The following is a 227,163-nucleotide window of genomic DNA, read 5'->3' on the forward strand; positions in this document are numbered from 1 at the left end:
TCGTTTTGGCGGTGGTCTTGTGGTTGCTGGTATCGTTATCTACTACATGTTGAGGAAAACGATTGGCTGATCAAAAACTAACCGCAATTGGCATATTTTAGGGTCAAAAAGTGCTGTATATCTGAAAAAGCGATGGTAGAATCCATTTTTAAGCAAACGGTGATTTTGAAAAAAATGGGTAACAACGTCGTCGTACTGGGCACCCAATGGGGTGACGAAGGTAAAGGGAAGATTGTTGATCTTCTGACTGAACGGGCTAAATATGTTGTACGCTACCAGGGCGGTCACAACGCAGGCCATACTCTCGTAATCAACGGTGAAAAAACCGTCCTCCATCTTATTCCATCAGGCATTCTTCGCGAAAACGTCACCAGCATCATCGGTAACGGCGTTGTGCTGTCTCCTGCTGCGCTGATGAAAGAGATGAAAGGTCTGGAAGACCGTGGTATCCCTGTTCGTGAGCGTCTGCTGCTCTCCGAAGCCTGCCCGCTGATCCTGGACTATCACGTGGCGCTGGACGTGGCGCGTGAAAAAGCGCGTGGCGCGAAAGCGATCGGCACTACCGGTCGTGGCATCGGCCCGGCATACGAAGATAAAGTGGCTCGTCGCGGTCTGCGCGTCGGTGACCTCTTCGACAAAGCGACCTTCGCTGAAAAACTGAAAGAAGTGATGGAATATCACAACTTCCAGCTGGTGAACTTCTACAAAGCTGACGCTGTTGACTACCAGAAAGTGCTGGATGACGTCATGGCGATTGCAGACATTCTGACCGGTATGGTTGTTGATGTGTCCGATCTGCTGGACCAGGCGCGCAAGCGTGGCGATTTCGTCATGTTCGAAGGTGCGCAGGGTACGCTGCTGGACATCGACCACGGTACCTATCCGTACGTTACGTCCTCTAACACCACCGCGGGTGGCGTGGCGACCGGCTCTGGCCTGGGTCCACGTTATGTGGATTACGTTCTGGGCATCATCAAAGCGTACTCCACTCGCGTGGGTGCGGGTCCATTCCCGACCGAACTGTTTGATGAAACCGGCGAGTTCCTGTGCAAGCAGGGTAACGAGTTTGGCGCGACCACCGGTCGTCGTCGTCGTACCGGCTGGCTGGACGCCGTTGCCGTACGTCGCGCAGTGCAGATCAACTCCCTGTCTGGCTTCTGCCTGACCAAGCTGGACGTACTGGACGGCCTGAAAGAAGTGAAAATCTGCGTTGGCTACCGCATGCCAGATGGCCGCGAAGTGACCACCACTCCGCTGGCTGCTGACGACTGGGAAGGCATTGAGCCAATCTACGAAACCATGCCGGGCTGGTCTGAGACCACCTTCGGTGTGAAAGAGCGTAGTGGCCTGCCAAAAGCCGCGCTGGACTACATCAAGCGCATTGAAGAACTGACCGAAGTGCCGATCGATATTATTTCTACCGGCCCGGATCGTACTGAAACGATGATCCTGCGCGACCCGTTCGACGCATAATCTTCGTGACTGCTGGCCTGCGGGGAAACCCGTAGGCCGGATAAGCGCAGCGCCATCCGGCGACCGCTCCTGGATCTCCGCTTTTTCGCCCCGTCTGTCAAATAAATTAGCCGCTAACTATCTGGCTGGTTTATCATCATTAATGAATATCTCTGCGGTTTAACCGCGTTTTCCCTTTTTCCTGAGGTTGATGTGCAGTTAACAAGTTTCACCGATTACGGCTTACGCGCGCTGATTTACATGGCGTCGTTACCCGATGGGAAGATGACCAGCATCTCTGAAGTCACAGAGGTGTACGGTGTGTCCCGTAATCATATGGTCAAAATAATCAATCAACTTAGTCGTGCCGGATACGTTGCTGCCGTCCGCGGGAAGAATGGAGGGATCCGTCTCGGTAAACCGGCACAGAGTATCCGTATTGGCGATGTGGTACGTGAACTGGAGCCGCTCTCTCTGGTGAACTGTAGCAGCGCGTTCTGCCACATTACGCCCGCTTGCCGCCTGAAACAGGCGCTTTCAAAGGCCGTGCAAAGTTTTCTCAAGGAACTGGATAACTACACGCTGGCCGATTTGGTTGAAGAGAATCAACCGCTTTATAAATTATTGCTGGTGGAATGAAGAAAATTTCCACCGGAGCTGACAACGGAGGAACCGACATGTCACAAGATCCTTTCCAGGAACGCGAAGCCGAAAAATACTCGAATCCTATCCCCAGCCGCGAGTTCATCATTGAACACTTAACAAAACGCGAAAAACCCGCCAATCGTGAAGAACTTGCCGTTGAATTAAACATTGAAGGTGAAGAGCAAATTGAAGCCCTTCGCCGCCGCCTGCGCGCCATGGAGCGTGACGGGCAGCTGGTCTTTACTCGTCGCCAGTGCTACGCGCTGCCAGAACGCCTCGACCTGCTGAAAGGCACCGTTATTGGTCACCGCGATGGCTTCGGCTTCCTGCGCGTGGAAGGCCGTAAAGACGACCTGTACCTCTCATCTGAACAGATGAAGATGTGTATTCACGGCGACCAGATCCTGGCGCAGCCGCTGGGTGCAGACCGTAAAGGCCGCCGCGAAGCGCGCGTGGTCCGCGTGCTGGTGCCGAAAACCAGCCAGATCGTTGGCCGTTACTTTACCGATGCGGGCGTAGGCTTTGTGGTGCCGGACGACAGCCGTCTGAGCTTCGACATTCTCATCCCGCCTGAAGAGGTGATGGGCGCACGCATGGGCTTTGTGGTGGTGGTTGAACTCACCCAGCGCCCGACCCGCCGTACCAAAGCGGTGGGTAAAATCGTTGAAGTGCTGGGCGATAACATGGGCACCGGCATGGCCGTTGATATGGCGCTGCGCACCCATGAAATTCCGTACGTCTGGCCGAAAGCGGTTGAAGACCAGATCGAAAACCTGCGTGAAGAAGTGCCGGAAGAGTCCAAAGCAGGCCGCGTGGATCTGCGCGATCTGCCGCTGGTCACCATTGATGGTGAAGACGCCCGTGACTTCGATGATGCCGTGTACTGTGAGAAAAAACGTGGTGGTGGCTGGCGTCTGTGGGTGGCTATCGCGGATGTGAGCTACTACGTGCGTCCACACACGCCGCTGGATAACGAAGCGCGCAGCCGCGGTACGTCGGTCTACTTCCCGTCTCAGGTTGTACCGATGCTGCCAGAAGTGCTCTCCAACGGCCTGTGTTCCCTCAACCCGCAGGTGGACCGCCTGTGTATGGTCTGCGAAATGACCATCTCCAGCAAGGGACGTCTGACGGGCTATAAGTTCTACGAAGCAGTGATGAGTTCCCATGCGCGCCTGACCTATACCAAGGTCTGGCATATGTTGCAGGGCGATCAGGATCTGCGCGAACAGTACGCGCCGCTGGTCAAACACATCGAAGAGCTGCACAACCTCTACAAAACGCTGGATCAGGCGCGCGAAGAGCGCGGTGGGATCTCGTTTGAGAGTGAAGAGGCGAAGTTTATCTTTAACGCTGAGCGTCGTATCGAGCGTATCGAGCAGACCCAGCGTAACGATGCGCACAAGCTGATTGAAGAGTGTATGATCCTGGCAAACATCTCGGCGGCACGTTTCGTTGAGAAAGCCAAAGAGCCTGCGCTGTTCCGTATTCACGACAAGCCAACCACGGAAGCCGTAACCTCGTTCCGCTCCGTGCTGGCTGAACTCGGTCTGGAGCTGCCTGGCGGTAATAAGCCTGAGCCACGCGATTACGCCGAGCTGCTGGAATCCATCAGCGATCGTCCTGACGCGGAAATGCTGCAAACCATGCTGCTGCGCTCCATGAAGCAGGCGATTTACGATCCGGAAAACCGGGGCCACTTTGGTCTGGCTTTACAGTCGTACGCGCACTTCACTTCGCCGATCCGCCGTTATCCGGATCTGTCCCTGCACCGTGCGATCAAGTATCTGCTGGCGCACGAGCAGGGTCATAAAGGCAATACGACCGAAACCGGAGGGTATCACTACTCCATGGAGGAGATGCTGCAACTGGGCCAGCACTGTTCCATGACCGAGCGTCGTGCGGATGAAGCAACGCGCGACGTGGCGGACTGGCTGAAGTGTGACTTTATGCTGGATCAGGTGGGTAATATCTTTAAAGGCGTGATTGCCAGCGTCACCGGCTTTGGCTTCTTCGTGCGTCTGGATGAGCTGTTTATCGACGGTCTGGTGCACGTTTCCAGCCTCGATAACGATTACTACCGCTTCGACCAGGTCGGACAACGTCTGATCGGCGAATCCGGCGGCCAGACCTACCGTCTGGGAGATCGGGTGGAAGTGAAGGTTGAAGCCGTGAATATGGACGACCGTAAAATCGACTTCAGCCTGATCTCCAGCGAGCGCGCGCCGCGTAACGTCGGGAAAACCGAGCGTGAGAAAGCGAAAAAAGGTGGCAACGGTAAAGCGGGCGGCAAGCGACGTCAGGCAGGTAAAAGAGTAAACTTTGAGCCAGACAGCGCTTTCCGTGGCGAGAAGAAACAGAAGCCCAAGGCGGCAAAAAAAGACGCTCGTAAAGCGAAAAAACCGTCGACCAAGACCCAAAAAATAGCGGCCGCGACCAAAGCGAAGCGCGCGGCGAAGAAACAGCAGGCGGAGTAATTTCCCCTCACCCTGACCCTCTCCCCAACGGGAGAGGGAAAATATTTATTACGAGAACCATCAATGAGTGAAATGATTTACGGCATCCACGCGGTGCAGGCCCTGCTGGAGCGCGCGCCGGAGCGTTTTCAGGAAGTTTTTATTCTGAAAGGGCGAGAAGATAAACGTCTGATGCCGCTGATCCACGCGCTGGAAGCGCAGGGCGTAGTGATCCAACTGGCGAACCGCCAGTATCTGGATGAGAAAAGCGAAGGAGCTGTACACCAGGGCATTATCGCGCGCGTGAAGCCAGGCCGTCAGTATCAGGAGAACGATCTGCCGGATCTGATCGCTGAGCTGGATAACCCGTTCTTCCTGATCCTTGATGGCGTAACCGACCCGCATAACCTGGGCGCGTGCCTGCGTAGCGCCGATGCAGCAGGCGTGCATGCGGTGATTGTGCCAAGAGATCGTTCCGCGCAGCTTAACGCTACCGCTAAAAAAGTTGCCTGCGGCGCGGCGGAAAACGTTCCGCTGATCCGCGTGACTAACCTGGCGCGCACCATGCGTCTGTTGCAGGAAGAGAATATCTGGATCGTCGGCACAGCCGGTGAAGCGGATCACACCCTGTATCAGAGCAAAATGACCGGCCGCATGGCGCTGGTGATGGGGGCAGAAGGTGAAGGCATGCGTCGTCTGACGCGCGAGCACTGCGACGAGCTGATCAGCATCCCGATGGCAGGCAGCGTGTCGTCCCTGAACGTTTCTGTTGCGACGGGTATCTGCCTGTTCGAAGCGGTGCGTCAGCGCGGGTAGCCTGTTGTGCCGGGTGGCGGCTTCGCCTCACCCGGCCTACAAAAGCATGGTAACGTAGGCCCGCTAAGCGCAGCGCCACCGGGCAACAATCTCACTCCTCTAACGACCGTAAATGGTCATCCTTCCTCAGCGTCATCAGCGCGAAAATACTCACCACCGCCGTTGCCATCACGTAGTACGCCGGAATATCCAGATTGCCCGTCTCTTTAATCAGCCCGGTAATGATCAGCCCGGCGCAGCCCGAGAAGATCGCATTCGACAGAGAATAGGCCAGCCCCAGCCCGGTATAACGCACGCGCGTCGGGAACATCTCAGACAGCATTGCCGGCCCCGGCCCTGCCAGCATCCCAACCAGACCTCCCGCAATCAGCACCACAATCGCTTTGACCGCCAGCGTACTGGTTTCCGCCTGCAAAATTTTCAGCAGCGGCAGGGCGAGGATCAGCAGGAGCACGGTGGAGATAATCATCACCGTCCGCCGCCCGATCCTGTCGCTCAGCATGCCCGACGGAATGATCGTGAGCGCAAACCCAATGTTAGAAATCACCGCAATCAGCAGCGCCTGGTTAAAACCGGTGTGCAGCGCAGATTGCAGATAGGTCGGCATAATCACCAGATAGGTATAGCCCGCCGCAGACCAGGCCATCACGCGGCCAATGCCCATCAGGATGGTTTTGAACGTGGCGGCGGTGGTGGCCTGAGTAACAACCGGTTTTTCCCGTTGCTGCACAAAGCTCGGCGTCTCTTCCATGCTCACCCGCAGCCATAGCGCGACCGCACCCATCGGCAACGCCAGGAAGAACGGAATGCGCCAGCCCCAGTCGTGCAAGGCTTCAGGGGAGAGCAGGGCAGAGAGCAACGCGACAATACCTGCGCCCGCTAACAGTCCGAGCGCCACGGTGAAGGACTGCCATGCCCCGTAAAGACCGCGCTTGCCGCGCGGGGCGAACTCCGTCATCAATGAGACCGCACCGCCATACTCACCGCCCGCGAACAGTCCTTGCAGAATACGCAGGAGCGTAACGATCAGCGGCGCGGCAATCCCGATACTGGCGTAGACCGGCACAATACCGATGGCAGCGGTGGCGAGCGTCATCAATACCAGCACGATAATCAGCGTCGGTTTGCGGCCAATCCTGTCGCCAATGCGGCCAAAGACCACCGCACCCAGCGGACGGAAGAAGAAAGCGATGGCGAACGAGGCCCAGGTAAGGATCAGACTGGTGAGCTCCGCTTCCCCCTCAAGCTGGAAGAAGTTTCTGGCAATCACCGTTGCCAGAAAACCGTAGACCGCAAATTCATACCACTCGATGAAATTACCGATGGAGCCTGCAATTAATGCACGCTTGTGCGCATCCTGTTGCATAACGATCCTCACAAAAACAGGGTAAGAATAAATTATTCAGCATTAGTGAAGTAATGAAATAGTTTATTCTTATGTTCTGTGAGCTATTTCACGAATGATATCAACACGATTGTCATCGTGTGACCCCCCTCCCATGCAGCGTGCATGCCCTCTGTCCATACTTACCTTTATTGCCAATGAAAGGAGGGAGACAGCATGCACTGGCAGACTCATACCGTTTTTAATCAACCTGCACCGCTATCGAACAGCAACCTTTTTCTCTCTGATTGCGCCCTGCGCGATGCGGTAGCGCGCGAAGGGGCTGAGTGGGATGTGGATCTTCTTGCCAGCATCGGACAGCAGTTGGGTACGGCGGAGTCGCTGGAGCTGGGCAGGCTGGCGAACGTTAATCCGCCGGAGCTGCTGCGTTATGACGCCACGGGAGAGCGGCTGGACGACGTCCGCTTTCATCCAGCATGGCATCTTCTGATGCAGGGGCTTTGCGCCAACCGGGTGCACAACCTGGCGTGGGAGGAGGAGGCGCGGAAAGGATCGTTCGTCGCCAGGGCCGCGCGTTTTGTGCTGCATGCTCAGGTGGAGGCGGGAACGCTATGCCCGGTGACCATGACCTTTGCGGCCACGCCGCTGTTGCTACAGTCGCTACCCAAACCGTTTCACGACTGGTTAACGCCGCTGATGAGCGATCGCTACGATCCCCATCTCGCACCGGGGGCGCAAAAGCGCGGCCTGCTGATCGGCATGGGGATGACGGAAAAGCAGGGCGGTTCGGACGTACTCAGTAATACCACCAAAGCAGAGAAATGCAGTGATGGCAGTTACCGGCTGGTGGGGCACAAATGGTTTTTCTCCGTGCCGCAGAGCGATGCGCATCTGGTGCTCGCGCAGGCGAAGGGCGGGTTGTCCTGCTTTTTTGTCCCGCGTTTCTTACCCGACGGGCAACGCAATGCCGTGCGCCTTGAGCGTCTGAAGGACAAGCTCGGTAACCGTTCAAATGCCAGCAGTGAGGCTGAGTTCTTTGATGCTTACGGCTGGCTGCTGGGCGAAGAGGGTGAAGGTGTCCGGCAAATTCTGAAGATGGGCGGGCTGACGCGCTTTGACTGTGCGCTTGGCAGCCACGGACTGATGCGCCGTGCGCTCTCGGTGGCGCTTTATCATGCCCATCAGCGGCAGACCTTCGGCAAAAATCTTATCGACCAGCCGTTAATGCGCGACGTGCTAAGCCGTATGGCGCTGGTGCTGGAGGGACACACGGCACTGCTGTTCCGACTCGCCCGGGCGTGGGACAACCGCACCGACCCGCAGGAAGCCGCATGGGCGCGGCTATTCACTCCGGCGGCAAAATACAGCGTCTGCAAAGCGGGCATACCGTTTGTGGCAGAGGCAATGGAGGTGCTGGGCGGCGCAGGCTATTGCGAAGAGAGTGAGCTTCCGCGGTTGTACCGTGAAATGCCCGTCAACAGCATCTGGGAAGGCTCTGGCAATATTATGTGCCTGGATGTACTGCGCGTACTGGCGAAGCAGTCGGGCATTCTCGACCTGCTCGCCGATGATTTCGCGCAGGTAAAAGGCCAGGACAGGCACTTCGATCGCAGCTGGCGGCAGCTACAGCAGAAGCTGCGTAAACCGCAGGAAGCGCAGGGCAGGGAGATCGCGCGGCAGCTCTTTTTACTCGGGGCCGGAAGCCAGATGCTGCGGCACGCAACGCCGCCCGTGGCGCAGGCGTGGTGCCGCATGATGCTGGATACCCGGGGCGGCACGCTGATGAGCGAACAGGTGCAAAACGATCTGCTGCTGCGCGCCACGGGCCGGGTCGGTTAAGCTTTAAGCTGGAACAGGCTCACCAGCCGGGTGAGATGTGAACCCTTCTCGCGCAGCGTCTGCGCCGTCTGCTCGCTGCGTGAGATACGATCGGCATTGATGTGCGATGCCTCACCGATGTGCGTCATCGCCAGATTCACCTGACCAATCCCCGCAGACTGCTCGCGGGAGGCGTGGTTGATCTCGGTAACAAGCTGGCTGATGTTATCGATATGAACAATGATGGCATCCATCGCCAGACGCGTCTGCTCAGAAAGCGCATGGCCTTCGCTCACCTTGTTCAGCGTGTCGCCAATCAGCTGCTCAATCTCTTTTACCGCGTTGGCGCTGCGTGCGGCCAGGGCGCGCACCTCTTGCGCCACCACTGCGAAACCTTTCCCGTGCTCGCCCGCCCGCGCCGCTTCAACCGCCGCATTGAGCGCCAGGATATTGGTCTGGAAAGCGATGGACTCAATCACGCGGGTGATGTCTTCAATGCGTTTCGATGCATCACGAATATCATCCATGGTGGAAACTGCTTGGGTCACCGTCTCTCCACCCTGATGCACCGCGCGCGAGGTTTCCCCCACCAGCTGCTGAGTTTGCTCCATGTTGGCGGCATTTTGCTGCACGGTGGCGGCTAATTGCTCCATGCTGGCGGAGGTCTCCTCAACGCTGCTGGCCTGTTTGTTGATTTGTTCAGAGATCTCGCCGGTATCTGAAGCCAGCGCGTTAGTCCCCAGATGGATTTCGCTTGCGGCCTCGCGGACCTGCAACACAATTTTTTGCAGGCCGCCCCCGATCCCGTTGATGGCATCAATCAGCTGGCCGACTTCATCCTGGCGGGTTACCGGCAGGCTGGCGCGAAGATCGCCTGCGGCATACTGCCGGGCAAGCGCGATCACTGCGCGCAGTGGGCGGGTTAGCATCCGGCGAATGAGGATAACGAACAGGCCCGCGAAGAGCGCGGATAGCACCACGCCCGCCATCAGGAAGCGATCGCGCAGCGTGGTGACGCTTGAAAGCAGTACGGCTTTATCCACTTCACCCACGATGGTCCAGTTCCAGCCCGGCAGCGGCGTGTAGGCGACTTTGAGCGTACGGCCATCCGCGCTCACGCGTTCCAGCGTGCCGGCTTTATCACTCAGAAGCTGCTGCTGTGTCGCCGTGTCCCAGTTGGGCAGTTTGCCCTCTTCGCTGGCATGGAACAGATACTGTCCGTACGTTTTACCGCTGCTGCGATCCAGTACAAAGAAGTGACCGCTCTCGCCCAGACGACGGTTAAGGATTTTCTCGCGCATGACGTTCCAGGAATGGGTGATGTCGACGCCAACAAAGATAATCCCGATAACCTGGCCTTCCGCATTTTTAACAGGCTGGTACTGCGTGATATAGCGCTTGCCGAACAGCAGCGCGAGGCCGCGATAGACCTCCCCTTTGGTGACAGCCGCAAATGCCGGGCTGGTGGTATCAAGAACGGTTCCGATGGCGCGGTCGCCATTCTCTTTGCGCAGCGACGTGGCCACGCGGATAAAATCGTTACCGCTGCGGACAAACAGCGTCGAGATGGCCCCCGTTCGGCTCAGGAAGTCATCAGAAAGCGTATTGTTTTCATGCAACTCCGTTTCACCGCCCTTCAGCAGAGGAACGGTAAGGCCGTTAATGGTCCGGCTCTGGCTGCTGTCGCTGTTCAATGGCTGTGGCAAAAAGGTGGTGAACAGGCGGGTATAGCTCTCGACCTCTTCGCTCAGGCTGGTGTTGAACATCTCTACCATATCCACCATGCCGGTAGACTGGTTATGCAGGTCTTCAACCGCAAGATCTTCAAGCTGCTGGCTGGCGTTGTGGCTCAACAGAAAAGTGAACAGCAAAAAAAGCGTGGCGACACTGGCACCTGTTAGCAGCGATAGCTTCGTGCCCAGACCTGCCCGGCGGAAAAAGGTGATCATAAATTGCTCATTATTGAAAAGTGATGGCTGTTCAACGGCAGAGCAGAGATAACGTTTACCTCTTTAATGTAACTTAATGTTACATGTTTGTTTTCGTTAGGTTTTGAGAGAGATAAAAAATTTGCAAAAGTGAAAAGCCACTAAAATTAAGTGGCTTTTATCGGAAGGGACTAGGCATAAAGAATGGCCTGCACACGCCAGTGATTAACATGGTGATCTTCCTGCATCTGGACGATGCGATACCAGGATGCGCCCTGTTCATCGGCCTTCAGAGCGACGACACGTTCAACGTCTTGCGGACTCCCCGTGATATTATTGACGGAGATCTGACCAATCTCGTTCAGGCCCGTGACGCAATCCGCGCTGGCAAATTCGGCCGACTGCGCCGTGGTGCTCAGCAGGCCCGCTGAAAGCAATAGCGTCGTTAAAGCAAGGGTTCGTTTCATCGTCAGCTCCTTTTCACGTGTCTCCGGTATCCGCCGGGCAATCCTTCGCGAATAAACTCATTTCCATTGTTGCTGGCATGGAGTTTATTGTGGACAGGAAAATGTCTACGGACGCAAAGCAGTGTAAAAGTCGTTCAAATGATGATGCTTACTTACGGTACAAAATGCCCTGGGCGTACCACTGTCCCGTAATAATGGTTTCATCAATCATCGTGATGACGTAATAATCTGCTTTTGCGGCAACGGCCTGCGCTTCAATTGCGTCTTCTGCATCATCCGGGGAACCACGAACCATCGCGGATACGGTACCCAGGCGTTGTAATCCTTCCGTCTGATTACGACGAATTTCCTGAGGATGATCGGTAACCGGCGGCGCCGGTTCTGGCGTACCCTGCAATACGGAACATCCGCTGAGCAGCGAGACCAGCAATAAAGCGGTAAGCCTGCGCATAAACCTGTCTCTTTTCCTGATAGCCATAGTGTAGTTGTCTGCGAATTTAGTTTTGGGGGAATGTTCCCGAAGTGTTATCTGGGACGTAGATTTCGAATGAAAATATCGTGAAACCGTAATCCAGCTCTCAACATTATGAATCATTCATCAGCACAGGATCGACAATGATTGAAATTGAAACTCGCCAGCTGAGTGAGCATGAAATCATCCATGCTTTTCCGGCTGGTAAAGGTGAACAGCCGCTGCCGACGGTAGTTTTCTATCATGGCTTTCTCTCCTCGAAGCTGGTCTACAGCTATTTTGCCGTCGCGCTGGCGCAGGCCGGTTTCCGGGTGGTCATGCCTGATGCGCCGAATCATGGGGCACGCTTTACGGGCGATGAGCAGGCGCGGCTGGGGCTGTTCTGGCAAACGCTGCACGGCAATCTGACCGAGTTCGCCGGGCTGCGTGACGCGCTCTTGCAGGCCGGGCTGGTGGAGGGGAAACGGCTGGCGGTCGCAGGCGCATCAATGGGCGGAATGACGGCGCTGGGGATCATGGCCAGGCATCCGGAGGTGACGTCCGTGGCTTGCCTGATGGGATCGGGCTACTTTACGTCGCTGGCAAAGACGCTATTCCCGCCGCAGGCCCCTCAGGAGATTGAGACCCTGTTGTCTGAATGGGACGTCAGCCATGCGCTTTCGCAGCTGGCCGATCGTCCGCTGCTGCTGTGGCATGGGGATGCCGACGACGTCGTACCGCCCGGTGAAACGTTCCGCCTGCAACAGGCGCTACAGCGCGAAGGGCTGGACAGTAATCTGATCTGCCTGTGGGGAGCGGGTGTCCGGCACCGTATTACCCCGGCCGCGCTGGAAGCCACCGTGGCGTTTTTCCGCCAGCACCTTTAAACGCGCAGCACCGTGACACCCTGATCCTCCAGCTTGCTGAGGATCTCGGGGTTGGCGTTTTTGCCGGTGATCACCATGCTGATTTGCTCGGCGCGGCTGAAAAGCATGCCGGCGCGTTCACCGACCTTGCTGCTGTCGACCAGCACCACCAGCTTGCCCACCACGTTAAGCATGTTCTGCTCTGCCATTGCGGTGAGCATATCGGTTTTATACAGGCCATCCGCCGTCAGACCTTTGCCGCTGGTAAACATCCAGTGCCCGGCGTAGAGGCTGTTTTCACTGTCCTGCGGGCTCAGGGTGATGGACTGGCTCTTGTTATACTGGCCGCCCATGATCACCACGCTTTCATGTTCCTGGTCAATGAGATAATTGGCCAGCGGCAGATAGTTGGTAATGATTTGCACCGGCTTGCCGCACATTTCACGGCCCAGCAGAAACGCCGTCGAACCGCAGTTGATCACCACGCTCTCCCCGGGATTCACGAGCTGTGACGCCGCTCTGGCAATCCGCACCTTTTCATCGTGATTCTGCGCCTGGTGGATGTTCATCGGCGTCCAGCGTGGACGCTGCTGGCTGATGGCCTCTGCGCCATTGCGGACTTTTTTCAGCTTGCCGCTCTCATCCAGCTTGTTGATATCCCGTCGCGCGGTAGCGGGGGAGATCCCTAAACGTTCGATCACTTTCTCGACGGTGATAAACCCTGTTTGCGCCAGGAGTTCCAGTAAAATTTGATGCCGTTGCGCTTCCGTCATGAGCTATTCCGATAAGAATTGATTTGAAAAGATGATATTTGAAATAGCGTGAAATTACTAAAATAAAAATGACATCGCCAGACGCAGGGTCTGGCGATTGGGCCTCGGTATCAGAGGAAGGACTTGAACGGCAGATCGGGTTCAATCGTAAAGCAATCATCGAAACCACGCGGGTAGTGATACTCAAGATTGTCTTTATCCAGCGGCCAGGTGAACTTGCCGCCAACCTGCCAGATGAACGGCTTGAAGCCATACTTGAGGCGGTCTTTTTTCATCTCCCACAGGACGCGGATCTCTTGCGGATCGGCCTGGAAGTTTGACCAGATATCATGGTGGAACGGGATCACCACTTTGGTGTTCAGCGCTTCGGCCATACGCAGCATATCCGCGCTGGTCATTTTGTCGGTGATCCCGCGCGGGTTTTCACCGTAAGAGCCAAGCGCCACGTCAATCTGGTGCTCGTTACCGTGCTTCGCGTAGTAGTTGGAGTAGTGGGAGTCACCGCTGTGATACAGGGAACCGCCAGGCGTTTTGAACAGATAGTTCACCGCGCGCTCATCCATCCCGTCTGGCAGTACGCCAGCGGCTTTCTGATCGGCAGGCAGGGTGATCAGCGCTGTGCGGTCAAAGGCATCCAGCGCGTGAATCGCAATGTCTTTGATTTTCACCACGTCGCCCGGCTTCATCACGATGCAGCGCTCTTTTGGCACGCCCCAGCCAATCCACAAATCCACGCAGGTCTGCGGCCCGATAAACGGTACGTCGTCCGCGCAGTTTTGCATTACCGCTGCCGCCACGTTCACGTCGATATGATCGTTATGATCGTGGGTAGAGAGAACGGCGTCGATCTGGCGAATGGCAAAAGGATCAAGCACAAAAGGCGTGGTGCGCAGGTTCGGCTGGAGCTTTTCAACGCCGGCCATACGCTGCATCTGGTGGCCTTTTTTCATCAGTGGATTGCCGTGGCTCTGTTTGCCGGTGCCGCACCAGAAATCAACGCAAATGTTGGCGCCGCCTTCTGATTTCAGCCAGATCCCGGTGCAGCCCAGCCACCACATCGCAAATGTGCCAGGAGCAACCTGTTCCTGCTCGATCTCTTCGTTCAGCCAGCTACCCCACTCCGGAAAGGTACTCAGAATCCATGATTCACGGGTGATGGTTTTCACTTTACTCATCGTTTGACTCCTGGTTTTAATCAAAAGTAATCACACTGTGACTTGTTGTGATTAATGCTGGCACTGTTTAAATCGATTTGCAATGGCTTATTTACGGAAAATTCCCCTCGCTACATCACAGAAAAAACATCATGACGTTGATAAGATAACCGCTATAAATGATTAATGTACTGAAAATTAAGAGTTTATTTATTGGAATGGTTCGGTAGTGAAAATCATTACTAACGCCATGGAAATAAATTGCGTGATCCGTCACAAATAATCAAATGCAATCTTGTGATGATTATTTGTGATTAATAGAGTGATGACACCAACCACACAGGGATTGCCCCTCGTGTTCTCATTTTCTGGAGAGAGTTATGGAGATCCTCTACAACGTCTTTACCGTTTTCTTTAATCAGGTAATGACCAACGCCCCGCTGTTGCTGGGTATCGTGACGTGCCTGGGGTACATCCTGCTGCGCAAAAGCGTCAGCGTGATTATCAAAGGCACCATCAAAACCATCATTGGTTTTATGCTGTTGCAGGCGGGGTCTGGCATTCTGACCAGCACGTTTAAGCCGGTTGTTGCCAAAATGTCAGAGGTGTACGGCATTAACGGCGCCATCTCTGACACTTACGCGTCCATGATGGCCACCATCGATCGCATGGGAGATGCATACAGCTGGGTTGGGTATGCGGTACTGCTCGCGCTGGCGCTGAACATCATTTACGTGCTCCTGCGCCGTATCACCGGTATTCGCACCATCATGCTCACCGGGCACATCATGTTCCAGCAGGCGGGTCTGATTGCCGTTTCTCTCTATATCTTCGGCTACCCAATGTGGACAACGGTCATCTGCACGGCAGTGCTGGTCTCACTTTACTGGGGCATCACCTCCAACATGATGTATAAGCCAACGCAGGACGTTACGGACGGCTGCGGTTTCTCCATCGGTCACCAGCAGCAGTTCGCCTCCTGGATTGCTTAAAAAGTCGCGCCGTACCTGGGCAAAAAAGAGGAGAGTGTTGAAGATCTCAAATTGCCTGGCTGGCTGAATATCTTCCACGACAACATCGTCTCCACGGCAATTGTGATGACCATCTTCTTCGGCGCCATCCTGCTCTCCTTTGGCATTGACGTGGTGCAGGCGATGGCGGGTAAAACCCACTGGACGGTCTATATCCTGCAAACCGGTTTCTCCTTCGCTGTTGCTATTTTCATCATCACCCAGGGCGTGCGTATGTTCGTCGCCGAACTGTCGGAAGCGTTTAACGGCATCTCCCAGCGCCTGATCCCTGGCGCGGTGCTGGCGATTGACTGTGCGGCTATCTATAGCTTTGCGCCAAACGCCGTTGTCTGGGGCTTTATGTGGGGCACCATCGGCCAGCTGATTGCGGTCGGCATTCTGGTGGGCTGTGGCTCCTCAATCCTGATTATTCCTGGCTTTATCCCGATGTTCTTCTCCAACGCCACTATCGGCGTGTTTGCTAACCACTTCGGCGGATGGCGCGCAGCGCTCAAGATCTGCCTGGTGATGGGCATGGTTGAAATCTTCGGGTGCGTGTGGGCGGTCAAGCTCACCGGCATGAGCGCCTGGATGGGCATGGCGGACTGGTCAATTCTGGCGCCGCCGATGATGCAGGGCTTTGCGTCCGTCGGGCTGGTCTTTATGGCCGTCATCATCCTGATTGCCCTGGCTTATATGTTCTTCGCTGGCCGTTCGCTGCGGGCTGAAGAAGATGCGGAAAAACAAACAGCAGAAGTGTCTGCTCATTAAGGAGTTTCGATTATGACCGTACGTATCCTGGCTGTGTGTGGCAATGGGCAAGGTAGCTCCATGATCATGAAGATGAAAGTGGACCAGTTTTTAACCCAGTCAAACATTGACCACACGGTGAACAGCTGCGCAGTGGGTGAATACAAAAGTGAACTGAACGGCGCGGACATCATCATCGCCTCAACGCACATTGCCGGCGAGATTAGCGTGTCGGGCAACAAATACGTGGTAGGCGTACGCAACATGCTGTCGCCTGCGGATTTCGGACCAAAGCTGCTGGAAGTGATCAAAGAACACTTCCCACAAGACGTGAAGTAAGGATGCCACATGAAACTACGTGATTCGCTGGCAGAGAATAACTCCATCCTTTTACAGGCCGAAGCCAGCACCTGGCAAGAAGCGGTGAAGCTGAGCGTGGATCTGCTGGTTAAGGCTGACGTTGTCGAGCCGCGTTACTACCAGGCGATTCTGGATGGCGTGGCGCAGCATGGCCCTTACTTTGTGATTGCGCCAGGCCTGGCGATGCCGCATGGCCGCCCGGAAGAGGGCGTCAAGAAAACCGGCTTCGCGCTGGTGACGTTGAAAACGCCGCTGGTGTTTAACCACGAAGATAACGACCCGGTCGACATCCTTATCACTATGGCGGCTGTCGATGCCAATACCCACCAGGAGGTGGGCATCATGCAGATCGTCAATCTGTTTGATGATGAAGCTAATTTTGACCGTTTACGCGCCTGCCGTACCGCGCAGGACGTGCTGGATTTAATTGATAACGCCACTGCGGCGGCCGTTTAAGAGGAATTGAAAATGTCATTACCAATGTTGCAGGTCGCGCTGGATAACCAGACTCTGTCTCACGCTTACGAAACCACCCGTCTGATTGCGGAAGAAGTGGACATCATCGAAGTCGGCACCATTCTGTGCGTGGGCGAAGGCGTTCGTGCGGTTCGTGACCTGAAGGCGCTCTATCCGCATAAAATCGTGCTGGCGGATGCCAAAATCGCCGATGCGGGCAAAATTCTCTCTCGCATGTGCTTTGAAGCCAACGCCGACTGGGTCACCGTGATCTGCTGTGCGGATATCAACACTGCGAAAGGCGCGCTGGACGTGGCGAAGGAGTTCAATGGCGACGTGCAGATTGAACTGACCGGTTTCTGGACCTGGGAGCAGGCGCAGGAGTGGCGCGAAGCAGGTATCCAGCAGGTGGTTTATCACCGCAGCCGTGATGCGCAGGCCGCAGGCGTGGCGTGGGGTGAAGCCGATATCAGCGCGATCAAACGTCTGGCCGATATGGGCTTCAAAGTGACCGTAACCGGTGGCCTGGCGCTGGAGGATCTGCCGCTGTTCAAGGGGATTCCAATTCACGTCTTTATTGCCGGTCGTAGCATTCGCGATGCGGAATCTCCGGTGGAAGCTGCGCGTCAGTTTAAACGCTCAATCGCTCAGCTTTGGGGTTAAGGAGCGGGTATGTTGTCAAAACAGGTCCCGCTTGGCATCTATGAAAAGGCACTCCCTGCGGGGGAGTGCTGGCTGGAGCGGTTACAGCTGGCGAAGCAGCTGGGTTTCGATTTTGTCGAAATGTCGCTGGATGAGACGGACGAGCGTCTTGCTCGCCTGGACTGGAGCCGCGACCAGCGTCTGGCGCTGGTGAGCGCCATTGCCGAAACCGGCGTGCGCGTGCCATCCATGTGCCTGAGCGCTCATCGTCGTTTTCCGCTTGGCAGCGAAGATGATGCCGTACGCGCCGAAGGGCTGGAGATCATGCGTAAAGCTATTCGCTTCGCACAGGATGTCGGCATCCGCGTGATCCAACTGGCGGGTTATGATGTTTACTATCAGGAAGCCAATGATGAAACGCGCCGTCGTTTCCGTGACGGCCTGAAAGAGAGCGTTGAGATGGCAAGCCGTGCGCAGGTGACGCTGGCGATGGAGATCATGGATTATCCGTTGATGAACTCCATCAGCAAGGCGCTGGGCTACGCGCACTATCTGAATAACCCGTGGTTCCAGCTTTATCCGGATATCGGCAACCTGTCGGCATGGGATAACGACGTACAGATGGAGCTTCAGGCGGGCATCGGGCATATCGTGGCGGTGCACGTTAAAGATACCCGTCCCGGCGTGTTTAAAAACGTACCGTTCGGCACCGGGGTGGTGGATTTCGAACGGTGCTTCCAAACGCTCAAACAGACAGGTTATTGCGGGCCTTACCTGATTGAGATGTGGAGCGAAACCGCGGACGATCCGGCGGCAGAAGTGGCGAAAGCCCGGGACTGGGTGTGCGAGCGCATGGCGCGGGCAGGACTGATGGAGGCGGAACATGCTTAAGCTGAAACAGAAGGTCTTTGAAGCCAATATGGATCTCCCGCGCTATGGACTGGTGACGTTTACGTGGGGCAACGTAAGCGCCATCGATCGCGAGCAGGGGCTGGTGGTGATTAAGCCGAGCGGCGTGGCCTATGACGCCATGAAAGCGGACGATATGGTGGTGGTTGACCTGGAAGGACTGGTCGTTGAAGGCAAATGGCGTCCTTCTTCTGATACGGCAACCCATCTGGCGCTGTACCAGCGTTACCCGTCCTTGGGGGGGATTGTACATACCCATTCCACGCACGCCACCGCCTGGGCACAGGCCGGGCTGGCGATCCCTGCTTTGGGTACAACGCACGCGGACTACTTCTTCGGTGATATTCCCTGCACGCGGGCGTTAACGCAGACTGAGGTCGAAGGCGAGTACGAACTTAACACCGGCAGGGTCATTATCGAAACGCTGGGTGAGACGGAACCACTGCATACGCCGGGTATTGTGGTGTACCAGCATGGTCCATTCTCCTGGGGTAAAGATGCGCATGACGCCGTGCATAACGCGGTGGTGATGGAAGAGGTGGCCAGAATGGCGTGGATTGCGCGCGGCATTAACCCACAGCTTCAGGGCATTGATGATTATCTGATGAACAAGCATTTCATGCGTAAGCACGGCCCGAATGCTTATTACGGGCAGAAGTGAATAAGTGCTCTGGAATACCGAAACAGTTGTAACCGGTGGTATTCCGGAGCCATTCATAAAAAAGCCCCCGGGCAGGGGGCAAATTATATATGGCTTTGATTTTCTTTGGCTTTCCTGGTGCTAGCGATAAAGCGTTACTGGTAAATATCTGCACTGGCGTGCATATTACCGTTGCTGCCGGGCTCACGTGTCAGCATGACGTGATAGTATTTTGCGCCCTGCGCATCGGTTTCTTCATTAAGCGCCTGATCTGCTTCACTTTCAGTGGCGAAGTTATGATTGATGTAAATAACGCCTAAGCTCTGCACATCATCCATGTTTCTGGCCTGTTGGCTGTCTATTCTGATGGCTGCCATCGCGTTTGCACTGAGCAAAAGCGCAGCCAAAATGGCGATTGCGATTCTTTTCATGATATGCGCTCCACGACTGCGTGCTGTGATACGGGGGAATGCTCTCCTTCTCTGTTCAGGGTTTCTGATTAAAGTGTAATCGCTACCCGGGTTGGGATGGGTGACCATTTCTGATGATGTTGTTCAAAAAAACAGCGCTTCTGATGAGTGCGATTTTAAATCACCCACTTAGAACAGCTTTACCCTTTGTGCGAATTATTTGTGCAATCAGCTTGAGTTTCCTGGGGGGCGCAAGTATTATGACGCGTCAATTTTTCAGCCGACCTTTAACACGTTCCTTGCCTCCCCGGGCCTCGGCTGACCCAGACAGGAGGCTGAATAATCCGTAAGGAGCAATTCGATGCGTCATTACGAAATCGTTTTTATGGTCCACCCTGACCAGAGCGAACAGGTTCCGGGCATGATCGAGCGTTACTCTGCTGCCATCACTGGTGCAGAAGGCACGATCCACCGTCTGGAAGACTGGGGCCGCCGTCAGCTGGCTTACCCGATCAACAAACTGCACAAAGCACACTACGTTCTGATGAACGTTGAAGCTCCGCAGGAAGTGATCGATGAGCTGGAAACTACCTTCCGCTTCAACGATGCCGTTATCCGCAGCATGGTTATGCGTACCAAACACGCAGTGACCGAAGCATCTCCGATGGTTAAAGCGAAAGACGAGCGCCGTGAGCGTCGCGATGATTTCGCAAACGAAACCGCAGATGATTCTGATGCTGGGGATTCTGAAGAGTAATTTCTGATGACCAACCGTCTGGTGTTGTCCGGCACCGTGTGCAGGACCCCCCTTCGAAAGGTCAGCCCATCAGGAATTCCGCATTGCCAGTTCGTGCTTGAGCATCGTTCTGTGCAAGAGGAAGCCGGGTTTCACCGGCAGGCGTGGTGCCAAATGCCCGTAATTATTAGCGGACACGAAAACCAGGCCATTACTCACAGTTTAACGGTCGGTAGCGCAGTAATCGTTCAGGGGTTCATTTCTTGCCACAAGGCAAAGAACGGCCTGAGCAAAATGGTTCTGCATGCCGAGCAGATTGATTTGATAGATTCTGGAGACTAGCCATATGGCACGTTATTTCCGTCGTCGCAAGTTCTGCCGTTTCACCGCGGAAGGCGTTCAAGAGATCGACTATAAAGATATCGCAACGCTGAAAAACTACATCACCGAAAGCGGTAAGATTGTCCCAAGCCGTATCACCGGTACTCGTGCAAAATATCAGCGTCAGCTGGCTCGCGCTATCAAACGCGCTCGCTACCTGTCTCTGCTGCCGTACACTGATCGTCATCAGTAATCGGGCACGGTCCATTAATACGACTTTAAGAGGATAAGGTAATGCAAGTTATTCTGCTTGATAAAGTAGCAAACCTGGGCAGCCTGGGTGATCAGGTAAACGTTAAAGCGGGTTACGCTCGTAACTTCCTGGTTCCACAGGGTAAAGCTGTTCCAGCTACTAAGAAAAACGTAGAGTTTTTCGAAGCACGTCGTGCTGAACTGGAAGCCAAACTGGCTGACGTTCTGGCGGCTGCTAACGCTCGCGCTGAAGCAATCAACGCACTGGGCACCGTTACCATCGCGTCCAAAGCTGGCGACGAAGGTAAACTGTTCGGTTCCATCGGTACCCGCGATATCGCTGATGCAGTTACTGCGGCAGGCGTTAAAGTGGCTAAGAGCGAAGTTCGTCTGCCGAACGGCGTTCTGCGTACCACTGGTGAGCACGAAGTTGACTTCCAGGTTCACAGCGAAGTGTTCGCTAAACTGGTTGTTAACGTAGTAGCTGAGTAATTTTTTACTCTGCTCGCGTCGAAGCGCCGGCCTTGTGCCGGCGTTTTGCTTTTTAGCGTGACCCTGCGTCATCTTTTGCTCTTGTAAGGTCGCTATTCCTGACTCATTCTCTGATAATAAATTGAAACGCAATTTTATTTATGAGATTTGTCATGGATACTGCTCTGCCCACGCCCGTCTTTGCCCGTCGAAATGTGGCCTATGCCTGCGCCACGCTCTGCTGTCTGCTTTGGGGAAGCTCGTACCCGGCCATTAAAAGTGGCTACGAACTCTTTCAGATCGCGACCGATGATATCCCCTCCAAAGTCGTCTTTGCCGGATACCGTTTTCTGTTTGCCGGCGCGTTGCTGCTGCTTTTTGCCCTGGCCCAGCGAAAACCGATTGGCAGGCTCACGCCCACGCAGTTTGGCCAGCTCACGATCCTCGGACTGACCCAGACCTCCCTCCAGTACACCTTCTTTTATATCGGCCTGGCCTACACGACCGGGGTGAACGGCTCCATCATGAATGCCACCGGGACCTTCTTCAGCGTGCTGCTGGCGCACTTTATCTACCACAACGACAAACTCAGCTATAACAAAACGCTGGGGTGTGTTCTGGGCTTTGCCGGGGTGATGCTGGTGAACTTCCACAGCGGGTTAAGTGAGTTCCAGTTTGTGTGGAAAGGTGACGGATTTGTGGTGCTGGCCGCCTTTATTCTCTCTGCGGCCACGCTTTACGGGAAACGCATTTCCCAGACCGTTGACCCGACGGTGATGACGGGATGGCAGCTGGGGATAGGCGGGGCGGCACTGGTTGCGGGAGGCTATGCCACGGGCGGGACGCTGGAGGTGCACAGCATGAAAGCCGTCGCCGTGCTGGGGTATCTGACGCTGCTCTCATCCGTGGCGTTCGCCCTGTGGAGCGCGCTGCTGAAAGTAAACCGCGTGAGTATGATTGCCCCGTTCAACTTTGTCATACCTGTAGCAGGGACGGTGCTCTCCGCCATCTTCCTCGGCGAAAACATTCTGGACATCAAATACGCGATTGCGCTGGTGCTGGTCTGCTCGGGGATCTGGTGGGTGAATAAACGGCGTGCCTGAGAACAAAAGTGCCGGGTGGCGGCATCGCCTTACCCGGCCTGGGCCATTAACGTGCTCTGATGAAACTGCCGTCCGGCTGGCGGGTAAACAGTACCTGCTGCCCGTTTCCGGTATCGATCGTTAACCCGGTCACCACGCCGCTGGCGTTCTGACGGATCTGCACCATCTGACCATTTTGCAGGTTGCTGAGCGGCTTGCCTGCCCCCTCGACTTGCGCCATGGCATACACATCCGTTGCTGGCAAATTGTGGTCGCGGAACAGCTGGGCAAGAGTTTTCCCAGGCTCTACGCGATACGAACGCCACTGCTGCTCAATGCCGGTGGGCTGTTGCGCCTGTGGCTCTGAAGGGGCGGCGGCCTGCTCCTGATCTTCCTGAACAGGTTCAGGTTCAACCGGCGCAACCTGGCCCGGATCGTTAGACGGTGTGACCAGCTGCGTCTGCATCGGCTGTGAACCAGGCTGCGGCTGGCTTTGCGACTGGATATCCAGCTCAGCATTCCGGCTGACCGGCGCGGTATCAACGTTGTCACTGCCGGAAGGAAGCAGGAAGCCGATGACGATCAGCAACGCGCCGATGATAATGCCTCTGCGATGCAAAGGCGGCAGCGGGTCCATGATGCGAAAGTTATCCGGCGCATGCCAGATTTTCGCCAGGGTAGGTTTCAGTTCAAATCGCCCGGGCATGGCTCTCCTCCTGCTCCGCGTCTTTTTATCCTGTCCTGAGAAGTGTAGTTTGCTAACTGCCTGATGGGCGTAACAAAGCCAGCTTTCGTGACATATATTAGGGAAAATCCTGACGGCTACTATTGTTTCCGTTTCGTCGCAGTTTGTCACCTTTACTTAAGACAAAGTTTTACCCATAAGGGCATGGCTGATATGCTGCCCGCTACTTTAAATGTGATGGAAGGAAAACCCATGACCACCCCGACTTTTGACACTATCGAAGCGCAGGCAAGCTACGGCATCGGCTTGCAGGTAGGACAGCAGCTGAGCGAATCCGGCCTGGAAGGTCTGTTACCGGAAGCGCTGGTGGCGGGTATCGCTGACGCGCTGGAAGGCAAGCAGCCCGCTGTGCCGGTTGACGTTGTGCACCGTGCGCTGCGTGAAATCCACGAACGTGCTGACGCCGTACGTCGCGCGCGTTTCGAAGAGATGGCGGCAGAAGGCGTGAAATATCTGGAAGAGAACCGTGAGCGTGAAGGCGTGAACAGCACCGAGTCCGGCTTGCAGTTCCGCGTAATCAATCAGGGTGATGGCGCAATCCCGGCGCGTACCGACCACGTTCGCGTACACTACACCGGTAAGCTGATCGACGGTACCGTGTTCGACAGCTCCGTAGCGCGTGGCGAACCGGCTGAGTTCCCGGTCAACGGCGTTATCGCAGGCTGGATCGAAGCCCTGACCCTGATGCCAGTAGGTTCCAAATGGGAACTGACTATCCCGCACAACCTGGCTTACGGCGAGCGTGGCGCTGGCGCGTCCATTCCGCCATTCAGCACCCTGGTGTTTGAAGTCGAGCTGCTGGAAATCCTGTAATCGGTTTTTCTTATTTTCCTCTCTCCGATCGGGGAGAGGAAAATAGCGATAAAACCCGGAGTTACGACGGAATCAACATTTTGTATTGCAAACGAAACTGTTACGTGTATTTTTGTGAGCTGTTTCGCGCTGTATGAGTGATATGACACTCACTTTCAACATATTATTAACATAATATTCAAATCATAGTATTCATCCCGCCGATTCTTACCTACTATCGATTAGTCCTTACACAGGGGCCGTCATTTATTTGGCGTAAATAAAGGCCAGAAGAGCCTTAACAACACAGACAGGCATAAACAGGAAAATATCACATGGTAGATCAGGTCAAAGTCGCCGCCGCAGAAGAGGCGACGTCTGAACAGTCGCTACGGCGAAATCTCACGAACCGTCACATTCAGCTTATTGCCATTGGCGGAGCCATCGGCACAGGGCTGTTTATGGGCTCGGGCAAAACCATCAGTCTTGCCGGCCCGTCGATCATCTTCGTTTATATGATCATCGGTTTTATGCTCTTTTTCGTGATGCGTGCAATGGGTGAATTGCTGCTCTCGAATCTTGAATACAAATCCTTCAGCGACTTCGCGTCAGACCTGCTCGGCCCGTGGGCGGGCTATTTTACCGGCTGGACCTACTGGTTCTGCTGGGTGGTCACCGGCATGGCTGACGTTGTGGCCATCACGGCGTACGCGCAATTCTGGTTCCCAGGGCTATCGGACTGGGTGGCTTCGCTGGCGGTGATTGTCCTGCTGCTGAGCCTGAACCTCGCCACCGTTAAAATGTTCGGTGAGATGGAGTTCTGGTTCGCGATGATCAAAATCGTCGCCATCATCGCGCTGATTGTCGTCGGGCTGGTGATGGTGCTGACGCACTTCCAGTCGCCAACCGGCGTACAGGCGTCGTTTGCCCATCTGTGGAATGACGGCGGCTGGTTCCCGAAAGGGATCAGCGGCTTCTTTGCCGGCTTCCAGATTGCGGTGTTCGCGTTTGTCGGGATTGAGCTGGTCGGTACCACGGCGGCGGAAACCAAAGATCCGGAGAAATCCCTGCCGCGCGCGATCAACTCCATTCCGCTGCGTATCATCATGTTCTACGTGTTCGCGCTGATCGTCATTATGTCCGTGACGCCATGGAGTTCGGTGGTGCCAACCAAGAGCCCGTTCGTCGAGCTGTTCGTGCTGGTGGGACTGCCTGCTGCCGCGAGCCTGATTAACTTCGTGGTGCTGACCTCTGCGGCCTCTTCCGCGAACAGCGGCGTCTTCTCCACCAGCCGTATGCTGTTCGGTCTGGCGCAGGAGGGCGTTGCTCCGAGCGCGTTTGCCAAACTGTCTAAACGCGCGGTACCGGCGAAAGGGCTGACCTTCTCCTGCATCTGTCTGCTGGGCGGTGTGGTGATGCTCTACGTCAACCCGAGCGTAATCGGCGCGTTCACCATGATCACTACGGTGTCGGCGATCCTGTTCATGTTCGTCTGGACCATTATCCTCTGCTCATACCTGGTGTACCGCAAACAGCGTCCACACCTGCATGAGAAGTCGATCTACAAGATGCCGCTGGGCAAGCTGATGTGCTGGGTGTGCATGGCGTTCTTCGTCTTCGTGCTGGTGCTGCTGACGCTGGAAGAAGATACCCGCCAGGCGCTGATCGTCACGCCGCTGTGGTTTATTGCGCTGGGGCTGGGCTGGCTGTTTATCGGTAAGAAACGTATGGCGAGCATGCGTTAAGCATGTTGCCGGGTGGCGCTGACGCTTACCCGGCCTACGTTCGCGGACGTTGTAGGCCCGGTAAGCGCTAGCGCCGCCGGGCTTTTTTATTCCCCCGCTAATGCACGCGGGAACAGAACGTTATTCTCAAGACTGATGTGTTCCATCAGATCGTCGATCATCTCGTTAATGCCGTTGTACATGGCTTTCCAGGTGGTGCACGCCTCTGGCGGCGGTGTGACGTTGTCGGTGGTGTGTTTAATCACTTCCAGCAGTTCGCCGGCGTCATCATGTTCGCTTTCCATCACGCTGATGGGCCCCATGGCCTGGCTGCCCATGCCCTGTTTGATCATCGGGAAGAGGATCTGCTCCTCTTTCATCATGTGGCTGGAAAGTTCTTCGTGCAGCATGGTCAGGTATTTCGCCAGGCCGCGCGGTACGGAAGGTTTATCGGCATGAACGCGTTCAACTTTGGTCGCCTGTAAAATCAGCTCCGGCAGCTGCTCGCGGTGACGATCGTGGTAACGCACAATGATATGGTCGATGATTTCAGCCAGCGGCGCAGTGCGCCAGTCTTTGTCGACGGGCTGTTCAGCCAGCTGAGCCAGCTCCGCTTCGATAGCCTCTACATCCAGCTCTTTACGCGACGCTGCGCGCGCCAGCGTTTGCTTACCACCGCAGCAGTAATCCATATCATATTTACGGAACAGCGCAGAAGCGCGAGGGATGGAGAGCGCCAGCTCGCCTAAGGGTTGGTCGCGGAAGGCCATAGCAGTTACCTCATCATCAGAAATATAAGGTGCATTTTAAATGCATCTTTAAGTGGATACTATAACCCTTTAGAGGCAAGGGTGAAAACGAGAAAGGGATCACAAAAAAAGCATGCTTTTAACTTGCTGATTGAATGCAGAAAAGGGCTTTCGAAAGTTTTTAAAGGTGGAGAAACAGTAAACAACCTGCCGCGCGTGCCGATAGATACAGGTCAGACAATACCTGTATATAAATAAGGCAACGCATGTTTAAACGTATAAAAGTCATTACTCTTTTGATTTCGGTGCTGCTTGTGCTCGGCATCATGCAGCTGATCTCCGCTGGCATTTTCATTAATGCACTCAATAACGATAAAGAGAACTTCACCGTTTCTCAGCTTTCCAGCCAGAACGTCGCGGAGTTTACCGACGCCTGGATCAGCCTGAACCAGGCGCGCGTCACCCTCAACCGCGGCATGCTGCGCCTGCAAAGCAGCATGGCGTCGCAGATTAACGGCGGGCAGCTGAACGAGCTGGTCAATACCGCGAAAAACCTGCTGGCCGATGCCCAGACCCATTACGATAAATACTATGCGCTGCCGGAAACGCCGGGTATGGACGAGCACCTGGCCGATCGCCTGGAAGAGCAGTACCGCGTCTACTCCGCCACGCTGACGCAAATGAACGTTCTGCTGGGGCAGGGCAATCTGGAAGATATGTTCAAACAAAATGCCGAACAGAAGCAGACCGCGATGCAAAAGGTTTATCGCGAGTGGCGTGAGGCGCAGGCCGCGCTGACCGCCAAAGGTATCCAGGACAATGAAAGCGACTACAAACGCATTCTGTGGATCCTTTCTGCGGTGATGCTGCTGGTGATCGCGGTGATTATTTCCAGCTGGATTGCGATGCGCCGCGTGCTGCTGCTGCCGCTGGAAGAGGTGATCAACCATATCCGCGCCATTGCCGCAGGGGATTTAACCCAGCCGATTCAGGCTGAGGGTAAAAATGAAATGGCGATCCTGGCGCGCAACGTTCAGGAGATGCAGACTGCGCTGGCCAACACGGTGGGCGTGGTGCGTGAAGGCGCAGATACCATCTACACTGGCGCGGGTGAAATCTCGGCGGGCAGCAACGATCTCTCCTCCCGTACCGAACAGCAGGCCGCTTCTCTGGAAGAGACGGCAGCGAGCATGGAACAGTTAACCGCTACCGTGAAGCAAAACGCCGATAACGCGCGTCAGGCGTCACGCCTGGCGCTGGACGCCTCCTCCACCGCGAAGAAGGGCGGTAACGTGGTGGAAGGCGTGGTGCGGACGATGGACGAAATCGCCACCAGTTCCAGCAAAATCGCGCAAATTACTAACGTGATCGACGGCATTGCTTTCCAGACCAATATTCTGGCGCTGAACGCGGCGGTAGAAGCGGCGCGCGCGGGCGAGCAGGGACGTGGCTTCGCGGTTGTCGCGGGCGAGGTGCGTACCCTTGCCCAGCGCAGTGCGCAGGCGGCGAAAGAGATCAAAGCGCTGATCGATGATTCCGGCGAGCGTGTTAACGCGGGCTCTCAGCTGGTGAATGAGGCGGGCGCGACGATGGCGGAGATCGTCAATGCGGTTACGCGCGTGACGGACATCATGGGTGAGATTGCGTCGGCCTCCGACGAACAGAGCCGCGGTATCGACCAGGTGGGTCAGGCGGTGGCGGAGATGGATCGCGTCACCCAGCAGAATGCCTCGCTGGTGGAAGAGTCTGCGGCGGCGGCGGCGGCGCTGGAAGATCAGGCTGCACGCCTGAACGACGCGGTGGCAGTGTTTAAGATCACCCGCAATCAGGCGGTGAAAGCCGCGCCGGTAAAGACCTATGCACCTAAAGCGCAGCCCGTCGCGGCGGCGTCTGAAGCGAACTGGGAAACGTTCTGATACTGTGCCGGGTGGCGCTGACGCTTACCCGGCCTACGGTTTTGTAGGCCCTGCAAGCGAAGCGCCGCCGGGCGAAAAGCTCACCCCTCCGACGCCGGAACGACCATCGGTTTTTCCGGCTTCGCTCTCACCGCAATCACCACCCCAACGACCAGCAGCGCGATCCCGCAGGCCGTTAGCAGCGGCGGCACGCTCTGACGCATCAGGAAGGTATAGAGCAGCCCGGCCAGCGTCTCAAAGACAATCAGCGGCCCTAATATCACCGTCGGCAGCTTCTGGCTGGCAATGTTCCAGCACAGCGCGCCCACCCACGAACAGAGCACGGCAATGGCGACCATTAGCCCGACGAATACCCACGGGCGCGGTCCGAGGGGCAGGGTAAATGCCGGTTGCTGGCTACCCAGCCAGACACACGCGCCCACATAGCCCAGCAACGAGACAGGGAGGGTGACCAGCGCCTGCGCCGTCGCCCACATCATCGGATGTTTATCCGGGTTTTCCCGCAGCCAGCGTGCGTTGCGCAGGGCATACCAGGCCCAACAGACAACCGAAATAAACGCCAGAAAGATCCCTGAACCGTAACGCCACACGCTGAAATTTTCCAGACCATGGCGAAGCTCGGCAATATTCACGCACACCAGCCCCACGGCAATGCAGACCAGCGCCGGCGCCATTTTTGACCACGCCAGTTTGCCGTCACGCTGGCTGTAAAGCAGGTTCGCGAAAACCGGGATGACCACCGGCAGCGTGCCGATAATCATGGTCGACACCGGCGCACCGGTGCGCTGAATGGCGCTCGCCAGACAGACGTAGTAGATCAGATTACCCATCATGGTCAGCCCCAGCGCGGTGAGCCAGTCCTGGCGGCCCAGCTGACGCAGACGCGCGCGCCCCAGCCACGCCAGCGGCACGGCAATCAGCCCCAGCGCCAGGTAACGTCCGGTCGACTGCAATATTGCCGGGTACTCCGGCACAATCAGCGGGCCGACAAAAATCAGCCCCCACATCAAACCCGCAAGCAGGGCATACAACACGCCGCTAATCATTCTTCCATCCATCTTGATTCACTTTGCGCTCAGTGTAGGAGGGCAAAACGGGCGCGTATTGTATGAGGTTGCGCATTAGCGCGGCATAACCTGTTTCTGGTAGCGCACGGGCGTGATGCCGTAGCGACGGGTGAAGGCGCGGGTCAGGTGCGACTGATCGGTCAGCCCGGTCGCGGCGGCCACCTCGGCGGCAGGCATGCCATGGGTGAGGAATGCTTTGGCGCGCCACAGCCGGATGGCCATCAGCATCTGGTGGGGCGTAACGTGGAAATGGGCTTTGAACTGGCGCTGAAAATGGTACGGGCTGAGCGAGACAACGTTAGCCAGCTCGTCCAGGGTCAGCGAGCGCATATAGTTGTCGTGCAGGTAGTCGCGAACGCGTTCGAAGCGGTGCGTGGCCTCCTGCACCACCGGCGCATGGTGGGCCAGCGGCTGAAAAGTCTGAATCAAATCCAGTAGCAGCCCCTTCTGCGCCAGCGGATCGTCCGTGTGCCACAGGCCATAAATCAACTGGCCTATCTGTTGCGAGCGCAGCGGATCGTGACGCGTGACGTCGCTAAACCACCAGTGACGCAGGCCAGTGACCTCTTCCAGCAGGTCGGGTTCGATGTAGACCATCCGGTAGCGCCAGCCGCCTTCAGTGGCGGATTCCCCGGTGTGGATCTCGTCCGGGTTCATGGTCACGACGGATTTTTCCGCGGCAAGATGCTGGGTACCGCGATAGCGGAAGCGTTCGGCACCGGTTTCGATGGTGCCGATACCGAAGGCTTCATGAGTGTGCGGCTCGAAGGCGTAGTCAGAGATATGGGCGTGATAAAGCTCCAGGCCCGGCAGCTGCGCCAGATGGCGAAAGCGCGCGCTGTCTCTCTCATCAGTGAACTGTTCCGGTACGCCTTGCACGGTGAGCCTCCTTGTGGGTCATCGCTTCATTATCAGAGATGACCCGAGGGGACGCCACAAAAAATAACCAATTTTTAACAACTACAGGATGGCTTTGACGCTTTCCGCCAGCGGTGTGGTTGGGCGGCCAATGAGCTTGCTCAGGGTATGGCTGTCGTCGAACAGGCCGCCTTTGGACGCGCCGGTGTCGGAGTCCGCCAGCATTTCCGCCAGCCCGGCAGGCAGACCAACGCCCTTCAGCGCAGCGGCGAAATCGGCTTCGCTGAGGTTCTGATACGTTACCGGCTTACCGCTCTGCTTGCTCAGTTCCGCAGCCAGTTCGCTCAGCGTCCAGGCATTATCACCCGCCAGTTCATACACCTTGCCGGCATGACCCTCTTCAGAAATCACTTTCGCTGCCGCCGCCGCGTAATCCGCACGGGTCGCAGAGGCAATTTTGCCTTCGCCTGCGGCCCCCATAAACACGCCGTGTTCCAGCGCTGGCGGCGCGCTTGCCAGGTAGTTTTCGGTGTACCAGCCGTTGCGCAGCAGGGCGTAAGGCACGCCGGAGGCCGCCAGGGCATTTTCGGTTTCGACGTGCTCAACGTGCAGACCCAGCGGGGATTTGTCAGCATGCAGCAGGCTGGTATAGGCGATGAATTTCACCCCGGCGGCTTTGGCGGCGTTTATCACGTTCTGGTGCTGTACGGCGCGCTGGCCCACTTCGCTGGAGGAGATGAGCAGCAGTTTATCCACGCCGTTCAGCGCGGTGGTAAATGCGGCTTCATCGGTGTAATCCGCCTGACGCACAACGACCCCTTGCTGACGCAACGCTTCGGCTTTCGCCAGGTTACGCACAATAGCCACGATCTGGCTGGCCGGAACGGTTTTCAGTAGTTCTTCAATAACGTGTTGGCCAAGCTGGCCGGTTGCGCCGGTAATCGCGATCATGATGAATCTCCTTCGTGTTTGTCTGGTGTTGTGGCACACTATCACCTTAACTAACTTTTAGTAAGTACGTACAAAAAGGTAAGTATGAAAACAACAATACCAACGCTCAGCGAGCAAATGCGCGATGGCAACCTCTTTGCGGAACAGTGCCCGTCACGGGAGGTGCTCAAACACGTAACCAGCCGCTGGGGCGTGCTGATCCTGGTGGCGTTACGTCAGGGGACGCATCGCTTCAGCGATCTGCGCCGCAAGATGGGCGGCGTCAGCGAGAAGATGCTGGCTCAGTCTTTACAGGCGCTGGAACATGACGGGTTTGTCGATCGCGTGTCGTATCCGGTCGTGCCGCCGCATGTGGAGTATAGCCTGACGCCGCTGGGGCGGGAGGTAAGCGAGAAGGTGGCCGCGCTGGCCGACTGGATTGAGGTCAATACGCCGCAGGTGATGGCGAATAGGGACGAGCGTGCGGCATGAAATGCCGGGTGGCGCTTGCGCTTACCCGGCCTACGGGATCGAGGATTGCGGGTAGGCCGGGTAAGGCGAAGCCGCCACCCGGCACAATCATCGCTACCTGCTCAAATCCACCTGATAAATCGCGAACCCAATATCATCCGTCGCGACCTTTTGCATCGGATACTGCGCCTTATCCTTGATAAACGCGGCTGCTTTATCGGACGGAGATGTCTCAAAGCGAATATCCAGCTTAGTGTCGCTGTGGATCGGCGCAAGTCGCCAGTTGTTATCCACCGCCGGATGAATTTCACCCGCCTTTTTCGACTCCGCGCTGATCCACGCCGCCAGCACCGAACGGTTCTCATCCGGTGAGGCAAAGGCGATATGGCTGTCACCCGTACCGGCAAACTTACCGCCATAGGCGCGGTAGTTGTTGGTCACCACCAGGAAAGTGGCATTCGGATCAATCGCTTTGCCGTTGAAGGTCAGGTTTTTGATGCGTTCTGCCTGCGGATTAATGGCCTGACATTCGCCGTCATATTTCGCGGGCTGGGTAACGTCAATCTGATAATCCACGCCGTCGATCACGTCGAAGTTGTAGGTGCGGAAACCGTCCCAGTTAATCAGCGACTGCGGTTTGCTGCTGTGCGGATCGATCTGGTTGAACTGTCCGGCAGAGCACTCCAGCCACTCCTTCACCTCTTTCCCGGTGGCTTTCACCACCACGAGTGTGTTGGGATAGAGGTAGAGATCGGCGGCATTACGGAAGGTCAGCTGGCCTTTTTCCACCTCAACGTAGCTGGCCGGATCGTTCTTACGTCCGCCCACTTTGAATGGCGCCGCGGCAGACAGTACCGGCAGATTTGCCAGATCCGGATCGCCCTGAATATAGTGCTCCGCATAGGCTTTCTGCGCCATGTTGACTACCTGCACGGTCGGGTCATCCTGTACCAGCGCGAGGAAGCTGTACATGTTATCAGCCGATTTACCGATCGGCTTGCTGACAAATTCACGCGTCGCGTCGTGGTCATGCTTCAGGACGTCGACCAGCTTTTTATCTTCCCCTGCCAGAGATTTTTTGGCCGCAGCGTCGTAGATCGGACGCGCTTCCGCTTTCGACTGCGTGACTTTCCAGCTTCCGCTGTCGTTATTCAGCACCAGATCCACCACGCCAAGGTGGTCACCCCACATGCCCGGCATCACCGATGGCACACCGTTGAGCGTCCCTTTTTCGATGTCCGCGCCTTTGATATCAGCGAAATCTTTGCCCGGGAAGACGGCATGGGCGTGACCAAACAGGATCGCATCCACGCCCGGCACCTGGCTGAGATAGTACACGGAGTTCTCAGCCATCACCTGATACGGGTCGGCCGAGAGGCCGGAGTGGGCCACGACGACCACCACATCCGCCCCTTTCGCCCGCATCTCCGGCACGTATTTGCGCGCGGTTTCGGTAATGTCGTTGACGGTTACTTTCCCGTCGAGGTTGGCTTTATCCCACGTCATGATCTGCGGCGGTACAAAACCGATATAGCCGATTTTCAGCGTCTGTTTTTTACCGTCCTGGTCGACAACCTCGGTCTCTTTAATCAGATAAGGGGTGAAGAGCGGCTTCTTCGTCTTAACGTCGATGATATTGGCGTTAACGTACGGGAATTTTGCCCCTGCCAGCGCGTCGTGCAGGTATTTCAGGCCGTAGTTAAATTCGTGGTTGCCCAGGTTGCCAACCGCATAATCCAGGGTGTTCATCGCTTTATAGACAGGGTGGATCTCGCCTTTTTTCAGCCCCTTCGCCGCCATGTAGTCGCCGAGCGGGCTGCCCTGAATTAAGTCCCCGTTATCAACCAGCACGCTGTTTTTCACTTCACCGCGGGCGGCGTTGATCAAACTTGCCGTGCGTACCAGTCCGAATTTTTCCGTAGGGGTATCTTTGTAGTAATCGAAGTCCATCATATTGCTGTGCAGATCGGTGGTTTCCATAATACGGAGATCCACCGTCGCTGCCTGAACGCTTGCCGCAATCAGCGTTGCCAGGAGCGTTGCGCTAAACTTAATCATCTGAGGAGTCCTTTTTTCGATCCAAGCCACAAAAGAATATGTATGTAGTATTTGTTGCTTACAGAAGTGTGAATGCTGCCAGAAAAAAGGGCGCTGAAACCAGAATTGCTTCACAGATAGCGGAATTGTTCACATTACGATATAACTAAAACAATAAGTTATGCCCACTGCGTTAACGAAGAGGTGGATAATGTTAGATAAAATTTGTCAGCTCGCACGGGATGCGGGTGATGCCATTATGCAGGTGTACGACGGTGCGAAACCGATGGATGTTGTCAGCAAAGCGGATGACTCCCCGGTGACGGCGGCGGATATCGCGGCGCATGCAGTGATCCTGAAAGGTTTGCAGGCCCTGACGCCGGATATTCCGGTCCTTTCTGAAGAAGCGCCCCAGAGCTGGGATGAACGTCAGCACTGGCAGCGTTACTGGCTTGTCGACCCGCTGGACGGCACGAAAGAGTTTATCAAGCGTAACGGTGAATTCACCGTCAACATCGCTCTGATTGAAAACGGGAAAGCGGTACTGGGCGTGGTTTATGCCCCGGTGATGAAGGTGATGTACAGCGCGGCGGAAGGTAAAGCCTGGAAGGAAGAGTGCGGCGTGCGTAAGCAGATCCAGGTGCGTGATGCCCGTCCTCCGCTGGTGGTGATCAGCCGCTCGCACAGTGACAGCGAGCTGGAGGAGTATCTGCAACAGCTGGGTGAACACCAGACGACGTCGATTGGCTCGTCGCTGAAGTTCTGTCTGGTGGCGGAAGGGCAGGCGCAGCTGTACCCACGTTTCGGGCCGACGAACGTCTGGGATACGGCGGCAGGGCATGCGGTGGCGGCGGCCGCTGGCGCGCATGTGCATGACTGGCAGGGTAAGCCACTGGACTACACCCCGCGCGAGTCATTCCTGAATCCGGGCTTCCGGGTGTCACTTTACTGAGTCAGCAGCTTATGCAGCAGGCCAACCACCTGCTGCACCTCATCCTGCGTCAGCGCGCCGTCTTTAACCCACTCTACGCGACCGTTTTTGTCCAGCACGACAATCGCTGAACTCTCCTCTTCCAGCTGCCACGCCTTACGCGTCACGCCGTTGCTGTCGACAATAAACTGCGACCAGGGATAGAGCTTCTTATTGCTCTCAAGGCTTGAGCGCACAAACATGCCGGAGCCGGGAATGGCGTCGTCGGTGTTCACGATGGTAGTGGTCTGGTAGCGATCGTGCGGGAGTTTTGCGGCCTTGATCGCCTCCACGAGGGTAGCGTTTTTCTCTTTAGCGGATGTACGTCCGGCAATATGTTGTACAACTCTCACTTTGCCCGCAAGCTGCGCGCTATTCCAGACTTTATAGCTAAACTTATCATTGTCGAGAATCAATTCTCCCCGGTCAGCAATCCCGACCGGCGGGACACGTTGTCCTTTTTCAATGTTGTGTGCGGAAGCCATCAGCGGCAGCAACAGGCAAGCTGCTGCCAGGAGGTTACGTAGGGTCATGGTGTTTCCTTATTGTTAGCAGGTGATCCGACCACTTGGTCATGCGCTTTTAATCATAAGTGCGATCAATAGGCTTTTCCCGCAATCCCGATGCCAGTTTGCGGGCGAACGCACATATCTATGCAAAAACGACGGCATATACTGCGCTGTATCACGCTTTGCAAAGATTATTCTGAATAATTGTAATCAAACGGTAAATAAACTTATGCACACTGGGTAAGTACGAGGTTCTGGTCTATAGTCATTGGGCATCAAAATTTGCGCTCAGGACAGTCGGGCCGATTGTGGCACCGCAAGAGCGTATGATTCGCAGGAGATACAAGAATGAAAATTTTCCAACGCTACAACCCGCTTCAGGTGGCGAAGTACGTGAAGATCCTGTTCCGTGGACGGTTGTACATCAAGGATGTTGGCGCTTTTGAGTTCGATAAGGGCAAAATCCTTATCCCGAAAGTGAAGGACAAACAGCACTTGTCTGTGATGTCCGAAGTCAACCGTCAGGTTATGCGTCTGCAAACTGAGATGGCTTAACCAACGTGCTATGCAGTAGTTGTTAAAAAGACGGCTCCCAATGGGAGCCGTTGATGTTTGTAGGGCCAGTCCAGAGACATACCCTGAAGCAGATAGTTTTGACTTGGCGTTATTTGTATTAACGGGCATAACCATGAATTGATGAAGTTTTTCTTAAAATCTTTTTCAGTGCTAAAAATTGATATAAAACATTAAAAACTTGGATCACTATTGGACTTATTATCCATGGCATAAACAATACCCCTATACTTTTTATAAGCGAGTTGTAAAAAGGTCAGCTTTAACTGTTGGCTGAGAAGGGAAGCCGTTACGCATGGAAAATAAATGGAATAATTATGCATCGAGATCTGGTTTTTAAAAATAAGAATATATTTGTGTTATTTATGTTAGCTACCATAGGATATGGGATTTGGCGCATGCTTGGTGACTTTTTTTACCTTGAACAGACTATAGTTTATCGGCATGCCGTAGTTGATAAGTCTATGTTGTATATCACGGAAAGCAGCGCGGGTGCGACGACTTCTTTCGTATATAAATATTATCTTTACACGGCACAAAAGACCGATGAAGTTTTTTTAGAAGACATTAAAAATGGTTATGAACCTTTCCTTGTCACCACCGATCCTGGCGTGAAAGTTAGCATTGAAGACAGAACGATTTTTCTTAAAGTAAGCGGGGATATTTTTAAATTTAATAATATCGTAGGCTCTGCCTTTATTTATCTCAATTCGTCCCCCTTCTAAGGACTTAAAAAATTATTTAAATTACATAAACGGCAGCTTCCGTTTTAAAACAAAAAGGGCAGCTCAACGCTGCCCTTCATAAATTACGCCGACACCTTCTCTTCCGCATCCGGCAGTTTCGGCACCAGCACGGTCGGTTTGCTATCAATACGCGTTACCAGCAGCTGATCGATGCGGTAGTTATCAATATCCACCACTTCAAACTTGAAGCCGGAGAACTTCACTGAGTCGGTACGTTTCGGGATTTTACGCAGCATAAACATCATAAAGCCGCCGATGGTCTCGTAGTTTCCGGACTGCGGGAACTCGTCGATGTCGAGCACGCGCATGACGTCTTCAATCGGCGTACCGCCATCGATGAGCCATGAATTTTCGTCACGCTGAACAATCTGCTCTTCCAGCCCCTGGCCGACCAGGTCGCCCATCAGGGTCGTCATAACGTCGTTGAGGGTGATAATGCCCACCACCAGCGCGTATTCGTTCATGATCACCGCGAAGTCTTCCCCGGCGGTTTTGAAACTTTCCAGCGCTTCGGAGAGCGTCAGGGTGTCCGGCACAATCAGGGTGTTGCGGATCTGCACGCCGCTGTTCAGCGCCAGGCTCTGGTTTGCCAGCACGCGGTTCAGCAGGTCTTTGGAGTCCACATAGCCGATGATATGGTCGATATCTTCGTTACAGACCAGGAACTTGGAGTGCGGATGCTGCGCCACTTTGGTCTTCAGGCTCTGCTCGTCTTCATGCAGATCGAACCAGATGATGTTTTCACGGCCGGTCATGGAGGACGGCACGGTACGGGATTCCAGTTCGAAAACGTTCTCAATCAGCTCGTGCTCCTGCTTGCGCAGCACGCCTGCCAGCGCCCCGGCTTCCACCACGGCATAAATATCATCGGAGGTGATGTCGTCTTTACGCACCATCGGCAGCTTGAAGATGCGGAAAATGACGTTCGCCAGACCATTGAAGAACCACACCAGCGGACGGAAGACATACAGGCAGAAGCGCATCGGGTTGATGATACGCAAAGCCACAGCTTCTGGCGCAATCATACCGATGCGTTTCGGGGTCAGGTCCGCGAATAAAATGAACAAGCCGGTCACCAGGGAGAAGGAGAGGATGAAGCTCAACTGCTCGGCCAGCTCTACGGACATGTACTTAACAAAGAGGCCATAAAACGCCGGAGAAAACGCTGCATCACCCACGATACCGCCAAGAATGGCGACCGCGTTCAGGCCAATCTGCACCACGGTAAAGAACATGCCGGGATTTTCCTGCATTTTCAGAATGCGTGATGCGTTGATGTTGCCCTCGTCGGCAAGCAGCTTCAGTTTGATTTTACGGGAGGCAGCCAGCGAGATCTCCGATATCGAGAAAAATGCACTGACGGCAATAAGACAAAGTATTACTAAAATACTGTTTAACATAGTTTATCCGGCTTCTCGCCAGATCCTCAGAAGGGGAGTTGATACCATTCGTGTGAAGACACATTGAAGTCAGCTCGTAGCGTTGAGCCGATTATTTCAGCGGTAGTATAGCGTAAAGACGTGTAAACCTGCCAGAGGTCACGTTTTCGGCAAAAAGTGGCCGTAGGGAAAGGCTGCGCGCCACGCGGTTTGCGTGGCGCTGATGCCGTAATCAGTCCTGTTGTGGAGGCAGACAGACGCCGATGCCGCCAATGCCGCAGTAGCCGTACGGATTTTTATGCAGGTACTGCTGGTGGTCGTCTTCGGCATAGTAGAACGGTTTCGCGGTAGCGATTTCCGTCGTGACCTGACGTTTATCACCGGCCGCCTGCATCGCTTCCTGGAAACGCGTCAGGCTGGCGTGGGCCGCGGCCTCCTGCTCTGGGGTGAGCGGGTAGATGGCCGAACGGTATTGGGTGCCGTGATCGTTACCCTGACGCATGCCCTGCGCCGGGTCATGGTTTTCCCAGAACACCTGGAGCAGCTGTTCATAGCTAATGACGCTCGGGTCATACACCACACGCACCGCTTCAGCATGACCGGTCTCACCGGAACAGACTTCGCGGTAGGTTGGGTTAGGCGTATATCCTCCGGTGTAGCCCGCAGCGGTGCTGTACACGCCCGGCAGTTGCCAGAACAGGCGTTCTACGCCCCAAAAGCAGCCCATGGCAAACAGGGCGATCTCCATTCCATCAGGAACGTTTGTCATTGAATGGTTGTTTACGGCGTGTAATGTCGCCACTGGCATAGGGGTGTTGCGTCCCGGTAACGCATCGGCTTGTGATACCAGATGCTTTTTATCAAATAAACTCACGGTGGGGCCTCCGGGGTAGCGTTGTTTCGGTTAAGGTTGTCACGAAGCGTTTAATTGAACACAATAAATGCGATGAATGAGTCTAGATTTAATCATAAGAAATATTTGGGTGTTACACCCTTTTTCAACCCGTAATTTGGGTTTTTGGCTTTCAGGCCGTATTTTGCCGCGGAGCGGCACTGCATTTGCTTCCAGGGTGGAAACAGGGATATTCAGGAGAAAACGTGACAAAGATCCGCCAGTTATGTTTAGTCAGCTTACTGCTGACCAGCGGGATTGCCAGCGCGGCGAATGTCCGTTTGCAGGTTGAGGGGTTATCCGGGGCGCTGGAAAAAAACGTGCGTGCGCAGCTTTCTACTATCCAGAGCGATGAGGTCACGCCGGATCGGCGTTTTCGCGCGCGCGTGGATGACGCCATTCGCGAAGGCTTAAAGGCGTTGGGGTACTACGAACCCACCATCGATTTCGATTTACGCCCGCCGCCGGCAAAAGGACGTCAGGTGTTGATTGCCCGCGTCTCGCCGGGCGAACCCGTCCTGATTGGCGGCACGAACGTGGTGCTGCGCGGCGGCGCGCGCACGGATCGTGACTACCTGGATCTGCTCAGCACCCGTCCGAAAGTGGGCACTGTGCTCAATCACGGGGATTACGATCGTTTTAAAAAATCATTAACCAGCGTTTCGCTGCGCAAAGGCTACTTCGACAGCCGGTTCAACAAAAGCCAGCTAGGCGTTGCGCTTGAGCGACGTCAGGCATTCTGGGATATCGATTACGACAGCGGCGAGCGCTACCGGTTTGGCGATGTGACCTTCGAAGGATCGCAAATCCGTGATGAGTATCTGCAAAACCTGGTGCCGTTTAAAAAGGGCGACTACTACCAGTCCAGCGACCTGGGCGAGCTGAACCGTCGTTTGTCCGCGACGGGCTGGTTTAACTCCGTGGTGGTGGCACCGGAATTTGATAAATCCCGTAAAACGAAAGTGTTACCGCTGCATGGCGTGGTCTCTCCGCGCACCGAAAACACCATTGAGACCGGTGTCGGCTACTCCACGGACGTCGGCCCGCGCGTGAAAGCCTCGTGGAAAAAACCGTGGATGAACTCCTACGGCCACAGCCTGACCACCAGCGTGAGCCTGTCTGCGCCTGAACAGCAGCTGGACTTCAGCTATAAAATGCCGCTGCTGAAAAATCCGCTTGAGCAATACTACCTCGTGCAGGGCGGCTTTAAACGTACCGATTTGAACGATACCGAGCAGGACTCGACGACGCTTGCGGTATCACGCTTCTGGGATCTCTCCAGCGGCTGGCAGCGCGCCATTAACCTGCGCTGGAGCCTCGACCACTTTACCCAGGCAAACGTTACCAACACCACCATGCTGCTTTATCCGGGCGTGATGATCAGCCGTACCCGCTCGCGCGGTGGCCTGATGCCGACCTGGGGCGACTCTCAGCGCTACTCCATCGATTACTCCAACACTGCGTGGGGCTCCGACGTAGACTTCTCCGTCTTTCAGGCGCAAAACGTCTGGATCCGCACGCTGTACGACAAACACCGCTTTGTGATGCGCGGTAATCTCGGCTGGATCGAAACTGGTGATTTCGAACGCGTCCCGCCGGATCTGCGCTTCTTCGCCGGGGGCGACCGCAGCATTCGCGGGTATAAGTACAAATCGATCTCACCTGAAAACGACAAAGGCCAGTTGACCGGGGCGTCAAAACTGGCGACCGGCTCGCTGGAGTACCAGTACAACGTCAGCGGCAAGTGGTGGGGGGCGATGTTCGTTGACGGCGGTGAAGCGGTGAACGATATCCGCCGCAGCGATTTCAAAACCGGCGCGGGCGTAGGCGTGCGCTGGCAGTCACCGGTCGGGCCAATCAAGCTCGATTTCGCCGTTCCGGTGGGCGACAAAGACGAACACGGTTTACAGTTTTACATCGGTCTGGGGCCTGAATTATGAGTTTATGGAAGAAGATAAGCCTCGGGGTGCTGATTTTTATCGTATTACTGCTCGGTACGGTGGCGTTTCTGGTGGGCACCACCACGGGCCTGCATCTGCTGTTTAACGCCGCGAACCGCTGGGTGCCGGGGCTGGAAATCGGCCAGGTGACGGGCGGCTGGCGCGATCTGCGCCTGAAAAATATCCGTTACGAACAGCCCGGCGTGGCGGTGAACGCGGGCGAGTTTCATCTGGCGGTCAAGCTCGGCTGCCTGCGTGACAGCCAGCTGTGCGTAAACGATCTGTCGCTAAAAGACGTTAACGTGGCGATAGATTCCAAAAAAATGCCGAAGTCTGAGCCTGTCGAAGAAGAGGACAGCGGCCCGCTGAATCTCTCCACGCCGTACCCGATTGCGCTCTACCGGGTTGCGCTGGATAACGTCAATATCAAAATCGACGATACGACGGTATCCGTGATGGATTTCACCTCCGGTCTGCGCTGGCAGGAGAAAAACCTCACCCTGACCCCAACCTCCCTGCAAGGGCTGCTGATTGCGCTGCCGAAGGTGGCCGACGTGGCGCAGGAAGAGATCGTCGAGCCGAAGATCCAGAACCCGCAGCCGGAAGAAAAACCGCTGGGCGAAACGCTGAAAGATCTCTTCTCGAAACCGGTTCTGCCGGAGATGACCGACGTGCATCTGCCGCTGAACCTCAATATCGAAGAGTTTAAGGGCGAGCAGCTGCGTCTGACCGGCGATACCGATCTGACAGTCTTCAACATGCTGCTTAAAGTCAGCAGCATCGACGGCAACATGAAGCTCGACGCGCTGGATATCGACTCCAGTCAGGGCTCGGTGAACGCCTCAGGCAATGCGCTGCTGCGCGACAACTGGCCGGTGGATATTACGCTGAACAGCGCCCTGAACATCGATCCGCTGAAGGGCGAAAAGGTGAAGGTGAAGGTCGGCGGCGCGCTGCGTGAGAAGCTGGAGTTCGGCGTGAACCTTTCCGGACCGGTGGATATGGTGCTGCGCGGGCAAACCCAGCTGGCAGAGGCCGGTTTACCGCTCAACCTTGAGGTTGTCAGCAAGCAGCTTTACTGGCCGTTCACCGGCGAAAAACAGTTCCAGGCTGACGATCTGAAGCTGAAGCTGAGTGGCAAAATGACCGACTACACGCTGTCGTTCCGCACGGCAGTGAAGGGGCAGGGGGTACCGCCCGCCGATATCACCCTGGATGCGAAGGGTAACGAGTTGCAGGTTAACCTCGACAAGCTGACCGTGGCGGCGCTGGAAGGAAAAACAGAGCTGACCGCGCTGCTCGACTGGCAGCAGGCGATCAGCTGGCGCGGCGAGCTGAAGCTGACCGGGATCAACACCGCTAAAGAGGTCCCGGACTGGCCGTCAAAACTGGATGGCCTGATCAAAACCCGCGGTAGCCTGTACGGTGGCACCTGGCAGATGGACGTGCCGGAACTCAAGCTCACCGGCAACGTGAAGCAGAACAAAGTCAACGTAGAGGGCTCGCTTAAGGGCAACAGCTATCTCCAGTGGGTGATCCCGGGCCTGCACGTGGCGCTGGGCCGCAACACGGCAGATATCAAAGGCGAGCTGGGGGTGAAAGATCTCGATCTGGATGCCACCATCGACGCGCCAAATCTCGATAACGCCCTGCCGGGTCTTGGCGGCACGGCGAAGGGGTTAGTGAAGGTTCGCGGTACGGTGGAGGCGCCGCAGCTGCTGGCGGACATCACTGCTAATAACCTGCGCTGGCAGGAACTTTCCATTGCCCGCGTGCGCGTCGAAGGGGACGTGAAATCCACCGATCAGATCGGCGGAAACCTGGACCTGCGCGTGGAGCGTATCTCCCAGCCGGACGTGAACATCAGTCTGGTCACGCTGGCGGCAAAAGGTAACGAAAAGCAGCACGATCTCCAGCTGCGCGTGCAGGGCGAGCCGGTCTCCGGGCAGCTGCACCTGACGGGCAGTTTTGATCGCCAGGCAACGCGCTGGAAGGGCGTACTGGATAACACCCGCTTCAGCACGCCGGTCGGCCCGCTGGTGCTGTCCCGATCCATCGCGCTGGACTACCGCAATGCGGAGCAAAAGTTAAGCATTGGGCCACACTGCTGGACCAACCCGAATGCTGAGCTGTGCGTGCCGCAGACCATTGATGCGGGCGCGGAAGGACGCGCGCAGATCAACCTCAACCGTTTCGACCTGGCGATGCTGAAACCGTTTATGCCGGAAACCACCCAGGCCAGCGGGGTCTTCAGCGGTAAAGCGGACGTCGCGTGGGACACCACCAAAGAGGGGCTGCCGCAGGGCAGCGTTACGCTCTCCGGGCGTAACGTGAAGGTGACGCAGGAGGTCAATGACGCGCCGCTGCCGGTAGCGTTCGACACCCTGAATGTGAACGCTGACCTGCGTAACAATCGTGCGGAACTGGGATGGCTGATCCGCCTGACCAACAACGGTCAGTTTGATGGACAGGTGCAAATTACCGATCCGCAAGGGCGGCGCAATCTCGGCGGCAACGTCAATATTCGCAACTTCAACCTGGCGATGGTGAATCCGATCTTCTCGCGGGGAGAAAAGGCGGCGGGGATGCTCAGCGCCAACCTGCGTCTGGCGGGGGATGCGCAAAGCCCGCAGCTGTTTGGCCAGATGCGGTTAAACGGCGTGGACATTGACGGTAACTTTATGCCGTTCGATATGCAGCCAAGCCAGCTGACGATGAACTTTAACGGCCAAAGCTCAACCCTCAGTGGCTCAGTGCTGACGCAGCAGGGACAAATCAACCTGAGCGGTGACGCAGACTGGAGCCAGCTCGACAACTGGCGCGCCCGTATTGCGGCCAAGGGCAGCAGGGTGCGTATCACGGTACCGCCGATGGTGCGCCTGGACGTGTCGCCAGACGTGGTCTTTGAGGCAACGCCGAGTCTCTTCACCCTGGACGGCCGTGTTGACGTACCGTGGGCGCGCATCGTGGTTCACGAAGTGCCGGAAAGCGCGGTTGGCGTCTCCAGTGATGAAGTTATGCTCAATGAAAATCTGAAACCTGTTGAACAGAAGAGCGCTGGCATACCGATCAATAGTAATCTTATCGTGCACGTGGGGAATAACGTGCGTTTGGACGCGTTTGGGCTGAAGGCGAGACTCACGGGTGACCTGAAAGTGGCGCAGGATCAACAGGGGCTTGGCCTCAATGGACAAATCAATATTCCTGAAGGGCGCTTCCATGCCTACGGTCAGGATTTGATTGTGCGTAAAGGCGAGCTGCTGTTCTCCGGTCCACCGGATCAGCCGGTACTCAATATCGAAGCGATACGTAACCCGGAAGCCACCGAAGATGATGTGATTGCGGGCGTGCGCGTGACGGGCTCCGCCGATGAACCTAAGGCAGAGATCTTCTCTGACCCGGCCATGTCGCAACAGGAAGCGCTCTCTTACCTGCTGCGCGGCCAGGGTCTGGATAGCCAACAGGGCGATGGTGCGGCAATGACATCAATGTTAGTCGGTCTGGGGGTTGCACAAAGTGGTCAGGTTGTGGGTAAAATCGGCGAGACGTTTGGCGTAAGCAATCTGGCGCTGGACACTCAGGGCGTGGGTGACTCTTCGCAGGTAGTGGTCAGCGGCTATGTACTGCCGGGTCTACAGGTAAAATATGGCGTGGGGATCTTTGACTCACTGGCTACACTCACGTTACGTTATCGCCTGATGCCTAAGCTATATCTGGAAGCAGTGTCCGGCGTAGACCAGGCACTTGATCTGCTCTATCAGTTTGAGTTTTAGCAATGCGAATATTTGTTTACGGCAGTTTACGAACCAGGCAAGGCAACAGCCACTGGATGACCAACGCCCAGTTGCTGGGAAATTACACAATCGAAAACTACCAGTTGTACAGTCTGGGCCACTATCCAGGCGCAGTTCCGGGGAACGGAACGGTACAGGGTGAGGTTTATCGTATTGATAATGCCACGCTGGCCGAACTTGATGCCTTGCGCACCAGGGGCGGTGAATACGCTCGCCAGTTGATCCAGACGCCTTACGGCAGTGCATGGATGTACGTGTACCAACGTTCGGTCGACGGGTTAACGCTGATTGAAAGCGGTAACTGGTTAGACAGAGACCAGTTCTGAAAAACGACAACGCCACCGTAAGGTGGCGTTGTTTTTTTGCGCCCATTCGCACGGGTTACCGGGATCGAAAGGCACAAAAAAGCCCCGACGCGCGGGGCTTAGTATCAGCAGTAAGAATTACTTCTTAGCAGCACGCTCGAAAGAGGCGATGATTTCTGCTTTCGCCGCTTCTGCGTTATCCCAGCCTTCAACTTTAACCCATTTGCCTTTTTCGAGATCTTTGTAGTGCTCGAAGAAGTGGGCGATCTGCGCTTTCAGCAGCTCTGGCAGGTCGTTCACATCTTTAATGTGATCGTACTCTTTGCTCAGCTTGGTGTGCGGTACAGCAACCAGTTTCGCATCTTCACCCGCTTCGTCAGTCATTTTCAGCACGCCAACAGGACGGCAGCGAATGACGGAGCCTGGCTGCAATGGGTATGGCGTCGGGACCAGTACGTCAACCGGGTCACCGTCCAGAGACAGAGTGTGGTTGATGTAGCCGTAGTTGCACGGATAGAACATGGCGGTAGACATGAAACGGTCAACGAACAGCGCACCGGTGTCTTTGTCGATTTCGTATTTGATTGGATCTGCGTTGGCCGGGATTTCGATCACAACGTAGATGTCTTCTGGCAGTTCTTTACCCGCAGGGACGTTGAGTAAGCTCATGTCGGTGTCCTTTAAAATGGATGGTAAACAAGTGGCAGGTATTATAGCCAACTGGCGCTGAAAGTCTCCGCCTGTTTTCGACTTCTCTCCCTCGCGCCTTCACTTTTCAGACCGTTTCCATGACAGGATAATCCATAAACTCAGCCGCATTTTAAATGTTGAAATGAAAGCGATTACAAACTTGTGATTAACGTTTTATTCACTTTTCTGAAGTGTGATGTAACGCAATCCGTAACATATTCCATTGGCTATAGTTCATCCGCGGAACATCTTTTAACCAACAATAACCTACCCTACGAGGACGTTCATATGTGGAAGCGCTTACTTCTTGTTACAGCAGTTTCGGCAGCCATGTCGTCTATGGCGATGGCCGCACCTTTAACCGTGGGATTTTCGCAGGTCGGATCTGAATCCGGCTGGCGCGCCGCTGAAACGAATGTGGCGAAAAGTGAGGCCGAAAAGCGCGGTATTACGCTGAAAATCGCCGATGGTCAGCAAAAGCAAGAGAACCAGATTAAAGCGGTGCGCTCGTTTATCGCTCAGGGCGTGGATGCCATCTTTATTGCCCCGGTTGTCGCTACGGGCTGGGAGCCGGTGCTGAAGGAAGCCAAAGATGCTGAAATTCCGGTCTTCCTGCTCGACCGTTCCATCGACGTAAAAGACAAATCTCTCTATATGACCACCGTTACCGCCGATAACGTGCTGGAAGGCAAACTGATTGGTGACTGGCTGGTGAAGCAGGTGGATGGCAAGCCGTGTAACGTGGTTGAGTTGCAGGGCACCGTCGGAGCGAGCGTGGCTATCGACCGTAAGAAAGGTTTCGCGGAGGCCATCGCCAAAGCACCAAACATCAAAATCATCCGTTCTCAGTCCGGCGACTTCACCCGCAGCAAGGGTAAAGAGGTCATGGAAAGCTTCATCAAGGCAGAAAATAACGGCAAAAATATTTGCATGGTTTACGCCCACAACGACGACATGGTGATCGGCGCCATCCAGGCCATCAAAGAAGCGGGCCTGAAGCCGGGCAAAGATATCCTCACCGGCTCGATCGACGGCGTACCGGACATCTACAAAGCAATGATTGACGGCGAAGCGAACGCCAGCGTGGAGCTGACGCCAAATATGGCGGGCCCGGCATTCGATGCGCTGGAGAAATTCAAGAAAGACGGCACCCAGCCTGAGAAGTTGACCATCACCAAATCCACGCTCTACCTGCCGGACACGGCGAAAGAAGAGTTAGAGAAGAAGAAAAATATGGGCTACTAAGCCCTCGCCCCCTCACCCTAGCCCTCTCCCCGGAGGGGAGAGGGAAAAGGGCGGGTTGGGCAGAAAATTAAAGATGGGCACGACATAGTCCCCTCTCCCCTCCGGGGAGAGGGTCAGGGTGAGGGGGAAACCATGACCACCGAACAACACCAGGAAATCCTTCGCACAGAGGGCCTGAGTAAATTTTTCCCTGGCGTTAAGGCGCTGGATAACGTTGATTTCAGCCTGCGGCGGGGGGAGATCATGGCGTTGCTCGGCGAAAACGGGGCGGGGAAGTCGACGCTGATTAAAACCCTGACCGGGGTCTATCACGCCGATCGCGGCGCTATCTGGCTGGAAGGTAACGCCATTTCGCCCAAAAACACCGCGCATGCGCAGCAACTGGGGATCGGCACGGTCTACCAGGAAGTGAACCTGCTGCCAAACATGTCGGTAGCGGACAACCTGTTTATTGGCCGCGAGCCCAGACGTTTTGGCCTGCTGCGCCGCAAAGAGATGGAAGCGCGCGCCGCGAAGCTGATGGAATCGTATGGCTTCTCTCTCGACGTGCGCGAACCGCTGAACCGTTTCTCCGTGGCGATGCAGCAGATCGTGGCGATCTGTCGCGCTATCGATCTCTCGGCGAAAGTGCTGATCCTCGATGAACCCACCGCCAGCCTCGATACCCAGGAAGTGGAGATGCTTTTTACCCTGATGCGCCAGCTGCGTAATCAGGGCGTTAGCCTGATTTTCGTGACGCATTTCCTCGATCAGGTTTACGAGGTGAGCGACCGTATAACGGTGCTGCGCAACGGCAGCTTTGTCGGCTGCCGGGAAACCCGCGAGCTGCCGCAGATAGAATTGGTCAAAATGATGCTGGGCCGCGAGCTGGAGACCAACGCGCTTCAGCGCGCGGGCCGTACGCTGCTGAGCGAAAAACCGATCGCCGCGTTTCACGATTACGGCAGAAAAGGGACCATCGCGCCGTTTAACCTCGAGGTACGCCCCGGTGAAATTGTGGGACTGGCGGGTCTGTTAGGCTCCGGGCGCACCGAAACCGCCGAAGTGATCTTCGGGATCAAACCTGCCGACAGCGGAACGGCGCTGATCAAAGGCAAACCACAAACGCTACGTTCACCGCATCAGGCGTCGTGCCTCGGCGTGGGCTTCTGCCCGGAGGACAGGAAAACGGACGGTATTATTGCCGCCGCCTCGGTGCGGGAAAACATCATTCTGGCGCTACAGGCCCAGCGCGGCTGGCTGCGTCCGATCCCTAAGCGCGAGCAGAACGCGATTGCCGAGCGCTTCATCCGCCAGCTCGGTATACGTACCCCGAGCGCGGAACAGCCCATCGAGTTCCTCTCGGGCGGTAATCAGCAGAAGGTGTTGCTCTCGCGCTGGCTGCTCACCAAGCCGCAATTCCTGATCCTCGACGAGCCCACGCGCGGTATCGACGTGGGCGCGCACGCCGAAATCATCAGGCTTATCGAAACGCTCTGCGCCGACGGTCTGGCGCTGCTGGTGATCTCGTCTGAGCTGGAGGAGCTGGTCGGCTATGCCGATCGCGTCATCATCATGCGCGATCGCAGGCAGGTGGCAGAGATCCCGCTGGATAAACTGTCGGTTCCGGCGATCATGAATGCCATCGCGGCGTAAGGAGTCAAATGTGATGTCCCGTTCTCTTTCGCAAACTGGCGAAGCGAAGCGCCGCTTCAGCTGGCCGACCGGCACGCCGCAAATCGTGGCGCTGCTGCTGGTGCTGCTGGTGGATAGCCTGGTGGCTCCGCATTTTTTCCAGATCGTCGTGCAGGATGGCCGCCTGTTTGGTAGCCCGATCGACATCTTAAACCGTGCCGCGCCCGTGGCGCTGCTGGCGATTGGTATGACGCTGGTCATTGCCACCGGCGGGATCGACCTCTCCGTCGGTGCGGTAATGGCGATTGCGGGCGCCACCGCCGCCTCGATGACCGTCGCCGGGCACAGCCTGCCGGTGGTCCTGCTGGCCGCGCTGGGCTCCGGCGTGCTAGCCGGGCTATGGAACGGCATTCTGGTCGCGGTGCTCAAGATCCAGCCGTTTGTCGCGACGTTGATTTTGATGGTGGCCGGGCGCGGTGTGGCGCAGCTTATTACCTCCGGTCAAATCGTCACCTTTAACTCCCCGAGCCTGGCGTGGATCGGCAGCGGTAATTTTCTGTTCTTCCCGACGCCGGTGATCGTCGCGCTGGTGACGCTGGTGGTGTTCTGGCTTTTCACCCGCAAAACGGCGCTCGGGATGTTCATCGAAGCGGTGGGGATTAACATTCGGGCCGCGAAAAATGCCGGGGTAAATACGCGGCTGATGGTGATGCTGACTTACGTGCTGAGCGGCGTCTGTGCTGCGATTGCCGGGGTGATCGTGGCCGCCGATATTCGCGGAGCGGATGCCAATAACGCCGGACTCTGGCTCGAGCTGGATGCAATCCTTGCGGTGGTTATCGGCGGTGGATCGCTGATGGGCGGACGTTTTAATCTGCTGCTCTCAGTGGTGGGGGCGTTGATTATTCAGGGTATGAATACCGGTATTTTGCTCTCCGGGTTCCAGCCGGAGCTGAATCAGGTCGTCAAAGCGGTCGTGGTGCTTATCGTGCTTATCGTGCAGTCGCCGCGCTTTATCACTCTCATTAAGAGGTTCCGCGGTCATGATAAAACGTAATTTGCCGTTAATGATCACGCTGGGCGTGTTCGTGCTGGGATACCTTTACTGCCTGACCCAGTTCCCGGGCTTCGCCTCCACGCGGGTGATTTGCAACATCCTGACCGACAATGCCTTTTTAGGCATTATCGCCGTCGGCATGACGTTTGTGATCCTCTCCGGCGGGATCGATCTCTCCGTTGGGTCGGTGATCGCCTTTACCGGCGTGTTCCTTGCCAAGGCGATTGGCTTTTGGGGCATTTCGCCGCTGCTGGCTTTTCCGCTGGTGCTGGTTATGGGCTGCGCGTTCGGCGCCTTTATGGGGCTTTTGATCGATGCGCTGAAAATCCCGGCCTTTATTATCACCCTCGCCGGGATGTTCTTCCTGCGCGGCGTGAGCTATCTGGTGTCGGAGGAGTCAATTCCCATTAACCACCCGATCTACGACACGCTCTCCAGCCTGGCGTGGAAAATCCCCGGCGGGGGGCGCCTGAGCGCAATGGGGCTGCTGATGCTGGGCGTGGTGGTGATCGGGATCTTCCTCGCCCACCGTACCCGGTTTGGTAACCAGGTTTATGCCATTGGCGGCAGCGCCACGTCCGCGAACCTGATGGGAATTTCCACGCGCAGCACGACTATCCGCATCTACATGCTTTCGACCGGGCTGGCCACGCTCGCGGGGATTGTATTCTCGGTTTATACCCAGGCAGGCTATGCCCTGGCGGGGGTGGGCGTTGAGCTGGACGCCATTGCCTCGGTGGTGATTGGCGGTACGCTGCTCAGCGGCGGGGTGGGGACGGTGCTCGGCACGCTGTTTGGCGTGGCGATCCAGGGGTTGATTCAGACCTATATCAACTTCGACGGCACGCTCAGCTCCTGGTGGACCAAAATTGCCATCGGCATTCTGTTGTTTATTTTCATCGCGCTCCAGCGCGGCCTGACGGTGCTGTGGGAGAACCGCCAGAGCTCGCCTGTTACCCGGGTGAATACCTCTGTAACAGGGCGATAACATGCTGAAATTGCTTAAACTCTAAACATTTTCCGGTAGCGGCCGATATTCTTTTTTTATGCCCAGAAATATCTCGCTACCGGAAATAACATCATGCTTAAAACGCTATCGATTCGTACCGGCTTGCTCTCTTTACTGGCCGTTATGACCCTTCTGCTGCTGATTGTCAGCGGCATCGGCATTTATGCCCTTACACAAAGTTCCGCTTCTCTCCAGCGCATCAATCATCTTCAGGGTGAACAGATGGTGCAACTGAATGCCGGCTATACGCTGATCCTGCGCGCGCGTAACGAAGCGGGGCAAGCCGTCCGCATGATGGAGGTCGGCCTGCTGGACGATGCGGCCAGGGCGGTCAAAACCATTAACCAGGAAGTGGCGCTGGCACAGAAAACGCTGAAGGGCGTGATCGGCAGCGGCGTGGCGGATGAGCAGGGGCAAAAGCTGCTGGATAACGTCGCCGCGAGCCTGGCGGTGTACAACCAGCAGGGTATCAGCCCGATGCTGAAAGCCCTGAACGAGCAAAGCGCGGACAGCTATTACGATCTGCTGGAAAACAAGCTGGTCCCGGTGGCGAAGCAGTTTGATAACGATATGCAGGCGTTCCAGGCATGGAGCGAGGCGCGCGGCAAAGCGGAGGTGAGCGCCGTGCAGGCGAGTAAAACCCGCGTGCTGATCCTGATTATCGTCGCGGCGCTGCTGACGGCTGGCATTATCGTGCTGGCCTGGCTGGTTCTGCGCCATATGCTGCTCAAGCCGCTTTCAGCCTCGATTGCCCAGCTGGAACATGTGGCGGCCGGGGATTTAACCCATACCCTGAACGCGCCGGCGAGCCAGGAATTTAATCGCCTTAACGCGGCGATCGAAGGGATGCGCCAGTCGCTGATGGACTCCGTTCTGCGGGTGCGTGACGCCAGCTCGCAGATTGATACCGGCAGCCGCGAGCTGACGGCCGGGAATATGAACCTGGCTCAGCGCACGGAATCCACCGCCACCTCGCTGGAGCAGACGGCCGCCAGCATGGAAGAGATCACCGCCACGGTGAAACTTAACGCCGATAACGCCGAGCAGGCGCACCAGCTGGCGAAGTCGGTCTCCGATACCGCCGATCACGGCAGCGAAATGGTCTGCTATGTCATTGAGAAGATGCGCGACATCTCCGGCAGCTCGGCACGCATCGCCGATATCCTGAGCGTCATCGACGGCATTGCCTTCCAGACCAATATTCTGGCGCTGAACGCCTCCGTTGAAGCGGCGCGTGCGGGTGAGCAGGGGCGAGGTTTTGCGGTCGTGGCGGGTGAGGTGCGTAATCTCGCCAGCCGCAGTGCTGATGCGGCGAAAGAGATCCGCTCGCTTATCAGCGATTCGCAAACCCACGTGAACGAGGGCAGCGAGCTGGCGCAGCAGGCCGGTGAGACGATGGACGAGATCGCCACCGAAGTACTGCGTATGACCAAACTGATGCGTGAAATTGCGACGGCCTCTCAGGAGCAAAGCCGCGGTATTGAGCAGGTGAATATCGCTGTCAATCAGATGGATGAAACGGCGCAGCAAAATGCGGCGCTGGTCCAGCAATCATCTGCGGCAACACGTTCCCTGGAGGAGCAGTCTCGCGAGCTGATGGAAGCGATGGCCTCCTTCAAATTGACAACGCAAACGGCATGACGAAAAAAAGGGGAGCCTGACGGGCTCCCCTTTTCGTGCGTTACGCGTCCGGGAATTCGCGGATCATGCGTTCAACGTCATCCACCATATGGCGGTTGCCGACGAAGAACGAACGGCGCTGGTGCAGGCTTTCTGGCACGATATCCAGAATACGCTCTTTACCGTCGCTCGCCTTGCCGCCTGCCTGTTCGGCCAGGAATGCCATTGGGTTGCACTCGTACAGCAGACGCAGTTTTCCGTCCGGGTGGCTGGCGGTGCTTGGGTAGAGGTAAATACCGCCCTTCAGCAGGTTACGGTGGAAATCCGCCACCAGCGAGCCGATATAGCGTGAGGTGTACGGGCGCTGGGTGGCTTTATCCTCTTCCTGGCAGAATTTGATGTACTTCTTCACTCCGTTCGGGAATTTGATGTAGTTGCCTTCGTTGATGGAGTAGGTGTTGCCCTTCTCCGGGAAGCGCATACGCTCCTGGCACAGGCAGAACACGCCCAGGGACGGATCGTAGGTAAAGGCGTGTACGCCGCAGCCGGTGGTGTACACCAGCATGGTGGACGAGCCATACACCACATAACCGGCAGCAACCTGTTTACTGCCCGGTTGCAGGAAGTCTTCTTCCGTCACCGGCGTGCCAACCGGCGTTACGCGACGGTAGATGGAGAAAATGGTACCGACAGAAACGTTAACGTCGATGTTGGAGGAGCCGTCCAGCGGATCCATCAGAACAACGTATTTCGCGTGTTCACACCCTTCGAATACGACGATCTCATCTTCTTCTTCAGAGGCGATACCCGCAACGATGTCGCGCGCGCGCAGTGCAGCTTTCAGTTTTTCATTGGCGAACAGGTCGAGTTTCTGCTGAACCTCACCCTGAACGTTCTCGGCACCGCTGGCACCCAGGATATCGACCAGACCGGCCTTGTTGATATCGCGGTGGATGATCTTAGCGCCCAGCTTTATTGCCGACAGCAAAGCAGTGAGCTCACCCGTAGCATGAGAGAACTCGTGCTGCTTCTCGACAATAAATTCACCTAACGTTTTCATAACACTTTCCCTGCATCTTATGTTGAGTAAAGCGGTTGATGTCCAACAATCTTAACAAACATTCAAATATTAGCGCAGAGGTGAATCGCGCCAGCAAAATACGGATTTACCTGAAATGCGTTTCACAGCCGCTGACATGTGAGTAAAATGTGCGCCACATTGAAGAAGGATAGTGACGTATGCGCATTCATATATTGGGGATTTGTGGCACTTTCATGGGCGGACTGGCAATGCTGGCGCGCTCGCTGGGCCATGAAGTGACAGGTTCGGACGCCAATGTGTATCCGCCGATGAGCACGCTGCTCGAGAAGCAGGGAATTTCTCTGATTCAGGGATACGACGCCAGCCAGCTGGAGCCGCAGCCGGATCTGGTGATCGTGGGTAACGCCATGACCCGTGGGAATCCATGCGTTGAAGCGGTGCTGGAACGCAATATCCCGTACATGTCTGGCCCGCAGTGGCTGCATGATTTTGTCCTGCGCGACCGCTGGGTTGTCGCCGTTGCCGGGACGCATGGCAAAACCACCACCGCCGGTATGGCGACCTGGATCCTCGAAGCCTGCGGCTACAAGCCGGGCTTTGTGATCGGCGGCGTGCCGGGCAATTTCGACGTCTCCGCGCGTCTGGGCGACAGCCCGTTCTTTGTGATTGAAGCAGATGAATACGACTGCGCGTTCTTCGACAAGCGCTCCAAGTTCGTGCATTACTGCCCACGCACGCTGATCCTCAACAACCTTGAGTTCGATCACGCTGATATCTTTGACGACCTGAAAGCGATTCAGAAACAGTTCCACCATCTGGTGCGCATTGTTCCGGGTCAGGGCCGCATTATCCTGCCGGAGAACGACATCAACCTGAAGCAGACCCTGGCAATGGGGTGCTGGAGCGAGCAGGAGCTGGTGGGCGAGCAGGGGCACTGGCAGGCGAAAAAGCTCAACGCGGATGCCTCCGAATGGGAAGTGCTGCTCGACGGTGAGAAAGTGGGCGAGGTGAAGTGGGGCCTGGTGGGCGAGCACAACATGCACAACGGCCTGATGGCGATCGCCGCGGCGCGTCACGTTGGCGTACTGCCTGCGGATGCCGCCAATGCGCTGGGCACGTTTATCAACGCCCGTCGCCGTCTGGAGCTACGTGGCGAAGCCCACGGTGTGACGGTGTATGACGATTTCGCGCACCACCCAACGGCCATTCTGGCGACGCTTGCCGCATTGCGTGGCAAAGTTGGCGGCACCGCGCGCATTCTGGCCGTACTGGAACCGCGTTCGAACACCATGAAAATGGGCATCTGCAAAGACGATCTCGCGCCGTCCTTAGGGCGTGCCGACGAAGTCTTCCTGCTGCAACCGCAGCATATTCCGTGGCAGGTGGCCGAAGTGGCCGACGCCTGCATTCAGCCAGCGCACTGGAGTGCGGACGTGGATGTCTTAGCGGATATGGTGGTGAAAGCCGCACAGCCTGGCGATCACATTCTGGTGATGAGCAACGGCGGGTTTGGTGGTATCCATCAGAAGCTGCTGGACGGTCTGGCGAAGAAAGCCGCGTCCGCAGAGTAAAAAAAGACCCGGTGGCGCTAGCGCTTACCGGGCCTACATTATCTCTTCTCCCTCTCCCCTTTGGGGAGAGGGCTGGGGTGAGGGGTTTACTCTTCGTTCTCAGACAGCTCGCGCAGATACTGGAAAATCAGGCGCGCAGACTTCGGCGGCTTATTCCCTTCTTTCTCTTTCTTCGCGTTACGGATCAAAGAACGCAGCTGCTGGCGGTCGGCATTCGGCCACAGGTTCAGCACTTCAGGTACCGCGTCATCACCTTGCTCGATAAGACGGTCGCGGATCTGCTCCAGCTTATGGAACAGCGCAACCTGCTGGTTGTGGCGGTTCTTCAGTTTATCCAGCGCCTGACGGATCGGCTCAACATCGCGCTGACGCAGCAGTTTCCCGATAAGCTGAAGCTGGCGGCGACGCCCTTCTTTCTTGATTTTCTGTGCCAGTTCAATGGCATCACGCAGATCCTGGTCGAGCGGGATCTTATCCAGCGCGTTTTTACCCAGTTCTACCATTTCTGCGCCAAGCTGTTTTAACTCTTCGGCGTCACGTTTAATTTCACTTTTACTGACCCAGATGATCTCATCATCTTCGTCTTCGATGTCATCACCGGGAACGTCGTCGAGCCAGTCTTCGGGCTGCTTAGTCATGTCAGGCTCCTTAAAAAAAGAGGCTAATGTTACCAGTTAAGACGCGCACTGAAAAACGGTTCTCTGTTAGACTTCACTTAACTCTCTCTTACAGTATGGCATTTGCGATGAAAGTAACCTCACAAGTTGAAGCGCAGCGTAAGATTCTGGAAGAAGCCGTCTCCACCGCGCTGACGCTTGCTTCAGGTAAATCAGATGGCGCCGAAGTGGCGGTCAGCAAAACCACCGGCATTAGCGTGAGCACCCGCTATGGCGAAGTGGAGAATGTAGAATTTAATAGCGATGGCGCGCTGGGGATCACCGTGTATCACCAGAATCGCAAAGGCAGCGCGTCGTCTACCGATCTCAGCCCGGATGCCATCGCCCGTACGGTGCAGGCGGCGCTGGATATCGCGCGTTACACCTCCCCGGATCCTTACGCTGGCGTGGCCGATAAAGAGCTGCTGGCGTTTGACGCGCCGGATCTCGATCTGTTCCATCCCGCGGAAGTGACGCCGGATGAAGCCATTGAGCTGGCCGCGCGTGCCGAGCAGGCCTCTTTGCAGGCTGACAAACGCATCACCAATACCGAAGGCGGCAGCTTTAACAGCCACTACGGCATTAAAGTGTTTGGTAACTCCCATGGAATGTTGCAGGGGTACTGCTCAACCCGCCACTCGCTTTCCAGTTGCGTCATCGCCGAAGAAAACGGCGACATGGAGCGCGATTACGCCTATACCATTGGCCGCGCGCTGGGGGATTTGCAGTCTCCGGAGTGGGTGGGTAAAGCGTGCGCCGAACGCACGCTGTCTCGCCTGTCGCCGCGTAAACTCTCCACCATGAAAGCCCCGGTGATTTTTGCCAACGAAGTGGCGACCGGCCTGTTTGGCCATCTGGTGGGCGCTATCGCGGGCGGCTCCGTTTACCGTAAATCGACCTTCCTGCTCGACTCGCTGGGCAAGCAGATCCTGCCGGAATGGCTGACCATCGAAGAGCACCCACACCTGCTGAAAGGGCTGGCCTCCACGCCGTTCGACAGCGAAGGCGTACGCACGGAACGCCGGGATATCGTGAAAGACGGCATTCTGACCCAGTGGCTGCTGACCAACTACTCTGCGCGTAAGCTGGGGCTGAAAAGCACCGGGCACGCGGGTGGCATCCACAACTGGCGCATTGCCGGACAGGGCCTGAATTTTGAACAGATGCTGAAAGAGATGGGCACCGGCCTGGTGGTCACCGAGCTGATGGGGCAGGGCGTGAGCGGTATCACCGGCGATTACTCTCGCGGTGCAGCGGGCTTCTGGGTCGAAAACGGTGAAATTCAGTATCCGGTGAGCGAAATCACCATCGCCGGCAACCTCAAGGACATGTGGCGCAATATTGTTACGGTCGGTAACGATATTGAAACACGCAGCAATATTCAGTGTGGTTCTGTATTACTGCCTGAGATGAAAATCGCCGGGCAATAATCCCCTTAAAAGCGTGATTAATAATAAAAAAGGAAGTGAGCAATGCGTAAACACCTGTTAGCGATCGTCGCGGCTTCAACGCTGGTTCTTGGCTCATCTGCGTTTGCTGCCGATCTCGAAGACAACATGGACATCCTCAGTCAAAATCTGAAGGTGGTGCAGAAAACCGACAATGCGGCGGAAATGAAAGACGCACTGACGAAGATGCGTGAAGCTGCGCTGGATGCGCAAAAAGCGACGCCGCCGAAGCTGGAAAGCAAAGCGGCAGACAGCGCCGAGATGAAAGACTACCGCCACGGCTTTGACGTGCTGGTCGGCCAGATTGACGGCGCGCTGAAGCTGGCGAACGAAGGCAAAGTGAAGGAAGCCCAGGCGGCAGCCGATCAGTTTGCGGCGACCCGCAACGCGTATCACAAGAAGTATCGTTAATTGGGTGCCTGAGCTGTACGTCCTCTCTCAGTATGCGGAGGCGCATGATGCGCCCCCGCATCATTGCTCCCTACTTGCCGGAGCGACAATCCATCCGCGCTGTCACTTCAAGCGAGCCATTACGAAAACGGATCTCGCACAGTGTTTTCCTCGTCACCAGCGTTAAGATGATTATTGTCAAAGAAATAATCATCAAAACCCCGATACTTGGGTTTCTGCGTTTCATGGATGCCTCCTTGCTTTAAAGCGGGCGAGGTAGCGAACTCCACGGTGTGACGTGTCGTTTCGAGCCCCCGCCCTGATTTTTTATCAGGCGGGGCTTTCCACTTTCCGTCCCATGCCTGAGACGGTCAGTCTCAAGCACCCGCCGCCACTCTAGCGAATCTCCATAAGAAAACCTTATCCACGTCACATTTCTACGAGCCTGCTCGTAATCTTTTCCACTCCGCTTAGCAGTCTAATACCGCGTAATAGCGTGATATTCATCACGTAAATCCAGCGATTTATACAGATTCACCGCATTTATGTGGCACAGATCACTGCCGCTGCTCGCCTTTCCACTTCGAAGTGGAAAACAACTCGCTACAAACAATTCCCCCTCGACGTTAGTTTTATTCCAGAGCCATTAACGGGGTAAGACGAGTGATTAACGGAGCGGTAATGAACGACGTTGGGGAACAGGCGGTGCAAACAGAACAGCTCGCGAACACCATGCTTCAGCAGGTCTACGCCCTGCTGGCCCGGCACAACATCATCCCCAACGCGGTACAGGAGCAGATGCTGACCTCCCACGTTCGCGCAATGGCGCACCGGTCCGTGACCGGCGAGCCGCTGCCGGAGGTTGAAGCAGAGCTGTTCGACGAAATTTCACCAGATTCAATGCAACTTGCCCGTGAAGTGGTAGCGCAGTTCGGCAACCTTCCTGATGAAGAGGCCTGGCTGCTCTCCGTTCACTTCGAAGTCGCGAAAGACAACCTTTAAGGAGCAACACATGGAACAGATTACAGTCGTGATTGGCGATCGCCTGGGTAAAGGTCAGAAAGTGGCTGCGGGTGTGGAAAAAGCCGGCGGACGCGCGGTTGTCGTACCGGGCATGGCAGCGGATATGAAGCTCGGTGACGTGATGAAAGCGGAAAACGCCACCTTCGGCATCTCCTTCTGCGGCAGCGGCGGCGCGGGCGCCATCACCGCTCAGACCAAATATGGCTACAAGGCCAAATACGGAATGCGCTCCGTGGATGAGGGTGTGACCGCCATCAACGAAGGCTGCAACGTGCTGGGCTTTGGCTTTATGGATAAAGAAGAGCTGGGCGAGCGTCTGGTACAGGCGTGGCAGAAGAAATACGGCGCGTAAGCATGAAAGAACAGTTCACAACCACGGTGAGAGTGAAGGGGAAGGGCGACGCCAAAGCGCGCGCCTTTGCCGACGCGCTCAACCACGTTCAGGCCGCGGTGATGAAAACCTCACCGCATATCTTACTGCGTATTGAGCCACAGGATGTGCAGGTCGTTCAGGCGCAAGAAGCGGTGCGAAAAGAAGCGTTTCTGTTCTTCTTTCTGCGCCGGGAAAGACGCACCTACAGCGTGGAGCTGGATGTGACCGTCAACGTGACAGCCATCAATCTCGACCAGGTGGATTTCGTCACGCAACGCTGATTATTCATAAAAGGGCAGACTGATGTTCTTAATTATATTAATAAAATCGCTCATCATCGGCGGCCTGGTAGGCGTCGGTGTCGGGGCCGGGGCTGCACGCATGTTTCATGCGCCTACCACTCAGGGTATGGGCGCGTTTCGTACGTTGGGGGAACTGAACTCCTGCGAAGGGGATCCGGCGTCCCACTTCTCCTTTGGGTTAGGTTTCTTCTTTAACGCCTGGGCCTCTTCCGTGGCCGCAGGTGCCTTCACACAGGACGTTGACCACCGCATCATCCCAAACTGGGGTGCTGCCGCGCTGATGATCAAAAACCGTAACGTCGGTGAAACGCTGCATGACCCGCGCAAAATGGCGATTGCCTGCGGCATCATCGGCATGATTGTCGTGACCTTCCTTAACCTGACCGCCTCCTCCGTGCCCGCAGCGCTTCAGGTCACCGCCGTGAAGGTGCTGGTGCCTGCCGCGAACCTGCTGGTCAACACCGTGATGCCGGTAATCTTCTGGCTGGCGGCCATCGACGCGGGTAAAAAATCGGGCTTCTGGGCCACCATCTTTGGCGGCGCGGCACAGCTGATCATGGGTAACGCCGTACCGGGTCTGGTACTGGGTATTCTGATCGGTAAAGGCGTGGAGGAGAGCGGCTGGAACCACGTCACCAAAGTGATGATGGGGGCGATCGTTCTGCTCTTCGTGCTGAGCGGCTTCTTCCGCGGCTTCGACATGAAGATGATCGAATCCTTCCATCTGACCGTGCCGAACTGGCTCGACATGATCCACAACTCGCTCAGCGGTAAATAACAGGAGCCTCGACATGGAACAGAATAAAGGTTTTTGGTATGCCGACTGGTCGTTCCCGATCTTCGTTGGCCTGCTCTCCTCCGGCGTCTTTGCCGGGACGCACATGTACTACCTCTACGGCATCGGCGCGTTTAACGAAGTGGCCTTCGTGGCGATGCTGAAAGCGGGCATTGATACCGGCGTTTACGGCGCAGTGGCGGCATTTGGCGCGAGCTTCCTGTTCGCCCGAATTATCGAAGGGTCGCTGGTAGGTATTCTTGATATCGGCGGGGCGATCCAGACCGGCGTGGGCCTCGGCGTACCGGCGCTGCTGCTGGGCGCGGGGATCATGTTCCCGGTGACCAACTTCATTGCCTCGCTGATTACCGGCCTGGTGATTGGTCTGGCGATTGGCTACGTCATCATCCTGGCGCGTAAGTTCACCATCAACCAGAGCAACTCCACCTACGGCGCAGACGTGATGATGGGCGCGGGTAACGCCTCCGGCCGCTTCCTCGGGCCGTTGATTATCCTCAGCGCCATGACCGCCTCCATTCCAATCGGCGTCGGTTCCCTGGTAGGCGCGCTGCTGTTCTACATCTGGCAGAAGCCGATTACCGGTGGCGCCATCCTCGGCGCAATGATTTTGGGATGGCTGTTCCCGGTCGCCCTTTAATACCCGCGGGCGCTCCGGCGCCCGCCCTATCAGGAGAACCCCATGTTTGATTTACTCCTGCGCCGTGCGCGCCTCGCCGACGATACCCTGACCGATATCGCCATTCAGGACGGGAAGATCGCCGCGACGGGCGAAATTGACGCTCCCGCCCGTAAAACGGTTGAGCTTAACGGTGATGTGTTCGTCAGCGCGGGCTGGATTGACTCCCACGTCCACTGCTACCCGAACTCCCCGATTTACCACGACGAGCCGGACAGCGTGGGCATTGCCACCGGCGTCACCACCGTGGTGGACGCGGGCAGCACCGGGGCCGACGACGTGGACGATTTCTACACCATCACCCGCAAAGCCTCCACCGAGGTGTTTGCCCTGCTGAACATCTCCCGCGTGGGGCTGATCGCCCAGAACGAGCTGGCCAATATGGCCAATATTGACGCCGACGCGGTGAAAGAGGCGGTGAAACGGCATCCTGATTTTATCGTCGGCCTGAAGGCGCGCATGAGCAGCAGCGTGGTCGGTGAAAACGGCATCACCCCGCTGGCGCGCGCGAAAGCGATCCAGAAAGAGAACGGCGACCTGCCGCTGATGGTGCACATTGGCAACAACCCGCCGAACCTCGACGAAATCGCCGAGCTGCTGAGCTCCGGCGACATCATCACCCACTGCTACAACGGCAAGCCAAACCGCATCCTGACGCCCTCCGGCGAGCTGCGTGCCTCCATTACCTCCGCCCTGAAGCGCGGCGTGCGTCTGGACGTTGGCCACGGTACGGCGAGCTTCAGCTTTGAAGTGGCGAAGCGCGCTATTGCGATGGGCATTCTGCCGCACACCATCAGCTCGGATATTTACTGCCGCAACCGCATCAACGGCCCGGTCGGCTCGCTGGCAAGCGTGATGTCGAAATTCCTCGCCATCGGCATGTCATTGCCGCAGGTGATTGACTGCGTCACCGCCAACGCCGCCGACGGCCTGCGCCTGACGCGCAAAGGCCGCATTCAGCCTGGCCTCGACGCCGATCTGACGCTGTTTACCCTCAAGCGCCAGCCGACGGTGCTGACGGATGCCGAAAACGACAGCCTACAGGCTGAACACATTCTGGTGCCGCTTGCCGCGATCCGCGCGGGCAAGGGCTACATGACCGAACAAGGGAGCACGGAACATGCCTTCGATTTATGAGAAGTACAACTTAAAGCAGGTTATCAACACCTCTGGCCGCATGACGGCGCTGGGTGTCTCCACGCCGCGCCCGGAAGTGGTGCAGGCGGCGATGGACGGCATGAATCACTATTTCGAGATGAAGGATCTGGTCAATAAAACCGGGGAATACATCGCGAAGCTGCTGGAGGTGGAAGGGGCGACGGTGGTCTCCTGCGCGTCGGCGGGCATTGCCCAGTCCGTGGCGGCTGTGCTGGTGAAAGACAGCGACTGGCTGCTGGAAAACCTGCACGTCACACCGATTGAAAATAACGAGATCGTCCTGCCGAAAGGCCACAACGTGAATTTTGGCGCGCCGGTGGGCACCATGGTGGCGCTTGGCGGCGGCAAGCTGGTGGAAGCGGGCTACGCCAACGAATGTTCCGCCGATCAGCTGGCGGCGGCGATCACCCCGCGCACGGCGGCTATCCTCTACATTAAATCGCACCACTGCGTGCAGAAAAGCATGCTCAGCGTCGAGCAGGCGGCGGTTGTCGCGCGTAAACACGACTTGCCGCTGATCGTTGATGCCGCGGCGGAAGAAGATCTGCATACCTATTACCGATCCGGCGCCGATCTGGTGATCTACAGCGGCGCGAAGGCGATCGAAGGCCCAACCAGCGGCCTGGTGATTGGCAAAACCCAGTACGTTGAGTGGGTGAAGCGCCAGACGGCGGGCATTGGCCGCGCGATGAAGGTGGGCAAAGAGGGCATTCTTGGCCTGACCTGCGCCATCGAACACTACCTGACGGCCACCAAGGAGAGCGGCGCCGAGATGGTGGCGAAAATGACGCCGTTTATCGAGGCGCTCAACACCCTTAACGGTGTGACCGCGCGCGTGGTCTGGGACAGCGCCGGACGCGACATCGCCCGCACCGAAATTAAGTTCGACGAAGCCACCACCGGCGTCGGCACGGGTGACCTGGTGAATGCGCTCAAGCAGGGCGAATACGCCATCTATTTCCGTGGCTACAAGGCCAACGAAGGGATTATTGAGGCGGACGTGCGCAGCGTAAACGCTGACCAGCTGAACATTGTGTACCGCCGCATTAGTGAAGTATTAGGACAGGAGAAAAACGCATGAAACTGACCCCCAACTTTTACCGTGACCGCGTCTGTCTGAACGTGCTGGCAGGCTCAAAGGCCAACGCCAGCGCCATCTATGAGGCGGCGGAAGGCCACGTGCTGGTGGGCGTGCTCTCCAAAAATTACCCGGACGTGGCGAGCGCGGTCGCGGATATGCGTGAATACGCGAAGCTGATTGATAACGCGCTCTCCGTTGGCCTGGGCGCGGGCGATCCGAACCAGTCGGCGATGGTGAGTGAAATCTCCCGCCAGGTGCAGCCGCAGCACGTTAACCAGGTCTTTACCGGCGTGGCCACCAGCCGCGCGCTGCTGGGGCAAAATGACTCCGTGGTCAACGGTCTGGTCTCTCCGACCGGTACCGTCGGGATGGTGAAAATCTCCACCGGCCCGCTGAGCAGCAACGCGCCGGACGGCATTGTCCCGGTTGAAACCGCCATCGCCCTGCTGAAAGATTTCGGCGGGAGCTCCATCAAGTACTTTCCGATGGGCGGCCTGAAATGCCGTGACGAATACCAGGCGGTGGCGGAAGCCTGCGCCCGTCACGACTTCTGGCTGGAGCCGACCGGGGGAATCGATCTGGAGAACTTCGAGGCGATCTTGCAGATCGCCCTCGACGCGGGCGTGAGCAAAATCATCCCGCATATCTACAGCTCGATTATCGATAAAGCCAGCGGTGATACGCGCCCAGAAGATGTGCGCACGCTGCTGGCGATGACGAAGAAGCTGGTGAAGTAAAACCTGCCCCTCACCCCAGCCCTCTCCCCAAAGGGGAGAGGGTGTAATCGTCCCCTCTCCCCTTTGGGGAGAGGGTTAGGGTGAGGGGAAACAAACCGCACACACCCGAAGGAGCCACCATGCACACCCGTACCCTGCTTGTTGCTTCACTCTCTTTACTTGCTACCTCTGCTATTGCTCAAAACCAGTACGCCTGGGTGGGCACCTACAACCCCAACGGCGAAGGGCTGTACCGCTTTACCGTCGACCCGCAAACCGGTGCGCTGAACGATAAAACGCTGGTGAGCAAGCTGCCGAACGCCGCGCAGTTAACCGTCTCACACGACGGCAAAACGCTCTATCTGGCAAGCGAAGTGGAGCAGGGCGTGGTGCAGGCGCTGCGCATCGGCGATAACGGCACGCTGAGCGAGCTGAATCAGGTGGCCTCCGGCGGCGCGGGGCCGGTATATCTTTCCCTGACGCCGAACGGTAAACATCTGCTGGTGGCAAACTACATCAGCGGAACTGTCGCGGTGCTGCCCGTTAACGCAGACGGCAGCCTGAGCGATGCTACGGACACCCATCAGGACAAAGGCGAACCGGGCGCGGCGAAGCCGGAAGCTGCCGTCGAGGGCAGTTTCGCCATCAGCGATCATAACGGCCCGCATGCGCACATGATCGCCGCCGATCCGAGCGGGAAATACGTTTTTTCCACCGATCTGGGGCTGGATCGCATCTATCAGTACCGTTTTGACGATCAAACCGGGAAGCTGACTCCGAACGATCCGCCGTTTATCAGCGCCTCCTCAAAAGGGGCCGGGCCGCGCCACTTCGTCTTTACGCCGAAAGGTGATGCCCTGTGGCTGATTAACGAAGAGGCGTCTACGCTCACCCATTATGCGCTGGACAGTAATGGCAGGCTGAAAGAGGGTAAAACGGTTTCAGCCCTGCCGGACGGTTATAAAGGCACCAGTTTTGCTGCCGGGCTGGCGCTAAGTGCCGACGGGAAACAGCTGTATGTCGCTAACCGTTTGCATAACAGCATCGGGCACTTTACCGTAACGGCAGAGGGTACGCTGACGCATCAGGATGATGTCTGGACGCGCGGCGACTATCCGCGCACCCTGACGCTCGATAAGCAGGGTCGCTGGCTGTACGTCATGAACCAGCGCAGCGACAACATTACCCGTTTCCGCGTGGCACCGGACGGCAAGCTGAGCGCCGAGCCAGACTATACCCCGGTCGGCAGCCCATCCCAGATGGTCATTTCACCTTAAGCCGTAAGAGGACAACGACGTGCGATTTCCGAACCAACGTTTAGCGCAACTTTTCGATCTGTTGCAAAACGAGACGCTGCCGCAGGACGAGCTGGCGCAGCGGCTGTCGGTTTCCACGCGAACCGTCCGGGCGGATATCACCGCCCTGAACGCGCTGCTGGCCAGCCACGGCGCGCAGTTCATTTTGAGCCGGGGCAACGGCTATCAGCTCAAAATTAATGATGTGGCGCGCTATCAGCAATTGCAGGCGTCCCACCCGCGCGCGCTGCGTATTCCGCGAACCGGACCTGAGCGCGTGCACTATCTGGTGGTGCGTTTTCTGACGTCAGCCTTTTCCATCAAGCTGGAGGATCTGGCCGATGAGTGGTTCGTCAGCCGGGCCACGTTGCAGAGCGACATGGTGGAAGTGCGCGAGTGGTTTCACCGTTACAACCTGACGCTGGAAACCCGCCCTCGCCACGGCATGAAGCTGTTTGGCAGCGAGATGGCGATACGCGCCTGCCTGACCGACCTCCTGTGGGAGCTGGCGCAGCAGGACAGCCTGAACCCGCTGGTGACCGACGTGGCGCTGAACGCGGGCGTGGCGGAAAAGATGGTGCCGGTGCTGCACGATGCGCTGACGCGCCATCACATTCGCCTGACCGACGAAGGCGAGCTGTTCCTGCGCCTGTACTGCGCGGTGTCGGTGCGGCGCATCAGCGAAGGGTATCCGCTGCCGGAATTCCACGCGGAAGACGTGGAAGAGAACGTGCATGAGGCGGCGAAAGATATCGCGGTGGCTATCCAGGAGCTGGCGGGCAAAGCGCTGTCGCCGTCAGAAGAGAGCTGGCTGTGCGTGCACATTGCGGCGCGGCAGATCCAGGAGATCGCCCCGAGCGCCATTAACGCTGACGACGACGAAGCCCTGGTCAACTACATTCTGCGCTACATCAACACCCACTATAACTACAACCTGTTGAGCGACGAGCAACTGCATGCAGATCTGCTCACGCACATCAAAACCATGATTACCCGCGTGCGGTATCAAATCATGATCCCCAATCCGTTGCTGGATAACATCAAGCAGCACTACCCGATGGCGTGGGATATGACCCTCGCGGCGGTGTCGAGCTGGGGAAAATACACCCCGTATGTGATCAGCGAAAACGAAATTGGTTTTCTGGTGCTGCATATCGGCGTCGGGCTGGAGCGCCACTACAACATCGGCTACCAGCGCCAGCCGCGGGTGCTGCTGGTATGCGACGCAGGTAACGCGATGGTGCGCATGATCGAGGCGGTACTTCAGCGTAAATACCCGCAGATTGAGGTGACGCGCACGCTCACCCTTCGCGAGTACGAGCTTGCCGATGCCATTGGCGAAGACTTTGTGATCTCCACCGCCCGTGTGAGCGAAAAATCCAAACCGGTGGTGATGATCGCCCCGTTCCCGACCGATTATCAGTTAGAGCAGATCGGCAAGCTGGTGCTGGTGGACCGCACCCGGCCGTGGATGCTGGAAAAATACTTCGACGCGGCCCATTTCCGCATTATCGACAAGCCTGTCGACCAGCAAACGCTGTTCCGCGAGCTGTGTGAACAGCTTGAAGCAGAGGGCTTTGTCGGTACGGAGTTTCTGGATTCGGTTATCGAGCGTGAAGCCATCGTCAGCACCATGCTCGGCGACGGCATTGCGCTGCCGCACTCCCTCGGCCTGCTGGCGCAAAAAACGGTGGTCTACACCGTGCTGGCGCCGCAGGGCATTCAGTGGGGAGATGAAACCGCCCATGTCATCTTCCTGCTCGCCATCAGCAAAAGCGAGTACGAAGAGGCAATGGCGATTTACGACATCTTTGTCACTTTCCTGCGTGAACGCGCGATGGCGCGCCTGTGCCAGTGCAAGAATTTTGCGGCGTTTAAGGCTGTGGCGATGGAGAGTTTGAGTCGGTTTTGACGTTCAGGCGGACAGAGGATATCCGCCTTCATTCAACGCAGATGATGCACAACCTGGTTGCTGCTGCCGCGCCAGATAAGCATAGGATCTTTTAGATCCTGCATGAACTTGCCGTCGACCAGGACGTTAATTAGATCCACCACTTCCATCTGCTGCGCATTCAGTTCATCCAGCTTATAGCCCGTCCAGACCCAGATGTCTTTTCCCGCGCACTCGTGGTGGATGCGTTTTACCAGCTTCAGGATCTCCGGCACGTTTTGCGGATGGAGCGGGTCGCCGCCGGAGAGCGAGATCCCCTGGCGTTTGATGCGCGTGTCGTTCAGGTCGTTGATGATGCGGTCTTCCATCTCAGCGGTAAACGGCATACCCGAGTTCAGGCGCCAGGTGCTTTTGTTGTAGCAGCCGGGGCACTCGTGAACGCAGCCTGATACAAACAGGGTACAGCGGGTGCCGGGGCCGTTGACGATGTCGACGGGGTAGTACTGGTGATAATTCATAGCGTTAACCTGATGCCCTCACCCCGGCCCTCTCCCACAGGGAGAGGGAGAAAACCGGTGGCCGGAATAACAATGTGCTCGATCGGTTCCCTCTCCCTTGAGGGAGAGGGGTAGGGTGGGGGGACACCCTGCGCAGAACTTACCCGATCTGCCCATTCCCCAGATGTTTCACCCTGCGCTTCACCTCTTCCTGCTTACCGGCGTTAAACGGACGGGCATCCGGGCTGCCGAGGTAGCCGCACACGCGGCGGGTCACGGAGACGCGGGCTGCATCGTGGTTACCGCATTTCGGACAGGTGAAGCCTTTGCTGGTGCACTCGAACTCACCGGTAAAGCCGCACTCGTAGCACTCGTCAATTGGCGTGTTGGTTCCGTAGTACGGCACGTGCTGATAGCTGTAATCCCACACGTCTTCCAGCGCCTTCAGGTTGTGCTGAATGTTCGGGTACTCGCCATAGCAGATAAAACCGCCGTTCGCGATGGGCGGATAAGCCGCTTCGAAGTCGATCTTGTCGTACGGGTTCACCTTCTTCTCCACATCGAGGTGGAAGCTGTTGGTGTAGTAACCTTTGTCGGTCACGCCTTCCACGATGCCGAATTCGGCGGTGTCCAGACGGCAGAAGCGATCGCAGAGGTTTTCACTCGGCGTGCTGTACAGGCTGAAACCGTAACCAGTTTCCTCTTTCCACTGGTCTACCGCATCGCGCAGGCGCTGCACAATCGCGATACCCTTCTCACGCAGGGCGTCGTTGTCATAGATATGCTTGTCGCCAAACAGCGCGTTAATCGTTTCGTGAATGCCGATATAGCCAAGAGAGATCGACGCGCGACCGTTTTTGAAGATCTCCGACACATCATCGTCCGCTTTCAGGCGCACGCCGCAGGCCCCTTCCATATAGAGAATTGGCGCGACGCGGGCTTTCACCCCTTCAAGACGGGCGATGCGGGTCATCAGCGCCTTACGTGCCAGCTGTAAACGTTCATCCAGCAGCGTCCAGAAGGCCGCTTCATTCCCTTTGGCTTCCAGCGCGATGCGCGGCAGGTTCAGGCTGATGACGCCCAGGTTGTTGCGCCCGTCGTGGATCTGCTCGCCGTTCTCATCTTCGTACACGCCGAGGAAGCTGCGGCAGCCCATTGGCGTTTTAAACGAACCCGTGACTTTTACCACCTGGTCGTAGTTGAGGATATCCGGGTACATACGCTTGCTCGCGCACTCCAGTGCCAGCTGTTTGATGTCGTAGTTCGGATCGCCAAACTTGTGGTTCAGGCCGTCGCGAATGGCGAACACCAGTTTCGGGAACACCGCCGTTTTACGGTTTTTACCGAGGCCGGAGATACGGTTGCGCAGAATAGACTGCTGGATCAGGCGTGATTCCCAGCTGGTGCCGAGGCCAAACCCGAAGGTCACAAACGGCGTCTGGCCGTTGGCGGTGTGCAGCGTGTTTACCTCATATTCCAGCGACTGGAAGGCGTCGTAGCACTCTTTCTCGGTGCGGGAACGGGCGTAACCGTCAGCATTCGGGATCTGCCACTCTTCCGCCGTTTTACGGTGTTTGTTGAAGCTCTCGGTCACGAACGGGGCCAGCACTTCATCAATGCGGTTAATAGTGGTGCCGCCATAGATGTGGCTCGCCACCTGGGCGATGATCTGCGCCGTGACCGCCGTCGCGGTGGAGATGGATTTCGGCGGCTCAATCTCGGCGTTACCCATTTTAAAACCGTGGGTCAGCATGCCTTTCAGGTCGATCAGCATGCAGTTAAACATCGGGAAGAACGGCGAGTAGTCGAGATCGTGATAGTGGATCTCACCGCGCTCGTGCGCCGAGACTACATCGCGCGGCAGCAGATGCTGACGGGCATAGTGCTTGGCGACGATACCGGCCAGCAGGTCGCGCTGGGTCGGGATCACTTTGCTGTCTTTATTGGCATTTTCATTGAGCAGCGACGAGTTGGTTTGCTCTACCAGGCCGCGGATCTCCTGGTTAAGGCGACCCCGTTTCTCACGCTGGACGTCACGGTCGTGACGATACTCAATGTAGGCGCGCGCCAGCTGCTTGTACGGACCAGACATCAGCTGGTTTTCAACCGCGGTCTGGATCTCGTTGATATCCACCTGGCTGCGTTCATGCATCTGGCTGCTAACGACTTCTGCGACGGTGGCGCAGTAATCTGCGTCATCGACTCCCGCTGCTTTAGCTGCACGCAGAATGGCTTCTTTGATGCGCTCTGATTTAAACGGCACTTTACAGCCATCACGTTTCATCACATGCGGTGTCATGATCACTCCATTTTAAAAACAGGTTATCCACAGAGGTGGAGAAGTATTCACCGGGCGTATTCCTCGCCGCGGCAAAGACTTCCCGCGTGCCCAGCCCGTGTTATCCACAATTCCGGCCAGCGTAAGCGCCGTCTTGTTGTTGGAATAGTAGACGATAAATACAATATGTTGGGTCGGCGTGCATTTTAAGTGCTACATATAGTGATTTGCATCAAACATGTTTGCGATTTTTTTGATGCAGGACAAAGTAAAAAGACGAGAGTACAAACGGCGGGCGCTGGGGCAATTGTAAAGACGCGAAGGAAAAATCTGATTAATTATTCAACAAAAACAGCAAAGTAAGCCGGACACGGCATCGTGCCCGGCGGAGGAATTACTGCTTTAGCCACCACACGGCTTCAAACGGACGAAGCATTGAGGTGTGAGGGGCGGGGTAGTTGCTTATCACCACCTGCGACTCGCCGCTGAGAGCGTCCGCTTGCCATTCCTGAGGCAAATGGCTCAGGTTCGCCACCACCATCAGCGTTTGCCCCTGCCACTGGCGGCGATAGCACCACAGGGAAGGGTGGTCAGGCAGGAGATCCTCATAATCCCCCCACGTCAGTACCGGCAGGGTTTTGCGCAGGCGAATCAGCGACTGGTAGGTGTAGAACACCGAATCGGGGTCGTCCAGCGCCGCGCGGACATTCACGGTTTCGTAGTTGTCGCAAACGCCAATCCACGGCTCGGCCTCGGTAAAGCCCGCATTATGCGAGGCGTCCCACTGCATCGGCGTGCGGCCATTATCGCGTGACTTACTCGCCAGAATCGCCAGTAGTTCATCGGTATCGCGTCCGTTAGCCCGCTGTTCGGCGAACATGTTCAGACTTTCCACGTCGCGGTAGTCGGTGATACGGCTGAAATGCGGGTTGGTCATACCCAGCTCTTCACCCTGGTAGATATACGGCGTGCCCTGCATCCCGTGCAGCACCATACCGAGCATTTTCGCCGCCGCCACGCGGTGTTCCCCTTCGTCACCAAAGCGCGACACGATGCGCGGCTGGTCATGGTTACACCAGAACAGCGCGTTCCAGGCTTTGTTGTGCATCCCCTGCTGCCAGTGGCGGAAAAGGGTTTTCAGCGCCACGAAGTCCGGCTTTGCCTTCGTCCATTTTTCGCCGCCGGGGTAGTCCACCTTGAGGTGGTGGAAGTTAAAGGTCATCGACAGCTCGCGGCCATCAAGAGACGCGTACTGCTGGCAGTTCTCCAGCGAGGTGGAGGACATCTCGCCCACCGTCATCAGGTTACGCGGGGTAAAGACGTCCCGGCTCATCTCCTGAAGATATTCGTGGATGCGCGGCCCGTCAGTGTAGAAGCGGCGACCGTCGCCGAGGGTATCGTCCGGGAAATCCTGATCTTTTGAAATCAGGTTAATCACGTCCAGACGCAAGCCGTCCACGCCGCGATCGGCCCAGAACTCGCACACTTTTTTCAGCTCGGCGCGCACCGCCGGGTTTTCCCAGTTGAGATCCGCCTGCTCCGGTGCGAACAGGTGCAGATAATACTGCTCGCTTTCGGCGTGCCAGCGCCAGGCGTTGCCGCCAAATTTGGAGCGCCAGTTGTTGGGAAGCGTATCCGGCGTACCGTCGCGCCAGATATAGAACTGGCGGTACGGACTCGCTTTATCCAGCGACTCGCGGAACCAGGCGTGCTGCGTGGACGTGTGGTTAAAGACCATATCCAGCACGATGCGGATACCGTGTTCATGCGCCCGGGCAACCAGTTCGTCAAAGTCGTCCAGCGTGCCGTAGGTCGGGTCAATGGCAGTGTAGTTCGCCACGTCGTAACCGTTATCCACCTGCGGCGAGATATAAAACGGCGTCAGCCAGATAGCGTCAATGCCGAGGGTTTTCAGGTAGTCCAGGCGCTGCGTTACGCCGCGTAGATCGCCCGTGCCGCTGCCGGTGGTATCCTGGAAACTCTTTGGGTAAATCTGATAGATGACGCCGTTCTGCCACCAGTGAGGAAGGGTATTCATAGTGCGTTCCTGCAAATGCGAAGGGGCGCAACTGCGCCCCGAAAGAGAGAATTAAACAATCTGCAGCGAGCCCTGACGGAACTTACGCTGGTAAACCACGGTGGTCAGCGCCATTGGGACGATGATGGCGATGGCCATTGCCAGGGCAAACACCTGCCAGTAAGCGGGCTGGATGGAGAGGATGCCCGGCAGGCCGCCGACGCCAATCCCGTTCGCCATCACGCCGTTCAGTCCACACACCAGGCCCGCCAGACCGGAGCCGATCATCGCGCAAAGCATCGGGAAGCGGTATTTGAGGTTGATACCGTACATCGCCGGTTCAGTGACGCCGAGGTAAGCGGAGATGGCAGCCGGAACGGAGATCTCACGCTCGTTGTGCTTACGGCTGACGATGATGATGCCGGTTACCGCTGAGGCCTGCGCAATGTTAGACAGGGCGATGATCGGCCAGACAGGCGTACCGCCGAGGCTCTGGATCATTTGCATATCGATCGCCAGCGTGGTCTGGTGCACGCCGGTGATCACCAGCGGAGCGTAGAGGAAGCCAAACAGCGCGGCACCGATTGGCGCGAAGCTGCCGGTCATCAGGTGACGGACCGCGAAGGCCACGCCGTCGCCAATCATGCGGCCAAACGGACCGATAAAGGCGTGCGCCAGGAACACCGCCAGGATCAGCGAGCAGACCGGGACCACCACCAGATACAGGTAATCCGGCACGATGCGCTTCAGGCGCGTCTCAATAAAGCCCAGCGCCAGACCCGCCAGCAATGCCGGGATTACCTGCGCCTGATAGCCCACTTTGGCGATGGTAAACAGGCCGAAGTTCCACACCTCTGGCGTTTGCTGACCAAGTAAGTAAGCGTTCATTAACTGCGGAGAGACCAGCGTCACGCCGAGCACGATACCGAGAATTGGCGTTCCGCCCATCTTGCGCACCGCGGACCAGCAGATTCCGACCGGCAGATAGAAGAAGATCGCTTCGCCAATCAGCCACAGGAAGTCATAGATACTTTGCAGCGCCGGGTACATCTGCGCCAGGGTTTTGCCGTCGCTCATTGGCACATCGCCGATGACGTTACGGAAGCCCAGAATTAAGCCCCCGCTGATCAGCGCTGGCAGCAGCGGGAAGAAGATCTCCGCAAAATGGGAAATCAGCTGCTCATGCCATTTCATATTCTGACGCGCGGCCTTCTTCGCCTGCTCTTTATCTGCGGAAGAGTGCCCGGTAGTCGCCAGCAGAGCCTGATAGTAATCGCCCACTTCGGTACCAATCACCACCTGGAACTGCCCGGCATTGGTGAAGCAGCCTTTAACCATGGAAAGCTCTTCAATGGCCTTCGGGTTGGCTTTGGCCGGATCGTTCAGCACGAAGCGCAGGCGGGTAATGCAATGGCTGACGGTGGCGATGTTGTCGCGTCCGCCGACCAGGACGATCAGCTGATCGATATCTGTTTGTTTGACTTTACTCATCATGAAACCTCATGACAGATGGTGATAGGGGTTATGACCTGTGCGCAAGCCTACTCCTTCAACGTGACGGCGAAAATGGGAACGTTCCCGAAATCGGGCGAAGATCACAATAATCTATTCAAAAGAATTATGAGAGATGGGCTGGGATAACGATCTGACGGGGCTCGGTACGCCCGGTAATTTGCTCGATCAGCTGCGCGGCAGCCTGCCGGCCAGATTCGGCGTAACCCGGATCAACGCTGATAATCTCCGGGTGTAAGAACTTCATCAGCGGCGTGCTTCCCACGCTCGCTAATTGCAGCTCCCCGATGCGCTGCTCCTGCAAATATTTGCTCGCACCCAATGCAAGGGTATCCGTGGCGCATACCAGGGCGGTGGTTTGTGGCGTCAGCACGCTGGCGACCTGTTCATATCCCTGTTTCATACCCAGACCGGGCAGCGCGGCCACGGCGGGGAGATTGTGTTTTTTACAAAACGCCAGGTACGCTTCATGGCGACGCTTGCCGGTGGTGATGTCGGCATGCGGCACGCCGAGATAGCTAATATGCCGATGGCCCTGTTCATACAGGCGCTGCATCAGGATCACGATCGCCCCTTCGTCATCGTAACAGACAGAGGCAAACCCGCTTGCGTCGCGCGCCAGCAGCACCAGTGACGGCTGCCAGGGTTTAAGCACGTCCTCTTTTAGGCCGGTAAATCCGAACAGCACCACCCCATCAATATTACGGCGCTGAAGCATACCGAGATGCTCCTCCACCATTTGCGCGGAGAACTTGCTCTCCATCATGATCGGATCGTAGCCCTGCTCGTAGAACGCGGGCAGCATCGTCTGTACGGCGAGGTTTTCGGAGAGGGAATCCAGACGCGAGACGATAATGGCGACCACTTTATCGCTCTGCCCGCGCATGGCGCGCGCGGAGCGGGAAGGGGAAAAACCGTGCTGATTCATCACCGCCTCGACGCGCTCGCGTGTGCGCTCGCTGACACCGCTTTCGTTGTTCAGCACGCGTGAGACAGTCGATTTCCCCACGCCGCTTAAACGCGCGATGTCTTTAATCGTAAGGCGGTTCTGCATGCTGTATTCCCTGTAACAACGATAAAATAATCAATTGAGCCTAATGCTATCCTGCGAATTCGCTATGGGCAAAGTCTGGTTTACGTTCGGTTTATTTGCAGGGCGTTATAATACCGCCCGATTAGTCACAAACGGTATGGATAAATCTCTATACTGCGCGCCGATACCCAACTTTTTACTTACCGGAGGCCACATGGATCCCGATCCCACACCTCTCCTGACCCGGAGAAAACCTTCTTACCGGTAAGCCAGCTTTTTGCTGTCTCACCGGCGTGAGGCAGCAACGTTCATACGTTCCTGCTTGATAAATTAAGTGCCTGACAGGTACGGCTTTGCCACGCCTGCGGGAAAGACTGCGTCCGCCTTTGCGGATGCGGGGGAATGACTATGCTGAAAAATATCACCCGGCAGCTGCAAGCGCTGCTGAGCCGTCACCTGCCACATCGCCTGATTGCGCGCGATCCGCTGCCAAATGCCAACACCATGGCGGGAGCGGCGATTCCCACCTCCCTGACCGAGCGCTGCCTGAACGTGGCGGCGATGGATGAAAACGAAGTCTGGCGCGCCTTTGGCGGCCACCCGGAAGGGCTGAACGCGCAAGAAGTGTCAAAAATCCGCGCGGAACATGGCGATAACCAGATCCCGGCGCAGAAACCCTCTCCCTGGTGGGTCCACCTGTGGCTCTGCTACCGCAATCCGTTCAACCTGCTGCTGACGGTGCTCGGGATTATCTCTTACGCCACTGAAGATCTGTTTGCCGCAGGCGTGATTGCCCTGATGGTAGGGATCTCCACGCTGCTGAACTTTATTCAGGAAGCGCGCTCCACCAAAGCGGCGGATGCGCTGAAAGCGATGGTCAGCAACACCGCCACCGTGTCGCGCGTGATTAACGACCTCGGCGAAAACGCCTGGATTGAGCTTCCCATTGACCAGCTGGTGCCGGGCGATCTGGTGAAGCTGGCGGCGGGGGACATGATCCCGGCGGATTTACGTATCATCCAGGCGCGGGATCTGTTCGTCGCGCAGGCGTCACTCACCGGTGAATCCCTGCCCGTAGAGAAGGTGGCGCGGACCCGCGATCCGCAGCAGATGAACCCGCTGGAGTGCGACACCCTGTGCTTTATGGGCACCACGGTGGTTAGTGGCACCGCGCAGGCGATTGTCACCGCCACCGGCGGCAATACATGGTTTGGACAGCTTGCCGGACGCGTCAGCGAGCAGGAGAGCGAGCCGAATGCGTTCCAGAAAGGCATTGGCCGCGTCAGCATGCTGCTGATCCGCTTTATGATGGTCATGACGCCGATTGTCCTGCTGATCAACGGCTACACCAAAGGCGACTGGTGGGAAGCGGCGCTGTTCGCGCTCTCCGTGGCTGTGGGCTTAACGCCGGAAATGCTGCCGATGATTGTCACCTCCACGCTGGCGCGCGGGGCGGTCAAACTCTCTAAACAAAAGGTGATTGTTAAACACCTCGACGCCATCCAGAACTTTGGCGCGATGGACATTCTTTGCACCGATAAAACCGGCACCCTGACCCAGGACAAAATCGTGCTGGAGAACCACACCGACATCGCCGGTAAAACCAGCGAGCGCGTGCTGTACAGCGCGTGGCTGAACAGCCACTACCAGACCGGGCTGAAAAACCTGCTCGACGTGGCGGTGCTGGAAGGTGTGGATGAAGAGTCTGCCCGCATGCTCTCCGGGCGCTGGCAGAAGGTGGACGAAATTCCGTTCGACTTTGAACGACGCCGCATGTCGGTGGTGGTCAGCGAGCAGCCGGACGTGCATCAGCTGATCTGCAAAGGGGCATTGCAGGAGATCCTGAATGTTTCCACGCAGGTGCGCCATAACGGCGAGATCGTGCCGCTGGATGAGACCATGCTGCGCCGCATCAAACGCGTCACCGATAACCTGAACCGCCAGGGGCTGCGCGTGGTGGCGGTAGCCAGCAAGTTCCTGCCCGCGCGGGAAGGGGACTACCAGCGTATCGATGAATCTGATTTGATCCTCGAGGGTTACATCGCATTCCTCGATCCGCCGAAAGAGACCACCGCACCTGCGCTGAAAGCGCTGAAAGCGAGCGGTATCACCGTCAAAATTCTCACCGGCGACAGCGAGCTGGTGGCGGCCAAAGTGTGCCACGAAGTCGGCCTGGACGCGGGCGACGTCGTCGTGGGGAGCGACATTGAGCTCCTGTCTGACGATGAGCTGGCCGACCTTGCCCAACGCACCACGCTGTTTGCCCGCCTGACGCCGATGCATAAAGAACGCATCGTCACTCTGCTGCGTCGCGAAGGGCACGTGGTGGGCTTTATGGGCGACGGCATCAACGATGCGCCAGCCCTGCGTGCGGCGGATATCGGTATCTCCGTAGACGGCGCGGTGGATATTGCCCGCGAAGCGGCGGATATCATTCTGCTGGAAAAGAGCCTGATGGTGCTGGAGGAGGGCGTCATCGAAGGGCGTCGCACCTTCGCCAATATGCTCAAATACATCAAAATGACCGCCAGCTCGAACTTCGGCAACGTCTTCAGCGTGCTGGTGGCGAGCGCGTTTCTGCCGTTTCTGCCGATGCTGCCGCTGCATCTGCTGATCCAGAACCTGATGTACGATGTCTCTCAGGTCGCCATCCCGTTTGATAACGTCGACGACGAGCAGATCCAGAAGCCGCAGCGCTGGAACCCCGCCGATCTGGGGCGCTTTATGCTGTTCTTTGGGCCGATCAGCTCCATCTTCGACATTCTGACCTTCTGCCTGATGTGGTTTGTGTTCCACGCCAACACCCCGGAACACCAGACGCTGTTCCAGTCCGGCTGGTTCGTGGTGGGGCTGCTGTCTCAGACGCTGATTGTGCACATGATCCGCACCCGCCGCATTCCGTTCATTCAGAGCCGTGCCGCGTGGCCGCTGATTGTGATGACGGGCATTGTGATGGCGCTCGGGATCGCGCTGCCGTTCTCGCCGCTGGCAAGCTACCTACAACTTCAGGCGCTACCGCTGAGCTACTTCCCATGGCTGGTGGCGATCCTCGCGGGTTACATGGTGCTGACGCAGATGGTGAAGGGGTTTTATAGCCGTCGGTATGGGTGGCAGTAACGGCAAGCCCGGTGGCGCTGCGCTTACCGGGCCTACGATCCGAACGTAGGCCGGGTAAGGCGAAGCCGCCACCCGGCAGCTGGCTTTCCTCCCAAATTCAACAACCTGTGATCTCCGTCGGCGCATTCGCTTGACGACAATTTGAGCGCATGTTAACAGAATGTTTTGCCTGTATTTGGCCCGTCAGATAAGGAACATTCATGTTACGGTACAGTCTCTTAACCGCCGGGCTTATGCTCGGCGCCTCCGCCTTTGCCGCACCGGCAGGCGACCTTCCCTTAATGCCCTGGCCTGCGAAGGTTGAACGCCCGACCACTCAGGGCGCGCTGGAGCTTAACAATCAACTCACCGTGAGCGTAAGTGGCGACGATCTGGGGGATGCGGTCAACCGCCTGCGCCAGCGCATCGCCCTTCAAACCGGCTGGACGCTACAGCCGCAGGCCGAAAAACCTGACAAGCCGACCATCCGCATCGCCATCGCCAAAAAGGTGAAGCCGCAGCCGCTGCCGGACAGCGATGAGAGCTATAAACTCACGGTGGACGCCAACGGCGTAAATATCTCCGCCAATACCCGCTTCGGCGCGCTGCGCGCCATGGAAACCTTGCTTCAGCTGATGCAGAACGGCGCCGAAAACACCTCGATCCCGTGGGTGACCATTGAAGATTCGCCGCGCTTCCCGTGGCGCGGGCTGCTGCTCGATTCGGCGCGCCACTTCCTCCCGATTCCGGATATTAAACGCCAGATCGACGGCATGGCCGCGGCGAAGCTCAACGTGCTGCACTGGCATTTGACCGACGATCAGGGCTGGCGCTTCAGCTCAAAGCGCTACCCTAAGCTGACCCAGCTTGCCAGCGACGGGCTGTTCTACACCCCTGAGCAGATGCGCGAGATTGTGCGTTACGCTGCCGAGCGCGGCATACGCGTGGTGCCGGAAATTGATATGCCGGGCCACGCCTCGGCGATTGCCGTCGCCTACCCGGAGCTGATGAGCGCGCCGGGGCCGTACGCCATGGAGCGCCACTGGGGCGTGCTGAAGCCAGTGCTGGATCCCACCAAAGAGGCAACTTATACCTTTGCCGACGCGATGGTCAGCGAACTGGCGGCGATCTTCCCGGATCCATATCTGCATATTGGCGGCGATGAGGTTGACGACAGCCAGTGGAAAGCGAACGCTGCGATCCAGAGATTCATGCGCGACAATAAACTGGCGGACAGCCACGCGTTGCAGGCGTATTTCAACCGCAAGCTGGAGACGATCCTTGAGAAGCACCACCGGCAGATGGTTGGCTGGGATGAGATCTACCATCCCGATCTGCCGAAAAGCATTCTGATCCAGTCCTGGCAGGGACAGGACGCGCTGGGGCAGGTGGCGCAGAACGGCTATAAGGGCATTCTCTCAACCGGTTTCTACCTCGATCAGCCGCAATCCACCGCCTACCACTACCGCAATGAAATTGTGCCGCAGGGGCTGAACGGCGTGGATGTGATAGCGGACACCGACAGCGTCCAGAGCTGGGCTTTCTCCATGCCGCGCCTGAAGGGCAAGCCGGTGGAAGGTAGCTTTACGCTGGTGAAAGGCGATGCTGGCTGGCGCGGATTTATTGATTTTGCCGGGAAATCGCGTCGGGCGGTGGATAACATTCAATGGCGGGACGACAATCAGGTAACGTTTACCGTTGATACCTGGATGGGTGAAACGCGTCCGGTCGTTTCTGTTGAGAACGATAAGCTCAGCGGCTATTTCCTGGTGGGTAACGCCCGCTACCCGATTAACGGCACGCGTCTGGACGCGGTCCCAAAAGGCATACCGCCGGTGGTGCCGGACCCGGCGAACGAGGCCAATCTGCTCGGCGGTGAAGCCGCGCTGTGGGCGGAAAACGTGGTCGCGCCGGTGCTGGATATCCGTCTGTGGCCGCGCGCCTTTGCGGTGGCGGAGCGGCTATGGTCGGCGAAGGACGTCAACGACATCGACAACATGTATACCCGGCTCCAGGCGATGGACAGCTGGTCGACGGTGTCGGTTGGACTACAGCAGCATACCCAGCAGCAGGTGCAGTTCACGCGCCTCGCCAACAATGCGGATACCCTGCCGCTGCAAATTCTCGCCCAGGCGCTTGAACCGGCGCAGTATTACACTCGCCAGCATCTTAAGTTCCAGGCTGGAAACTATCATCAGTTTGAGCCGCTCAACCGGCTCGCTGATGCGCTAAACCCGGAAAGTGCGACCGGGCGTCAGATGAATAAATGGGCGGACCGTCTGGTGAGCGACGCGGAAGACACGGAAAGCGCCGACGCGCTGCGCCACGTCTTTAACCGCTGGCAGAGCAACACCAGCGACGCGCTGGCGCTAAGCGAAAACAGCTATCAGCTGAAGGCGATCAAGCCGGTGATTCAGGAAGTCGACAAGCTTTCGTCGATTGGCCTGCGGCTGACGGATCTGGTGGCGCGCCAGGGCACGCTGGATGATAAAGAGATTGCGTCGATCCAGAGCGAACTGGATAACGCGGCGAAGGTTCAGGACGAGGTGGTGATTGCGGCGGTGTACCCGCTGGAAACGCTGCTGCGCGCGACGCGGAATCAGTAGTAAAGAACCCTCACCCCAGCCCTCTCCCAAAGGGAGAGGGTGTATAAATTCCCTCTCCCTTTGGGAGAGGGTTAGGGTGAGGGAATCAGATCACTCAGTTCTTCAGCACCCACGCCTCTCTCCAGTGCGCGCCCACGCCTGGTTCAAACTGGTTTGCGGTTGGGCTGTACTGCACGCAGTAGCCGCTGAACGGGACAGGCCTGCATTCGTAGGTCTTACCGTCTTTCGGCTGTAGCACTACGGTGCCCGCTTTGTAGGACGCGACGTTATCCGGGAAGATAAAGTCATGCGGGCCGTTGCTGTCCGCCGCGTCGCTTTCCAGCATCAGATCCAGCACGTCCTGCGCGAACAGGGTGCCGTCTTTGTTGGTGGCGTAGTATTTCAGCATATGGTGCCCCGCCGTGACGTCAGTCAGGGTCATGGTCACGTCCTGGCTGGCGTTATTCATCTCCTGCTTCAGATACCCCTTTTCCGCACCGCTGTGGTTCATCACGTGCGCTTCAACGTTCACGTCGCCTTTGGTGTTCACGTGGAAGGTGACGGATGCCTTGCCATTCTCGATTTTGCTGTAGTGCAGGTTAGATACAGCGATGGTTTCATTCACTTCCGCCTTCTGCTCTTCGTACGAAATCGCAACGGACTGGAGGGCGCTGCCGTCTTTGACGAAGACGCTGTTCGCGCCGTGAACCGGGCTAATTTCGCCCGCCTCATCCTTCACCCCGACACGCACATCGCTGTACGCGGCGTTGATCTTCTGCGCCAGATCGTAGGACCACTGGTTCGCATCCTCCTGGGCAACGGAGCCGATGGACAGCTCGGTACGCAGGGCGGCAACTTCCCCGTTGGCGTCGAAGAAGCGTGCAATCACTTTATCGCCCGTGTTCAGGTTATTCCCGGCAATCTGTCCGCTCAGGGTTTTACTCCACTGGGATATCACCGCTGGGGTGCCGTCCGGCGTGACGTTGCCGCCGTTACCGAAATCAACGTCAATGGCCTGATAGAAACTGTTTGCGGTATCCGCAATTTCCCACACGCCATAAATAACCTGGTAGCCCGTACGTTCCGGGACATTACAGGTCATGGATTTTGTCATCGCCGGTGCCTGACCATTTCCGTTAATAGTACAGAACGGCGTTAATTCGAACTGGTCACGGGTCAGCGGTTTATTGGGGTCCCAGTTTTGTTTGGTAATGTAATAACGCCAGTTGGTGGTTTTATGCGGCGCGGTATGGTGCCAGACAAATTCATGCGGGCCTGCCGTCATGGGATTTTTGGTCCAGGCGTTCAGGCTCTGCTTATCAAGCTGGGAGTAGCTGGCAATACCGGCGCTGGCAAGCTGGCCGTCAGGCGGCATCGCACCCGTCGGGAAGCCGGAGGCCTTTTCTACGCTCTGCGGTTCATATTGTACAGAGCCACAGTCAATATTCTTGCCGAGCTTACACATATAAGCGCGGCTGGCAGGGGATTCTATATATCCGTGTGCAAGTGCGGAAGACGCAACCGTTAATGTGGTAACCGCCAGCGCAATTTTAGAGAGTTTCATTCATCATCCATTAATTAGAATAGAGCAAGGCAGCGTCAGTCTATTAATGGAGTGGCGGATGCGTCATTTCCCGGAGAGAGTAAAAATGGTCGAAATAAAAAAAGGCAGCCTGAGCTGCCTTCTCTTTCCTGTAATAAATTAGCGACGTACGGCAATCGCTTCAATTTCAATTTTCACGTCTTTTGGCAGACGCGCCACTTCCACGCAGGAGCGCGCCGGGAAGGTCGCGTTGTGCTCGGTGAAGAACGCTTCGTAAGTGGCGTTAACGGTCGCAAAATCATTCAGATCTTTCACGAACACGGTGGTTTTGACGATATCGCCCACTTTCAGACCGGCAGATTCGACGATCGCCTGCACGTTTTCCAGCGACTGACGCGCCTGCGCCGCTACGTCGGCGGGTACTTCACCGGTTTTTGGGTTCACCGGGATCTGGCCAGAAGTGATGATCATGCTGCCCAGATCAACGCCCTGAACGTATGGGCCGATAGCCGCTGGTGCATTTTCCGTCGCGAGTACTTTGCTCATTTTTTCTCCAGAATTACAGCGTTAAGAATGTTCCCGGCCATTATAACAGCCGGGATTTCATTACCAACCTCAATTAGTTGGCCAGCACCACATAATGAGAAAACTCTTTTTCGCAGTATTTGCATTTGAGTGCGATGTCATTGGCGCGCTTTTTCACTGCGAAACTGGAGGAAACCGGCTCAGCATGACTGATGCAGTTGCTGTTCGGGCAGACCAGCACGCTTTCGATGCGATCCGGCAGGCTTGGGCGGGATTTGCCCACCACGTCGTAATCGTCGATGCGGTTAACCGTGGCGTCCGGCGCGTACAGCGACAGCTGGTTAACCTGCTCGTCGGTCAGGAAAGTGTTCTCGATCTTGATCAGGTCTTTGCGGCCCATCTCGCCCGACGGCAGGTTCAGGCCGATGGTGATGCGCTGGTCGGTTTCGGTCAGTTTGAACAGCGTCAGCAGCTTAAAGCCCACCTGCGCAGGGATGTGGTCAATCACGGTGCCACGCTTGATGGCTTCAACCTGGAGTTTGTTATCGTGTGTCATGGTCGTCTCCCCTTACAGAGCTAATTCGCGATTCAGAACCAGTGCCAGTAACGCCTGGCGGGCGAAGATGCCGTTTCCGGCCTGCTGGAAGTACCAGGCGTGCGGCGTTTTATCCACGTCTGTGGTGATCTCATCGATGCGCGGCAGCGGGTGCAGCACCTTCATGTTGTCGCGCGCGCCCTCGAGGTCGCTGGCGCGCAGTACGAACTGCGCCTTCACGTTGGCGTACTCGGATGGGTCAAGACGCTCTTTCTGCACGCGGGTCATGTAGAGAATATCCACGTTGCCCATCACCTCTTCGATGCTGGCATGCAGGCTCCACGCGATGCCTTTTTCGTCCAGCATATCGAGAATGTACTGCGGCATCGCCAGCGCGTCCGGCGCGATGAAGAAGAAGCGGTTGCCGTTAAACTTCGCCAGCGCCTGGGTCAGGGAGTGGACGGTGCGGCCATACTTCAGGTCGCCGACCATGGCGATGTTCAGGTTCTCAAGCGTGCCCTGCGTCTCCTGAATGGTGAACAGATCCAGCAGGGTCTGCGTCGGGTGCTGGTTGGCACCGTCACCGGCGTTCAGCACCGGAATGCCGCCGGAAAACTCGGTCGCCAGACGCGCCGCGCCCTCCTGCGGGTGGCGCATCACAATCGCGTCGACGTAGGTGCTGATCACTGAAATGGTATCCGCCAGGGTCTCGCCTTTTTTACCCAGCGACGTGTTGCTGCTGTCAGAGAAGCCCACCACGCTCGCGCCCAGGCGGTGCATGGAGGTCTCAAAGGAGAGGCGGGTGCGGGTCGAGGCTTCAAAGAAGCAGCTCGCAATCACCTTGTGCTTCAGCAGCTCCGGTTGCGGATTGGCCTTCAGTTTTGCCGCGGTTTCCAGAACCAGTTCCAGCTCTTCGCGGCTGAGGTCGTTTATGGAAATGATGTGTTTTTGATAAAGCGGATTCATGTTTATCTCCTGACGCCGGGCAAAAAAAAGCCCCTCAAATGAGGGGCTCTGGGAATAGGTTTAGCAACGGGAAGAAAAACGGCAGGCCAGCGTCTGATTTCAGACGCGGTAAGACGTTATGTCGTACACGCTTGACCATGCTTCCTCCCGGCAAATTGTCGGGCATTATACGCAGCTCGCTTTTGGGATCAAGCGATTTAATGCACGCTTTACTCAATGCAAACGGTTCTTTATGAATATTAATGCGTTATGAGTAAATAATTAATTTGCTTATGCACCAGCGCGGTGCGCTTCACTATGCGGGGCGCGACCCAGACAATACTGCTTCCGGCCACCACGCCTAAAATTTCCGGTAACTGGTGATAATCCAGAATACGCGCCACCGCGCGGCCATATCCGGCGACGGTATGGATAAGGATAAATTCGCTGTTGTGCTCCACGCTCACCACCATTTCAGAGACGGTACGCGCCGCATCGGGGGCCGGGCGTAGCTGGGGATTCAGCGAATAAATCTTTAGCCCTTTGGCATTGCGAATTTTTATGACACCAAGCAACTTGAGCAGACGTGAAACGGTGGACTGGCTGATGGTCTCAAAACCCCGCTCCTGTAAGTCGCGGCGGATCTCTTCCTGGGAGAGATAGCTCTTTTCCGCGATCAGACGCTGGCAGACCGTTAGCTGTAGTTGCTCTTTGGGAGAGTACTCTTCGTAATCCATCATAGTTCCCATATCAGTTCCCGAAATAACCGGTGGCACCGCACCGATCCGTAGGCCGGATAAGCGCAGCGCCATCCGGCAAATCACAACAAAGCGCCCAGGCTTAACGCCACCATAATCACCACCGTTAAAATCCCCAGCAGCGGCGCGACCCATTTCAGATAACGCACGTAGGGCACGCGGGCGATAGCCAGCCCGCCCATCACGACGGCAGAGGTGGGAGTGATCAGGTTAACGATGCCGGACGCCGACTGGTAAGCCGTAACCACCAGGTCGCGGTTGACGTTAGCGAAATCGGCAAGGGGCGCCATGATCGGCATCGTCAGAACGGCCAGGCCGGACGAAGAAGGCACAAGAAACGACAGCACCACTTCCAGCCAGTACATCACGTTGATGAACGCCACCGTCGACAATCCGGTGACCATTCCCTCGGCGCTGTGCAAAATGGTGTGGGTAATCATGCCCTTATCCATGATCACTACGATACCGCGCGCGATGCCGATAATCAGCGCGACGCCCAGCAAATCTCGCGCGCCGTTGATAAAGGTTGAGGTCAGCTCCTCTTCGCTCATGCGGGCGATCAGCCCGACGATAATGGCGCTGGCGAGGAACACCGCCGAGATCTCCGCCATCCACCAGCCCAGCACCGCCACGCCGTAGATCATCACCGCGAAGGCGAGGGCGAAGATCACCAGGATGAGTTTGCGCACCGGGGTAAACTCCAGCGACTGCTCGCCCTTGTTGCCGAGGAAGTGGGCGCGGTTCTCTTCCTGCTTATCCGCCACGATCGACAGCGACGGATCCTTGCGCACCTTACGGGCGTAACGCATTACCCACGCCACGCAGATGATCCAGCCGATCACCAGCAGCGCGATGCGCAACATGATGCCGTTGGTGAAGGGGATCCCGGCGGCGTTGGCGGCGATCACCGTGGCGAACGGGTTGATGGTGGAGCCGAGGGTGCCGATCCCCGCGCCGAGCAACACGGTAGAGGCCGCAACCACCGGATCGAACCGCGCCGCCAGCATCACCGGCACCAGTAAGGTATAGAAGGGCAGCGACTCTTCTGCCATGCCGTAAATCGTGCCGCCCGCGGCAAACAGCGCCATCAGGATCGGGATCATCCACTCTTCGCGGCCGCGCAGCCGGGTGGTGACGCGCTCGATCCCGGCGTCTATCGCCCCGGTTTTGGTAACGATCCCGAGGAATCCGCCGATGATCAGAATAAACAGCGCCACGTCGATGGCTCCGGCCTGGCCGGATTCCGGATCGTACAGCCCGGCAATCGGCGCCATCAGCACGGAGACCAGACCTTGCGGGTGCGCTGCCACGTGCGCGTAGGTGCCAGCAACCGGCACTTCTTTACCGAGCGCCTCGTTCATTGCCATATGGTACTGCCCGGCCGGAACAATCCACGTCAGCACGGCAACCACGGCAATCAGAAAAAAGAGAATGGTGTAAGCGGAGGGAAACTTGAACTTGCCCATGATGTTCTCCTGAACCCGGCGCACCCCGCGGCGCGTCGGGCGGTGATTAGTCGCCGAGTGTCGCCACCATGACCGCTTTAATGGTGTGCATGCGGTTCTCTGCTTCGTCGAAAACGATGGAGTTCGGGGATTCAAAGACCTCCTCCGTCACTTCCAGCCCCTTCAGCCCGTACGCCATCTCGATTTCGCGGCCCACTTTGGTGTGCTCGTTGTGGAATGCCGGCAGGCAGTGCATGAACTTGACGTTCGGGTTACCGGTGGCCTTCATCACGTCCGCGTTAATCTGATATGGCTTCATCAGGCTGACGCGCTCGGCCCAGGCTTCCTTCGGCTCGCCCATGGAGACCCACACGTCGGTGTAGAGAAAATCGGTCCCCTGCACGCCTTCTTCCACGTCGTCGGTGAGGGTGATGCGCGCGCCCGTCTCTTTCGCAATGGCGCGGCACTGCTCAACCAGGCCTGCCTCCGGCCAGAAGGATTTCGGCGCAACGAGGCGGATATCCATCCCCATCTTGGCCGCACCGACCATCAGCGAGTTGCCCATGTTGTTGCGCGCGTCGCCGAGATAGGCAAAGCTCAGCTCCGGCAGGGTTTTGCCCGGGGAGTGCTCCAGCATGGTCATCAGATCGGCGAGAATTTGGGTCGGGTGGAACTCGTCGGTCAGGCCGTTCCACACCGGCACCCCCGCGTACTCGCCCAGCTCTTCAACGATGGCCTGGCCGTAGCCGCGATATTCGATGCCGTCATACATGCGGCCCAGCACGCGGGCGGTGTCTTTCATCGACTCTTTATGGCCAATCTGCGAGCCGCTTGGGCCGAGATAGGTGACCTGCGCGCCCTGGTCGAACGCGCCCACTTCGAAGGCGCAGCGGGTGCGGGTGGAGGTTTTTTCAAAGATCAGGGCGATGTTTTTCCCGACCAGGGTTTGCTTCTCGCGCCCGGCTTTTTTGGCGGCCTTGAGCTCGATGGCGAGGTCGATCAGGTACTGGATCTCCGCCGGGGTGTAGTCCAGCAGTTTCAGGAAGTTGCGGTTTTTCAGGTTAATGGTCATGGGGAAATCCTTTTTAAAATTTGTGCTGTCTGATGCCCTCACCCCGGCCCTCTCCCTGTGGGAGAGGGTTAGGGTGAGGGGAAAACGACTCAGTTACGAATCAACGTGCCTTTCTCGCCCGCCAGGATCTCCGCGCCGTCATTCAGCGCGCCGATCCCGGCAATGCCGCCGCAGGCCTCAACAAACTCGCGGCAGGCGGCTACTTTCGGCCCCATCGATCCGGCGTCGAACTGCATGCCTCTGAGCAGCTCCGGCGTCACCTGCGCCAGCGGACGTTGGGTTGGCTTGCCCCAGTCGAGGTACACCGCGTCGGCATCGGTGAGGATCAGCAGGGCGTCGGCCTCGATCTGGCGCGCCAGCAGGGCGGCGGAGAGGTCTTTGTCGATCACCGCCTCAATGCCGCGATAGCCGTTGGCGTTTTCCACCACCGGCACGCCGCCGCCGCCGTTGCAGATCACCAGATGGTCGCGCTGGATAAGCGCCGTGATGGCGTCGCTCTCGACAATGCGCTTCGGCTGCGGAGAGGGCACCACGCGGCGGAAGTAGCTGCCGTCGGCCTTAAACACCCAGCCTTTCTCCGCGGCCAGCGTTTTTGCCTGGGCTTCGCTGTAGACCGGGCCGATGTACTTGGTCGGGTTACTGAAGGCCGGGTCGGCGGCGTCCACTTCCACCTGCGTGAGCAGGACGCTGACCTCGCGCTGGGGCAGATTGTTTTTCAGCGCCTGCTGGAGCATGTAGCCGATCATCCCCTGGCTTTCGGCGCCGAGAACGTCCAGCGGGTAGGGCGTGACTTTGTCGTAGGCGCTGTTTTGCAGCGCCAGCAGTCCGACCTGCGGGCCGTTGCCGTGCACCAGCACCACGCGCCACTGCTCCGTTAAGCCGGCGATGGTGCGGGCGGCCTGCTCGATGTTCTGGCGCTGGATGTCCGCTTCAAGCGGTTCGCCGCGCTTGAGCAGCGCGTTGCCGCCAAGGGCCACAACCAGAGTGGGTTTTCGTTCCATGATGGCTCCTTTAAATTCCGTCGCGTTCCAGTGGGCAGCTCATGCAGCGTGCGCCGCCGCGACCGCGTCCCAGCTCGTCGCCCGGGATCGGCAGCACGGTGATGCCCGCCTTGTCGTACTTCTCGTTGGTCCAGACGTTGCGCTCGTAGCCGATCACCACGCCCGGGCGGATGGTCAGGACGTTGTTAGCGTCGTTCCACTGCTCGCGTTCGGCTTCAAAGGCATCGCCGCCGGTGGTGATCAGACGTACCTGGTTAATGCCGAGCGCTTTCTCGATGGCGTGCAGCAGGTCGGTTTCCTGGGTGCGCAGCAGGCCGCCGCGGCCGTCCGGGGTGAGCGTCCAGCACTGGGCGTCTTTGCGCACCACTTCCGGGTAGACGGAGAAGGTATCCACGTCGATGTGGGTCATGACGGTGTCGAGGTGCATGCAGGAGCGGTGTTTTGGCAGCTCAACGGCAATCACGCGCTCGGCCTGGCGGTGTTTAAACAGGCTGTTAGCGAGGAACTCCACGCCCTGCGGGGTGGTGCGTTCGGACATGCCGATCAATACCGCCCCGCGACCAATCACTAATACGTCGCCGCCTTCTAAAGTGGCGTGGTCGTAATTAATATTCTCGTCGCCGAAATACTTAATAAACTCGCCGTCGGCAAATGCGGGATGCCAGCGATATATTGCCCGCAGGTTATTCGTTTCACGCTGGCGGGCGGGTTTCGCCATCGGATTAATGGAGACGCCGTTATATATCCAGCAGGAGGTATCGCGGGTAAATAAGTGGTTCGGCAGCGGCTTCATAATAAAATCATTCGCCGTGTGGGTATCGACCACCATATTTTTAATGGCCGCCGGAATTTCACCGTAGGTTAATCCGCCGCTTAACCTGCGCGCCAGTTCGCGGTGCGGCATATCCGCCAGCCAGCCGCGTACGTCGGCGGCGAAGGTTGGCCCCAGGCGATAGTCGGAGATTTGTGTTTCAAGAAGCCAGGCTTTTGCTTCCGCAATATCAAGCGTTTGCGTAAGAAGGTCGGTCAACAGGAGGACTTCCACACCCTGCTCGCGCAGCGTGTTTGCGAAGATGTCATGCTCTTCACCCGCCCGTTCAACCGAGAGCACGTCATCAAATAACAGCTCCTGACAGTTTGAGGGAGTTAACCGTTTCAGACTTAAATTAGGACGGTGCAGCATAACGCTACGCAATTGACCAATTTCAGAACCGACGTAATGCTTTTCCATAATTATTCCTTTAACTTTTTTCAGAATAAAAAGGGCATGCGCCATGTGAGGTGTTTAATTTCATGGCGGCTAAGCTCAATAGATTTCGTGAGTTATAGTAGGCGCTTAAATAATGGTTATTGTGACATTGCTCACGCGAAAACCGATATTGATGAGTTTGTTTTCAATTGCATGATTCGTATCAGATAATGATTAATTTCATATTATTACGGGATGAATAGCTAAGCAGGAACGGGTGGCAATATTTGAGTTTGTTATTATTATGTAGAATTACACGTTTTGAAATATTTAGTTATATGGTTGATTTTAATAGATAAAATGTTGATTCGGGAATAGCTATGCAATAATGACAGTTAACTATTTTTCACTTAAGATAAATCAATAAATAATTATGGATTTTTAAAGGAAATAACCAAAGTGATAAAGTGTGATATGCCAACAGGTTTTGTGAGTTACGTTTTAAATTCAGTGAGTTAGACCCTATGTGCAAAGTGCATGAAATGAGGTTATGCATAACCACTGCATAAATGCCTGTGTGCAATTAACAGTGGATTAACACATTTCCCGATAAACATGCGCTGACGCAAATCTTGTCAAAAAAGGGCTGGTATGGAAGAAGCAATTCTCGTATAAAACATGAAAATGAAACAATGTTTTAATCTGAGGGTTGTATCATGATTATTGGCAATATTCATCATCTCCAGTCCTGGCTGCCAGAAGAGCTGCGCCAGGCCATTGAGCACGTTAAGGCCCACGTCACCGACGCAACGCCGACCGGCAAGCACGACATCAATGGCAACAGCCTGTTTTATCTGGTTTCGGAGGACATGACCCAGCCGTTCGCCGAGCGTCGTGCTGAATACCATGCACGCTATCTGGATATTCAGATTGTGCTGAAGGGTCAGGAAGGGATGACCTTCAGTACCCTGCCGCACGGTACGCCGGACACCGACTGGCTGGCGGACAAAGACATCGCGTTCCTGCCGGAAGGCGAGCAGGAGAAAACCGTGGTGCTGAGCGAAGGGGATTTTGTGGTGTTCTGGCCGGGTGAGGTGCATAAGCCGCTGTGCGCGGTGGGGGCACCTGCTAAGGTCAGGAAAGTGGTTGTTAAAATGCTGGTGGAGTAATTTTCCCTCACCCTAACCCTCTCCCACGGGGAGAGGGAACTTTTACACCCTCTCCCCGTGGGAGAGGGCCGGGGTGAGGGCACCAGACCGCACCCACGCATAATGTGATCCAGCTTAAACTTCCCGCACTCCCTCCTCATCTCTCATTTACCTGCGCTTTTCCTGCGTCATAGTATGATCGTTAATTTAACGAACGCTGTTCTACAATGTAGAACAAAATGATTCAATAAGGAGATCACATGCCGCAGTCCGCGTTGTTCACGGGTATCATTCCCCCTGTCTCCACCATTTTTACCGCCGATGGCCAGCTCGATAAGCAGGGCACCGCCGCGCTGATCGACGATCTGATCAAAGCAGGCGTCGACGGCCTGTTTTTCCTGGGCAGCGGCGGCGAGTTCTCCCAGCTCGGCGCCGAAGAGCGTAAAACCATTGCCCAATTTGCTATCGATCATGTCGATCGTCGCGTGCCGGTCCTGATCGGCACCGGCGGCACCAACGCCCGGGAAACCATTGAGCTGAGCCAGCACGCGCAGCAGGCAGGGGCGGACGGCATCGTGGTGATCAACCCTTACTACTGGAAAGTGTCGGAAGCGAACCTGATCCGCTATTTCGAGCAGGTGGCGGACAGCGTCACGCTGCCGGTGATGCTCTATAACTTCCCGGCGCTGACCGGGCAGGATCTGACCCCGGCGCTGGTCAAAACCCTGGCCGACTCGCGCAGCAACATCGTCGGCATCAAAGACACCATCGATTCCGTGGCCCACCTGCGCAGCATGATCCACACCGTCAAAGCCGCCCATCCGCACTTTACCGTGCTGTGCGGCTACGACGATCATCTGTTTAATACCCTGCTGCTCGGCGGCGACGGGGCGATCTCGGCCAGCGGCAACTTTGCCCCACAGGTGTCGGTAAATCTTCTGAAAGCCTGGCGGGATAAAGACGTGGCGAAAGCGGCTGAGTATCATCAGACCCTGCTGCAAATTCCTCAGATGTATCAGCTGGATACGCCGTTTGTGAACGTCATTAAAGAGGCGATTGTGCTCTGCGGCCGCCCGATTTCTACCCACGTGCTGCCGCCCGCGTCACCGCTGGACGAGCCGCGCAAGGCGCAGCTGAAAACCCTGTTACAACAGCTCAAGCTCTGCTGAGCCGGACGATAACGATGACCATTGAGAAAATTTTTACCCCACAGGACGATGCGTTTTATGCGGTGATCACCCACGCGGCGGGGCCACAGGGCGCGCTGCCGCTGACCCCGCAGATGGTGATGGAATCCCCCAGCGGCAACCTGTTCGGCATGACGCAGAACGCCGGGATGGGCTGGGATGCCAACAAGCTGACCGGCAAAGAGGTGCTGATCATCGGCACCCAGGGCGGGATCCGCGCCGGAGACGGACGCCCGGTCGCGCTGGGCTACCACACCGGGCACTGGGAGATCGGCATGCAGATGCAGGCGGCGGCGAAGGAGATCACCCGCAACGGCGGGATCCCGTTCGCCGCCTTCGTCAGCGATCCGTGCGACGGGCGCTCTCAGGGCACGCACGGCATGTTCGACTCCCTGCCGTACCGCAACGACGCGGCGATCGTGTTTCGCCGCCTGATCCGCTCCCTGCCGACACGCCGGGCGGTGATTGGCGTGGCAACCTGCGATAAAGGGCTGCCCGCCACCATGATCGCGCTGGCCTCCATGCACGACCTGCCGACCATTCTGGTGCCGGGCGGGGCGACGCTGCCGCCGACCGTGGGGGAAGACGCGGGCAAAGTGCAGACCATCGGCGCGCGCTTCGCCAACCATGAACTCTCCTTGCAGGAGGCCGCCGAGCTCGGCTGTCGCGCCTGCGCGTCGCCGGGCGGCGGCTGCCAGTTCCTCGGCACGGCGGGCACCTCGCAGGTGGTGGCCGAAGCGCTGGGGCTGGCGCTGCCGCACTCCGCGCTGGCGCCGTCCGGGCAGGCGGTGTGGCTGGAGATCGCCCGCCAGTCGGCGCGGGCAGTGAGCGAGCTGGATAACCGTGGCATCACCACGCGCGATATCCTCACCGATAAAGCCATCGAAAACGCCATGGTGATCCACGCGGCGTTCGGCGGCTCGACGAATTTACTGCTGCACATCCCGGCCATCGCCCACGCGGCGGGCTGCACGATCCCGGATGTAGAGCACTGGACGCGCGTCAACCGCAGGGTGCCGCGCCTGGTCAGCGTGCTGCCCAACGGCCCGGACTATCACCCGACCGTGCGCGCCTTCCTCGCGGGCGGCGTGCCGGAGGTGATGCTCCACCTGCGCGATCTCGGTCTGCTGCACCTGGACGCCATGACCGTCACCGGCCAGACGGTGGGCGAGAACCTCGACTGGTGGCAGAGCTCGGAGCGCCGTAAGCGCTTCCGCCAGTGCCTGCGCGAGCAGGACGGCGTGGAGCCGGATGACGTGATCCTGCCGCCGGAGAAGGCAAAAGCGAAAGGGCTGACCTCGACGGTCTGCTTCCCGACGGGCAACATCGCGCCGGAAGGATCGGTGATCAAGGCCACGGCGATCGACCCGTCGGTGGTGGGTGAAGATGGCGTTTACCGCCACACCGGCCGGGTGCGGGTGTTTGTCTCGGAGGCGCAGGCGATTAAGGCCATCAAGCGGGAAGAGATTAAGCAGGGCGATATCATGGTGGTGATCGGCGGTGGACCGTCCGGCACCGGCATGGAAGAGACCTACCAGCTCACCTCCGCGCTGAAGCACATCTCGTGGGGCAAGACGGTGTCGCTCATCACCGATGCGCGCTTCTCGGGCGTGTCGACGGGCGCCTGCTTCGGCCACGTATCGCCGGAGGCGCTGGCGGGAGGGCCGATTGGTAAGCTGCGCGATAACGACATCATTGAGATTGCCGTGGACCGCCTGACTCTGACCGGTAGCGTGAACTTCATCGGTACCGCGGACAACCCGCTGACGCCGGAAGAGGGGGCGCGCGAGCTGGCGCGGCGGCAGACGCACCCGGACCTGCACGCTCACGACTTTTTGCCGGACGATACCCGGCTGTGGGCGGCATTACAGTCCGTGAGTGGCGGCACCTGGAAAGGCTGTATTTATGACACCGATAAAATCATTGAGGTAATTAACGCCGGTAAAAAAGCACTCGGCCTTTAATTATTTTTTGAGAGAAAGTCGCCTGCGGAAAATATTCCGCGGGCGGTTTTTACTTGTCTTTAATTTACTAATTTAAACAATGACTTATGATATATCGTTGGCGTCACAAAAGCGAAATAACGTAATTCAGAAATAAGATATGACCATTGCTGGTTAATTGAGCAGCTCATTACACTCCAGTAACACAATGTTGTAATTCAGCACACTACATAAGGGTGTAATTCTGATGACGCAATTAACCATGAAAGACAAAATTGGCTACGGGCTGGGTGATACCGCCTGCGGCTTCGTCTGGCAGGCCACGATGTTCCTGCTGGCCTATTTCTACACCGACGTGTTCGGTCTCTCCGCGGGCATAATGGGGACGCTGTTTTTAGTTTCCCGCGTGCTCGACGCCGTGACCGATCCGCTGATGGGGCTGCTGGTAGACCGCACCCGCACGCGGCACGGCCAGTTCCGCCCGTTCCTGCTGTGGGGCGCCATCCCGTTCGGCATCGTCTGCATGCTGACCTTCTACACGCCGGACTTCTCCGCGCAGGGCAAAATCATCTACGCCTGCGCGACCTACATTCTCCTGACCCTGGTTTACACCTTCGTTAACGTCCCGTACTGCGCCATGCCGGGGGTGATCACCGCCGACCCGAAAGAGCGCCACGCCCTTCAGTCCTGGCGTTTCTTCCTCGCCGCCGCGGGGTCGCTCGCCATCAGCGGCATTGCCCTGCCGCTGGTAAGCATCATCGGCAAAGGGGACGAGCAGGTGGGCTATTTCGGCGCCATGTGCGTGCTGGGAATGACCGGCGTGGTGCTGCTCTACGTCTGCTTCTTTACCACCAAAGAGCGTTACACCTTTGAGGTGCAGCCGGGTTCGTCGGTGGCGAAAGATCTTAAGCTGCTGCTGGGCAACGGTCAGTGGCGGATCATGTGCGCCTTCAAGATGATGGCGACCTGCTCCAACGTGGTGCGCGGCGGGGCGACGCTCTACTTCGTGAAATACGTGATGGATCACCCGGAAATGGCGACCCAGTTTTTACTTTACGGCAGCCTCGCCACCATGTTCGGCTCGCTCTGCTCGTCTCGTCTGCTGGGCCGCTTCGACCGCGTCACCGCCTTTAAGTGGATCATCGTCGCTTACTCGCTCATCAGCCTGCTGATTTTCGTCACGCCAGCAGAGCATATTGCCCTGATTTTCGCCCTCAACATCCTGTTCCTGTTCGTCTTTAACACCACCACGCCGCTACAGTGGCTGATGGCCTCTGACGTGGTGGATTACGAGGAGAGCCGCAGCGGTCGCCGCCTCGACGGGCTGGTGTTCTCCACCTACCTGTTCAGCCTGAAGATTGGCCTGGCGATTGGTGGGGCGGTGGTGGGCTGGATCCTGGCCTGGGTGAACTACTCCGCCAGCAGTAGCGTGCAGCCGGTCGAGGTGCTGACCACCATCAAAATTCTGTTCTGCGTGGTGCCGGTGGTGCTCTACGCGGGCATGTTCATCATGCTGTCGTTCTACAAGCTCACCGACGCCCGCGTGGAGGCCATCAGCCAGCAGCTGATCAAGCACCGCGCGGCGCAGGGCGAGGCCATTCCCGACGCCGCGACAGCCGCATCCCATTAACCGGAGGCAACATGGAAATTACTAACCCAATCCTGACCGGCTTCAACCCGGACCCGTCCCTGTGCCGCCAGGGCGAGGACTACTACATCGCCACCTCGACCTTCGAGTGGTTCCCGGGCGTGCGCATCTATCACTCCCGCGATCTGAAAAACTGGTCGCTGGTCAGCACCCCGCTGGACCGCGTGTCGATGCTGGACATGAAGGGCAACCCGGACTCCGGCGGCATCTGGGCGCCGTGCCTGAGCTACGCCGACGGCAAATTCTGGCTGCTCTACACCGACGTGAAGATTGTCGATTCGCCGTGGAAAAATGGCCGCAACTTCCTCGTCACCGCGCCGTCCATTGAGGGGCCATGGAGCGAGCCGATCCCGATGGGCAACGGCGGGTTCGATCCGTCCCTGTTCCACGACGACGATGGCCGCAAATACTACCTCTACCGCCCGTGGGGGCCGCGCCACCACAGCAACCCGCATAACACTATCGTGATGCAGGCGTTTGACCCGCAGACCGGCACCCTCTCGCCCGAGCGCAAAACGCTGTTTACCGGCACGCCGCTCTGCTACACCGAAGGGGCGCACCTGTATCGCCACGCGGGATGGTACTACCTGATGGTTGCCGAAGGCGGCACCAGCTACGAGCACGCCGTCGTGGTGCTGCGAGCAAAAACCATCGACGGGCCGTACGAGCTGCACCCGGACGTGACGATGATGACCAGCTGGCACCTGCCGGAGAACCCGCTGCAAAAGAGCGGCCACGGCTCGCTGCTGCAAACCCACACCGGGGAGTGGTATATGGCCTACCTTACCAGCCGCCCGCTGCGCCTGCCCGGCGTGCCGCTGCTGGCCTCCGGCGGACGCGGCTACTGCCCGCTGGGGCGCGAGACCGGCATCGCCCGCATTGAATGGCGCGACGGCTGGCCGTACGTGGAGGGCGGCAAGCACGCGCAGCTGACCGTGAAAGGCCCACAGATGGCGGAGCAGCCCGCCGCCGCTCAGGGCAGCTGGCGGGATGATTTCGACGCCAGTTCGCTTGACCCTGAATTGCAGACCCTGCGCATTCCGTTCGACGACACCCTCGGCTCGCTCACCGCCCGTCCCGGCTATTTACGGTTGTACGGCAACGACTCGCTCAACTCGACCTTTACCCAGTCGACCGTGGCGCGCCGGTGGCAGCATTTCACCTTCCGGGCCGAGACGCGGATGCAGTTCTCGCCGGTCCACTTCCAGCAGAGCGCGGGGCTGACCTGCTACTACAACAGCAAAAACTGGAGCTACTGCTTTGTGGATTACGAGGAGGGGCAGGGCAGAACGATTAAGGTGATCCAGCTTGACCACAACGTGCCGTCATGGCCGCTGCACGAGCAGCCGATTCCCGTGCCGGAGAGTGCGGAGAGCGTCTGGCTGCGCGTGGACGTGGATACGCAGGTCTACCGCTACAGCTACTCGTTTGACGGCGAGACGTGGCACGCCGTGCCGGTAGCGTATGAGGCGTGGAAGCTGTCGGATGACTATATCGGCGGGCGCGGCTTCTTCACCGGTGCGTTTGTGGGGCTGCACTGCGAGGACATCAGCGGCGACGGCTGCCACGCGGACTTCGACTACTTCACCTACGAGCCGGTTTAACGGCTCAGGCCGGGTAGCCCAGCGCGCGTGACAGCGCGAGCCCGGCCTGCTGAAGCTGCTCGCGGAAATCAGCCAGCTCTGCGTCGTCCACGCGCGAGGTCAACGTCGACAGGCTCAGGGCGGCGATGACGCGGGATTCGTGGTTCCACACCGGCACCGCCACGCAGCGCACGCCCTGCTCGTTCTCTTCGCTATCCAGGGCATAGCCCTGCTCGCGGGTCTGCGCCAGGGCGCTCATTAAGGCTTCGCGAGAGGAGAGAGTAGCGGGCGTAAAGGTGGTGTACTGATAGCTCTCAAGCAGGGTGTTCAGCTCGGCCTCGCCCAGCCAGGCAATCAACACCTTGCCGATGGCGGTGGCGTGAACCGGCAGGCGGCGGCCGATGCGCGAATAGGCGATGGCGGCCAGCTTGCCTTCAATCTTCTCGATATAAACCCCTTCACGCCCGTCCAGGATCCCCAGATGCGTGGTCTGCCCGGTCCGCCGGGACAGCTCCGTCAGCCAGCCTTTCGCCTTCTGGCGAATATCGATGGAGCCCACGACAAAATGCCCGCGCTCGACCAGCTTCATGCCGAGGCGATATTTGCCGTTCTCCGGGTTCTGATCGATATAGCCGTGAAGCTGGAGTGTTTTCAGCAGCGAGTGGAGGGTACTCTTGCTCAGCCCCATCAGTTTGCTGATGTCGGTGATCTTAAGCTCGGTGGCCTGCTCGTTGAACAGGTCGAGGATCTGCAACGCACGTTCAACAGACTGAATAATCGGCATAATGCTGGCATGTCCACGCTGGAATGAAGGCGAAAACGTACCTTTTTCGGGGTGAAAAATCAATGAAATGGCGCCGATGTTCTCCCTCTCCCCGTGGGAGAGGGCCGGGGTGAGGGCATCAGGCCGCAGCGCCATCCGGCAACAAAGGCGGCTACATTATTGTTAGCGGGGGACATCAATTATTATCCCGAGCGGCGACAGACTGGATTTTCCAGACCCCATCTTCTTTAACCATGCAATCAATGACTGTGTGCTGGGTCTTTTTGCCAAACGTGATATTCACGTTTACACAGACCGGGTCTGAATCATACGAATCAATAGCCACATTCTCAGCCCAGTCCTCGCCGATATATTGCGATTTCATAAAAAAATCAGCCTCGTAAAATTCAGCGTCGGCATAACGGGGATCGTCTGCATGACGTAATTTTTTCATGGTACTGGCCGTAACGAACTTATCGATTTCATTTCCCTCCTGGATAGGATAATGTTCGTTGTTAACCTGTTTGACGTACCAGCGATTGAATTCAAGGGCGCGCTGCATCGGTATCTGAAAATCTTCGGCCCCCAATGCGGCTGTGCTGAATAACACAAGAAAAATGAGTTTATTCATTTTAATAATGCCTGTATAAGGTTATTGCTGGCTGGAGTTGGCGATAGGTTTGCCCCTTCGATTTTAAGCCCTCCGGCTCGAATGGTGGCGGCGATTGCTCGAGCGCAATCGTGTCCAGTATGGGTTAGTGCGTGGCTACGGGCGTATGACACAGCTTCATGCTTATTCCATGACATGAATAATCCTTATTAAGGAAATGCAGCAATAAGGAAATATTACGCCGATAATATACGGTGTTTTGTAATTGATAATGACCTGATATTAACCATTATCTACTCAGTAAATAATGGTTAATAAAAACATAAATTCTTATTATGGTTAATGCCTATCTGAGAAAGCGTCAGTAAAATGAATTTTTCTGCCCGACGATAACGCTGTTGTCGTTTTTAGTGTTTTCTCCCTCTCCCCGTGGGAGAGGGCCGGGGTGAGGGCACCAGACCGCAGAGGAGTCAATCACTCCCCAAGCGTCGCCACCATCACCGCCTTAATCGTATGCATCCGGTTTTCCGCCTGGTCGAACACGATGCTCGCCGCCGACTCAAACACCTCGTCCTTCACTTCCATCCCGCCGTGCAGATCGAACTCCTTCGCCATCTGCTTGCCGAGCGTGGTCTGATCGTCATGGAACGCCGGCAGACAGTGCAGGAACTTCACGTCCGGGTTGCCGGTCAGCGCCATCATCTGCGCATTCACCTGATACCCGCGCAGCAGCGCAATCCGCTCCGCCCACTTCTCTTTGGCTTCGCCCATCGACACCCACACGTCGGTATAGATAAAGTCCGCGCCCTTCACGCCCGCCGCCACGTCTTCCGTCAGGGTAATCTTCCCGCCGTGCTTCTCTGCCAGCGCGCTGCACTCCGCCACCAGGCTCTCTTCCGGCCAGCAGGCCTTCGGCGCCACCAGACGCAGATCCAGTCCGGTCAGCGCCGCCGCTTCCAGCATCGAGTTGCCCATGTTGTTGCGCGCGTCGCCCGCGTAGACCAGCGTCATCTCGTTAAACGCCTTGCCCGGAAGGTGCTCCTGCATGGTCAGCAGGTCCGCCAGCAGCTGCGTCGGGTGGAACTCGTTGGTCAGCCCGTTCCACACCGGCACGCCCGCATACTGCGCCAGCGTTTCGACCACTTCCTGGCCGTGGCCGCGATACTGAATGCCGTCGTACATCCGCCCGAGCACGCGCGCGGTATCCTTAATTGACTCTTTATGCCCAATCTGGCTGCCGCTCGGCCCTAAATAGGTAACGCGCGCACCCTGGTCAAATGCGGCAACTTCGAAAGAGCAACGGGTACGGGTCGAGTCTTTTTCGAAGATGAGCGCGATGTTTTTACCGGTAAGCTTCTGTACTTCCTTGCCCTTTTTCTTATCGGCTTTGAGCTGTGCGGCAAGGGTCAGCAGAGAAGTGAACTGTGCAGGGGTAAAGTCGAGCAATTTCAGAAAGTGTTTCTTGTACAGATCAGACATTTTATCCTCACATGGCGAACGCCACTTATTGAATTAAAATTCACTTTATATGTGTAATTATTCATTTGCAACCCCGTTTCACAAATCTTTCCAACAAAGGTGGAGGCAAACCCGCCCGTGTGTGAAAATAGAAGTATCTGCCGCACTTTAAAGAGGATTGAGCTATGGCAAACCCGGAACACCTGGAAGAGCAACGCGAAGAGACGCGTCTGATTATTGAAGAGCTGCTGGAAGACGGTAGCGATCCGGACGCGCTGTACACCATCGAGCACCATTTCTCTGCGGATGATTTCGACGCGCTGGAAAAAATGGCCGTGGAAGCCTTCAAGCTGGGCTACGAAGTGACCGAGCCGGAAGAGCTGGAAGTGGAAGAGGGCGACACCGTCATCTGCTGCGACATCCTGAGCGAAGGCGCGCTGAAGGCGGAGCTGATCGACGCGCAGGTAGAACAGCTGATGAACCTGGCCGAGAAGTTTGACGTGGAATACGACGGCTGGGGAACCTACTTCGAAGATCCGAACGGTGAAGACGGTGAAGAAGGCGACGACGAAGATTACATCGACGAAGACGACGACGGCGTGCGTCACTAAGTGATTCAGGCGGTGGCGCGCGCCACCGCTTTTTTCAAGGCAGAACCATGGATTACCCGCAGATACTCGCCCCCGTACTCAACTTCCTTCAGTGCCCGACCCCGCAAGCATGGATTGATAAAGCCCGCGACCCGGCGAACCTGCCGCTGCTGCTCGCCGACCACATGGTGTGCGAGCTCAAGGCCGCCCAGACCGCGCTGCTGCTGGTGCGTAAATACGTCGCCGACGAAAGCGGTGCCGACGCGCTGCTCGACTGGCTCAAGCCCTACGAACAGTTCACCTTCCGCGACGGCCCGGAGCCGGACTTCATCGCCCTGCACAGGCAGATTGGCAAAAGCGTGATGCCCAAAACCGACGACCCGTGGGGCCAGGCGCTCATCGACAGCATGGTGCTGCTGATTAAAGAGGAGCTGCACCACTTCTGGCAGGTGCGCGAGGCGATGCTGGCCCGCGACATTCCCTACGTCAAAATCACCGCCAGCCGCTACGCCAAAGGGATGCTGAAGGACGTGCGCACCCACGAGCCGCTAACCCTGATCGACAAGCTCATCTGCGGCGCCTACATCGAAGCCCGCTCCTGCGAACGCTTCGCCGCGCTGGCCCCGTTCCTCGACGACGACCTGCAGAAGTTCTATCTCTCGCTGCTGCGCTCGGAAGCGCGCCACTATCAGGACTACCTGACGCTCGCCCGGCAGGTGAGCGACGACGATATCTCACCGCGCATAAAGCTTTTTGGCGAAATTGAAGCCACACTTATCTCGACACCGGACAACGAGTTTCGCTTCCACAGCGGCGTGCCGGTGTAAACCGGCACAACTCAAGGATAAGGATGCGAGATGAATAAAACGTGGACCCGTATTGTGATTGTCGTCATTGCGGCTGCCGCCGTGGCGTTCTGGGTGTTTTTCGACAGGCAGCGCGCTCCGGAACGGCAGATGGATAACGCCCTCAACGCGATGCCCGCCTGGCAGGTGATTAAGGAGCAGGAGCCCACGCTGCATCAGCGCATCCTCGACCAGATGGCCGCCCTGCAAAAAGCGGGCGAGCCGGAGCAGCAGATTATCGACACCATCCAGCCGCAGATCCTGCATTTGCAGATGACGCGCCTGCAAAACGCCCCGGACGCCAACGTGGTGAACTACATGACCATCAACATGGAGCAGACCGCCGCCATCCAGAAGGTGAGCGACGACGCCTGCTTCCGCTTCCTCTACCCGATGGTGAAGGGCGGCATCAACCCGATGCGCATGCTAGATAAAGACCTGATGGCGCGGCGCATGCAGGCCGATGCCGACATGATGCGCGCGGCCTACGGCAAAAACCGCCACACCGTGACCCCGGCCGAGCGCGAGGCGGCTGTCGAGGATGTGCGGCCGATTATGAAGGCACTTGCCGATAAGTACGGCGAGGACATCCAGTTGCTGCAGACGCAAGAGAAGGCGGCGGGCAAAGAGAAGCTCTCCTGCGATATGGTGCAGGAGATGTGGGCGAAGGTGCTGGCGCTGCCGGAGCAGAAGGCGGCAGGGGTGATTCGGCTGGCGGTGTCTGAGCTGGAGTGACGAAGGGCGCTGGTTTTTTGGGCACTTAGCGCGGGTTTCGCGCGTCGTCGCTTGCATGGCGGCGCGCGACAGGTATAATCCACAACGTTTCCGCATCCCCTTCAGTGCCGAAGTGGCGAAATCGGTAGACGCAGTTGATTCAAAATCAACCGTAGAAATACGTGCCGGTTCGAGTCCGGCCTTCGGCACCATTAGTACTTCCAAGATCATCCGAGAAAGTCCAATTTCCCCTTAAAAATCAATGCGTGAAGAGGTTTTTACATCCTGATTCGTCCGAGGTTGTCCGTTGAAATCCGGATGTCATTGGGGGCATAATTGGGGGCATCTTAACTTCGATTAGAAATGTGCCCCCAAAATGAAGCTCAACGCCAGGCAGGTAGAGACCGCAAAGCCCAAAGACAAAACCTACAAAATGGCCGATGGCGGCGGTTTGTATCTCGAAGTTTCAGCTAAGGGGTCTAAATACTGGCGCATGAAATACAGACGCCCCTCTGACAAAAAAGAGGATCGCCTTGCTTTTGGTGTTTGGCCTACTGTGACACTTGCTCAGGCAAGAGCCAAGCGCGACGATGCTAAAAAGCTATTAGTACAGGGCATTGACCCAAAAGCCGAACAGAAAGAAGCTCAGGCCGAGAATTCGGGTTCATATACTTTCGAAACCATTGCTCGCGAATGGCATGCCAGTAACAAGCGCTGGAGTGAAGACCATCGATCGCGTGTTCTTCGCTATCTTGAACTTTATATCTTCCCTCATATCGGTTCGTCCGACATTCGCCAGCTTAAAACCAGCCACCTGTTAGCCCCGATTAAAAAAGTTGATGCTAGTGGCAAACATGACGTCGCACAGCGTCTTCAGCAGCGTGTGACGGCCATTATGCGTTATGCCGTACAGAACGATTACATCGACTCTAACCCGGCAAGTGATATGGCTGGTGCTTTATCAACAACCAAAGTACGACACTATCCTGCTTTACCCTCTAGCCGTTTCCCTGAGTTTCTTGCTCGTCTTACTGCATATCGTGGCCGTGTAATGACGCGGATCGCGGTTGAGCTTTCCTTACTAACTTTTGTGCGTTCCAGCGAGTTACGTTTCGCGCGTTGGGATGAGTTCGACTTCGATAAATATCTCTGGCGAGTACCTGCAAAACGAGAAGAAATTAAAGGTGTGCGTTACTCGTATCGTGGTATGAAAATGAAAGAGGAACATATCGTTCCGCTTAGTCGCCAAGCTATGGTTTTATTGGAACAGCTTAAGCAAATCAGTGGTGATAAAGAGCTTCTTTTCCCGGGAGATCATGATGCAACTAAGGTCATGAGTGAAAACACGGTTAATAGTGCGTTGCGTGCCATGGGTTATGACACGAAAAACGAAGTTTGTGGGCACGGATTTAGAACGATGGCGCGTGGTGCGCTCGGTGAGTCAGGGTTATGGAGCGATGACGCGATAGAACGGCAGTTGAGTCACTCAGAGCGAAATAATGTGCGTGCAGCTTATATTCATACATCTGAACATTTAGATGAGCGCCGACTGATGGTTCAATGGTGGGCTGATTATTTGGATGATAATAGAAGTAATAACATAGCTCCTTTCGATTTTGCGAAAAAATATGGGGCCGTTAAAGATGACCTTGCTATTTAAAATAGCAAGGTCAATGGGATTAACGGAAGTATGTCTTTGACTTCAGTCCATCCCATTCTAGTTTATATTTAAGTAAGAAGGATAGCTTACCATTAGAATTTTCAATCTTATCAATATATTGCTTGAGATTTAGTGCTGACTTGCTTTTGCTACTTAATAGTGTATCGCTATAACTGTTGTTGCCAACATTGTCTACTGCTTTTATAATACAGGATAATGATTGAGAAAAATAATTCTCTGTTATTGACTCGATGTCGAGAAGATTCATTTTTTGAATCCATAGTAATGCAATGATATGAACAATGTTTCGTTCTGCTGTGATGTTTTTGGATGACTGCGCCCATGTTAACGCTGTATTTAGCTCTCTAATTCTATTTTTTATTTCATCAAGTAAATTACTTCCGTGATATATATTGTAGTACGCCTTGGCCTTTTGAACGTAAAAATCAGGTTCTTGACCTTCAATATCTTGAAGACGGTTATAAATATCGATAATTATATCTGCTGCACCTTTGTGTCCCTCTGTAAATATATGATTTAAATTGTCAAATTTTCTAATCGAAGTGGCTAGAGCCTTATCACGCAGGTACGTATTTTTTAAGAAATTAATAAGTGTATCAACACACCAATCTTTGCCTTTACTGCGGTAGAACTCTCTTAATAAAGCCACAACCCAGCTTGATGCGTAAGATGTTATCTTGAAACTTGTATGATCATATTTTTCTTCGTTCTTTATTCTTTCTATTTCAAGGTAGGGTGAGTAATTCTTACAAACTTCTTTTGTTTGATTTAGATTAAGACCTCCGGTAATTATTTCCTGCCCTGTAATACTATATTTTGTGGCGATAACACATAAGCTTGTGTATAATTCTTGACTCGGGGTGATTTTTTTTAAGTAATTATCCTCACCAAGCACTTGATAAACGTTAAATATTTTATCAAGAAGATACTTGCCGTTTGTGAAAGTTGGAAGTCGTACTTTTATAGCGCCTTCATTTATTTTTGAAACTTCTGGTTTTGATAGTTTATTTGATAAGGTGTAAACAACGGTAGAATCACCAACATCTAAAAAAAACTCCTCATCGCTATTGTTAAGATCGGAACACAATAAGATTGTTATTTTTTTGCTCTTGAAGAATTTTGTTTGTTGTTTTATTTTTTTTAATAGTTCAGCATCCAGGACATTGGAATCAAAAAAAACTATAGAGTTCTCTTGACCGATAAGTTTATTTAAAGAGTGGCTATTTAACTTGTTGTTTGAATTTATGACGAAAATTCTTCTGTCTTTAATGTTTCTTAATACGTTGTAACAAAGTAAAGTGCGTCCAGATACCCTAGCACCTTTAATTATTACAATGTCTTTCTCTTGCAGAGATTTTGTTATGTCATCTTCCTTGGTTCTTTTTCCGTAAAAATATGGGATGATCTGACTGCTATAATGCTCTCCATTATTAATGTGGGATATGCCAGTTAAAAAGTAATCTCTGTTTTCTTCTGGGGAGTTTGGAAGCATTTTAATTGAATGACTAAATTCTTCGAGCTCAGGAGAACTTTTAGCTGATTGTTGATAAGATGCATTAATTAAAGTGTATATTTGTTCGTATTTACCTTCATCAAACAATATTATATTGTTAATTCCCATGTTGATATATTCTTGTTCATCAATTTTATCAAGTTTTTCATTCAGGAATATTATGTTTTGAGTTTGTTTTCTTTCGGATTGTGAGTGTTGTGCGATTGCGAATGCTAAGTCAATTTCATCCGTCAGACTACATCCAATATAGATTATGTTTTTTTCTTTAAAGTCTAGTTGTAGTAGCTCCAACATTCTTCGGTTCGATTCTAATGAAGTTAAGTAGTCTGACCTTTTAAATATAAGTCTGCTAACCTCATGTCTCATTTCATGTTGAATATCGCCATGGATTTTATATAAAGTTGGATGATTTTTCGATTCAAAAGACAAATGAGCGTCATAAGGGAGTGCTACCTTATATTCTGAACAGTTTTCTATTGCATCATCCGCGTTTAGAGTGTAAATGTATGGCCATTTAATATCTCGTATAAATCCTTTTTTTTGACTATCCAGCTCTACTCCATCAAAGCTCTCAATGAGATATTTATTTCTTCTTTCTTTATTAACCCATTCATCATTGAAGAAAAAATCACTAATCTCACTAAATTTCTTTTGTTTTAACTTATCTTTTTTTTCTGGTGTTAGATTATTTTCTTCCGCAATCATTTCGACCATTTTAGCTGAAAACTGGACGCCTGATGGAACCCTTTTTCTGGCTTTTGTTTGGCAGCCGACAGTGAAGCCGGAACCAATTATTGGAATTAAATTATTATTTGAAAAGCAATTTGATAGTAAGTCAATTATCTCGGTGGAATTGTGTTGGTAATACGATATTTTACGCATTTGGCCCCTCTTGGGTTTTTATTATCTATTGCTAATGTTCGAATTATATTCTTATCAGAATAATCTGGCTTGATCAATGGGGAAGGAGATTAAATTAAATAATTGGCAAGACTACACTTTGTTTTAGTCATTAGGACGCAATGTGCGCAATACTCTTCCCGCCACACCTGCCCGCTTCGTGGGGCAGTTTTCATGCTGCTGCATGACGAGGCTCAGGCCACCACTGGCCCGAATACGCCAGGGAAATAGCAGCTTCAGAAGCGATACGATGAATACCGAAATGGCTGGTTTTCGCCGCCTCAGGGGGGCTTACTTCCCAAGAGGCAGCCTCAGAAGCCCGTCACGCCCCCGAACAGCACCGCACCACCCACCGACACTCCCGTGAACCCGCGCAGCGCAGCGACGCGCTCTGGCCGCGAAATTAAATATCATTAAATAAATACTTTACCGCTGGCGCGCAGTGCTCTCCCCGCCACGCCTGCCCGCTTAAGGGGGCGCTTTTAATGCAGGCGCATGACCGGCCTCAGGGCGCGCCAGTGCTGACGCTGGCGGGGGATTCAGTGTCGGTAAAACGCATGCAAAACCATGCACCTTATGCATGCATGGCTTTAATACGTAAAAATGGCGGGATTTTCGGGGATTTTTAAGCGGACTACTGCACGGCCAGTTCTGCACGGCGGCGGGTGTAATTCAGGTTCTGTGCAGGCGTGAATTTTTCACGACTATCATCGCGCGAAGCCGCGTCAGGTCTGAATCCGATGGCCGTTAAAATGTCATTATCCTGCGCCGAATAATTAATTTTTTCACCGGCGACCAGCCAGAGCTGTAGCGCCTCACGCAGACAGTCGAGTGAGTGCTGCATGGCGCAGCGCTGAACGGCGGAGTGTTGCCCGGAATAATTCATCAGTTCAGGGGCAAGGGCGGCGGCCAGCTCCGCGCCGTGCACCTGCATAAAATCATTTAAACGGTCGCGGATGCTGATGCGCTGCACCTCTTCATGCGAGCGGATGTAGCGACCGGCAGCCTGATTAATTTCCCATTTTTTCACGTCGATAATCTCACGCAGCGTTTGCAGGCTCCGGCCGCTGTGGCCTCTGCCGGCAAGCTGTTCGCGGTATGCCTGTTCGGCCTGCGTCAGTTCATCCCTGCGTTGCAGCCAGGCGGATTTGTTTGCCTGACAGGCCTCAAAGGCTTTCTGTAGCGTCAGTGTGGTCACGTACGTTTCTCCTGAAGACTGGCCGTGCTTACGCACCGGCACGGTTAACGGTGGCCGCCGGTGCGGGTACAGGGATAACCGGCTCTGTTACCGGTGAACGAATAACCCCGTCGATGGATTCAAGCGTGCGGAATGTGGCCGAGCACTCGATGTTCATGCACTGGTGATAGCGCTGTTTGACGTTATCGGACAGATACCGGCTGGTGCGGGAATGCGCGCTGGTTTTGCAGAACGGACAGTGAAACATGCTTACTCCTCTGCTTTTGTCTCGCCATTCTCAGCCAGCTTTCTGGCGAGCATCATTCTCTTCGCAGGGCTGCGTAACAGCTCCGTATCAACGTCAGTAATCTGCGGCCGGTGCATGCCCGTCATGGACAACACCGGCTCCTGCTTCATATCGAAGTGATACAGGCTGCCCTGACGGCTCAGCGAATCGCGCAGCTCACTGATGACCACGGACTGCGGGGCGCTCTCCCCCTTCATTTCGAGGGCACGAACACGCAGCAGGAAAGCGCGGATAAGGGCGACAGGAACCGCATTGACAGCCTGAGCCCATTCCGCACCGGCGTAAGCGGTAAAGGCATCTTCATGCGCTGAAAGGTATTTACTGGCGGTGGAGCAGGCATTCAGCATGGCGCGTGTCCGGTCGGTCTCCAGCTCCGCAATCAGACCGGTGAACTCGTCGGCCAGCTCGCGACTGGCGATACGCCTGCTGTGCTCAGCTTTCATTTCAGGGGTGAGACTGCCGCGCAGGGTGCGAAAGCGGCTGCGCCAGTCCTGCTCAGCCTCTGCGCTCTCATCGAGGGCGGTCTGCCGCTCCTGCTTACAGCGTTCAATGGACGTATCAATCTCTTTCAGTACCTGCATGCTGGCCGCGTGGGTGTCTCTGGCCGCAGTGAATGCGCTCAGCTTGTTGGTGATGCGCTGGCTGTTCTCTGCGGACTGCTTGGCGGCAACATTTTGCAGGGCGGTAATGACTGTTTCGGGTTTCATGTTCAGGCTCTCCGTTTATTCAACCTGAAATGATTCTGCCCTTCATCACACAACATCTCGATTCATTGCAGTTGTGGCAGTTCTGGCACAAACACTACTCAAAACCCGGCTTGCCAGAGAAAGGTCTCAGCAAAACCTACTCATCGATTGTTTTTTTACTTATAACTATTCACCACTGTTCACCTTAAATAAAAATATAAGTAATACAGTAAGATAAAGGGTGAACAGTGGAGGGTATGACTGTTCACCGTCTGTTCACCACTGTTCACCCTCCTGTTTTGCTCTGTCTATACCACTTAGACTTTATTTCGATTAAAAATGAAAAATGTATAACTAAAGGCAATAGAAATTGCTGCATTGTAATGCAGTGATTTGCATATCTTTGCCAGCGTTTGTCTTTGTTTGCCAGAGCGAAAAGTCAATGTTTGTTTCCCCGAAAATCTCACATGACCTGAGGAAAAATATACACATAATAAGGAGCTACCCGAAGCCGGACGGACATGACCGGCACTGTATGGACATTATGAGGTAGCCCGATGCAAACCGCTTTTTCTTCCCCGTCTTCTGCCCCTGCCGCACCACTGATGCCGGTTTCTGATGCCGTTCAGGAGCGCTTTATCCGCCTGCCCGAAGTGATGCATCTGTGCGGCCTGTCCCGGTCAACCATTTACGACCTCATCAGCCGGGAGGCTTTCCCGAAACAAATCAGCCTGGGCGGTAAAAACGTGGCGTGGGCGCAGTCTGAAATCACCGCATGGATGGCAGATCGCATTGCCGAACGCAACCGGGGCTATGACGCATGATGATGACCGTTCAGCAAACAGCCCCCTTTTCTGGCTTGCTTCCTGTCGCCGTTTCCAGGTATAGTTTTCCTGCTGTCGCAAAATCGGCAGCCGGGATTTGCAGCCCGTGTAACTCAATGGCGACACCAGACGCGCCTTGCGTCTTTTTTTACGTCGTAGCTCAGACACACCCATTCTTCGGGCTGTGGTGTTTACACCGTGGCTCCTGTCAGATAATGGTGGTTCGGGCGGGGCAGCCTTCGGGCTGGCCGGTATCCATTGAGGCCGGTACTGCAAACCCTGTCCGGGCCACCACCCATGAGATTTGCAGCTCCGGTGGTGGCGATAACCGCTACTCAATGGAGGTTGCCCTTATGGCTACGACCCTCACCCCGTCACACCCGCAGTTCGTCTTTGTGTTTGCCGCCGTTCGTCGCGCAGACCGTAAACCCCGTATCTGTATGCTCCGCACCGTTGCCGGTGATGAACACGCCGCACGCCTGTCCCTCGTTCGCGACTACGTTCTGTCGTTCGCTGGCCGCCTGCCGGTTGCAGAGGTGCGCGCATGAGACACACCACCATTACCGCCCGTGACCTCGAATGCCTTGAGCACATGCGCAATGTCGGCCAGCTCGTCAATGAGCTGATGCAGGTGCAGGACTGCGCCACCGTTCGTCGTGACCCGGCGCAGCAGTCGCAACTCACCTCCGTGATTTACCTTATGACCGCCCAGCTCGACGGCGTGGTAGAGCGCTGCAATCAGCGCTGGCTGACCGGGAAGGGCAACGTATGAAAAAGCCATTACCGCCCGTATTACGCGCCGCGCTGTATCGTCGCGCCGTGGCCTGTGCATGGCTGACTGTATGCGAACATCAGCACCGCTACCCGCACCTCACCCTCGACGCGCTGGAAAGCGCCATTGCCGACGAACTGGAGGGCTTCTACCTGCGCCAGCACGGCGAGGAAAAAGGCCGTCTGATTGCCTGTGCACTGCTGGAAGATTTAATGGAAGCCGGACCACTCAAAGCCGCGCCGTCGCTGTCCTTTCTCGGGCTGGCCGTGATGGATGAGCTTTGCGCCCGTCATATCACTGCACCGGTACTGCACTGAGGGAGAAAATAACGATGAAAATGAACGTAACAGAGACGGTAAAACAGGCGTGCGGCCACTGGCCGCGCATTCTCCCGGCGCTGGGTGTGAAAGTGATTAAAAACCGCCATCAGGCCTGCCCGGTTTGCGGCGGCTCTGACCGTTTTCGCTTTGACGATAAAGAGGGGCGCGGGACGTGGTTCTGCAATCAGTGCGGCGCGGGTGACGGGCTTAAGCTGGTAGAGAAAGTGTTCGGTATGAACGCATCAGAGGCAGCCCAAAAGGTGAACACCGTGACCGGCAACCTGCCGCCGGTTGCCACGGAAGTGATTGCGGCCGCAGAGGCTGAAACGGAGGCTGACCGCAAGGCGGCGGCCGCGCTGGCCGTCAGGCTCATGGAGAAAACCCGACCGGCCAGCGGCAACGCCTACCTCACCTGCAAGGGCTTCCCCGACCGGGAATGTCCGGTACTGTCGGCCACACACAAAACCGGCGGCGTGATGTTCCGCGCCGGGGATGTGGTTGTCCCGCTGTATGACGATACCGGCGCGCTGGTAAACCTTCAGCTCATCAGTTCTGAGGGTCTCAAACGCACCCTGAAAGGCGGGGCGGTAAAAGGAGCGTGCCATACCATCGAAGGGAAAAAACAGGCCGGAAAACGCCTGTGGATAACGGAGGGCTATGCGACCGCGCTCACCGTGCATCACCTGACCGGCGAAACCGTCATGGTGGCGCTGTCGTCCGTGAACCTCCTTTCTCTGGCGAGCCTTGTCCGCCAGAAACACCCGGCCTGTCAGATTGTCCTCGCCGCCGACCGTGACCTTAACGGTGACGGCCAGAACAAAGCCGCTGCGGCCGCAGGAGCCTGTGAGGGCGTTGTTGCCCTGCCGCCGGTGTTCGGTGACTGGAATGATGCGTTTATGCAGCACGGCGAAGAGGCCTCGCGGAAAGCCATTTATGACGCCATCCGGCCACCGGCGCAAAGCCCGTTTGATACCATGAGCGAGGCGGAGTTTACCGCCATGAGCGCCAGCGACAAGGCTCTGCGGGTGCATGAGCATTACGGCGAAGCACTGGCCGTGGATGCGAACGGTCAGCTCCTGTCGCGCTATGAAAACGGCATCTGGAAAAATATCCCGGCAGCCACTTTTTCACGGAATGTGGCTGACTTATTCCAGCGCCTGCGCGCCCCGTTCTCATCCGGGAAAATTGCCTCGGTGGTGGAGACCCTGAAACTGATTATTCCGCAGCAGGCCGCACCGGCACGGCGTCTGATTGGCTTTCGCAACGGTGTACTCGATACCCAAAGCGGCATATTCAGTCCACATCATAAATCGCACTGGCTGCGCACACTGTGCGACGTGGATTTTACCCCGCCGGTGGAAGGCGAAATGCTGGAGACTCACGCGCCGAACTTCTGGCGCTGGCTCGACCGGGCGGCCGGTAAAAATCCACAAAAACGCGACGTGATACTCGCTGCGCTGTTTATGGTACTGGCGAACCGCTACGACTGGCAGCTCTTTCTCGAGGTCACCGGTCCCGGCGGGAGTGGCAAAAGCATTCTCGCCGAAATCGCGACCCTGCTCGCCGGAGAGGATAACGCCACATCGGCCGATATCGACACGCTGGAAGACCCGCGCAAGCGTGCCTCCCTGATTGGCTTCTCGCTGATACGTCTGCCTGACCAGGAAAAATGGAGCGGTGACGGCGCAGGATTAAAGGCCATCACCGGCGGCGATGCGGTCTCGGTTGACCCGAAATACCAGAACCCGTATTCAACGCATATTCCGGCGGTCATTCTGGCCGTGAACAATAACCCGATGCGCTTCACTGACCGCAGCGGCGGTGTGTCACGTCGCCGGGTGATTATTCATTTCCCGGAGCAGATTGCCCCGGAGGAACGCGACCCGCAGCTCAGGGATAAAATTGCGCGCGAGCTGGCCGTTATCGTGCGCCAGCTTATGCAGAAATTCAGCGACCCAATGACCGCCCGCGCACTGCTCCAGTCGCAGCAGAACTCCGACGAGGCGCTCAGCATCAAGCGTGATGCTGACCCGACGTTTGATTTTTGCGGTTATCTGGAAATGCTGCCGCAGACCAGCGGGATGTTTATGGGTAATGCCAGCATTGTCCCGCGTAATTACCGTAAGTATCTTTATCACGCGTATCTGGCCTATATGGAGGCCAACGGGTACAGAAACGTGCTCAGCCTGAAAATGTTCGGGCTGGGGCTGCCCATGATGCTGAAAGAATACGGCGTGAATTATGAGAAGCGGCACACGAAGCAGGGGATACAGACCAACCTGTCGCTGAAAGAGGAAAGCTACGGCGACTGGCTACCGAAATGTGATGAACCCGCAGCGACATAACCCACTCCAGACCGGCTACAGCCGGTCTTTTTCTTTCCGGCAATTGCCATAAGGTGAACACTCCACTGTTCACCCTTCACCGTATATTCACCCTGTATCACTATGAAATTTTTGATAAAAAAACAAAGGTGAACAGTGTGAACAGTAAAACCGGAAAAAACTTTTTATCCCCCCTTGCATCGCCTGACCGGGCGCTCCCGGAACGAGCAAAACGAACAAAGGTGAAGAATCGACTGATCACCCTTCACCAACTCATCACCACTTAACTTTATGATATAAAATGAGAAATAACCGAGGTGAACAGTGTGAACAGTTAAATGCAAAAAAACTTTTTTGTGGGGATTGAGTTCCGGTTAGGATCCGGATTTCGGATCCTAACCGAACAGGGCGTTAATCTTTAATTTGTTAGCAATATCAATTAGCTAAGTTTGATGTGCTCTAAAAATTCGTTGGGGGCACAAAAGGGGGCATATTATTTGCGATCTAGTTTAAAATTATTAAATTTCAGAATCTTATAGCGTGATTTGAGTCCGGCCTTCGCACTCATCCTCTAAACACCTCCCTCCAATGCCACTCCACAAACCCCTCCCTTGGATAATTCCCTTTGACCATCGGCAAAGCAATCTGCTTCCCTGCAAAATCCCAGAACAGCCGCCCAACAATCCCGCCCCCATTCACCGCCTCAGACACCAGTACCCGCATACTCTCATCTAGTCCAATCGATCCCTTATCAAACGCCTTATGATGAATCGCACATAGCGCCAGTCCGTTCGGGATCTCGCATGGCCCGCCAAACTGCTTCCATTTTATATGCGCGGCTTCAAGTCCTACAGAGGCGTTATCATGTCGCATGTTAAACCCGCAGATTGCGCACTCATAGTTATAAGCCCGCAACACTTGCTTGCGGAAAAGCGGATCGCGAACCTTACGGATCTGCTGAATATTAAAGCCCATCTCATCCGCGATCTCTTCCTGAATGCTTTCAGGAAAGTGCGCTTCAAGGATCTGCTGCGCCAGCGAGCCGATCAGGTTTTTGTTCTTACTCAGCAATGCAAAGTGTTCTTCATCAAACCCACCTGCGACATTCTGTTCCACAAGTTCTTTAACAGGCGGTTGCTTATTGCCAGTAGTTGAACAGAACTCAGTATTCTTCAGATCCCAAAATCCATCCCCTCTGAGCCGCCAGAAGGGCATATTCGGATAATGCGCCTTCCTCTGTGGGCCAAAGCGTTCTAATAGGCTAAGCAACTGCTCGTGGACCTCGGTTCCGTAATCAAACAGTCGCGCATGCCCCTGCTGATAGTTCGCCAGCACGTACAGAAGCAATAAAGGCTTATGCGGCGCGCGTTGTTCGCCTTTGCGCCAGATGGTGATGTCGGCAATTGCCTGTTCGAGAGTTTTGCTGGAAGCCATCGCGTTACGGAAGAAGGTAAATAATTGCGATGATGCTCGCAAAACTCAGACCAATCAACCCGCAACTAACAAAAACATGACCTTACCGCACACTACGCGATTTCCTGAATCCCCCTCGCAAATTCCAAATTTCCCCCACCCAAAACCGCTGTATTTATATTCAGCCCTGTATAATGGTCACCAGAAATTACGCCGAACGGCAAAGGAAGTATCAAAGAATATATAAAGAAGAATTCGCGATATGAAGGTGCTGCAACACCCCCATACCGCTAACCACCAGCAACTGAAAAGGAGTTGAAAATGGCTGCGACGAATTTTAAGCCAGAGTTTACTGTTTGCAAAACAGAATCAGACGCTTTCACCGGCGAGATTGAAAACCGCGAGCTGGTACGCAAAAACAGCGCCCGCCGTTTACACGGCAACCAGCTCAACGCGGCCCCCGTCCATCCCCGCGCGGAGACGCCGCAGGACAGTGCCGCCTGCTGCGAACTTTATTCCCGCATAGATATTAAATACCTTCTTCTGGGCGGCGAGTGGTTAACCCGTGCGGGCTTTATCGACGGCATGCCGGTAAAAATCCGCGCAATGAAAGACTGCATTGTGATTACGCCACAACATACAAGAGAATTATGGGGATGCCTGGAAGGTATGAGTGTGGTGAATATCAATAAACAGAAAGTCGCGCAGTGGTTGAAGACGTTTCCGGGAGCGCTGAATGATACGGGTGATATGCCGGTGATTAAGCGTGGGAGTGGGAAGGCTGTTTAAACTTCAAGCCAGTCTGCACGGGCATGTGAGGACATGCCCGCACTACGCTAAAAATAACTCAAACATCATGTCTTTGTTCTCTGACAGCCTTAACAAGTACAGCATGGAGTTCGCCAACGGTTAAATCGCGTATCACAGGTTCAGGTATGCCACGTATCCTGCGAATCAAGCGGCAGATACCAAAGTAATCTATGCCCTCGGTGCTAAAAAGAAACTCGTTTTCAGCGAGGGAAAAAGTTTTCTCATAGCCATCTTCTTCAGTGACAAGCGTAACGCCAAACGCTGCCTCGCAGTCATCAATCAGGGCATCGCCATCCATGCCGCATATATCAAGGTCGGCTTCGATTAGGGTGTTCTCATCAGTGTGCTTGCGATGATGTCCCGAGGACTGACGTACAACCTCAATGACCTGCGAAAGAGTGGGGTACATTATGTTGGATTCCGTGGGTGAAGAAATGACGTAGACATTGATTAATAGACCGAGTTAACGCCTGTGGCTTATTATTGAAGGTACAAAGAAAATCAAAACAATCCACGCAAACATCCCAATGATTTTTAGCGGCCAGGGTTCGAATACATCAAAGCACACCATTGCGCCTATAACTAATAGCGGCCCTCCCAATAATTCCAGTATTCCTTCTAAGATAGATAACTTATGAGGCAATACACGATTCAGTAAAACGGCCATGAAATGTGCGCATCCTAAAGTGATGATTATAGCTATAGTGCATTCTTTCCAGTTATCAGTGACGCCCACGCATATGAGGCATAGCACAATCACAAATACACAAAGTAACGTATTCAGCATGGAAATAATAAACTTACTCATAGCAGTTGCCGTGGCGTTTAAAATATTAAGAGTCTATGAATATAGCGCTCTTAACAGAATGACAAACGACATTGACTAATAATGCATTTAAGAATTTTTGCTCCTCGCTTATTTCCGCAATAATCAAGTTAGCGGCTTCATGCCAATCCCCCGCACTCCACCGCTAAATCGACTTTAACTAAACACCGGCACCCCCAGCCCAACCTTCACCTCCCTCAACGTCCCTTGCGTCACCCCTTGCGCCCGTTCCGTCCCGCGCTTCAGCATCGCCATCAATTCCCCCTTATCCCGCAAATACATCGCCCTCCGCTCCCGCATCGGCGCAATCAACTCCTGCAGGCACGCTTCAAGCTCGTTCTTACACGCCCGGTCGCCCAGCCCGCCCGCCTGATAGTGCGCCTTCATCGCCGCCACTTTGTCCTTGTCCGGGTGAAACGCATCGAGATACGTAAACACTACGTTCCCCTCAATCTGCCCCGGGTCGCTCACCTTCAGGTGGTTCGGGTCGGTGTACATGGCGCTGACCGCACGGTGAATGGTCTCTTCGCTGGCCGAAAGGTGCAGCGTGTTGCCCAGCGATTTCGACATCTTGGCGCTGCCGTCGATGCCGGGCAGGCGGCTGGTGTCGCTCAGCATCGCCTTGCAGTGGCGCAGCACCGGGGCGGGCAGCAGGCTGTTCATCTTGTGCACAATCTCGTTGGTCTGCTCAATCATCGGCAGCTGGTCGTCGCCGACGGGCACGCACTCGGCCTTAAACGCGGTGATGTCCGCCGCCTGGCTGATGGGGTAGGCCATAAACCCGACCGGCAGCGAGCGGGCGAAGCCCTTCTGCGCAATCTCGTTTTTCACCGTCGGGTTACGCTCCACGCGGGCGACGGTGACGATGTTCATATACAGCATCGTCAGCTCGGCGAGGGCGGGCAGGGCGGACTGCAGGCAGATGGTGGTCAGGTTCGGGTCGATACCGGCGGCGAGGTAGTCGGCCAGCACTTCGGGGATGTTGTCGCGGATCTTCTGCGGGTTGCTGCCGTTGTCGGTCAGGCCCTGAAGGTCGGCAATCAGCACAAACTGGTTGTGCGTCTGCTGGAGCGCCACGCGCTGGCGCAGCGATCCGACAAAGTGGCCGAGGTGCAGCGGGCCGGTTGGGCGGTCGCCGGTGAGGATGGTGGGTGCGTTCATAAAGACTCCTTAATGGGCAGTTGCCGAAAGGGGTCTTAAATGTGTGAAAGCCGCCTTTCGGCGGCTATCTGAAAATGGGGAAAACTACTCCGTGCCGCCTTTAAAAAGGCAGCCACCAGCGGTTTACGGTGAGCACGGCGTGGTTTATGTTCATCTCTTTACCGTACCACGTCCGGCGCGAAAAACAAAAGGGCACGTCATGCTGCAATCACTCAACCACCTGACCCTCGCGGTCAGCGACCTGCAAAAAAGCGTCACCTTCTGGCACGAGCTGCTGGGACTAGCGCTGCATGCCCGCTGGAATACCGGGGCCTATCTCACCTGCGGCGAACTGTGGGTCTGCCTGTCGTACGACGAGGCGCGCCGGTACGTGCCGCCGCAGGAGAGCGACTACACCCACTACGCATTTACCGTGGCGGAAGAAGATTTTGAACCGTTCTCGCACAGGCTGGAGCAGGCGGGCGTCACCGTCTGGAAGCAGAACAAAAGCGAGGGGGCGTCGTTCTATTTTCTCGACCCGGACGGGCACAAGCTGGAGCTGCACGTGGGCAGCCTCGCCGCGCGGCTGGCGGCGTGTCGCGAGAAGCCCTATTCGGGCATGGTGTTTGCCTCAGACGAGGCTTGAGGCGCGTACCTTCAGCCTGCCCGCCAGCGTCACGTGCGTGGCGGCATCTTCCTGATTGCACAGGTACTCCACCGCCAGCCGTCCCAGCTCGCTGTAGGGCAGCTGGATACTGGTCAGCGGCGGGGTGAGCTGCTCGGAGATCTTCTGGTCGTCGTAGCCCGCCAGCAGCATGTCCTGCGGGATACGCACGCCATTCACCGCCAGCGCCTGGTAGCAGCCAATCGCCAGCCAGTCGCTGGCGCAGAAGATGGCGTCCGGGCGCTCGGCCAGTTCCAGCAGGGAAGTCGTGGCGGTAAAGGACTCGCTGAACTGCCAGTTGGTCTGGCGCACCAGGTCGTCGTCGCACGCGAGTCCGGCCTGCTGCAGCGCGGCCTGGTAGCCCGCCAGACGCTGGCGCGAGGCCTCCATCCAGCTCTCTCCGGTGATGTGGGCGATGCGCGTGGCCCCGCAGGCGATGAGGTGTTTCGTCACCTGGAAGGCGTTGGCGTAGTCGTCCGGGATAAACGACGGCAGCAGCGGCGAGCCGGGGTCGCGCTGGTTGAGCAGCACCAGCGGGATGCGGGTGCAGTCCTGGAAGGCGGTCATGTCCACCAGCGTGGTGACCGGAGAGGCGAGAATAATCCCGATGCAGTTGCGCTTCTCCAGCTGGCGGATGATGTTCAGCGCCAGCTCGATGTCGTCGCCGTAGTCGTAGACGGTGAGCAACGTTTCATTGCGCCACGCGGCTTCCCGCGCCTGGCTGATGGCGTCGATAAACGGGTCAAAACTCTGCAGCGAGCTGACCAGCAGGGCGATCTCCTCCTGGTTGCGCGGGGCGTGAACGGCGGGGAGACGGTCGTAGCCGAGCTCGGTGGCGACGCTAATCACCCGCTGGCGGGTGTCGTCGCTGAGCTTGATGTTGCGGGACTGGTTAAGCACCAGCGATACCGTCGCCTGCGACACCCCTGCCGCCCGCGCAATATCGTTCATCGTCACTTTCGTTTTTCGCTTCATCCGTCCTCTCCCTTTCGCGAATTCGCATCATACCCTAACCGCACGCTTTAGCGCCGTCGATCACGTTTCTCATTCATCGAAGCGTGAACTTTGTGAGGGGCATCGCTTTTCTAAACGCCGTGATTTGCGCATTTATCCTGCAACTAATATTTATTAGCTAAACATTATCAGTGAGAGGACGCGTAATGAAAGAGCAGTGGAGCAGGGAGCAGGCACAGGCGTGGTATCAGCAAAAAGGCTGGCTGTGCGGGTTTAACTATCTGCCGTCGACGGCGGTGAACTGGACCGATATCTGGCAGGCAGAGACCTTCGATGCCGAAACCATCGAGCGCGAGCTGGGCTGGGCGGCGGAGGCGGGCTATAACACCCTGCGCATCAACCTGCCGTTTATCGTCTGGGAGCATGACCGCGACGGGCTGATGGCGCGCATCGACCGCTTTTTGACGATTGCCGACGGTCACGGCTTCAGCACCATGCTGACCCTGATGGACGACTGCGGCTTCTCCGGCGACGAACCGTACCTCGGCCCGCAAAAGCCGCCCGTACCGGGCAAACACAACAGCCAGGCGGCGGCGAGCCCGGGGCGCGACAAGGTGTGCGATCCCGACTGCTGGCCGCAGATTGAGCGCTATATCCGCGACGTTGTCCGCCAGTTCCGCGACGATAAGCGCGTGCTGCTCTGGGATCTGTATAACGAGCCGGGCAACCGCGGCATTTTCGCGACGGGCACGCAGGAGGTGCAGTACGACGCGAAGCTGGAGTCCTGCGCGCACGAGTTGATGAAGCTGGCGTTCCAGTGGGTGCGTGAAGAAGACCCAACCCAGCCGCTCACCGTCTGCGCGTGGCGCCTGCCGCCGGAAGAGGAGGGCGAGACGTTCTTCCAGCATCCGCTGGACCAGACCGCGCTGGCGCTCTCGGACGTGGTGAGCTATCACGCCTACACCAATACCGGGCGCATGACGGCGATTATCCAGCAACTTCAGGCGCTGGGCCGCCCAATCTTCTGCACCGAATGGCTGGCGCGGCACGTGGGCAGCACCATCGAAGAGCAGCTTCCGCTGATGTACGCGGCGAAGGTCGCGCCGTACCAGTGGGGGCTGGTGCGCGGCAAAACCCAGACGTGGCTGCCGTGGCCGGTGGTGATGAAGGAGTCCACGGATTACTGCCGTCTCTGGTTCCACGACGTGTTTGAGGAGAACGGCATTCCGTTCTCGCGCCGTGAAATCGCATTAATGCAGCAGCTGCGCAAGATCGCCCCGAAAGTTCAGGGCTAATAATATCGACCCGGCGGACCACCGCCGGGCAACCAGGCAGGCATATAACAATGGCAACGACAATGAAAATACCGTCTCGCGAGCTGTGGTCTTATTTTGGCTATGGTTTAGGTCAGTGTTTTAGCTTTGGTTTAGTGGGTTCGTTTATTAACTATTTTTACACCGACGTGCTGGGGATCTCGGCGCTGGCGGCGAGCACCATCTTCCTGATTGCCCGCGCGTGGGACGCGGTTCACGATCCGCTGTTTGCCAGCATTATGGACACCATTAACAGCCGGTTCGGCAAGTTTCGCCACTTTTTGCTGATCGCGCCGCTGCTGATCACCGGCGTCACGCTGCTGTCGTTCTATAAAATCGAAGCGGACATGACCACCAAAATCCTCTACGCCGGGGTGACGTACATCCTGTGGGGGACGCTGTACGCCATCTCCGATATCCCGTTCTGGTCGATGTCGTCGGTGATGACCAACGACTCCGCCCAGCGCACCCGCGCGGTGACGGCGGCGATGCTCGGGGTGAACGCGGGGATTGCCTGCGCCAACATCTTCTTCCCGAAGCTGGCGGCGTTCTTCGCCCAGTACAGCAACGATAAAGGCTACTTTATGGCGGCGCTGGTGATGATGCTGGTGGGCCTGCCGCTGATGCTTAACGGCTTTATGCAGATCAAAGAGCGCGTGCCACCGAGCCCGGAAAAGGTGACCATCCGCGACACCTTCCACAACCTGCGCCAGAACAAGCCGCTGTTTATCGTCCTGCTGTCGTTCTTTTTCTGCGTGTTCCACAACGTGGCGGGCGGTCTGTACATCTACTTCTTTATCAACAATCTGGGCGACGGCAGCCTGCAGATGGCGATTGGCGTGATGGGGATCGTGGCGGCGGTGCTGTGCCTGGTCGCGCCGATGCTGACGCGCCGAATGCAGAAGCGGAAGCTGTTTATGATCCTCTGCGGGCTGGACGTGGCGGTGCGCGTGGTGATGTGGTTTGTCGGGTATCAGCAGGTGACGATGCTGTTTATTCTCCTCGGCCTGAGCACGCTGTTCGTGATGATGACCAACATCCTCACCTCGTCGATGATTGCCGACACCATCGAGTACGCGGAGTACCACACTCACAAGCGCTGCGCGGCGATCACCTTCTCCGGGCAGACCTTTACCGGCAAGATGTCGGTGGCGGTGGGCGGCGGGTTAATCGGCGTGTTTCTGACGATGATTGGCTACGTGCCGCAGGCGCAAATTCAGAGCGAGAGCGTGCTGTTGGGGCTGTTCTTCGGGATTTGTCTGCTGCCGGCAATAGGGTCGCTGATCCGCATGGGCTTTATGTCGCGCTTTACCTTCACCGAGGAGAAGCATGCGGAGATTTGTCGGCTGCTGGCGGAGCGCAACGCGTCTGCGAAAGCGCCGGGTGGCGGCTGCGCCTTACCCGGCCTACAGGACCAGCCCTTGTAGGCCTGATAAGCGAAGCGCCATCAGGCTTCGCATTTAAAGAGTTAAAGCGACTTCACAAACGCCAGCAGATCTTCGTTGAGCTGGTCCTGGTGGGTCAGCGCGAAGCCGTGCGGCGCGTTGTCGTACACCTTCAGCGTGGCATTTTTGATCATTTCCGCCGCCAGCTTGCCGGTCGTTTCAAACGGCACGATCTGGTCGTTGCTGCCGTGGATCACCAGCGTCGGCACGTCGATTTTCGCCATATCCGGGCGGAAGTCTGTTTCGCCGAACGCGGTCACGCAGTCGATGGTGCCCTTCAGGGACGCCAGCAGGGCGATGTTCAGCGTCTGGGTCAGGGCACCGGCAGAAATGGTCTGCCCGGCGTTGATGCCGTAGAACGGCGTCGCGAAGTCGCTGATGAACTGGGCGCGATCTTTACGCAGCCCGTCGCGAATGCCGTCGAACACGCTCTGATCCACCCCTTCCGGGTAGCTATCGGATTTGCCGAAAATGGGCGTGACCGCGCCCAGCAGGGCAAGACCGGCAACGCGTTCGCTGCCGTAGTTGTTGATGTAGCGCGTCACGTCGCCGCCGCCCATGGAGAAGCCCACCAGTGTCACGTCGCGCAGATCCAGCGTGGTGATCAGGTCGTTAATGTCGGACGCAAAGGTATCGTAGTCGTAGCCGTTCCACGGCTGATCCGAGCGGCCAAAGCCGCGACGGTCAAAGGCGATGGCGCGAAAGCCGCGCTCGGCCAGGTAGTTCAGCTGGCTGTCCCACATGTCGCCGTCCAGCGGCCAGCCGTGGCTGAAGAGAACCGGTTTGCCCGCGCCGCAATCTTTGTAGTAAATCTGCGTGCCGTCTTTTGCCTTAAACGTTGCCATAGTGTGTTCCTGTACAGGTGATGGTTAGGGTTATACCGGCGCGACCAGGTAGCGAATGGCCGGTGATGTTGTGCCCTGATGAAAAGCCAGAACGCGGCTCTGCAGCAGGAGGTCATTCATGGTGTGGCGCTCCTGCTGGCGCAAATGCTCGATCCAGGAACCCATCAGGAAAGTCTCGATAAACAGCCCCGGACGTTCGATATCCTCGTACACCGCCCAGCTCATCGCTCCGGCGCGGCGTCGCACCCGGCGTAGTTCGTGCACGGCCTGCAAAAACGCTTTCGCGTTGTGCGGGTCGATGATGTACTCATGCGAGACCAGCACCGGGCCGCGCTCGTTCGGCAGGTCGATCTCCACGCCGTCCAGCGGCTGGCCGCTCAGGTCGAGGTTCAGGTCCGGATCTTTCTCCAGCTTCCAGCGGAACACCGTTGCGCTTGCCAGCACCATCCCCAGCGTGGCGACAACCAGCGCGGTCGGGGTGCCGAACCGGGAGGCGATCTGCCCCCAGATGGCGCTGCCGATGGTCATGGAGCCGAAGAACACCGTCAGGTAGACCGCCAGCGCGCGGGCCTTCACCCAGCGGGCGGCGCTGCGCACCGAGGTTCAGCGTCGAGAGCACCGCAATCCACGCGAAGCCGGTGAAGAACTCAAACAGGTTGAGCAGCCAGACGTGGCGCACGAACGCCAGCGCCAGCATGGTGATCGCAAACGTCAGGCTGGCGGCCACCATCAGCCGATCGGCGTTCAGCCGCTGGCGCAGACGCGGCAGCAGGATGGCCCCGGCAATAGCGCCCAGGCCGATACACGCCAGCATCACGCCATAGCCCGCCGGGCCTAAGCCCAGCTCGCGGCGCGCCACCAGCGGCAGTAATGCCCAGCCCGCGCTGCCGAAAACGAAGAACGCCACGGTGCGCACCAGCACGTTGCGCAGCACCGGCGCGGCGTGCACGTAGCGGATGCCTGTGCGCACCGCAGAGAAGAAGTGCTCCGGCGGCAGACGCTGAACGGACGGCGCCGGACGCCAGCGCCACAGCACCCACGCCACGCCGACCACGGAGAGCGCGTTCAGGGCAAACACCATCCACGGTCCGGCAAGCGACAGCAGAAAACCGCCCAGCGCGGGGCCAATCGCCCGGCTGATATTGACCCCGAGCGAGTTAAGCGCCACGGCGGAACCCAGCTCGGGCTTGCTCACCAGATCAGGCACAATCGCCTGGAACGGCGGCGAGCTCATCGCCGCGCCCACGCTCAGCAGGAACGTCGCCAACAGCAGAACGGTAGGGGTGACGTGTCCGGTGAAGGAGAGCACCGTCAGCCCGGCGGCGGCGATGAACACCCACAGCTGGGAGAAGAGCAGGTATTTACGTCGGTCAACGATGTCCGCCATCACCCCGGACGGCAGGGCGAAGAGGAACATCGGCAGGCTGCTCGCCGCCTGCACCAGCGCGATATCCAGCGGATCGGCGCTGAGCGTCAGCATGCTCCAGTTGATGCCGACGTCGCTCATCCATGAGCCGACGTTAGAGACCACCGTGGCGATCCACAGCATGCGGAACACCGGCTGGCTCAGCGGCTGCCAGGGTGAAACCGCCGGGGCGGGCGTCGTCTCGACGTGTGCGTCGCGAACGTCGTTTACCTGGGTCATGCGAACCTCTCCGTTGTTTTACGCTGCACTCGCCACTGGCCCGGCCCGGTGAGGGCAAGGGTGGTGAAGATAATCAGCAGCAGCCAGCCAAACTGCCCTTCGGCAATCGACCAGTTCGGATGAACCGCCAGCATCGCCACCAGCAGCACGGCGATAATCGGCAGGCACGCCAGGCGGGTGTAGACGCCCGCAACGATCAACAGCGGGCAGATCACCTCGGCGACAATCGCCGGGATCAGGCTGGCGTAAGGCCCGAAGCCGAACGGATCTTCAATACGCGTCAGCTCTTCGCTGAAGTGCAGCACCTTCGGCAGGCCGTGCACGTAGAGCAGCAGCAGGCTGCCGGTCAGGCGCAGAAAGAACAGCCCCGGATCGATCCGGGGCGAAGCGTCATTTTGTTTCATCAGAATGCAAAGCAGCTGCAGCCCAGCGCCCCCCAGAAAGCGTTATCGTCGGACACCGGCATCTCTGACGTGCGGGCGAAATCGTGCTGGTGGCTGTGAACCCCGCACGGGCCGCTGCAGTGGTGAGCCACACTCATGCCCACGCGGGCGGCCTGCGGCGGCGCGCTGCGGTAGTGGCCCGGCACCTTGACCACCGGTGACCACTCGGGCAGGACCGGAATGGCCGGCGGCGCGAGCGGGCCAAAGCTGCCCGCGGCGTAGACGATATCGCCGTTGACCACCGTCAGGACGGATTCGATGCCCTTGATCTCCTCTTCCGGCACGCGGAAGTAGTCTTTGCTCAGCACCGCCAGGTCGGCGAGCTGGCCGACCTTGATCTGCCCCTTCTGGTTTTGTTCGCTGGAGAACCACGCGCTGCCCTGGGTCCAGAGCATCAGGGCGGTATCGCGATCCAGACGGGCGCTGTGATCGTACATCTGCATCCCGCCGACGGTACGACCGGAGACCAGCCAGTAGAGCGCGGTCCACGGATTGTAACTCGCCACGCGGGTGGCATCGGTGCCTAATCCCACCGGCACGCCGGTCTCGAGCATTTTTGCCACCGGCGGCGTGTGGCGGGTGGCTTCGATGCCGTAACGCTCGGCAAAATACTCGCCCTGGAAGGCCATGCGGTGCTGGACGGCAATGCCGCCGCCGAGCGCTTTGATGCGGTCGATGTTGGCCTGGGTGACGGTTTCCGCGTGGTCGAAGAACCAGTGCAGGCCGTTGAACGGAATGTCGCGGTTCACCTTCTCGAAGACGTCCAGCATGCGGCTGATGGATTCGTTATAGGTGGCGTGCAGGCGGAACGGCCAGCGGTGCTCCACCAGATGGCGCACCACGCGCTCCAGCTCGTCCTCCATGCCCGGCGCGAGGTCCGGGCGCGGCTCGAGGAAGTCTTCAAAATCGGCGGCGGAGAAGACCAGCATCTCGCCCGCGCCGTTGTGGCGGAAGAAGTCGCTGCCCTGGCCCGGCGTGAGCATGTCGGTCCATTTTTCAAAGTCTTCCAGCTCGTGGCCCGGACGCTGGGTAAACAGGTTGTAGGCGATGCGGATGGTCATCTGCTTTTTCTCGTGCAGCTCGGCGATCACCTCGTAATCTTCCGGGTAGTTCTGGAAGCCGCCGCCCGCGTCGATGGCGCTGGTCAGCCCCAGACGGTTCAGCTCGCGCATGAACTGGCGGGTGGAGTTAACCTGCTGCTCCAGCGGCAGCTTCGGCCCTTTCGCCAGCGTGGCGTAGAGGATCATGGCGTTCGGACGGGCAATCAGCATCCCGGTCGGGTTGCCGTTGGCGTCGCGCTGGATCTCGCCGCCCGGCGGGTTTGGCGTCTCTTTGGTGTAGCCGACCACCTTCAGCGCGGCGCGGTTGAGCAGAGCGCGGTCGTACAGGTGCAGAATGAAGACCGGGGTGTCCGGCGCGGCGTCGTTAATCTCATCCAGCGTCGGCATGCGGCGCTCGGCAAACTGGAACTCGCTCCAGCCGCCCACCACGCGCACCCACTGGGGCGACGGCGTGCGCAGGGCCTGCTCTTTCAGCATCCGCAGGGCGTCGGCGAGCGACGGCACGCCTTCCCAGCGCAGCTCGAGGTTGTAGTTCAGCCCGCCGCGGATCAGGTGCAGGTGCGAGTCGTTCAGGCCGGGGATGGCGGTGTGGCCTTTTAAGTCGACCACCTTAGTGCCGTCGCAGTGGTGTTGCATCACCTCGGCGACGGTACCCACTTCCAGAAATTTTCCGTCGCGCACGGCAACGGCTTCTGCGAGAGGATTCTCGCGATCGACGGTGTGAAACTGGCCGTTAACCAGAATGAGATCGGCTTTACCGAGGGTAACCATAAGAGCTCCAGACTAAGAGGGGAATGGTCAGGATTATGGGAACCGGTTTCGGCAAAGATCCAGTTATACAATAGGATAGGTATACCAAAGTATAACTATACCTAAGGTTAACTATACGAAGAGATAATTACACCACAGCGCTGTGGGTCATAGGATGAACGCGATTTTATCGGCGTGCTGTTCGCGGCGATTTTAACCTTTAACCTCACTGGATAATCTTATGACCACTTCTAAGCTCGAAGTCTTAACCCCTGCCAACTGTCAGATCATCTTCATCGATCACCAGCCACAGATGGCGTTCGGCGTGCAGTCTATTGACCGCCAGGTGCTGAAAAACAACACCGTGGCGCTGGCGAAAGCGGCTAAGGTGTTCAACATCCCGACCATCATCACCACCGTAGAGACCGAAAGCTTCTCCGGCAATACCTATCCGGAGCTGCTGGACGTGTTCCCGGGCCAGGACATTCTGGAGCGTACCTCCATGAACTCCTGGGACGACCAGAAGGTGCGCGACGCGCTGAAGACCAACGGCAAGAAGAAGGTGGTTGTCGCTGGCCTGTGGACCGAAGTGTGCAATAACAGCTTTGCCCTGTGCGCGATGCTGGAAGGCGACTACGAAATTTATATGGTGGCAGACGCCTCCGGCGGCACCTCCAAAGAAGCCCACGACTTCGCGATGCAGCGCATGATCCAGGCGGGCGTGATCCCGGTGACCTGGCAGCAGGTGATGCTGGAGTGGCAGCGTGACTGGGCGCGCAAAGAGACCTACACCGCGGTGATGGATATCGTGCGCGAGCACTCCGGCGCCTACGGCATGGGCGTGGATTACGCCTACACCATGGTGCACAAAGCGCCGTCTCGCCAGAAGAGCGAGCACCGCACCTTAGCGCCGGTTCCGGCTCGCTAAGTCCCGTCGGCGGGCTGGTCCCTCATCCGGCTCGCCGCTGCCTCTTTCTCTGGAGTTCACAATGAGTACTGGGCTGATATCCCTTGCGGCAGGCGTGTTGATTGGCCTGATGTATGCCGTGCTGAAGGTGCGCTCCCCCGCGCCGCCCGCGCTGGCGCTGATTGGCCTGCTGGGGATGCTGGCGGGTGAACAGGCGATGCGTCATCTTTTATCCCGCGATAATCCGGCTGCCGTGCAGGTGACGGTTCCCCACGTTCAACACCCGACCGGAGCGTCATCATGAAGGCCTGGATTATTTCGCTGGTGTGCGGGGCCGCGGCTGGGGTACTTTACGCCCTGCTCGACGTACATTCCCCGGCGCCGCCGGTCGTCGCGCTGCTAGGCCTGTTCGGCATGCTGGTGGGTGAACAGCTGATCCCCATCGGGCGTCGTCTGGTGAGCCGCGAACCGCTGACCCTGGCCTGGTTTCGTCATGAATGCGTACCGAAAATCAGCGGTACTGCGCCCCCCGCGCCCGCGAAGGAAAGCCGCGACGCGTAACGATTTGTTTGAGGAAAGACAGCATGACGCTGCCGTGGCGCATTGCCATCATCGATGACGAACGCTCTGTTCGCAGCGGGCTCAGTAATCTGCTGCAATCGGAAGGGTATGCTACCGATACCTTCGATTCGGCAGAGGTGTTCTTGAGCCACCCTCTCGCCCTGTCAGGCGCGTCGCTGGTGATCGCCGACATCAAGCTACGCGGCATGAACGGCATCGAGCTGTTTGAGAAGCTGCGGTTGCTGGCCGCGCCGCCGCCGCCAATACTGTTTATCTCCGGCCATGCTGATGAAAATATGCAGCGGTATGCACTCAGTCTGGGCGCCGCTGCATTTTTGCGTAAGCCGATTAACATCGATATTCTGCTGGATCATATTCAGCGGGAGCTGACCCGCCGACAATAAGGATCGCGGATGAACGAACATACGTCGCCTGCATTTTGGCCCGCCCGGGGAAGTCTCCATGAAGGGCGGGCTTTTGTTCTGAAAGAGGATGTCATTTTTACCGTGCTGGCGCAGGAGGGCGGCATCTCCTGGATGAACGGGCGGCATCCCCAGTCCGGCGGTTCGTTTATTATTGCCACCGCGGTCAGCGATGAAGAAGAGGAGCGGGCAACGCGGCTGCTGAAAAACGAGTTTGCCCTGCGCGATCGCCTTCATGACGGCTGGGCTATCCGGCCCGTCGCTTCAACCCAGTACCGCGGACGTTTTGCGCTGGTCTACGCGCCGTTCTGCTTTGAACTGCTGGCGTGCCGGGCAGGTAAGGCGATTTCCGGGATCGCCCGCTTTATCGAGATGGCGATCCGCATCTGCGGTCCCCTGCGCCAGATGCATCAGCACAACCTGATCCACGGCGATATCAAACCCGGGGCGATCTTCGTTCATCACGACGCCACCTGCCGTCTGTGCAGCTTCGGTCTTTCCTGCGACACCTCCGACGCCTTCTCCCAGTCCCGGCTTGCCGCGTCTGGCGGCACGCCCGCCTACATGTCACCGGAACACACCACGCGTACCCGGCGCGCCGTTGACAGCCGGAGCGATCTCTACAGTCTGGGGATCGTGCTTTATGAACTTCTGACCGGGCGATTGCCGTTTGAACTGAGCGCTGATGACCAGACCAACTGGGCGCATTATCACATTGCCTCTGAACCGCTTGCGCCGGGTCGGGTGCGCCCGGACGTACCCGGCATGTTGTCGACCATTATCCTTAAGCTGCTGGAGAAGAATCCGGAGAATCGCTATCAGACCGTCGACGGGCTGATTGCCGACCTCAGGCGCTGCCAGGCGACGCTGACCGTTGAAGGCGAAATTGTCGACTTTATTCCCGGCCAGCAGGATCGCTCTCCGGCGATCCTGCTGGCCGATTCGCTTTTCTCTGCGCATCCGCAGGCCAGCGACGTCATCGCCGCGTTTGAGCGGGTCAGCCAAAGCGGTGCGCCGGAACTGGTGACGATTGGGGGACCTTCGGGGATCGGCAAATCTTCCGTGATCGCCACCACGCTGAAATCGCTGCAACAGCGCAAGGTGCTGCTGGCGGTGGGCAAGGTCGATCAATATTCTCCCACGCTGCCCTACGGCGTGCTGAGTTCGGCGTTTCGGACGCTCACGCTGCACCTGCTCGGGCTGCCAGCCGGGGAGGTGGCGACGTGGAAAATCCGTCTGTCGCGCGCGCTGGAAGGCTTCGAGGAGTTGGCCGTCAGCCTGGTGCCGGAGCTGAATTTACTCCTTGAGAACAAACCGCGTTTCTCCGCGGATACCTTTTCCATCGACGCGCGGGCGCGCTTCGGCCATATGGTGCTGGCGCTGGTGAAAACTTTCGCCACCCAGGGCGCGCCGCTGGTGCTGCTGCTGGATGATGTGCAGTGGATCGACGCCGCCAGCCTGCAAACGCTCGATCACCTGCTGCGCGCCTGCGGCGCCATCCCGCTGCTGGTGGTGGTGGCGCACCGCGATCTCAGTTCGCTTTCTGATCCCACCTTGCAGACCGCGCTGGCGAGCCTGCCGGAGGCGGCGCAATACGCCACGACGATTGTGCCGCAGCCGCTGTCGGTGAAGGCCGTGGCGCGCTGGCTCGGGGGAATTTTTCATGCCCGCAGTAGCGGCACCGCCGATCTTGCCACGCTGATCCATGAAAAAACCGGCGGCAACCCGCTGTTTGTGCAGGAATTTTTCCGCCGCATCGTCGATGACGGACTGGTGGTGCACAACAAATATCAGGGGAAATGGCATTACGATCTCCAGGCCATCCGCGCCCGGCACTACACCGAAAACGTGGTGACGCTGGTACTTGAACAGCTCAAGGAGATGCCCGACGAGACGCGCCGCCTGCTGGGCAGCATCGCCTGCCTCGGCTGCACGGGCGAGCTGGAGATGCTGTGCCGCGTGGTGGGGCGGTCGGCGGCGGAAATCCGCTACGCGCTTCACCCGGCGGTTACTGCTCAGCTGATTGTGCTGACGGAGAAAGAGTACGCTTTTACTCACGATCGGGTGCAGGAAGCCGCCTTTGCCCTGCTGGATGAGGGCGAGAAAAGCCATCTGCACCTGACCACCGCCAGCCTGCTGGCGGATGCCGCACGGCAGACGGCGGGCAACGAACTGCTGTTCCGCGCGGTTCACCACGTCAGCGCCGCGCTGGACTGCATCCAGCCTGCACCCCAGCGGCAGCGATTCCGGGAGCTGAGCCTTCAGGCCGCGCGGCGTGCGAAGCGTACCGGCGATTACCTTTCCGCCTTAAGCTATATCCAGACCGCCAGAGCGCTGGGGAATGCGGGCCCGGTCTCGGACTTTATGCTGGATATCGAAGAGGCGGGCTGTGAGTTTGCGCTCGGGCACCTGGAGCGTACGCGTGCGCTGTGCGATGCGATCCTCGGTTCACCGGGCGGGCTGACGGAGAAAGCGCTGGCCGCCAACCTGCTGGCGGAAGTGTATATGCGCCAGTCGGAGATCCGCCTGGCGCTGGAGGCGTCGTTATGTTGGCTGGGCGTGTTCGGGATCCATATCAGCCGCTACCCGGAAAATGCCGAATGTGACGAGGCCTGGCAGCAGTTCTGTCAACGCACCGCCGACGCGCCGCTGAACCCGTTTTCTCAGCTTAAGCTGATGGAGAACGCAGAGACCGAAGCGGTGATGAACCTGCTTTACAGCGCCAGTATTTTCGCCAGCTTTACCTGCCCGCGCCTGCACTTTTTACTCCTGTGCCGGATGATGCACCTCACGCTCGATCACGGCATCACCGGCGCCTCCACCACGGCGATGGCCTGGTTTGGCGTGCTGATTGGTCACCGCTACGCCGAATACCGTCTCGGATTTGAGTACGGCACGCTGGCTCGTGAGCTGGTGAACCGCCACGGCTATGATGCCTATGAAGCCAAAACTCTGCTGCCGCTCGACCAGCTCAGCGTCTGGACCCAGCCGCTGTCGTACACTATCGAGTGCGCAAAGGCCTGCTTTACCTCGGCGGTGACCCACGGCGACATGACGATGGCCTGTTTCGCGGCCTGTCATCAGATCATTAACTTCCTCTCCCGGGGCGATCATCTGGATGGCGTGCTGACCAGCATCGATCGCGGTCTGGCCTTTGTGCGCAAAACGGATTACCAGGACATTGAAACCGTTCTGCACATTCAGCGCCGCTACGTGGAGTTTTTACGCACGCCGGTGACGGGCCCATGGAGCGCCGCCCAGGCGCTGCCTGACGATCTGCTGCCCGCGCCGCCGGAGCAGGCGCCCGAGCAGACCTCGACCATGCTGTTCTGGTACTGGCTCTATCGCGGGATGGCGCACTTTTCCTGCGGCGAATACGCCGACGCGCAGGCGGATTTAGAGAGGGCGGGCTGGTATGCGTGGTCCGCGCCGGGTCATATTCATCTGCTGGATTACCATTTTTACAGCGCGCTGGCGCTCTCCCGTCAGCTCACGCCGGAGACCTTCTCGGCGGATTATCGCCGCAGTATTCATCACCATTACGACAAAATTGCCCTCTGGGCGCGGATCAATTCGGGCACGTTTGCCGATAAAGAAGCGCTGATTTACGCCGAAATCGTCCGTCTGGACGGCATGAACAGCATCGCGCTGGAGCAGTATGAAAAAGCGGTGCGGCTCTCGCGGGAGGGTGGCTTTAACCCGATCAATGCCCTGGCGCACGAGCTGGCAGGGCGTTTCTCGCTGGCCTGCGGCTACCCGACCGCCTCCGACGCCCATTTCCGCGGCGCGATTGCTGCCTGGGGGCGCGCCGGGGCGCAGGCCAAGGTGCGCCAGCTGGAGCAGGATTTCCCGCATCTGCTGGCCTCCGGGCAGAGCCGCGCGTATGACACGGCGGCCTTCGCCCAGAACGAGGTGATCCGCGATTTACAGAGCGTCATCAAAGCCTCACGCGCCTTGTCCGAAGAAATTAACCTCGAGCGTTTAATTGAAAACCTGATGACGCTGCTGCTTGAACGGGCCGGGGCGCAGCGTGGCCTGCTGCTGCGCGTTAGCGATAATCACATCCCGGAGATCGAGGCCAGTGCCTGGACCAGTACCGACGGGGTGCGGGTGCGCATCCTGAAGGCGTCACCGATGGCGACGGACATGCCGCTGTCGGTGCTGGCCGCAGTGATCCGCACCGGGCAGGAGATCCGCACCGGCAAACCGGAGGAGTTCCACCCGTTCAGCCAGGATCCGTATCTGGTGACGTCCGGCGCCGCCGTGATGTGTGTCCCGATGTTCAAACAGGCGCGGCTGGTGGGGGTGCTGTATCTGGAAAACCGCCTGATGCCGGAAGTGTTTACCGCCGAACATTCGCGCGTGGTCAGCCTGCTGGGCGCGCAGGCGGCTGTTTCGCTGGAGACGGCGCGGCTTTACGCCGAGCTGCTGGCGGAAAACATCCAGCGCCGACGGGTGGAGAAAGAGCTGCGCGCCAGCCAGACCTCACTGATGCTGGGCGAGCAGATCAGCCATACCGGCAGCTGGCGCTGGGAGCTGGTGCAGGATCTGATGTTTATGTCTGAAGAGTACGCCCGTATCCTTGGCCTGCCGGAGCAGCAAAAGATGATTTCAATGGCGGAGTTTTTAACCTTCGTGCATGAGGACGATTATGGCCGGATCAGCACCCTCGTTAACCAGAGCGTGCGCGACGGGCTGTCGATGCGCGCGGAGTTTCGCATTATCCGCACCGACGGCTCCGTTCGCTACATCCTCGGGATTGGCGATCCGGTCGGCGTCGGCAGCGAAGTGAATGAGTATTACGGCATCATTACCGACATCACCAGCCAGCGGGCGGCGGAAGATGCGATGCGGGTGGCGCAGGCGGATCTGGCGCGAGTCTCACGGGCCACCACCGTCGGGCAACTGACCTCCTCGATCGCGCACGAGATCAACCAGCCGCTGATGTCGATTGTCTCGAACGCCGGCGCGAGCCTGCGCTGGCTCAACCGCGATCCGGCGCGGCTGGACAAAGTGCGCGAGGGGCTGGAGGAGATCGCCGCCGAGGGCGAGCGGGCAGGGGAGATCATTCGCAGCATTCAGTCTCTGACGCGCAAGCAGGACCCCACGTTTACGCGTATTGATCTGCACTTCCTGATCCACCACATCATTATGCTTTCACGCAGCGAACTTGAGCTGCGACACATAAGCGTTGATTATCTTCTGAACGCTGACGACAGCTTTATCATCGGCGACAGCGTGCAGATCCAGCAGGTGCTGCTTAACCTGGTGATGAATGCGATGGAAGCGATGGCGGAAGTGACGGATCGCCCGTGCAGCATCACGATCTCCACCGCGAACTGCGGCGAGGGGAAGGTGATCTTTGAGATCGCCGATACCGGCAGCGGCATTGAGCCGGAGCTCACCGAGCGGATCTTTGACTCGTTCTATTCGACCAAAGCGCAGGGAATGGGGATGGGGCTGACCATCAGCGCCAGCATCATTGAACGGCACCGGGGGAAACTGAGCGCGCGCCGCAGAGAGCCGTACGGCACGGTATTTACCTTCGCGTTGCCGCTTGCCGGACAGGAGGAGTAACGGTTATTCCACTGGTTGATGTTTGGTCAGGCGCTCGACGGCCCTGACCAGTTCGGCCACGGAGCGGACCTGCATTTTCTCCATTACCCGGCGGCGGTGCACTTTCACCGTGATCTCACTGACGCCCAGCTCGGCGGCGATCTGCTTGTTGAGCTTGCCGCTGATGGCCAGCTCAAGCACCTCATGCTCGCGCGGCGTGAGGGACATGTGGCGCTGCTTCAGGGCGTAGTGCTCTTTGACGCGGGCGGCGTTGTGCTGTGCCAGTCTGAGCGCGGATTCGATGGAGCCGATGAGCGCGCTGGATTCAACGGGCTTAGTGAGAAATTCGTAGGCTCCGCCTTTGATCGCCCGGACGGACATAGGGATGGTGCCGTGGCCGGTGAGAAAGATGATCGGTATTTCCCGCCCGCTGGCTTTCAGCGCATCTGCGACATCAAATCCGGTTATCGTGGGCATCTGCATATCGAGGATCACGCAGGAGGGCAGATCCTCAAAGGGATGGCTGAGAAAGGCTTCTGCTGAGGAAAAGCCAAGGGCGTGCATATCCGCGGATTCCAGCAGCCTGACAACGGACTGTCTGACTGTGTCATCGTCATCAACCACATAAACAATGTGTTCCATTCACCGCCCCGGTGTGTGATCAGTAAATCATCGACAATAAAATAGCGCCTTTTTGAACGTAAGCGACTGTTTGCTATCCTCATTCATACTAACACATTAATTATTATTATCATTTACCAATATGAAGATGATATGAAAGTGTAATAAAAATGTGGCGAATTAGTTAGGAGTGGAGCGCTGTTTTTAGTGACCTTTCCGGGGGCGGAGCCAGCGCACGACACGCGATGTTTTGTGTGAGGACGCCGACGGGTAAAACAGGCTACACTCTGATTTTGAGCGCGACAAGCTGAGGACATAACGATGCACTACACACTGAAAAGCAGTGACGATAAAGAAAAAGCGGAAGGAACAAACGGCGCGGGCGCTCTACAGCAAAAACTGCTGGAATCCCGTTCGATTGTCATCTCCGGTGAAATCAACCAGGAGCTGGCCCAGAAAGTCATCACTCAGATGATCCTGCTGCAAAGCGTCAGTAACGATCCGATCAAGCTGTACATCAACAGCCAGGGCGGCCATGTAGAAGCGGGCGATACCATCCACGACTTCATTAAGTTTATCCGTCCGGAAGTACACGTTATTGGCACCGGCTGGGTGGCAAGCGCCGGGATCACCATCTTCCTGGCGGCGAAAAAAGAGCACCGCTACTCGCTGCCAAATACCCGCTTTATGATCCACCAGCCGCTGGGCGGCGTGCGCGGTCAGGCAACGGATATTGAGATCGAAGCGCGGGAGATCATCCGCATGCTGGAACGTGTGAACAAGCTGATTGCCGACGCCACCGGCCAGCCGCTGGAGAAAGTGAAGAAAGACACCGACCGTAACTTCTGGATGTCACCGGCGGAAGCGCTGGACTACGGCATCGTGGGCAAACTGATCACCCATTATGACGAGCTGAACCTGGATTAAGTTTTAGCCTGCGTGTGCGTCGGGTGACGGCTTCGCCTTACCCGACCTACACGCGCTCGATTGACCCATGACAAGTTCCCCCTCTGCTTTCTTACCTATAATCGCGCCTGTTTACCCTCTCACTGGTGCTAACCATGGCGTATCAACTGAACCTGAACTGGCCGGAATTTCTTGAAAAATACTGGCAAAAACAACCCGTTGTACTGAAAAATGCCTTCCCGAATTTTGTCGACCCCATTACCCCTGATGAACTGGCGGGTCTGGCGATGGAGCCGGAAGTCGATAGCCGCCTGGTAAGCCACGCTAACGGCAAGTGGCAGGCGAGCAATGGCCCGTTTGAGCATTTCGATAACCTCGGTGAAACCGGCTGGTCTCTGCTGGCGCAGGCGGTGAACCACTGGCATATGCCCGCCGCAGAGCTGGTGCGTCCGTTCCGCGTCCTGCCGGACTGGCGTCTCGATGACCTGATGATCTCCTTTTCTGTCCCGGGCGGCGGCGTTGGGCCGCATATCGATCAGTACGATGTGTTTATCATCCAGGGGATGGGCAGCCGCCGCTGGCGCGTGGGTGACAAGCTGCCGATGCGTCAGTTCTGCCCGCATCCGGCTCTGCTACATGTCGATCCGTTTGAGCCGATCATCGACGAAGATCTGGCGCCGGGCGATATCCTCTACATTCCGCCTGGATTCCCGCATGACGGCTTCACCCATGAAACCGCGCTCAACTACTCTGTCGGTTTTCGCGGGCCGAACGGTCGCGATCTGATCAGCAGCTTTGCCGACTATGCGCTGGAGAACGATCTGGGCGGCGAACACTACAGCGATCCGGATCTGACCTGCCGCGAACACCCGGGCCGCGTGGAGCAGTACGAGCTTGATCGCATTCGCGAGATGATGATCGACATGATTAGCAAGCCGGATGATTTCACGAAATGGTTTGGCAGCTTCGTCTCCACGCCACGTCACGAGCTGGATATTGCCGCCGCCGAGCCGCCGTATTCCGCAGAAGAGGTGCTGGACGCGCTTCAGGGCGGCGAAACGCTGTCGCGCCTGAGCGGCCTGCGCGTGCTGAACGTTAACGGCAGCTTCTTTATCAACAGTGAACAGCTGGAAACGGCGGATGTGAACGGGGCAGACGCGCTGTGCCGCTACACCGAGCTCGGCCAGGCCGAGCTGGGCGAGGCGCTGAATAATCCGGCGTTTGTGGACGAACTCACCGGGCTGATTAACCAGGGGTACTGGTACTTCGACGAGTAACAGCAGGCGGCGTTTAGTCAGCCTAAACGCCGCTACGTTCAAACCAGCATATTACACGCCTTCCAGTAGTTCAAAAGCCGCTCGTCGTCGCGCTCTTTCTCCGCTTTGATTTTCATCGCCTGGGCGAGATTCTCTCGCGATAACTCATGGCCTTTTTGCACGATGTCTAAAACCGCTTCACCAAGAGCCAGCGAAATTTCTGTCCGATTGTTGCGAATCGTCATAAATACCTCCTCGTTGGTTGCGATAAGTTAATTATGAACGGGGAATAATCAGTCGGTAATAATTCATCTCATTCTTATTTTTTCATTTCGGAGTTAAGTAGAATGAATATTCGGTTCTGTCAATGATGTTTCAAAATGCTAACAGGGCGTTTAAACCTTAATTTATGCGCTACAGTTAATTTCGTGCAACAGGCAAATAACCGAAACAGGAGAATAATTATGGTAGATAAAAGCGCAATTAAGGATCACACTCAGGTTGTCGCCAGCTGCGGAACGCACGTCGGGGTTGTGGACCATCTTGATGGTGAGCGTATCAAGCTTGCGAAGAGCGATCCGGAATCGGGCGGCAAGCACCATTTTATTCCTCTCGGCTGGGTTGATAAAGTCGAAGATAATAAAGTTGTCCTGACCAAAAACCATAAAGAGGTTTTTGCTGAGTGGCAGGAAGCATAAATATATCTCTCGCAAGGAAATATATGCCTTCGCTCCGGCTTCGTCCGGAGCGTAATAGTGTCTGCGCCCGGTGATTGCTGCCATTGCAAATGGATGGTACTGTTTTGCCTGTCCTTTCCCGATGCAGGCCCCGAATGATGCTCCAGAGTGAAAATAAATCAGCGAAACGCATATTTTTTGTTGAAGATTTTCAGGTATTCGGCGAGCGCTATGGCATCGACTACCGTTTCCCCCAGTTAAAAGAGGCGCAGGTCAGCGGTAGCCCCGTGTTGCAGGGGAATGTTGAAGAGATGATGCTCTCGTCCGGCATTTCGCTGACCCATTCCGACGTACGTGTATTACAGCCCTATGAAACCACCTCTCGCCACAGCAGCCCGCTCTATATGCTGGTGGTGCTGGAAGGGTGCGTGACGCTCACGCTCAATGGTATCAATTATCCCGTCCGCCCGGGCATGGCGTTCAGCTCACGTCTGAGTGAAGATCAGGTAATGAGCGCGCGTCACGATGCCGACAGCACGCTGAAAACGCTCTCGTTTGGCGTGTACCCGCACGATGCCGGACGTGAAGCCTTGCTTGAGTCATTGCTTCTGGAATGGCAAAGCCTGAATGCACCCGCCTTTGTCTGGCAGGTTCCCGAGTTTGTGATGTCAGGTATTCTGCATGCGCAGCGGCAGGGGGGAAGCGTGCTTTCACGCAAGCTGTTGCTTGAGGGGCTGATGTATCAGCTGCTCGGCCATGGCCTCAACCAGCGCCAGCAGCCTTGCCCAAGCCGCCCTGAACATGCGCGTCTTGAACGCGTGCGGAGCCTGCTGGAACAGTCTCCTGAACGGGATCATACTCTCGCGCAGCTGGCAGCCCTGGCTGCAATGAGCCCAAGCAGCCTGCGCAGCAAGTTCCGTCAGCGCTACGGCTGCACCCTCTTCGACTATCTCCGCAACTGTCGCCTTGCGCTGGCGCGCCGCTATCTGCTGGAAGGCCACAGCGTGCAGCAGGCGGCGTGGATGTGCGGGTATCAGCATGCCACCAACTTCGCCACCGCGTTTCGTCGTCATTACGGGATTTCACCGGGTGACGTGCGCAAACTCCGCTAACGTAATTTCTCCTGTCGTGCGAATGCATCCCGTGCGGTTTAGCATCGCGCATACGTAACCTGGCTGTACGCATAGCCGTTTGCACTCTCAAAAAGGTAATAATTCTTATTAACAATAAGAAATATCTCTGGAGAGGGTTATGTTTGCTAAATCGCGTCTGGCACTGCTGGTGGGATGGGTTACCGGTAGCGTCGCTTTTCCTTTACTGGCGCAGGATGCCCAAAAAACTGACACCGTGGTGGTGACCTCGCAGATGCAGTCTGCGGCCACCAAGCTTGAAACACCGGATATTGAAACCCCGCAGTCGGTCTCTATCGTCACGCGCGAGCAGTTCGAAGAGCAGGGCGCAACCAGCGTGCGTCAGGCCGTGAGCTACGCGCCGGGGGTCTACAGCAACCAGATCGGGGCGTCAAACCGCTTTGACTACATGGTGCTGCGCGGCTTCTCGGACGGCAGTCTGGACAACGTCTACCTCGACGGCCTGAAGATGATGGGCGACACCAATTCCCACAGCTCGCTGGTGGTTGACCCGTGGTTCCTGGACAGTATCGAAGTCGTGCGCGGTCCGGCCTCCGTGCTCTATGGCCGCTCATCGCCGGGCGGGATTGTGGCGCTCACCTCCCGTAAGCCATCGTTCGATCCTGGCGGGGAGATTAAGCTCTTCGCCGGTAACAATAACCAGCGTGGGGCGATGTTCGACGTGACCGGACCGGTTGATGATAACGACCGCGTGGCGGTGCGCCTCAGCGGGATGACCCGCTATGCTGATTCCCAGTTCGATCCGCTCAAAGAAGAGCGTTACGCCCTGATGCCGAGCCTGACCTGGCGTATCACCGACAACACCCGTCTGGATCTGATGGCCTACCTGCACCGCGATCCGGAAGGCGGTAGCCACTCCGGCCTGCCATATGAGGGCACCGTTGTACCGCACAGCGGTAAGAAAATCTCCAACACCTTCTTCGAGGGCGAGGACGATTACGACAAGTACGATCGTCGGGAAAACATGGTCGGCTATAACATCGAGCACCTGTTTGACAGCGGCTGGTCTGTGCGCCAGAAGCTGCGCTACCTGCACACCAAAGTCGAGCTGAACCAGGTGTATGCCGCAGGCTGGCTGAATGACACCGAGCTGAATCGCGGCTATTCCGGCTCTGACGAGAAGATGAACGCCATCACCCTGGATAACCAGGTCGACGGCAGCTTCGACACCGGGGAGGTGAACCACCGCGTGCTGATCGGCATGGACTATCAGGACCGCACCAACAACGTCACCGGCTACTACGGCGGCTTCCCGCCGATTGACGCTTTCCATCCTGTTTACGGTGCGAAGCCGGACTACATCACCCAGTACAGCAGGGAAAAGCATAAGCTTCGCCAGACCGGTTACTACCTACAGGATCAGATGTCCGTTGACCGCTGGCGCCTGACGCTCGGCGGGCGTTACGACCAGGTGAGCGTGTCGAACGTCGACAACTTTAACCACACCCGCAGCGATCTGGATAAAAACAACTTCAGCAGCCGCGCGGCGCTGCTGTATCTGTTTGATAACGGCGTTGCGCCGTACGTCAGCTACTCCACCGCCTTTACGCCGACCAGCTTTGCCGACGAGCAGGGCAATATCCTGGATCCGATGAAGGGCAAGCAGTGGGAAGCGGGCGTGAAGTATGAGCCAGAGGGGATGAACAGCCAGTTCAGCGCCTCGGTGTTCCGCATCAACCAGAAGAACATTGCCACCAAAGAGGAGCCGACCGATCCGTACCGTTCCATTGGTGAAATCGAATCCGAAGGCGTTGAGCTGGAGGCGATTGGTCAGCTGACCGACAGCCTGCGTATGCAGGCGGCGTACACCTACACGGATATTCGCTACAAGAAGAGCAGCCCGGAAGAGGAGGGCAAGCGCGCCGTTTATGCCCCGCGTAACATGGCCAGCGCCTGGCTGAGCTACGACGTCAAAACCGGCCCGCTGGACGGCCTGACCGTCGGCTCCGGCGTGCGCTATGTCAACGGGATCGCCAGCGATCGCCAGAACACCCATACGCTTCCGTCGTACACGCTGGTGGATATGACCGTGGGGTATGACCTGTCGAAAGTGGGGCTCACGGGTGTGAGCGCGCAGTTGAACGTCAATAACCTGACGGACAGAAGCTACGTCGCGGCCTGTAACTCTCTCTCTTACTGCTACTTCGGTGCAGAACGCAGCATTGTGGGCAGCGTTTCGTGGAAGTTCTGAGTTGTTGATTTTGCCGGGGGGCGGGAGCGGTTTTCTCCCTCTCCCTGTGGGAGAGGGGCGGGGTGAGGGCAAAATGCCGCACTACTCCTCCATCGCAATCACAATCGCTTCACCCATCTTTTTCAATGCCTCGCGATTTTTGTCTGTCGGCGGCAGCGCTACGTTGATCCGCAGGCAGTTGCGGTACTTCCCGGAGGCGGAAAACAGCGACCCGGCCGCGGCCTGGATCTTCAGCCGGCACAGCTGCTTGCTGACGCACACCATATCGACCGTCTCCGGCAGCTCAACCCACAGCAGGAAGCTGCCCTGCGGGCGGGTGACGCATATCTCTGCCGGAAAATACTGCCGCACCCAGCAGGTGTAGGTCTCCATATTCTGCTGATAAATCTGGCGCATACGCCGCACGTGGCGATGGTAATGGCCGTCGCGGATAAACGCCGCCACCGCCATCTGCGTGCCCGGCACGTTAAACCCGCCCGCGGCGTATTTCATGTGCATCACCCGGTCGTAGTAGCGTCCCGGCACAATCCAGCCGACGCGCAGGCCCGGCGCCACGGTTTTGGTAAACGAGCTGCAGAGGATCACGCGGCCGTCGATATCCATGGAATGAATGGTGCGCGGGCGTGGGTACTCCGCCGCCAGCTCGCCGTAAATATCATCCTCGACAATCACGATATCGTGCCGCTGGGCGAGGGCCAACACCTGCTTTTTCCGCGCCTCCGGCATGATAAACCCGAGCGGGTTATTGCAGTTGGGCACCAGGATCACCGCCTTGATCGGCCACTGCTCCAGCGCCAGCTCCAACGCTTCGATGCTGATCCCGGTTTCAGGATCGGTGGGAATTTCAATGGCCTTGATGTCAAAGCCGCGCAGCATCTGCATGGTGCCGTGAAACGACGGCGATTCCACCGCCACGATATCCCCCGGTTTGCACACCGAGAGCAGGGCGATCGACAGCGCGCCGTGGCAGCCGTTGGTAATGACAATTTCGTTTGCCGCGACGGTGGAGCCGCCGTCCAGCATCAGGCGGGCGATTTGCTCGCGCAGCTCCAGGCGCCCGTCGAGCACGTCATAGCTCAGCATCTCGCCGGGGTTATGCTGCGCGATGCGGCTCATCTCGCGCCACAGGGGCTTCAGGCTCGGCTGGTTAATGTCCGGCGAGCCGCCGCCAAAGGAGATCATCTCTTTGTCGGCGCGGGCGTCCAGCAGCATCATCACCTCATCCCACTGGGTAACGTCCACCGGGCGCTGTACCGGACGGGTCATCGCCGGGACGGGCGGCTGGGCTTTGCGTTTCGAGACGAAATAGCCGGAGCGCGGCTGAGGCGTGATCAGCTGGAGGTTTTCGAGGATCTGGTAGGCCTGCTGTATGGTGCTGATGCTCACGCCGTGCTCCTGGCTCAGCGTGCGTACTGACGGCAGACGTTCGCCGCTGCGATACAGCCCTTGTTCAATGCGTTCCGCCAGGAGGTTGGCCAGATGTTGATAGCGCGTCATGCTGTATCCTTTGTTTTCACCATACAGAGCATTAAACCAGTACAGATGGATGAATAAACCACCATGCAGATACCGTTTTAGCGGATCTGTATGTTAAACAAAAGTTGTTTTTGCATCTGTATTGCGCAGGTCGATTTCCAGGATGATAACCCCACTGGCACAGCGAGGAGAGCATCATGGAATTCTACGAGAATCGTTCAAAACGTCCGTTTATCGCGTTTGTCTGGGTAGCGAAAACGCTGCGTAACTGGTATCGCATCAACCGTACCCGCCGTATTCTGAGCCAGATGAGCGACGAGCAGCTCAAGGACGTCGGGTTATCGCGATATGATGTGTGAGCATAGGGTTGCCCGGTGGCGCCACGCTTACCGGGCCTACAGGAGACCGTAGGCCGGGGAAGGCGCAGCCGCCACCCGGTGGTTTTCAGCTCAACAGTTCTAGCGTCTGCCGTTTCGGCCTTTCCAGCAAATCCAGCGCCTCCTGATACGACCGCACGTTGTTATAGCCCATCACCAGCCCGTAGCGTTTTCCTGATCCTTGATACCACGCCGAAAGCGCATTGACCTGCAATTGCTGTTCCTGCCAGCAGCGGGCGATCTCCCGGTCAGCGCTTCCCTTTGCGAGGAACGCGACAATATGCATCCCGCCGTCGTTTTGCTCGGTGAAAAACAGATCGCCATAGACCTCACGCAGGGCGGCAATCATCCAGTCGCGGCGGGTCTGATAGAGCGCGCGCATCTTTTTCAGATGACGGAAAAAATGCCCTTCGTTGAGAAACGCGGTGAGGATCTTTTGCGTCAGCACCGGCTGGCCACTGGTGAGGATGTCCGCGCTGTCGGTAAACGCGCCGACGGTGCTGGCGGGCATCACCACGTAGCCCATGCGCAGCGATGGCATGATGGTTTTGCTGAAGGTGCCCATAAAGATCACCCTGTCATGCTGGTCGAGGCTTTTCAGCGACGGCAGCACTTTGCGGGTGTAGTGAAATTCGCCGTCATAATCATCTTCGATAATCCACGCCTCGTTTTGTGACGCCCAGTCGAGCAACTGCTGCTTGCGCGGCAGGGAGAGCGTCACCGCCAGCGGGCTCTGGTGAGACGGAGTAACGATGGCGAAGCGGGCATCGTGGTGATTACGCAGCAGGTAGTCCGTATCCATCCCTGCGCGATCGACCGGCACGGTGTGCAGGCGGGGCACAATGCGCTTGAGCAACTGCTGGCCCATAAAGTAGCCTGGATCCTCAAATACCACCTTATCGCTGCGGCTGGCGAGCGTGTCGAGGATCAGGCGCAGGCTGCCGCTGTAGCCGCTGGTGATCATTACCTGTTCCGCAGTGCAGGATAACCCGCGCGAGATATTGAGATAGCGGGCTATCGCCTCGCGCAGCGGATACCAGCCCAGAACGGGCGGGTTGAGCATTTCATCCTGACGCATGGCGCGCGTCGCCTGGCCCGCCAGCAGCAGCCATTTTTTATAGGGGAAGCTGTCGAGCGCGGGAATGCCGGGGCGCAGAAAACCGGCTCGTTCGCGTTGGCTAATCAACGACGCCGGCAGCGTGCCGGTCGCTTGTTCTGTGGGGGCGTTTTGCGCGGGCAGCAGAAGATCCGGATTCACCCGCGTCCCGCGCGCGCCCTGGCTCACCAGATACCCTTCGCCCGTCAGAATGGCATACGCCGTCTCGACGGTTTTGCGCGCCACCTTCAGCTCTTCCGCCAGCAGGCGGATGGCAGGTACCCTGTCGCCCGGCTTCAGCACGCCGCGCATGATGTTGTCGCGATAGCGGGAATAAATCTCGTGATAGCCTGGCTTCATGTCCTACCTCATTTCACGCTTTTTGTATCTTTTTACTATGTCATGAACGGCGTAGATTTGCTTCATCGCATGACACATGCCGCACAAAAAAGAGGAAAGACAATGAGCACTCGCGTAAACCACCACAAAGCCACCCCTGCACTCACCAACGCGCTTTCCGCCCTGAGCATGGAAGTGGCGAAAACCTCTATTGATCCGGCGCTGAAGCACCTGATCGACATTCGCGTGTCGCAGCTGAACGGCTGTACGTTCTGTCTCGATATGCACTCAAAAGAGGCGAAAATTGCCGGCGAGCGCGAGCTGCGCCTGTACCATCTGGCGGCCTGGCGCGAGTCCCCGCTGTTCAGCGCCCGTGAAAAAGCGGCGCTGGCCTTCACCGAAGCGCTGACCCAAATCGGCGTTCACGGCGTGAGCGATGCGCTGTACCGCAGCGTGGCGGAGCACTTCTCGGACGTGGAGATTTCAGAGCTGAACTTCGCCATCGTGGCGATCAACGCCTGGAACCGCCTGGGCATTACCTCCCGCATGGAGCCGGGCTCGCTGGATGCGGCGTACGGGCTGAACAAGGCTAACCTGGAATAATCCCGCGCTCGCGGATCATCGCCACCAGCGCCCGCAACCCCGGCGGGACGTGGCGATGGCCGGGGTAGTACAGGCGCAGCCCGGCAAACGGCTGCGCCCAGTCGTTTAAGACGCTCACCAGCTCCCCGCTTTTCAGTTCGTCCTGAATATAGATTTCCGGTAAAAATCCCACCCCTAACCCCGCTTTTACGGCGCGGATCGAGGCAAAAAGATCGGACGTCGCAAAGCGCGGCGGCACGGCAAGGGCGTACGTTTCCCCCCGACGGGCCAGCTCCCAGCGGTAGATCCCGCCGTGGGCCATACGCATGCCGATCCCCTGATGCGAAAGCAGATCGTCCGGCGTCTCGGGTATGCCGTGACGGGCGAAATAGTCCGGCGTGGCGGTGACGAGCTGGCGGATCTCACCGGTCAGCGGCACGGCGATCATGTCCTGCGGAACGGACTCTTCGAGGCGGATCCCCGCGTCATAGCCTTCCGCTACGATGTCGATCATCCTCGCTTCGCTCACCGTTTCCACGCGCATTTTCGGGTAGCGGATCATGAAATCGATCAGCAGCTGGTCCAGAAACAGGGTGCCGATATGGTTCGGCACGTTGAGGCGCAGCGTTCCGGCGGGTTCCCCGGTGTCGCTGTGGATCTCCTCCCCGGCGAGGCGGATCTCCTGTAGCGCCGGGCCGATACGCGCCACGTAGCGCTGTCCGGCGTCGGTGAGCGCCACGCTGCGGGTGGTGCGGTTGAAAAGCCGCGTCTCAAGGCGGCTCTCCAGCCCGGCGATGGCGTTGCTGACCGCCGTGGCGGACATCCCCAGTTCCTGCGCCGCGCCGCGAAAGCTGCCGCGCCGCACCACCGCCATCACCACTTCCAGCTCTGTCAGACCTGAACGATGCATAGATTATCCTGAAAATCGAAACAACCCTTGCAGCATAGCGTGGATTATCGCAACGGAGAAGCCGTGACAGACTGGGCTCACACAGCCTGAGGAGGTTTATATGCACACCATCGAACAGATCTTTATTAACGGCGAGTTTGTTACCCCGCACGGTACCGAACGGTTTGATTTGTACAATCCGGCGACGGCGCAGGTCATCGGCCAGGTTCGCCTGGCGGATGAGGTTGACGCTGAACGCGCTATCGCGGCGGCGAAAGCGGCGTTTCCGGCGTGGTCGCAGACCACAAAGCAGGAACGCATCGCCGCGCTGAAGCGCATGCACGCCGCCGTGGCCGCTCGTCACGACGCTCTGCTGGAAGCGGTCATTGAAGAGTACGGCGCGCCCGCCTCGCGCTCGGCGTGGATGGCAAGCTATCCGGCAGAGGTGATTGCTCAGGCCATCGAGGCGCTGGAGGCATTTGAGTTTGTCACCTCCGCAGGTGCCGCAACGGTGCAGATGACGCCGCTCGGCGTGGCCGGGCTGATTACGCCGTGGAACAGCGATGCGGGGTTTATCTGCGGCAAACTGGCGGCCGCGCTGGCGGCGGGCTGCACGGCGGTCATCAAGCCGAGTGAAATGAGCGCACTGCAAACGCAGATTGTCACCGAAGCGCTGCGCGACGCTGCGCTACCGCCGGGCGTGTTTAACATCGTCACCGGACGGGGTGAGACGGTCGGTGACACAATCAGCCGCCATCCGGACGTCGCGAAAATCTCGTTCACCGGTTCCACGAATACCGGCAAGGCGATCCTGCGCAACGCGGCGGAAAGCTTTAAGCGCGTGACGCTGGAGTTGGGCGGTAAATCACCGACGATCCTGCTGGATGATGTGGATCTGGCGCAGGCGATCCCGCTGGTGATCCAGGCCGGGTTTATGAACAGCGGGCAGGCGTGCGTGGCCGGGACGCGCATTCTGGTGCCTTACTCGCGCAAGGCGGAGATCGAAACCGCGCTGGCGCAGGCCGTGGCGGCGGTGAAATCCGGCGACCCGCGCAACAGCACGACAGACGTCGGCCCGATGGTCAGCGAAAAGCAGTGGCTGCGGGTGCAGGGCTATATCCGCAAAGGAATCGAAGAAGGGGCGCGCCTGCTGGCGGGCGGCGAAGGGCGACCGGAAGGCACGCGGGACGGCTGGTTTGTGCGTCCGACGCTGTTTGCAGGCGTGAACAATCGGATGACCATTGCCCGCGACGAGATTTTCGGCCCGGTGCTGTGCGTAATCCCTTATCAGGACGAGGCGGAGGCGATTGCCATTGCCAACGATACCGAGTACGGCCTGAGCGCGATGGTGCTGGGCGGCGATGTGGACCGCGCGCGACGCGTGGCACAGCAGATTGTTTCCGGTCGCGTGCTGGTGAACACCCTGGCTCATGAACCGAAAGCGCCGTTTGGCGGGTTTAAGCACTCCGGCGTGGGGCGCGAGATGGGCGAGTGGGGGATCCGCGCGTTTATGGAGCCGAGGTCGGTTCTGGGCTAAAGCTTCGCTCTTTACCGAAGCATTGTGCTTTTCCCTCCTGCATTCTCTCCCCAACATCACAACGGAGAGAAAACCATGATCGCAGTCCTTTTCGAAGCCAAAGCCGCGCCTGCCCATCAGGCGCGCTATCTTCAGCTTGCCGCAGAGCTTAAGCCGCTGCTGGCCGACATCGACGGCTTTATCGATATCGAACGGTTCCAGAGCCTGACGACCGACGGCAAAATCCTCTCCCTTTCCTGGTGGCGGGATGAAGAGGCCGTCCGCCGCTGGAAGCAGAACGTCTTCCATCAGGCGGCGCAGGCCGAAGGGCGGGAGTCGATTTTCTCTTTCTACCGTATTCGCGTGGCACAGCTGGTGCGGGAGTACAGTTCCGAAACGGGAGGGCGCGCGGATGTATGACGTTCACGTGATTTTCCGCGACGGGCCCGGCGAGCTGGCGCGCTTTGGACAGCTGTTAGGCCGTAACGGCGTGGGGCTGGAGGGGGGCGGCGTTTTCGGTACCGATGCCCATTTCCTGGTGGAGGACGGGGAAAAAGCCCGCCGTGTGCTGCTCGACGCCGGGTTTACCGTGCAGGCGCTGCGAAAGCCGGTGATCAGAAAGCTTAAGCAGGAGCGTCCTGGCGAGCTGGGCGAGATAGCGGCGGCGCTGGCGGCACGCGGCGTGTCTATCCTGACTCAGTACAGTGACCATGCGAATCACCTTATTCTGCTGACGGATGATGATAAGCTGGCCGCTGAGATCACCACACCCTGGGCGACGAATGTTAAAGACGAGCTTACCCTCTGATAACAGCGCGATGCTGGAAAAGGCGATTGCCGCGGTGGCGGCTGCAATGGCCGATCCGTCGCGCGTGAAGATGCTTTGTGCGCTAATGGACGGGCGTGCGTGGACGGCCACTGAACTGAGTGCGGCGGCAGACGTTGCGCCGTCGACCGCCAGCGGGCATCTTGCCCGGCTGGTTGAAGGGCAGCTAATTACCTGCCTGTCGCAAGGGCGGCATCGTTATTATCGTCTTGCCGGGCACGACGTGGCGGCGCTGGTGGAACAGATGATGGGGCTTTCGTGGAGCCGCATTACCCCGCCGGAAACCAGCGCGCCGAAAGCCATGCGTGAAGCCCGGACCTGCTACGACCATCTCGCAGGCGCGGTGGCGGTGCAGATCTATGATTTCATGCAGGCGGAAGGCTGGCTGGAGGCTGACGGTTCCGCATTGACCCTGTATGGTCGGGAGCAGTTCCTGGCGCTCGGTATTCCGTTAAGCGCTCATCCGCGTCGGAAGGCCTGCTGCGCCTGCCTGGACTGGAGCGAGCGGCGGTTTCATCTTGGCGGTGAGGCGGGCGCTGCGCTGCTTATCCACATGGAAAGCAAAGGCTGGATCCAGCGGGTGGCGGGTTATCGGGAGGTGGTGGTGACGGCTTCGGGGAAAAGTGCCGTCAGGAAGCATTTTAGCCGCTAAACGCCGCTGCGGGCTGATGCCCTCACCCCGACCCTCTCCCACAGGGAGAGGGAGAACATCGTTTCGCAATTCCTGCGCTTTAACTTCTCGTTTCTTGATACTTATCCTGATAACTATTATCGTGATGGCGTACTACGAGAGGGCTCCCCATGAGTGAAGAAGATCTGTTTAGCCGCAGGCCGATGGGCATGCGGATGGCGATGATCGTGCGTCAGTGGCGCGCAGTCATCGACGACGCCATTCTCGACACCGGGTTAACCCAGTCGAGCTGGACGGTGATGATGCAGCTTCATCAACTCGGGGATAACGTCTCGGTCAGCGAGCTGGCGGAAGTGCAGGGCATTGAACTGCCTCCCCTAATGCGCACGCTGACACAGCTGGAAAAGCAGGGCTACCTGCTGCGCACCGTCTCGCCGTATGACAAGCGTATCCGGCTGCTGACGCTGACGCCTGAGGGAAAAGCCATTCTTGAAAGGCTCTCTCAGGTGATTGAGACGTTCCAGGCGCGCTTATCGCAAAACATCGCGCCGGAACATATCGATATTTTCAGCGCCACTCTCAATCAAATCGCCTGCAATTTGCGGACAATCCGCGAAGAAGATAATAAGACCGAAAAATAATGACTCCTGAACAAAAGTTTGCCCGCTGGGTAAGGGTGAGTATTGCCTCTTTCCTGCTGATGTTTGTTTACTTTATCGTCGCGGATATCTGGATCCCGCTGACGCCGGACTCCACCGTGATGCGCGTGGTGACCCCGGTGTCTGCCCGCGTCTCCGGGTATGTGGCGGCGGTACATGTCCATAACAATAGCCAGGTTAAGAAAGGCGATCTGCTGTTTGAGCTCGACGCCACGCCGTTTCGCAATAAGGTCGAGGCGGCGCAGATCGCGCTAGAACAGGCGCGTCTGTCTAACGATCAGCTGGATGCGCAGATTGCCGCAGCGCAGGCCAGCCTGAAAACCGCCGTGCTGACCGCGCGTAACGACAAAGTGACATTCGACCGCTACCAGAAACTGAGCACCTTGCAGAACGTATCGCAGGCGGATCTGGATAAGGTCCGTACCACCTGGCAGAGCAGCGAGCAGTCCGTCAGCTCGATCCAGGCGAATATTCATAACCTGCGCATTCAGCGCGGCGAGCGGGATGAGCACCGTAACGTGACGCTGCAAAAATACCGTAACGCGCTGGATGAAGCGGAGCTGAATCTTGGCTGGACGAAGGTCTACGCCGAGGCGGACGGCACGGTCAGTAACCTGCAATTAAGCCCCGGTTTTTACGCCTCATCCGGTTCGGCTGCGCTGGCGCTGGTGAACACCCGGATCGATATCGTGGCGGATTTCCGCGAGAAGAGCCTGCGTCATACCCATCAGGGGACCGACGCTGCCGTGGTGTTTGACGCCTTCCCGGGGCACGTTTTCCGTGCCCACGTTACCAGCAGCGACGCGGGGATCCTCGCCGGACAGGAGGCCGTAAACGGTCAACTTTCTGAACCGGAAACCTCCAACCGCTGGGTGCGTGATGCCCAGCGTATGCGCATTCACGTAGCGCTGAACGAAGCCTTACCGAAGCCGCTGCCGACCGGCGCGCGCGCCACCGTGCAGCTCTACAACAGCGAAGGGCCGTTTGCGCGATTCTTCTCCGGGATGCAAATCCATCTGGTGAGCCTGCTTCACTATGTCTATTAGCACCCTGGCACGGGTATTTACCCCGCACGGCAACATCGTCTATACGGCAAACGACTTTCGCCAGACCCTGCGTATCGTCTTTGCCGGGATGATTGCGCTCAGTATTTCGAGTTTCTACAACACCAGCTACGGCGTGTTTTTTGTGGTCTACCCGATCATGCTTCTCTCGCTGGTACCGGTGTTTAATCGCCACGTGGCGAAGCAGTTTATCTTCAGCGCCTCGCTGAACTGCGTCGAAATGGTGTTGATTATCGGCTATCTGTCGCAGTGGCCGGTCATCATGACGCTGGTGGTGTTTGCCCTGTACGTGATGCGTTTTCGCTTTATGAGTAAGGGGCCGCTGTTCCTGTTCGGCTCGATGGGCGTGGTTTGCCAGAGCGTGATGCTCAACTTTATGAGCTACCCCACCACCAACTGGCACACGCTTTTATTCTCTAACATCGAAGCGAGCGTGATGGCGGTGTGCCTGAGCGCGCTGATGAACTACCTGCTGCCGGACGTGGAGCCGCGCAAGCCGCCGCCGCTGATTGAGAAAGACGACGCCCGCGTGCGCCACGAGTCGCTGCTATCCGGCACCGTGGCGACGCTGATTTTCGTCGTGTTTCAGATTAGCGACTTAAGCGATTCGCTTTCGGCGCTGATGGCGGGCATTCTGATCCTGTTCCCGATGCACTATCGCGGCTCGGTTATCAGCTCCATCTGGCGCGTGGTTGGCGTGGTGCTGGGGTGCCTCTATATCCTTGTCGTCCAGCTTATCCTCTACGATCACAGCAGCCATATGCTGCTGATGATGCCGCTGATTGGCCTTGGACTGGCGTTTGGCGCGCGTCTGCACGTAATGGAGAAGGTCGGCGCCGGGGTAGGCTTCGCCAGTATCACCACCATCGGCATTATGTTCGGGCAGAACATGCACCCGGACAGCGACCTGGTGTTCAGCGATCTGTACCGCATCACCTCCGTTACCTTCGCGCTGGTGGTCACGCTGACGATGGTCTTTCTGGTGCACCTGATCCTGAATCGCTTCGAGGCGACGCGCTACGTTATCGCGCCGCCAAAAGCGGATTAATGCCCCAGCACGGCGGGTAGCTGCGAGAGCAGAAACAGGATCAGGCCAATCGTACCGCCCACCAGGGTACCGTTAACGCGAATGAACTGAAGATCTTTACCGATATTGAGTTCTATCTGGCGTGACATGTCTTTGGCATCCCAGCTTTTCACCGTGTCGCTGATATGGCGCGTCAGGAACGCGGCGAAATCCGGCGCCACGCGGTGCGCGGCCTGCTCCAGATGCTCATTCAGCGACGCCCGCAGGCTGGCGTCGTTGGTCAGCGTTTCGCCAAACCACAGCCCGGCGTTGGCGATACGCTGCTTCACGCGGGAATCATCGCTCTGCATGTCATTTTTCAGCCACTGGCGCAGGTCAGCCCACATTTCCCCCAGATAGCGGTTAAAGGCCTCATCATTCTTGAGGTAGTGTTTGATATTCTCGGCTTTCGCCGTCATCTCCGGATCGTTTTTCAGATTGTCGATGAACTTGATTGTGGCGCGGTCAAATGCCTGACGGATCTGGTGCGTACGGTCGTGGCTGATATCGTCCAGCAGCGTGTTCACCGCGTTCGACACCATCTCCGCGCTTTGATCGCCCAGCCACTCGGTGGGCAGCACCATGGCCTTGCGCGGATGCTCGGTCTTAAGCCAGTGAACGATCTGGTCAGCAATAAATTCCCGCGTGCTTTCCCGCTGAATCAGGGTAATCAGGCGGTTTATGATGGCGTCCAGCAGCACCTGGTGACGGTTGTTTTTGGTCATGCTTTCCAGCATGACGGCGCTGGTCTCGGTTAAATCGACCTTGTCGATAGCCTTATGCACCGCGCGTTTGAGCAGGCGCTGGATGCGCCCATCGTCGGTAAGTTCCAGAAAACCGCCCATCACCTGCACCAGATGCTGCCCCACGCGCCGGGCGTTATCGGGCTGGCTGAACCAGGTCCCAATCATCTGTGCGGGCTCGTAGCGACGGATAAGATCGACAAGGGATTGCGTATCGAGAAACTTTTCCTGCACGAACTGGCCGAGATTGTCGCCGATGCGGTCTTTATTGCGCGGGATAATCGCCGTATGGCGCGAGATAAAGGGAATGGGCACCCGGCGGAACAGCGCGACAACGGCAAACCAGTCCGCCAGCGCGCCAACCATCGCCGCCTCGGCAATGGCCTTTACGCCGCGCACCCAGAAGGTTTGCGGCATGAACAGGGTGGTGATAAACGCTGCGACGGCAATCAGCAGCAGCGACAGCGCGAGAAGCTTGGCGCGTTTGAGTTCGGTATGCTTTTCCATGGGTTAAGGATAGAGGGATACGGGGGAAAAGTGCAAAAACCGCCACAGCACCCACCCACCAAACCCCATCAATACCACCCCCGCCGTGCGCTCTATCAGCCAGAGCGAACGGCTGAGCTTTCGCTGAACCGCCGGTAACCCCATCAGCGATACCAGCGCAAAATCCCATACCAGTACTACCATCACCATCCAGACGCCGCAGGTCGCCTGCTGAAGCAGCGTGGCGTGCGGCCCGAGTAACGCCGTCATTAGCGCCAGGTAGAACAACGCGTTTTTGGGATTTAACAACGCCGAACCCAGCCCCAGCAGGATCTGCTTACGCAGCGAAGGGCAGCGCTCATCTGTTTCATTTAGCGCCAGCGTCTGCGGTCGGCTGCGTACAAGATGCGAGCCGATCCAGAGCAAATACAGTGCACCGGATAATTCAATCAACGTGAACAGCCACGCGAACTGACGCAGCGCGCTCCATCCTATAATGACCAGCAAAATGTAAAGCCCGTTTCCTGCCGCTATCCCGATGCACAATCCGGCGCTGCCGCGCAGTCGGTAGCGGGCGGCGTAGCCCATCAGCAGGAAGAAATCCGGGCCAGGGCTTAACAGGGCAACAAAATGCGCCAGCGCCAGGGCGAGAAAAGCGGAAGGGAAGAATAGTTCCATAGCGACCTCAGAATGCAAAACTGGGGCCAGACTACGAAAATACAGAACCTATTTATTGTCTGTTATTGATCGGCCCGTAGCGTACTGGCGCGGTGTGGCGGCGGTGTAGCGCACAAAGGTCTTATGAAAATGGCTCTGGTCGGCAAACCCGCTCTGGTAGCCGACGTCGGCAATGTCGTCTCCGGCACGCAGCCGCGCTTTGGCGTACTCCACGCGGGAAACGTTGAGAAAGCTGACCGGCGTCAGGCCGGTGTCCTGCCGGAAGGTGCGGATCAGCGTCTCCTTGCGCAGCGAGAATCGTTGCGCAAGTTCGTCAAGCGAAGGTGGTGCGGCCAGGTCGGCAAGAAATGCCTGCTGAAGGTGCTGACTGGTAGAGCGAAGCGCGTCTGCGTTTTCCACGCTGCGGGGAAGGGCAGAAAGTAGCGTGTCCACGGAGGCAGGTGACATCGTCTCAACAACATCAAGGTAGCGCTTAAAGAGCGCAGGGTCGCGAATCACCTGGAACGCCAGAGGAAGAGCGGTGTCGATATAGAGCATATGGTAGCTGCGCGGTTGCCCGTTGACGGGATTGCAGCTGTGCGGCGCGTAAGCCGGGATGACAATGAGATCGCCGGGGTTCAGGATAGACTCTCTCCCATGACTGACGCAGCAGGTCTGCCCTTCCACAATCGCGCCGATGGAGAGCTGCGGGTGACAATGACGCTTATAGGCCTGCGTGCTCTGCCACGTACTGCGCAGCTCAAGGCCTGAGGCGCGGTGAAAAGTCTGCCGGATGTGTCGGGTATCGGTCATATGAACTCCTTCTGGACGTTTTTTATACCACGTCAGCGAACCGTCTGGCAGCGCTTCATTAAGAACCTTCCGTATATACCCAACTTTACCTTCATAGCCAGTCACATTGACTACCCTTAATACCCTAAGCGGTAAAACAAGGAGATTCGATATGGCTTACCAGACAGTAAATCCTGCCACGAACCAGCTCATCAAAGAATATCCCTCTCACACTGACGCAGACGTTGAAGCGGCGCTGAAGGCAGCCGATGCGCTCTATCACTCCGGCTGGGCGAAAGGTGACATAAGCCAGCGCCTGCCGGTGCTGCATAAGCTGGCGGACCTGATCGACGAACGCGCGGAGGATCTGGCGAAAATCGCCAGTCAGGAGATGGGTAAGCTCATCGAACAAAGCCGTGGTGAAGTGAAGCTATGCGCGCAAATCGCCCGCTACTATGCTGACAACGCGAAGCAGTTCCTGGCCCCGGTGAAGTATGACTCTGAACTCGGGGAAGCATGGGTTGAACATCACCCCATCGGCGTGCTGATGGCCGTCGAACCATGGAACTTCCCATACTATCAGCTGATGCGCGTTCTGGCGCCAAACCTGGCAGCGGGCAACCCGGTGATCGCCAAGCATGCCAGTATCGTGCCGCACTGTGCAGAAACCTTTGCACAGCTGGTACGTGAAGCGGGCGCGCCGGAAGGGGCGTGGACCAACCTGTTTATCTCGTCCGAACAGGTGGCGAACATCATCGCCGACGATCGCGTACAGGGGGCGGCGCTGACCGGTTCAGAAAAAGCGGGTAGCGTGGTTGCGGCACAGGCTGCGAAACACATCAAAAAATCGACCCTTGAACTGGGCGGGAACGACGTCTTCGTGGTGCTGGACGATGCGGATCTGGAGAAAGCCGTGAAGATCGGCGTTAACGCGCGGCTTAATAACGCCGGGCAGGTCTGTACCGCGGCGAAGCGCTTTATCCTGCATGAAAAGATTGCAGACGCCTTCCTGAACAAATTCACCGAGGCGTTTAAGCAGGTGAAGATTGGCGATCCGCTGGACGAAAGTACCACGCTGGGGCCTTTGTCATCCAAAGACGCGCTGGAGACGCTAACTAAACAGGTTAACGAGGCGGTGAAAAACGGCGCGAAGCTGCACCATGGCGGCAAGCCGGTGCAGCGTGACGGGAGCTTCTTTGAGCCGACCATCCTGACCAATATCTCGCGCGATAACCCGGCGTATTTCGAAGAGTTCTTTGGTCCGGTAGCGCAGATTTATGTGGTGAAAAACGACGACGAGGCGGTTGCCCTGGCGAACGACTCCCACTACGGTCTGGGCGGAGCGGTGTTCAGCCAGAACATCGAGCGCGCGAAGAAAATGGCGTCGCGCATTGAGACCGGGATGGTGTACATCAACTGGCTCACCGATACGGCGGCAGAACTGCCGTTCGGCGGCGTAAAACGTTCGGGTTACGGACGCGAGCTGTCGGATCTGGGGATCAAAGAGTTTGTGAACCAGAAGCTGGTGGTGGTGCGTAAGTGACGTAGTAATAAAAAACCTGCCGAAGGGCAGGTTTTTTTATCTATCAGGTGGCTTAGAAGCTCACGCCGCCGCCGAAGTAAGCGCCGTCTACCAGCGTGTGGTTTGGACGACCGTCTTTGCCATCAACGCTCACGTGGCGGTAGCCCACTTTCAGCGTAACCGGTTTGACCGGGGTCCAGCTTACGCCGCCGTTAGCTTCAACGTAGTTCTTCACGCTGTTGTTCAGTCCGTCTGGCGCAACGTAGCCTTCACCGAATACCCTGATGCTGTCGGTCAGGGCAACGTTCACACCGCCGCCGACCGGGAACGCCACGCCGTTATCGCCTTTCTTCGGGCCAACGTAGAGGGCCTTAGCGCCTGCGTTCAGCATTACCGGGCCGACTTCGAAATTGTAGCCTGCGCCCACGCCACCGGTCGTGGTGCCGTCGTCGGTGTTTTTCAGCCAATTACCTTCGGTGTAAAGACCGGAGGTTGATTTGCCCATTTCCACATTCAGATTGGTAAAGTTTTTACCCTGCTCAATGCTGCCGCCCATTGCCAGTGCGGAGCCCGATACGGCGGTGAGAGCGGAAAGGATGAGAACGTTAAGCTTTTTCATGCGTGTTTCCTCGTCATCAAATTAATCTGAGGGCACCTTAACAAGGGATGTTTATGACTGCAAATGTGATGGGTATCGCAGTTTTATGCTGTTTTTGTTGGGTTTTTTAATCTTAAATGTTGATGAGATGTTTTTATGGCAGATCGTCAATCCTCAATCCATTCGTGTTTAGGGAAAGTTTATATTTTTGGCTAAACGTTTAATGAACGAGGCGAAGAAAGCCGTTTGAGGTGAATTAATTAAGTTTCTAATAATTTCCAAAAGTATTTCGGCTGTCACAGATCAAGACAGAGGTTTACATTTCTGGTGATTGCTATACGTATTTCTTTGCCGATCCGCTGTCTTTTCATGTCATTTTTCTGACACGTTTCTTCATTACGTTGTTGGCTTCACTTACTGGATGCTAACAATATGAAAAGAAAAATTATTCCTGTGCTTATCGGTTGTGCGCTCTCTTTCTCTGGCCTGGCTGCGCAGCCTACCGCTGAGCGCTATGTCGTCAGCTTCCCTGACGGCTCCCATGTGAAATACAGCGGCGCGTTTGCCGATGCGTTCCCGAACGGGCTCCCGGTGGGGATGGGTTCTGGCCTGCTGTTTACGGGCAAGCAGGGCGATGCGCTGACGTTTGCGACCGTGACCGATCGCGGTCCTAACGCGGATTCGCCAAAAATGGGGAAAAACGATGCCAAAATCTTTGTTACCCCGGATTTCGCCCCGCTGCTGATGACGATCCGCGTGCAAAACGGTAAAGCGGAGGCCGTGGACGCGCGACCGCTGCATGACGATAAAGGCGAGATCAACGGCCTGCCACTGCAAAGCGGTGTGATTGGTTCCACCAATGAAGTGGCGTTCAGCGACACCTTAAAAGTACTGAAAGGCGATAACCGCGGGCTGGATACGGAAGGCATCACGCCGGACGGGAAGGGCGGCTACTGGCTGTGCGATGAGTATGGCCCGTTCCTGATTAACGTCGACAGTAAAGGGAAAATCCTCGCGATCCACGGTCCGCAGGCGACGCAAGGGGAGAAATCCATCGCGGGCGGTCTGCCAAACGTTATCAAATGGCGTCAGGCAAACCGGGGCTTTGAAGGCCTGACCCGCATGCCGGACGGACGGATTATTGCCGCCGTGCAAAGCACACTGGATATCGACGGGAAGAGCAAAAAACAGGCGCTGTTTACCCGTCTGGTGAGCTTCGATCCGGCGACCGGGAAAACCGCGATGTACGGCTACCCTGTCGACAGCACGGCCTACAGCAAAAACAGCGACGCCAAAATCGGCGACATAGTGGCGCTGGATAACCACACCATCCTGCTGATTGAACAGGGTGAGGATAAAAATGACGCAATGCGTAACCTCATCTACAGGGTGGATCTGAGCAAGGCGAGCGATCTGGCCGCCTTCGACAAGCCGGGCGAATACCCGGAGTTTGACGATGAGAAAACGCTGGCGCAGCGCGGCATTACACTTGCTGAAAAAACGCAGGTGGTCGATCTGCGTGCGCTGGGCTGGCAGCAGGAAAAGGCCGAAGGGCTGGCGCTGATTGACAGCAAAACGCTGGCGGTAGCGAACGATAACGATTTTGGCGTGAAGGTAGCGATGCAAAACCCGGTAGAGGGCAAGAAGCTCAAGGATTATCGGGTGAACGCGGAAGGCAAGCTGACGCTGGATGATAAACCGGTGGAAACCACGCTCAGCGTGAAGCCGCTGAAGAAGCCGGAGTCCGACAGCGAGCTGTGGATTGTGACGCTGCCGGAGGCGTTGAAATAAGTTTCCCCCTCACCCTAACCCTCTCCCCGCGGGGGAGAGGGGATTGTTCGGTGCAGATACTTTTCAACGCGGAATAGTTAGATCGACTTAACGCTCTTTTCCCAGGTCTCGACCAGATGATCTCGCAGGCTTCCGGTTCCGTGCATTGTCACCAGAAGATTCTGTCGTGCGCGGGTAATGCCGACGTAAAGGCGCTTGATATCGTCACTCAGATCTTCACTGTCTCTTTCCTTTGCCGCATCCATAATGGCGACCGAATTAAACTCAAGCCCCTTGCTGCTGGGCAGCGGCATGACGCAGAGGTAATCATTCTGCGGGGACCAGTGCTTTTTATCATCGCTGGAGACAATCATCTGGTATGGGATCTTGCGGGCTTCAAGCCTTGGCGCGAGCATGCCTGAAATGCTGTAGGTTGAGGGGCACAGTATGGCGATTTCTGACCACGCAACACCTTCCTGTCGCTGCTCTGTGACCCAATCGAGGACGCGTGTAATCTCCTCGTCCTGATTATCAAAGCTGGCCAGCGCGGGATACTTCCCGGACAGGCCACCTGCGGCAGGCTGCTGGTATTTGAGAGAAGCTTCTATGTGATTATTGAGATAATTAAATGCTACGCTGCTGGCAAAATGGAGTATTTGCCGGGTGTTGCGATAATTGGTATCCAAAATAGTTGTACGGCCCTGAGCCTTTATATCGACGCTGGACAGGGTAAAATCGAGAGCTTTCTTTTTCTGATAAATTGACTGAGCGTCATCGTACAGGAACAGCAGGGAGCTATCTTTATTGTCCGGCATTTTGGCGAGGATTCTTAGCCATTCCGGTTTAAAATCGTGTCCTTCATCTATCAAAACGGCGCTGTACTGCTCCGGTTTGATTGCTCCCTCTTCAAATGCCACCGTCAGCGCATTTTCCATCAGCTCAATAAAGTTTTTGCTCCTGGGGGGAAGACGTCGATGCGCGTTTAATTGCTGATAACACCAGGCGTGGAAATGGATAACTTCGACGGGAAGTCTGAGGCTATGCTGTTCGAGCTGCGCTTTGAGTTTTTTAGCCAGCGTAATGTTGTAGCAAATCACCAGTATCGGTTTGGTGTTTTCAATGTTGTTGGCAAGCTCAATACATCGGTGGTGCAAAATGAGCGTTTTGCCCGAACCTGCCACGCCATGAATTACCCTGTGTCCCGCCCCCATACTTCTGGCGAGTTGTTCCTGGTTCCTGTCCATCATGCATACCACATCAGGGGTGTGGAAAGTAAAATTATCCAGGCCAACCCGCGTAACGGATGGGTTAATGCGGACATCGGGATAAAGATGCCACCGGATGCGGTCGAGCTGCTGTGGTGTTGTGTTATGAACAAAGTGATGTTTGAGAAGGGATTCGAGCCGGCCAGAGATTTGTTCTCGAGTCATAAACTCGTTGAGTTCGTCTTTGCATATCACCTGGCTGGCGGGCAATATTTCATTCAACTCCTCAGGTGTAAAACTCTTTTCCAGCTGTGCCCGAGTGATGTTGCTCAAATAAACGCCGTATCCATACGGCATAATAAAACCGCCCTCATGATCTCCCTGTTTCTGGCGAAGCAGGGGATCTTTTTTCAGGCTATTGATGATATGAAAGGTATATTGTCGAACTTGTTCGAGTGGGTTCTTCAACGGCTCTATGCCGTTTTTGGTTTCATAATTAATATGGGTTTTATTAGCCGATTTTATTTTTGTGATATACCAGTCTTTCACTTCTATAAACAGCAGCCCTTTATCGGGGGCCAGAATCACAAAATCAGGATGATCGTCTTTGTCTCCCATTCGGGTATCATACCAGCAGGTACATTGTTCGCTGAGCCCACCCTCCAGAAGCCTTGCCAGTCTTTTTTCTCCTGCCGTAATTTTCTCGCTACAGCTGCTAACCGTGGGAATAATGATTGCCATATTACGCCTACCAATTCATGAAAATTATATAAATCCAATTAATTAATATTGTAAACAATATTAATCAAAGCATGATTTCATTCATGATAAGAACATTAACAGACAATATTGCAAACAGAAAGGGCGAAACCCGCATTTTGCCTTAATGAAATAAGCCCCTTTTACTGTTTAAAAGGGAGCGACGATTTACTTTTTCAGCCCCGCAAACGCTGCCCGAATTTCTTCTTCCGGCAGCTGGATGCCAATAAACACCATCACGCTGTGCGGCGTTTCATCGCCCCACGGGCGATCCCAGTCGGCGCTGTACAGGCGCTGCACCCCCTGGAACAGCAGGCGGTTCGGCTCGCCGTCGATCCACAGCATCCCTTTATAGCGCAGCAGCTTGTCGGCAAACGACAGCAGCAGGTTTTCCATCACGCGGGAGACCTCGCTGATGTCTACCGGGTAGTCCAGCTCCACCACAATCGACGCCACGTCGTTTTGCTTGTCGGACATAAAGTGAAAGCGCGGTTTCGCGGTAACGTTCTCTTCCAGCATAAAGCCGTTGGTGTTGAACAGCTGAGCGAGATCGATATCGCCGTGCGTCACCGTATAAATGGGCGCACGCGAGTTGATGCGCGTCAGGCGCTCGCGCAGTTTTTCGCTTTCACCTGCCACGTCGGTTTTGGTCAGCAGGATGCGGTCGGCGTAGCCCACCTGAGACTGGGCGATGGTGAACTGGTTCATCTGCTCGTCGGCGTGTACCGCATCCACCAGAGCGATGACACCGTCCAGCAGGTAGCGCTGGCAGATGATCTCGTGGGAGAAAAAGGTCTGAATAATCGGGCCGGGGTCGGCCATGCCGGTGCACTCGATCACCAGACGGTCGAAGACGATGTCACCGCGATCGCGGCTGTCGAGCAGGTCCAGCAGGGCGTCTTCTAATTCGTTAGAGCGGGTGCAGCAGATGCAGCCGTTGGTCAGGGTTTTGATCTGGGTGGCGCGGTCGCCAATCAGCTGATCGTCAACGGAGACTTCGCCAAATTCGTTTTCGATGACGGCGATTTTGAAGCCGTGCTGCTCGTTCAGAATGTGGCGCAGCAGGGTGGTTTTACCGGCGCCGAGAAAACCGGTCAGCAGGGTAACGGCAATCGGGGTCATGGTTTCTCCTTTAGCAGCAGCGGACGCCGCCTTCTCCACTTCCGCCGTAGCGCGCTTCCTGACGCTCGCGGAAGAATTCAGTGTAAGTCATGTACGGCTTATCCGGATGGTTGGTCTTCATATGCTCAACGTAGTTGTCATAGTCCGGAATGCCAATCAGCATTTTCGCCGCCTGACCGAGGTATTTTTTTGCTTCGCCTAAGTTACCAAACATTGAGGGTTCCAGATAGAAGAAGCCCGGAGGCGCGCAGCGATCCGGGCCTACAGTAACATGCTTAATTAATGGTGTGAGGAGGTCTTCACGCCGCCTTCCGGCACCGGCACGTACGGGGTTTCTTTATCCGTACGGCCCTCAACGTTACGCACTTTCATCCAGGTTTTGATGCCGTAGAAGATAATGCTGTACACCACCACCAGGAACAGAATGCTCAGACCCGCGTTGGTGTAGTTGTTCACCACAATATGGTTCATGTTGGCAATCTGCTGCGCGGTCAGATCCGCGCCGCCTGCGGCAATCTTCTCTTTGTACTGGTTAGCCATGAAGAAGAAGCCTTCCAGCTGCGGGTTGGTGCTGAACAGTTTCAGACCCAGCGCCCAGGTAGTGCAGAGCAGCAGCCACAGCGCAGGCACCACGGTGACCCAGATGTATTTGGTGCGTTTCATCTTCACCAGGACAACGGTACCCAGCACCAGGGCCACAGCCGCCAGCATCTGGTTAGAGATGCCGAACAGCGGCCACAGGCTCTTAACGCCGCCCAGCGGGTCAACAACGCCCTGATACAGCAGATAACCCCACAGGCCTACGCAGCCCGCGGTACCCAGAACACCGGCCACCAGAGAGTCGGTTTTCTTCAGGAATGGCACGAAGTTACCCAGCAGATCCTGCAACATGAAGCGGCCTGCACGCGTACCGGCATCCAGCGCGGTGAGGATGAACAGCGCTTCGAACAGAATACCGAAGTGGTACCAGAAGCCCATGTCCGCCCACGGCAGCACTTTGTGGAACACGTGTGCGATACCTACCGCCAGCGTCGGTGCACCACCTGCGCGGTTCAGCACGGACGGTTCGCCGATGTCTTTCGCGGTCTGCATGATCTGCTCAGGCGAAATTACAAAGCCCCAGGAGCTGACGGTCGCCGCCGCGTGTGCGCTGGCGTCTTTCAGCTGCGCCATGATCAGCGCGGTATTTTCGCCGCCCATCTCATGCAGGTTAGGCATGGTGATGCCGAGACCCGCTGGTGGGGTGTTCATCGCAAAGTACAGACCTGGCTCGATAATCGACGCTGCAACCAGCGCCATGATCGCCACGAAGGACTCCATCAGCATCGCGCCGTAACCGATGAAGCGCGCGTCGGTTTCGTTGGCCATCAGCTTCGGCGTGGTGCCCGAGGCGATCAGCGCGTGGAAGCCAGACACGGCACCGCAGGCGATGGTGATAAACAGGAACGGGAACAGAGCGCCTTTCCACAGCGGACCGGTACCGTCAATGTACTGTGTCACCGCTGGCATTTTCAGCTCAGGATTGATGATCACAATCCCGATTGCCAGCCCGACGATCACGCCGATTTTCAGGAAGGTCGCCAGGTAGTCGCGCGGAGCCAGAATCAGCCACACCGGCAACAGCGCTGAGATGAACGCGTAACCGATCAGCGCGAAGGTGATGGTGGTGTCTTTAAAGGTCAGCGCCGGGCCCCAGTACGGGTCGTGCGCAATCACGCCGCCGAAGTAGATGGAGGCGACCAGCAGCACGATACCGATGACCGACACCTCGCCAACGCGGCCAGGGCGCAGGAAGCGCATGTAGATGCCCATGAACAGCGCAATCGGTACGGTAGAGCAGACGGTGAAGACGCCCCACGGACTTTCGGCCAGCGCTTTCACCACGATCAGCGCCAGCACCGCGAGGATGATGATCATGATCAGGAAGCAGCCAAAGAGGGCGATGGTGCCCGGCACGCGGCCCATCTCTTCTTTGATCATCTCACCCAGCGACGAACCGTTACGGCGCGAGGAGATAAACAGCACCATAAAGTCCTGCACCGCTCCCGCCAGCACCACGCCCGCCAGCAGCCAGAGCGTACCCGGCAGGTAGCCCATCTGCGCAGCCAGCACCGGACCGACCAGCGGACCCGCGCCTGCAATGGCGGCAAAGTGGTGACCAAACAGCACGTAACGGTTGGTTGGCACGTAGTTCAGGCCGTCATTGTTAATGACCGCCGGGGTGGCGCGCGTCGGGTCGAGCTTCATGACCTTCTGCGCGATGTATAAGCTGTAGTAGCGATAAGCCACAAGATAGACGGAAACTGACGCGACCACGATCCACAGGGCGCTGACGTGCTCGCCCCGGCGTAATGCGACAACCGCCAGACAGAAAGCACCGATGATCCCGAGGATGGCCCAGGGCACGTGCTTAAGTAGTTTTTTAGTATCCATAGTAAGACCTGGTTTTTTATGTAAAGAAAAAAGGGTCAGGGTTCGTTGTGAGGAGGTATTGATTAATGCTGGAGCGATCGTGCCAGATCCTCGCGCGTATAAAGCACGGTAAATAGGTGAGTGGTTGAAAGCGATGTGTGAGCGGTCAAAAGCGAGGGTGAGTGGTTAAGGCTCACCCACGGTGGAAGAAAATATGTGATTGAGATCACTGAGAATAATCTACCCCTGCGGGGTTTCGTTGTTCGCTTCAGGGCAGTGCACGCAGCGGCAGGTCTGATACGCAGGCAGCAGTTGATAGCGCCCTTTGCCGTCGTGTTCAATAATCGGGGAAAGCGCCTGCAAATCGCGGTACACCGTGCGTTCGGTAATGCCAAATTTTTGCATCAGATCGCGGCGATTAACGCTTCCGTTGCGGTGCAGGGCAATAATGATGTCAACCAGACGTTCAGCCGAGCGGCTTCGGGGTGAAGGGGCCATAAGACTTTCCAGCGTTAAGGGGGCGCCTGACGACGTCGCCAGCCGCCCCGGAAAATTTATCTTATGGATAGTTAACGGCGCACCTTTGCGGAAACCTTAGCGTTTTTTTGTGCAACGGGATCAAACCGCGGCTTCCATCTCCATCATCACCGGGTGGAAACGGCGTTTGAAGTAGATCAGGCCGTGCCCCTCGCTGCTGAGGATGATGTTCTTAATCTCCACAAGGTAGACCAGATGGGTACCGATGGTTTGCACCTGGGTTATCTCGCCTTCCAGGCTTGCCAGAGCGCCTTTCAGCACCGGCTGCGCCAGCGGTCCTTTCTGCCAGCAGGAGAGAGCAAAGCGCTCCTCCATTGCCATGCCGGTCATCCCGGCAAAGTGGCGGGCCATGATCTCCTGCTCGTGGTTCAGCACGTTGACACACAGTTTGCCGTTGCCCTGGAAGACCGGGTTCATGGCGCTGTTGGCGTTGATGCAGACCATGACCGAAGGCGGGGTGTCCGTGACCGAACAGACGGCGGTGGCGGTAATGCCGCAGCGACCGGCATCGCCCTCGGTGGTGACCACATTCACCGCCGCCGACAGGCTGGCCATCGCGTCGCGAAAACGCAGGCGTTCTTCAGATTGCATTGAAACCTCCCGCTGCGTTATTTCAGCAGCTTATCCAGCATGTTGATATCAGTGTTGTTGTGCAGGTGCGGTACGGTCCAGCCGTGCTGGTCGTACTCGGACATGCAGCGGTCAACCATCGCCATCATCTTGTCCATGTTGCCGGAGCTTTGCGCCTGACGCAGGCATTGCAGGCGGATCTCATCCTGGCTACCGGAGTAGTTGATTTCGTACAGCTCGTGACGTCCGCCAAACTCGCTGCCGATGGCATCCCACATCAGTTTCAGAATCTTGATGCGTTCGACATGATCCATCCCGTTGGAGCCGCGCACGTACTTCGCCAGATACTGGTCGATCTGCGGGTTGTTCAGGTCCCGCGCGCTGGACGGCAGGTAGATCAGCCCGGAGGTCACGTTACGTTCGATGATGTTCTTGATCTTCGCATAGGCCATTGGCGCCATCACGCGGTAGGTCTGTAACGCCGCGTGGTCAGGCAGATACGCGCCGTTTACCCACGGCGTGGCTTCGGAGCACATGGAGTCGCTCAGCGCCCAGAACATGTTGCGCCACGCCACCACTTCGCCGAGATCCGCCTGCACGCCGCGGAACTCGAGGGTGCCGGTACACTCCAGCGACTTCTTCAGCAGAGCGGTGATGAAGTCGAGCTTCACAGCCAGACGCACGCAGGCCTGAAGCGGGTACATGCGGGCGAAGCCACCTTCCATCGTCCAGCGACGGCAGCGGTCGAAATCGCGGTAGATCAGCACGTTTTCCCACGGGATCAGCACATGATCCATCACCAGAATGGCGTCGTTCTCGTCAAAACGGCTGGAGAGCGGGTAGTCGTACGGGGAACCGGTCGCCCCTGCCACCATCTCGTAAGAGGCGCGGGAGATCAGCTTCACCCCTTCGGCATCCATCGGCGCGACGAACATCAGCGCGAAGTCCGGGTTTTCGCCCATCACCTGCGCAGAGCCGAAGCCGATCATGTTGTAATGGGTCAGGGCGGAGTTGGTGGCCACCACTTTCGCGCCGCTGACGATGATCCCGGCGTCGGTCTCTTTCTCCAGCTTGATGTAAACGTCTTTCACCTCGTCTGCCGGTTTATGGCGGTCGATCGGCGGGTTGACGATGGCGTGGTTAAAGTACAGGCCGGTTTCCTGAATACGTGTGTACCAGTTGCGGGCGTTCTGCTCGAACTGACCGTAGAAGGCAGGGTTCGCCCCCAGCGCGCAGCCGAACGCGGCTTTGTAGTCCGGCGTACGCCCCATCCAGCCGTAGCTCAGGCGCGACCACTCGGCGATGGCGTCACGCTGCTGGCGCAGATCGTCGGCGCTTTTTGCCACGCGGAAGAATTTATGGGTGTAGCCGCCGCTGCCGGTGTCCGTGCCCCAGCAGAGGGTATCCTGCATGTCTGGCTTGTGCAGGGCATCGTACATCTGGGCGATGGACGCCGCCGCATTGCGAAATGCCGGGTGGGTAGTGACGTCCTTAACGCGCTCGCCGTAGATATAAATCTCACGGCCATCTTGCAGGCTTTTTAAATACTCTTCACCGGTTAACGGACGTTTGGCATCAGCGCGGAAATCTTCAGGCTTCATAGGGACCTCGTATCGGAAGATGGTTGTTAAATTTATGTTTTGTTTTTGTTGTTTAATTGAAGCGTGAGAGGGGCGGAACGTGAAGGGACGATTGGGACAACGGCAGGTACTTTTCGCGAGAGATCACAGAGTGTGATTTCCCTCACCCTAACCCTCTCCCAGAGGGAGAGGGGACGGTTACTCTCTCTCCATCTGGGAGAGGGCAGGGGTGAGGGGAACAGGCGACACCGGTACTTTCTGCGCCCGGTACGCGCTGGGTGAGCACCCCGTCAGTCGGTTAAAAAAACGGGCGAAATAGGCCGGATCTTTAAAACCCAGCTGCCAGGCAATTTCGCTCACTGTGCTGTCGGAAAACAGCAGCAGGCGTCTGGCTTCCCGCAGCTGGCGGTCGAAGATCAGCCGTTTCGGCGAGCGGTTGGCGAAGCGGCGACAGATATCGGTCAGGCGGGATTCGGTGAGATGCAGTTCGCTGGCGTATTCCGGCACCGTCCAGTGCTCGTGGTAATGAGCATCTGTCAGCTGGTTAAAGCGCTGAAACAGCTTCAGCTCACCGCGCATGCCGCCTGACGCGTGGTCGTCGAGCTTCGCGTTGCGCAGCAGCAGGGTAAAAACGGCCTGCGCCAGCAGGACCAGCGTATGCTCGCGACCGGGCAGCTGTTCCGTGGATTCCCGGGCAATCAGCTGCCAGTAGTGCTTCAGCGCCGCCAGCTCGTCAGGCCTGTCGGCAAGCGACAGGCAGATCCCCGGCAGGCCGAACGCTTCCCGCGTACCGGGGTAGAGCACTTCTAACAGCGGCCAGATGAGATCCTCGCGCACCGTCAGCACGTGGCCGTCGCTGTCGGATTCGGTGATAAACGCATGCGGCACCGACGGCGGCGTCAGCACAAACAGCGGCGCCTGCACCGAGTAACGGTGGTCGTCGAGCTGGAGCTCAATCTGCCCGGTGTCGAGAAAATGCATCTGAAAATACTGGTCGTGGCGGTGCGCCTGCATGTCGCGGCCAAAAAAGGCCGCCATGCGGGCGAACGACTGGTAGTGCACATCGTCGGTGCCCAGACTTTCGTCGTACTCCTTGCTGATATCGATGTTGGTGATGGGGCTCTGACACATAGCGGCTCCTCAGTGGATCTTTTGCGCCGCGATGTCCGGCTCACGCTCAAGGCTTTCCCGGCGCGTCATCGGAATGCGCGTCAGCACCAGCGCGCCCACCACCAGCAGACCTGCCACGAACCACAGTCCCGAGCTGAAGCTGCCGGTCGCGTCGCGCAAAATACCTATCAGCAATGGGCTGACGGCAGACCCGACGTTGCCGATGGCGTTGATCACCGCCAGCGCTACCGCGCGGGATTGCAGGCTAATAACCTGATCCGGCGTGGTCCAGAATATCGCCATGGCGGTAAACGATCCGGTTGAGGCCATGATGATGCCAAGCAGCTGGATCAAACTGTGATCGGTCGCCGAGGCCAGCATCCATCCCGCCGCTGCAAACAGATACGGCAGGATAGTGTGCTTTTTTCGCTCTTTCAGCCTGTCGGAGCGGCGGCTCCACCAGATCATCCCGAGGATGGTGCAAAACTGCGGGATCGCCGCCAGCAGGCCAATCACGATATTGCTGCTGCCGGTGTTGAAGCTTTGCAGGATCTGCGGCGTCCAGATGTTGATCGCGCTCAGCGTATTCGTCAGGCAGAAGTAGGCCAGCGTGTAGAGCAGCACGGCGGGCGTCAGCACCTCGCGCAGCGTCGATCGCGGCGTGGCGGCATGCGCAATGGCCAGCTCCTGCTCGCGGGCGATCATCGTTTTGAGCGCCTGCTTTTCCTCATCATCCAGCCAGGTGGCCTGATCCGGGGTGTCGTTAAGGTAGAACCAGGTCACCACGCCGAGCACCACCGACGGCAGCCCCTCCAGCAGGAACAGCCACTGCCAGCCCTTAAGGTTCCACAGTCCGTCCATCGCCAGAATGTACCCGGAGAGGATCGAACCGAGCATCATGGTCACCGGCATGGCGATCATAAACAGCGCGTTGGCGCGGGCGCGGTGATAGGCCGGGAACCACCAGGTGAGATAGACCAGAATGCCCGGCAGGAAACCGGCTTCGGCAATACCCACCAGCATGCGCAGGACGTAGAGCGTTTCGGGGCTGGTGGCGAACATGGTGCAGGTAGAGGCGATGCCCCACACCACCATGATCCCGGCGATCCAGCGGCGGGCGCCGATCTTCGCCAGCATGATGTTGCTGGGGATCCCGCACAGCACGTAGGTCACGTAAAAAAGCGTCGCGGCCAGGCCAAACATGGTCGACGTGAGGCCCAGATCTTTGCCCATCGTCAGCCCGGCAAAGCCGATGTTGATGCGATCGAGAAACGAGAAGACAAACAGGATAAAAAGAAACACGATCAAACGACGGAACAGCTTATTAATAACGCGATGTTCAACAGCTTTATTATGCAGGGTTGAGGTCGTCATGTTGCGCTCCACATCGTACGTTTAGTAGACGGATTTATTGTTATCAACTGCTGTGGTGACGTCGGTAAAGCGGGCCGCCAGCGCTTCGGCGCTGCGGGCGAGCAGGGTGGTATCCACGCCGACCGCGACAAACAGCGCGCCGAGTTCAAGATAACGTTTTGCCAGTTGCTCGTTCGCCATCAGGATGCCGGGCGCTTTGCCCGCGCTGAGGATCTGCGCGATCGCCTGCTCTATGGCGGCCTGCACCTCCGGGTGCTGCGGATTACCGGCGAAGCCCATGTCGGCGCTCAGATCCGCAGGGCCGATAAACACGCCGTCCACCCCTTCCACGTCCAGGATCTGCGGCAGGTTTTTCAGCGCCTCGCGAGTTTCGATTTGCACCAGCACGCACATGGCGTCGTTAGCCTGATGCAGATACTCCGGGATGCGGTTCCAGCGCGACGCCCGCGCCAGCGCGCTGCCGACGCCGCGAATACCGGCAGGCGGGTAGCGGGTGGCGCTGACAGCCAGACGGGCTTCGTCGGCGTTTTGCACCATCGGCACCAGCAGGGTTTGCGCCCCCACGTCCAGCAGCTGCTTGATCTGCACCGGATCGTTCCACGACGGGCGCACCACCGGCTGGCTGGGATAAGGGGCGATGGCCTGTAGCTGAGTCAGGATGGTTTGCACGCTGTTCGGCGCGTGCTCTCCGTCGATCAGCAGCCAGTCAAAACCGGCCCCGGCCAGTAGCTCAGCGCTGTAGCTGCTGGTCAGCCCCAGCCATAACCCGATTTGCGGACGGCCCGCCTTCAGCGCCGCTTTGAATGCGTTTTGCATGGTCATCTCCTTACACAAAGCGGCAGCTAATCGAGCCCATGTTGCCGTAGTCGACGTGGAAGGTGTCGCCTCTGCTGGCGGCAACCGGGCGGGTAAACGAGCCGCCGAGGATGATTTGCCCTGGCTCAAGCTGCACGTCGTATGGCGCGAGTTTGTTCGCCAGCCACGCCATGCCGTTCGCCGGGTGGTTAAGCACGCCTGCGGCGACCCCGGTCTCTTCGATCACGCCGTTGCGGTAAAGCAGGGCGGAGATCCAGCGCAGATCCAGCTCGTCGGGTTTAATCGGGCGGCCGCCGAGGATCACGCCCGCGTTGGCGGCGTTATCGGAGATGGTGTCGAACACCTTGCGCGGGCGCTGGGTTTCCGGGTCAACGTTATGGCAGCGGGCGTCGATCAGCTCCAGGGCGGGGATGACGTAATCCGTGGCGTTGTAGACGTCGAAGATCGTGCAGTTCGGGCCGCGCAGCGGTTTTGCCAGCACGAAGGCCAGCTCCACTTCGATGCGCGGGACGATAAAGCGATCCACGGGGATGTCGCTGCCGTCGTGGAAGAACATATCGTCCAGCAGCGCACCGTAGTCCGGCTCGCTGATCTGCGAGCTGGCCTGCATCGCTTTGGAGGTAAGGCCGATCTTGTGGCCTTTCAGCACGCGGCCTTCGGCGATTTTCAGGCTCACCCATTCGCGCTGGACGGCATAGGCGTCTTCAATGGTGATCTCCGGGTACTCCAGCGAGATCGCGCGGATCTGCTCCCGGGATTGTTCCGCCTGATGCAGACGGTGGGCGATCAGGGTATGGGTGTGTTTGTCGAGCATGGCGATATCCTGTTTTTATTTGTTTTCTCCCTCTCCCTGTGGGAGAGGGGACAGACCGTGCGGTGTTATTTAAACAACGCGTGCACGTTGTTTTGCTTGTAATTAAGCGTCGGGTGCAGCTCGTCCAGCTCGAACGAGAGCGCCAGATATCGGCCCGCCATTAGCTCTGCGAAGTGCGTTTTGATCAGCGCAAACAGCATTTCACCGACCTCTTCCCGGCTTTCCAGGCTGCGCCCCGCGCCGATCTTCAGCGTCATATGCACAAAGGCGTAATCGTGCTTACCGTCGGCCATCTGCCAGGTATCCAGCCAGTGGGCGCGGCTGCGGATGCCCCCGAGCGGGAAGATCCCCGTGGCGGCGAGCGCCTCGTTCACTTTGGCGAACAGACCCGGCAGGTCGGCCTGCTCGCGGATGTTGTTGGTACATTCAGCAATAAAGTGCGGCATAACGACTCCTTAGGCGGGCAGCGGGAAAACGGCGTTGACCTGGCCGGTGCCGGAGCTGGCGAACAGCTCGGTGAGAAACTCCACCTTACCGTCGTATTTGTCCCAGCCGAGCATCCCCAGCAGCATCACCGTGTCGTGCATGTTGCCCTCGCCGTAGCAGTAGTCGGCGTACTCCGGCAGCATGCTGCAAAACTCCTTGAACTGCCCCTCGCGCCACAGCTTCACCACGCGCTCGTCCATCTGGCGATCAAACTCGCGGGTGTAGCTGTTCATCCCTTCCTCCGCGCGCTGGTCGTCGATAAAGCGGTGCGACAGCGAGCCGCTGGCGAGCACCGCCACGGTGCCGTCGTATTTTTCGATGGCGCTGATGATGGCCTCGCCCAGCCTGCGGCTGTCGGCGAAGTCGTGAACCGTGCAGAACGCCGAGATGGAGACCACTTTGAAGTGCTTATCTGCGTTCATGTAGCGCATCGGCACCAGCGTGCCGTACTCCAGCTTGAGGCTCGGGATGTTGTGCGCCTTGGCGCGAACGCCAAGCTTCACCGCTTCGTCGGCAATCAGCTGGCCGAGTTCCGGGTTGCCGTCGTAGTCGTAGGTCATGTCGCGAATAAAATGCGGCAGTTCGTTGCTGGTGTAGACGCCTGAGAAATGGTCCGCGCAGTTGATGTGATACGCGCTGTTCACCAGCCAGTGGGTGTCGAAGACGATAATGGTATCCACGCCCAGCTCGCGGCAGCGCTTGCTGATCTCTTTATGCCCATCGATGGCGCCCTGGCGGCAGCCGTAGTTTTTGCCAGGCAGTTCAGAGAGATACATTGACGGCACGTGGGTGATTTTTGCCGCTAACGCTAATTTTCCCATGATCAGATCCCCCACTTTGGAATCGGATGGTCGCCCATGGAGATGCAGACGTTCTTCATCTCCGCGAAGACCTCGAAGCTGTACTCGCCCCCCTCGCGGCCGGTGCCGGAGGCCTTCACGCCGCCAAACGGCTGGCGCAGGTCGCGCACGTTCTGGGTGTTGACGAACACCATGCCCGCTTCGATGTTGCGCGCCAGACGCAGCACTTTGCTGACGTCCTGGGTCCAGATGTACGACGCCAGGCCATACTCCACGTCGTTCGCCAGGCGCAGCCCTTCCGCTTCGTCCTTAAACGGCAGCAGGCAGGCCACCGGCCCGAAGATCTCTTCCTGCGCCACGCGCATGCGGTTATCGACATCCGCCAGCACGGTCGGGCGCAGGAAGTTGCCGCCTTCCAGGTGCGCAGGCAGATCGGTCGGTTTGTCCGGGCCGCCCGCCAGCAGGGTTGCCCCCTCTTCAATGCCGAGGCGGATATAGCCGGAGACTTTTTCCCAGTGCTGCTGGCTGATGAGCGCGCCAATCTGGGTGTTCGGATCGGTCGGGTCGCCCACGCGCAGGCGGTTGGCGCGCTCGGCAAAGCGTTTGACGAACTCCGGGTAGATGCTCTGCTGGATGAAGATGCGCGAGCCGGCGGTGCAGCGTTCGCCGTTGATGGAGAAGATGGTGAACAGGGCGGCGTCCAGCGCGCGCTCGATGTCCGCGTCTTCAAAAATCAGCACCGGAGATTTGCCGCCCAGTTCCATAGAATACTTCTTCAGCCCGGCGTTTTTCATGATGTTACGCCCGGTGGCGGTGCCGCCGGTGAAGGAGACGGCGCGCACGTCATGATGACGCACCAGCGCGTCGCCCGCCGTGGCGCCATAGCCCTGCACCACGTTGAGCACGCCCGCCGGAATGCCCGCTTCGAGGGCCAGCTCGCCCAGACGGTCGGCGGTCAGCGGGGAGAGTTCAGACATCTTCAGCACCGCGGTGTTACCCAGCGCGAGACAGGGCGCGACCTTCCAGGTGGCGGTCATAAACGGCACGTTCCACGGCGACACCAGCGCGCAGACACCCACCGGCTGCACCAGGGTGTAGTTGAGCATCTTGTCGTCGACCGGGTAGGTTTTGCCGTTCATCTGCTGGCACACCTCGGCGAAGAACTCGAAGTTGTGCGAGGCGCGCGGAATGAGCACGTTTTTGGTCTGGTGGATCGGCAGGCCGGTGTCGGCGGTCTCCATCGCGGCAATGTCCGGCACGTTCTGGTCAATCAGATCCCCCAGGCGACGCATCAGGCGCGCACGCTCCTTCATCGGCAGGTTGGCCCATTTCGGGAACGCCTCTTTGGCGGCGGCAACGGCCTGATGGATTTCGGCTTCGCCCCCGGAGGCTACTTCAGCCAGCACCTCGCCGGAGGCCGGGTTAGTGGTTTGGAAGTACTCACTTCCGGCGACGTTTTTCCCGTTGATCCAGTGGTTAATCTTTTTCATTTTGCAGTCTCCTCACTGACAATTCGGTTTACCAGACGGCCTACGCCCTCCACTTCCACCACCACTTCATCGCCCGGTACCACGTCGGACAGCCCCTTCGGCGTGCCGGTGGCAATCATGTCGCCCGGTTGCAGGGTCATGAAATCGCTCAGATACGCAATCAGGAATGGGATGCTGAAAATGAGATCGGCGGTGGTGCCTTCCTGACGCAGTTCACCGTTAACGTAGGTGCGAAGACGAAGGTTGTGCGGGTCAGGGATGGCTTCTTTTGGCACCACGTTCGGGCTGATGGGGGTCAGCCCGTCGCGGCTTTTCACCCGCAGGTTTGGGCGATAGTAGTTTTCGAGATAATCGCGGATGGCGTAGTCGTTGCACACCGTGTAGCCCGCAACATAGTCCATCGCCTCGGCTTCGCTGACCTTACGCGCGGTTTTACCGATGACCACCACCAGCTCGGCTTCGTAATGCATGTATTCAATGTTGTTTGGGCGCACCGAGGTCTGGTTATCGCCATTAAAGGTGTTCGGCGCTTTGATAAACACCAGCGGCTCGGTAGGCGATTTGAAGTCCAGCTCGCTGGCGTGATCGGCATAGTTCAGGCCGAGGGCAAACAGCGTGGCGTGCGGCGGCGTGCGCGAAGCAATGGTAACGTCGCGTTCCACTACCACCGGGTTTTCCAGCGGCGGAAATCCCTCTGCCAGAATGCGTACCCGATCGCCCGGGCGAATTTCGACACGGCTTTGTGGGGTACCGAGCAATATCGCATCGCCGGGGTTCAGGGTGGCAAATTCGCTCAGCGCGCTCAGCAGTTCGGCGGCGTTGCGGTGCAGATCGGCCGTGTTCCAGTGGTCCGCTTCGCGACCGTTGATCTCGGTGATGATGGTCAGGTTGTCCACGTTATCAACGGCGACAGGTTCGCCGAGCGGGCAAAATCCATCCCGACATTTGGCCTTGATCGCCGGACGGTAGAAGCTCTCTTCCGGCAGGCTGATTTCGTTGGCCAGCGCGTAGCCAGCGATGTACGCCGCCGCCTCTTCAACGCGGACTTTGCTGGCGGTTTTGCCCACCACCAGCGCCACCGTTGCGCCGCTTAACACGGTTTCTCCCTGTGGGAAGGGAATCGGCTCGCCTGCGCGAATAACGGTGTTATGTGGCTTGATAAACCACACCGCCGTTTTTGGCGGCGCGTTATAGGGGGCTTTTTCAAACGCCTCAGCCCAGGCTGCACGCTGGCTTTGGTGGTTTAGCGCTACGGCAAAAACAGTACCTTTCATTCCCATACTCCTCAAACCGGCTGTCCGGTTTTGATTTCATTAATATGTTAATGATCTGGTTTTATGCTTTTGCTGTTCGTTTCGCAATCAGAAGTGAATAATTTGTGATATGAATAACAATAAATTTACATAAATGAGTTAATTATCTTTTAATTCAATGGATTAAAAAAATTGCGTTGTTTCTGTTAGACTTTTTGGGTTACAACGTGTTGTCTATAAAAGCATCTGTTTTAAATTGTTTACTTGTTAATGATGTAAGGGGAAGGTGATGCATGACTCATTAACCATCGCGCTGTTGCAGGCGCGTGAAGCGGCGATGGGCTACTTCCGCCCGATAGTGAAGCGGCATAATCTGACCGAGCAGCAGTGGCGTATCGTCCGCGTGCTGGCCGAGCATCCCTCCATGGATTTTCACGATCTGGCGTTCCGCACCTGCATTTTGCGCCCAAGCCTGACCGGCATTCTGACGCGGATGGAGCGCGACGGTCTGGTGCTGCGCTTAAAGCCGGTGAATGACCAGCGCAAGCTGTACGTATCGCTGACGAAAGAAGGCAACGCGCTGTACCAGCGTGCTCAGGCTCAGGTGGAAGAGGCGTACCAGCAGATTGAGGCGGAATATACCCCGGAGAAGATGACGCAGCTCACGGCGCTGCTGGAAGAATTTATTGAACTTGGAAACCGACATATTGCCGCGCGGGACGAAGAGTAAAAACCCTAAATTCCAGGATGATTTTCGTAAAGTTTTCCCTTTCCAGGCCGAAAATTCTGTATCTGTCTGAGGAAAGAGAAAACATGTTAAATCGTATCAAGATTGTCACCAGCTTACTGCTGGTTTTAGCGATATTTGGCCTTTTACAACTCACATCCGGTGGTCTTTTCTTCAATGCCCTGAAGCATGACAAAGAGAATTTCACCATCCTGCAAACCATTCGCCAGCAACAATCCACCCTGAACGGTAGCTGGGTGGCGCTGCTGCAAACCCGTAACACTCTGAACCGCGCGGGTATCCGCTATATGATGGATCAGAACAATATCGGTAGCGGCTCAACCGTCGCCGAGCTGATGCAAATTGCCTCTGCGTCTCTGAAACAGGCGGAAAAAAACTGGGCGGATTACGAAGCGCTGCCGCGCGACCCGCGTCAGAGCGACGCTGCGGCACTGGAAATCAAACGTAATTACGATATCTACCACGGCGCGCTGGCCGAGCTGATCCAGCTGCTGGGGGCGGGCAAGATCAATGAGTTCTTCGACCAGCCGACCCAGAGCTATCAGGATGGCTTTGAGAAGCAGTACGTCACCTATCTGCAACAGAACGACGCGCTGTATCAGACCGCGGTTGAAGACAGCAACAGTTCTTACCGCCAGGCTATCTGGGTGCTGATTAGCGTGCTGGCTGCGGTGCTGGTGGTGATTGTTGCCGTCTGGCTGGGTATTCGTCAGGCGCTGATTTCGCCGCTGAACCGTCTGATTGACAGCATTCGTCATATCGCCAGCGGCGACCTGGTGAAGCGCATCGACGTGGAAGGCTCCAACGAGATGGGGGAACTGGCTGACTCCCTGCGCCACATGCAGGGCGAGCTGGTGCGTACCGTGGGTGACGTGCGTAACGGCGCAAACGCCATTTACAGCGGTGCGAGCGAAATCTCGATGGGCAATAACGATCTCTCATCCCGTACCGAACAGCAGGCTGCCTCTCTGGAAGAGACCGCCGCCAGCATGGAACAGCTGACTGCCACCGTGAAGCAGAACGCCGAGAACGCCCGTCAGGCGAGCAACCTGGCCCTGAGCGCGTCTGAAACCGCGCAGAAAGGCGGCAAGGTGGTGGATAACGTGGTGCAGACCATGCGCGATATCGCCGGCAGTTCGCAGAAAATCGCCGATATCATCAGCGTGATCGACGGGATTGCCTTCCAGACCAATATTCTGGCGCTGAACGCGGCGGTAGAAGCGGCGCGTGCGGGCGAGCAGGGCCGCGGCTTTGCGGTGGTTGCAGGTGAAGTCCGAAACCTGGCGCAGCGCAGCGCCCAGGCGGCCCGTGAGATCAAGAGCCTGATTGAAGACTCCGTGGGGCGCGTGGAAATTGGTTCAACGCTGGTGGAAAGCGCGGGTGAAACCATGGGTGAGATCGTGAATGCGGTAACGCGCGTGACGGACATCATGGGCGAAATCGCGTCTGCGTCTGACGAGCAGAGCCGCGGTATCGACCAGGTTGGGCTGGCGGTGGCTGAGATGGATCGCGTGACCCAGCAGAACGCCTCGCTGGTGGAAGAGTCTGCGGCGGCGGCCGCGGCACTGGAAGAGCAGGCGAGCCGTCTGACGCAGGCTGTTGCGGTGTTCCGTATTCAGCAGGAACAGATGAAGGCGCGCGAGTTCGCCTCCGCGAAAAGCGTTGCCGCTCCGGTAGTGGCGCGTAAACCGGCGACCGCAGATGCGGGCGATAACTGGGAAACGTTCTGACGCTGTGCGTTTTGCCGGGTGGCGGCTGCGCCTTACCCGGCCTGCGGAAATGGGTTTTGTAGGCCCGGTAAGCGCAACGCCACCGGGCGATCTTACAGAGGCAGGCGCATGGCGCAGCGGGAACCATACGCTAAACCGTGCGCCGTCTCTTCCTCGCGTTTCTGGCGCAGTTCCGGCGTCAGCGTCGTCAGCATTTCAAACCCTAATCGCCTGTAGAAGGGCGCATTCCACGGGACATCACGAAACGTCGTTAACGTCAGCGAGTTCAGCCCCAGACTGCGGGCATGCGCGACGGCACGGGCGATTAACTGGCGTCCGAGACCTCGTCCCTGCCAGTCCAGGTGAACCGACAGTTCCACAATAAACAGCGACGATGGATGAGCTTCGGCGAGAATAAAGCCCACAGGCCTGTCGTCAGCCAGCGCCAGCCAGCTTAATCCGCGTCCGGCGTAACCGAGGTGATCTTCAACACAAATAACCTCATTGTCTGCCAGCCAGGCCAGCTCAGGAACGTCGCGAAACCGCTGCCCCGCCGCACGTTCGATGGCGGGCAGGGCAGCGACGTCGTCGATGCGCGTCGGGCGAAGGGTGAACGCCGTCATCAGCCAGCGCTGCTCACAATTTTAATCTCCACCATGCCGATCCCCAGCTTGCGCGGAGCGTGACCGAGAATATTCCCTTCGTTAGTGGACTGCGGATCGGGCGGCACAATGACCAGCGTATTGCTGCGCGTTGGGTTATCGAAGTGCAGCGTGCTGGTGGTGACATCATTGCTCAGCGTCAGCGTCTGTTCTTTATCGCCGACGCGCACCGGTATAGGACGGTTTGCGTTGGGACCAAATGCCCTGGCGGTGATCACCAGATCGAATTTCTCCGGCAGCGGATGGGTATATTCAATTTTCACCTCATCGCCTAACTGGGCGTTAGACCAGCGCCCCCATGATTCCGGCCGCGAAATACCGCTGAACTGCTTCACCTCTTCCGGCGCGCCGGCAACATTAAAGATGAAGCTGTCTGCTTTATAACGAATGTCGTTGTCGACGATTTTCAGCAGGTCTACGTTGCGCTGATAGCGTGCGGTATCAATAACCGTATCTTTAAACGCGGTTTTTCCCTGCCACTGCGGTTTGTCAACGTGTTGCACGGCCTGCTCGCCGCCGAGTTGCCCCTGAGAGACGCACCAGTCGGTGGACAGCGACAGCTGTTGCGACCAGAGCTGGCCCATTTTGTAGCATTTGTCGACCCAGACGAAATTATCGCGCGGGGCGAATTCCGCCAGCTGGAAGCGCAGTGGCGCGGAGTATTCGCTTTCCGGCAGCGGCTCGACGCGGTTATCCGACACGCGCAGCAGCAGTGGCAGGCGGAAATGGCTGCCGGAGAACGCGATCATTTTTTTATCTTGATCGATGGTGAAGTCTTTTATCTCTTTCGGGAAGTTCCACAGACGAATGATATCCGGCTTCCAGGCGAGGATTTTTTCCTTCATGTTGAGGAAGATTTCCGACAGGGACTGGCCCGACAGCGTACTGCGACCCAGTCCAATGAAGTTATCGCCACCCAGAATATCCAGCACGGTAGCGCCGTTATCCATCGAGTTACGTTTAGCGGCAATGATCTCCTGCTGCGGTTTATCGCCGCGCAGCACAAAGAACAGGTTGCTGCGATCCAGCTTATTCAGCTCATCCCAGGCGCTGTTTTTCATCGCCAGATGGTCAGATGAGACGACGATGACCGTATTTTTGAAATACGGCGACGCTTTGATTTTCTCGATTAACGCCGCGATATGCTCCTGGCTACAGGTCACGGCGCTGAACGACTTGTTGTTTTTACCGTCAATGTCGTAGCCCTGACGTTTACAGGTGCGTGAGACAAAACCATCCGGATGATGCGTGTCGACGGTCAACGCAAACAGCGAGAAGCGTTTACCGGCGCGGGAAAGCTCCTCGAATTTCTTCCAGGTTTCATCCAGAACGGTATCGTCGTAAAAGCCCCAGTCGTTGCGGTAGGCCGGATCGGCCACCGTGGTTTTCAGCTCTTCGGAACCATACAAGTGATCGAAACCGTGGGATTTCAGGAACACATCTTTCCCGGCAAAGCGCAGGTTAGCGCCCTGCATAAAGTAGTTTTCATAGCCCGAGTTTTTCAGGATATCGCCGAGGCAAATGTTCTGCGGGAAGAAGCTCGACATCGAGGCGGAGGCGTTGCCTTCAAACGGAGCGAACAGCGGAATGCCGCACTGGGAGGCCACCATCCCGGCGATGGTGTAATCCGTGCCAGGGAGCTGCATGGTGTGGCTGAAGTCGAGGCCCTGGTTTTTCAGCGCGCCAAGCTCTGGCGTCAGGTTCGGGAAAGCATCGTTATCAAAATAGGTGCGCTCCAGACTTTCGCCGTAGATATAGACCAGGTTGAGTCTGGGATTGTCGATCTTCTTCGAGGGTTCTTTGTAATAGGCCGCAAAGTCCGGGTCGCCATCGCGCGACTGGGATTTTACCAGCTCGGTAATTTGATGGAATGCGGGGCTGGCATCCACGGAGGCCAGCGCCAGGCACAGCGCCAGCAGGCTGTAGCCATGATGATGCGGACGGTGACGGCGACGGCGCAGAACCCAGGCCAGCGCGGCGAAGATGCCCACCAGGGCGACCACCAGCCCCAGACCCGGAAGGATATACTTACCTACACCAGCGCCGGTCAGGCTGTTGGTCAACGTGTAGAGCACCGCGTCGTTAATACCGTCGCCGGTAAAATAATCGCTGGCATATAACGTAATGTTTAAAACAATAAAAATGCCGAGCACCACCAGGGTGGCCACAAACCACCAGGTGTGACGACCGGCTTTCCAGGCATAAACGCCGATGGAAGCCAGGAAAAGGACAAGGGACATTAACTCTGACAACAGCAGATCCTCATCATGCCGGACGCTTAGCCGGCTAATTGCTTATTTTTTGGGTAATACAATGTAATTGCGATGTCGCTTAGCTGCAATTTTAGTGTCACGAAAGTGTGCTGTTGTTAGGATTTGGTTTATAAAATCGGATTTTTGAATACAGTCGCATCGTGGTATACGGAGGCTGAGGTGGTGGCAGGGGATAAAAAAACGCACTTCACGCCGCGGTGTAAGACTAACGTAATAAACCCGGCGTGTTGTGGCAGAAAATGGGAGACGATCAGGAGAGGAAATTAACGCCTTGTTTCAGCACCAGATCGCAGGCTTTCGTTTTCACCTGTTTCGCCAGAGATGAATTTCCAAGGGTGCTGAGGTTCAGCTGCTGGCCATTTTGCGCGTTCAGCAGGCCCTGAATACCGTCCATATAGTTGGTGTCCGCTTTCTGCTCCTGGGTGTCCAGACCCAGTTTACCCAGCACCTGGTTTTTAATGTTTTCGGTATCGGTGACGGAAGCCAGTTTCTGCTTCGCGCAGTATTCCAGAATGCCCGCCGCATTGTTCATCGTGCCGGCGCTCAGGCTTTGGGAGCTGTTACTCAGCAGGCCGGTGAGGGACGAGGCTGACAGCCCGCCCTGGGAAGTGCCGCTCTCTTTGGTTAACTCACTTGCTGCGCTGGAGAGCGACTCCTGCCATGATGCGGCCTGCGCTGCGCCAGTCACCAGCAGGGTGCCAGTAAGGATGCTGATAAGAAACTGTTTTTTCATAATGATTTACTCAACAAGGTCCGTTTTGGGCCAGAAGTGGGTTCAGTATATACCTCTGCTCTTCCGGCGCTCCCTGGAAATATCTTAATACTCTTTGCCGGTGACGCGGCTGCGGTAGCTGTCCCAGTCGAAGATGACGTACAGGCTGTTACCCAGCTTCATGCGATCCATTACCCGCTCGCCAAGAAGTCGGGTCATCTCGTCGATATTGTGGTTCGTCAGCATACCTGTTGGGCGTTTTGACGACGAACGGCGATCGACAATCTGGTTGATGATCACTTTTTCGTAGCGGGACTCCGTCTGGACGCCGATCTCGTCGATGACCAGCAAATCCACGTTACTTAAATCATTCAGCAGCTGTTCTTCGCTGGTTTCGCGGTTGCTGAAGGTGTCCTTCATGGCGGACATAATATCGGCCACGGTGATAATCAGCACTGACTTCCCGCGCAGCAGCAGCTCGTTGCAGATAGCGGCCGCAAGGTGATTTTTCCCCGTGCCGGGTTTTCCGCTAAAGATGAAGCTGGCAATGTTGCCGTCAAATTCATCCACATACTGGCGCGCCTGGTTGAGGGCGTTCATCTGCCCCTGCGACTCGACCTTATAATTCTCGAAGGAGCAGTTCTGGTGCAGAGGGCGAATGCCAGAGCGGTTAAAGGTGCGCTGCATTTTCATCGCGCGGTTTTCGCGGGCGAGGGCAGCCGCGCGAATTTTACCCTGCTCTTTTTGCCACGCCAGCAGCTCTTCACCGGTGGTGAAGGCGGGCTTCACGTTGGCGGGCATCATCTTCTGCAAACGTTTCATCAGGTCGCCGACGTTTTTCATTTCGCACCTCGGAATCCATCAGGGATTTTTTTGTCCGGTTCTGAAAAGGCATTGATATCACGTTTTGGCTGGCCATTGTTGCTGGCGCGGTTGATTTGCAGACTGCGCGCGAACTTTTGCTGCCACTGAACATGGTGGAAGACTTTTCCTTCAGCCTGCCAGTAAGCGGTAAAGGCCGCCAGCTCTTCTGGCGTCGCGGGCTGCGCGAGGGCTATTCCCCATAAGGCCGCCTGCCGCTGAAAATCGGCGTCCGGCTGCCAACCGGCGTACATGGGAAATTTCCCCATTGGAACGGCCACCGGAGCGCTGGCGGGTTCGTCAAAAAACTGATTATCCAGCATGACATCGCTCGCCGGGCGCGACAGCTTCGCTTCAATTTCCAGAAGCTGCGCCAGACGTTCCGGCGTGACCGCATAAAACGCCGGGGCGTTGTCGGCAAATACCGCGAGCGTGCCGCCTTCGGCGTGCGTCAACACACCGCGAGGATCGCGCATAAAGGCATCAATGCCAGCAATGCTGGTGGTCAGGATTCTGGAGGACATAACACTTTCTCAACTGATTACTACGGGCGTGATTGAGGGTTATGGTAGCACAGAGAGAGGAGAGGAAAGGAGAGGATTTCCCCGGCGGCGTTACGCTTACCGGGGCTAAAATCACAGGAGCTGATTACGCGATGATGTTCAGCGTCACGTCGATATTGCCGCGCGTCGCGTTAGAGTACGGACAGACGATATGCGCCGCATCCACCAGTTTTTTGGCTTCCGCTGCGTCCATCCCTTCAACGTGGATGTTCAGCTTCGCTTCGATACCAAAACCGGTTGGCAGCGGGCCAATCCCCACTTCGCCTTCAATAAAGGCATCTTTTGGCAGAGCGAATTTGTCGCGTGCCGCAACGAACTTCATTGCGCCCAGGAAGCAGGCGGAGTAGCCCGCAGCGAACAGCTGTTCAGGGTTGGTTACTTCACCCCCCATGCCACCCATCTCTTTGGGGACACCCAGTTTGACATCCAGAACGCCATCGGAAGACGTTGCGCGGCCATCACGGCCTCCGGTTGCTTTGGCTTTGGCAGTGTAAACAACTTTTTCTAAAGACATGGCAGGTTCCTCATCTTACGTTTATATGCACTATTAAATAGCGCGCGATGTATTAAGTTAAAATCAGGCGCGTAAAGTATAGCCTTACGCGCGATGAAGCTGTTGGCGCAAAAGTTCGAGCTGGTGCTTGAGCGCCAGCATGGTGTCGGTATCACACTGCGCTGCACAGCCCACGGCGTGGGGTATCGTCACGGCCTGCTGTTGCAGCGCCCGACCCGCGTCGCTCAGGGTGACGGCGACCTGACGCTCATCCTGACGGGAACGCTGGCGGAAGATTAATCCTGCACTTTCCAGGCGTTTCAGCAGGGGCGTCAGCGTGGCGGAATCCAGGAACAGCCGCTCGCCAATGTCTGATACCGTAATATCATCCTGCTCCCACAGCACCAGCATCACCAGGTATTGCGGGTAGGTCAGGTTAAGCGGCGCCAGCAGTTGCCGGTAGAGCTTGTTAAGCGCCAGATTTGCCGAATAGAGGGCAAAACAGAGCTGGTTATCCAGCAGAAGCGCGTTAGTGGTGTCGTTCATTTTTGCATCCATGAAATGAATATAGATAGTGCGCGATACAATTGCAAGCTATTTTATTATACGCGTGGACGTTTGCGGTAAAGCCATAAGCCGGGGATCGACAGGCCGATGGAGAGCGCGCCCACAATCGACGAGGCTTTAAGGAAGTTGCTCAGAAGCAGGATCATCTGCGGTTCGCTGTAGCCAAAGTGGCTGATTTTGACGGCGGAAATCATCGCCGTATAGGCTGAAATACCCGGGAACATAGGAATGACTGCCGCCACGGTGAACACCTTCGGATGCGCCAGATACCAGCGGGACCACTGAATACCGATGCTGCCGACCAGCATGGAGGCGATAAACGTCGACCATTCGATATTAAAGCCCGCGGTCATCATGATCATACGTGACCCGTGGCCAATGGCACCCAGCAGCGCACACCAGGGTAATGCACGTTGCGGGACGTTAAACACCATCGCAAAGCCAACGGCGGGAAGGGCTGCCAGGAGCATGTCCTGCGCCAGTGCGAGCAGAAAATCGATCACGCCCATCCGCGTAACCCCCAGAGTGTCATGGCCATTACCACCCCGATACAGGTCGCCAGCGTCAGCAGGCTGGCTATCGCCCAGCGCGCCAGACCGGTGTTGATGTGGCCTTTGAACATATCAGCGACGGCATTGATTAAGGGAAAACCCGGCACCAGCAGCAATACGCTGGCGGCCATCGCAACAGTAGGCGTGCTGGCGAAGTAAGGCTGGCGCAAAAGCAGGCCGGATACGGTTGTCGCCACAAATGCCGTGATGCAGAAGTTAATTTGCGGATGCAGTTGCCTGTGCGTCAACAACTGGCGGACATACATCGCGATGCTGCTGGCAAAGAAGGTCACGACAGCGCCGTCCCAGCCGCCCGCGTTGAGCTTGCAGAAGCAGGCGCAGGAGAGTCCCACCATCAGCACAACCAGCCAGCGTGGATACCGGAGAGGTTTGATCTGGTTGAAGCGTTTCTCTATTTCCCGCAGATCGAGCAGCCTGTGTTCAGCAAGGATCACAATGTGCTGCACTTCCGTCACGACGTGCATGTTAATGCCGCGGTCATGATTTTTACGAGTGGAGGTGAGGCACTGTCCGTCTTTAATGGTGGTCAGTACAATGGCATTTGACGAGATGGAGCTCTCAACGCTGTCCATCCCCAGCGCCAGACCAAGGCGTGTGGAAAGTTCTTCGACGAGGGCGCTTTCTGCCCCGTGTTGTAAGAGAAAAAGTCCGCACTGAATACATAGCCGCGTGGTAGCACGTTGCGTAGACCGATCTGCCTGCATGAAACGCCCTGAAGAGAAGAGAGATTGCTTACTTTTAACACAAAGGGCAGGGCCCTTTGCGCTGGGCCAGATCAACATTTGTGCGATCAGTTGCGTGTCCAGCATGGCGAAGAGGTCGTATCTTTATTTATTTAATGAATATGTGACGAGAATTAATAAAAAAAATATATTAAGTATTTCTAATTTCATATTTTCGATCTTTTCACACAACCAGAATTAAATTCTTGTAGTCTTTATGCGATATTAAGACTGTATTGGGCGTTTCATAACCCATGTGACATTTCTTCTGGTTTACGAATATTAAGCCGTTTTGTACTAAGGAATACAAACGTGTTTAACCTCGTAGGGTTAGTTCGTTCTTAAATAATGAATTCATGACATGGAGGGTCTATGTTGCCATTGAATGGTAAACACGGAGTTGTGATTAGCAGAGTGCCGGTTATGCAAAATGGGTTAGGTGGTGTCATGTCGCGTCATTTTCCCGATTTTGAGATAACGTACTGCCGTTCGATGCAGGAGTTGACGCTACTTCAGTTGCGTCGCGCCGGGGTCGTTATTGCCGATATTTCGGGTGAGTATCGTAATCCTCGCGGCACGCTTGAGCAGTATTATGGATTAATGAATCAGTATCGGGATATTCACTGGATATTCCTTGTCTCGCGTCCTCTTTATCCGCTTGCAGTAGAGCTTCTTATGCGTCCGGAAAGCACGCTGCTTTCAGATATGGAGCCTATTGAAGGCGTCATTAACGCTATTCGCGCGGGCAGTGAACGTGCCGAGCGAATAAGCCAGACGTTATTAATACCGGAAACGCCCGATATTGAAGAGGAGAGTGAGCAAATGATTGCACTCACTCACTCTGAACGCAAGGTGTTGCGTTTACTCGGTAAAGGTTGGGGAATCAACCAAATTGCCACACTACTGAATAAAAGTAATAAAACGATCAGCGCACAGAAAAACAGTGCAATGCGTCGCTTATCACTTCGCAGTAATGCCGATATGTACGCGTGGATAAGCAGTACCCAGGGAATGCGAGAACTCAGTTTAATGTCGGCTTATGGAGAGTTTGAGGAATGGAAAAGACCACTGCAACAAGACATATCGCCGTCATCGAAAGCTGCTCAATGAGCGCTGTGGGGCTGAAGCATCTCTTTGCGATGCCCAGCCTGAGCCATTACCAGGTGCACCTGTTTAGCAGATTCGCCAGCTTTAAAGCGGCGCTCTCGGATATCTCATTCTATGCGGTTATCTATTCACTGTCTGATGAGCGTGAGGAGCGGAGAAACTGTCTTGCCTGTTTACGGGATCTCACCTTCACCCACAGCGACGTCCAGCGTATTGTGCTGGCCTCTGACGAAATGGAGGCGAGGCTGGTCAGCCATCTTTCGCCTTCTCGCTTGCATGGAATCATCAGTAAATCGGTTCCGCTAAAGCAGCTAATGGAGGGCCTGAAGACATTACTCAGCGAAACGCATCAGGTGAACGACAACATGTACAATCACTGGTGTGTTAGCAATCGTATGTTAAGCCCAACCGAGAGGGCGATTCTGCGTTATATGTCATCGGGTTTTTCGATCCCTGAAATTGCAGCACAGCTTGAACGCAATATTAAAACTATCCGGGCGCATAAGTTTAACGCCATGGTAAAGCTGGGCGTCAATTCTGACGTGGGATTACTGGATGCGGCGGATATCCTGGCGCATCTCCCTGCCCGGGAAGTTCGTCGTTCCGCTCTCACCGTTCCTTCATTCTCTTAGCGTTAAATGATGCGCCAGAGTTCTTCTGGCGCATCGTTCAAATGCACACATCCACCCATTTTGCTGCGGTCAGTTCCGCCATTCTGTCGGGCGATATACGCACCGCACTGTGGATGGCGCCCGCTGCGGGTAACACTTCCGCGTATTGTTTTAATGTGATGTCACAGTAAACAGAAAGCGGGTTTTCCAGTCCGAAAGGGCAGACGCCGCCAACAGGATGACCTGTCAGGGTGACTACCTCATCGCTGCTGAGCATGCGGGCTTTTGCGCCGAATGTCTCTTTAAGCTTTTTGTTATCCAGACGCGCATCGCCTTTTGCAACCACCAGAATCACGTCATTTTTAATTTTTAGTGACAGCGTTTTGGCAATTTGGCCGGGTTCAACGTTGTGCGCGGCAGCAGCAAGGGCAACAGTCGCTGTGCTTTGGTTAAGCTCAATGATCTCTATATCCGGAGCGTGTTCGGCAAAAAACTGTTGTACAGACTGCAAACTCATTGATTCCTCCTGACAAATATCCTGCGTAATCTGTCATAAGAATTTAGTCGCTGTAAATATCCCTTAAGTAACAAATATCCGTCTGGGGCGATTTCTGGATCGCCTTCACATTCACAGAAACCGGTTACAGTAACCGGTTGCAGAGTGTGATGCACAGATTAATACTGAGTGTGTAACTTCCCCTGTATCTAATAATAAGAGCTAATTATGAAACCATTCCGTTTGAGCAGTACCGCAGGTACACGATCCGGCAAGGTTGTGACGCTGATGTATGGAACAACGTGTGACGTGAGAACGTCCGAAACGAACGTATGACAGGAGATCTGCTATGTCTGCCAACCATGCTGCATTTAATCTGATTTTCCGCTTCGTTGAAAATTATGTTAACCCTATTGCCGGGCGCATCTCTTCCCAGCGTCACGTTATGGCTATTCGTGACGGGTTTATCTCAGCGATGCCGTTTATGATTGTGGGCTCGTTTCTGTTAGTGTTCGCTTACCCACCTTTTTCGCCTGATACCACCTGGGGTTTTGCTCGCGCCTGGCTGGATATGGCGAAGCAGTTTGAAGGCCAAATTCTGACGCCGTTTGATATGACAATGGGGGTGATGTCCCTTTATATCTGTGCGGCTATTGCCTACAACCTGGGCAAACATTACGTTAAAACCCATCAGCTGGATCCGTTCATGTGCGCGATGCTGTCGCTGATGGCGTTCCTGCTGGTCGCCGCCCCTAAAACCAAAGGCGCTTTGCCGGTCGATAGCCTGGGAGGGACCGGTATTTTCACCGCGATTCTGGTGGCGATCTATTGCGTTGAGATGATGCGTTTCCTGAAAGCACACAATATCGGGATCCGCCTGCCAGACCAGGTTCCGCCGATGATCAAAAACTCGTTTGATCTGCTGATCCCGGTGCTGGTGGTGGTGCTGACGCTCTATCCGCTGAGTCTGCTGATCCAGTCGCAGTTCGGTATGCTGATCCCACAGGCCATCATGTCGATATTCAAACCGCTGGTCTCTGCGGCTGACTCGCTGCCTGCGATCCTGCTGGCGGTGCTGATTGGCCACCTGCTGTGGTTTGCCGGGATCCACGGCGCGGCGATTGTCTCCGGGATGCTGCAAATGTTCTGGCTGACGAACCTGGGGGCGAACCAGACCGCGCTGGCGGCAAGCCAGCCTTTGCCACACATCTTTATGGAAGCCTTCTGGACGTTCTTTATCGTTATCGGCGGATCGGGGGCGACGATGGGTCTGGTGTTCTGCTATCTGCGTAGCCGCTCCGCGCACCTGCGCTCTATTGGACGTCTGAGCGTGGTGCCAAGCATTTTCAATATCAATGAGCCGGTGATTTTCGGTACGCCGATTGTGATGAACCCGGTGTTCTTTATTCCTTTCCTGCTGGCGCCGATGGTTAATGCCGTGCTGGCATGGGCAGCGATGAAGTTTGATCTGATTGGCCGCGTGATTTCCGTCGTGCCGTGGACGGCACCGGCTCCGGTTGGCGCCGCCTGGGCGCTGGGCTGGGATTTCCGTGCAGCCATTCTGGTGCTGGTTTTGGCCTGCGTTTCCGCGATTATCTATTTCCCGTTCTTCAAGGTGTACGAGAAACAGTTGCTTCAGCAGGAAGCGGAAGAAGCACAGCGTAATGGAGAAGAGGAAAATCAGCAGGTCGCTTAGGTAAAAGCAAAACGGTAACGCAGGTTGCCGTTTTTAGTGTTTGTTCTCTCTCACTGCGGGTATCAGGCCGGGCCAGACTACTTAAGCGTGCAATCGCCGCACTGCTGGACGTCCGGCAGACGGTAGCGCTGACAGCAGGTACGACGTACCAGAAGTCCCTCACGCGGAACCACGGTGCGGTAAAGAGGGTTATCCCGTCCATCCGACAGCTGTCTGGCAAAGAAACAGCTCTGACGCAGTGCATCCACTTTCTCGTCGCCGAGCAGCGGCTTCATTTCCGTTAAATACCAGTGGATAAGATACCCGGTATTACTCCAGATCAGTTTGCCGTTAATCTCTCCCGTCGCTTCCAGCGCATCAATGACCGGAACCAGCGCTCTTGTAATCAGCCGTTCCATACGCGCCTGCGCTGACAGGTGTCTCGCGCTCGGATCTTCATGTACATCAATCCAGAAACAGGCAGCGCGCCCGGTTTCATGAAATTCAACATGGAAATGTTCCGACGAGAGATCGAGCATCGTTTCCTGGGTCAGCAGGGCTAGCATGACAGGCGGCACCATCAGCCCGATATACCACTGTGCCCAGAGGGATAACAGCGGTTTATTTTCCCGCGTCAGGGTAGGTTGGTTACGATAAATATGGTCGGAATAGGTTGCCAGCAGCGACCGCAGCTCGGCAGGACGTTGCCACTCAGTCAGCGTCAGCGCATGATGCGGCGGTGCTTCATCCAGTTTGATGAAATCCAGCAGATGGGCGCGCGTTACGGCAATTTTTTCCCGAATGGCATCCGCAAGCGTCGTTTCCCCGGCGGAGAGTGGAGCTCGCCAGAGCAGGGGCTCAACGATGTGTGCGGTACGAGTCGCCATAGTGTGGATTACAAATCTAAATGATAATGATTGCCAATCCTAACTATAGATAAAACCGAGCGCAAGCGTTTTATCCTGGCGCTGTGAAGGCAGTTTCAGGCAGTATGAAGCTCTTCGCTCAGCAGAATGCTGTTACGTCCCATATGCTTGGCTTCATAGAGAGCTTTATCGGCTTTCGCCAGCGCGCCCTCAACGTCTTCACCTTCGAACATGGCGATGCCGATGCTGATGGTCACGTTAGTGGCGACGCTTTCGTTAAACATATGGGGGATTTTAAGATCGTAAACCTTCTGACGTATGCGTTCAGCCGTCTGGCGCGCTTGCTCCAGCGGGATGTTACTCAACAGCACCATAAATTCTTCCCCGCCAAACCGGGCGACAACATCGCGTGAGCGCACGGCGTCGCGTATCGCAGCCGAGACCCTGATCAAGGCCTGATCGCCCATCATATGGCCGTAATGGTCGTTGTAGGCTTTGAAGTGGTCGATATCCATCAGCAGCACGAAGTGCTCGCCAGCGTCAGGCCTGGGAAGGTTCTCCAGCCGGCTTTGCAGCCCGCGACGGTTATACAGGCCGGTGAGCGGGTCCATCATGCTAAGATCGGTCAGGGTTTCGCGCTCCTCCAGCAGTTCGGAAAGCAGCTCCTGGGCGAAACGGTCATTGCGCCGCTGAAGAACATGATGGATACCAATGGCGACCACCGGCAGCGCGAAAAAATAGGCCATTCTCAGCCAGTTTTCGGACGGGCTAAGCCACAGGCAGGATATAAAGGCGGGAAATGAATGTAACGTAAAGGCTTTAATATTACTCGCGAACGCCAGAGACCCTATAAAAAGCACTGTTAATAGCGCCATCATTAAATAGGTCGCCTGATCGTGCGTGATTAACAGAAATTTAGAGACGATCTGCCAGGCCCATAAAAGACCAAAAATAGCTGAAACAACAGGGATATTTATTTTTCGCGTGCTGTTTTTCCAGTGCCAGATAAATAAGCCTGTGCTGATAGTCAGTACGGCAAAGAGCGGGACTGATAACACACGCACGGAATAGAGAGGATTTGTTACCGAGAACAATGCTGATGCGGCGTTCAGAAATAAAAACAAACGTAAAGATAGCTGATATTTCTTGTTGACTAAAGACAGCCAGGATTGTGATGTCATATGCGTGCGTTTTTATTAAAACTCAATTAAAACAATGAGCAAGGTGTTGTTGTGTAATATTGGTCGCTACAAAATTGAATTTTTATTATCAGAAAAACTTTATCGGAAGTTAACAGGTGGGCAATTTATCACCTTACACATTCTCTGTCATTATGGGAAAGCAATTGCTGGCGCAATTTCTTACGTCGCCTGCTGACAAGTGATAATTACTATCATATGATACTGGTTATCATTATCAGTGCGAGAGGTGAAACCATGTTGAGCAAAGCGCTGGGAAGTGGGTGGGGAATATTACTGCCTGGTTCCATTATCGGTGGGCTGATGTTTACCGATCTCCCCATTGATGTCTGGAAAGCAATGATTGTTTCAGGCTTGCTGGTGACATCCGCGATGATCTGGCACAAACAGTTACGGCATTATGTCCTGCTGCCTTCATGCGTGGCGCTAATCAGTGGACTGCTGGTGATTCTGATGAGTTTGAAATAAAAGGGAAAAAGAAGAGGCACTGCTGAGAGGATGTAAGATAATTGGTGCGAGGGGGGGGACTTGAACCCCCACGTCCGTAAGGACACTAACACCTGAAGCTAGCGCGTCTACCAATTCCGCCACCTTCGCACAGTCATCTTACTGGTTTGATATCGCCTCGTTGGTGCGAGGGGGGGGACTCGAACCCCCACATCCTAAGGACACTAACACCTGAAGCTAGCGCGTCTACCAATTCCGCCACCTTCGCCCAGTGCGAGCAATATCAACGTGATTTATGGTGCGAGGGGGGGGACTTGAACCCCCACGTCCGTAAGGACACTAACACCTGAAGCTAGCGCGTCTACCAATTCCGCCACCTTCGCATACCATCGACACTGTAAAAGTATCGTAACCACGGAGGCGCATTCTAGATGTTTTCAGCTTTACGTCAACAGAAAATTGCGCACGTTGTTTTGATTGCTGCAAAATTGGGCGATGGCAGCGTCAGCCATCGCCGGACCGGGGGGTTACTTTTTCGCCTGGCGCGTCATCACGGTGCGATAGACCTTAAAGCGGCCCGTCTGGGCGATCACTTCGTGGAAGCCAAAGGTTTCATCCAGCACTTTCGGGTATGCGAGGAAGGCGTTCGCCACAATACGCAGCTCACCGCCGCTGTTGAGGTGACGGGTTGCGCCACGGATCAGCGTTTGCGCCGCTTCAAGGCTGGTCTCCATTCCGTCGTGGAACGGCGGGTTAGAGATGATCATGTCAAAGCGACCGGTCACATCGGAGAAGACGTTGCTGGCAATCACGTCACCTTCAATGCCATTCGCAGCAAGCGTGGCGCGGCTGGCTTCTACCGCCGGAGCGCTCACGTCACACAGGGTTAAACGCACTTTTGGTGAGTGACTGGCGAGAACCGATGACAGCACGCCCGCGCCACAGCCGACGTCCAGCACTTTGCCCTTGGTATGAGGCGTCAGGGTGGACAGCAGCAGCTTACTGCCCGTATCGAGCGCATCACGGCTGAACACGCCCGGCAGGGTTTTAATGGTCAGGCCTTCAAGCTGGTACTCGTCCCAGAAGGCGTCGGCATCGAAGGTGGTCTGTTTTTCCAGACGACCATGGTACAGGCCGCAGCGACGGGCGCTGTCGATTTTCGTCAGCGGCGCCCAGGCTTCGAGCATCTGTTCTGCGCTACGCACCCCGCTGCGGTTTTCACCGACAACAAAAATATCGCAGCCGACCGGTAGCAGAGAAAGCAGGTTCATCAGCTGGAACTGGGCTTCCGGCTTGTTTTTTGGCCAGTAGTAAATGAGCGTATCGCAGTCAGCAATATCGCTCTGCTCCGCCGCCAGGCTAAAGCGCGCGCGCTCGCCCATCTGACGGCTCAGCACCTGCCAGTGGTGATAGTACTGGGTGTGGGCACGGCTTTCAGCACAGTCGAAACGTGCGGGCAGGTCATCCTGCATATCTCCGGCAAACAGAATACGGCTCTCTTCGAAATCATCACTGTGACGCAGCAAGACTTCACTTGCCGGGGTAAATGCAGACATGAATTGTTCCTCAATAAACTCAGGCGGGGATTATAGTAGGTAGATGGCGCAGTTTCGACACATTTGCTATATTTGCGCGCCTGAGAGACAGGAGTTTTCGCTATGACATCCCGACGAGACTGGCAGTTGCAGCAACTGGGCATCACCCAGTGGGCTTTGCGTCGCCCGACGGCGTTGCGGGGCGAAATAGCCATCTCCATCCCTGCGCATGTCCGCCTGGTGATGGTGGCAGAAGCGCCGCCTGCCCTGAACGAGCCCCTGATTGAGGATGTCCTTCGCAGCCTGAAGGTGACCCACGATCAGGTATTACAGCTGGCGCCCGAAAGCGTCGCGATGCTTCCCTCTGACAGCCGCTGTAACAGCTGGCGAATCGGGGCGGTGGATGAGCTACCCCTTGAAGGAAGCCAGATCAGCTCGCCAGCGCTGGACGAACTGAAAGCCAACCCAAAAGCGCGTAGCGCGCTATGGCAACAAATTTGCGAATATGAACACGATTTCTTCCCTCACGACGGCTGACCTGACCACCGCGTTCGCGATTGAAACCCGCGCCCATGCCTTTCCGTGGAGCGAAAAGACGTTTGCCAGCAATCAGGGCGAACGCTATTTAAATCTCCGCCTGGACGTTGACGGTGCGATGGCTGCGTTCGCCATCACGCAGGTCGTTCTGGACGAGGCGACGCTGTTTAATATCGCGGTCGATCCCGCATACCAGCGCCGCGGGCTGGGCAGGGAACTGCTTGAGCACCTCATTCGTGAGCTGGAAACCCGTGACGTTTTCACCCTGTGGCTGGAGGTGCGCGCGTCCAATGTCGCCGCCATCGCGCTCTATGAAAGCTTAGGCTTCAACGAGGCGACTATCCGCCGTAACTACTACCCCACCGCAGAGGGACGTGAAGACGCCATTATCATGGCTCTGCCGATTGGATAACGAAAATAAGGTTGTAACGATGAAATGGGACTGGATTTTCTTTGATGCCGACGAAACGCTGTTTACGTTTGACTCGTTCGGCGGCCTACAGCGGATGTTTCTCGACTATAGCGTGACGTTCACCGCGGAAGATTTTCAGGACTATCAGGCGGTGAACAAACCGCTGTGGGTGGATTACCAGAACGGAGCCATCACCGCGTTACAGCTTCAGCATCAGCGTTTTGACGTGTGGGCTGAACGGTTAAACGTGAGTCCTGGGGTGCTGAACGAGGCCTTCCTGAATGCGATGGCGGATATCTGCGCGCCGCTGCCCGGCGCCGTTTCTTTGCTGGATTCGCTGAAAGGGAAGGTGAAGCTTGGGATCATTACCAACGGCTTTACCGCGCTTCAGCAGATTCGCTTTGAACGCACCGGCCTGCGCGATCATTTCGACGCGCTGGTGATCTCCGAAGGGGTGGGCGTACCGAAGCCGGATCCGCGTATTTTCGATTATGCGTTGGCGCAAGCGGGCAATCCTGACCGCGATCGCGTGCTGATGGTGGGGGATACGGCAGAATCTGATATTCTGGGAGGTATGAGATCGGGCCTGTCGACCGTCTGGCTGAATGCGCATGGCCGCATGCTGCCGGAAGGCATCGAGCCGACCTGGACCGTTACGTCATTGAACGAACTGGAGCAGCTCCTGTGTAAACAATGATTGCCTGCCCCCTGTTGATGGGTAAAATAGCCGCATTTTTCGTATTCCATGATGCGCGGCCTGCTGCCGCGCTTACCTAAGAAGAATTGATTATGACGTTGTCTCCTTATCTGCAAGAGGTGGCCAAACGCCGCACTTTTGCCATTATCTCGCACCCGGATGCCGGTAAAACGACCATCACCGAGAAGGTGTTGCTGTTCGGACAGGCGATCCAGACCGCGGGTACCGTTAAAGGCCGTGGCTCCAGCCAGCATGCTAAATCCGACTGGATGGAGATGGAAAAGCAGCGTGGTATTTCGATTACCACCTCCGTGATGCAGTTCCCGTATCACGACTGTCTGGTGAACCTGCTGGACACCCCGGGGCACGAAGACTTCTCCGAAGATACCTACCGTACCCTGACGGCGGTGGACTGCTGCCTGATGGTGATCGACGCCGCGAAAGGTGTTGAAGATCGTACCCGCAAGCTGATGGAAGTCACCCGTCTGCGCGATACGCCGATCCTCACCTTTATGAACAAACTCGACCGTGACATCCGTGATCCGATGGAGCTGATGGATGAAGTGGAAAACGAGCTGAAGATTGCCTGCGCGCCAATCACCTGGCCGATTGGCTGCGGCAAGCTGTTCAAAGGGGTTTACCACCTCTATAAAGACGAAACCTACCTGTACCAGACCGGTAAGGGTCACACCATTCAGGAAGTGCGCATCGTGAAAGGTCTGGACAACCCGGATCTGGACGCAGCGGTCGGTGAAGAGCTGGCCGCGCAGCTGCGCGATGAGCTGGAGCTGGTTAAAGGCGCGTCGCACGAGTTCGACCGAGAGCTGTTCCTGAGCGGTGAAATTACCCCGGTCTTCTTCGGTACCGCCCTCGGCAACTTTGGCGTTGACCATATGCTCGACGGTCTGGTGGAGTGGGCCCCGCAGCCAATGCCGCGTAAAACCGACACCCGCGAAGTAGAAGCAAAGGAAGAGAAGTTCTCCGGCTTCGTCTTTAAAATTCAGGCCAACATGGACCCGAAACACCGCGACCGCGTTGCCTTTATGCGCGTGGTCTCCGGTAAGTACGAGAAGGGCATGAAGCTGCGTCAGGTCCGTATCGGTAAAGACGTGGTGATCTCCGACGCGCTGACCTTCATGGCAGGCGACCGTTCGCATGTAGAAGAAGCCTATCCGGGTGACATCATTGGTTTACACAACCACGGTACCATTCAGATTGGCGATACCTTCACGCAGGGCGAGATGATGAAGTTCACCGGTATCCCGAACTTCGCGCCAGAACTGTTCCGCCGCATTCGCCTGCGCGATCCGCTGAAGCAGAAGCAACTGCTGAAAGGCCTGGTCCAGCTTTCCGAAGAGGGGGCTGTACAGGTGTTCCGCCCTATTGCTAACAACGATCTGATCGTGGGCGCGGTGGGTGTGCTCCAGTTTGACGTGGTGGTTGCCCGTCTTAAGAGCGAGTACAACGTGGAAGCGATTTACGAATCGGTGAACGTGGCGACCGCCCGCTGGGTTGAATGTTCAGACGTGAAGAAATTCGAAGAATTTAAACGTAAGAACGAAGTTCAGCTGGCGCTGGACGGTGGCGATAACCTGACCTATATCGCCCCGACCATGGTTAACCTGAACCTGACGCAGGAACGTTATCCTGATGTTCAGTTCCGCAAAACGCGCGAGCATTAATTCCCTCTCAGAGCACGGCAGCCGCCGTGCTCTTCTTTAATTCCTGTGTTATTAAACCCTTGCGGAATGTTCTTAATTCACCGCAATTTTTCGCTATTCGTTCGTTTTTTCCCCAATTCTGAATGCACCCCTCTGATTGTGATCTATATTTAACTCAGTGTTTAGCACCGGGTGTGGATGAATTAACTGTTCAATGCATGTCCATTGGTTCTCCATTTTGCCCCGGTGTTAATTCGCAATATATAAAACCAAGATTTAGGGAAGTATGTCGCCCAAATAACGGGCAAAACACAGGAATAAATCGATGAATATGACAAGACTGAAGATTTCTAAAACTCTGCTGGCTGTAACGTTGGGTAGTGTCCTGGTAAGCGGTTCTGCTCTGGCGGAATCCAGCACCATGGATAAAGCGCAAAGTTCCGCCAATACCGCAGGGGAAAAAATCGATAGCTCTATGAATAAAGTCGGTAATTTCATGGATGACAGCTCAATCACAGCAAAAGTGAAAGCCGCATTGGTGGATCACGACTCCATTAAGAGCACCGATATTTCTGTTAAAACCGACAACAAGGTTGTCACCCTGAGCGGTTTCGTTGAAAGCCAGACCCAGGCTGAAGAAGCCGTTAAAGTGGCGAAAGGTGTTGAGGGCGTAAGCTCCGTCAGCGACAAACTGCACGTACGTGACAGCAAAGAATCGTCCGTGAAGGGCTATGCCGGAGATGCAGCAACTACCAGCGAAATCAAAGCTAAACTGTTAGCTGACGACATCGTGCCATCCCGTATGGTGAAAGTTGAAACCACCGATGGTGTGGTCCAGCTGTCCGGTACGGTTGAGAATCAGGCACAGAGCGATCGTGCCGAGTCAATTGCGAAAGCTATTGATGGTGTGAAAAGCGTCAAAAACGATCTGAAAACGAAGTAAAGCAGTACCATTCGCCCGTAAGGCTTAAAACCGCGGGCGAAATAAAAACGATTCTGGAAAAGCCGGTGAGTGACCTGAGCGCTCACGTTTAGCGGCCGACATTAACTATGGTAAAGGAGAGGCTTATGTTTCGTTGGGGCATTATTTTTCTGGTTATCGCGTTAATTGCCGCCGCATTGGGCTTTGGTGGACTGGCGGGTACCGCGGCATGGGCAGCGAAAATTGTCTTCGTCGTCGGTATTATTCTGTTCCTGGTCAGCCTGTTTACGGGTCGACGTCGCCCGTAGCAAACGCAATATTTACTAAACAAACTCAAGCCAGTCCTCGTGACTGGCTTTTTCTCGTTTGAGAACCACCGGGGAAGTGCGTTACTGTGTCTCATCACAATAATGAAAACAGGAAGGCAGAGGTGGGGCAACGAATTCCCGTTACGCTCGGCAATATTGCGCCGCTGACGTTAAAACCGTTTCATGCAGGCCAGCTTGCGCTGGTCTGTGAAGGGGGCGGGCAGCGCGGTATTTTTACCGCCGGCGTGCTCGACGAATTTATGCGCGCGCAATTCAACCCGTTCGATCTCTATTTCGGCACCTCTGCCGGGGCGCAGAACCTCTCCGCCTATGTCTGCAACCAGCCCGGCTATGCGCGCAAAGTGATTATGCGCTATACCACCTCGAAAGAATTCTTCAATCCGGTACGCTTCGTGCGCGGCGGGAACCTGATCGATCTCGACTGGTTACTGGATGCCACCTCCAGCCAGATGCCGCTGGCCATGGATACCGCGTCACGACTGTTCGATACCGGCAAAGAGTTCTGGATGTGCGCCAGCCGTGGCGATGACTATTCGCCGGGTTACTTTTCGCCGCAGAAAGAGAACTGGCTGGATATCATCCGCGCGTCCAGCGCGATCCCGGGATTCTACCGCACCGGCGCGTTGCTGGAGGGGATAAGCTATCTTGACGGTGGTATCAGCGATGCGGTGCCGGTACAGGAGGCGGCGCGGCGCGGGGCAAAAACCATTGTGGTGATCCGCACGGTGCCTTCGCAGATGTATTACACCCCACAGTGGTTTAAGCGGATGGAACGCTGGCTGGGCGACAGCAGCCTGCAACCGCTGGTGAATATCGCGAAGCAGCATGAAACCACCTACGGCGCGATGCAGCGTTTTATTGAAAAACCACCGGGCAAGCTGCGCATCTTTGAAATTTATCCGCCGAAGCCGCTGTTGAGCATGGCGCTGGGCAGTCGGCTGCCTGCGTTGCGTATGGATTACAAAACGGGGCGGCTGTGCGGGCGTTACTTCCTGGCGACCGTCGGGAAAATGCTGGCCGAGCAACCGCCTCTTCATCGGCATAAAAGCATCATTTTGCCGCCTGCCGTTGTGGCCAATGACGCGGTGGCGATGCCGCTGGTGGACGCGCCGCAGGCCAACGATGGCTTACTCGATAACGAGGATCTGGCATGACGCACTGCTTTATCGATACCCATTGCCACTTTGATTTCCCGCCGTTTAGCGGGGAGGAAACATCCAGTCTTGCGCGTGCGGCTGAGGCCGGTGTGAGAGCCATTATTGTGCCCGCTATTGAAGCGGCGAGATTCGACAAAGTTCTGGCGCTTGCCCGGGGGCACGATGCGCTGTATGCCGCGTTGGGTTTGCATCCGATCGTTATTGAGCACCATCTTGATGACCATCTCGACAGGCTGAATGCCACGCTGCAAAACGCGGATATGAAGCTGGTTGCCATCGGTGAGATCGGCCTCGATCTCTATCGTGAAGATCCGCAGTTTGAACGCCAGCAGACGATTCTGGACGCGCAGCTCCGGTTGGCAAAGCGCCACGATCTGCCGGTGATCCTCCACTCCAGACGTACCCATGACAAACTGGCGATGCACCTGAAGCGCATCGACGTGCCGCGCAGGGGCGTGGTCCATGGTTTCGCTGGAAGCCTTCAGCAGGCGCAGCGTTTTATCGAGCTGGGCTATAAAATTGGCGTCGGTGGCACCATTACCTATCCGCGTGCCAGCAAAACCCGTGATGTGATGGCACAGCTCCCGCTGACCTCGCTCCTGCTGGAAACGGATGCGCCTGACATGCCGCTGAATGGTTTTCAGGGCCAGCCTAACCGTCCGGAGCAGGCGGCGCGCGTTTTTGATGTGCTGTGTGAGTTGCGTCAGGAGCCTGAAGATGTGATTGCCAGCGCGCTGCTGGAAAATACCCGAGCGGTCTTCGGCATCACGCTATAGATAAAGGGCCGGGCGGATCACCGTGATCTGCTGCCGTTCCAGGGCCTGCGCCAGCGGCTCGATGTCCTCCGGCGTGGCGCTCCGCCATCTCGCCGCCTCCCCGTAAACCCCATGGGCATGAAACGCGTTGATCCGCACCGGAACGTTCCCCAACGTGTGGATAAAAGCGGTCAGCGATGGCAGATGTTGCAGATAATCACACCGATCGGGGATCACCAGCAGGCGCAGCTCCGTCAGGCGATGACGATCGGCCAGCCAGCGGATGCTCTGCTTGATCAGCGTGTTTTCGCGCCCGGTCAGAAAACGGTGATGTTCATTGCCCCAGGCTTTCAGATCCACCATCGCGCCGTCAAACACCGGAAACAGCTTTTGCCAGCCGGTTTCGCTTAACAGGCCGTTGCTGTCCACCAGGCACGTCAGATGGCGCAGGGACGGATCGGCTTTGATTGCGGTGAAAAGCGCAACCAAAAACGGCAGCTGCGTGGTGGCCTCACCCCCGCTGACGGTCACGCCCTCAATAAACGGCGCGCACGTGAGAACCCGGGAGAGGATCTCCTCGACGCTATAGCGCTGCGCCATCGGCGTCGCCTGCTTCTGACACAGGTGCAGGCAGGTGTCGCACTGCTGACAGTGACTCTCCTGCCACCAGATGCGCCCGGCCTGAATCGTCAGCGCATCATGCGGACAGTGGGGTACACAGTCGCCGCAGTCGTTGCAGCGCCCTATCGTCCACGGGTTGTGGCAGGTTTTGCAGCGCAGGTTACAGCCCTGGAGGAACAACGCCAGGCGGCTGCCCGGCCCGTCCACGCAGGAGAAGGGTATGACCTGACTAACTAAAGCGCATCTGCTGTTCATGACTTATCACGCGCGGCTGACGTTCCAGAATACGGGTATTGCGCGCGGCCTCCTCGCCGAGCCAGGTGGTGTTGGTGCGCGAGCCGGCCTCCCGGTATTTCTCCAGATCGGAGAGCCGCACCATATAGCCGGTAACGCGCACGAGATCGTTACCCGCAACGTTGGCGGTAAACTCGCGCATCCCCGCCCTGAACGCGCCGAGACAGAGCTGGACCACTGCCTGCGGGTTACGTTTTACCGTTTCATCCAGCGTCAGAATGTCGCTGATCCCGGAAGCGTAGTGCTTGTGGTGCGGCGCAACGGCCAGCAGGTGGCTGATGGGATCCGGCTCGTCGCCGTAGGGCAGGCGCGCGCCCGGCGTGGTGCCCGAGTCAGAGCTGATCCCCGACTGCGCATGAAGCATCGCGCGCTGCTTCCAGCCGTGTTTCACCGGCGTGTTTTCGACAAACGCCGCAAGCTGTTCACTGATGCGGTAGCCCAGCGCATTGGCCTGTTCGTTCTTACCGTAACGTCCCGTAATGCCTGCTTTCTGGCACAGCACGTTCACCGCTTCGGCCAGACCGTACATGCCAAACATCGGCACAAAGCGATCGGCATCAATCAGCCCCTCTTTTACCAGGAAGCTATTCTCAAAGAAGCCGGATTGTTCATATAAAAAATCGCAGCGCGCATTAATGATCGCGATTTGTTGCTGGCAGTAGTGGGGAAGGGTACGGGTGAAAAAGTCTTCCGGTGAGCGGCTGTGTTCCGCAATCGCTTTCAGGTTTAGGCGCACCAGCGTGCTGCCGCCGCCCGCCAGCGGCAGGGAGTTGTAACAGCTCACCACGCCATAGCGACCTTTTGTGAAAATTTTATCATTCACCGGGCCATTATAAATATGCGGCTTACTACATTCACAAATGTTTTTCGCCACGCTCAGCAGCAGATCGCTGGGGGTTACATCCGGGTCGTAGATAAAGGTCAGGTTCGGCGCAACCTGCTTTAGTTCTGCATCTGCGCGAAGGATGGCTCGGGTGACAGGCGTATCCGCCGGGCCGATATTGGCATGCATAAACGCATCGGGCAGCGTTCTGTCCAGGTAACGCCAGAAACGTTTTATTCGGCTATCGATTTCATCCTGTGTTAGAATTTTAACATAGGGGCTGAGTATTTCATCGAGCTGGCCCAGATAGACCGGCATCGATGTGACGGACGGAACATGGTGATAAAGGATAGTGAGCAGCGAGAGGGCATCATCCAGATCTTTCGCCCCTTCCAGCTCCAGCCATTCTGAGCCGTTAGCCAGAAATTTAGCGTAGTCCGGCAGCACGTAGCGCGGTTTGTAAGGCGCATGGCCTTCGAACATGTCGCAGATGAATCCCTCGTTCAGTGCGGCGCGGGCCGCCTCTGGCAGAGCGGGATAGGGCAGATTGTTCTCCGCTTCCAGCGCCAGAAAATGACGTTTTTGTTCTGGGGTTAACACCGGGCTGGTCACAATGTGCTGGCAACGTTGTTGCAGGGCGTCGGGCATGTTCACTTCCTTGGTTGTTCTGCGGATAGTGAACGAATTGTAGGAAGCCAGCCTGGTGGCGCTTTTGATCAGAAAGGGGATATCGCCGATTTAGTCAGCAATTAACGCACTAAAATTTGAAGCAGATCTCATTACAGTAATGCAAATTTGCACACAGTTTTCATTAACTGTGATGAATGTCGAAGTGTGGATGCGGGTGAATGTTAGAATACTCACAGACCCGCAAGGTAAAATTTATACGGCACTGCCGTTGGAGAATGTTATGACCGATTTAACTGCAAGCAGCCTGCGCGCGTTGAAACTGATGGACCTGACCACCCTGAACGATGACGACACCAATGAAAAAGTCATCGCCCTGTGCCATCAGGCGAAAACGCCAGTGGGTAACACCGCCGCCGTTTGTATCTATCCGCGCTTCATCCCGATTGCCCGCAAAACGCTGAAAGAGCAGGGCACGCCGGATGTGCGCATTGCCACCGTAACTAACTTCCCGCACGGCAATGACGATATCGAGATCGCGCTGGCAGAAACCCGCGCGGCGATTGCGTACGGCGCAGACGAAGTTGACGTGGTATTCCCGTACCGCGCGCTGATCGCCGGCAACGAGCAGGTCGGTTTTGACCTGGTGAAAGCCTGTAAAGACGCGTGTGCGGCGGCAAACGTGCTGCTTAAAGTGATCATTGAAACCGGCGAGCTGAAAGAAGAGGCGCTGATTCGTAAGGCGTCTGAAATCTCCATCAAAGCGGGCGCGGATTTCATTAAAACCTCTACCGGTAAAGTGCCGGTCAACGCGACTCCGGAAAGCGCGCGCATCATGATGGAAGTCATCCGTGATATGGGCGTGTCCAAAACCGTTGGCTTCAAACCGGCAGGCGGCGTGCGTACCGCAGAAGACGCGCAGCAGTTCCTGGCGATTGCCGACAAGCTGTTCGGCGCCGACTGGGCGGACTCCCGCCACTACCGCTTCGGCGCGTCCAGCCTGCTGGCCAGCCTGCTGAAAGCGCTGGGTCACGGCGACGGTAAGAGCGCAAGCAGCTACTAAGTTGAATTGCCGGGTGGCGCTACGCTAACCCGGCCTACAGGATCGTGGGGCGGGTCAACATACCCGCCGCCATTCACCCGATTCCGCATGGAGGTTACCGTGTTTCTCGCACAAGAAATTATTCGTAAAAAACGTGATGGTCATGCATTAAGCGACGAAGAAATCCGCTTCTTTATCAATGGCATTCGTGATAACACCATCTCTGAAGGGCAGATTGCGGCTCTGGCGATGACCATTTTCTTCCACGATATGTCGATGCCTGAGCGCGTGTCGCTGACCATGGCGATGCGAGATTCAGGAACCGTTCTGGACTGGAAAAGCCTCAACCTCAACGGCCCGATTGTGGACAAACACTCCACCGGCGGCGTGGGCGACGTGACCTCCCTGATGCTTGGCCCGATGGTGGCAGCCTGCGGCGGTTACATCCCGATGATTTCCGGGCGCGGCCTGGGCCACACCGGCGGTACGCTCGACAAACTGGAAGCCATTCCGGGCTTCGATATCTTCCCGGATGACAACCGCTTCCGCGACATTATTAAAGACGTTGGCGTGGCGATTATCGGCCAGACCAGCTCTCTTGCTCCGGCTGACAAGCGTTTCTACGCGACGCGTGACATTACCGCGACTGTAGACTCCATCCCGCTGATCACCGCCTCTATCCTTGCCAAAAAACTGGCGGAAGGTCTGGATGCGCTGGTGATGGATGTGAAAGTGGGCAGCGGCGCGTTTATGCCAACCTATGAACTCTCTGAGGCGCTGGCCGAAGCGATCGTTGGCGTTTCCAACGGCGCGGGCGTGCGCACCACCGCACTGCTGACGGACATGAACCAGGTGCTGGCCTCCAGCGCCGGTAACGCGGTTGAAGTCCGCGAGGCTGTGCAGTTCCTCACAGGCGAATACCGTAACCCGCGCCTGTTCGATGTCACCATGGCGCTGTGCGTTGAGATGTTAATCTCCGGCAAGCTGGCCAAAGACGACGCTGACGCGCGCGCGAAGCTTCAGGCGGTGCTGGACAACGGCAAAGCGGCGGAGATCTTTGGTCGGATGGTGGCGGCGCAGAAAGGCCCGACCGACTTTGTGGAAAACTACGCGAAATACCTGCCCACCGCGATGCTCAGCAAAGCGGTCTATGCGGATAGCGAAGGCTTTGTCTCGGCTATGGATACCCGCGCGCTCGGCATGGCTGTCGTGTCTATGGGCGGCGGTCGTCGTCAGGCATCGGACACCATTGATTACAGCGTCGGCTTTACCGATATGGCCCGTCTGGGCGACAGCGTTGACGGCCAACGTCCGCTGGCGGTGATCCACGCGAAAGATGAAGCCAGCTGGCAGGACGCGGCGAAAGCGGTGAAGGCGGCAATATCTCTTGACGATAAAGCACCGGAAACCACACCGACGGTCTATCGTCGTATCACTGAATAGCGGTATACTGATCTGATCGCATTTTTATGAAGCACTAAGTACGGAGAACAATTATGAAACGTGCATTTATTATGGTGCTGGACTCATTCGGCATCGGCGCAACCGAAGATGCAGAACGATTTGGTGACGTGGGTTCCGATACCCTGGGTCACATCGCGGAAGCCTGTGCAAAAGGCGAAGCGGACAACGGTCGTAAAGGCCCTCTGAACCTGCCAAACCTGACCCGTCTGGGGCTGGTAAAAGCGCATGAAGGCTCTACCGGTAAGATCGCAGCCGGTATGGACGGTAACGCGGAAGTGGTGGGCGCCTACGCGTGGGCGCACGAGCTCTCTTCCGGTAAAGATACTCCGTCCGGCCACTGGGAAATCGCCGGCGTGCCGGTGCTGTTCGACTGGGGTTACTTCTCCGATCACGAGAACAGCTTTCCGCAAGAGCTGCTTGATAAGCTGGTGAAGCGCGCCAACCTGCCGGGCTACCTCGGTAACTGCCACTCTTCCGGTACCGTGATTCTGGACCAGCTCGGCGAAGAGCACATGAAAACCGGCAAGCCGATTTTCTATACCTCTGCTGACTCCGTGTTCCAGATCGCCTGCCATGAAGAGACGTTTGGCCTGGATAAACTGTACGAGTTGTGCGAAATCGCCCGTGAAGAGCTGACCGAAGGCGGCTACAACATTGGCCGCGTTATCGCGCGTCCGTTTATCGGCGACAAAGCGGGTAACTTCCAGCGTACCGGCAACCGTCACGATCTGGCTGTGGAGCCACCGGCGCCGACCGTGCTGCAAAAACTCGTCGACGAGAAAGACGGTCACGTGGTTTCCGTGGGTAAAATCGCGGACATTTACGCCAACTGCGGCATTACCAAAAAGGTCAAAGCGACCGGTCTGGATGCGCTGTTCGACGCCACCATCAAAGAGATGAAAGAAGCGGGCGATAAGACCATTGTCTTCACCAACTTCGTGGACTTCGACTCCTCCTGGGGCCACCGTCGCGACGTCGCCGGTTATGCTGCGGGTCTGGAGCTGTTTGACCGCCGTCTGCCAGAGCTGATGGAGCTGGTGGGAGAAGATGACATTCTGATCCTGACCGCTGACCATGGCTGTGACCCGACCTGGACCGGTACCGACCACACCCGTGAGCACATTCCGGTGCTGGTGTACGGCCCGAAAGTCAAACCGGGCTCGCTGGGTCACCGTGAAACCTTCGCGGACATCGGCCAGACGATTGCGAAATACTTTGGTACGTCTGACATGGAATATGGCAAGGCTATGTTCTAAACGGATTGGGTGAGGCCTGATGCCCTCACCCCGACCCTCTCCCACAGGGAGAGGGAAAACAGAATGTAGGCCGGGTAAGGCGCAGCCGCCACCCGGAAAAAACAACAATGTAAAAGGAACTGAAGATGGCAACTCCTCACATTAATGCAGAAATGGGTGATTTCGCTGACGTCGTATTGATGCCGGGCGACCCGCTGCGCGCGAAGCACATTGCAGAAACCTTCCTCGAAGACGTGCGTGAAGTGAACAACGTGCGCGGCATGCTGGGCTTCACCGGTACCTATAAAGGCCGCAAAATCTCCGTGATGGGTCACGGCATGGGTATCCCATCCTGCTCCATCTACACCAAAGAGCTGATCACCGATTTCGGCGTGAAGAAAATCATCCGTGTCGGCTCCTGCGGCGCGGTTCGCATGGACGTTAAGCTGCGTGACGTGGTGATCGGCATGGGCGCGTGCACCGACTCTAAAGTTAACCGCATCCGCTTTAAAGATCATGACTTTGCGGCCATTGCTGACTTTGACATGGTGCGTAACGCGGTTGACGCGGCAAAAGCGCTGGGCGTAGACGCGCGCGTGGGCAACCTGTTCTCTGCCGATCTGTTCTACTCGCCAGAAGGCGACATGTTCGACGTGATGGAAAAATACGGCATTCTGGGTGTGGAAATGGAAGCGGCCGGTATCTACGGCGTGGCGGCTGAATTCGGTGCGAAAGCGCTGACTATTTGCACCGTGTCTGACCATATCCGTACTCACGAGCAGACCACCGCTGCCGAGCGTCAGACCACCTTCAACGACATGATCAAAATCGCGCTGGAATCCGTTCTGCTGGGCGATAAAGAGTAATTTCGTTTTCTTCAGGGGGCAGGTTTGCCCCCTATGGTGCTTACTTCGTCAACACTTCCCACATCAAATTGCTTTCCAGCGTCACCGTATCACCTACGTAATTAAACTGGCGGTCACTCAGCACCGGGGTGAGGGTGAGCAGGCACTCATCGGCGGACCATGAGGCAGGCGTAAAAAGCGTAGCCATTAGCGAAAAAGTCATCAGTAAATGTTTACCCAGATGTTTCATTTACAGACTCCTTTAGCAGTTTCATAAAACGATTCTTTGTCCTGAGTCTCACTCAGGGATTAATCGATGCGGCAGATGCGTTGCATATTATCGTCAACGGCATAAAGTGCCGGGCTATTGGACATATCAGTGACAAAAACACGCCCGCTGTCCACCGCGCTGACCAGGTAGTTGTTTTTCTCATCCACGATACTGGTCCCTTTTGACAGTCACGAGCCGTCTGCACGTTTCACTTCGAGCATTACGCGACGGGTATTCAGTACTTTGAAATCCAGCTCCCTGAAGGCTGTATGGGCGACAGAAATGTTCTTAATGCCGTTGGGCAGATCCTGACTCAGGTTAAAGCCGATCCACATATGTTTATCGGTGTTTTTCGACGGGATACCCTCAAGGGTCACGCGTTTAACGTCACGCCTGTATCGTCAGGAAAATCGACAATGGTGATATAGATCAGGGCCGGGAAGGTGTCGGTATTTTTGACGTTCATGGTGCCGCTGTGGGTCGACTCTTCAATAACCAGCAGCGTGGTTTCTGGCACCATTCCGGCGGCATACGCCTGAGCAAAGAGAGCAGAGAATAATAACGGTGCGGCAATGGCGCACTGAGCGATCGTGGTTTTAACTGACATCAAGATTAATCCTTTAACCTGACAAAACACCTCCTCTGTTAAGAGGAGGTATAGTTCACACTTTATCGGGTTGATAATCAGAGATATTTAACGGTAATCGTGGCCTGACCATCCAGGTTGGTATCATCGGTAATCGCGAGGGCCGCGGTATTCTGAATCGCCAGAGAGGTTTTCAGCGGAAATACTGCGGTCGTGAAAGGCAGCGGCGCAGTGGTGCCGGAAGCGGCCACGGTCATCATTTCCATGTTGGCGTTTTTGATGATACCGGTAGCGGTTTTCTGCCAGGACGGGCTGTCCACGGTACCGGAGATAACGTCTGATTTCACGCCGTCGGCGGTGACGTTCGCCACATCAGCGAAGATGGAGTAAGCGCCAATTTTCACGCCGCCCGCGGTTTTGCCCACGCCGTAGGACTGGGTGGTGTCGGAAACGTTGCCGCCCGCCGCGTCTGCGGTGTTAATGGTGATCACAGAAGCACCCGGATGGGTGTCTGCGCGGTCATCGCTGATGGTCCAGCCAGCTTTAGTGGCTACCGGGCAGGTGATGGTCAGGGAGATATCTTTCTGACCCAACTGGTTAACGCTGGTCGCGGAGAGATCCGCCAGGTGGATAAGACCATAATCCACCTCGCCGCCGCCGCTTAACTGCGGGGTGCAGGCGGCAACGGAGAGTAAACCGGTCACTTTCAGTACGGCGGTAGAGGCGGCGTTAGCGGCAGTCGCGGAGAGGGCCAGCGCAACGGCAGTGGCAACTAAAATCTTTTTCATTGTTGTTCCTTAACAAATGCAGGCCATCACGCTCAGTTCACAAGCGAAATGAGCCAATTACAGATAATGCAAAGTGATGGTGGCCTGGCCGTCGATCGGGGTATCGTCGGTAATCGCCAGGGTGTCAGTTTTCTGCACCGCCAGCGCAACGCGCAGCGGAAATACGGCATTCATAAAGGGAACCAACGTCCGATCACTGCTATTTAGTGCGCTATACTGGATAGAACCGTCACTATGAGTGACGAGCTGCGAACCCGTATTCGCAAGTAACCACATTGGATCATCTGCTATCGCGGAATAACCTAATGCTTTGACGTTTCCATCTACGGTTACATTCGAATTCATACCCACGGAGTAAGCGCCGATATTGACGCCGCCAGCCGTTTTACCTACGCCGTACTGGTTAGTTGAACTCCATGCCTGATCGCCCGCGAAAGTGGCGTTATCGATGGTCATTTTCTTCATTGAATCTGCGTGATCATCGGTAATGGACCACGCTACTTTCGTTGCGGCAGAGCAGTTGATAGTCAGAGAAATATCTTTATAACCCAGCTGGTTATCTGCCGTTGCGGAGAGCGAGTTGATATATTTAGTGCCGAAATCAACGACAGCGCCATCGCTCAGCGTTGGGGTACAGGCGTTGTTGGTTAATACGCCTTTTAATTTTAATACCGCAGTAGAGTCGGCATGTGCAGTCGCAGAGAGGGTCATTGCAACAGCGGTTGCAATAATGATTTTTTTCATCGTTAATCCTTAACGTTCGAAACAGACGTGTGGAGAGGAAATAGAAAACTATTTCTTGCTGTCTATTATTCTAGAGGAAAAGTTAACTTTACATTAAGGAGTGTTAATTTTTGAATGTAATTCCCCTTAATATATAAGCTATAAATATATATTTTGTGTATGTTCCCTGTTTATTTATATACGTGTGTTAATTTTCAGGAATAAGGGAAGCGTATTCACTTCCCTTATGTGTTTTTATTAACGCACCGCGCCAGCGATCCATTGGGAGAGATCCCGTAGCTCGCGCTCGTGGTCCGGGAAATCCACCCACAGCGCTTCGCACGCCTGTTGCAGACTGTCTGCATGGTACAGACAGCCCTGTAAACGTGCGGCCAGCGCCTCCAGCGGTGCAGGATTGAGACTATCCGTAAAGACCTGCGTGCGGGTAATATGGCCCTTCTCCACGTCAAAGTGCAGCTCCACTCCTCCCCAGGTAAACCGTTCGTCCAGCAGGTGTGAAAAGGCCGGTGCCTGGCCGAAGTTCCACTCCCAGCTGCTCTGGCGCGCAAAGGTTTCCGCGAAGTTGGGCAGGTCCGGTGTTTTGTCAGGGAGATCACTTCAGCTTCTACCCGCTCACCGTAATGTTCGAAGAAGGCTTCACGGATCGCATCGCAAATCTGCTCATGAGTAATCCCGGGCAGCAGTTCCACCAGATTCGCCACGCGCCCGCGCACGGAGGTAATACCCTTAGCCTGTAGCTTTTTCTTATCTGGATTAAGGTAGTTAGCCAGACGGCTCAGATCGGCATTCAGCAATAATGTGCCGTGGTGGAATCCCCGATCCATCGTTTCGCGATAGGCAGAGCCGGATACCTTGCGGTCGCCATCGGGCGTTTTGACCACCAGATCGTTACGTCCCGAGGCTTCAGCCGTCACGCCAAGCGAATTGAGCGCATTAAGCACAATGGAGGTCGAGATGGTTTTGTCGTATTCCGGCTTGCCCGCCATAAAGGTAAAGCAGGTATTGCCCAGATCGTGGAATACCGCACCGCCGCCGCTGCTGCGGCGCGCCAGGCGGACGTTGTCCTCTTCCATACGGCGGGTGTTACACTCTTTCCACGGATTTTGCGCGCGGCCAATAACGACCGTATCAGCGTTGCGCCAGAGAAACAGGACGCGCTGGGTGGCAGGCATCTGGCGGAAGATGCACTCTTCTACCGCCAGGTTAAACCAGGGATCGTAAGAGTCAGAGATTAGCAGGCGTAACGTCGACATGGCAGAGTTCCTTTTCCGAATCATCCGCCTACTTTATCACTATTCTTTCTTCTCGCTCTCTTCCTCTTCGGGAACCGACTTGCTGGCGGTTAACAGGAACGGCGACTGCTGCCAGCGGGTGCGCTTGCCCTGGAGCAACGTACGTGCCAGTACCACGCCAATCGCCAGCGAGAGCAGCAGCATCAGGCGCAAAATATTGGTGGTGTTATCTACCTGTTTGGCTTCGGTTGGCAGGGTGTGGGTGTCGAGTGTCAGACGTAAATAGCCGAGCGGACCATTCTTGCCCTGAATGGGTTCGACGATTTGTTGGTTGAAATAACCACCGGCTTTTTTGCCATCCAGCGCCAGCCTGTCGCGCACGTCGACATGCTCACCCGCGCGGGCAATCAGGTCGCCCTGTTCATCGTACACGCCCGCATCCAGAATGCGGCTGTTTTCCGTAAGCTGGCGCAATACCAGGGCTATTCGCTTATCATCCGGCGTTTCGGTGCGCATAGACGGCGCAACGTTGAGCGTCACCTGGCGCGCCAGCGTCCGGGCCAGCTCCTCAAACTGCGGGTTACGCTGTCGTTGGTGATTCTGGCTAAACCAGGATGCCCCCTGCATCAGCGCCACTAATAGTGCGAGACAGATCAGGACAATCACGGCGCGATGAAGCCGGAATTTCAGTTTTGCGCGAGCCATATTCCACCTGCTTAAAATTTACGGCTTAATGTTGCCAGAAGTGATGGTTACAGGGTAGCCTCATGCGTTATTTTCCCTCTGGAACCTTCCGGCGCGAACGAAATTACAGGAGCTTCAATGCCGAACATTACCTGGTGCGACCTGCCAACGGATGTCTCTTTATGGCCAGGATTGCCGCTCTCTTTAAGTGGCGATGAGGTGATGCCTCTCGATTACCACGCTGGCCGTAGCGGCTGGCTGCTGTACGGACGCGGCCTGGATAAGCAACGCCTCACCCAGTATCAAACCAAACTGGGCGCAGCGATGGTCATCGTTGCGGCCTGGTGTGTGGAAGATTATCAGGTCATTCGCTTGGCGGGTTCCCTGACGCAGCGCGCCACGCGTCTGGCGCACGACGCCGGGCTGGACGTTGCTCCCCTCGGCAAAATTCCGCACCTGAAAACGCCCGGCCTGCTGGTAATGGACATGGACTCCACCGCCATTCAGATCGAGTGTATTGACGAGATTGCTAAACTGGCGGGCAGCGGAGAGCTGGTGGCGGAAGTCACCGAGCGCGCGATGCGCGGCGAGCTGGATTTCACCGCCAGCCTGAGACAGCGCGTAGCGACCCTGAAGGGGGCCGATGCTAACATTTTGCGTCAGGTGCGCGATGAACTGCCCCTGATGCCTGGGCTTACGCAGCTGGTACTCAAGCTGGAGACGCTCGGCTGGAAAGTGGCGATTGCCTCCGGCGGGTTCACCTTCTTTGCCGACTACCTGCGTGACAAGCTGCGTCTGACCACCGTGGTGGCAAACGAGCTGGAGATCATGGACGGCAAACTCACCGGACAGGTCATCGGCGACATCGTGGATGCGCAGTACAAAGCCAATACGCTGACGCGTCTGGCAGAGAAATATGCCATCCCGGTCGAGCAGACCGTCGCCATCGGCGATGGCGCGAACGATCTGCCGATGATCAAAGTTGCCGGGCTGGGTATTGCCTACCATGCCAAACCGAAAGTGAATGAAAAGACGGAAGTCACTATCCGTCATGCTGATCTGATGGGGGTGTTCTGTATTCTCTCCGGCAGCATTAATCAAAAATAACGAGGTAAACCGTGGCGAAAGCTCCAAAACGCGCATTTGTCTGTAATGAATGTGGTGCGGATTATCCGCGCTGGCAGGGGCAATGCAGCGCCTGTCATGCCTGGAACACCATCACCGAAGTGCGTGGTGTGGCGGCTTCGCCGAGCGTGGCCCGCAATGAACGGCTGAGCGGCTATGCGGGCAATGCAGGCGTGTCGAAGGTACAAAAACTTTCGGATATCAGCCTTGAGGCGCTGCCGCGCTTCTCAACCGGATTCAAAGAATTTGACCGCGTGCTCGGCGGTGGCGTAGTGCCGGGCAGCGCCATTCTGATCGGCGGTAACCCGGGCGCGGGTAAATCGACCCTGCTGCTGCAAACGCTCTGCAAGCTCGCCGAACAGATGAAAACCCTGTACGTCACGGGGGAAGAATCACTCCAGCAGGTGGCGATGCGCGCGCACCGCCTCGGCCTGCCGACCGGCAATCTGAATATGCTGTCGGAAACCAGCATCGAGCAGATCTGCATGATCGCCGAAGAAGAGCAGCCGAAGCTGATGGTGATCGACTCCATTCAGGTGATGCATATGGCTGACATTCAGTCGTCACCGGGAAGCGTGGCGCAGGTGCGTGAAACCGCGGCCTACCTGACGCGCTTTGCCAAAACGCGCGGCGTGGCGATTGTGATGGTTGGTCATGTGACCAAAGACGGCTCGCTGGCGGGACCGAAAGTGCTTGAACACTGTATCGACTGCTCGGTGATGCTCGATGGCGATGCGGATTCCCGTTTTCGTACCCTGCGCAGCCATAAAAACCGCTTTGGCGCGGTGAATGAGCTGGGCGTGTTTGCCATGACCGAGCAGGGGCTTCGCGAAGTCAGCAACCCGTCGGCCATCTTCCTGAGCCGTGGCGACGAGATCACGTCCGGGAGTTCGGTGATGGTGCTGTGGGAAGGAACGCGTCCGCTGCTGGTTGAAATTCAGGCGCTGGTGGATCACTCGATGATGGGCAATCCGCGGCGCGTGGCGGTCGGTCTGGAACAGAACCGCCTGGCGATCCTGCTGGCGGTGCTGCACCGTCACGGCGGTCTGCAAATGGCGGATCAGGATGTGTTCGTCAACGTGGTTGGTGGGGTGAAGGTTACGGAAACCAGCGCGGACCTGGCGCTGCTGCTGGCAATGGTCTCCAGCCTGCGCGACAGACCGTTGCCGCAGGATCTGGTGGTATTTGGTGAGGTAGGGCTGGCCGGCGAGATCCGCCCGGTGCCGAGCGGTCAGGAGCGTATCTCCGAAGCGGCAAAACATGGCTTCCGCCGCGCGATTGTTCCGGCCGCCAACGTGCCGAAAAAAATTCCGGAAGGGATGCAGGTTTTCGGCGTTAAAAAACTCGCAGATGCGTTAAATGTCTTTGACGACTTATAATTACGTATTCGATTTTGCAGGAGGCACCGTAATTTATGTCATCATTTGACTACATCAAGACCGCTATACGCCAGAAGGGCTGCACGTTGCAGCAGGTGGCGGACGCCAGCGGCATGACCAAGGGCTACCTGAGCCAACTGCTGAACGCCAAAATCAAAAGCCCCAGCGCGCAGAAGCTGGAAGCGCTGCACCGTTTTCTGGGGCTTGAATTTCCGCGGATGCAAAAGAACATTGGCGTGGTGTTCGGTAAGTTCTACCCGCTGCATACCGGGCATATCTATCTGATCCAGCGCGCCTGTAGCCAGGTCGACGAGCTGCATATCATCATGGGTTATGATGAAACCCGCGATCGCCAGCTGTTTGAAGACAGCGCCATGTCGCAGCAGCCCACCGTGCCGGACCGCCTGCGCTGGCTGCTTCAGACCTTTAAATATCAGAAAAATATTCGTATTCATGCCTTTAACGAAGAGGGCATGGAGCCGTATCCGCACGGCTGGGACGTGTGGAGCAACGGCATCAAAGCGTTTATGGAAGAGAAGGGCATTGCGCCTAACTGGATCTACACCTCTGAAGGGTCCGACGCGCCGCAGTTCCGCGAGCATCTGGGTATCGAGACGGTGCTGATCGATCCTAAACGCACCTTCATGAACATCAGCGGGGCGCAGATTCGCGAGAACCCGTTCCGTTACTGGGACTACATCCCGACCGAGGTGAAGCCGTTCTTCGTGCGTACGGTGGCGATCCTCGGCGGCGAGTCGAGCGGGAAATCGACGCTGGTCAATAAGCTGGCGAACATCTTCAACACCACCAGCGCGTGGGAGTATGGCCGCGATTATGTCTTTTCACACCTTGGCGGCGACGAGATGGCGTTGCAGTATTCCGACTACGATAAAATCGCGCTCGGTCATGCCCAGTACATTGATTTCGCGGTGAAATACGCCAATAAAGTCGCCTTTATTGATACCGATTTCGTCACCACGCAGGCGTTCTGCAAAAAGTACGAGGGGCGCGAGCACCCGTTTGTGCAGGCGCTGATTGACGAATACCGCTTTGACCTGGTGATCCTGCTGGAAAACAACACCCCATGGGTGGCCGACGGCATGCGCAGCCTGGGCAGCTCCGTGGACAGGCGTGAGTTCCAGACCATGCTGGTAGAGATGCTTAACGAGAACAACGTTGAGTTTGTCCATGTGGAAGAGTCGGACTACGACACCCGTTTCCTGCGCTGCGTCGAGCTGGTGAAGGAGATGATGGGGGAGCAGGGGTAAAAGATTTACCCCTCACCCTAACCCTCTCCCAAAGGGAGAGGGGACTTTAATCACCCTCTCCCTTTAGGCTGAGGGATCCCCAGTAATATGGTCATGCCACCATGACCATATTACTGTACTCTTTTCCCAGCTTTTTCATCTCGTTACCTATATTCAGTCGCCTTACTTTATCAGGCTCATGCCGGATCACTTCTTCTGCCAGACTCAGGTAGGACAGAACCCGTTTATGCCTGACGCTGCTTGCCTGATAGTGCCTGTGTAAGCACTGTCTTTCGGCCCTGTAGCCTGCCAGCCACATCACCAGACTTGCCATCGCCGCCACCATATTCAGTACTTCCAGTCGTCCTTTTCCCTGGCTCCGGCTCAGCCTCAGACCGAACCCGAAGCGCGGACTCTTGTCGTCCCGGAAGTTTTGTTCTATCTGCATTCTGCGGCTGTACAGCGCCATTATCTGGTGTGGCTCCAGACTTTCTGCATTACTGAACAGCAGCCACGGCTCCCGTGCGCTGCTGCGGTGTTCCCGCTGTGTTTTTGGCATTCCGCCCTTTCCATGACGCCCTGCTTCCGGGCGCCTGTGCAGATAAAACCGTCCGTAACAGGGCGTACGTGGTTTACGGGACAGGACACCGTGCCCCACGCAGACCGGTTGCCCGGAGGCCTCAAGCTCGCTGATTTTCATCCACTTTTTTTCTCCGTCCAGCCGGAAGCTGATGCAGCCCCTGACCCTGCCGGTAAAGCTCCAGCCCAGCTGGCTGACATGCCGGAACCAGTCTGTTCTGAAGCCGGCATCCGTAATGACGGTGACGGCTTTATCTTTCGGGATGGCATCATGGAGGCGGTCAAGGAAGCGACACTGTACATCGCTGTTCTGCGCCAGCTCTGCGGGAACCACCTCACTCATAAGAGGAAGTGAACGACCATTACAGAGCAGGCTTGCCCGCAGAAGATGCCAGTTCCTGTCATGCCAGCCTGTCCAGTCGACAGCGATAACACAGAAGGGCATCACGGAGGTGATGGCATGTGTGAGGTGGTGCTGAATACGGGGAATATCACGCTGGAGAGCGGTATTGCCCAGGGCACGGTCAACCCGTTTAATTTTATTTTTGACGTGCGCCCTGCCGGGCAGGGTTCGTCCCAGGCTGGTCAGGGTCAGTCTGGCGCCGTGGGTGAGGGCAACAGCCATGGAAACAAGGACATTAACCCGAAAGCTGTGAATGTCCGGTAAAGACGCGGAGAAAAATTTCTGGCAGACTGTCTGTAAAGGCACGATGAGGTCTCTTCTGATTTGTTAGCGCAACCAGTAGATCACACTTCATCGTGCTTTTCATTTTTCTGGGGAACCCTCAGCCCTTTAGGAGAGGGCCAGGGTAAGGGAATCAGTCCAATCAATACTCAACCACCACCTTCCCACGCATATGCCCCTCCAGCACCTTGCGGTGCGCTTCGGTAATGCTTTCCACGCTTAGCCCGTGCAGCGTTTCGCTGAGCGAACTTTCCACTACGCCGTTATCCACCAGCTTCGCGACTTCGTCCAGGATCTCTCCCTGACGCGCCATATCCGCCGTCTGATACATGCTGCGGGTGTACATAAATTCCCAGTGCAGCGCGGCGGATTTGGACTTCAGCTTGTCCTGGTTCAGCGGATGTTCATTCTCAACGATGGAACAGATATGCCCCTGCGGTGCAATCAGGTCGCTGACCGCATCCCAGTGCCCGTCGGTGTCGTTGAGGATGAAAATGTAATCCACAAAGGTCAGCCCGTGCTTCGCCAGTTCGCCTTTCAGATCGCGGTAGTTCACCACCACATCTGCACCGCGATCGCGGCACCACCGGGCGGAATCTTCACGGGACGCCGTTGCGATCACCTTTACCTTGCTGTTGTGCTTCGCAAACGGGATCGCCAGCGATCCCACCCCGCCCGCGCCGCCAATAATCAGCAGCGTTTTATCTGCGTCGGCATCCTGAATCTTCAGCCGTTCAAACAGGCCTTCCCACGCGGTGAGCGCCGTCAGCGGCAGTGCAGCCGCGGCGGCCCAGTCAAGGCTTGCAGGCTTGTGCCCGACAATGCGCGCATCGATCAGCTGATGTGTGGTATTGCTGCCCGGTCGGGTGATATCCCCCGCGTACCACACTTCGTCACCCGGTTTGAATCCGGTGACGCCAGCCCCAACGGCTTTTACGATCCCGCTGGCATCCCACCCGAGAATGCGCGGCTCCTTCAGCCCGCTTTTAGCAATGCCTGCATGTACCTTGGTGTCCACCGGGTTTACGGAGACGGCTTTCACCTCCACCAGCAGATCGTGTTCGCCGGGCTGCGGCATCGGCGGGGTGATTTCAACGAAGGTGGAGGGATTTTCTGGGTTAACGGCAATGGCTTTCACTGACATGGTGTGCTCCTCAATGGCATTCGTTTTGTTGAGGCTAGTCTATTAAGTGGTCATCCGCATGATAAGATGGACAATCCAGAACTCAGCGTTCGTACAGAGTGAACAATCATGTTTAAACAGCTTCAGGATATGGCACTGTTTGCGCTGGTGGCCGAGATGGGCAGCTTTACCGCGGCGGCGCAGAAGGCGGAACTGCCAAAATCCAGCGTCAGCCAGCGTATTAGCCAGCTGGAGCAGCAGGTGGGGATCCGTCTGTTGAATCGCACGACGCGCAGAATAAGCCTGACGTTTGCGGGCGAGCACTATCTGGTGCACTGTCGCGAGATGCTGGCGGCCAGCGAGCGCGCGGAGTATGCCATTCAGCGGCTGCGAGAAAACCCCAGCGGGCGGCTGCGGATCACCTGTCCGGCAGGAATTGGCGCGACGCTGCTGGCGCATATGAATGCCGAGTTCCAGCTTCGCTATCCGGACGTGTCACTGGATGTGTCGATCTCAGACGACGTGGTGGATCTGGTCGAGTCTGGCTTTGACGTGGCGCTGCGCACCGGCAAACCGCAGGATTCTTCCCTGATTGGCCGCATGATTGGGCACTGTCCGCGCTACATGCTGGCCTCGCCCGACTACCTGGCACGCCGGGAGCCGTTAATTCATCCCCGACAGCTGGTGGAGCATCGCTGCATTACGCACCGGGCATGGTCGGAGTGGCTTCTGCGAAGCGAGAATGAGGATTACCGCTACCTGCCGGATAACGCTCATATGACGGATAATCTGGTGTACGCCAGGGAATGCGCCATTGCCGGGGCGGGGATCACGCTGTTACCCGCATTCCTGCTGGAAGATAAGATCGAAAAGGGCGCGCTGGTGAAGGTGCTGTCGGCGTGGGGCGTTGAGGGAAACGATCTCTGGCTGGCCTACCCGAGCCGTAAGCTCAATTCGCCTGCGCTGATGAGCTATATCGACTTTGCGATGCAGTTTGATGAGGTGAAGCGGTATTACGTGGGCGGGTGATTTTGTGCGGCCTGATGCCCTCACCCTGGCCCTCTCCCACGGGGAGAGGGAACAAACATAAAAAACGGCAACCGAAGTTGCCGTTTTGGTTTTTATTTCGCAATACGCTTGTACTTAATACGCTTCGGCTCCAGCGCGTCTGCGCCCAGCGTGCGTTTCTTGTACTCTTCGTATTCGGTGAAGTTACCTTCGAAGAACTCCACCTTACCTTCGTCCTGGTAGTCCAGGATGTGGGTCGCGATACGGTCCAGGAACCAGCGGTCGTGCGAGATAACCATCGCGCAGCCCGGGAACTCCAGCAGGGCGTTTTCCAGCGCGCGCAGGGTTTCGATGTCCAGGTCGTTGGTGGGTTCATCGAGCAGCAGAACGTTGCCGCCAACCTGGAGCAGTTTCGCCAGGTGCAGACGACCGCGTTCGCCGCCGGACAGTTCGCCCACGCGTTTGCCCTGGTCGGTGCCCTTGAAGTTAAAGCGGCCAACATAGGCGCGGCTTGGCATCTCGGTGTTGCCGATACGCATGATATCCAGACCGCCGGAGACTTCTTCCCACACGGTTTTGCTGTTGTCCATCGCGTCGCGGAACTGGTCAACGGAGGCCAGCTTCACGGTCTCACCCAGGGTGATAGAGCCGCTGTCAGGCTGTTCCTGACCAGACATCATGCGGAACAGGGTGGATTTACCCGCGCCGTTCGGACCGATGATGCCGACGATAGCGCCTTTCGGAACGGAGAAGGTCAGATCGTCGATCAGCACGCGGTCGCCGTAGGACTTACGCAGGTTAGTCACTTCAACCACTTTATCCCCCAGACGAGCTCCAGGTGGAATAAACAGTTCGTTGGTTTCGTTACGTTTCTGGTATTCGGTGTTGTTCAGCTCTTCGAAGCGTGCCAGACGGGCTTTGCCCTTAGACTGACGGCCTTTCGCGCCCTGACGCACCCACTCCAGCTCTTTCTCAATAGACTTACGGCGGGCGGCTTCCTGAGACGCTTCCTGCGCCAGACGCTGGTCTTTCTGCTCCAGCCAGGAGGAGTAGTTGCCTTCCCACGGAATACCTTCGCCGCGGTCCAGCTCCAGGATCCAGCCCGCAACGTTGTCGAGGAAGTAACGGTCGTGGGTAATCGCTACCACGGTGCCTTCGAAGTCATGCAGGAAGCGCTCCAGCCACGCCACGGATTCGGCATCCAGGTGGTTGGTCGGTTCGTCGAGCAGCAGCATGTCTGGTTTTTCCAGCAGCAGGCGGCACAGCGCCACACGGCGGCGTTCACCACCGGACAGGTTTGCGATTTTCGCATCCCAGTCTGGCAGACGCAGGGCATCAGCCGCGCGCTCCAGCTGCACGTTCAGGTTGTGACCATCGTGCGCCTGGATAATTTCCTCATATTTGCCCTGCTGAGCGGCCAGTTTGTCGAAGTCCGCATCCGGCTCGGCGTATTTGGCATACACTTCATCCAGACCTTTCAGGGCGTTAACCACCTCGGATACCGCTTCTTCAACGGATTCACGCACGGTGTGCTCCGGGTTCAGCTGAGGTTCCTGCGGCAGGTAGCCGATCTTAATGCCAGGCTGCGGACGGGCTTCACCTTCGATGTCTGTATCGATGCCGGCCATGATGCGCAGCAGGGTGGACTTACCGGCACCGTTGAGACCCAGAACACCGATTTTTGCGCCCGGGAAGAAGCTCAGCGAGATATTTTTAAGAATATGACGTTTCGGCGGGACAACTTTGCCGACACGATGCATGGTATAAACGAATTGAGCCACGTTGGACTTCGCCTCTTTTATCGTGATGAGAATGAATTTCAGCCTCGAAGTGTAGCCTTTTTCACGCCCTAATCCCAGCCAGGAACGTCGGGAGTGTTAAAACGCGCAAGAAAGGTAAAAAAGTGTCCATGACGTGGCGCGTTGTGGGATGCCTGGTTAGCATAAGTTGATGTAACTTTGACGTGGCAAGACGCTGCAACTGACGAAAAACAATGAGGAAGAGCTTGTGGAAAAAGCCAAACGGGTGGTCTGGCGTCTGCTGGCTGCCAGCGTATGCGTAATGGCGGTAAGCCAGGCGGTGCATGCCGATTCACTGGACGAACAACGTAGCCGCTATGCCCAGATTAAGCAGGCATGGGACAACAGGCAGATGGATACCGTGCAGGCGCTGATGCCGACGCTCAAGGATTATCCGCTGTATCCGTATCTGGAGTATCGCCAGATCACGGACGATCTGATGAACCAGCCGACCGTCACCGTGAATAATTTCATTCAGGCGAACCCGACCCTGCCGCCTGCGCGCACCCTGAAGTCCCGGTTTGTGAACGAGCTAGCCCGTCGCGAAGACTGGCGCGGCCTGCTGGCTTTCAGCCCGGATAAACCGGGCGCGACGGAAGCGCAGTGTAATTACTATTATGCGAAATGGGCGACCGGTCAGCAGGAGGAAGCCTGGGTCGGTGCGAAAGAGCTGTGGTTGACGGGCAAAAGCCAGCCAAACGCCTGTGACCCGCTGTTCAGCGCCTGGCGCGCCTCGGGCAAGCAGGATCCGCTCTCTTACCTGGAACGTATTCGCCTGGCGATGAAGGCCGGAAACACCCGGCTGGTCACCGTACTGGCGGGCCAGATGCCCGCAGATTATCAGACCATTGCGTCTGCCGTTATCAGTCTTGCAAACGATCCCAATACCGTGCTGACGTTTGCGCGTACCACCGGCGCGACCGATTTTACCCGCCAGATGGCGGCGGTGGCCTTTGCCAGCGTGGCGCGTGATGATGTGGAAAACGCCAGGCTGATGATCCCGCAGCTGGTGCATGCCCAGCAGCTTAATGACGATCAAACTCAGGAGCTGCGCGATATCGTGGCATGGCGACTGATGGGAACAGATGTCACCGACGAACAGGCGCGCTGGCGTGATGATGCGGTGATGCGTTCAAACTCTGTCTCGCTGGTGGAGCGTCGCGTGCGCATGGCGCTGGGAACGGGCGATCGTCGTGGCCTCAATACCTGGCTGGCGCGTCTGCCGATGGATGCCAAAGAGAAAGATGAATGGCGTTACTGGCAGGCAGACCTGCTGCTGGAACGTGGTCGTGACGATGAAGCCAAAGAGATCCTCCACTCCCTGATGCAGCAGCGCGGATTCTACCCGATGGCGGCGGCGCAGCGTCTGGGCGAGGAGTACACCCTGAAGATCGACAAAGCGCCAGCCAACGCGAACCCGGCGCTGACGCAGGGGCCGGAAATGGCGCGCGTGCGCGAGCTGATGTACTGGAATCTGGATAATACCGCGCGCAGCGAATGGGCGAATCTGGTCACCAGCCGTACCACTGATGAGAAAGCGCAGCTTGCCCGCTATGCGTTTGATAATCGCTGGTGGGATCTGAGCGTGCAGGCGACGATCGCCGGCAAACTGTGGGATCATCTCGAAGAGCGTTTCCCGCTGGCTTATAAGGATCTGTTCGATCGCTACACCAGCGGCAAAGAGATTCCGCAAAGCTACGCGATGGCCATTGCCCGTCAGGAGAGCGCCTGGAACCCGAAAGTGCGTTCACCAGTGGGTGCCAGCGGCCTGATGCAGATTATGCCGGGCACCGCGACGCACACGGTGAAGATGTTTAATATTCCAGGCTACAGCAGCCCGTCCCAGCTGCTGGATCCGGAGACCAACATCAACATCGGTACCAGCTACTTGCAGTACGTCTATCAGCAGTTCGGTAATAACCGTATCTTCGCGTCAGCGGCGTACAACGCCGGGCCAGGCCGCGTGCGGACATGGCTTGGTAACAGCGCAGGGCGTATCGACGCCGTGGCGTTTGTCGAGAGCATTCCGTTCTCGGAAACGCGTGGCTATGTGAAGAACGTGCTGGCCTATGACGCCTACTATCGCTACTTCATGGGGCAGAAAGATACCCTGATGAGCGATGCCGAGTGGCAGAGACGTTACTGATCGGCGTGGGTTGTGTTATGCTGTACTCGCTAATGAGTACAAGAGGCAGCATAACATGACCCAGCATTCCCCGTATTCCTCGGCCATGGCCGAACAGCGTCATCAGGAGTGGCTTCGTTTTGTGGAGTTGCTCCGCCAGTCTTACGACAAAGATCTGCATTTACCGTTGCTACAGCTGATGCTGACGCCCGATGAACGCGAAGCGCTGGGCACGCGGGTACGCATTATTGAGGAACTGCTGCGCGGCGAAATGAGCCAGCGCGAGCTGAAAAACGAGCTGGGCGCGGGCATAGCGACCATTACCCGTGGTTCAAACAGCCTGAAGTCGGCGCCGGTTGAACTGCGTCAGTGGCTGGAAGCGGTATTGCTGAAAAACGCCGGATGACGGCTTCGCCTTATCCGGCCTACAGACTTAACGATAAATCGCGTTATGGAACGGACTTAACGCCAGAATAACGGCCTGGTGGTAAACGCTCGAACGGGTGAGCTTGCCCGCGGTAAAGACGCCAATCGCCCCCTCTTTACGACCAATCTCATCAATGCCGGTATAGTGCGACATTACCGGCCCCAGCGCCTCACCCGCGCGGACTTTCTCCAGTATGACCTCCGGCAGCGGCAGCGTGGCAGAACGCGCTTCGCCGCGCTGCTCGCGGCTTTCGATGACAACCCAGCTGAAGGTCGCTCCTTCGTCGATACCAGCTTCAATCGCGACCCAGAAGTCAGCGTCTGGCGCGGCGGCTTTTGCATTCGCCACGCGATTTCGTGCGCCAGCGCGTGTTTCCTCGCTGCCAAACGGCTGTTCCGGCACACCGCTCTCGACGCCGACGGCGTCAATATGGCAGGATCCTTCGCCAAAGATCTCTTCAAATGCCCTTAGAATTGCCTGAATTTTGGCAGGATTGGTGGTAGCAGAGACAACATGGTGCATAATTAAGCTCGATTTAAAAAATTCATCGCAGTATAACGGAAAAAAAGCATGTTACAGGTATACCTTGTTCGCCACGGTGAAACGCAGTGGAACGCCGAGCGACGTATTCAAGGCCAGTCAGACAGTCCTCTCACCGACAAAGGTGTGCAGCAAGCGTGGCAGGTGGCGGAGCGCGCCAGAACGCTGGGCATCACTCACGTCATCTCCAGTGATTTAGGCCGCACACAGCAGACGGCACGCATCATCGCCGATGCCTGTGGCTGCGACGTGACCCTCGAACCGCGTCTGCGCGAGCTGGATATGGGCGTGCTGGAAAAACGTCCTATCGATACGCTGACGGAAACCGAAGAAGGCTGGCGCCGCACGCTGGTAAACGGTACCGAAGATGGCCGTATTCCTGAGGGCGAATCCATGCAGGAGCTGAGCGTGCGCATGCATGCCGCGCTGGCCGAGTGCCTGAAACTCCCGGCAGGTAGCCGACCGCTGCTGGTGAGCCACGGTATCGCGCTGGGTTGTCTGGTGAGCACCATTCTGGGACTGCCCGCTTACGCCGAACGCCGTTTGCGTCTGCGCAACTGTTCCATTTCCCGTATCGACTATCAGGAAAGTGCCTGGCTGGCATCGGGGTGGGTGGTTGAGATGGCAGGGGACATTTCGCATCTTGATGCCCCTGCACTGGACGAATTGCAGCGTTAACGACGTACCGGAATCAGGAATTCCATACGCAGATTGATAGGGCCTTCTTCCGGTTTAGCATCTTGCGCCGGATAGTAGCGCTCAATGTCCTGACCTTTACGGCGATTCAGATTCAGCATCGGCATGCAGGTCCCGTAAACGGTCAGGATGAACTCCTGAACGCCCGTTCCTAAACCTTCGTATGAGAACATCACATACTCGCCGCCTTCCAGCACGACAGGCTTCGAGCCATGAATGTAACCGTTCGCCATATCAGGCGTCAGCGCCGTGGTATAGAACACCTCCTGCTCGTCATCTTTTTCCTGGCTTGGATGCGTTTCGTTCAAACCATACAGAATCGGCGGGATCGCCGGAGCATGGCTTAAAAATTCGCGCCAGAACTGAACGCGCATCTGATGGCGGAACTCGGAGATCTGCTCAAGGGAACAGGAGTAGCTCTGCGTGGTGCCGACCAGGTGCGTTTCTGGCAGGGTGATGATTTCATATTTTGGCATCGCAAACTCGCCCAGACGCAGCGGCGGACGCATACCAAAGGAGCTCCAGTCCGGCGAGCGGCGATAAAGCGCTGGCGTTAACGAGAACTGCTTTTTAAAGGCGCGGGTGAAAGTTTGCTGTGAATCGAAACGATATTGCAGGGCAATATCAAGGATTGGTCGCGCGGTCAGGCGCAACGCAACAGCAGACTTTGATAAACGACGTGCGCGAATATAGGCACCGATAGCATGACCGGTGACATCCTTGAACATCCTTTGCAGATGCCACTTGGAATAGCCTGCTTTTGCCGCCACATTATCCAGTGACAATGGCTGGTCGAGATGACCTTCCAGCCAGGTGAGCAGGTCGCGAATAATTCCAGCCTGATCCATATACTATCCTCATCCTTAAAACTGCCGCAGGTGCCTGTTTACAGGTTAGCGGATAATAGCATTTTTTGACGTTTTAGCATTCAGTGTTTTTTTTGCGCATAAATGCTTTTTATGGTGATTTATGTGCGGATATATTCTAATCCTGTGATCTTGCTACATTTTTATCTAACCTGTTGAATAATCGCTCAGCGTAATTTTTTATGAATGGTAACAATATGAAATACAAGGTTTTAGTCTTTGCAGCACTGGCGCTGATGGCAGGGCGCGTGGCGCAGGCGGAGCAAATTGGCTCCGTGGATACCGTGTTTAAAATGTTTGGGCCGGACCACAAAATTGTGGTGGAGGCGTTTGACGATCCGGACGTTAAAAACGTCACCTGCTATGTCAGCCGGGCGAAGACCGGCGGGATTAAAGGCGGCCTGGGGCTGGCTGAAGACACGTCTGACGCGGCCATCTCCTGCCAGCAGGTTGGACCGGTGGAATTGAGTGACAAAATTAAAAACGGCAAAGCGCAGGGCGACGTTGTATTCCAGAAACGGACCTCGCTGGTGTTCAAAAAGCTACAGGTGGTCCGTTTTTATGATGCGAAGCGTAACACCCTGGCTTATCTGGCCTACTCGGACAAAGTCGTGGAAGGCTCACCGAAAAACGCGATTAGCGCGGTGCCGATTATGCCGTGGCATTAATAAAAAAAACGGCGCAAATGCGCCGTTCTTTACTGCGTGATGTGAGGATTACTCCTGGAGGTCACCGCAGAAACGATAGCCTTCACCATGGATCGTGGCGATGATTTCCGGCGTATCAGGCGTAGATTCGAAATGTTTACGAATACGACGGATGGTTACGTCAACGGTACGATCGTGTGGCTTCAACTCACGACCGGTCATTTTCTTCAGCAGTTCTGCACGAGACTGAATCTTGCCCGGGTTCTCGCAGAAGTGCAGCATCGCGCGGAATTCACTGCGCGGCAGTTTGTACTGCTCACCGTTCGGGCTAATCAGCGAACGGCTGTTGATATCAAGTTCCCAGCCGTTGAATTTGTAGCTGTCGACGCTACGACGCTCTTCACTGACCGTACCCAGATTCATGGTGCGGGACAGCAGGTTGCGTGCACGAATGGTTAACTCGCGAGGGTTGAACGGCTTGGTGATGTAGTCATCCGCGCCGATTTCCAGACCAAGAATTTTATCAACCTCGTTGTCACGGCCTGTCAGGAACATCAACGCGACGTTCGCCTGTTCACGCAGTTCGCGCGCCAGAAGAAGCCCGTTTTTGCCCGGCAGGTTGATATCCATAATCACCAGGTTGATATCATTTTCAGAAAGGATCTGATGCATCTCTGCGCCATCGGTCGCTTCAAAGACATCGTAGCCTTCTGCTTCGAAAATGCTCTTTAACGTGTTGCGTGTTACCAACTCGTCTTCAACGATAAGAATGTGCGGGGTCTGCATGTTTGCTACCTAAATTGCCAACTAAATCGAAACAGGAAGTACAAAAGTCCCTGACCTGCCTGATGCATGTCGCAAATTAACATGATCGGCTTAACGTGACTAAAGTACGTAATTGCGTTCTTGATGCACTTTCCATCAACGTCAACAACATCATTAGCTTGGTCGTGGGTACTTTCCCTTTGGACCCGACAGTGTCAAAAACGGCTGTCATCCTAACCATTTTAACAGCAACATAACAGGCTAAGTGACACCGGACACCCAATAAAACTACGCTTCGTTGACATATATCAAGTTCAATTGTAGCACGTTAACAGTTTGATGAAATCATCGTAGCTGAATGCTAGCCTTTGTCACAATTTTTCAATAAACCAACTAGTTGCGGACATTGATTGATAAACGGTACGAATCCAATCAGAAAAGAGTATTCATATGGTCATTATCATTACAAAACATAAGGGTAATGGTCTTCTGTTAACATTCTAACTGATTGTTCAGCCACAAAATAGTTTAGCTTTTTTTAATTGTTATGAAACGCTATTTCGGTGATTTGTGTTGCAAAAATGTAAATTCGTGCTGCGTAATATGTTGAACTGAATCACATTTTTACCTGCTAACTGATTAAAAAGAGAGCGTAAATGCATCTGTCGATTGTGCTGGTGGCACCAGCAAGAGCTGAAAATATTGGCGCTGCGGCGCGTGCCATGAAGACTATGGGTTTTACCGATTTGCGTATTGTGGACAGCACGGCGCATCTGGAGCCTGCTGCGCGCTGGGTGGCGCACGGTTCGGGTGATATTCTCGATAATATAACCACTTACGCTACGCTCGCCGACGCACTCCACGATATTTCATTTACCGTCGCGACGACCGCGCGCAGCCGGGCGAAGTTTCACTATTACGCCACGCCTGCTGAACTGGTGCCGATGCTGGAAGAGAAAAGCCAGTGGCTGGAGAAAGCCGCGCTGGTGTTTGGGCGAGAAGATTCCGGGCTGACTAACGAAGAGCTGGCGCTGGCTGACGTGCTGACGGGCGCGCCGATGGTGGCGGATTACCCGTCACTCAATCTGGGGCAGGCGGTGATGGTCTATTGCTATCAATTAGCATCCTTAATACAAATTTCTCAGCCACCGGTGACAGTTTCGGATGAAAACCAGCTGGCGGCACTGCGTGTTCGTGCAGATAAGCTTCTTGCGCAGTTGGGCGTCGCTGACGATCAAAAAATGGTGGACTGGTTACAGCAGCGCCTGGGGCGTCTTGAACAGCGTGACACGGCAATGCTGCACCGATTGCTTCATGATATTGAAAAAAAATTAGCGGAGTAAAATAGTGCCATAGGTTTTTATTATGGCCGATCCTGCTGATGTCTGGGGTTGCAACTGGGGTATTCCGATGAAAATAAATCTGCCCGCAGCGGGACGTGAGAATGTCCCGAATTGTGATCGAATTAAAAATTCATTGACTTAAGGGGCTCGATCCTTTAACCCTAAAAGAATAGAGCACAGACAGATAATAATGACAGAGTACACAACATCCATGAAACGCATCAGCATCACCACCATTACTACAACCATCATCATTACCACAGGTAACGATGCGGGCTGACGCGTACAGGAAAAACAGAAAAAAGCCCGCACCTGAACAGTGCGGGCTTTTTTTTCGGCTAAAGGAAATGAGGTAGAACCATGCGAGTGTTGAAGTTCGGCGGTACGTCAGTGGCAAATGCAGAACGTTTTCTGCGTGTTGCCGATATCCTGGAAAGCAACGCCAGGCAGGGGCAGGTTGCCACCGTGCTCTCTGCCCCGGCCAAAATCACGAACCACCTGGTGGCGATGATTGAAAAAACCATCGGTGGTCAGGATGCACTGCCGAATATCAGCGACGCCGAGCGTATCTTCGCCGATCTGCTTCAGGGGCTGGCCGACGCCCAGCCTGGTTTCCCGCTGGCGCAGCTGAAAAGCACCGTTGAACTTGAATTTGCCCAGATTAAACACGTTCTTCACGGTATCAGCCTGCTTGGCCAGTGCCCGGACAGCATCAACGCGGCGCTGATTTGCCGGGGTGAAAAACTCTCTATCGCCATCATGGCAGGCGTGCTGGAAGCGCGCGGTCACCACGTGACGGTCATCGATCCGGTTGAAAAACTGCTGGCTGTGGGCCACTACCTCGAATCCACCGTCGACATTGCCGAGTCGACACGCCGTATTGCGGCGAGCAAAATCCCGTCTGACCATATGATCCTGATGGCAGGCTTTACCGCCGGTAACGAGAAGGGCGAACTGGTGGTGCTGGGGCGTAACGGCTCTGACTACTCCGCTGCGGTGCTGGCGGCCTGTTTACGCGCAGACTGTTGTGAGATCTGGACTGATGTCGACGGCGTTTATACCTGCGATCCGCGCCAGGTGCCGGATGCCAGGTTGCTGAAGTCGATGTCGTACCAGGAAGCAATGGAGCTTTCCTACTTCGGCGCTAAAGTTCTTCACCCGCGTACCATCTCCCCGATTGCCCAGTTCCAGATCCCTTGCCTGATTAAGAATACCGGTAATCCGCAGGCGCCGGGCACGCTGATTGGCGCCAGCGCGGATGAAGATGACCTGCCGGTGAAAGGCATTTCTAACCTCAATAACATGGCGATGTTCAGCGTCTCCGGCCCGGGGATGAAGGGCATGGTCGGCATGGCGGCACGCGTCTTTGCCGCTATGTCCCGCAACGGGATCTCCGTGGTGCTGATCACGCAGTCCTCTTCCGAATACAGCATCAGCTTCTGCGTTCCGCAGGGCGATTGCCTGCGCGCCCGTCGCGCGCTGGAAGAAGAGTTCTATCTGGAGCTGAAAGAAGAGCTGCTGGAGCCGCTTTCCATTCAGGAGCGTCTGGCGATTATCTCGGTGGTCGGCGACGGTATGCGCACCCTGCGCGGTATCTCCGCCAAATTCTTTGCCGCGCTGGCGCGGGCCAATATCAATATCGTGGCGATTGCCCAGGGCTCATCCGAGCGTTCCATTTCCGTTGTCGTGGATAACGATGACGCCACTACCGGCGTGCGCGTGGTGCATCAGATGCTGTTCAACACCGACCAGGTGATTGAGCTGTTCCTGGTGGGCGTCGGCGGCGTCGGCGGCGCGCTGCTGGAGCAGGTAAAGCGTCAACAGGAGTGGCTTAAGAAGAAACATATCGATCTGCGCGTCTGCGGCATTGCGAACTCGAAAGCGTTGCTGACTAACGTCCACGGTCTGAACCTGGAAAACTGGCAGGCGGAGCTGGAAGAGGCGAAAGAGCCGTTTAACCTGGGCCGCCTGATCCGTCTGGTGAAAGAATATCACCTGCTTAACCCGGTGATCGTTGACTGTACCTCCAGCCAGGCGGTGGCCGATCAGTACGCGGATTTCCTGCGCGAAGGTTTCCACGTGGTGACGCCGAACAAAAAGGCCAACACCTCGTCAATGGATTACTATCACCAGCTGCGTCTGGCGGCGAGTAAGTCGCGCCGCAAGTTTCTGTATGACACCAACGTGGGCGCGGGCCTGCCGGTCATCGAGAACCTGCAAAACCTGCTGAACGCGGGCGACGAACTACAGCGTTTCTCCGGCATCCTCTCCGGCTCCCTGTCGTTTATCTTCGGCAAGCTGGACGAAGGGATGAGCCTGTCGGAAGCCACCCGCGCCGCGCGCGAGCTGGGCTACACCGAGCCGGATCCGCGCGACGACCTCTCCGGTATGGACGTGGCGCGTAAGCTGCTGATCCTGGTGCGCGAGACCGGCCGCGAGCTGGAGCTTTCGGATATCGTGATTGAGCCAGTGCTGCCAGCAGAATTTGATGACAGCGGTGACGTCAGCGCCTTTATGGCGAATTTACCTCAGCTTGACGATGCCTTTGCCGCACGCGTTGCGAAAGCCCGTGATGAAGGTAAGGTATTGCGCTATGTTGGCAACATTGAAGAAGACGGCGTCTGCCGGGTGAAGATTGCCGAAGTGGATGGCAACGATCCGCTGTACAAGGTGAAAAACGGCGAGAACGCTCTGGCGTTCTACAGCCATTATTATCAGCCACTGCCGCTGGTGCTTCGCGGCTATGGCGCAGGGAATGATGTGACGGCGGCAGGCGTGTTTGCCGATCTGCTGCGTACCCTGTCATGGAAGTTAGGAGTTTAAGATGGTTAAAGTATATGCCCCGGCTTCCAGCGCCAATATGAGCGTCGGATTTGACGTGCTGGGCGCGGCGGTAACGCCGGTGGACGGTTCGCTGCTGGGCGATACGGTTACGGTTGAGGCGGCAGAGCGCTTCAGCCTGAATAACATCGGCCGTTTCGCCAGTAAGCTGCCGTCTGAACCGCGCGAG

At 56.6% G+C, this 227,163-nt stretch carries 217 protein-coding genes, 4 tRNA genes, 6 pseudogenes and 1 other annotated feature (2 of these 228 running past the window's edge); of the genes and pseudogenes, 120 read left to right on the plus strand and 107 right to left on the minus strand.

The genetic code is table 11. From position 1 onward, the window contains the following. The 5 genes from O1724_RS02525 to rlmB form a co-directional block, all read left to right on the plus strand. A protein-coding gene (locus O1724_RS02525; protein WP_003855996.1) for a DUF2065 domain-containing protein crosses the window boundary here: on the plus strand, positions 1–70 show its 3' end. Its footprint begins 128 nt before the window's first position; only the last 70 of its 198 coding nucleotides appear in the window; its start codon lies off the left edge, out of view; it ends in the stop codon at positions 68–70. Positions 71–174: 104 nt separating this feature from the next. Then, positions 175–1,473, plus strand: a complete 1,299-nt coding sequence (locus O1724_RS02530; protein ID WP_032628076.1) for an adenylosuccinate synthase — start codon at positions 175–177, stop codon at positions 1,471–1,473. A 192-nt stretch (positions 1,474–1,665) separates the two neighbouring features. Beyond that, the gene (gene nsrR / locus O1724_RS02535; protein ID WP_003855998.1) at positions 1,666–2,091 is read left to right on the plus strand and encodes a nitric oxide-sensing transcriptional repressor NsrR; all 426 of its coding nucleotides are present in this window, start codon (positions 1,666–1,668) and stop codon (positions 2,089–2,091) included. A 38-nt stretch (positions 2,092–2,129) separates the two neighbouring features. Further along, positions 2,130–4,571 (plus strand): ribonuclease R, encoded by a 2,442-nt coding sequence (rnr, locus tag O1724_RS02540; protein ID WP_126297130.1) that lies wholly within the window; start codon positions 2,130–2,132, stop codon positions 4,569–4,571. Positions 4,572–4,634: 63 nt separating this feature from the next. Further along, entirely contained in the window at positions 4,635–5,366 is a 732-nt protein-coding gene (gene rlmB, locus O1724_RS02545) for a 23S rRNA (guanosine(2251)-2'-O)-methyltransferase RlmB (protein WP_003856001.1), read from the plus strand. Between the two features lie 91 nt (positions 5,367–5,457). On the opposite strand, the gene O1724_RS02550 is transcribed toward rlmB, so the two are convergent. Next, on the minus strand, positions 5,458–6,732 hold the full coding sequence (locus tag O1724_RS02550; RefSeq protein WP_126297129.1) for an MFS transporter: 1,275 nt from the start codon (positions 6,730–6,732) through the stop codon (positions 5,458–5,460). A gap of 195 nt (positions 6,733–6,927) precedes the next feature. On the opposite strand from O1724_RS02550, the gene O1724_RS02555 reads away from it, so the two are divergent. Beyond that, on the plus strand, positions 6,928–8,550 hold the full coding sequence (locus tag O1724_RS02555; protein WP_045345886.1) for an isovaleryl-CoA dehydrogenase: 1,623 nt from the start codon (positions 6,928–6,930) through the stop codon (positions 8,548–8,550). Here the strand turns inward: O1724_RS02555 and O1724_RS02560 are convergent. The 3 genes from O1724_RS02560 to bsmA form a co-directional block, all read right to left on the minus strand. Continuing rightward, positions 8,547–10,478, minus strand: a complete 1,932-nt coding sequence (locus O1724_RS02560; RefSeq protein WP_126297128.1) for a methyl-accepting chemotaxis protein — start codon at positions 10,476–10,478, stop codon at positions 8,547–8,549. The two genes, O1724_RS02555 and O1724_RS02560, sit on opposite strands and share 4 nt — an antisense overlap. Positions 10,479–10,648: 170 nt before the next feature. Continuing rightward, positions 10,649–10,924, minus strand: a complete 276-nt coding sequence (gene yjfN / locus O1724_RS02565; protein ID WP_003856009.1) for a DUF1471 family protease activator YjfN — start codon at positions 10,922–10,924, stop codon at positions 10,649–10,651. 148 nt (positions 10,925–11,072) lie between these two features. Next, positions 11,073–11,402 carry a biofilm peroxide resistance protein BsmA gene (gene bsmA / locus O1724_RS02570; RefSeq protein ID WP_003856011.1) on the minus strand — a complete coding sequence of 110 codons (330 nt, stop codon included), beginning with the start codon at positions 11,400–11,402 and terminating at the stop codon, positions 11,073–11,075. Between the two features lie 137 nt (positions 11,403–11,539). Between bsmA and yjfP the strand changes: the two genes are divergently transcribed. Beyond that, positions 11,540–12,262 carry an esterase gene (gene yjfP, locus O1724_RS02575; RefSeq protein WP_058648493.1) on the plus strand — a complete coding sequence of 241 codons (723 nt, stop codon included), beginning with the start codon at positions 11,540–11,542 and terminating at the stop codon, positions 12,260–12,262. On the opposite strand, the gene ulaR is transcribed toward yjfP, so the two are convergent. Next, positions 12,259–13,014, minus strand: a complete 756-nt coding sequence (gene ulaR, locus O1724_RS02580; RefSeq protein WP_003856014.1) for an HTH-type transcriptional regulator UlaR — start codon at positions 13,012–13,014, stop codon at positions 12,259–12,261. The two genes, yjfP and ulaR, sit on opposite strands and share 4 nt — an antisense overlap. Before the next feature lie 110 nt (positions 13,015–13,124). After that, on the minus strand, positions 13,125–14,189 hold the full coding sequence (gene ulaG, locus O1724_RS02585) for an L-ascorbate 6-phosphate lactonase (protein ID WP_126297127.1): 1,065 nt from the start codon (positions 14,187–14,189) through the stop codon (positions 13,125–13,127). Between the two features lie 359 nt (positions 14,190–14,548). Between ulaG and ulaA the strand changes: the two are divergent. The 6 genes and pseudogenes from ulaA to O1724_RS02615 all read left to right on the plus strand — a co-directional run bounded on the left by ulaA (position 14,549) and on the right by O1724_RS02615 (position 18,956). Next, positions 14,549–15,949 (plus strand): annotated as a pseudogene (gene ulaA / locus O1724_RS02590) (PTS ascorbate transporter subunit IIC). Positions 15,950–15,961: 12 nt separating this feature from the next. Further along, positions 15,962–16,267, plus strand: coding sequence for a PTS ascorbate transporter subunit IIB (gene ulaB / locus O1724_RS02595; protein ID WP_003856022.1), 306 nt, complete (start codon positions 15,962–15,964; stop codon positions 16,265–16,267). A gap of 9 nt (positions 16,268–16,276) precedes the next feature. Next, positions 16,277–16,744 (plus strand): PTS ascorbate transporter subunit IIA, encoded by a 468-nt coding sequence (ulaC, locus tag O1724_RS02600; protein WP_003856024.1) that lies wholly within the window; start codon positions 16,277–16,279, stop codon positions 16,742–16,744. Between the two features lie 12 nt (positions 16,745–16,756). Beyond that, positions 16,757–17,407 (plus strand): 3-keto-L-gulonate-6-phosphate decarboxylase UlaD, encoded by a 651-nt coding sequence (gene ulaD / locus O1724_RS02605; RefSeq protein ID WP_003856025.1) that lies wholly within the window; start codon positions 16,757–16,759, stop codon positions 17,405–17,407. A gap of 9 nt (positions 17,408–17,416) precedes the next feature. Further along, positions 17,417–18,277, plus strand: a complete 861-nt coding sequence (locus O1724_RS02610; protein WP_003856027.1) for an L-ribulose-5-phosphate 3-epimerase — start codon at positions 17,417–17,419, stop codon at positions 18,275–18,277. After that, positions 18,270–18,956: an L-ribulose-5-phosphate 4-epimerase gene (locus O1724_RS02615; protein WP_126297126.1), complete on the plus strand. Its 687-nt coding sequence runs from the start codon at positions 18,270–18,272 to the stop codon at positions 18,954–18,956. Before O1724_RS02610 ends, O1724_RS02615 begins: the two co-directional genes overlap by 8 nt. A gap of 134 nt (positions 18,957–19,090) precedes the next feature. Here O1724_RS02615 and yjfY read toward each other — a convergent pair whose 3' ends face one another. After that, positions 19,091–19,366, minus strand: coding sequence for a DUF1471 family protein YjfY (gene yjfY, locus O1724_RS02620; RefSeq protein ID WP_017383944.1), 276 nt, complete (start codon positions 19,364–19,366; stop codon positions 19,091–19,093). 340 nt (positions 19,367–19,706) lie between these two features. On the opposite strand from yjfY, the gene rpsF reads away from it, so the two are divergent. The 5 genes from rpsF to O1724_RS02645 all read left to right on the plus strand — a co-directional run bounded on the left by rpsF (position 19,707) and on the right by O1724_RS02645 (position 22,228). Further along, positions 19,707–20,102, plus strand: a complete 396-nt coding sequence (gene rpsF / locus O1724_RS02625; protein WP_003856034.1) for a 30S ribosomal protein S6 — start codon at positions 19,707–19,709, stop codon at positions 20,100–20,102. Positions 20,103–20,108: 6 nt separating this feature from the next. Continuing rightward, positions 20,109–20,423, plus strand: coding sequence for a primosomal replication protein N (priB, locus tag O1724_RS02630; protein ID WP_003856035.1), 315 nt, complete (start codon positions 20,109–20,111; stop codon positions 20,421–20,423). Between the two features lie 4 nt (positions 20,424–20,427). Further along, positions 20,428–20,655 carry a 30S ribosomal protein S18 gene (gene rpsR, locus O1724_RS02635; protein ID WP_000135199.1) on the plus strand — a complete coding sequence of 76 codons (228 nt, stop codon included), beginning with the start codon at positions 20,428–20,430 and terminating at the stop codon, positions 20,653–20,655. A gap of 41 nt (positions 20,656–20,696) precedes the next feature. Continuing rightward, positions 20,697–21,146 carry a 50S ribosomal protein L9 gene (gene rplI / locus O1724_RS02640; RefSeq protein WP_003856039.1) on the plus strand — a complete coding sequence of 150 codons (450 nt, stop codon included), beginning with the start codon at positions 20,697–20,699 and terminating at the stop codon, positions 21,144–21,146. A 152-nt stretch (positions 21,147–21,298) separates the two neighbouring features. Next, on the plus strand, positions 21,299–22,228 hold the full coding sequence (locus O1724_RS02645; RefSeq protein ID WP_017383942.1) for a DMT family transporter: 930 nt from the start codon (positions 21,299–21,301) through the stop codon (positions 22,226–22,228). Between the two features lie 46 nt (positions 22,229–22,274). Here O1724_RS02645 and O1724_RS02650 read toward each other — a convergent pair whose 3' ends face one another. After that, a complete protein-coding gene (locus O1724_RS02650) occupies positions 22,275–22,913 on the minus strand; it encodes an OapA family protein (protein ID WP_045330822.1) in 639 nt (212 codons plus the stop codon). 231 nt (positions 22,914–23,144) lie between these two features. On the opposite strand from O1724_RS02650, the gene bamJ reads away from it, so the two are divergent. Both bamJ and cycA read left to right on the plus strand, forming a co-directional pair. Further along, positions 23,145–23,765: a BamJ family beta-barrel-assembly machinery protein gene (bamJ, locus tag O1724_RS02655; RefSeq protein WP_008502892.1), complete on the plus strand. Its 621-nt coding sequence runs from the start codon at positions 23,145–23,147 to the stop codon at positions 23,763–23,765. Positions 23,766–24,079: 314 nt separating this feature from the next. After that, on the plus strand, positions 24,080–25,489 hold the full coding sequence (gene cycA, locus O1724_RS02660) for a D-serine/D-alanine/glycine transporter (protein ID WP_003856045.1): 1,410 nt from the start codon (positions 24,080–24,082) through the stop codon (positions 25,487–25,489). 86 nt (positions 25,490–25,575) lie between these two features. On the opposite strand, the gene ytfE is transcribed toward cycA, so the two are convergent. Then, on the minus strand, positions 25,576–26,238 hold the full coding sequence (ytfE, locus tag O1724_RS02665) for an iron-sulfur cluster repair protein YtfE (protein WP_003856046.1): 663 nt from the start codon (positions 26,236–26,238) through the stop codon (positions 25,576–25,578). Positions 26,239–26,483: 245 nt separating this feature from the next. Here ytfE and O1724_RS02670 point away from each other — a divergent pair, with 245 nt between their 5' ends. Continuing rightward, a complete protein-coding gene (locus O1724_RS02670; RefSeq protein ID WP_003856047.1) occupies positions 26,484–28,133 on the plus strand; it encodes a methyl-accepting chemotaxis protein in 1,650 nt (549 codons plus the stop codon). An 80-nt stretch (positions 28,134–28,213) separates the two neighbouring features. On the opposite strand, the gene O1724_RS02675 is transcribed toward O1724_RS02670, so the two are convergent. From O1724_RS02675 to O1724_RS02685, 3 genes are all read right to left on the minus strand, one after another. Continuing rightward, a complete protein-coding gene (locus O1724_RS02675; protein ID WP_032608363.1) occupies positions 28,214–29,179 on the minus strand; it encodes a DMT family transporter in 966 nt (321 codons plus the stop codon). A gap of 75 nt (positions 29,180–29,254) precedes the next feature. Continuing rightward, positions 29,255–30,079, minus strand: coding sequence for an AraC family transcriptional regulator (locus O1724_RS02680; RefSeq protein ID WP_023315272.1), 825 nt, complete (start codon positions 30,077–30,079; stop codon positions 29,255–29,257). A gap of 81 nt (positions 30,080–30,160) precedes the next feature. Next, positions 30,161–31,009: an SDR family oxidoreductase gene (locus O1724_RS02685; RefSeq protein ID WP_022650267.1), complete on the minus strand. Its 849-nt coding sequence runs from the start codon at positions 31,007–31,009 to the stop codon at positions 30,161–30,163. A gap of 84 nt (positions 31,010–31,093) precedes the next feature. Here O1724_RS02685 and O1724_RS02690 point away from each other — a divergent pair, with 84 nt between their 5' ends. After that, on the plus strand, positions 31,094–31,480 hold the full coding sequence (locus tag O1724_RS02690; RefSeq protein WP_022650268.1) for a winged helix-turn-helix transcriptional regulator: 387 nt from the start codon (positions 31,094–31,096) through the stop codon (positions 31,478–31,480). A 93-nt stretch (positions 31,481–31,573) separates the two neighbouring features. Here the strand turns inward: O1724_RS02690 and O1724_RS02695 are convergent, their stop codons facing one another. After that, positions 31,574–33,517, minus strand: a complete 1,944-nt coding sequence (locus O1724_RS02695) for a bifunctional 2',3'-cyclic-nucleotide 2'-phosphodiesterase/3'-nucleotidase (RefSeq protein ID WP_126297125.1) — start codon at positions 33,515–33,517, stop codon at positions 31,574–31,576. Positions 33,518–33,707: 190 nt separating this feature from the next. Here O1724_RS02695 and cysQ point away from each other — a divergent pair, with 190 nt between their 5' ends. Further along, a complete protein-coding gene (cysQ, locus tag O1724_RS02700; RefSeq protein WP_003856050.1) occupies positions 33,708–34,448 on the plus strand; it encodes a 3'(2'),5'-bisphosphate nucleotidase CysQ in 741 nt (246 codons plus the stop codon). Here the strand turns inward: cysQ and O1724_RS02705 are convergent. Then, positions 34,442–34,999 carry a YtfJ family protein gene (locus O1724_RS02705; RefSeq protein ID WP_126297124.1) on the minus strand — a complete coding sequence of 186 codons (558 nt, stop codon included), beginning with the start codon at positions 34,997–34,999 and terminating at the stop codon, positions 34,442–34,444. The genes cysQ and O1724_RS02705 overlap by 7 nt on opposite strands. A 324-nt stretch (positions 35,000–35,323) precedes the next feature. On the opposite strand from O1724_RS02705, the gene O1724_RS02710 reads away from it, so the two are divergent. Continuing rightward, positions 35,324–35,530, plus strand: a complete 207-nt coding sequence (locus tag O1724_RS02710; RefSeq protein WP_003856054.1) for a DUF1107 domain-containing protein — start codon at positions 35,324–35,326, stop codon at positions 35,528–35,530. A 335-nt stretch (positions 35,531–35,865) separates the two neighbouring features. Continuing rightward, entirely contained in the window at positions 35,866–36,273 is a 408-nt protein-coding gene (locus O1724_RS02715) for a hypothetical protein (protein ID WP_032608366.1), read from the plus strand. 83 nt (positions 36,274–36,356) lie between these two features. Here the strand turns inward: O1724_RS02715 and paeA are convergent, their stop codons facing one another. Further along, the gene (gene paeA, locus O1724_RS02720) at positions 36,357–37,694 is read right to left on the minus strand and encodes a polyamine export protein PaeA (RefSeq protein ID WP_022650272.1); all 1,338 of its coding nucleotides are present in this window, start codon (positions 37,692–37,694) and stop codon (positions 36,357–36,359) included. Positions 37,695–37,905: 211 nt separating this feature from the next. Further along, positions 37,906–38,547: a peptide-methionine (S)-S-oxide reductase MsrA gene (gene msrA, locus O1724_RS02725; protein WP_003856057.1), complete on the minus strand. Its 642-nt coding sequence runs from the start codon at positions 38,545–38,547 to the stop codon at positions 37,906–37,908. A 224-nt stretch (positions 38,548–38,771) separates the two neighbouring features. Between msrA and tamA the strand changes: the two genes are divergently transcribed. The 3 genes from tamA to O1724_RS02740 are packed head-to-tail and all read left to right on the plus strand — an operon-like array spanning position 38,772 to position 44,625. Next, complete coding sequence (gene tamA / locus O1724_RS02730; protein WP_032647013.1) at positions 38,772–40,505, plus strand: autotransporter assembly complex protein TamA; 1,734 nt, start codon at positions 38,772–38,774, stop codon at positions 40,503–40,505. Next, on the plus strand, positions 40,502–44,278 hold the full coding sequence (gene tamB, locus O1724_RS02735) for an autotransporter assembly complex protein TamB (protein ID WP_023315277.1): 3,777 nt from the start codon (positions 40,502–40,504) through the stop codon (positions 44,276–44,278). Before tamA ends, tamB begins: the two co-directional genes overlap by 4 nt. Positions 44,279–44,280: 2 nt before the next feature. Beyond that, entirely contained in the window at positions 44,281–44,625 is a 345-nt protein-coding gene (locus O1724_RS02740; protein WP_017383925.1) for a gamma-glutamylcyclotransferase family protein, read from the plus strand. 117 nt (positions 44,626–44,742) lie between these two features. On the opposite strand, the gene ppa is transcribed toward O1724_RS02740, so the two are convergent. After that, the gene (ppa, locus tag O1724_RS02745; RefSeq protein ID WP_006810347.1) at positions 44,743–45,273 is read right to left on the minus strand and encodes an inorganic diphosphatase; all 531 of its coding nucleotides are present in this window, start codon (positions 45,271–45,273) and stop codon (positions 44,743–44,745) included. 309 nt (positions 45,274–45,582) lie between these two features. Between ppa and ytfQ the strand changes: the two genes are divergently transcribed. From ytfQ to O1724_RS02770, 5 genes are all read left to right on the plus strand, one after another. Continuing rightward, positions 45,583–46,539, plus strand: a complete 957-nt coding sequence (gene ytfQ / locus O1724_RS02750; protein ID WP_017383924.1) for a galactofuranose ABC transporter substrate-binding protein YtfQ — start codon at positions 45,583–45,585, stop codon at positions 46,537–46,539. A 132-nt stretch (positions 46,540–46,671) separates the two neighbouring features. Next, complete coding sequence (gene ytfR, locus O1724_RS02755; RefSeq protein WP_017383923.1) at positions 46,672–48,174, plus strand: galactofuranose ABC transporter, ATP-binding protein YtfR; 1,503 nt, start codon at positions 46,672–46,674, stop codon at positions 48,172–48,174. 10 nt (positions 48,175–48,184) lie between these two features. After that, positions 48,185–49,210, plus strand: coding sequence for a galactofuranose ABC transporter, ATP-binding protein YtfT (gene ytfT / locus O1724_RS02760; protein WP_161353898.1), 1,026 nt, complete (start codon positions 48,185–48,187; stop codon positions 49,208–49,210). Beyond that, positions 49,197–50,198 carry a galactofuranose ABC transporter, permease protein YjfF gene (gene yjfF, locus O1724_RS02765; RefSeq protein ID WP_023302976.1) on the plus strand — a complete coding sequence of 334 codons (1,002 nt, stop codon included), beginning with the start codon at positions 49,197–49,199 and terminating at the stop codon, positions 50,196–50,198. Before ytfT ends, yjfF begins: the two co-directional genes overlap by 14 nt. Before the next feature lie 93 nt (positions 50,199–50,291). Beyond that, positions 50,292–51,860 (plus strand): methyl-accepting chemotaxis protein, encoded by a 1,569-nt coding sequence (locus O1724_RS02770; protein WP_044704215.1) that lies wholly within the window; start codon positions 50,292–50,294, stop codon positions 51,858–51,860. Between the two features lie 40 nt (positions 51,861–51,900). Here the strand turns inward: O1724_RS02770 and fbp are convergent, their stop codons facing one another. Beyond that, positions 51,901–52,899: a class 1 fructose-bisphosphatase gene (gene fbp, locus O1724_RS02775; protein ID WP_003856070.1), complete on the minus strand. Its 999-nt coding sequence runs from the start codon at positions 52,897–52,899 to the stop codon at positions 51,901–51,903. 179 nt (positions 52,900–53,078) lie between these two features. Between fbp and mpl the strand changes: the two genes are divergently transcribed. After that, complete coding sequence (gene mpl, locus O1724_RS02780) at positions 53,079–54,452, plus strand: UDP-N-acetylmuramate:L-alanyl-gamma-D-glutamyl-meso-diaminopimelate ligase (protein WP_126297123.1); 1,374 nt, start codon at positions 53,079–53,081, stop codon at positions 54,450–54,452. An 86-nt stretch (positions 54,453–54,538) separates the two neighbouring features. Here mpl and yjgA read toward each other — a convergent pair whose 3' ends face one another. Then, positions 54,539–55,090, minus strand: coding sequence for a ribosome biogenesis factor YjgA (yjgA, locus tag O1724_RS02785; protein WP_003856072.1), 552 nt, complete (start codon positions 55,088–55,090; stop codon positions 54,539–54,541). A 95-nt stretch (positions 55,091–55,185) separates the two neighbouring features. On the opposite strand from yjgA, the gene pmbA reads away from it, so the two are divergent. Further along, positions 55,186–56,538, plus strand: a complete 1,353-nt coding sequence (gene pmbA, locus O1724_RS02790) for a metalloprotease PmbA (RefSeq protein WP_015572506.1) — start codon at positions 55,186–55,188, stop codon at positions 56,536–56,538. A gap of 42 nt (positions 56,539–56,580) precedes the next feature. Further along, on the plus strand, positions 56,581–56,967 hold the full coding sequence (gene cybC, locus O1724_RS02795; protein ID WP_022650280.1) for a cytochrome b562: 387 nt from the start codon (positions 56,581–56,583) through the stop codon (positions 56,965–56,967). A 70-nt stretch (positions 56,968–57,037) separates the two neighbouring features. Here cybC and O1724_RS02800 read toward each other — a convergent pair whose 3' ends face one another. Beyond that, the gene (locus O1724_RS02800) at positions 57,038–57,193 is read right to left on the minus strand and encodes a Hok/Gef family protein (protein WP_017383916.1); all 156 of its coding nucleotides are present in this window, start codon (positions 57,191–57,193) and stop codon (positions 57,038–57,040) included. 416 nt (positions 57,194–57,609) lie between these two features. Between O1724_RS02800 and O1724_RS02805 the strand changes: the two genes are divergently transcribed. The 10 genes from O1724_RS02805 (at position 57,610) to O1724_RS02850 (ending at position 66,278) form a co-directional block, all read left to right on the plus strand. Further along, complete coding sequence (locus tag O1724_RS02805) at positions 57,610–57,948, plus strand: PRD domain-containing protein (protein ID WP_026080657.1); 339 nt, start codon at positions 57,610–57,612, stop codon at positions 57,946–57,948. A gap of 10 nt (positions 57,949–57,958) precedes the next feature. Further along, a complete protein-coding gene (locus O1724_RS02810) occupies positions 57,959–58,321 on the plus strand; it encodes an SFCGS family glycine-rich protein (protein WP_006810339.1) in 363 nt (120 codons plus the stop codon). A gap of 2 nt (positions 58,322–58,323) precedes the next feature. Beyond that, entirely contained in the window at positions 58,324–58,623 is a 300-nt protein-coding gene (locus O1724_RS02815; protein ID WP_023324060.1) for a DUF4312 family protein, read from the plus strand. A 22-nt stretch (positions 58,624–58,645) separates the two neighbouring features. Then, on the plus strand, positions 58,646–59,422 hold the full coding sequence (locus O1724_RS02820; protein ID WP_058652376.1) for a DUF4311 domain-containing protein: 777 nt from the start codon (positions 58,646–58,648) through the stop codon (positions 59,420–59,422). A gap of 13 nt (positions 59,423–59,435) precedes the next feature. Continuing rightward, positions 59,436–60,077 (plus strand): DUF4310 family protein, encoded by a 642-nt coding sequence (locus tag O1724_RS02825; protein ID WP_003856081.1) that lies wholly within the window; start codon positions 59,436–59,438, stop codon positions 60,075–60,077. Between the two features lie 42 nt (positions 60,078–60,119). Further along, positions 60,120–61,253 (plus strand): amidohydrolase/deacetylase family metallohydrolase, encoded by a 1,134-nt coding sequence (locus O1724_RS02830; RefSeq protein WP_063978780.1) that lies wholly within the window; start codon positions 60,120–60,122, stop codon positions 61,251–61,253. Further along, positions 61,237–62,355, plus strand: a complete 1,119-nt coding sequence (locus O1724_RS02835) for a DgaE family pyridoxal phosphate-dependent ammonia lyase (RefSeq protein ID WP_032608372.1) — start codon at positions 61,237–61,239, stop codon at positions 62,353–62,355. The genes O1724_RS02830 and O1724_RS02835 overlap by 17 nt, the downstream gene beginning before the upstream one ends. Then, positions 62,352–63,092: a 2-dehydro-3-deoxy-phosphogluconate aldolase gene (gene dagF, locus O1724_RS02840; protein WP_023315284.1), complete on the plus strand. Its 741-nt coding sequence runs from the start codon at positions 62,352–62,354 to the stop codon at positions 63,090–63,092. The genes O1724_RS02835 and dagF overlap by 4 nt, the downstream gene beginning before the upstream one ends. 119 nt (positions 63,093–63,211) lie before the next feature. After that, complete coding sequence (locus tag O1724_RS02845; RefSeq protein ID WP_023324063.1) at positions 63,212–64,348, plus strand: lactonase family protein; 1,137 nt, start codon at positions 63,212–63,214, stop codon at positions 64,346–64,348. Between the two features lie 19 nt (positions 64,349–64,367). Next, entirely contained in the window at positions 64,368–66,278 is a 1,911-nt protein-coding gene (locus O1724_RS02850; RefSeq protein WP_126297122.1) for a BglG family transcription antiterminator, read from the plus strand. A gap of 32 nt (positions 66,279–66,310) precedes the next feature. Here the strand turns inward: O1724_RS02850 and nrdG are convergent, their stop codons facing one another. The 5 genes from nrdG to treR form a co-directional block, all read right to left on the minus strand. Next, entirely contained in the window at positions 66,311–66,775 is a 465-nt protein-coding gene (nrdG, locus tag O1724_RS02855; protein ID WP_003856093.1) for an anaerobic ribonucleoside-triphosphate reductase-activating protein, read from the minus strand. A 139-nt stretch (positions 66,776–66,914) separates the two neighbouring features. After that, a complete protein-coding gene (nrdD, locus tag O1724_RS02860) occupies positions 66,915–69,053 on the minus strand; it encodes an anaerobic ribonucleoside-triphosphate reductase (protein WP_003863406.1) in 2,139 nt (712 codons plus the stop codon). A gap of 373 nt (positions 69,054–69,426) precedes the next feature. Beyond that, positions 69,427–71,070: an alpha,alpha-phosphotrehalase gene (treC, locus tag O1724_RS02865; protein ID WP_048241489.1), complete on the minus strand. Its 1,644-nt coding sequence runs from the start codon at positions 71,068–71,070 to the stop codon at positions 69,427–69,429. 51 nt (positions 71,071–71,121) lie between these two features. Then, a complete protein-coding gene (gene treB, locus O1724_RS02870) occupies positions 71,122–72,540 on the minus strand; it encodes a PTS trehalose transporter subunit IIBC (protein WP_045330778.1) in 1,419 nt (472 codons plus the stop codon). A gap of 127 nt (positions 72,541–72,667) precedes the next feature. Beyond that, on the minus strand, positions 72,668–73,615 hold the full coding sequence (gene treR, locus O1724_RS02875) for a trehalose operon repressor TreR (protein ID WP_015572520.1): 948 nt from the start codon (positions 73,613–73,615) through the stop codon (positions 72,668–72,670). Positions 73,616–74,002: 387 nt separating this feature from the next. Here treR and mgtA point away from each other — a divergent pair, with 387 nt between their 5' ends. Next, positions 74,003–76,711, plus strand: coding sequence for a magnesium-translocating P-type ATPase (gene mgtA / locus O1724_RS02880; protein WP_045350684.1), 2,709 nt, complete (start codon positions 74,003–74,005; stop codon positions 76,709–76,711). Between the two features lie 200 nt (positions 76,712–76,911). After that, positions 76,912–79,296, plus strand: a complete 2,385-nt coding sequence (locus O1724_RS02885; RefSeq protein ID WP_126297121.1) for a beta-N-acetylhexosaminidase — start codon at positions 76,912–76,914, stop codon at positions 79,294–79,296. A gap of 94 nt (positions 79,297–79,390) precedes the next feature. On the opposite strand, the gene gbpA is transcribed toward O1724_RS02885, so the two are convergent. The 5 genes from gbpA to O1724_RS02910 all read right to left on the minus strand — a co-directional run bounded on the left by gbpA (position 79,391) and on the right by O1724_RS02910 (position 82,983). After that, positions 79,391–80,839, minus strand: coding sequence for an N-acetylglucosamine-binding protein GbpA (gbpA, locus tag O1724_RS02890; RefSeq protein ID WP_126297120.1), 1,449 nt, complete (start codon positions 80,837–80,839; stop codon positions 79,391–79,393). Positions 80,840–80,977: 138 nt separating this feature from the next. Then, on the minus strand, positions 80,978–81,364 hold the full coding sequence (ridA, locus tag O1724_RS02895; protein WP_003863373.1) for a 2-iminobutanoate/2-iminopropanoate deaminase: 387 nt from the start codon (positions 81,362–81,364) through the stop codon (positions 80,978–80,980). A 73-nt stretch (positions 81,365–81,437) separates the two neighbouring features. Further along, the gene (pyrI, locus tag O1724_RS02900) at positions 81,438–81,899 is read right to left on the minus strand and encodes an aspartate carbamoyltransferase regulatory subunit (protein ID WP_003863370.1); all 462 of its coding nucleotides are present in this window, start codon (positions 81,897–81,899) and stop codon (positions 81,438–81,440) included. A gap of 12 nt (positions 81,900–81,911) precedes the next feature. Continuing rightward, on the minus strand, positions 81,912–82,844 hold the full coding sequence (gene pyrB / locus O1724_RS02905; protein ID WP_003863368.1) for an aspartate carbamoyltransferase: 933 nt from the start codon (positions 82,842–82,844) through the stop codon (positions 81,912–81,914). Positions 82,845–82,878: 34 nt separating this feature from the next. Beyond that, positions 82,879–82,983 carry a pyrBI operon leader peptide gene (locus tag O1724_RS02910; protein WP_022646880.1) on the minus strand — a complete coding sequence of 35 codons (105 nt, stop codon included), beginning with the start codon at positions 82,981–82,983 and terminating at the stop codon, positions 82,879–82,881. Here O1724_RS02910 and O1724_RS02915 point away from each other — a divergent pair. Further along, positions 82,963–83,080, plus strand: a pseudogene (locus tag O1724_RS02915) (hypothetical protein). The gene O1724_RS02910 and the pseudogene O1724_RS02915 overlap by 21 nt on opposite strands. Positions 83,081–83,083: 3 nt before the next feature. On the opposite strand, the gene O1724_RS02920 reads toward O1724_RS02915, so the two are convergent. From O1724_RS02920 to arcA (O1724_RS02940), 5 genes are all read right to left on the minus strand, one after another. Further along, entirely contained in the window at positions 83,084–83,563 is a 480-nt protein-coding gene (locus O1724_RS02920; RefSeq protein WP_126297139.1) for an arginine repressor, read from the minus strand. 80 nt (positions 83,564–83,643) lie between these two features. Beyond that, positions 83,644–85,047 carry a YfcC family protein gene (locus tag O1724_RS02925; protein ID WP_003863365.1) on the minus strand — a complete coding sequence of 468 codons (1,404 nt, stop codon included), beginning with the start codon at positions 85,045–85,047 and terminating at the stop codon, positions 83,644–83,646. Positions 85,048–85,093: 46 nt separating this feature from the next. Continuing rightward, a complete protein-coding gene (gene argF / locus O1724_RS02930; RefSeq protein ID WP_003863360.1) occupies positions 85,094–86,098 on the minus strand; it encodes an ornithine carbamoyltransferase in 1,005 nt (334 codons plus the stop codon). An 89-nt stretch (positions 86,099–86,187) separates the two neighbouring features. Next, on the minus strand, positions 86,188–87,099 hold the full coding sequence (locus tag O1724_RS02935) for a carbamate kinase (RefSeq protein ID WP_003862918.1): 912 nt from the start codon (positions 87,097–87,099) through the stop codon (positions 86,188–86,190). 10 nt (positions 87,100–87,109) lie between these two features. Next, a complete protein-coding gene (gene arcA, locus O1724_RS02940; protein ID WP_023305333.1) occupies positions 87,110–88,330 on the minus strand; it encodes an arginine deiminase in 1,221 nt (406 codons plus the stop codon). 674 nt (positions 88,331–89,004) lie between these two features. Between arcA (O1724_RS02940) and O1724_RS02945 the strand changes: the two genes are divergently transcribed. From O1724_RS02945 to O1724_RS02965, 5 genes are all read left to right on the plus strand, one after another. Further along, positions 89,005–89,457: a YhcH/YjgK/YiaL family protein gene (locus tag O1724_RS02945; protein ID WP_023315297.1), complete on the plus strand. Its 453-nt coding sequence runs from the start codon at positions 89,005–89,007 to the stop codon at positions 89,455–89,457. A gap of 239 nt (positions 89,458–89,696) precedes the next feature. After that, positions 89,697–90,605 (plus strand): 2-keto-3-deoxygluconate aldolase, encoded by a 909-nt coding sequence (gene yagE / locus O1724_RS02950; protein WP_045345907.1) that lies wholly within the window; start codon positions 89,697–89,699, stop codon positions 90,603–90,605. A 14-nt stretch (positions 90,606–90,619) separates the two neighbouring features. After that, positions 90,620–92,587 (plus strand): xylonate dehydratase YagF, encoded by a 1,968-nt coding sequence (gene yagF / locus O1724_RS02955; RefSeq protein ID WP_126297119.1) that lies wholly within the window; start codon positions 90,620–90,622, stop codon positions 92,585–92,587. A gap of 226 nt (positions 92,588–92,813) precedes the next feature. Then, complete coding sequence (locus O1724_RS02960; RefSeq protein ID WP_126297118.1) at positions 92,814–94,196, plus strand: MFS transporter; 1,383 nt, start codon at positions 92,814–92,816, stop codon at positions 94,194–94,196. Positions 94,197–94,207: 11 nt separating this feature from the next. Next, on the plus strand, positions 94,208–95,818 hold the full coding sequence (locus O1724_RS02965) for a glycoside hydrolase family 43 protein (RefSeq protein WP_126297117.1): 1,611 nt from the start codon (positions 94,208–94,210) through the stop codon (positions 95,816–95,818). Between the two features lie 4 nt (positions 95,819–95,822). On the opposite strand, the gene xynR is transcribed toward O1724_RS02965, so the two are convergent. The 4 genes from xynR to argL all read right to left on the minus strand — a co-directional run bounded on the left by xynR (position 95,823) and on the right by argL (position 98,714). Beyond that, positions 95,823–96,581: a DNA-binding transcriptional repressor XynR gene (xynR, locus tag O1724_RS02970; protein ID WP_045894205.1), complete on the minus strand. Its 759-nt coding sequence runs from the start codon at positions 96,579–96,581 to the stop codon at positions 95,823–95,825. Positions 96,582–96,756: 175 nt separating this feature from the next. Further along, a complete protein-coding gene (locus O1724_RS02975; RefSeq protein WP_063944771.1) occupies positions 96,757–97,191 on the minus strand; it encodes a DUF3828 domain-containing protein in 435 nt (144 codons plus the stop codon). 453 nt (positions 97,192–97,644) lie between these two features. After that, positions 97,645–98,649 carry an ornithine carbamoyltransferase gene (gene argF, locus O1724_RS02980; RefSeq protein WP_126297116.1) on the minus strand — a complete coding sequence of 335 codons (1,005 nt, stop codon included), beginning with the start codon at positions 98,647–98,649 and terminating at the stop codon, positions 97,645–97,647. Next, positions 98,619–98,714 carry a putative translational regulatory protein ArgL gene (gene argL / locus O1724_RS02985; protein ID WP_213014347.1) on the minus strand — a complete coding sequence of 32 codons (96 nt, stop codon included), beginning with the start codon at positions 98,712–98,714 and terminating at the stop codon, positions 98,619–98,621. The genes argF (O1724_RS02980) and argL overlap by 31 nt, the downstream gene beginning before the upstream one ends. Before the next feature lie 99 nt (positions 98,715–98,813). Between argL and rraB the strand changes: the two genes are divergently transcribed. From rraB to O1724_RS03010, 5 genes are all read left to right on the plus strand, one after another. Continuing rightward, positions 98,814–99,239: a ribonuclease E inhibitor RraB gene (gene rraB / locus O1724_RS02990; protein ID WP_025759886.1), complete on the plus strand. Its 426-nt coding sequence runs from the start codon at positions 98,814–98,816 to the stop codon at positions 99,237–99,239. 47 nt (positions 99,240–99,286) lie between these two features. Further along, entirely contained in the window at positions 99,287–100,045 is a 759-nt protein-coding gene (miaE, locus tag O1724_RS02995; RefSeq protein ID WP_126297115.1) for a tRNA isopentenyl-2-thiomethyl-A-37 hydroxylase MiaE, read from the plus strand. Positions 100,046–100,075: 30 nt separating this feature from the next. Then, positions 100,076–100,798 carry a topoisomerase II gene (locus O1724_RS03000; RefSeq protein WP_214595443.1) on the plus strand — a complete coding sequence of 241 codons (723 nt, stop codon included), beginning with the start codon at positions 100,076–100,078 and terminating at the stop codon, positions 100,796–100,798. A 106-nt stretch (positions 100,799–100,904) separates the two neighbouring features. Next, a tRNA-Leu gene (locus tag O1724_RS03005) sits at positions 100,905–100,989 on the plus strand. A gap of 164 nt (positions 100,990–101,153) precedes the next feature. Beyond that, positions 101,154–102,437 (plus strand): tyrosine-type recombinase/integrase, encoded by a 1,284-nt coding sequence (locus O1724_RS03010; protein WP_214595441.1) that lies wholly within the window; start codon positions 101,154–101,156, stop codon positions 102,435–102,437. Positions 102,438–102,456: 19 nt separating this feature from the next. Here the strand turns inward: O1724_RS03010 and O1724_RS03015 are convergent, their stop codons facing one another. The 4 genes from O1724_RS03015 to O1724_RS03030 all read right to left on the minus strand — a co-directional run bounded on the left by O1724_RS03015 (position 102,457) and on the right by O1724_RS03030 (position 107,062). After that, positions 102,457–104,853 (minus strand): SIR2 family protein, encoded by a 2,397-nt coding sequence (locus tag O1724_RS03015; protein ID WP_214595439.1) that lies wholly within the window; start codon positions 104,851–104,853, stop codon positions 102,457–102,459. 652 nt (positions 104,854–105,505) lie between these two features. After that, positions 105,506–106,069, minus strand: a complete 564-nt coding sequence (locus tag O1724_RS03020) for a phage polarity suppression protein (protein ID WP_214595437.1) — start codon at positions 106,067–106,069, stop codon at positions 105,506–105,508. A 28-nt stretch (positions 106,070–106,097) separates the two neighbouring features. After that, positions 106,098–106,316, minus strand: a complete 219-nt coding sequence (locus O1724_RS03025; protein WP_015570058.1) for an ogr/Delta-like zinc finger family protein — start codon at positions 106,314–106,316, stop codon at positions 106,098–106,100. Positions 106,317–106,318: 2 nt separating this feature from the next. Next, the gene (locus tag O1724_RS03030; RefSeq protein ID WP_214595435.1) at positions 106,319–107,062 is read right to left on the minus strand and encodes a capsid protein; all 744 of its coding nucleotides are present in this window, start codon (positions 107,060–107,062) and stop codon (positions 106,319–106,321) included. A 536-nt stretch (positions 107,063–107,598) separates the two neighbouring features. Here O1724_RS03030 and O1724_RS03035 point away from each other — a divergent pair. Genes O1724_RS03035 through O1724_RS03055 form a run of 5 tightly spaced genes read left to right on the plus strand, consistent with a single transcriptional unit; the run spans position 107,599 to position 111,302 of the window. Beyond that, the gene (locus tag O1724_RS03035; protein WP_045344418.1) at positions 107,599–107,865 is read left to right on the plus strand and encodes a helix-turn-helix transcriptional regulator; all 267 of its coding nucleotides are present in this window, start codon (positions 107,599–107,601) and stop codon (positions 107,863–107,865) included. After that, positions 107,862–108,413, plus strand: a complete 552-nt coding sequence (locus O1724_RS03040; protein ID WP_121478679.1) for a host cell division inhibitor Icd-like protein — start codon at positions 107,862–107,864, stop codon at positions 108,411–108,413. Before O1724_RS03035 ends, O1724_RS03040 begins: the two co-directional genes overlap by 4 nt. Beyond that, positions 108,410–108,637: a hypothetical protein gene (locus O1724_RS03045; protein WP_214595433.1), complete on the plus strand. Its 228-nt coding sequence runs from the start codon at positions 108,410–108,412 to the stop codon at positions 108,635–108,637. The genes O1724_RS03040 and O1724_RS03045 overlap by 4 nt, the downstream gene beginning before the upstream one ends. Further along, positions 108,634–108,954, plus strand: a complete 321-nt coding sequence (locus O1724_RS03050) for a DUF5375 domain-containing protein (RefSeq protein ID WP_044597382.1) — start codon at positions 108,634–108,636, stop codon at positions 108,952–108,954. Before O1724_RS03045 ends, O1724_RS03050 begins: the two co-directional genes overlap by 4 nt. A 14-nt stretch (positions 108,955–108,968) precedes the next feature. Then, complete coding sequence (locus O1724_RS03055; protein WP_253117475.1) at positions 108,969–111,302, plus strand: primase-helicase zinc-binding domain-containing protein; 2,334 nt, start codon at positions 108,969–108,971, stop codon at positions 111,300–111,302. 543 nt (positions 111,303–111,845) lie between these two features. Here O1724_RS03055 and O1724_RS03060 read toward each other — a convergent pair. After that, positions 111,846–112,715: a phosphorothioated DNA-binding restriction endonuclease gene (locus O1724_RS03060; protein ID WP_126297233.1), complete on the minus strand. Its 870-nt coding sequence runs from the start codon at positions 112,713–112,715 to the stop codon at positions 111,846–111,848. 300 nt (positions 112,716–113,015) lie between these two features. Here O1724_RS03060 and O1724_RS03065 point away from each other — a divergent pair, with 300 nt between their 5' ends. Beyond that, entirely contained in the window at positions 113,016–113,483 is a 468-nt protein-coding gene (locus O1724_RS03065) for a SymE family type I addiction module toxin (protein WP_126297232.1), read from the plus strand. A 58-nt stretch (positions 113,484–113,541) separates the two neighbouring features. On the opposite strand, the gene O1724_RS03070 is transcribed toward O1724_RS03065, so the two are convergent. The 3 genes from O1724_RS03070 to trpS all read right to left on the minus strand — a co-directional run bounded on the left by O1724_RS03070 (position 113,542) and on the right by trpS (position 115,491). Beyond that, complete coding sequence (locus O1724_RS03070; RefSeq protein WP_061855991.1) at positions 113,542–113,913, minus strand: hypothetical protein; 372 nt, start codon at positions 113,911–113,913, stop codon at positions 113,542–113,544. Between the two features lie 54 nt (positions 113,914–113,967). Beyond that, on the minus strand, positions 113,968–114,312 hold the full coding sequence (locus O1724_RS03075; protein ID WP_063864428.1) for a hypothetical protein: 345 nt from the start codon (positions 114,310–114,312) through the stop codon (positions 113,968–113,970). Positions 114,313–114,486: 174 nt separating this feature from the next. Next, a complete protein-coding gene (gene trpS, locus O1724_RS03080) occupies positions 114,487–115,491 on the minus strand; it encodes a tryptophan--tRNA ligase (RefSeq protein WP_126297231.1) in 1,005 nt (334 codons plus the stop codon). 199 nt (positions 115,492–115,690) lie between these two features. On the opposite strand from trpS, the gene fosA reads away from it, so the two are divergent. Further along, the gene (fosA, locus tag O1724_RS03085; protein ID WP_045894228.1) at positions 115,691–116,116 is read left to right on the plus strand and encodes a FosA/FosA2 family fosfomycin resistance glutathione transferase; all 426 of its coding nucleotides are present in this window, start codon (positions 115,691–115,693) and stop codon (positions 116,114–116,116) included. On the opposite strand, the gene O1724_RS03090 is transcribed toward fosA, so the two are convergent. Beyond that, entirely contained in the window at positions 116,102–117,109 is a 1,008-nt protein-coding gene (locus tag O1724_RS03090) for a LacI family DNA-binding transcriptional regulator (RefSeq protein WP_126297230.1), read from the minus strand. The genes fosA and O1724_RS03090 overlap by 15 nt on opposite strands. A gap of 185 nt (positions 117,110–117,294) precedes the next feature. On the opposite strand from O1724_RS03090, the gene O1724_RS03095 reads away from it, so the two are divergent. Both O1724_RS03095 and O1724_RS03100 read left to right on the plus strand, forming a co-directional pair. Then, positions 117,295–118,383 (plus strand): cellulase family glycosylhydrolase, encoded by a 1,089-nt coding sequence (locus O1724_RS03095; protein WP_126297229.1) that lies wholly within the window; start codon positions 117,295–117,297, stop codon positions 118,381–118,383. A gap of 50 nt (positions 118,384–118,433) precedes the next feature. Next, positions 118,434–119,828: an MFS transporter gene (locus O1724_RS03100; RefSeq protein ID WP_126297228.1), complete on the plus strand. Its 1,395-nt coding sequence runs from the start codon at positions 118,434–118,436 to the stop codon at positions 119,826–119,828. Positions 119,829–119,869: 41 nt separating this feature from the next. Here the strand turns inward: O1724_RS03100 and O1724_RS03105 are convergent, their stop codons facing one another. The 4 genes and pseudogenes from O1724_RS03105 to O1724_RS03120 form a co-directional block, all read right to left on the minus strand. Beyond that, positions 119,870–120,691, minus strand: coding sequence for an alpha/beta fold hydrolase (locus O1724_RS03105; RefSeq protein ID WP_126297227.1), 822 nt, complete (start codon positions 120,689–120,691; stop codon positions 119,870–119,872). A gap of 30 nt (positions 120,692–120,721) precedes the next feature. Further along, positions 120,722–122,336, minus strand: a pseudogene (locus O1724_RS03110) (MFS transporter). After that, positions 122,333–122,740 (minus strand): DoxX family protein, encoded by a 408-nt coding sequence (locus O1724_RS03115; protein ID WP_058658775.1) that lies wholly within the window; start codon positions 122,738–122,740, stop codon positions 122,333–122,335. Before O1724_RS03115 ends, O1724_RS03110 begins: the two are co-directional and overlap by 4 nt. Beyond that, on the minus strand, positions 122,740–124,611 hold the full coding sequence (locus O1724_RS03120; RefSeq protein ID WP_060579937.1) for an amidohydrolase: 1,872 nt from the start codon (positions 124,609–124,611) through the stop codon (positions 122,740–122,742). Before O1724_RS03120 ends, O1724_RS03115 begins: the two co-directional genes overlap by 1 nt. 220 nt (positions 124,612–124,831) lie before the next feature. Between O1724_RS03120 and O1724_RS03125 the strand changes: the two genes are divergently transcribed. From O1724_RS03125 to O1724_RS03145, 5 genes are all read left to right on the plus strand, one after another. Continuing rightward, positions 124,832–125,518: a hydrolase gene (locus O1724_RS03125; RefSeq protein ID WP_015572562.1), complete on the plus strand. Its 687-nt coding sequence runs from the start codon at positions 124,832–124,834 to the stop codon at positions 125,516–125,518. A gap of 61 nt (positions 125,519–125,579) precedes the next feature. Beyond that, complete coding sequence (locus O1724_RS03130; protein ID WP_003863054.1) at positions 125,580–125,801, plus strand: DUF1427 family protein; 222 nt, start codon at positions 125,580–125,582, stop codon at positions 125,799–125,801. Next, complete coding sequence (locus O1724_RS03135; protein WP_023324098.1) at positions 125,798–126,058, plus strand: XapX domain-containing protein; 261 nt, start codon at positions 125,798–125,800, stop codon at positions 126,056–126,058. Before O1724_RS03130 ends, O1724_RS03135 begins: the two co-directional genes overlap by 4 nt. 23 nt (positions 126,059–126,081) lie before the next feature. Beyond that, positions 126,082–126,462: a response regulator transcription factor gene (locus O1724_RS03140; protein ID WP_045894247.1), complete on the plus strand. Its 381-nt coding sequence runs from the start codon at positions 126,082–126,084 to the stop codon at positions 126,460–126,462. A gap of 9 nt (positions 126,463–126,471) precedes the next feature. Beyond that, complete coding sequence (locus O1724_RS03145) at positions 126,472–132,057, plus strand: trifunctional serine/threonine-protein kinase/ATP-binding protein/sensor histidine kinase (protein ID WP_251842216.1); 5,586 nt, start codon at positions 126,472–126,474, stop codon at positions 132,055–132,057. A gap of 3 nt (positions 132,058–132,060) precedes the next feature. Here O1724_RS03145 and O1724_RS03150 read toward each other — a convergent pair whose 3' ends face one another. Then, on the minus strand, positions 132,061–132,678 hold the full coding sequence (locus tag O1724_RS03150; protein WP_003863061.1) for a response regulator transcription factor: 618 nt from the start codon (positions 132,676–132,678) through the stop codon (positions 132,061–132,063). Positions 132,679–132,978: 300 nt separating this feature from the next. Between O1724_RS03150 and O1724_RS03155 the strand changes: the two genes are divergently transcribed. Both O1724_RS03155 and O1724_RS03160 read left to right on the plus strand, forming a co-directional pair. Then, positions 132,979–133,584 carry an ATP-dependent Clp protease proteolytic subunit gene (locus O1724_RS03155; protein WP_003863062.1) on the plus strand — a complete coding sequence of 202 codons (606 nt, stop codon included), beginning with the start codon at positions 132,979–132,981 and terminating at the stop codon, positions 133,582–133,584. 134 nt (positions 133,585–133,718) lie between these two features. Continuing rightward, entirely contained in the window at positions 133,719–134,840 is a 1,122-nt protein-coding gene (locus tag O1724_RS03160; RefSeq protein WP_022650334.1) for a ribosomal protein uL16 3-hydroxylase, read from the plus strand. Between the two features lie 38 nt (positions 134,841–134,878). On the opposite strand, the gene O1724_RS03165 is transcribed toward O1724_RS03160, so the two are convergent. Continuing rightward, positions 134,879–135,064: a hypothetical protein gene (locus tag O1724_RS03165; protein ID WP_003863066.1), complete on the minus strand. Its 186-nt coding sequence runs from the start codon at positions 135,062–135,064 to the stop codon at positions 134,879–134,881. A 219-nt stretch (positions 135,065–135,283) separates the two neighbouring features. Between O1724_RS03165 and O1724_RS03170 the strand changes: the two genes are divergently transcribed. The 3 genes from O1724_RS03170 to foxA all read left to right on the plus strand — a co-directional run bounded on the left by O1724_RS03170 (position 135,284) and on the right by foxA (position 138,838). Then, complete coding sequence (locus tag O1724_RS03170; protein WP_003863067.1) at positions 135,284–135,517, plus strand: DUF2171 domain-containing protein; 234 nt, start codon at positions 135,284–135,286, stop codon at positions 135,515–135,517. 134 nt (positions 135,518–135,651) lie between these two features. Further along, positions 135,652–136,608, plus strand: coding sequence for a helix-turn-helix domain-containing protein (locus O1724_RS03175; RefSeq protein ID WP_032661421.1), 957 nt, complete (start codon positions 135,652–135,654; stop codon positions 136,606–136,608). Positions 136,609–136,729: 121 nt separating this feature from the next. Beyond that, complete coding sequence (gene foxA / locus O1724_RS03180) at positions 136,730–138,838, plus strand: ferrioxamine B receptor FoxA (RefSeq protein WP_126297226.1); 2,109 nt, start codon at positions 136,730–136,732, stop codon at positions 138,836–138,838. Positions 138,839–138,919: 81 nt separating this feature from the next. Here foxA and O1724_RS03185 read toward each other — a convergent pair whose 3' ends face one another. After that, a complete protein-coding gene (locus tag O1724_RS03185) occupies positions 138,920–140,335 on the minus strand; it encodes an aminotransferase-like domain-containing protein (RefSeq protein WP_126297225.1) in 1,416 nt (471 codons plus the stop codon). 176 nt (positions 140,336–140,511) lie between these two features. On the opposite strand from O1724_RS03185, the gene O1724_RS03190 reads away from it, so the two are divergent. Next, on the plus strand, positions 140,512–140,673 hold the full coding sequence (locus tag O1724_RS03190) for a DUF1127 domain-containing protein (protein ID WP_003863073.1): 162 nt from the start codon (positions 140,512–140,514) through the stop codon (positions 140,671–140,673). An 85-nt stretch (positions 140,674–140,758) separates the two neighbouring features. Here O1724_RS03190 and pdxR read toward each other — a convergent pair whose 3' ends face one another. Beyond that, positions 140,759–142,147 (minus strand): MocR-like pyridoxine biosynthesis transcription factor PdxR, encoded by a 1,389-nt coding sequence (gene pdxR / locus O1724_RS03195; RefSeq protein ID WP_032608442.1) that lies wholly within the window; start codon positions 142,145–142,147, stop codon positions 140,759–140,761. A gap of 102 nt (positions 142,148–142,249) precedes the next feature. On the opposite strand from pdxR, the gene O1724_RS03200 reads away from it, so the two are divergent. Next, the gene (locus O1724_RS03200; protein ID WP_003863077.1) at positions 142,250–142,729 is read left to right on the plus strand and encodes a carboxymuconolactone decarboxylase family protein; all 480 of its coding nucleotides are present in this window, start codon (positions 142,250–142,252) and stop codon (positions 142,727–142,729) included. Here O1724_RS03200 and O1724_RS03205 read toward each other — a convergent pair. Further along, positions 142,716–143,618 (minus strand): LysR family transcriptional regulator, encoded by a 903-nt coding sequence (locus tag O1724_RS03205; protein WP_003863079.1) that lies wholly within the window; start codon positions 143,616–143,618, stop codon positions 142,716–142,718. The genes O1724_RS03200 and O1724_RS03205 overlap by 14 nt on opposite strands. Positions 143,619–143,718: 100 nt before the next feature. On the opposite strand from O1724_RS03205, the gene O1724_RS03210 reads away from it, so the two are divergent. The 7 genes from O1724_RS03210 to O1724_RS03240 all read left to right on the plus strand — a co-directional run bounded on the left by O1724_RS03210 (position 143,719) and on the right by O1724_RS03240 (position 149,341). Beyond that, complete coding sequence (locus O1724_RS03210; protein ID WP_063868748.1) at positions 143,719–145,134, plus strand: aldehyde dehydrogenase family protein; 1,416 nt, start codon at positions 143,719–143,721, stop codon at positions 145,132–145,134. A gap of 75 nt (positions 145,135–145,209) precedes the next feature. Then, entirely contained in the window at positions 145,210–145,533 is a 324-nt protein-coding gene (locus O1724_RS03215; protein WP_028015378.1) for an antibiotic biosynthesis monooxygenase family protein, read from the plus strand. After that, positions 145,526–145,921: an amino acid-binding ACT protein gene (locus O1724_RS03220; RefSeq protein ID WP_022650340.1), complete on the plus strand. Its 396-nt coding sequence runs from the start codon at positions 145,526–145,528 to the stop codon at positions 145,919–145,921. The genes O1724_RS03215 and O1724_RS03220 overlap by 8 nt, the downstream gene beginning before the upstream one ends. Continuing rightward, the gene (locus tag O1724_RS03225) at positions 145,896–146,591 is read left to right on the plus strand and encodes an ArsR/SmtB family transcription factor (RefSeq protein WP_032608444.1); all 696 of its coding nucleotides are present in this window, start codon (positions 145,896–145,898) and stop codon (positions 146,589–146,591) included. The genes O1724_RS03220 and O1724_RS03225 overlap by 26 nt, the downstream gene beginning before the upstream one ends. Positions 146,592–146,740: 149 nt before the next feature. Next, positions 146,741–147,211 carry a MarR family winged helix-turn-helix transcriptional regulator gene (locus tag O1724_RS03230; protein ID WP_126297224.1) on the plus strand — a complete coding sequence of 157 codons (471 nt, stop codon included), beginning with the start codon at positions 146,741–146,743 and terminating at the stop codon, positions 147,209–147,211. Continuing rightward, positions 147,208–148,275 (plus strand): HlyD family secretion protein, encoded by a 1,068-nt coding sequence (locus O1724_RS03235; RefSeq protein ID WP_126297223.1) that lies wholly within the window; start codon positions 147,208–147,210, stop codon positions 148,273–148,275. Before O1724_RS03230 ends, O1724_RS03235 begins: the two co-directional genes overlap by 4 nt. Continuing rightward, entirely contained in the window at positions 148,265–149,341 is a 1,077-nt protein-coding gene (locus O1724_RS03240) for a DUF2955 domain-containing protein (RefSeq protein WP_003863094.1), read from the plus strand. Before O1724_RS03235 ends, O1724_RS03240 begins: the two co-directional genes overlap by 11 nt. Here the strand turns inward: O1724_RS03240 and O1724_RS03245 are convergent. From O1724_RS03245 to O1724_RS03255, 3 genes are read right to left on the minus strand one after another with little or no spacing between them, the layout of a single operon-like run. Continuing rightward, entirely contained in the window at positions 149,338–150,609 is a 1,272-nt protein-coding gene (locus O1724_RS03245) for a DUF445 domain-containing protein (protein ID WP_032608445.1), read from the minus strand. The genes O1724_RS03240 and O1724_RS03245 overlap by 4 nt on opposite strands. A gap of 3 nt (positions 150,610–150,612) precedes the next feature. Further along, positions 150,613–151,266: a LysE family translocator gene (locus O1724_RS03250; RefSeq protein WP_063855390.1), complete on the minus strand. Its 654-nt coding sequence runs from the start codon at positions 151,264–151,266 to the stop codon at positions 150,613–150,615. Between the two features lie 48 nt (positions 151,267–151,314). Beyond that, positions 151,315–152,058, minus strand: coding sequence for an AraC family transcriptional regulator (locus O1724_RS03255; protein ID WP_032661449.1), 744 nt, complete (start codon positions 152,056–152,058; stop codon positions 151,315–151,317). Between the two features lie 151 nt (positions 152,059–152,209). On the opposite strand from O1724_RS03255, the gene O1724_RS03260 reads away from it, so the two are divergent. Continuing rightward, a complete protein-coding gene (locus O1724_RS03260) occupies positions 152,210–153,580 on the plus strand; it encodes an NAD-dependent succinate-semialdehyde dehydrogenase (protein WP_479983916.1) in 1,371 nt (456 codons plus the stop codon). A 52-nt stretch (positions 153,581–153,632) separates the two neighbouring features. On the opposite strand, the gene O1724_RS03265 is transcribed toward O1724_RS03260, so the two are convergent. Then, complete coding sequence (locus O1724_RS03265) at positions 153,633–154,178, minus strand: YfaZ family outer membrane protein (RefSeq protein ID WP_003856615.1); 546 nt, start codon at positions 154,176–154,178, stop codon at positions 153,633–153,635. A gap of 411 nt (positions 154,179–154,589) precedes the next feature. On the opposite strand from O1724_RS03265, the gene O1724_RS03270 reads away from it, so the two are divergent. Continuing rightward, complete coding sequence (locus O1724_RS03270; protein ID WP_126297222.1) at positions 154,590–155,948, plus strand: esterase-like activity of phytase family protein; 1,359 nt, start codon at positions 154,590–154,592, stop codon at positions 155,946–155,948. A 77-nt stretch (positions 155,949–156,025) separates the two neighbouring features. Here O1724_RS03270 and O1724_RS03275 read toward each other — a convergent pair whose 3' ends face one another. The 15 genes from O1724_RS03275 to hpaG all read right to left on the minus strand — a co-directional run bounded on the left by O1724_RS03275 (position 156,026) and on the right by hpaG (position 172,276). After that, positions 156,026–157,873, minus strand: coding sequence for a 3'-5' exonuclease (locus O1724_RS03275; RefSeq protein WP_045340721.1), 1,848 nt, complete (start codon positions 157,871–157,873; stop codon positions 156,026–156,028). Positions 157,874–158,059: 186 nt separating this feature from the next. Further along, complete coding sequence (gene yjiA, locus O1724_RS03280; RefSeq protein WP_003856612.1) at positions 158,060–159,013, minus strand: GTPase; 954 nt, start codon at positions 159,011–159,013, stop codon at positions 158,060–158,062. A gap of 10 nt (positions 159,014–159,023) precedes the next feature. Further along, positions 159,024–159,227 (minus strand): YbdD/YjiX family protein, encoded by a 204-nt coding sequence (locus O1724_RS03285; protein ID WP_003856610.1) that lies wholly within the window; start codon positions 159,225–159,227, stop codon positions 159,024–159,026. Positions 159,228–159,292: 65 nt separating this feature from the next. Then, entirely contained in the window at positions 159,293–161,446 is a 2,154-nt protein-coding gene (locus O1724_RS03290; RefSeq protein WP_023324111.1) for a carbon starvation CstA family protein, read from the minus strand. A gap of 219 nt (positions 161,447–161,665) precedes the next feature. Then, the gene (locus tag O1724_RS03295; RefSeq protein ID WP_126297221.1) at positions 161,666–161,923 is read right to left on the minus strand and encodes an HTH domain-containing protein; all 258 of its coding nucleotides are present in this window, start codon (positions 161,921–161,923) and stop codon (positions 161,666–161,668) included. 120 nt (positions 161,924–162,043) lie between these two features. Beyond that, positions 162,044–162,553: a 4-hydroxyphenylacetate 3-monooxygenase reductase subunit gene (locus tag O1724_RS03300; RefSeq protein WP_003856606.1), complete on the minus strand. Its 510-nt coding sequence runs from the start codon at positions 162,551–162,553 to the stop codon at positions 162,044–162,046. Between the two features lie 17 nt (positions 162,554–162,570). After that, entirely contained in the window at positions 162,571–164,133 is a 1,563-nt protein-coding gene (gene hpaB, locus O1724_RS03305; protein WP_010427196.1) for a 4-hydroxyphenylacetate 3-monooxygenase, oxygenase component, read from the minus strand. A gap of 177 nt (positions 164,134–164,310) precedes the next feature. Continuing rightward, complete coding sequence (gene hpaA, locus O1724_RS03310) at positions 164,311–165,243, minus strand: 4-hydroxyphenylacetate catabolism regulatory protein HpaA (RefSeq protein WP_058662571.1); 933 nt, start codon at positions 165,241–165,243, stop codon at positions 164,311–164,313. Positions 165,244–165,252: 9 nt separating this feature from the next. Next, positions 165,253–166,596 (minus strand): 4-hydroxyphenylacetate permease, encoded by a 1,344-nt coding sequence (gene hpaX / locus O1724_RS03315; protein ID WP_047654639.1) that lies wholly within the window; start codon positions 166,594–166,596, stop codon positions 165,253–165,255. Positions 166,597–166,617: 21 nt separating this feature from the next. Continuing rightward, positions 166,618–167,412 (minus strand): 4-hydroxy-2-oxoheptanedioate aldolase, encoded by a 795-nt coding sequence (gene hpaI, locus O1724_RS03320; RefSeq protein ID WP_022650349.1) that lies wholly within the window; start codon positions 167,410–167,412, stop codon positions 166,618–166,620. Positions 167,413–167,422: 10 nt separating this feature from the next. Next, positions 167,423–168,226 carry a 2-oxo-hept-4-ene-1,7-dioate hydratase gene (gene hpaH, locus O1724_RS03325; RefSeq protein WP_126297220.1) on the minus strand — a complete coding sequence of 268 codons (804 nt, stop codon included), beginning with the start codon at positions 168,224–168,226 and terminating at the stop codon, positions 167,423–167,425. Between the two features lie 65 nt (positions 168,227–168,291). After that, on the minus strand, positions 168,292–168,672 hold the full coding sequence (locus O1724_RS03330; protein ID WP_003856599.1) for a 5-carboxymethyl-2-hydroxymuconate Delta-isomerase: 381 nt from the start codon (positions 168,670–168,672) through the stop codon (positions 168,292–168,294). A gap of 9 nt (positions 168,673–168,681) precedes the next feature. After that, complete coding sequence (gene hpaD / locus O1724_RS03335; RefSeq protein WP_022650350.1) at positions 168,682–169,533, minus strand: 3,4-dihydroxyphenylacetate 2,3-dioxygenase; 852 nt, start codon at positions 169,531–169,533, stop codon at positions 168,682–168,684. Between the two features lie 2 nt (positions 169,534–169,535). Next, positions 169,536–171,002: a 5-carboxymethyl-2-hydroxymuconate semialdehyde dehydrogenase gene (hpaE, locus tag O1724_RS03340; protein ID WP_023315340.1), complete on the minus strand. Its 1,467-nt coding sequence runs from the start codon at positions 171,000–171,002 to the stop codon at positions 169,536–169,538. Then, the gene (hpaG, locus tag O1724_RS03345) at positions 170,999–172,276 is read right to left on the minus strand and encodes a 4-hydroxyphenylacetate degradation bifunctional isomerase/decarboxylase (protein WP_048243492.1); all 1,278 of its coding nucleotides are present in this window, start codon (positions 172,274–172,276) and stop codon (positions 170,999–171,001) included. Before hpaG ends, hpaE begins: the two co-directional genes overlap by 4 nt. A 268-nt stretch (positions 172,277–172,544) precedes the next feature. Here hpaG and hpaR point away from each other — a divergent pair, with 268 nt between their 5' ends. Further along, positions 172,545–172,985, plus strand: coding sequence for a homoprotocatechuate degradation operon regulator HpaR (hpaR, locus tag O1724_RS03350; protein WP_003856591.1), 441 nt, complete (start codon positions 172,545–172,547; stop codon positions 172,983–172,985). An 83-nt stretch (positions 172,986–173,068) separates the two neighbouring features. Further along, the gene (tsr, locus tag O1724_RS03355; RefSeq protein WP_003856589.1) at positions 173,069–174,733 is read left to right on the plus strand and encodes a methyl-accepting chemotaxis protein; all 1,665 of its coding nucleotides are present in this window, start codon (positions 173,069–173,071) and stop codon (positions 174,731–174,733) included. Positions 174,734–174,825: 92 nt separating this feature from the next. Here the strand turns inward: tsr and O1724_RS03360 are convergent, their stop codons facing one another. The 9 genes from O1724_RS03360 to O1724_RS03400 all read right to left on the minus strand — a co-directional run bounded on the left by O1724_RS03360 (position 174,826) and on the right by O1724_RS03400 (position 182,119). Further along, positions 174,826–175,335 (minus strand): GNAT family N-acetyltransferase, encoded by a 510-nt coding sequence (locus O1724_RS03360; RefSeq protein ID WP_003856587.1) that lies wholly within the window; start codon positions 175,333–175,335, stop codon positions 174,826–174,828. Further along, on the minus strand, positions 175,335–177,626 hold the full coding sequence (opgB, locus tag O1724_RS03365) for a phosphatidylglycerol--membrane-oligosaccharide glycerophosphotransferase (RefSeq protein WP_045335577.1): 2,292 nt from the start codon (positions 177,624–177,626) through the stop codon (positions 175,335–175,337). Before opgB ends, O1724_RS03360 begins: the two co-directional genes overlap by 1 nt. 271 nt (positions 177,627–177,897) lie before the next feature. Next, positions 177,898–178,380 carry a YjjA family protein gene (locus O1724_RS03370; RefSeq protein WP_003856582.1) on the minus strand — a complete coding sequence of 161 codons (483 nt, stop codon included), beginning with the start codon at positions 178,378–178,380 and terminating at the stop codon, positions 177,898–177,900. 84 nt (positions 178,381–178,464) lie between these two features. Further along, positions 178,465–179,202 (minus strand): replicative helicase loader DnaC, encoded by a 738-nt coding sequence (dnaC, locus tag O1724_RS03375; RefSeq protein ID WP_003856580.1) that lies wholly within the window; start codon positions 179,200–179,202, stop codon positions 178,465–178,467. Further along, positions 179,199–179,744: a primosomal protein DnaT gene (gene dnaT / locus O1724_RS03380; protein WP_003856579.1), complete on the minus strand. Its 546-nt coding sequence runs from the start codon at positions 179,742–179,744 to the stop codon at positions 179,199–179,201. The genes dnaC and dnaT overlap by 4 nt, the downstream gene beginning before the upstream one ends. A gap of 124 nt (positions 179,745–179,868) precedes the next feature. Continuing rightward, positions 179,869–180,297 carry an organic hydroperoxide resistance protein gene (locus tag O1724_RS03385; protein ID WP_003856578.1) on the minus strand — a complete coding sequence of 143 codons (429 nt, stop codon included), beginning with the start codon at positions 180,295–180,297 and terminating at the stop codon, positions 179,869–179,871. A gap of 84 nt (positions 180,298–180,381) precedes the next feature. Next, positions 180,382–180,834: a MarR family winged helix-turn-helix transcriptional regulator gene (locus O1724_RS03390; RefSeq protein WP_032608457.1), complete on the minus strand. Its 453-nt coding sequence runs from the start codon at positions 180,832–180,834 to the stop codon at positions 180,382–180,384. A gap of 44 nt (positions 180,835–180,878) precedes the next feature. Continuing rightward, positions 180,879–181,352, minus strand: coding sequence for a threonine/serine exporter (locus O1724_RS03395; protein WP_003856576.1), 474 nt, complete (start codon positions 181,350–181,352; stop codon positions 180,879–180,881). Then, positions 181,343–182,119: a threonine/serine exporter family protein gene (locus O1724_RS03400; protein WP_003856575.1), complete on the minus strand. Its 777-nt coding sequence runs from the start codon at positions 182,117–182,119 to the stop codon at positions 181,343–181,345. The genes O1724_RS03395 and O1724_RS03400 overlap by 10 nt, the downstream gene beginning before the upstream one ends. A 390-nt stretch (positions 182,120–182,509) precedes the next feature. On the opposite strand from O1724_RS03400, the gene O1724_RS03405 reads away from it, so the two are divergent. Then, on the plus strand, positions 182,510–183,247 hold the full coding sequence (locus tag O1724_RS03405; protein ID WP_003856574.1) for a helix-turn-helix transcriptional regulator: 738 nt from the start codon (positions 182,510–182,512) through the stop codon (positions 183,245–183,247). Continuing rightward, on the plus strand, positions 183,244–183,876 hold the full coding sequence (gene bglJ, locus O1724_RS03410; RefSeq protein WP_003856573.1) for a DNA-binding transcriptional activator BglJ: 633 nt from the start codon (positions 183,244–183,246) through the stop codon (positions 183,874–183,876). Before O1724_RS03405 ends, bglJ begins: the two co-directional genes overlap by 4 nt. A 37-nt stretch (positions 183,877–183,913) precedes the next feature. Here bglJ and O1724_RS03415 read toward each other — a convergent pair whose 3' ends face one another. Beyond that, positions 183,914–184,372 carry a YbaK/EbsC family protein gene (locus O1724_RS03415; protein WP_003856572.1) on the minus strand — a complete coding sequence of 153 codons (459 nt, stop codon included), beginning with the start codon at positions 184,370–184,372 and terminating at the stop codon, positions 183,914–183,916. Positions 184,373–184,700: 328 nt separating this feature from the next. Here O1724_RS03415 and O1724_RS03420 point away from each other — a divergent pair, with 328 nt between their 5' ends. Then, complete coding sequence (locus O1724_RS03420) at positions 184,701–186,047, plus strand: PTS sugar transporter subunit IIC (RefSeq protein WP_126297219.1); 1,347 nt, start codon at positions 184,701–184,703, stop codon at positions 186,045–186,047. 77 nt (positions 186,048–186,124) lie between these two features. Here O1724_RS03420 and fhuF read toward each other — a convergent pair whose 3' ends face one another. Continuing rightward, the gene (gene fhuF / locus O1724_RS03425) at positions 186,125–186,913 is read right to left on the minus strand and encodes a siderophore-iron reductase FhuF (protein ID WP_003856570.1); all 789 of its coding nucleotides are present in this window, start codon (positions 186,911–186,913) and stop codon (positions 186,125–186,127) included. Positions 186,914–187,008: 95 nt separating this feature from the next. Further along, the gene (locus O1724_RS03430; RefSeq protein WP_126297218.1) at positions 187,009–188,073 is read right to left on the minus strand and encodes a GGDEF domain-containing protein; all 1,065 of its coding nucleotides are present in this window, start codon (positions 188,071–188,073) and stop codon (positions 187,009–187,011) included. A 216-nt stretch (positions 188,074–188,289) separates the two neighbouring features. On the opposite strand from O1724_RS03430, the gene O1724_RS03435 reads away from it, so the two are divergent. Next, the gene (locus O1724_RS03435; RefSeq protein WP_032628028.1) at positions 188,290–188,559 is read left to right on the plus strand and encodes a DUF1435 domain-containing protein; all 270 of its coding nucleotides are present in this window, start codon (positions 188,290–188,292) and stop codon (positions 188,557–188,559) included. A 42-nt stretch (positions 188,560–188,601) separates the two neighbouring features. Here the strand turns inward: O1724_RS03435 and O1724_RS03440 are convergent. The 4 genes from O1724_RS03440 to rsmC form a co-directional block, all read right to left on the minus strand. Then, positions 188,602–188,688 (minus strand) — tRNA-Leu (locus O1724_RS03440). 32 nt (positions 188,689–188,720) lie between these two features. Beyond that, positions 188,721–188,806, minus strand: a tRNA-Leu gene (locus O1724_RS03445). Between the two features lie 28 nt (positions 188,807–188,834). After that, a tRNA-Leu gene (locus O1724_RS03450) sits at positions 188,835–188,921 on the minus strand. Positions 188,922–189,065: 144 nt separating this feature from the next. Further along, positions 189,066–190,094: a 16S rRNA (guanine(1207)-N(2))-methyltransferase RsmC gene (rsmC, locus tag O1724_RS03455; RefSeq protein WP_003856567.1), complete on the minus strand. Its 1,029-nt coding sequence runs from the start codon at positions 190,092–190,094 to the stop codon at positions 189,066–189,068. A 102-nt stretch (positions 190,095–190,196) separates the two neighbouring features. Here rsmC and O1724_RS03460 point away from each other — a divergent pair, with 102 nt between their 5' ends. The 8 genes from O1724_RS03460 (at position 190,197) to O1724_RS03495 (ending at position 196,564) form a co-directional block, all read left to right on the plus strand. Then, positions 190,197–190,610, plus strand: coding sequence for a DNA polymerase III subunit psi (locus O1724_RS03460; RefSeq protein ID WP_003856566.1), 414 nt, complete (start codon positions 190,197–190,199; stop codon positions 190,608–190,610). Further along, positions 190,579–191,022, plus strand: a complete 444-nt coding sequence (gene rimI, locus O1724_RS03465; protein WP_003856565.1) for a ribosomal protein S18-alanine N-acetyltransferase — start codon at positions 190,579–190,581, stop codon at positions 191,020–191,022. Before O1724_RS03460 ends, rimI begins: the two co-directional genes overlap by 32 nt. A 19-nt stretch (positions 191,023–191,041) precedes the next feature. Further along, positions 191,042–191,719: a pyrimidine 5'-nucleotidase gene (yjjG, locus tag O1724_RS03470; protein WP_126297217.1), complete on the plus strand. Its 678-nt coding sequence runs from the start codon at positions 191,042–191,044 to the stop codon at positions 191,717–191,719. A 92-nt stretch (positions 191,720–191,811) separates the two neighbouring features. Then, entirely contained in the window at positions 191,812–193,401 is a 1,590-nt protein-coding gene (gene prfC / locus O1724_RS03475; protein ID WP_003856562.1) for a peptide chain release factor 3, read from the plus strand. A 304-nt stretch (positions 193,402–193,705) separates the two neighbouring features. Continuing rightward, positions 193,706–194,323 carry a molecular chaperone OsmY gene (gene osmY, locus O1724_RS03480; RefSeq protein ID WP_003856559.1) on the plus strand — a complete coding sequence of 206 codons (618 nt, stop codon included), beginning with the start codon at positions 193,706–193,708 and terminating at the stop codon, positions 194,321–194,323. 125 nt (positions 194,324–194,448) lie between these two features. Then, a complete protein-coding gene (locus O1724_RS03485; protein WP_003856556.1) occupies positions 194,449–194,610 on the plus strand; it encodes a DUF1328 domain-containing protein in 162 nt (53 codons plus the stop codon). Between the two features lie 122 nt (positions 194,611–194,732). Further along, entirely contained in the window at positions 194,733–195,785 is a 1,053-nt protein-coding gene (locus O1724_RS03490) for a patatin-like phospholipase family protein (RefSeq protein WP_003856550.1), read from the plus strand. Beyond that, positions 195,782–196,564, plus strand: a complete 783-nt coding sequence (locus O1724_RS03495) for a TatD family hydrolase (protein WP_023324123.1) — start codon at positions 195,782–195,784, stop codon at positions 196,562–196,564. Before O1724_RS03490 ends, O1724_RS03495 begins: the two co-directional genes overlap by 4 nt. On the opposite strand, the gene O1724_RS03500 is transcribed toward O1724_RS03495, so the two are convergent. Next, positions 196,559–197,419: a YjjW family glycine radical enzyme activase gene (locus O1724_RS03500; protein WP_045342576.1), complete on the minus strand. Its 861-nt coding sequence runs from the start codon at positions 197,417–197,419 to the stop codon at positions 196,559–196,561. The genes O1724_RS03495 and O1724_RS03500 overlap by 6 nt on opposite strands. Then, positions 197,394–198,929: a YjjI family glycine radical enzyme gene (locus O1724_RS03505; RefSeq protein WP_126297216.1), complete on the minus strand. Its 1,536-nt coding sequence runs from the start codon at positions 198,927–198,929 to the stop codon at positions 197,394–197,396. Before O1724_RS03505 ends, O1724_RS03500 begins: the two co-directional genes overlap by 26 nt. A 262-nt stretch (positions 198,930–199,191) precedes the next feature. Between O1724_RS03505 and deoC the strand changes: the two genes are divergently transcribed. From deoC to deoD, 4 genes are all read left to right on the plus strand, one after another. Next, positions 199,192–199,971, plus strand: coding sequence for a deoxyribose-phosphate aldolase (gene deoC / locus O1724_RS03510; RefSeq protein ID WP_214595427.1), 780 nt, complete (start codon positions 199,192–199,194; stop codon positions 199,969–199,971). Positions 199,972–200,070: 99 nt separating this feature from the next. Continuing rightward, positions 200,071–201,393 (plus strand): thymidine phosphorylase, encoded by a 1,323-nt coding sequence (gene deoA / locus O1724_RS03515; protein WP_003856542.1) that lies wholly within the window; start codon positions 200,071–200,073, stop codon positions 201,391–201,393. 53 nt (positions 201,394–201,446) lie between these two features. After that, complete coding sequence (gene deoB, locus O1724_RS03520; protein ID WP_003856540.1) at positions 201,447–202,670, plus strand: phosphopentomutase; 1,224 nt, start codon at positions 201,447–201,449, stop codon at positions 202,668–202,670. Between the two features lie 125 nt (positions 202,671–202,795). Next, a complete protein-coding gene (deoD, locus tag O1724_RS03525) occupies positions 202,796–203,515 on the plus strand; it encodes a purine-nucleoside phosphorylase (RefSeq protein WP_003856538.1) in 720 nt (239 codons plus the stop codon). A gap of 40 nt (positions 203,516–203,555) precedes the next feature. On the opposite strand, the pseudogene O1724_RS03530 reads toward deoD, so the two are convergent. The 7 genes and pseudogenes from O1724_RS03530 to O1724_RS03560 all read right to left on the minus strand — a co-directional run. Beyond that, a pseudogene (locus tag O1724_RS03530) lies at positions 203,556–203,654 on the minus strand (hypothetical protein); the annotation flags it as partial. Positions 203,655–203,740: 86 nt separating this feature from the next. After that, positions 203,741–204,079: pseudogene (locus O1724_RS03535) on the minus strand (FimD/PapC C-terminal domain-containing protein); the annotation flags it as partial. 59 nt (positions 204,080–204,138) lie between these two features. Further along, positions 204,139–204,372 carry a hypothetical protein gene (locus O1724_RS03540; RefSeq protein ID WP_003856533.1) on the minus strand — a complete coding sequence of 78 codons (234 nt, stop codon included), beginning with the start codon at positions 204,370–204,372 and terminating at the stop codon, positions 204,139–204,141. Between the two features lie 77 nt (positions 204,373–204,449). Beyond that, positions 204,450–205,139 (minus strand): DUF1120 domain-containing protein, encoded by a 690-nt coding sequence (locus O1724_RS03545; protein WP_003856531.1) that lies wholly within the window; start codon positions 205,137–205,139, stop codon positions 204,450–204,452. A 57-nt stretch (positions 205,140–205,196) separates the two neighbouring features. Continuing rightward, positions 205,197–205,883: a DUF1120 domain-containing protein gene (locus tag O1724_RS03550; RefSeq protein ID WP_003856530.1), complete on the minus strand. Its 687-nt coding sequence runs from the start codon at positions 205,881–205,883 to the stop codon at positions 205,197–205,199. 237 nt (positions 205,884–206,120) lie between these two features. Next, positions 206,121–207,136, minus strand: a pseudogene (lplA, locus tag O1724_RS03555) (lipoate--protein ligase). Positions 207,137–207,175: 39 nt separating this feature from the next. Beyond that, positions 207,176–207,820 carry a YtjB family periplasmic protein gene (locus O1724_RS03560; RefSeq protein ID WP_003856526.1) on the minus strand — a complete coding sequence of 215 codons (645 nt, stop codon included), beginning with the start codon at positions 207,818–207,820 and terminating at the stop codon, positions 207,176–207,178. A 117-nt stretch (positions 207,821–207,937) separates the two neighbouring features. Between O1724_RS03560 and serB the strand changes: the two genes are divergently transcribed. The 3 genes from serB to nadR are packed head-to-tail and all read left to right on the plus strand — an operon-like array spanning position 207,938 to position 211,571. After that, positions 207,938–208,906 (plus strand): phosphoserine phosphatase, encoded by a 969-nt coding sequence (gene serB, locus O1724_RS03565; RefSeq protein WP_003856524.1) that lies wholly within the window; start codon positions 207,938–207,940, stop codon positions 208,904–208,906. Between the two features lie 11 nt (positions 208,907–208,917). Then, entirely contained in the window at positions 208,918–210,303 is a 1,386-nt protein-coding gene (gene radA / locus O1724_RS03570; protein WP_003856523.1) for a DNA repair protein RadA, read from the plus strand. 35 nt (positions 210,304–210,338) lie between these two features. Continuing rightward, positions 210,339–211,571 (plus strand): multifunctional transcriptional regulator/nicotinamide-nucleotide adenylyltransferase/ribosylnicotinamide kinase NadR, encoded by a 1,233-nt coding sequence (nadR, locus tag O1724_RS03575; RefSeq protein ID WP_414539187.1) that lies wholly within the window; start codon positions 210,339–210,341, stop codon positions 211,569–211,571. A 91-nt stretch (positions 211,572–211,662) separates the two neighbouring features. Here nadR and O1724_RS03580 read toward each other — a convergent pair whose 3' ends face one another. Both O1724_RS03580 and O1724_RS03585 read right to left on the minus strand, forming a co-directional pair. Then, on the minus strand, positions 211,663–212,754 hold the full coding sequence (locus O1724_RS03580) for an IS4 family transposase (RefSeq protein WP_411320431.1): 1,092 nt from the start codon (positions 212,752–212,754) through the stop codon (positions 211,663–211,665). A 202-nt stretch (positions 212,755–212,956) separates the two neighbouring features. Continuing rightward, positions 212,957–213,958 carry a zinc-binding alcohol dehydrogenase family protein gene (locus O1724_RS03585; RefSeq protein WP_022650375.1) on the minus strand — a complete coding sequence of 334 codons (1,002 nt, stop codon included), beginning with the start codon at positions 213,956–213,958 and terminating at the stop codon, positions 212,957–212,959. Positions 213,959–214,066: 108 nt separating this feature from the next. Here O1724_RS03585 and O1724_RS03590 point away from each other — a divergent pair, with 108 nt between their 5' ends. After that, the gene (locus tag O1724_RS03590; RefSeq protein WP_058652486.1) at positions 214,067–214,966 is read left to right on the plus strand and encodes a LysR family transcriptional regulator; all 900 of its coding nucleotides are present in this window, start codon (positions 214,067–214,069) and stop codon (positions 214,964–214,966) included. 92 nt (positions 214,967–215,058) lie between these two features. Here O1724_RS03590 and ettA read toward each other — a convergent pair whose 3' ends face one another. Continuing rightward, entirely contained in the window at positions 215,059–216,726 is a 1,668-nt protein-coding gene (gene ettA / locus O1724_RS03595) for an energy-dependent translational throttle protein EttA (RefSeq protein ID WP_003856515.1), read from the minus strand. A 226-nt stretch (positions 216,727–216,952) separates the two neighbouring features. Between ettA and sltY the strand changes: the two genes are divergently transcribed. Both sltY and trpR read left to right on the plus strand, forming a co-directional pair. Further along, on the plus strand, positions 216,953–218,890 hold the full coding sequence (gene sltY, locus O1724_RS03600) for a murein transglycosylase (protein WP_126297039.1): 1,938 nt from the start codon (positions 216,953–216,955) through the stop codon (positions 218,888–218,890). A gap of 55 nt (positions 218,891–218,945) precedes the next feature. Then, a complete protein-coding gene (trpR, locus tag O1724_RS03605; protein ID WP_003856511.1) occupies positions 218,946–219,275 on the plus strand; it encodes a trp operon repressor in 330 nt (109 codons plus the stop codon). A 27-nt stretch (positions 219,276–219,302) separates the two neighbouring features. Here the strand turns inward: trpR and yjjX are convergent, their stop codons facing one another. Then, positions 219,303–219,818 (minus strand): inosine/xanthosine triphosphatase, encoded by a 516-nt coding sequence (gene yjjX / locus O1724_RS03610; protein ID WP_022646994.1) that lies wholly within the window; start codon positions 219,816–219,818, stop codon positions 219,303–219,305. Between the two features lie 48 nt (positions 219,819–219,866). Here yjjX and gpmB point away from each other — a divergent pair, with 48 nt between their 5' ends. Then, the gene (gene gpmB / locus O1724_RS03615) at positions 219,867–220,514 is read left to right on the plus strand and encodes a 2,3-diphosphoglycerate-dependent phosphoglycerate mutase GpmB (protein ID WP_006810187.1); all 648 of its coding nucleotides are present in this window, start codon (positions 219,867–219,869) and stop codon (positions 220,512–220,514) included. Here gpmB and robA read toward each other — a convergent pair. Next, a complete protein-coding gene (robA, locus tag O1724_RS03620) occupies positions 220,511–221,380 on the minus strand; it encodes an MDR efflux pump AcrAB transcriptional activator RobA (protein WP_003856504.1) in 870 nt (289 codons plus the stop codon). The two genes, gpmB and robA, sit on opposite strands and share 4 nt — an antisense overlap. 215 nt (positions 221,381–221,595) lie before the next feature. On the opposite strand from robA, the gene creA reads away from it, so the two are divergent. Further along, the gene (gene creA / locus O1724_RS03625) at positions 221,596–222,066 is read left to right on the plus strand and encodes a protein CreA (RefSeq protein ID WP_003856503.1); all 471 of its coding nucleotides are present in this window, start codon (positions 221,596–221,598) and stop codon (positions 222,064–222,066) included. Positions 222,067–222,114: 48 nt separating this feature from the next. Here the strand turns inward: creA and arcA (O1724_RS03630) are convergent, their stop codons facing one another. Continuing rightward, a complete protein-coding gene (gene arcA, locus O1724_RS03630) occupies positions 222,115–222,831 on the minus strand; it encodes a two-component system response regulator ArcA (protein WP_003856501.1) in 717 nt (238 codons plus the stop codon). Between the two features lie 95 nt (positions 222,832–222,926). Between arcA (O1724_RS03630) and yjjY the strand changes: the two genes are divergently transcribed. The 5 genes from yjjY to thrB form a co-directional block, all read left to right on the plus strand. Then, on the plus strand, positions 222,927–223,067 hold the full coding sequence (gene yjjY / locus O1724_RS03635; protein ID WP_001541509.1) for a YjjY family protein: 141 nt from the start codon (positions 222,927–222,929) through the stop codon (positions 223,065–223,067). 399 nt (positions 223,068–223,466) lie between these two features. Beyond that, entirely contained in the window at positions 223,467–224,153 is a 687-nt protein-coding gene (locus tag O1724_RS03640) for a tRNA/rRNA methyltransferase (protein WP_003856496.1), read from the plus strand. A 211-nt stretch (positions 224,154–224,364) separates the two neighbouring features. Further along, a complete protein-coding gene (gene thrL, locus O1724_RS03645; protein WP_015572623.1) occupies positions 224,365–224,433 on the plus strand; it encodes a thr operon leader peptide in 69 nt (22 codons plus the stop codon). After that, positions 224,372–224,489 (plus strand) — a sequence feature (Thr leader region). Its footprint overlaps the gene before it by 62 nt. Positions 224,490–224,513: 24 nt before the next feature. Continuing rightward, positions 224,514–226,976 (plus strand): bifunctional aspartate kinase/homoserine dehydrogenase I, encoded by a 2,463-nt coding sequence (thrA, locus tag O1724_RS03650; RefSeq protein ID WP_003856494.1) that lies wholly within the window; start codon positions 224,514–224,516, stop codon positions 226,974–226,976. 1 nt (position 226,977) lies between these two features. Then, on the plus strand, positions 226,978–227,163 hold the beginning of the coding sequence (thrB, locus tag O1724_RS03655; protein WP_003856492.1) for a homoserine kinase. Its footprint extends 744 nt past the window's final position; 186 of the gene's 930 nt are visible here — the first part of the coding sequence; the start codon lies at positions 226,978–226,980; its stop codon lies off the right edge, out of view.

The organism is Enterobacter cloacae complex sp. HYC074_NIDB, assembly GCF_056673345.1.

Excerpts from the sequence above, each read along its gene's own strand:
- O1724_RS02530 (WP_032628076.1), top strand. The coding sequence starts at position 175 with ATGGGTAACAACGTCGTCGTACTGGGCACCCAATGGGGTGACGAAGGT.
- rnr (WP_126297130.1), top strand. The coding sequence starts at position 2,130 with ATGTCACAAGATCCTTTCCAGGAACGCGAAGCCGAAAAATACTCGAAT.
- rlmB (WP_003856001.1), top strand. The coding sequence starts at position 4,635 with ATGAGTGAAATGATTTACGGCATCCACGCGGTGCAGGCCCTGCTGGAG.
- O1724_RS02550 (WP_126297129.1), bottom strand. The coding sequence starts at position 6,732 with ATGCAACAGGATGCGCACAAGCGTGCATTAATTGCAGGCTCCATCGGT.
- O1724_RS02555 (WP_045345886.1), top strand. The coding sequence starts at position 6,928 with ATGCACTGGCAGACTCATACCGTTTTTAATCAACCTGCACCGCTATCG.
- O1724_RS02560 (WP_126297128.1), bottom strand. The coding sequence starts at position 10,478 with ATGATCACCTTTTTCCGCCGGGCAGGTCTGGGCACGAAGCTATCGCTG.
- yjfN (WP_003856009.1), bottom strand. The coding sequence starts at position 10,924 with ATGAAACGAACCCTTGCTTTAACGACGCTATTGCTTTCAGCGGGCCTG.
- bsmA (WP_003856011.1), bottom strand. The coding sequence starts at position 11,402 with ATGGCTATCAGGAAAAGAGACAGGTTTATGCGCAGGCTTACCGCTTTA.
- yjfP (WP_058648493.1), top strand. The coding sequence starts at position 11,540 with ATGATTGAAATTGAAACTCGCCAGCTGAGTGAGCATGAAATCATCCAT.
- ulaR (WP_003856014.1), bottom strand. The coding sequence starts at position 13,014 with ATGACGGAAGCGCAACGGCATCAAATTTTACTGGAACTCCTGGCGCAA.
- ulaG (WP_126297127.1), bottom strand. The coding sequence starts at position 14,189 with ATGAGTAAAGTGAAAACCATCACCCGTGAATCATGGATTCTGAGTACC.
- ulaB (WP_003856022.1), top strand. The coding sequence starts at position 15,962 with ATGACCGTACGTATCCTGGCTGTGTGTGGCAATGGGCAAGGTAGCTCC.
- ulaC (WP_003856024.1), top strand. The coding sequence starts at position 16,277 with ATGAAACTACGTGATTCGCTGGCAGAGAATAACTCCATCCTTTTACAG.
- ulaD (WP_003856025.1), top strand. The coding sequence starts at position 16,757 with ATGTCATTACCAATGTTGCAGGTCGCGCTGGATAACCAGACTCTGTCT.
- O1724_RS02610 (WP_003856027.1), top strand. The coding sequence starts at position 17,417 with ATGTTGTCAAAACAGGTCCCGCTTGGCATCTATGAAAAGGCACTCCCT.
- O1724_RS02615 (WP_126297126.1), top strand. The coding sequence starts at position 18,270 with ATGCTTAAGCTGAAACAGAAGGTCTTTGAAGCCAATATGGATCTCCCG.
- yjfY (WP_017383944.1), bottom strand. The coding sequence starts at position 19,366 with ATGAAAAGAATCGCAATCGCCATTTTGGCTGCGCTTTTGCTCAGTGCA.
- rpsF (WP_003856034.1), top strand. The coding sequence starts at position 19,707 with ATGCGTCATTACGAAATCGTTTTTATGGTCCACCCTGACCAGAGCGAA.
- priB (WP_003856035.1), top strand. The coding sequence starts at position 20,109 with ATGACCAACCGTCTGGTGTTGTCCGGCACCGTGTGCAGGACCCCCCTT.
- rpsR (WP_000135199.1), top strand. The coding sequence starts at position 20,428 with ATGGCACGTTATTTCCGTCGTCGCAAGTTCTGCCGTTTCACCGCGGAA.
- rplI (WP_003856039.1), top strand. The coding sequence starts at position 20,697 with ATGCAAGTTATTCTGCTTGATAAAGTAGCAAACCTGGGCAGCCTGGGT.
- O1724_RS02645 (WP_017383942.1), top strand. The coding sequence starts at position 21,299 with ATGGATACTGCTCTGCCCACGCCCGTCTTTGCCCGTCGAAATGTGGCC.
- O1724_RS02650 (WP_045330822.1), bottom strand. The coding sequence starts at position 22,913 with ATGCCCGGGCGATTTGAACTGAAACCTACCCTGGCGAAAATCTGGCAT.
- bamJ (WP_008502892.1), top strand. The coding sequence starts at position 23,145 with ATGACCACCCCGACTTTTGACACTATCGAAGCGCAGGCAAGCTACGGC.
- cycA (WP_003856045.1), top strand. The coding sequence starts at position 24,080 with ATGGTAGATCAGGTCAAAGTCGCCGCCGCAGAAGAGGCGACGTCTGAA.
- ytfE (WP_003856046.1), bottom strand. The coding sequence starts at position 26,238 with ATGGCCTTCCGCGACCAACCCTTAGGCGAGCTGGCGCTCTCCATCCCT.
- O1724_RS02670 (WP_003856047.1), top strand. The coding sequence starts at position 26,484 with ATGTTTAAACGTATAAAAGTCATTACTCTTTTGATTTCGGTGCTGCTT.
- O1724_RS02675 (WP_032608363.1), bottom strand. The coding sequence starts at position 29,179 with ATGATTAGCGGCGTGTTGTATGCCCTGCTTGCGGGTTTGATGTGGGGG.
- O1724_RS02685 (WP_022650267.1), bottom strand. The coding sequence starts at position 31,009 with ATGATCGCGATTACCGGCGCAACCGGCCAGCTTGGCCAACACGTTATT.
- O1724_RS02690 (WP_022650268.1), top strand. The coding sequence starts at position 31,094 with ATGAAAACAACAATACCAACGCTCAGCGAGCAAATGCGCGATGGCAAC.
- O1724_RS02695 (WP_126297125.1), bottom strand. The coding sequence starts at position 33,517 with ATGATTAAGTTTAGCGCAACGCTCCTGGCAACGCTGATTGCGGCAAGC.
- cysQ (WP_003856050.1), top strand. The coding sequence starts at position 33,708 with ATGTTAGATAAAATTTGTCAGCTCGCACGGGATGCGGGTGATGCCATT.
- O1724_RS02705 (WP_126297124.1), bottom strand. The coding sequence starts at position 34,999 with ATGACCCTACGTAACCTCCTGGCAGCAGCTTGCCTGTTGCTGCCGCTG.
- O1724_RS02710 (WP_003856054.1), top strand. The coding sequence starts at position 35,324 with ATGAAAATTTTCCAACGCTACAACCCGCTTCAGGTGGCGAAGTACGTG.
- O1724_RS02715 (WP_032608366.1), top strand. The coding sequence starts at position 35,866 with ATGCATCGAGATCTGGTTTTTAAAAATAAGAATATATTTGTGTTATTT.
- paeA (WP_022650272.1), bottom strand. The coding sequence starts at position 37,694 with ATGTTAAACAGTATTTTAGTAATACTTTGTCTTATTGCCGTCAGTGCA.
- tamB (WP_023315277.1), top strand. The coding sequence starts at position 40,502 with ATGAGTTTATGGAAGAAGATAAGCCTCGGGGTGCTGATTTTTATCGTA.
- O1724_RS02740 (WP_017383925.1), top strand. The coding sequence starts at position 44,281 with ATGCGAATATTTGTTTACGGCAGTTTACGAACCAGGCAAGGCAACAGC.
- ppa (WP_006810347.1), bottom strand. The coding sequence starts at position 45,273 with ATGAGCTTACTCAACGTCCCTGCGGGTAAAGAACTGCCAGAAGACATC.
- ytfQ (WP_017383924.1), top strand. The coding sequence starts at position 45,583 with ATGTGGAAGCGCTTACTTCTTGTTACAGCAGTTTCGGCAGCCATGTCG.
- ytfR (WP_017383923.1), top strand. The coding sequence starts at position 46,672 with ATGACCACCGAACAACACCAGGAAATCCTTCGCACAGAGGGCCTGAGT.
- yjfF (WP_023302976.1), top strand. The coding sequence starts at position 49,197 with ATGATAAAACGTAATTTGCCGTTAATGATCACGCTGGGCGTGTTCGTG.
- O1724_RS02770 (WP_044704215.1), top strand. The coding sequence starts at position 50,292 with ATGCTTAAAACGCTATCGATTCGTACCGGCTTGCTCTCTTTACTGGCC.
- fbp (WP_003856070.1), bottom strand. The coding sequence starts at position 52,899 with ATGAAAACGTTAGGTGAATTTATTGTCGAGAAGCAGCACGAGTTCTCT.
- mpl (WP_126297123.1), top strand. The coding sequence starts at position 53,079 with ATGCGCATTCATATATTGGGGATTTGTGGCACTTTCATGGGCGGACTG.
- yjgA (WP_003856072.1), bottom strand. The coding sequence starts at position 55,090 with ATGACTAAGCAGCCCGAAGACTGGCTCGACGACGTTCCCGGTGATGAC.
- pmbA (WP_015572506.1), top strand. The coding sequence starts at position 55,186 with ATGGCATTTGCGATGAAAGTAACCTCACAAGTTGAAGCGCAGCGTAAG.
- cybC (WP_022650280.1), top strand. The coding sequence starts at position 56,581 with ATGCGTAAACACCTGTTAGCGATCGTCGCGGCTTCAACGCTGGTTCTT.
- O1724_RS02800 (WP_017383916.1), bottom strand. The coding sequence starts at position 57,193 with ATGAAACGCAGAAACCCAAGTATCGGGGTTTTGATGATTATTTCTTTG.
- O1724_RS02810 (WP_006810339.1), top strand. The coding sequence starts at position 57,959 with ATGGAACAGATTACAGTCGTGATTGGCGATCGCCTGGGTAAAGGTCAG.
- O1724_RS02815 (WP_023324060.1), top strand. The coding sequence starts at position 58,324 with ATGAAAGAACAGTTCACAACCACGGTGAGAGTGAAGGGGAAGGGCGAC.
- O1724_RS02820 (WP_058652376.1), top strand. The coding sequence starts at position 58,646 with ATGTTCTTAATTATATTAATAAAATCGCTCATCATCGGCGGCCTGGTA.
- O1724_RS02825 (WP_003856081.1), top strand. The coding sequence starts at position 59,436 with ATGGAACAGAATAAAGGTTTTTGGTATGCCGACTGGTCGTTCCCGATC.
- O1724_RS02830 (WP_063978780.1), top strand. The coding sequence starts at position 60,120 with ATGTTTGATTTACTCCTGCGCCGTGCGCGCCTCGCCGACGATACCCTG.
- O1724_RS02835 (WP_032608372.1), top strand. The coding sequence starts at position 61,237 with ATGCCTTCGATTTATGAGAAGTACAACTTAAAGCAGGTTATCAACACC.
- dagF (WP_023315284.1), top strand. The coding sequence starts at position 62,352 with ATGAAACTGACCCCCAACTTTTACCGTGACCGCGTCTGTCTGAACGTG.
- O1724_RS02845 (WP_023324063.1), top strand. The coding sequence starts at position 63,212 with ATGCACACCCGTACCCTGCTTGTTGCTTCACTCTCTTTACTTGCTACC.
- nrdG (WP_003856093.1), bottom strand. The coding sequence starts at position 66,775 with ATGAATTATCACCAGTACTACCCCGTCGACATCGTCAACGGCCCCGGC.
- nrdD (WP_003863406.1), bottom strand. The coding sequence starts at position 69,053 with ATGACACCGCATGTGATGAAACGTGATGGCTGTAAAGTGCCGTTTAAA.
- treC (WP_048241489.1), bottom strand. The coding sequence starts at position 71,070 with ATGAATACCCTTCCTCACTGGTGGCAGAACGGCGTCATCTATCAGATT.
- treB (WP_045330778.1), bottom strand. The coding sequence starts at position 72,540 with ATGAGTAAAGTCAAACAAACAGATATCGATCAGCTGATCGTCCTGGTC.
- treR (WP_015572520.1), bottom strand. The coding sequence starts at position 73,615 with ATGCAGAACCGCCTTACGATTAAAGACATCGCGCGTTTAAGCGGCGTG.
- mgtA (WP_045350684.1), top strand. The coding sequence starts at position 74,003 with ATGCTGAAAAATATCACCCGGCAGCTGCAAGCGCTGCTGAGCCGTCAC.
- O1724_RS02885 (WP_126297121.1), top strand. The coding sequence starts at position 76,912 with ATGTTACGGTACAGTCTCTTAACCGCCGGGCTTATGCTCGGCGCCTCC.
- gbpA (WP_126297120.1), bottom strand. The coding sequence starts at position 80,839 with ATGAAACTCTCTAAAATTGCGCTGGCGGTTACCACATTAACGGTTGCG.
- ridA (WP_003863373.1), bottom strand. The coding sequence starts at position 81,364 with ATGAGCAAAGTACTCGCGACGGAAAATGCACCAGCGGCTATCGGCCCA.
- pyrI (WP_003863370.1), bottom strand. The coding sequence starts at position 81,899 with ATGACACACGATAACAAACTCCAGGTTGAAGCCATCAAGCGTGGCACC.
- pyrB (WP_003863368.1), bottom strand. The coding sequence starts at position 82,844 with ATGAATCCGCTTTATCAAAAACACATCATTTCCATAAACGACCTCAGC.
- O1724_RS02910 (WP_022646880.1), bottom strand. The coding sequence starts at position 82,983 with ATGGTCAAGCGTGTACGACATAACGTCTTACCGCGTCTGAAATCAGAC.
- O1724_RS02920 (WP_126297139.1), bottom strand. The coding sequence starts at position 83,563 with ATGATGGATTACGAAGAGTACTCTCCCAAAGAGCAACTACAGCTAACG.
- O1724_RS02925 (WP_003863365.1), bottom strand. The coding sequence starts at position 85,047 with ATGGGCAAGTTCAAGTTTCCCTCCGCTTACACCATTCTCTTTTTTCTG.
- argF (WP_003863360.1), bottom strand. The coding sequence starts at position 86,098 with ATGACCATTAACCTGAAAAACCGCAACTTCCTGAAACTGCTGGACTAC.
- O1724_RS02935 (WP_003862918.1), bottom strand. The coding sequence starts at position 87,099 with ATGGAACGAAAACCCACTCTGGTTGTGGCCCTTGGCGGCAACGCGCTG.
- arcA (WP_023305333.1), bottom strand. The coding sequence starts at position 88,330 with ATGGAAAAGCATTACGTCGGTTCTGAAATTGGTCAATTGCGTAGCGTT.
- O1724_RS02945 (WP_023315297.1), top strand. The coding sequence starts at position 89,005 with ATGATTATTGGCAATATTCATCATCTCCAGTCCTGGCTGCCAGAAGAG.
- yagE (WP_045345907.1), top strand. The coding sequence starts at position 89,697 with ATGCCGCAGTCCGCGTTGTTCACGGGTATCATTCCCCCTGTCTCCACC.
- yagF (WP_126297119.1), top strand. The coding sequence starts at position 90,620 with ATGACCATTGAGAAAATTTTTACCCCACAGGACGATGCGTTTTATGCG.
- O1724_RS02960 (WP_126297118.1), top strand. The coding sequence starts at position 92,814 with ATGACGCAATTAACCATGAAAGACAAAATTGGCTACGGGCTGGGTGAT.
- O1724_RS02965 (WP_126297117.1), top strand. The coding sequence starts at position 94,208 with ATGGAAATTACTAACCCAATCCTGACCGGCTTCAACCCGGACCCGTCC.
- xynR (WP_045894205.1), bottom strand. The coding sequence starts at position 96,581 with ATGCCGATTATTCAGTCTGTTGAACGTGCGTTGCAGATCCTCGACCTG.
- O1724_RS02975 (WP_063944771.1), bottom strand. The coding sequence starts at position 97,191 with ATGAATAAACTCATTTTTCTTGTGTTATTCAGCACAGCCGCATTGGGG.
- argF (WP_126297116.1), bottom strand. The coding sequence starts at position 98,649 with ATGTCTGATCTGTACAAGAAACACTTTCTGAAATTGCTCGACTTTACC.
- argL (WP_213014347.1), bottom strand. The coding sequence starts at position 98,714 with ATGAATAATTACACATATAAAGTGAATTTTAATTCAATAAGTGGCGTT.
- rraB (WP_025759886.1), top strand. The coding sequence starts at position 98,814 with ATGGCAAACCCGGAACACCTGGAAGAGCAACGCGAAGAGACGCGTCTG.
- miaE (WP_126297115.1), top strand. The coding sequence starts at position 99,287 with ATGGATTACCCGCAGATACTCGCCCCCGTACTCAACTTCCTTCAGTGC.
- O1724_RS03000 (WP_214595443.1), top strand. The coding sequence starts at position 100,076 with ATGAATAAAACGTGGACCCGTATTGTGATTGTCGTCATTGCGGCTGCC.
- O1724_RS03010 (WP_214595441.1), top strand. The coding sequence starts at position 101,154 with ATGAAGCTCAACGCCAGGCAGGTAGAGACCGCAAAGCCCAAAGACAAA.
- O1724_RS03015 (WP_214595439.1), bottom strand. The coding sequence starts at position 104,853 with ATGCGTAAAATATCGTATTACCAACACAATTCCACCGAGATAATTGAC.
- O1724_RS03025 (WP_015570058.1), bottom strand. The coding sequence starts at position 106,316 with ATGTTTCACTGTCCGTTCTGCAAAACCAGCGCGCATTCCCGCACCAGC.
- O1724_RS03030 (WP_214595435.1), bottom strand. The coding sequence starts at position 107,062 with ATGAAACCCGAAACAGTCATTACCGCCCTGCAAAATGTTGCCGCCAAG.
- O1724_RS03035 (WP_045344418.1), top strand. The coding sequence starts at position 107,599 with ATGCAAACCGCTTTTTCTTCCCCGTCTTCTGCCCCTGCCGCACCACTG.
- O1724_RS03040 (WP_121478679.1), top strand. The coding sequence starts at position 107,862 with ATGATGATGACCGTTCAGCAAACAGCCCCCTTTTCTGGCTTGCTTCCT.
- O1724_RS03045 (WP_214595433.1), top strand. The coding sequence starts at position 108,410 with ATGAGACACACCACCATTACCGCCCGTGACCTCGAATGCCTTGAGCAC.
- O1724_RS03050 (WP_044597382.1), top strand. The coding sequence starts at position 108,634 with ATGAAAAAGCCATTACCGCCCGTATTACGCGCCGCGCTGTATCGTCGC.
- O1724_RS03055 (WP_253117475.1), top strand. The coding sequence starts at position 108,969 with ATGAAAATGAACGTAACAGAGACGGTAAAACAGGCGTGCGGCCACTGG.
- O1724_RS03060 (WP_126297233.1), bottom strand. The coding sequence starts at position 112,715 with ATGGCTTCCAGCAAAACTCTCGAACAGGCAATTGCCGACATCACCATC.
- O1724_RS03065 (WP_126297232.1), top strand. The coding sequence starts at position 113,016 with ATGGCTGCGACGAATTTTAAGCCAGAGTTTACTGTTTGCAAAACAGAA.
- O1724_RS03070 (WP_061855991.1), bottom strand. The coding sequence starts at position 113,913 with ATGTACCCCACTCTTTCGCAGGTCATTGAGGTTGTACGTCAGTCCTCG.
- O1724_RS03075 (WP_063864428.1), bottom strand. The coding sequence starts at position 114,312 with ATGAGTAAGTTTATTATTTCCATGCTGAATACGTTACTTTGTGTATTT.
- trpS (WP_126297231.1), bottom strand. The coding sequence starts at position 115,491 with ATGAACGCACCCACCATCCTCACCGGCGACCGCCCAACCGGCCCGCTG.
- fosA (WP_045894228.1), top strand. The coding sequence starts at position 115,691 with ATGCTGCAATCACTCAACCACCTGACCCTCGCGGTCAGCGACCTGCAA.
- O1724_RS03090 (WP_126297230.1), bottom strand. The coding sequence starts at position 117,109 with ATGAAGCGAAAAACGAAAGTGACGATGAACGATATTGCGCGGGCGGCA.
- O1724_RS03095 (WP_126297229.1), top strand. The coding sequence starts at position 117,295 with ATGAAAGAGCAGTGGAGCAGGGAGCAGGCACAGGCGTGGTATCAGCAA.
- O1724_RS03100 (WP_126297228.1), top strand. The coding sequence starts at position 118,434 with ATGGCAACGACAATGAAAATACCGTCTCGCGAGCTGTGGTCTTATTTT.
- O1724_RS03105 (WP_126297227.1), bottom strand. The coding sequence starts at position 120,691 with ATGGCAACGTTTAAGGCAAAAGACGGCACGCAGATTTACTACAAAGAT.
- O1724_RS03115 (WP_058658775.1), bottom strand. The coding sequence starts at position 122,740 with ATGAAACAAAATGACGCTTCGCCCCGGATCGATCCGGGGCTGTTCTTT.
- O1724_RS03120 (WP_060579937.1), bottom strand. The coding sequence starts at position 124,611 with ATGGTTACCCTCGGTAAAGCCGATCTCATTCTGGTTAACGGCCAGTTT.
- O1724_RS03125 (WP_015572562.1), top strand. The coding sequence starts at position 124,832 with ATGACCACTTCTAAGCTCGAAGTCTTAACCCCTGCCAACTGTCAGATC.
- O1724_RS03130 (WP_003863054.1), top strand. The coding sequence starts at position 125,580 with ATGAGTACTGGGCTGATATCCCTTGCGGCAGGCGTGTTGATTGGCCTG.
- O1724_RS03135 (WP_023324098.1), top strand. The coding sequence starts at position 125,798 with ATGAAGGCCTGGATTATTTCGCTGGTGTGCGGGGCCGCGGCTGGGGTA.
- O1724_RS03140 (WP_045894247.1), top strand. The coding sequence starts at position 126,082 with ATGACGCTGCCGTGGCGCATTGCCATCATCGATGACGAACGCTCTGTT.
- O1724_RS03145 (WP_251842216.1), top strand. The coding sequence starts at position 126,472 with ATGAACGAACATACGTCGCCTGCATTTTGGCCCGCCCGGGGAAGTCTC.
- O1724_RS03150 (WP_003863061.1), bottom strand. The coding sequence starts at position 132,678 with ATGGAACACATTGTTTATGTGGTTGATGACGATGACACAGTCAGACAG.
- O1724_RS03155 (WP_003863062.1), top strand. The coding sequence starts at position 132,979 with ATGCACTACACACTGAAAAGCAGTGACGATAAAGAAAAAGCGGAAGGA.
- O1724_RS03160 (WP_022650334.1), top strand. The coding sequence starts at position 133,719 with ATGGCGTATCAACTGAACCTGAACTGGCCGGAATTTCTTGAAAAATAC.
- O1724_RS03165 (WP_003863066.1), bottom strand. The coding sequence starts at position 135,064 with ATGACGATTCGCAACAATCGGACAGAAATTTCGCTGGCTCTTGGTGAA.
- O1724_RS03170 (WP_003863067.1), top strand. The coding sequence starts at position 135,284 with ATGGTAGATAAAAGCGCAATTAAGGATCACACTCAGGTTGTCGCCAGC.
- O1724_RS03175 (WP_032661421.1), top strand. The coding sequence starts at position 135,652 with ATGATGCTCCAGAGTGAAAATAAATCAGCGAAACGCATATTTTTTGTT.
- O1724_RS03185 (WP_126297225.1), bottom strand. The coding sequence starts at position 140,335 with ATGACGCGCTATCAACATCTGGCCAACCTCCTGGCGGAACGCATTGAA.
- O1724_RS03190 (WP_003863073.1), top strand. The coding sequence starts at position 140,512 with ATGGAATTCTACGAGAATCGTTCAAAACGTCCGTTTATCGCGTTTGTC.
- pdxR (WP_032608442.1), bottom strand. The coding sequence starts at position 142,147 with ATGAAGCCAGGCTATCACGAGATTTATTCCCGCTATCGCGACAACATC.
- O1724_RS03200 (WP_003863077.1), top strand. The coding sequence starts at position 142,250 with ATGAGCACTCGCGTAAACCACCACAAAGCCACCCCTGCACTCACCAAC.
- O1724_RS03205 (WP_003863079.1), bottom strand. The coding sequence starts at position 143,618 with ATGCATCGTTCAGGTCTGACAGAGCTGGAAGTGGTGATGGCGGTGGTG.
- O1724_RS03210 (WP_063868748.1), top strand. The coding sequence starts at position 143,719 with ATGCACACCATCGAACAGATCTTTATTAACGGCGAGTTTGTTACCCCG.
- O1724_RS03215 (WP_028015378.1), top strand. The coding sequence starts at position 145,210 with ATGATCGCAGTCCTTTTCGAAGCCAAAGCCGCGCCTGCCCATCAGGCG.
- O1724_RS03220 (WP_022650340.1), top strand. The coding sequence starts at position 145,526 with ATGTATGACGTTCACGTGATTTTCCGCGACGGGCCCGGCGAGCTGGCG.
- O1724_RS03225 (WP_032608444.1), top strand. The coding sequence starts at position 145,896 with ATGTTAAAGACGAGCTTACCCTCTGATAACAGCGCGATGCTGGAAAAG.
- O1724_RS03230 (WP_126297224.1), top strand. The coding sequence starts at position 146,741 with ATGAGTGAAGAAGATCTGTTTAGCCGCAGGCCGATGGGCATGCGGATG.
- O1724_RS03240 (WP_003863094.1), top strand. The coding sequence starts at position 148,265 with ATGTCTATTAGCACCCTGGCACGGGTATTTACCCCGCACGGCAACATC.
- O1724_RS03245 (WP_032608445.1), bottom strand. The coding sequence starts at position 150,609 with ATGGAAAAGCATACCGAACTCAAACGCGCCAAGCTTCTCGCGCTGTCG.
- O1724_RS03250 (WP_063855390.1), bottom strand. The coding sequence starts at position 151,266 with ATGGAACTATTCTTCCCTTCCGCTTTTCTCGCCCTGGCGCTGGCGCAT.
- O1724_RS03255 (WP_032661449.1), bottom strand. The coding sequence starts at position 152,058 with ATGACCGATACCCGACACATCCGGCAGACTTTTCACCGCGCCTCAGGC.
- O1724_RS03260 (WP_479983916.1), top strand. The coding sequence starts at position 152,210 with ATGGCTTACCAGACAGTAAATCCTGCCACGAACCAGCTCATCAAAGAA.
- O1724_RS03265 (WP_003856615.1), bottom strand. The coding sequence starts at position 154,178 with ATGAAAAAGCTTAACGTTCTCATCCTTTCCGCTCTCACCGCCGTATCG.
- O1724_RS03270 (WP_126297222.1), top strand. The coding sequence starts at position 154,590 with ATGAAAAGAAAAATTATTCCTGTGCTTATCGGTTGTGCGCTCTCTTTC.
- O1724_RS03275 (WP_045340721.1), bottom strand. The coding sequence starts at position 157,873 with ATGGCAATCATTATTCCCACGGTTAGCAGCTGTAGCGAGAAAATTACG.
- yjiA (WP_003856612.1), bottom strand. The coding sequence starts at position 159,013 with ATGACCCCGATTGCCGTTACCCTGCTGACCGGTTTTCTCGGCGCCGGT.
- O1724_RS03285 (WP_003856610.1), bottom strand. The coding sequence starts at position 159,227 with ATGTTTGGTAACTTAGGCGAAGCAAAAAAATACCTCGGTCAGGCGGCG.
- O1724_RS03290 (WP_023324111.1), bottom strand. The coding sequence starts at position 161,446 with ATGGATACTAAAAAACTACTTAAGCACGTGCCCTGGGCCATCCTCGGG.
- O1724_RS03295 (WP_126297221.1), bottom strand. The coding sequence starts at position 161,923 with ATGGCCCCTTCACCCCGAAGCCGCTCGGCTGAACGTCTGGTTGACATC.
- O1724_RS03300 (WP_003856606.1), bottom strand. The coding sequence starts at position 162,553 with ATGCAATCTGAAGAACGCCTGCGTTTTCGCGACGCGATGGCCAGCCTG.
- hpaB (WP_010427196.1), bottom strand. The coding sequence starts at position 164,133 with ATGAAGCCTGAAGATTTCCGCGCTGATGCCAAACGTCCGTTAACCGGT.
- hpaA (WP_058662571.1), bottom strand. The coding sequence starts at position 165,243 with ATGTGTCAGAGCCCCATCACCAACATCGATATCAGCAAGGAGTACGAC.
- hpaX (WP_047654639.1), bottom strand. The coding sequence starts at position 166,596 with ATGACGACCTCAACCCTGCATAATAAAGCTGTTGAACATCGCGTTATT.
- hpaI (WP_022650349.1), bottom strand. The coding sequence starts at position 167,412 with ATGCAAAACGCATTCAAAGCGGCGCTGAAGGCGGGCCGTCCGCAAATC.
- hpaH (WP_126297220.1), bottom strand. The coding sequence starts at position 168,226 with ATGCTCGACAAACACACCCATACCCTGATCGCCCACCGTCTGCATCAG.
- O1724_RS03330 (WP_003856599.1), bottom strand. The coding sequence starts at position 168,672 with ATGCCGCACTTTATTGCTGAATGTACCAACAACATCCGCGAGCAGGCC.
- hpaD (WP_022650350.1), bottom strand. The coding sequence starts at position 169,533 with ATGGGAAAATTAGCGTTAGCGGCAAAAATCACCCACGTGCCGTCAATG.
- hpaE (WP_023315340.1), bottom strand. The coding sequence starts at position 171,002 with ATGAAAAAGATTAACCACTGGATCAACGGGAAAAACGTCGCCGGAAGT.
- hpaG (WP_048243492.1), bottom strand. The coding sequence starts at position 172,276 with ATGAAAGGTACTGTTTTTGCCGTAGCGCTAAACCACCAAAGCCAGCGT.
- hpaR (WP_003856591.1), top strand. The coding sequence starts at position 172,545 with ATGCATGACTCATTAACCATCGCGCTGTTGCAGGCGCGTGAAGCGGCG.
- tsr (WP_003856589.1), top strand. The coding sequence starts at position 173,069 with ATGTTAAATCGTATCAAGATTGTCACCAGCTTACTGCTGGTTTTAGCG.
- O1724_RS03360 (WP_003856587.1), bottom strand. The coding sequence starts at position 175,335 with ATGACGGCGTTCACCCTTCGCCCGACGCGCATCGACGACGTCGCTGCC.
- O1724_RS03370 (WP_003856582.1), bottom strand. The coding sequence starts at position 178,380 with ATGAAAAAACAGTTTCTTATCAGCATCCTTACTGGCACCCTGCTGGTG.
- dnaC (WP_003856580.1), bottom strand. The coding sequence starts at position 179,202 with ATGAAAAACGTCGGCGACCTGATGAAACGTTTGCAGAAGATGATGCCC.
- dnaT (WP_003856579.1), bottom strand. The coding sequence starts at position 179,744 with ATGTCCTCCAGAATCCTGACCACCAGCATTGCTGGCATTGATGCCTTT.
- O1724_RS03385 (WP_003856578.1), bottom strand. The coding sequence starts at position 180,297 with ATGTCTTTAGAAAAAGTTGTTTACACTGCCAAAGCCAAAGCAACCGGA.
- O1724_RS03390 (WP_032608457.1), bottom strand. The coding sequence starts at position 180,834 with ATGGATGCAAAAATGAACGACACCACTAACGCGCTTCTGCTGGATAAC.
- O1724_RS03395 (WP_003856576.1), bottom strand. The coding sequence starts at position 181,352 with ATGGGCGTGATCGATTTTCTGCTCGCACTGGCGCAGGACATGCTCCTG.
- O1724_RS03400 (WP_003856575.1), bottom strand. The coding sequence starts at position 182,119 with ATGCAGGCAGATCGGTCTACGCAACGTGCTACCACGCGGCTATGTATT.
- O1724_RS03405 (WP_003856574.1), top strand. The coding sequence starts at position 182,510 with ATGTTGCCATTGAATGGTAAACACGGAGTTGTGATTAGCAGAGTGCCG.
- bglJ (WP_003856573.1), top strand. The coding sequence starts at position 183,244 with ATGAGCGCTGTGGGGCTGAAGCATCTCTTTGCGATGCCCAGCCTGAGC.
- O1724_RS03415 (WP_003856572.1), bottom strand. The coding sequence starts at position 184,372 with ATGAGTTTGCAGTCTGTACAACAGTTTTTTGCCGAACACGCTCCGGAT.
- O1724_RS03420 (WP_126297219.1), top strand. The coding sequence starts at position 184,701 with ATGTCTGCCAACCATGCTGCATTTAATCTGATTTTCCGCTTCGTTGAA.
- fhuF (WP_003856570.1), bottom strand. The coding sequence starts at position 186,913 with ATGGCGACTCGTACCGCACACATCGTTGAGCCCCTGCTCTGGCGAGCT.
- O1724_RS03430 (WP_126297218.1), bottom strand. The coding sequence starts at position 188,073 with ATGACATCACAATCCTGGCTGTCTTTAGTCAACAAGAAATATCAGCTA.
- O1724_RS03435 (WP_032628028.1), top strand. The coding sequence starts at position 188,290 with ATGATACTGGTTATCATTATCAGTGCGAGAGGTGAAACCATGTTGAGC.
- rsmC (WP_003856567.1), bottom strand. The coding sequence starts at position 190,094 with ATGTCTGCATTTACCCCGGCAAGTGAAGTCTTGCTGCGTCACAGTGAT.
- O1724_RS03460 (WP_003856566.1), top strand. The coding sequence starts at position 190,197 with ATGACATCCCGACGAGACTGGCAGTTGCAGCAACTGGGCATCACCCAG.
- rimI (WP_003856565.1), top strand. The coding sequence starts at position 190,579 with ATGAACACGATTTCTTCCCTCACGACGGCTGACCTGACCACCGCGTTC.
- yjjG (WP_126297217.1), top strand. The coding sequence starts at position 191,042 with ATGAAATGGGACTGGATTTTCTTTGATGCCGACGAAACGCTGTTTACG.
- prfC (WP_003856562.1), top strand. The coding sequence starts at position 191,812 with ATGACGTTGTCTCCTTATCTGCAAGAGGTGGCCAAACGCCGCACTTTT.
- osmY (WP_003856559.1), top strand. The coding sequence starts at position 193,706 with ATGAATATGACAAGACTGAAGATTTCTAAAACTCTGCTGGCTGTAACG.
- O1724_RS03485 (WP_003856556.1), top strand. The coding sequence starts at position 194,449 with ATGTTTCGTTGGGGCATTATTTTTCTGGTTATCGCGTTAATTGCCGCC.
- O1724_RS03495 (WP_023324123.1), top strand. The coding sequence starts at position 195,782 with ATGACGCACTGCTTTATCGATACCCATTGCCACTTTGATTTCCCGCCG.
- O1724_RS03500 (WP_045342576.1), bottom strand. The coding sequence starts at position 197,419 with ATGAACAGCAGATGCGCTTTAGTTAGTCAGGTCATACCCTTCTCCTGC.
- O1724_RS03505 (WP_126297216.1), bottom strand. The coding sequence starts at position 198,929 with ATGCCCGACGCCCTGCAACAACGTTGCCAGCACATTGTGACCAGCCCG.
- deoC (WP_214595427.1), top strand. The coding sequence starts at position 199,192 with ATGACCGATTTAACTGCAAGCAGCCTGCGCGCGTTGAAACTGATGGAC.
- deoB (WP_003856540.1), top strand. The coding sequence starts at position 201,447 with ATGAAACGTGCATTTATTATGGTGCTGGACTCATTCGGCATCGGCGCA.
- deoD (WP_003856538.1), top strand. The coding sequence starts at position 202,796 with ATGGCAACTCCTCACATTAATGCAGAAATGGGTGATTTCGCTGACGTC.
- O1724_RS03540 (WP_003856533.1), bottom strand. The coding sequence starts at position 204,372 with ATGTCAGTTAAAACCACGATCGCTCAGTGCGCCATTGCCGCACCGTTA.
- O1724_RS03545 (WP_003856531.1), bottom strand. The coding sequence starts at position 205,139 with ATGAAAAAGATTTTAGTTGCCACTGCCGTTGCGCTGGCCCTCTCCGCG.
- O1724_RS03550 (WP_003856530.1), bottom strand. The coding sequence starts at position 205,883 with ATGAAAAAAATCATTATTGCAACCGCTGTTGCAATGACCCTCTCTGCG.
- O1724_RS03560 (WP_003856526.1), bottom strand. The coding sequence starts at position 207,820 with ATGGCTCGCGCAAAACTGAAATTCCGGCTTCATCGCGCCGTGATTGTC.
- serB (WP_003856524.1), top strand. The coding sequence starts at position 207,938 with ATGCCGAACATTACCTGGTGCGACCTGCCAACGGATGTCTCTTTATGG.
- nadR (WP_414539187.1), top strand. The coding sequence starts at position 210,339 with ATGTCATCATTTGACTACATCAAGACCGCTATACGCCAGAAGGGCTGC.
- O1724_RS03580 (WP_411320431.1), bottom strand. The coding sequence starts at position 212,754 with ATGGCTGTTGCCCTCACCCACGGCGCCAGACTGACCCTGACCAGCCTG.
- O1724_RS03585 (WP_022650375.1), bottom strand. The coding sequence starts at position 213,958 with ATGTCAGTGAAAGCCATTGCCGTTAACCCAGAAAATCCCTCCACCTTC.
- O1724_RS03590 (WP_058652486.1), top strand. The coding sequence starts at position 214,067 with ATGTTTAAACAGCTTCAGGATATGGCACTGTTTGCGCTGGTGGCCGAG.
- trpR (WP_003856511.1), top strand. The coding sequence starts at position 218,946 with ATGACCCAGCATTCCCCGTATTCCTCGGCCATGGCCGAACAGCGTCAT.
- yjjX (WP_022646994.1), bottom strand. The coding sequence starts at position 219,818 with ATGCACCATGTTGTCTCTGCTACCACCAATCCTGCCAAAATTCAGGCA.
- gpmB (WP_006810187.1), top strand. The coding sequence starts at position 219,867 with ATGTTACAGGTATACCTTGTTCGCCACGGTGAAACGCAGTGGAACGCC.
- robA (WP_003856504.1), bottom strand. The coding sequence starts at position 221,380 with ATGGATCAGGCTGGAATTATTCGCGACCTGCTCACCTGGCTGGAAGGT.
- creA (WP_003856503.1), top strand. The coding sequence starts at position 221,596 with ATGAAATACAAGGTTTTAGTCTTTGCAGCACTGGCGCTGATGGCAGGG.
- arcA (WP_003856501.1), bottom strand. The coding sequence starts at position 222,831 with ATGCAGACCCCGCACATTCTTATCGTTGAAGACGAGTTGGTAACACGC.
- O1724_RS03640 (WP_003856496.1), top strand. The coding sequence starts at position 223,467 with ATGCATCTGTCGATTGTGCTGGTGGCACCAGCAAGAGCTGAAAATATT.
- thrA (WP_003856494.1), top strand. The coding sequence starts at position 224,514 with ATGCGAGTGTTGAAGTTCGGCGGTACGTCAGTGGCAAATGCAGAACGT.